Origin of the sequence: Negadavirga shengliensis (genome assembly GCF_042652345.1) — a bacterium.
Lineage (GTDB): Bacteria > Bacteroidota > Bacteroidia > Cytophagales > Cyclobacteriaceae > Negadavirga > Negadavirga shengliensis.
On record NZ_JBHSJJ010000003.1, the window covers coordinates 115343 to 346028 of the forward strand.

215 protein-coding genes and 5 tRNA genes (2 of these 220 cut by a window edge) are annotated in these 230686 nt (G+C 44.3%); 133 read left to right on the top strand and 87 right to left on the bottom strand.

The annotated features are described in order from the left end of the window. A protein-coding gene (gene purU / locus ACFPFU_RS05765; RefSeq protein WP_377062428.1) for a formyltetrahydrofolate deformylase crosses the window boundary here: on the top strand, positions 1–49 show its 3' end. 806 nt of this gene lie to the left of the window's left edge; only the last 49 of its 855 coding nucleotides appear in the window; its start codon lies off the left edge, out of view; it ends in the stop codon at positions 47–49. Between the two features lie 92 nt (positions 50–141). Here purU and ACFPFU_RS05770 read toward each other — a convergent pair whose 3' ends face one another. Next, on the bottom strand, positions 142–546 hold the full coding sequence (locus ACFPFU_RS05770) for an META domain-containing protein (protein WP_377062430.1): 405 nt from the start codon (positions 544–546) through the stop codon (positions 142–144). Between the two features lie 630 nt (positions 547–1176). Between ACFPFU_RS05770 and ACFPFU_RS05775 the strand changes: the two genes are divergently transcribed. The 5 genes from ACFPFU_RS05775 (at position 1177) to ACFPFU_RS05795 (ending at position 7250) form a co-directional block, all read left to right on the top strand. Then, on the top strand, positions 1177–1383 hold the full coding sequence (locus ACFPFU_RS05775; RefSeq protein WP_377062432.1) for a hypothetical protein: 207 nt from the start codon (positions 1177–1179) through the stop codon (positions 1381–1383). A gap of 246 nt (positions 1384–1629) precedes the next feature. Continuing rightward, positions 1630–1908, top strand: coding sequence for a hypothetical protein (locus ACFPFU_RS05780; protein WP_377062434.1), 279 nt, complete (start codon positions 1630–1632; stop codon positions 1906–1908). A 65-nt stretch (positions 1909–1973) separates the two neighbouring features. Continuing rightward, complete coding sequence (locus ACFPFU_RS05785; protein WP_377062436.1) at positions 1974–3173, top strand: 6-bladed beta-propeller; 1200 nt, start codon at positions 1974–1976, stop codon at positions 3171–3173. 399 nt (positions 3174–3572) lie between these two features. Then, complete coding sequence (locus ACFPFU_RS05790) at positions 3573–5111, top strand: O-antigen ligase family protein (RefSeq protein WP_377062437.1); 1539 nt, start codon at positions 3573–3575, stop codon at positions 5109–5111. Positions 5112–5165: 54 nt separating this feature from the next. Beyond that, on the top strand, positions 5166–7250 hold the full coding sequence (locus ACFPFU_RS05795; RefSeq protein ID WP_377062439.1) for a hypothetical protein: 2085 nt from the start codon (positions 5166–5168) through the stop codon (positions 7248–7250). A gap of 94 nt (positions 7251–7344) precedes the next feature. On the opposite strand, the gene alr is transcribed toward ACFPFU_RS05795, so the two are convergent. The 3 genes from alr to ACFPFU_RS05810 are packed head-to-tail and all read right to left on the bottom strand — an operon-like array spanning position 7345 to position 10309. Beyond that, positions 7345–8499 (bottom strand): alanine racemase, encoded by a 1155-nt coding sequence (alr, locus tag ACFPFU_RS05800; protein ID WP_377063208.1) that lies wholly within the window; start codon positions 8497–8499, stop codon positions 7345–7347. Positions 8500–8504: 5 nt separating this feature from the next. Continuing rightward, positions 8505–9638 carry an amidohydrolase gene (locus tag ACFPFU_RS05805; protein ID WP_377062441.1) on the bottom strand — a complete coding sequence of 378 codons (1134 nt, stop codon included), beginning with the start codon at positions 9636–9638 and terminating at the stop codon, positions 8505–8507. Positions 9639–9667: 29 nt separating this feature from the next. Then, entirely contained in the window at positions 9668–10309 is a 642-nt protein-coding gene (locus ACFPFU_RS05810; RefSeq protein ID WP_377062443.1) for a peptidoglycan DD-metalloendopeptidase family protein, read from the bottom strand. Between the two features lie 152 nt (positions 10310–10461). On the opposite strand from ACFPFU_RS05810, the gene ACFPFU_RS05815 reads away from it, so the two are divergent. Beyond that, positions 10462–11418, top strand: a complete 957-nt coding sequence (locus tag ACFPFU_RS05815) for a threonine ammonia-lyase (RefSeq protein WP_377062445.1) — start codon at positions 10462–10464, stop codon at positions 11416–11418. Positions 11419–11485: 67 nt separating this feature from the next. On the opposite strand, the gene ACFPFU_RS05820 is transcribed toward ACFPFU_RS05815, so the two are convergent. The 3 genes from ACFPFU_RS05820 to ACFPFU_RS05830 are packed head-to-tail and all read right to left on the bottom strand — an operon-like array spanning position 11486 to position 14338. Then, complete coding sequence (locus ACFPFU_RS05820; RefSeq protein ID WP_377062447.1) at positions 11486–12640, bottom strand: cysteine desulfurase family protein; 1155 nt, start codon at positions 12638–12640, stop codon at positions 11486–11488. 17 nt (positions 12641–12657) lie between these two features. After that, on the bottom strand, positions 12658–14049 hold the full coding sequence (gene glmM / locus ACFPFU_RS05825; RefSeq protein ID WP_377062449.1) for a phosphoglucosamine mutase: 1392 nt from the start codon (positions 14047–14049) through the stop codon (positions 12658–12660). A gap of 58 nt (positions 14050–14107) precedes the next feature. Continuing rightward, positions 14108–14338, bottom strand: coding sequence for a hypothetical protein (locus ACFPFU_RS05830; RefSeq protein ID WP_377062451.1), 231 nt, complete (start codon positions 14336–14338; stop codon positions 14108–14110). Between the two features lie 75 nt (positions 14339–14413). On the opposite strand from ACFPFU_RS05830, the gene mazG reads away from it, so the two are divergent. Beyond that, on the top strand, positions 14414–15214 hold the full coding sequence (mazG, locus tag ACFPFU_RS05835; protein WP_377062453.1) for a nucleoside triphosphate pyrophosphohydrolase: 801 nt from the start codon (positions 14414–14416) through the stop codon (positions 15212–15214). Positions 15215–15573: 359 nt separating this feature from the next. On the opposite strand, the gene ACFPFU_RS05840 is transcribed toward mazG, so the two are convergent. From ACFPFU_RS05840 to ACFPFU_RS05865, 6 genes are all read right to left on the bottom strand, one after another. Beyond that, positions 15574–17091, bottom strand: coding sequence for a GH3 auxin-responsive promoter family protein (locus ACFPFU_RS05840; RefSeq protein WP_377062455.1), 1518 nt, complete (start codon positions 17089–17091; stop codon positions 15574–15576). A gap of 14 nt (positions 17092–17105) precedes the next feature. Beyond that, positions 17106–17837: an LPS export ABC transporter ATP-binding protein gene (gene lptB, locus ACFPFU_RS05845; protein WP_377062457.1), complete on the bottom strand. Its 732-nt coding sequence runs from the start codon at positions 17835–17837 to the stop codon at positions 17106–17108. A 3-nt stretch (positions 17838–17840) separates the two neighbouring features. Beyond that, entirely contained in the window at positions 17841–19541 is a 1701-nt protein-coding gene (gene recJ / locus ACFPFU_RS05850; RefSeq protein ID WP_377062459.1) for a single-stranded-DNA-specific exonuclease RecJ, read from the bottom strand. Between the two features lie 106 nt (positions 19542–19647). Beyond that, entirely contained in the window at positions 19648–20262 is a 615-nt protein-coding gene (locus ACFPFU_RS05855; protein WP_377062460.1) for a hypothetical protein, read from the bottom strand. Positions 20263–20403: 141 nt separating this feature from the next. Continuing rightward, on the bottom strand, positions 20404–21282 hold the full coding sequence (lipA, locus tag ACFPFU_RS05860; RefSeq protein ID WP_377062462.1) for a lipoyl synthase: 879 nt from the start codon (positions 21280–21282) through the stop codon (positions 20404–20406). A gap of 64 nt (positions 21283–21346) precedes the next feature. Further along, the gene (locus tag ACFPFU_RS05865; protein WP_377062464.1) at positions 21347–22081 is read right to left on the bottom strand and encodes a hypothetical protein; all 735 of its coding nucleotides are present in this window, start codon (positions 22079–22081) and stop codon (positions 21347–21349) included. A 67-nt stretch (positions 22082–22148) separates the two neighbouring features. On the opposite strand from ACFPFU_RS05865, the gene ACFPFU_RS05870 reads away from it, so the two are divergent. The 4 genes from ACFPFU_RS05870 (at position 22149) to ACFPFU_RS05885 (ending at position 25496) form a co-directional block, all read left to right on the top strand. Further along, positions 22149–22553, top strand: coding sequence for an OsmC family protein (locus ACFPFU_RS05870; RefSeq protein WP_377062466.1), 405 nt, complete (start codon positions 22149–22151; stop codon positions 22551–22553). A gap of 88 nt (positions 22554–22641) precedes the next feature. Further along, entirely contained in the window at positions 22642–23190 is a 549-nt protein-coding gene (locus tag ACFPFU_RS05875; protein WP_377062468.1) for an RNA polymerase sigma factor, read from the top strand. Further along, positions 23171–24520, top strand: a complete 1350-nt coding sequence (locus tag ACFPFU_RS05880; RefSeq protein WP_377062470.1) for an outer membrane beta-barrel protein — start codon at positions 23171–23173, stop codon at positions 24518–24520. The genes ACFPFU_RS05875 and ACFPFU_RS05880 overlap by 20 nt, the downstream gene beginning before the upstream one ends. Positions 24521–24551: 31 nt before the next feature. Further along, positions 24552–25496, top strand: a complete 945-nt coding sequence (locus ACFPFU_RS05885) for an FKBP-type peptidyl-prolyl cis-trans isomerase (RefSeq protein WP_377062472.1) — start codon at positions 24552–24554, stop codon at positions 25494–25496. 57 nt (positions 25497–25553) lie between these two features. Here ACFPFU_RS05885 and ACFPFU_RS05890 read toward each other — a convergent pair whose 3' ends face one another. From ACFPFU_RS05890 to ACFPFU_RS05905, 4 genes are all read right to left on the bottom strand, one after another. Beyond that, positions 25554–26012 (bottom strand): hypothetical protein, encoded by a 459-nt coding sequence (locus ACFPFU_RS05890; protein ID WP_377062474.1) that lies wholly within the window; start codon positions 26010–26012, stop codon positions 25554–25556. After that, entirely contained in the window at positions 26009–26935 is a 927-nt protein-coding gene (locus ACFPFU_RS05895) for a calcium/sodium antiporter (protein WP_377062476.1), read from the bottom strand. Before ACFPFU_RS05895 ends, ACFPFU_RS05890 begins: the two co-directional genes overlap by 4 nt. Positions 26936–26948: 13 nt before the next feature. Next, positions 26949–27602 (bottom strand): uracil phosphoribosyltransferase, encoded by a 654-nt coding sequence (gene upp, locus ACFPFU_RS05900; RefSeq protein ID WP_377062478.1) that lies wholly within the window; start codon positions 27600–27602, stop codon positions 26949–26951. 69 nt (positions 27603–27671) lie between these two features. Then, on the bottom strand, positions 27672–28952 hold the full coding sequence (locus ACFPFU_RS05905) for an OmpA family protein (RefSeq protein ID WP_377062480.1): 1281 nt from the start codon (positions 28950–28952) through the stop codon (positions 27672–27674). 177 nt (positions 28953–29129) lie between these two features. On the opposite strand from ACFPFU_RS05905, the gene ACFPFU_RS05910 reads away from it, so the two are divergent. The 10 genes from ACFPFU_RS05910 to ACFPFU_RS05955 all read left to right on the top strand — a co-directional run bounded on the left by ACFPFU_RS05910 (position 29130) and on the right by ACFPFU_RS05955 (position 38864). After that, a complete protein-coding gene (locus tag ACFPFU_RS05910) occupies positions 29130–30047 on the top strand; it encodes an aminopeptidase (protein ID WP_377062482.1) in 918 nt (305 codons plus the stop codon). A gap of 73 nt (positions 30048–30120) precedes the next feature. Next, complete coding sequence (gene hpt / locus ACFPFU_RS05915) at positions 30121–30651, top strand: hypoxanthine phosphoribosyltransferase (protein ID WP_377062484.1); 531 nt, start codon at positions 30121–30123, stop codon at positions 30649–30651. A 35-nt stretch (positions 30652–30686) separates the two neighbouring features. Next, positions 30687–31259, top strand: a complete 573-nt coding sequence (locus ACFPFU_RS05920) for an adenylate kinase (protein ID WP_377062486.1) — start codon at positions 30687–30689, stop codon at positions 31257–31259. A gap of 245 nt (positions 31260–31504) precedes the next feature. Then, the gene (gene obgE, locus ACFPFU_RS05925; RefSeq protein WP_377062487.1) at positions 31505–32497 is read left to right on the top strand and encodes a GTPase ObgE; all 993 of its coding nucleotides are present in this window, start codon (positions 31505–31507) and stop codon (positions 32495–32497) included. 76 nt (positions 32498–32573) lie between these two features. After that, positions 32574–33158 carry a nucleotide exchange factor GrpE gene (locus ACFPFU_RS05930; protein WP_377062489.1) on the top strand — a complete coding sequence of 195 codons (585 nt, stop codon included), beginning with the start codon at positions 32574–32576 and terminating at the stop codon, positions 33156–33158. A 6-nt stretch (positions 33159–33164) separates the two neighbouring features. After that, the gene (dnaJ, locus tag ACFPFU_RS05935; protein ID WP_377062491.1) at positions 33165–34268 is read left to right on the top strand and encodes a molecular chaperone DnaJ; all 1104 of its coding nucleotides are present in this window, start codon (positions 33165–33167) and stop codon (positions 34266–34268) included. Positions 34269–34372: 104 nt separating this feature from the next. Further along, a complete protein-coding gene (locus tag ACFPFU_RS05940) occupies positions 34373–35260 on the top strand; it encodes a hypothetical protein (protein WP_377062493.1) in 888 nt (295 codons plus the stop codon). A gap of 69 nt (positions 35261–35329) precedes the next feature. Further along, complete coding sequence (locus ACFPFU_RS05945; RefSeq protein WP_377062495.1) at positions 35330–36232, top strand: ABC transporter ATP-binding protein; 903 nt, start codon at positions 35330–35332, stop codon at positions 36230–36232. Further along, on the top strand, positions 36222–37532 hold the full coding sequence (locus tag ACFPFU_RS05950; protein WP_377062497.1) for an ABC transporter permease: 1311 nt from the start codon (positions 36222–36224) through the stop codon (positions 37530–37532). The genes ACFPFU_RS05945 and ACFPFU_RS05950 overlap by 11 nt, the downstream gene beginning before the upstream one ends. A gap of 138 nt (positions 37533–37670) precedes the next feature. After that, on the top strand, positions 37671–38864 hold the full coding sequence (locus ACFPFU_RS05955; RefSeq protein ID WP_377062499.1) for a sensor histidine kinase: 1194 nt from the start codon (positions 37671–37673) through the stop codon (positions 38862–38864). A gap of 117 nt (positions 38865–38981) precedes the next feature. Here the strand turns inward: ACFPFU_RS05955 and pruA are convergent, their stop codons facing one another. The 3 genes from pruA to ACFPFU_RS05970 form a co-directional block, all read right to left on the bottom strand. Continuing rightward, a complete protein-coding gene (pruA, locus tag ACFPFU_RS05960) occupies positions 38982–40613 on the bottom strand; it encodes an L-glutamate gamma-semialdehyde dehydrogenase (RefSeq protein ID WP_377062501.1) in 1632 nt (543 codons plus the stop codon). A 390-nt stretch (positions 40614–41003) separates the two neighbouring features. Beyond that, entirely contained in the window at positions 41004–41699 is a 696-nt protein-coding gene (locus ACFPFU_RS05965) for a YjjG family noncanonical pyrimidine nucleotidase (RefSeq protein ID WP_377062503.1), read from the bottom strand. Between the two features lie 9 nt (positions 41700–41708). Further along, positions 41709–42092, bottom strand: coding sequence for an ArsR/SmtB family transcription factor (locus ACFPFU_RS05970; RefSeq protein WP_377062505.1), 384 nt, complete (start codon positions 42090–42092; stop codon positions 41709–41711). A 176-nt stretch (positions 42093–42268) separates the two neighbouring features. On the opposite strand from ACFPFU_RS05970, the gene ACFPFU_RS05975 reads away from it, so the two are divergent. The 9 genes from ACFPFU_RS05975 to ACFPFU_RS06015 all read left to right on the top strand — a co-directional run bounded on the left by ACFPFU_RS05975 (position 42269) and on the right by ACFPFU_RS06015 (position 53718). Next, positions 42269–42883, top strand: a complete 615-nt coding sequence (locus ACFPFU_RS05975; RefSeq protein WP_377062507.1) for a carboxypeptidase-like regulatory domain-containing protein — start codon at positions 42269–42271, stop codon at positions 42881–42883. Between the two features lie 195 nt (positions 42884–43078). Then, positions 43079–44719, top strand: coding sequence for an alkaline phosphatase PafA (gene pafA, locus ACFPFU_RS05980; protein WP_377062509.1), 1641 nt, complete (start codon positions 43079–43081; stop codon positions 44717–44719). Positions 44720–45047: 328 nt separating this feature from the next. Then, the gene (htpG, locus tag ACFPFU_RS05985; RefSeq protein ID WP_377062511.1) at positions 45048–46931 is read left to right on the top strand and encodes a molecular chaperone HtpG; all 1884 of its coding nucleotides are present in this window, start codon (positions 45048–45050) and stop codon (positions 46929–46931) included. 153 nt (positions 46932–47084) lie between these two features. Continuing rightward, complete coding sequence (locus ACFPFU_RS05990) at positions 47085–47501, top strand: RrF2 family transcriptional regulator (protein ID WP_377062513.1); 417 nt, start codon at positions 47085–47087, stop codon at positions 47499–47501. Between the two features lie 142 nt (positions 47502–47643). After that, the gene (locus tag ACFPFU_RS05995) at positions 47644–48369 is read left to right on the top strand and encodes a phosphoadenylyl-sulfate reductase (protein ID WP_377062515.1); all 726 of its coding nucleotides are present in this window, start codon (positions 47644–47646) and stop codon (positions 48367–48369) included. 59 nt (positions 48370–48428) lie between these two features. Next, a complete protein-coding gene (locus ACFPFU_RS06000; protein WP_377062517.1) occupies positions 48429–50531 on the top strand; it encodes a HEPN domain-containing protein in 2103 nt (700 codons plus the stop codon). After that, entirely contained in the window at positions 50528–51298 is a 771-nt protein-coding gene (cobA, locus tag ACFPFU_RS06005; protein ID WP_377062519.1) for a uroporphyrinogen-III C-methyltransferase, read from the top strand. Before ACFPFU_RS06000 ends, cobA begins: the two co-directional genes overlap by 4 nt. A gap of 30 nt (positions 51299–51328) precedes the next feature. Then, entirely contained in the window at positions 51329–51907 is a 579-nt protein-coding gene (locus tag ACFPFU_RS06010; RefSeq protein ID WP_377062522.1) for a precorrin-2 dehydrogenase/sirohydrochlorin ferrochelatase family protein, read from the top strand. 386 nt (positions 51908–52293) lie between these two features. After that, positions 52294–53718 (top strand): aldehyde dehydrogenase family protein, encoded by a 1425-nt coding sequence (locus ACFPFU_RS06015; RefSeq protein ID WP_377062524.1) that lies wholly within the window; start codon positions 52294–52296, stop codon positions 53716–53718. A 184-nt stretch (positions 53719–53902) separates the two neighbouring features. On the opposite strand, the gene ACFPFU_RS06020 is transcribed toward ACFPFU_RS06015, so the two are convergent. Next, positions 53903–54124: a hypothetical protein gene (locus tag ACFPFU_RS06020; RefSeq protein WP_377062526.1), complete on the bottom strand. Its 222-nt coding sequence runs from the start codon at positions 54122–54124 to the stop codon at positions 53903–53905. A 531-nt stretch (positions 54125–54655) separates the two neighbouring features. Further along, on the bottom strand, positions 54656–55891 hold the full coding sequence (lysA, locus tag ACFPFU_RS06025) for a diaminopimelate decarboxylase (protein WP_377062528.1): 1236 nt from the start codon (positions 55889–55891) through the stop codon (positions 54656–54658). Between the two features lie 280 nt (positions 55892–56171). Between lysA and ACFPFU_RS06030 the strand changes: the two genes are divergently transcribed. The 5 genes from ACFPFU_RS06030 (at position 56172) to fumC (ending at position 61089) form a co-directional block, all read left to right on the top strand. Beyond that, a complete protein-coding gene (locus ACFPFU_RS06030; protein ID WP_377062530.1) occupies positions 56172–57872 on the top strand; it encodes a sensor histidine kinase in 1701 nt (566 codons plus the stop codon). Continuing rightward, complete coding sequence (locus ACFPFU_RS06035) at positions 57869–58570, top strand: response regulator transcription factor (RefSeq protein WP_377062532.1); 702 nt, start codon at positions 57869–57871, stop codon at positions 58568–58570. Before ACFPFU_RS06030 ends, ACFPFU_RS06035 begins: the two co-directional genes overlap by 4 nt. Before the next feature lie 91 nt (positions 58571–58661). Next, entirely contained in the window at positions 58662–59045 is a 384-nt protein-coding gene (locus ACFPFU_RS06040; RefSeq protein WP_377062534.1) for a Rid family detoxifying hydrolase, read from the top strand. Positions 59046–59072: 27 nt separating this feature from the next. After that, positions 59073–59564 (top strand): hypothetical protein, encoded by a 492-nt coding sequence (locus ACFPFU_RS06045; protein WP_377062536.1) that lies wholly within the window; start codon positions 59073–59075, stop codon positions 59562–59564. Between the two features lie 121 nt (positions 59565–59685). Then, the gene (fumC, locus tag ACFPFU_RS06050; RefSeq protein ID WP_377062538.1) at positions 59686–61089 is read left to right on the top strand and encodes a class II fumarate hydratase; all 1404 of its coding nucleotides are present in this window, start codon (positions 59686–59688) and stop codon (positions 61087–61089) included. A gap of 22 nt (positions 61090–61111) precedes the next feature. Here the strand turns inward: fumC and gcvP are convergent, their stop codons facing one another. Then, positions 61112–64009, bottom strand: a complete 2898-nt coding sequence (gene gcvP / locus ACFPFU_RS06055) for an aminomethyl-transferring glycine dehydrogenase (protein WP_377062540.1) — start codon at positions 64007–64009, stop codon at positions 61112–61114. A gap of 177 nt (positions 64010–64186) precedes the next feature. Between gcvP and ACFPFU_RS06060 the strand changes: the two genes are divergently transcribed. The 4 genes from ACFPFU_RS06060 to ACFPFU_RS06075 all read left to right on the top strand — a co-directional run bounded on the left by ACFPFU_RS06060 (position 64187) and on the right by ACFPFU_RS06075 (position 67367). Beyond that, positions 64187–65683: a M28 family peptidase gene (locus ACFPFU_RS06060; protein WP_377063210.1), complete on the top strand. Its 1497-nt coding sequence runs from the start codon at positions 64187–64189 to the stop codon at positions 65681–65683. Positions 65684–65875: 192 nt separating this feature from the next. Beyond that, entirely contained in the window at positions 65876–66463 is a 588-nt protein-coding gene (locus ACFPFU_RS06065) for a hypothetical protein (RefSeq protein WP_377062542.1), read from the top strand. A 170-nt stretch (positions 66464–66633) separates the two neighbouring features. Next, complete coding sequence (gene crcB, locus ACFPFU_RS06070; RefSeq protein WP_377062544.1) at positions 66634–67005, top strand: fluoride efflux transporter CrcB; 372 nt, start codon at positions 66634–66636, stop codon at positions 67003–67005. A 2-nt stretch (positions 67006–67007) separates the two neighbouring features. Continuing rightward, the gene (locus ACFPFU_RS06075; RefSeq protein ID WP_377062546.1) at positions 67008–67367 is read left to right on the top strand and encodes a DUF190 domain-containing protein; all 360 of its coding nucleotides are present in this window, start codon (positions 67008–67010) and stop codon (positions 67365–67367) included. Positions 67368–67410: 43 nt separating this feature from the next. Here ACFPFU_RS06075 and ACFPFU_RS06080 read toward each other — a convergent pair whose 3' ends face one another. After that, the gene (locus tag ACFPFU_RS06080; RefSeq protein WP_377062548.1) at positions 67411–68763 is read right to left on the bottom strand and encodes a DEAD/DEAH box helicase; all 1353 of its coding nucleotides are present in this window, start codon (positions 68761–68763) and stop codon (positions 67411–67413) included. A 67-nt stretch (positions 68764–68830) separates the two neighbouring features. Between ACFPFU_RS06080 and ACFPFU_RS06085 the strand changes: the two genes are divergently transcribed. The 6 genes from ACFPFU_RS06085 (at position 68831) to ACFPFU_RS06110 (ending at position 75400) form a co-directional block, all read left to right on the top strand. Continuing rightward, positions 68831–70174, top strand: a complete 1344-nt coding sequence (locus ACFPFU_RS06085) for a dihydroorotase (protein ID WP_377062550.1) — start codon at positions 68831–68833, stop codon at positions 70172–70174. Positions 70175–70250: 76 nt separating this feature from the next. Next, a tRNA-His gene (locus ACFPFU_RS06090) sits at positions 70251–70326 on the top strand. 96 nt (positions 70327–70422) lie between these two features. Next, the gene (locus ACFPFU_RS06095) at positions 70423–70557 is read left to right on the top strand and encodes a hypothetical protein (RefSeq protein ID WP_377062552.1); all 135 of its coding nucleotides are present in this window, start codon (positions 70423–70425) and stop codon (positions 70555–70557) included. A gap of 424 nt (positions 70558–70981) precedes the next feature. Next, the gene (locus ACFPFU_RS06100) at positions 70982–72898 is read left to right on the top strand and encodes an amylo-alpha-1,6-glucosidase (protein ID WP_377062554.1); all 1917 of its coding nucleotides are present in this window, start codon (positions 70982–70984) and stop codon (positions 72896–72898) included. A gap of 10 nt (positions 72899–72908) precedes the next feature. Beyond that, positions 72909–74189 (top strand): glycosyltransferase family 4 protein, encoded by a 1281-nt coding sequence (locus ACFPFU_RS06105; RefSeq protein ID WP_377062556.1) that lies wholly within the window; start codon positions 72909–72911, stop codon positions 74187–74189. A gap of 2 nt (positions 74190–74191) precedes the next feature. Continuing rightward, positions 74192–75400, top strand: coding sequence for a glycoside hydrolase family 57 protein (locus ACFPFU_RS06110; protein ID WP_377062558.1), 1209 nt, complete (start codon positions 74192–74194; stop codon positions 75398–75400). A 4-nt stretch (positions 75401–75404) separates the two neighbouring features. Here ACFPFU_RS06110 and ACFPFU_RS06115 read toward each other — a convergent pair whose 3' ends face one another. Together ACFPFU_RS06115 and ACFPFU_RS06120 are read right to left on the bottom strand one after the other, a co-directional pair. Then, the gene (locus ACFPFU_RS06115; RefSeq protein ID WP_377062560.1) at positions 75405–78434 is read right to left on the bottom strand and encodes an SbcC/MukB-like Walker B domain-containing protein; all 3030 of its coding nucleotides are present in this window, start codon (positions 78432–78434) and stop codon (positions 75405–75407) included. Continuing rightward, positions 78431–79663, bottom strand: coding sequence for a metallophosphoesterase family protein (locus ACFPFU_RS06120; RefSeq protein WP_377062562.1), 1233 nt, complete (start codon positions 79661–79663; stop codon positions 78431–78433). Before ACFPFU_RS06120 ends, ACFPFU_RS06115 begins: the two co-directional genes overlap by 4 nt. 169 nt (positions 79664–79832) lie before the next feature. Here ACFPFU_RS06120 and ACFPFU_RS06125 point away from each other — a divergent pair, with 169 nt between their 5' ends. The 3 genes from ACFPFU_RS06125 to ACFPFU_RS06135 all read left to right on the top strand — a co-directional run bounded on the left by ACFPFU_RS06125 (position 79833) and on the right by ACFPFU_RS06135 (position 82216). Continuing rightward, on the top strand, positions 79833–80393 hold the full coding sequence (locus ACFPFU_RS06125; protein WP_377062564.1) for a septal ring lytic transglycosylase RlpA family protein: 561 nt from the start codon (positions 79833–79835) through the stop codon (positions 80391–80393). A gap of 142 nt (positions 80394–80535) precedes the next feature. Continuing rightward, the gene (locus ACFPFU_RS06130; RefSeq protein ID WP_377062566.1) at positions 80536–81087 is read left to right on the top strand and encodes an inorganic diphosphatase; all 552 of its coding nucleotides are present in this window, start codon (positions 80536–80538) and stop codon (positions 81085–81087) included. A 67-nt stretch (positions 81088–81154) separates the two neighbouring features. Next, on the top strand, positions 81155–82216 hold the full coding sequence (locus ACFPFU_RS06135) for a porin (protein WP_377062568.1): 1062 nt from the start codon (positions 81155–81157) through the stop codon (positions 82214–82216). A 4-nt stretch (positions 82217–82220) separates the two neighbouring features. Here ACFPFU_RS06135 and ACFPFU_RS06140 read toward each other — a convergent pair whose 3' ends face one another. From ACFPFU_RS06140 to sppA, 3 genes are all read right to left on the bottom strand, one after another. Then, entirely contained in the window at positions 82221–84848 is a 2628-nt protein-coding gene (locus ACFPFU_RS06140; RefSeq protein WP_377062570.1) for a valine--tRNA ligase, read from the bottom strand. Between the two features lie 154 nt (positions 84849–85002). Then, on the bottom strand, positions 85003–85857 hold the full coding sequence (locus tag ACFPFU_RS06145; protein WP_377062572.1) for an endonuclease/exonuclease/phosphatase family protein: 855 nt from the start codon (positions 85855–85857) through the stop codon (positions 85003–85005). Positions 85858–86233: 376 nt separating this feature from the next. Further along, on the bottom strand, positions 86234–87991 hold the full coding sequence (gene sppA, locus ACFPFU_RS06150; RefSeq protein ID WP_377062574.1) for a signal peptide peptidase SppA: 1758 nt from the start codon (positions 87989–87991) through the stop codon (positions 86234–86236). A gap of 83 nt (positions 87992–88074) precedes the next feature. Between sppA and folK the strand changes: the two genes are divergently transcribed. Further along, positions 88075–88560, top strand: a complete 486-nt coding sequence (folK, locus tag ACFPFU_RS06155) for a 2-amino-4-hydroxy-6-hydroxymethyldihydropteridine diphosphokinase (RefSeq protein WP_377062576.1) — start codon at positions 88075–88077, stop codon at positions 88558–88560. A gap of 26 nt (positions 88561–88586) precedes the next feature. On the opposite strand, the gene fabD is transcribed toward folK, so the two are convergent. The 4 genes from fabD to ACFPFU_RS06175 all read right to left on the bottom strand — a co-directional run bounded on the left by fabD (position 88587) and on the right by ACFPFU_RS06175 (position 96191). After that, positions 88587–89462: an ACP S-malonyltransferase gene (gene fabD / locus ACFPFU_RS06160; RefSeq protein ID WP_377062578.1), complete on the bottom strand. Its 876-nt coding sequence runs from the start codon at positions 89460–89462 to the stop codon at positions 88587–88589. Between the two features lie 86 nt (positions 89463–89548). Further along, positions 89549–90190 carry a carbonic anhydrase family protein gene (locus tag ACFPFU_RS06165; RefSeq protein WP_377062580.1) on the bottom strand — a complete coding sequence of 214 codons (642 nt, stop codon included), beginning with the start codon at positions 90188–90190 and terminating at the stop codon, positions 89549–89551. Between the two features lie 271 nt (positions 90191–90461). Continuing rightward, complete coding sequence (locus ACFPFU_RS06170; RefSeq protein ID WP_377062582.1) at positions 90462–93236, bottom strand: T9SS type B sorting domain-containing protein; 2775 nt, start codon at positions 93234–93236, stop codon at positions 90462–90464. Between the two features lie 177 nt (positions 93237–93413). Beyond that, entirely contained in the window at positions 93414–96191 is a 2778-nt protein-coding gene (locus tag ACFPFU_RS06175) for a T9SS type B sorting domain-containing protein (RefSeq protein WP_377062584.1), read from the bottom strand. Positions 96192–97000: 809 nt separating this feature from the next. On the opposite strand from ACFPFU_RS06175, the gene ACFPFU_RS06180 reads away from it, so the two are divergent. The 7 genes from ACFPFU_RS06180 (at position 97001) to ACFPFU_RS06210 (ending at position 104273) form a co-directional block, all read left to right on the top strand. Continuing rightward, positions 97001–97678, top strand: a complete 678-nt coding sequence (locus tag ACFPFU_RS06180; RefSeq protein WP_377062586.1) for a succinate dehydrogenase cytochrome b subunit — start codon at positions 97001–97003, stop codon at positions 97676–97678. Positions 97679–97696: 18 nt separating this feature from the next. After that, positions 97697–99631, top strand: a complete 1935-nt coding sequence (locus ACFPFU_RS06185; RefSeq protein WP_377062588.1) for a fumarate reductase/succinate dehydrogenase flavoprotein subunit — start codon at positions 97697–97699, stop codon at positions 99629–99631. A gap of 25 nt (positions 99632–99656) precedes the next feature. Next, a complete protein-coding gene (locus tag ACFPFU_RS06190) occupies positions 99657–100406 on the top strand; it encodes a succinate dehydrogenase/fumarate reductase iron-sulfur subunit (RefSeq protein ID WP_377062590.1) in 750 nt (249 codons plus the stop codon). A gap of 183 nt (positions 100407–100589) precedes the next feature. Continuing rightward, complete coding sequence (locus ACFPFU_RS06195) at positions 100590–101999, top strand: sodium:solute symporter family protein (protein ID WP_377062592.1); 1410 nt, start codon at positions 100590–100592, stop codon at positions 101997–101999. A 35-nt stretch (positions 102000–102034) separates the two neighbouring features. Then, positions 102035–102475, top strand: a complete 441-nt coding sequence (locus ACFPFU_RS06200) for a GNAT family N-acetyltransferase (protein WP_377062594.1) — start codon at positions 102035–102037, stop codon at positions 102473–102475. Position 102476: 1 nt separating this feature from the next. After that, entirely contained in the window at positions 102477–103547 is a 1071-nt protein-coding gene (locus ACFPFU_RS06205; protein WP_377062596.1) for an alanine racemase, read from the top strand. A gap of 120 nt (positions 103548–103667) precedes the next feature. After that, positions 103668–104273: a porin family protein gene (locus ACFPFU_RS06210; RefSeq protein ID WP_377062598.1), complete on the top strand. Its 606-nt coding sequence runs from the start codon at positions 103668–103670 to the stop codon at positions 104271–104273. Between the two features lie 106 nt (positions 104274–104379). On the opposite strand, the gene ACFPFU_RS06215 is transcribed toward ACFPFU_RS06210, so the two are convergent. The 3 genes from ACFPFU_RS06215 to ACFPFU_RS06225 form a co-directional block, all read right to left on the bottom strand. Then, positions 104380–105261 (bottom strand): carbohydrate kinase family protein, encoded by an 882-nt coding sequence (locus ACFPFU_RS06215; protein WP_377062600.1) that lies wholly within the window; start codon positions 105259–105261, stop codon positions 104380–104382. Further along, on the bottom strand, positions 105254–106597 hold the full coding sequence (locus ACFPFU_RS06220; protein ID WP_377062602.1) for a sugar porter family MFS transporter: 1344 nt from the start codon (positions 106595–106597) through the stop codon (positions 105254–105256). Before ACFPFU_RS06220 ends, ACFPFU_RS06215 begins: the two co-directional genes overlap by 8 nt. 154 nt (positions 106598–106751) lie before the next feature. After that, positions 106752–107438: a hypothetical protein gene (locus tag ACFPFU_RS06225; RefSeq protein ID WP_377062604.1), complete on the bottom strand. Its 687-nt coding sequence runs from the start codon at positions 107436–107438 to the stop codon at positions 106752–106754. Positions 107439–107905: 467 nt separating this feature from the next. Between ACFPFU_RS06225 and ACFPFU_RS06230 the strand changes: the two genes are divergently transcribed. The 3 genes from ACFPFU_RS06230 (at position 107906) to ACFPFU_RS06240 (ending at position 111017) form a co-directional block, all read left to right on the top strand. After that, on the top strand, positions 107906–109048 hold the full coding sequence (locus tag ACFPFU_RS06230) for a glycosyltransferase family protein (protein ID WP_377062606.1): 1143 nt from the start codon (positions 107906–107908) through the stop codon (positions 109046–109048). Between the two features lie 102 nt (positions 109049–109150). Continuing rightward, positions 109151–109933: a glucose-1-phosphate cytidylyltransferase gene (rfbF, locus tag ACFPFU_RS06235; protein WP_377062608.1), complete on the top strand. Its 783-nt coding sequence runs from the start codon at positions 109151–109153 to the stop codon at positions 109931–109933. Positions 109934–109967: 34 nt separating this feature from the next. Further along, positions 109968–111017 (top strand): NAD-dependent epimerase/dehydratase family protein, encoded by a 1050-nt coding sequence (locus ACFPFU_RS06240; protein ID WP_377062610.1) that lies wholly within the window; start codon positions 109968–109970, stop codon positions 111015–111017. A gap of 108 nt (positions 111018–111125) precedes the next feature. Here ACFPFU_RS06240 and murA read toward each other — a convergent pair whose 3' ends face one another. The 3 genes from murA to ACFPFU_RS06255 all read right to left on the bottom strand — a co-directional run bounded on the left by murA (position 111126) and on the right by ACFPFU_RS06255 (position 115460). Next, complete coding sequence (murA, locus tag ACFPFU_RS06245) at positions 111126–112433, bottom strand: UDP-N-acetylglucosamine 1-carboxyvinyltransferase (protein ID WP_377062612.1); 1308 nt, start codon at positions 112431–112433, stop codon at positions 111126–111128. After that, a complete protein-coding gene (locus ACFPFU_RS06250; protein ID WP_377062614.1) occupies positions 112433–113110 on the bottom strand; it encodes a DUF4290 domain-containing protein in 678 nt (225 codons plus the stop codon). Before ACFPFU_RS06250 ends, murA begins: the two co-directional genes overlap by 1 nt. Positions 113111–113204: 94 nt before the next feature. Continuing rightward, positions 113205–115460 carry an ATP-dependent helicase gene (locus ACFPFU_RS06255; RefSeq protein ID WP_377063212.1) on the bottom strand — a complete coding sequence of 752 codons (2256 nt, stop codon included), beginning with the start codon at positions 115458–115460 and terminating at the stop codon, positions 113205–113207. 395 nt (positions 115461–115855) lie between these two features. On the opposite strand from ACFPFU_RS06255, the gene ACFPFU_RS06260 reads away from it, so the two are divergent. Further along, positions 115856–117265 carry a sigma-54-dependent transcriptional regulator gene (locus ACFPFU_RS06260; protein ID WP_377062616.1) on the top strand — a complete coding sequence of 470 codons (1410 nt, stop codon included), beginning with the start codon at positions 115856–115858 and terminating at the stop codon, positions 117263–117265. A 3-nt stretch (positions 117266–117268) separates the two neighbouring features. On the opposite strand, the gene ACFPFU_RS06265 is transcribed toward ACFPFU_RS06260, so the two are convergent. Together ACFPFU_RS06265 and ACFPFU_RS06270 are read right to left on the bottom strand one after the other, a co-directional pair. Further along, positions 117269–118300, bottom strand: a complete 1032-nt coding sequence (locus ACFPFU_RS06265; RefSeq protein ID WP_377062618.1) for a sensor histidine kinase — start codon at positions 118298–118300, stop codon at positions 117269–117271. Between the two features lie 783 nt (positions 118301–119083). Beyond that, positions 119084–119923: a lysophospholipid acyltransferase family protein gene (locus ACFPFU_RS06270; RefSeq protein WP_377062620.1), complete on the bottom strand. Its 840-nt coding sequence runs from the start codon at positions 119921–119923 to the stop codon at positions 119084–119086. A 119-nt stretch (positions 119924–120042) separates the two neighbouring features. Here ACFPFU_RS06270 and ACFPFU_RS06275 point away from each other — a divergent pair, with 119 nt between their 5' ends. The 4 genes from ACFPFU_RS06275 to nadD are packed head-to-tail and all read left to right on the top strand — an operon-like array spanning position 120043 to position 122083. Beyond that, positions 120043–120633: a sigma-70 family RNA polymerase sigma factor gene (locus tag ACFPFU_RS06275; protein ID WP_377062622.1), complete on the top strand. Its 591-nt coding sequence runs from the start codon at positions 120043–120045 to the stop codon at positions 120631–120633. 25 nt (positions 120634–120658) lie between these two features. Beyond that, complete coding sequence (locus ACFPFU_RS06280) at positions 120659–120931, top strand: anti-sigma factor (protein ID WP_377062624.1); 273 nt, start codon at positions 120659–120661, stop codon at positions 120929–120931. 8 nt (positions 120932–120939) lie between these two features. After that, positions 120940–121512, top strand: coding sequence for a guanylate kinase (gmk, locus tag ACFPFU_RS06285; RefSeq protein WP_377062626.1), 573 nt, complete (start codon positions 120940–120942; stop codon positions 121510–121512). A gap of 4 nt (positions 121513–121516) precedes the next feature. Then, on the top strand, positions 121517–122083 hold the full coding sequence (nadD, locus tag ACFPFU_RS06290) for a nicotinate (nicotinamide) nucleotide adenylyltransferase (protein WP_377062628.1): 567 nt from the start codon (positions 121517–121519) through the stop codon (positions 122081–122083). A 30-nt stretch (positions 122084–122113) separates the two neighbouring features. On the opposite strand, the gene ACFPFU_RS06295 is transcribed toward nadD, so the two are convergent. The 5 genes from ACFPFU_RS06295 to ACFPFU_RS06315 all read right to left on the bottom strand — a co-directional run bounded on the left by ACFPFU_RS06295 (position 122114) and on the right by ACFPFU_RS06315 (position 133574). After that, positions 122114–123460: a vanadium-dependent haloperoxidase gene (locus tag ACFPFU_RS06295; RefSeq protein WP_377062629.1), complete on the bottom strand. Its 1347-nt coding sequence runs from the start codon at positions 123458–123460 to the stop codon at positions 122114–122116. Between the two features lie 158 nt (positions 123461–123618). Then, positions 123619–124971, bottom strand: coding sequence for a vanadium-dependent haloperoxidase (locus ACFPFU_RS06300; protein ID WP_377062631.1), 1353 nt, complete (start codon positions 124969–124971; stop codon positions 123619–123621). 61 nt (positions 124972–125032) lie between these two features. Continuing rightward, complete coding sequence (locus tag ACFPFU_RS06305) at positions 125033–128356, bottom strand: VCBS repeat-containing protein (RefSeq protein WP_377062633.1); 3324 nt, start codon at positions 128354–128356, stop codon at positions 125033–125035. 204 nt (positions 128357–128560) lie between these two features. Further along, positions 128561–130414, bottom strand: a complete 1854-nt coding sequence (locus ACFPFU_RS06310) for a RagB/SusD family nutrient uptake outer membrane protein (RefSeq protein WP_377062635.1) — start codon at positions 130412–130414, stop codon at positions 128561–128563. Between the two features lie 25 nt (positions 130415–130439). Continuing rightward, positions 130440–133574, bottom strand: a complete 3135-nt coding sequence (locus ACFPFU_RS06315) for a SusC/RagA family TonB-linked outer membrane protein (protein ID WP_377062637.1) — start codon at positions 133572–133574, stop codon at positions 130440–130442. 970 nt (positions 133575–134544) lie between these two features. Here ACFPFU_RS06315 and ACFPFU_RS06320 point away from each other — a divergent pair. Continuing rightward, positions 134545–135039 (top strand): hypothetical protein, encoded by a 495-nt coding sequence (locus ACFPFU_RS06320; protein ID WP_377062639.1) that lies wholly within the window; start codon positions 134545–134547, stop codon positions 135037–135039. 246 nt (positions 135040–135285) lie between these two features. Here ACFPFU_RS06320 and frr read toward each other — a convergent pair whose 3' ends face one another. From frr to ACFPFU_RS06335, 3 genes are all read right to left on the bottom strand, one after another. Next, positions 135286–135846 carry a ribosome recycling factor gene (gene frr, locus ACFPFU_RS06325; protein WP_377062641.1) on the bottom strand — a complete coding sequence of 187 codons (561 nt, stop codon included), beginning with the start codon at positions 135844–135846 and terminating at the stop codon, positions 135286–135288. Between the two features lie 12 nt (positions 135847–135858). After that, complete coding sequence (pyrH, locus tag ACFPFU_RS06330) at positions 135859–136569, bottom strand: UMP kinase (protein WP_377062643.1); 711 nt, start codon at positions 136567–136569, stop codon at positions 135859–135861. A gap of 136 nt (positions 136570–136705) precedes the next feature. Further along, positions 136706–137197, bottom strand: coding sequence for an acyl-CoA carboxylase biotin carboxyl carrier protein subunit (locus ACFPFU_RS06335; protein ID WP_377062645.1), 492 nt, complete (start codon positions 137195–137197; stop codon positions 136706–136708). A 128-nt stretch (positions 137198–137325) separates the two neighbouring features. On the opposite strand from ACFPFU_RS06335, the gene ACFPFU_RS06340 reads away from it, so the two are divergent. From ACFPFU_RS06340 to eno, 50 genes are all read left to right on the top strand, one after another. Next, positions 137326–139941: a M1 family aminopeptidase gene (locus ACFPFU_RS06340; protein WP_377062647.1), complete on the top strand. Its 2616-nt coding sequence runs from the start codon at positions 137326–137328 to the stop codon at positions 139939–139941. A 167-nt stretch (positions 139942–140108) separates the two neighbouring features. Continuing rightward, positions 140109–140191: transfer RNA gene (locus tag ACFPFU_RS06345), tRNA-Tyr, on the top strand. Positions 140192–140450: 259 nt separating this feature from the next. Further along, positions 140451–140523, top strand: a tRNA-Gly gene (locus tag ACFPFU_RS06350). A 37-nt stretch (positions 140524–140560) separates the two neighbouring features. Beyond that, positions 140561–140632 (top strand) — tRNA-Thr (locus ACFPFU_RS06355). A gap of 61 nt (positions 140633–140693) precedes the next feature. Then, entirely contained in the window at positions 140694–141881 is a 1188-nt protein-coding gene (gene tuf / locus ACFPFU_RS06360; protein ID WP_377062649.1) for an elongation factor Tu, read from the top strand. 114 nt (positions 141882–141995) lie between these two features. Next, positions 141996–142066: transfer RNA gene (locus tag ACFPFU_RS06365), tRNA-Trp, on the top strand. 95 nt (positions 142067–142161) lie between these two features. Next, entirely contained in the window at positions 142162–142350 is a 189-nt protein-coding gene (secE, locus tag ACFPFU_RS06370) for a preprotein translocase subunit SecE (RefSeq protein ID WP_162341754.1), read from the top strand. A 22-nt stretch (positions 142351–142372) separates the two neighbouring features. Beyond that, complete coding sequence (gene nusG, locus ACFPFU_RS06375) at positions 142373–142930, top strand: transcription termination/antitermination protein NusG (RefSeq protein WP_377062651.1); 558 nt, start codon at positions 142373–142375, stop codon at positions 142928–142930. A 3-nt stretch (positions 142931–142933) separates the two neighbouring features. Then, positions 142934–143377 carry a 50S ribosomal protein L11 gene (gene rplK / locus ACFPFU_RS06380; protein WP_377062652.1) on the top strand — a complete coding sequence of 148 codons (444 nt, stop codon included), beginning with the start codon at positions 142934–142936 and terminating at the stop codon, positions 143375–143377. 10 nt (positions 143378–143387) lie between these two features. Further along, a complete protein-coding gene (gene rplA, locus ACFPFU_RS06385) occupies positions 143388–144086 on the top strand; it encodes a 50S ribosomal protein L1 (protein ID WP_377062654.1) in 699 nt (232 codons plus the stop codon). A gap of 2 nt (positions 144087–144088) precedes the next feature. Continuing rightward, positions 144089–144628, top strand: coding sequence for a 50S ribosomal protein L10 (gene rplJ / locus ACFPFU_RS06390; RefSeq protein WP_377062656.1), 540 nt, complete (start codon positions 144089–144091; stop codon positions 144626–144628). A 47-nt stretch (positions 144629–144675) separates the two neighbouring features. Further along, positions 144676–145056, top strand: a complete 381-nt coding sequence (gene rplL / locus ACFPFU_RS06395) for a 50S ribosomal protein L7/L12 (protein WP_377062658.1) — start codon at positions 144676–144678, stop codon at positions 145054–145056. 157 nt (positions 145057–145213) lie between these two features. After that, positions 145214–149089, top strand: coding sequence for a DNA-directed RNA polymerase subunit beta (rpoB, locus tag ACFPFU_RS06400; RefSeq protein WP_377062659.1), 3876 nt, complete (start codon positions 145214–145216; stop codon positions 149087–149089). A gap of 47 nt (positions 149090–149136) precedes the next feature. Continuing rightward, positions 149137–153447 carry a DNA-directed RNA polymerase subunit beta' gene (rpoC, locus tag ACFPFU_RS06405; RefSeq protein ID WP_377062661.1) on the top strand — a complete coding sequence of 1437 codons (4311 nt, stop codon included), beginning with the start codon at positions 149137–149139 and terminating at the stop codon, positions 153445–153447. 69 nt (positions 153448–153516) lie between these two features. Next, a complete protein-coding gene (locus tag ACFPFU_RS06410; protein ID WP_377062662.1) occupies positions 153517–153843 on the top strand; it encodes a DUF3467 domain-containing protein in 327 nt (108 codons plus the stop codon). Between the two features lie 175 nt (positions 153844–154018). Next, a complete protein-coding gene (gene rpsL / locus ACFPFU_RS06415) occupies positions 154019–154402 on the top strand; it encodes a 30S ribosomal protein S12 (RefSeq protein ID WP_014772291.1) in 384 nt (127 codons plus the stop codon). Positions 154403–154425: 23 nt separating this feature from the next. After that, the gene (rpsG, locus tag ACFPFU_RS06420) at positions 154426–154893 is read left to right on the top strand and encodes a 30S ribosomal protein S7 (RefSeq protein ID WP_377062664.1); all 468 of its coding nucleotides are present in this window, start codon (positions 154426–154428) and stop codon (positions 154891–154893) included. Positions 154894–154899: 6 nt separating this feature from the next. Continuing rightward, positions 154900–157017 (top strand): elongation factor G, encoded by a 2118-nt coding sequence (gene fusA, locus ACFPFU_RS06425; protein ID WP_377062665.1) that lies wholly within the window; start codon positions 154900–154902, stop codon positions 157015–157017. A gap of 11 nt (positions 157018–157028) precedes the next feature. Then, positions 157029–157334: a 30S ribosomal protein S10 gene (gene rpsJ / locus ACFPFU_RS06430; RefSeq protein WP_010856297.1), complete on the top strand. Its 306-nt coding sequence runs from the start codon at positions 157029–157031 to the stop codon at positions 157332–157334. A 246-nt stretch (positions 157335–157580) separates the two neighbouring features. After that, positions 157581–158213: a 50S ribosomal protein L3 gene (rplC, locus tag ACFPFU_RS06435; protein ID WP_377062668.1), complete on the top strand. Its 633-nt coding sequence runs from the start codon at positions 157581–157583 to the stop codon at positions 158211–158213. 4 nt (positions 158214–158217) lie between these two features. Then, a complete protein-coding gene (rplD, locus tag ACFPFU_RS06440) occupies positions 158218–158847 on the top strand; it encodes a 50S ribosomal protein L4 (protein WP_377062670.1) in 630 nt (209 codons plus the stop codon). 4 nt (positions 158848–158851) lie between these two features. Continuing rightward, positions 158852–159139: a 50S ribosomal protein L23 gene (gene rplW, locus ACFPFU_RS06445; RefSeq protein WP_377062672.1), complete on the top strand. Its 288-nt coding sequence runs from the start codon at positions 158852–158854 to the stop codon at positions 159137–159139. A 13-nt stretch (positions 159140–159152) separates the two neighbouring features. Further along, the gene (gene rplB, locus ACFPFU_RS06450; RefSeq protein ID WP_377062673.1) at positions 159153–159977 is read left to right on the top strand and encodes a 50S ribosomal protein L2; all 825 of its coding nucleotides are present in this window, start codon (positions 159153–159155) and stop codon (positions 159975–159977) included. 2 nt (positions 159978–159979) lie between these two features. Further along, entirely contained in the window at positions 159980–160258 is a 279-nt protein-coding gene (gene rpsS / locus ACFPFU_RS06455) for a 30S ribosomal protein S19 (protein ID WP_010856292.1), read from the top strand. A 2-nt stretch (positions 160259–160260) separates the two neighbouring features. Continuing rightward, the gene (gene rplV / locus ACFPFU_RS06460) at positions 160261–160650 is read left to right on the top strand and encodes a 50S ribosomal protein L22 (RefSeq protein WP_377062676.1); all 390 of its coding nucleotides are present in this window, start codon (positions 160261–160263) and stop codon (positions 160648–160650) included. Between the two features lie 3 nt (positions 160651–160653). Further along, positions 160654–161394 carry a 30S ribosomal protein S3 gene (gene rpsC, locus ACFPFU_RS06465; RefSeq protein ID WP_377062678.1) on the top strand — a complete coding sequence of 247 codons (741 nt, stop codon included), beginning with the start codon at positions 160654–160656 and terminating at the stop codon, positions 161392–161394. A 20-nt stretch (positions 161395–161414) separates the two neighbouring features. Further along, positions 161415–161837 (top strand): 50S ribosomal protein L16, encoded by a 423-nt coding sequence (rplP, locus tag ACFPFU_RS06470; RefSeq protein ID WP_377062680.1) that lies wholly within the window; start codon positions 161415–161417, stop codon positions 161835–161837. Positions 161838–161842: 5 nt separating this feature from the next. Continuing rightward, complete coding sequence (gene rpmC / locus ACFPFU_RS06475; protein ID WP_377062682.1) at positions 161843–162037, top strand: 50S ribosomal protein L29; 195 nt, start codon at positions 161843–161845, stop codon at positions 162035–162037. Positions 162038–162045: 8 nt separating this feature from the next. Continuing rightward, the gene (rpsQ, locus tag ACFPFU_RS06480) at positions 162046–162309 is read left to right on the top strand and encodes a 30S ribosomal protein S17 (protein ID WP_377062684.1); all 264 of its coding nucleotides are present in this window, start codon (positions 162046–162048) and stop codon (positions 162307–162309) included. Between the two features lie 2 nt (positions 162310–162311). Further along, complete coding sequence (gene rplN, locus ACFPFU_RS06485) at positions 162312–162680, top strand: 50S ribosomal protein L14 (protein WP_377062686.1); 369 nt, start codon at positions 162312–162314, stop codon at positions 162678–162680. A 2-nt stretch (positions 162681–162682) separates the two neighbouring features. Next, positions 162683–163027, top strand: coding sequence for a 50S ribosomal protein L24 (gene rplX, locus ACFPFU_RS06490; RefSeq protein ID WP_377062688.1), 345 nt, complete (start codon positions 162683–162685; stop codon positions 163025–163027). Next, positions 163020–163580 (top strand): 50S ribosomal protein L5, encoded by a 561-nt coding sequence (rplE, locus tag ACFPFU_RS06495; RefSeq protein ID WP_377062690.1) that lies wholly within the window; start codon positions 163020–163022, stop codon positions 163578–163580. The genes rplX and rplE overlap by 8 nt, the downstream gene beginning before the upstream one ends. Positions 163581–163582: 2 nt before the next feature. Beyond that, the gene (gene rpsN / locus ACFPFU_RS06500; RefSeq protein ID WP_377062692.1) at positions 163583–163852 is read left to right on the top strand and encodes a 30S ribosomal protein S14; all 270 of its coding nucleotides are present in this window, start codon (positions 163583–163585) and stop codon (positions 163850–163852) included. A gap of 84 nt (positions 163853–163936) precedes the next feature. Beyond that, the gene (rpsH, locus tag ACFPFU_RS06505) at positions 163937–164332 is read left to right on the top strand and encodes a 30S ribosomal protein S8 (RefSeq protein ID WP_377062694.1); all 396 of its coding nucleotides are present in this window, start codon (positions 163937–163939) and stop codon (positions 164330–164332) included. Between the two features lie 9 nt (positions 164333–164341). Next, positions 164342–164899: a 50S ribosomal protein L6 gene (rplF, locus tag ACFPFU_RS06510; RefSeq protein WP_377062696.1), complete on the top strand. Its 558-nt coding sequence runs from the start codon at positions 164342–164344 to the stop codon at positions 164897–164899. A 7-nt stretch (positions 164900–164906) separates the two neighbouring features. Beyond that, positions 164907–165257 (top strand): 50S ribosomal protein L18, encoded by a 351-nt coding sequence (gene rplR, locus ACFPFU_RS06515; RefSeq protein WP_377062698.1) that lies wholly within the window; start codon positions 164907–164909, stop codon positions 165255–165257. Positions 165258–165264: 7 nt separating this feature from the next. Continuing rightward, complete coding sequence (gene rpsE / locus ACFPFU_RS06520; protein ID WP_377062700.1) at positions 165265–165783, top strand: 30S ribosomal protein S5; 519 nt, start codon at positions 165265–165267, stop codon at positions 165781–165783. A 4-nt stretch (positions 165784–165787) separates the two neighbouring features. Next, a complete protein-coding gene (rpmD, locus tag ACFPFU_RS06525; protein WP_377062702.1) occupies positions 165788–165970 on the top strand; it encodes a 50S ribosomal protein L30 in 183 nt (60 codons plus the stop codon). Positions 165971–166029: 59 nt separating this feature from the next. Continuing rightward, on the top strand, positions 166030–166476 hold the full coding sequence (rplO, locus tag ACFPFU_RS06530; RefSeq protein ID WP_377062704.1) for a 50S ribosomal protein L15: 447 nt from the start codon (positions 166030–166032) through the stop codon (positions 166474–166476). Positions 166477–166479: 3 nt separating this feature from the next. Then, positions 166480–167796, top strand: a complete 1317-nt coding sequence (gene secY / locus ACFPFU_RS06535) for a preprotein translocase subunit SecY (protein ID WP_377062706.1) — start codon at positions 166480–166482, stop codon at positions 167794–167796. Positions 167797–167798: 2 nt separating this feature from the next. Further along, on the top strand, positions 167799–168572 hold the full coding sequence (gene map, locus ACFPFU_RS06540) for a type I methionyl aminopeptidase (protein ID WP_377062708.1): 774 nt from the start codon (positions 167799–167801) through the stop codon (positions 168570–168572). A 2-nt stretch (positions 168573–168574) separates the two neighbouring features. Beyond that, positions 168575–168793 (top strand): translation initiation factor IF-1, encoded by a 219-nt coding sequence (infA, locus tag ACFPFU_RS06545; RefSeq protein WP_015264095.1) that lies wholly within the window; start codon positions 168575–168577, stop codon positions 168791–168793. A gap of 57 nt (positions 168794–168850) precedes the next feature. Beyond that, complete coding sequence (gene ykgO / locus ACFPFU_RS06550; protein WP_009053196.1) at positions 168851–168967, top strand: type B 50S ribosomal protein L36; 117 nt, start codon at positions 168851–168853, stop codon at positions 168965–168967. A 5-nt stretch (positions 168968–168972) separates the two neighbouring features. Continuing rightward, on the top strand, positions 168973–169350 hold the full coding sequence (gene rpsM, locus ACFPFU_RS06555; RefSeq protein WP_377062710.1) for a 30S ribosomal protein S13: 378 nt from the start codon (positions 168973–168975) through the stop codon (positions 169348–169350). A 15-nt stretch (positions 169351–169365) separates the two neighbouring features. Next, entirely contained in the window at positions 169366–169764 is a 399-nt protein-coding gene (gene rpsK, locus ACFPFU_RS06560) for a 30S ribosomal protein S11 (protein ID WP_377062711.1), read from the top strand. Positions 169765–169783: 19 nt separating this feature from the next. After that, complete coding sequence (gene rpsD / locus ACFPFU_RS06565) at positions 169784–170389, top strand: 30S ribosomal protein S4 (protein ID WP_377062712.1); 606 nt, start codon at positions 169784–169786, stop codon at positions 170387–170389. Between the two features lie 33 nt (positions 170390–170422). Further along, a complete protein-coding gene (locus ACFPFU_RS06570; protein ID WP_377062714.1) occupies positions 170423–171412 on the top strand; it encodes a DNA-directed RNA polymerase subunit alpha in 990 nt (329 codons plus the stop codon). Between the two features lie 6 nt (positions 171413–171418). After that, positions 171419–172033, top strand: a complete 615-nt coding sequence (gene rplQ, locus ACFPFU_RS06575) for a 50S ribosomal protein L17 (protein WP_377062716.1) — start codon at positions 171419–171421, stop codon at positions 172031–172033. Between the two features lie 126 nt (positions 172034–172159). Continuing rightward, positions 172160–173251 (top strand): glutamine-hydrolyzing carbamoyl-phosphate synthase small subunit, encoded by a 1092-nt coding sequence (gene carA, locus ACFPFU_RS06580; protein ID WP_377062718.1) that lies wholly within the window; start codon positions 172160–172162, stop codon positions 173249–173251. A 21-nt stretch (positions 173252–173272) separates the two neighbouring features. Continuing rightward, entirely contained in the window at positions 173273–174550 is a 1278-nt protein-coding gene (eno, locus tag ACFPFU_RS06585; protein WP_377062720.1) for a phosphopyruvate hydratase, read from the top strand. A 36-nt stretch (positions 174551–174586) separates the two neighbouring features. Here the strand turns inward: eno and ACFPFU_RS06590 are convergent, their stop codons facing one another. Beyond that, positions 174587–175324: a DUF3891 family protein gene (locus tag ACFPFU_RS06590; protein ID WP_377062722.1), complete on the bottom strand. Its 738-nt coding sequence runs from the start codon at positions 175322–175324 to the stop codon at positions 174587–174589. A gap of 251 nt (positions 175325–175575) precedes the next feature. Here ACFPFU_RS06590 and ACFPFU_RS06595 point away from each other — a divergent pair, with 251 nt between their 5' ends. Genes ACFPFU_RS06595 through cysM form a run of 4 tightly spaced genes read left to right on the top strand, consistent with a single transcriptional unit; the run spans position 175576 to position 178189 of the window. Further along, on the top strand, positions 175576–175863 hold the full coding sequence (locus ACFPFU_RS06595; protein ID WP_377062724.1) for an FtsB family cell division protein: 288 nt from the start codon (positions 175576–175578) through the stop codon (positions 175861–175863). Continuing rightward, positions 175844–176422, top strand: coding sequence for a hypothetical protein (locus ACFPFU_RS06600; RefSeq protein WP_377062726.1), 579 nt, complete (start codon positions 175844–175846; stop codon positions 176420–176422). The genes ACFPFU_RS06595 and ACFPFU_RS06600 overlap by 20 nt, the downstream gene beginning before the upstream one ends. 10 nt (positions 176423–176432) lie before the next feature. After that, positions 176433–177266, top strand: coding sequence for a serine O-acetyltransferase EpsC (gene epsC / locus ACFPFU_RS06605; protein WP_377062728.1), 834 nt, complete (start codon positions 176433–176435; stop codon positions 177264–177266). A 44-nt stretch (positions 177267–177310) separates the two neighbouring features. After that, positions 177311–178189, top strand: a complete 879-nt coding sequence (gene cysM, locus ACFPFU_RS06610) for a cysteine synthase CysM (RefSeq protein WP_377062730.1) — start codon at positions 177311–177313, stop codon at positions 178187–178189. A gap of 74 nt (positions 178190–178263) precedes the next feature. On the opposite strand, the gene ACFPFU_RS06615 is transcribed toward cysM, so the two are convergent. The 3 genes from ACFPFU_RS06615 to ACFPFU_RS06625 all read right to left on the bottom strand — a co-directional run bounded on the left by ACFPFU_RS06615 (position 178264) and on the right by ACFPFU_RS06625 (position 182419). After that, entirely contained in the window at positions 178264–180186 is a 1923-nt protein-coding gene (locus tag ACFPFU_RS06615) for a sigma-54 interaction domain-containing protein (RefSeq protein ID WP_377062732.1), read from the bottom strand. A gap of 114 nt (positions 180187–180300) precedes the next feature. Then, complete coding sequence (locus ACFPFU_RS06620; protein WP_377062734.1) at positions 180301–181371, bottom strand: Ldh family oxidoreductase; 1071 nt, start codon at positions 181369–181371, stop codon at positions 180301–180303. A gap of 94 nt (positions 181372–181465) precedes the next feature. Next, complete coding sequence (locus tag ACFPFU_RS06625) at positions 181466–182419, bottom strand: Ppx/GppA phosphatase family protein (protein ID WP_377062736.1); 954 nt, start codon at positions 182417–182419, stop codon at positions 181466–181468. Positions 182420–182673: 254 nt separating this feature from the next. Between ACFPFU_RS06625 and ACFPFU_RS06630 the strand changes: the two genes are divergently transcribed. The 5 genes from ACFPFU_RS06630 (at position 182674) to ACFPFU_RS06650 (ending at position 188624) form a co-directional block, all read left to right on the top strand. Then, entirely contained in the window at positions 182674–184245 is a 1572-nt protein-coding gene (locus tag ACFPFU_RS06630; RefSeq protein WP_377062738.1) for an acyl-CoA carboxylase subunit beta, read from the top strand. 172 nt (positions 184246–184417) lie between these two features. Further along, positions 184418–185485, top strand: coding sequence for a M42 family metallopeptidase (locus ACFPFU_RS06635; RefSeq protein ID WP_377062740.1), 1068 nt, complete (start codon positions 184418–184420; stop codon positions 185483–185485). Positions 185486–185543: 58 nt separating this feature from the next. Further along, on the top strand, positions 185544–186308 hold the full coding sequence (locus ACFPFU_RS06640; RefSeq protein WP_377062742.1) for a helical backbone metal receptor: 765 nt from the start codon (positions 185544–185546) through the stop codon (positions 186306–186308). A gap of 171 nt (positions 186309–186479) precedes the next feature. Continuing rightward, positions 186480–187457 (top strand): 2-hydroxyacid dehydrogenase, encoded by a 978-nt coding sequence (locus ACFPFU_RS06645; protein ID WP_377062744.1) that lies wholly within the window; start codon positions 186480–186482, stop codon positions 187455–187457. A gap of 42 nt (positions 187458–187499) precedes the next feature. Then, positions 187500–188624 carry a glycosyltransferase family 4 protein gene (locus ACFPFU_RS06650; RefSeq protein WP_377062746.1) on the top strand — a complete coding sequence of 375 codons (1125 nt, stop codon included), beginning with the start codon at positions 187500–187502 and terminating at the stop codon, positions 188622–188624. A 22-nt stretch (positions 188625–188646) separates the two neighbouring features. On the opposite strand, the gene ACFPFU_RS06655 is transcribed toward ACFPFU_RS06650, so the two are convergent. Beyond that, positions 188647–190374 (bottom strand): cellulase family glycosylhydrolase, encoded by a 1728-nt coding sequence (locus ACFPFU_RS06655; protein ID WP_377062748.1) that lies wholly within the window; start codon positions 190372–190374, stop codon positions 188647–188649. A gap of 267 nt (positions 190375–190641) precedes the next feature. Between ACFPFU_RS06655 and ACFPFU_RS06660 the strand changes: the two genes are divergently transcribed. After that, a complete protein-coding gene (locus ACFPFU_RS06660) occupies positions 190642–191886 on the top strand; it encodes an MFS transporter (protein WP_377062750.1) in 1245 nt (414 codons plus the stop codon). A 110-nt stretch (positions 191887–191996) separates the two neighbouring features. Here the strand turns inward: ACFPFU_RS06660 and ACFPFU_RS06665 are convergent, their stop codons facing one another. The 10 genes from ACFPFU_RS06665 to ACFPFU_RS06710 form a co-directional block, all read right to left on the bottom strand. After that, positions 191997–192947: an NmrA/HSCARG family protein gene (locus tag ACFPFU_RS06665; protein WP_377062752.1), complete on the bottom strand. Its 951-nt coding sequence runs from the start codon at positions 192945–192947 to the stop codon at positions 191997–191999. 111 nt (positions 192948–193058) lie between these two features. After that, positions 193059–193979 carry a ChaN family lipoprotein gene (locus ACFPFU_RS06670; protein WP_377062754.1) on the bottom strand — a complete coding sequence of 307 codons (921 nt, stop codon included), beginning with the start codon at positions 193977–193979 and terminating at the stop codon, positions 193059–193061. After that, the gene (locus ACFPFU_RS06675; protein WP_377062756.1) at positions 193976–194140 is read right to left on the bottom strand and encodes a DUF5522 domain-containing protein; all 165 of its coding nucleotides are present in this window, start codon (positions 194138–194140) and stop codon (positions 193976–193978) included. Before ACFPFU_RS06675 ends, ACFPFU_RS06670 begins: the two co-directional genes overlap by 4 nt. A gap of 7 nt (positions 194141–194147) precedes the next feature. Beyond that, on the bottom strand, positions 194148–194879 hold the full coding sequence (locus ACFPFU_RS06680; RefSeq protein ID WP_377062758.1) for an SIMPL domain-containing protein: 732 nt from the start codon (positions 194877–194879) through the stop codon (positions 194148–194150). Positions 194880–194921: 42 nt separating this feature from the next. Then, positions 194922–196184, bottom strand: coding sequence for a metallophosphoesterase (locus ACFPFU_RS06685; RefSeq protein WP_377062760.1), 1263 nt, complete (start codon positions 196182–196184; stop codon positions 194922–194924). Positions 196185–196256: 72 nt separating this feature from the next. Further along, the gene (locus ACFPFU_RS06690) at positions 196257–197114 is read right to left on the bottom strand and encodes a transglutaminase family protein (RefSeq protein WP_377062762.1); all 858 of its coding nucleotides are present in this window, start codon (positions 197112–197114) and stop codon (positions 196257–196259) included. 35 nt (positions 197115–197149) lie between these two features. Further along, the gene (locus ACFPFU_RS06695) at positions 197150–197890 is read right to left on the bottom strand and encodes a proteasome-type protease (protein ID WP_377062764.1); all 741 of its coding nucleotides are present in this window, start codon (positions 197888–197890) and stop codon (positions 197150–197152) included. Continuing rightward, entirely contained in the window at positions 197887–198873 is a 987-nt protein-coding gene (locus ACFPFU_RS06700; protein ID WP_377062766.1) for an alpha-E domain-containing protein, read from the bottom strand. Before ACFPFU_RS06700 ends, ACFPFU_RS06695 begins: the two co-directional genes overlap by 4 nt. Positions 198874–198884: 11 nt before the next feature. Next, positions 198885–200318, bottom strand: a complete 1434-nt coding sequence (locus ACFPFU_RS06705; protein ID WP_377062767.1) for a circularly permuted type 2 ATP-grasp protein — start codon at positions 200316–200318, stop codon at positions 198885–198887. Positions 200319–200576: 258 nt separating this feature from the next. Next, entirely contained in the window at positions 200577–202637 is a 2061-nt protein-coding gene (locus ACFPFU_RS06710; protein ID WP_377062769.1) for a S9 family peptidase, read from the bottom strand. A gap of 137 nt (positions 202638–202774) precedes the next feature. Here ACFPFU_RS06710 and mscL point away from each other — a divergent pair, with 137 nt between their 5' ends. After that, complete coding sequence (gene mscL, locus ACFPFU_RS06715) at positions 202775–203206, top strand: large-conductance mechanosensitive channel protein MscL (protein WP_377062771.1); 432 nt, start codon at positions 202775–202777, stop codon at positions 203204–203206. 167 nt (positions 203207–203373) lie between these two features. Here mscL and ACFPFU_RS06720 read toward each other — a convergent pair whose 3' ends face one another. The 3 genes from ACFPFU_RS06720 to ACFPFU_RS06730 all read right to left on the bottom strand — a co-directional run bounded on the left by ACFPFU_RS06720 (position 203374) and on the right by ACFPFU_RS06730 (position 207841). After that, positions 203374–205461 carry a helix-hairpin-helix domain-containing protein gene (locus ACFPFU_RS06720; RefSeq protein ID WP_377062773.1) on the bottom strand — a complete coding sequence of 696 codons (2088 nt, stop codon included), beginning with the start codon at positions 205459–205461 and terminating at the stop codon, positions 203374–203376. Positions 205462–205469: 8 nt separating this feature from the next. Further along, positions 205470–206303: a PorV/PorQ family protein gene (locus tag ACFPFU_RS06725; protein ID WP_377062775.1), complete on the bottom strand. Its 834-nt coding sequence runs from the start codon at positions 206301–206303 to the stop codon at positions 205470–205472. 80 nt (positions 206304–206383) lie between these two features. Beyond that, on the bottom strand, positions 206384–207841 hold the full coding sequence (locus ACFPFU_RS06730; protein ID WP_377062776.1) for a BamA/TamA family outer membrane protein: 1458 nt from the start codon (positions 207839–207841) through the stop codon (positions 206384–206386). 78 nt (positions 207842–207919) lie between these two features. Here ACFPFU_RS06730 and yidD point away from each other — a divergent pair, with 78 nt between their 5' ends. Then, entirely contained in the window at positions 207920–208141 is a 222-nt protein-coding gene (gene yidD, locus ACFPFU_RS06735; RefSeq protein WP_377062777.1) for a membrane protein insertion efficiency factor YidD, read from the top strand. A gap of 31 nt (positions 208142–208172) precedes the next feature. Here yidD and ACFPFU_RS06740 read toward each other — a convergent pair whose 3' ends face one another. From ACFPFU_RS06740 to ACFPFU_RS06760, 5 genes are read right to left on the bottom strand one after another with little or no spacing between them, the layout of a single operon-like run. Next, on the bottom strand, positions 208173–209264 hold the full coding sequence (locus ACFPFU_RS06740) for a prolipoprotein diacylglyceryl transferase (RefSeq protein WP_377062779.1): 1092 nt from the start codon (positions 209262–209264) through the stop codon (positions 208173–208175). A 27-nt stretch (positions 209265–209291) separates the two neighbouring features. Then, a complete protein-coding gene (locus ACFPFU_RS06745) occupies positions 209292–211145 on the bottom strand; it encodes an NAD(+) synthase (RefSeq protein WP_377062781.1) in 1854 nt (617 codons plus the stop codon). Positions 211146–211193: 48 nt separating this feature from the next. Further along, positions 211194–211937 carry a ribonuclease III gene (rnc, locus tag ACFPFU_RS06750; protein ID WP_377062783.1) on the bottom strand — a complete coding sequence of 248 codons (744 nt, stop codon included), beginning with the start codon at positions 211935–211937 and terminating at the stop codon, positions 211194–211196. A gap of 2 nt (positions 211938–211939) precedes the next feature. Next, entirely contained in the window at positions 211940–213193 is a 1254-nt protein-coding gene (gene fabF, locus ACFPFU_RS06755; RefSeq protein WP_377062785.1) for a beta-ketoacyl-ACP synthase II, read from the bottom strand. 21 nt (positions 213194–213214) lie between these two features. Then, positions 213215–213451, bottom strand: coding sequence for an acyl carrier protein (locus tag ACFPFU_RS06760; protein ID WP_010855324.1), 237 nt, complete (start codon positions 213449–213451; stop codon positions 213215–213217). Between the two features lie 148 nt (positions 213452–213599). On the opposite strand from ACFPFU_RS06760, the gene ACFPFU_RS06765 reads away from it, so the two are divergent. After that, positions 213600–214028, top strand: a complete 429-nt coding sequence (locus ACFPFU_RS06765) for an IPExxxVDY family protein (protein ID WP_377062788.1) — start codon at positions 213600–213602, stop codon at positions 214026–214028. Positions 214029–214040: 12 nt separating this feature from the next. Next, positions 214041–215471, top strand: a complete 1431-nt coding sequence (gene pyk / locus ACFPFU_RS06770) for a pyruvate kinase (protein WP_377062790.1) — start codon at positions 214041–214043, stop codon at positions 215469–215471. 119 nt (positions 215472–215590) lie between these two features. On the opposite strand, the gene ACFPFU_RS06775 is transcribed toward pyk, so the two are convergent. Genes ACFPFU_RS06775 through ACFPFU_RS06795 form a run of 5 tightly spaced genes read right to left on the bottom strand, consistent with a single transcriptional unit; the run spans position 215591 to position 219342 of the window. Next, positions 215591–217174, bottom strand: a complete 1584-nt coding sequence (locus tag ACFPFU_RS06775; protein WP_377062792.1) for an NFACT RNA binding domain-containing protein — start codon at positions 217172–217174, stop codon at positions 215591–215593. Between the two features lies 1 nt (position 217175). Further along, a complete protein-coding gene (locus tag ACFPFU_RS06780) occupies positions 217176–217937 on the bottom strand; it encodes an MBL fold metallo-hydrolase (protein WP_377062794.1) in 762 nt (253 codons plus the stop codon). After that, complete coding sequence (locus ACFPFU_RS06785) at positions 217934–218212, bottom strand: hypothetical protein (RefSeq protein WP_377062796.1); 279 nt, start codon at positions 218210–218212, stop codon at positions 217934–217936. Before ACFPFU_RS06785 ends, ACFPFU_RS06780 begins: the two co-directional genes overlap by 4 nt. 1 nt (position 218213) lies before the next feature. Then, positions 218214–218594 (bottom strand): response regulator, encoded by a 381-nt coding sequence (locus ACFPFU_RS06790; protein WP_377062798.1) that lies wholly within the window; start codon positions 218592–218594, stop codon positions 218214–218216. Continuing rightward, positions 218587–219342: a response regulator gene (locus ACFPFU_RS06795; RefSeq protein WP_377062800.1), complete on the bottom strand. Its 756-nt coding sequence runs from the start codon at positions 219340–219342 to the stop codon at positions 218587–218589. The genes ACFPFU_RS06790 and ACFPFU_RS06795 overlap by 8 nt, the downstream gene beginning before the upstream one ends. Positions 219343–219415: 73 nt before the next feature. Between ACFPFU_RS06795 and miaA the strand changes: the two genes are divergently transcribed. Then, a complete protein-coding gene (gene miaA / locus ACFPFU_RS06800; RefSeq protein WP_377062802.1) occupies positions 219416–220306 on the top strand; it encodes a tRNA (adenosine(37)-N6)-dimethylallyltransferase MiaA in 891 nt (296 codons plus the stop codon). On the opposite strand, the gene ACFPFU_RS06805 is transcribed toward miaA, so the two are convergent. The 3 genes from ACFPFU_RS06805 to typA form a co-directional block, all read right to left on the bottom strand. After that, positions 220291–220665 carry a hypothetical protein gene (locus ACFPFU_RS06805; protein ID WP_377062804.1) on the bottom strand — a complete coding sequence of 125 codons (375 nt, stop codon included), beginning with the start codon at positions 220663–220665 and terminating at the stop codon, positions 220291–220293. The two genes, miaA and ACFPFU_RS06805, sit on opposite strands and share 16 nt — an antisense overlap. Before the next feature lies 1 nt (position 220666). Next, entirely contained in the window at positions 220667–221641 is a 975-nt protein-coding gene (gene pfkA / locus ACFPFU_RS06810; protein ID WP_377062806.1) for a 6-phosphofructokinase, read from the bottom strand. Positions 221642–221859: 218 nt separating this feature from the next. Continuing rightward, positions 221860–223668: a translational GTPase TypA gene (typA, locus tag ACFPFU_RS06815; protein WP_377062808.1), complete on the bottom strand. Its 1809-nt coding sequence runs from the start codon at positions 223666–223668 to the stop codon at positions 221860–221862. A 16-nt stretch (positions 223669–223684) separates the two neighbouring features. On the opposite strand from typA, the gene ACFPFU_RS06820 reads away from it, so the two are divergent. Further along, positions 223685–223849 (top strand): hypothetical protein, encoded by a 165-nt coding sequence (locus tag ACFPFU_RS06820; RefSeq protein WP_377062810.1) that lies wholly within the window; start codon positions 223685–223687, stop codon positions 223847–223849. Positions 223850–224027: 178 nt separating this feature from the next. On the opposite strand, the gene ACFPFU_RS06825 is transcribed toward ACFPFU_RS06820, so the two are convergent. Next, positions 224028–225164, bottom strand: a complete 1137-nt coding sequence (locus tag ACFPFU_RS06825; RefSeq protein WP_377062812.1) for an SO2930 family diheme c-type cytochrome — start codon at positions 225162–225164, stop codon at positions 224028–224030. A 7-nt stretch (positions 225165–225171) separates the two neighbouring features. Beyond that, positions 225172–226437 carry a parallel beta-helix domain-containing protein gene (locus ACFPFU_RS06830; RefSeq protein ID WP_377062814.1) on the bottom strand — a complete coding sequence of 422 codons (1266 nt, stop codon included), beginning with the start codon at positions 226435–226437 and terminating at the stop codon, positions 225172–225174. A 183-nt stretch (positions 226438–226620) separates the two neighbouring features. On the opposite strand from ACFPFU_RS06830, the gene ACFPFU_RS06835 reads away from it, so the two are divergent. Next, positions 226621–227793, top strand: a complete 1173-nt coding sequence (locus tag ACFPFU_RS06835) for a hypothetical protein (protein ID WP_377062816.1) — start codon at positions 226621–226623, stop codon at positions 227791–227793. A gap of 91 nt (positions 227794–227884) precedes the next feature. Here ACFPFU_RS06835 and ACFPFU_RS06840 read toward each other — a convergent pair whose 3' ends face one another. The 5 genes from ACFPFU_RS06840 to ACFPFU_RS06860 all read right to left on the bottom strand — a co-directional run. After that, positions 227885–228328 carry a hypothetical protein gene (locus ACFPFU_RS06840; RefSeq protein ID WP_377062818.1) on the bottom strand — a complete coding sequence of 148 codons (444 nt, stop codon included), beginning with the start codon at positions 228326–228328 and terminating at the stop codon, positions 227885–227887. Positions 228329–228508: 180 nt separating this feature from the next. Beyond that, positions 228509–228883, bottom strand: coding sequence for a hypothetical protein (locus ACFPFU_RS06845; RefSeq protein ID WP_377062820.1), 375 nt, complete (start codon positions 228881–228883; stop codon positions 228509–228511). Further along, positions 228867–229364 (bottom strand): hypothetical protein, encoded by a 498-nt coding sequence (locus ACFPFU_RS06850; protein WP_377062822.1) that lies wholly within the window; start codon positions 229362–229364, stop codon positions 228867–228869. Before ACFPFU_RS06850 ends, ACFPFU_RS06845 begins: the two co-directional genes overlap by 17 nt. Further along, complete coding sequence (locus tag ACFPFU_RS06855) at positions 229339–229437, bottom strand: type IV toxin-antitoxin system AbiEi family antitoxin (RefSeq protein WP_377062824.1); 99 nt, start codon at positions 229435–229437, stop codon at positions 229339–229341. The genes ACFPFU_RS06850 and ACFPFU_RS06855 overlap by 26 nt, the downstream gene beginning before the upstream one ends. Positions 229438–229471: 34 nt before the next feature. Next, on the bottom strand, positions 229472–230686 hold the 3' portion of the coding sequence (locus ACFPFU_RS06860; RefSeq protein ID WP_377062826.1) for a glycoside hydrolase family 31 protein. The gene runs 939 nt beyond the window's last position; 1215 of the gene's 2154 nt are visible here — the last part of the coding sequence; its start codon lies off the right edge, out of view; the stop codon is at positions 229472–229474.

Sequence of the window (230686 nt, forward strand, 5' to 3'; positions counted from 1 at the left end):
GGCCAAGAAAATACAAGTGGTAGGAAATAGGACAATTATATTCAATTAAATGGTCACTCTCTTCCGAAAAGAAAACGGTCAAAAGGGTCTTTTTTGCCATCATTCTAGGACAAATATCCGCTTTTGACCGCTCCTTTTCATTTATTCCCTTTCCATTTCTACCAAAATGTTTCCGGAATCATCATAAAACACCAGTTTGCGAGCCCTATACGTGTACGTGGAGCTGGATTCCAGGTTAGATAAGAAAGTTCTTTCAACATTCATGTCTTCACAATTATCCCCATCGGTGTACAAAGTGGAAAACTTGATCTGCTCCCTATTGTACGTGGCCCCGCCCCGATAATCATTGCAGCCGGCAAAACCGCCGATTTCCTGGCCCTCCTTGAACTCCAACGTGAGTCCTTCCAATTTTTCTTTTGGTGCCGAAGTTCCTGTTAAATTGATGACTTTCCAGTCATGATCGGACAAGTCTACCGGTTCGCTTTCACATGAGAAAATGAAGAGCGCAACAAAAATGAGAGAAAACAAGGAAACATAAGATTTCATATCCAGTCTGTTTTGGTTTTTTTAATTTGCCAATTATGGCATTATAGTATGAAATCCCACAAAGACTGTTCTAATCTGGAATATTTACACCGTTAATTTTCCGAAGATTTAGTATCAGTAGCCATGGACCCCTGACTAATAACCAATAACTACCCAACGTTCCCATGATGGTCCCACTATGAAGGCAGGGTGTCTCGGGGATGTTACGTCGATGTTCCGATGGTGTCCCGTACATTCGCCGGTATTTCGCTAAAATCCAAGATTCCATTGTACTTTTTCAATGGTATAAATTCAAATTTCTGGATGTTCCACATTCTTTTTCAGCTTGATCCCTCAACCTTGAAATAAAGTACGATTAGAAAAGCAACTAAGATTAATTGCGTAAATAGTTGGTTTTACATATATTTATTTAAAACAATTTAGTTTAAACTAGTCTTTTTTTAATAAAGAGCGTAATATTAAGAAGAAACTGTTTTATCGAGACGATTCTTTGAGGTAGCTATCTATATATTTTAGATACGGTAGTTTTTGGTTTTGATGATTATCAAAGTGGTACTGGGCAACACGTTCAGTTTTATTCTTAAACTTTTTGGGTATTTTAATATGATTATTTAAAAATATATTGCCACTATGAACGACAGGATAAACAAGTTCAAAACAAGAACGGAAATGGCGCATGAATACGGTGTGGATCGTAAGACTTTTCGTTCCATTCTGGTCAAGTTCGGCATTGACTTGCCTAATGGCTTGATTTCTCCCGCGGAGCAAATAAAGATATATGAGAAACTCGGAGAACCTGGAGCAGCGAAGCCGCGGGGGGGGGGGGTAGTCCTGTAATTCGGACGCACTATGGTTCTCTTATGACAAGGTACCTGCACCGATGGGCATTGGATGTTTCCTGGTATTAATAGGGAAAATTTGAAGCAATTTTCCGAATAAATGATGATATTCAAGTATCCAGCCAGGTCCGATAATCTAGAGGCTTCCTCAAAATTACCCATCTTTATCCAAAGTTACCCAGAAATTGATAGTTCAAAGTCTTAGATTTGGTTATTCGTTTTATGTTTAACTTAAATTACTTAAATGATGAAGAATTATTTGAAAACAAGCAAGTGGCTGCGATGGATGGTGGCTGGTGTTTTTGGACTGATGCTGATGCTGAACGTGATGGTTAGTTTGGAGTTTGAGAAGGATAAAGTATTACCTTCTTTGACGCTAAAGGAGCTTGGGAATATGGCTTTTGCGCAGAGTGATGAATGTGAATATAGGCTGCTGGGGCAAGATAGTAACGGGAATTATTGTTGTCTGTCTACATGTAATTACCTCAACAGTTGTTCCGCAAGTAGTGATTGTAGAAATTAATTTTCGATTTAAACCCGTGATCGGATATATCAAGTGGTCGGTTACGGGTTTTAATTTCTTATAGTATGCGTTGGCTTTTATTTGTACTGCTATTTACCGGGCTTGCCTCATGTCAAGCTGACAAATCGGATTCTGTTTTAAAAAGGAATCTCCGGGTTGTAGAATTTGATATTGATCAGCCATCCAGAGAAGTGTGGCTACACGAAGCTTTTGAAATGGAGTTTATCCCTGTTATAGATCAGGAAAAAATTCCATTATTTAATGTTAATAAAGTCAGATCATTTGGTGAAAACCTGGCCGTACTTTCAAGAGAAAATATTTGGATCATAGATATTGAGGGGACTGTAATTAACAGAATAGGAAAAGTAGGAAATGGTCCTGGTGAGTACCAAAAGGCGATTGATTTTAGGGTTGATATGGATAAAAATTCTGTGGAAATATTGGATGAACAATCCCAAAAAATTGTTGAGTATGACCTAAAAGGAAATTTTAAATCTGAAATAAGGGGTGAGGCGTTTCATTTAGCTAAGAATTTTATCAAGATATCAGAGGATATCTATGCGGTCTATGGGGGGGTGTTTTTCTCTGGTATTTTCGATCATCGCTTGATATATTTCTCTAAAGAAAAGAAAAAAGTTATTAATAAATTTTTTCCTGTTAGGTTTGATCGTACTTATACAGCCTTTGTTGAAAGAGATAATTTTTGGATAGAAGAAGGGAAAGTTTATTTTTCCTTTACATTCAACGATGTTATATATGAATTGACCCCAGAAGGATTGGTGCCGGATGTCACTCTCAACTTTGGTGAACATACCTTCCCTCCTGATATATTGGAAAGAGACTTTCAAGATGTGAGGGAATTTATGGAGTTCTGTGAAACAACATCATTTGTTTATCATATTACTGACCATAACCAAATAGATGGTGTTAACTTCTTTGCTTATGAGTATAAAGGACAGAAAAGCTATGGAATATATTCGGCTGATAGCGATAAAGGTACTTCCCTCTTGAAGCCTAAAAATGAATTGTATGATAAGCTCTATTATTTCTTAAAATATCCGAAGGGGGTCAATCAAAAGTGGGTCTATTTTGATATAGAACCTTCAAGATTATTGTCCGAATTTGATGAAGTGAGAAAAAGTTTAAGTCAACAAGAATGGAGAGAACTTAAAAATGCTAATTTGGGTATCTTTCAATTGTATGAAGGGTTATCTTCTGAGGACGGGAATATTCTTGTCAAATCAACATTAAAAAATGTCTTTTAGGCAGAGAAATAGAAATAATCCAGGCCAATTTCTCCTACCGAAGTGAATGCTATTTTGAAAAAGTCAATCTATCAAAGTTTGATCAACGCAGTTATTTTTGCTGTTTTCCTATTTGCCTTAACTATACTCTCTCTAATAGGAATCAGTAGTACAGGCCCTTTTGTTCAATTTAATCAGAGTCTATTTTTGATTGCTTTGATGGGAGTAAGCTGGCTGGTACTACCAATACTCGTTTTGAGTGGCAGTTTGAGATTAGAACAAGTGTGTGTGATTGATGGGTTGTTGTTGATTATTGTGGGTTTTATCTTGGCGAACATTTTTCTTTTTCAGGAAGTGTCAGCTGTATCCTCTCGGTTTTACGATCTTATTGGCTTGGGACTGTTGTATTTCTTTATTAGGATGACTATAGGAATAAGGGACATCTGGATGCTTTTGAGTTTTGTGGTATTGGGCGGATTGGTTCAGGCGGTGTACGGAGAATTGCAGCTCTTGGGTATATATCCCTCTTTACATGCAGGATTTCCTCTTACCGGCAGCTTCTTTAATCCGGGACCCTATGCGGGCTATTTGGCTGTTGTGTTTCCCTCGGCCCTGGGGCTTTATTTGTTTACCGATCAGTGGCCAGGGTTTTCAAGGAAGTGGCTGAAGCTTTTGATCAAATATATTTCCCTAGCAACAGTATTGGGTATTCTTTTGATACTTCCAGTAGCGGCTTCGAGGGCTGCCTGGATTGCTGTGGCCGTATCAGGGGGATTGTTGTGCTTTTACCGTTTCCGGTGGTACGAAAAGTTGGGCAGCTTGATGGATACCCGGTTGAATAAATTCTCCGTACTTATTCTTGGAGCAGGGATATGGGTAGTTGCCCTCATTGGTATATACATGTTGAAAAAAGACTCGGCGGACGGAAGGGTGTTGATATGGAAGGCATCGTTAAATATGATCCGGGAAAGTCCGTTCCTTGGAACCGGATTTGACCGCTTCAAGGCAAGCTATATGGAAGCCCAAGCCTCCTATTTTCGGGAAAACTCGGATGATTCGACTGAATTTTTGGCCAGTGACGTGTTTTATGCGTTTAATGAGGGTATACAGCTTTTTACAGAACAGGGAATGATAGGATTTTTATTAGTTGTAGTATTGCTATTGGTAGTGTTCGGAGTACGGGGAAGCGGGAACAAACCGGAAATTTGGATAGCGCAAGCCGGCCTGTCATCCTTGTTGCTTTTTGGGATGTTTTCCTATCCTTCTCATATTCTGTCTATTAAGCTTTGTGGAATAGTATGCCTGGCAGTTTTGGCTGTAAATAGTAAGCAACTCTACCGGTTATCTTCCTTATCGATTCCACCCATTCGTTGGGCGGTTGCCATCACCATGACATGCTTGTCCGTAGTTATTCTATGGAGAGTGCAGGAAGTCTATAAGGCCAATAAAGATTGGAATGACGCCCTGTCATATTACAATAAAGGAGCCTACACTATTTCATTGGACAAGTACGAAAAAGTGTTGCCGGTATTCATACGTGACGGAGAATTTTTATGCAATTTCGGCAAAGCGCTTTCGGTAGCTGGAGAACATATAAAGGCAGTCGTAATTTTAGAAGAAGCCAAAAATTATCTTGGGAACACCATTGTTCAAACGGCACTCGGGGACAGCTACAAGGCTTTGGGCATGTACGATAGGGCGGAAGCAGCCTATCAGTTGGCTTCGGACATGCTACCGGACCGCTTTTATCCTAAATACCTTTTGGTGAAGCTTTATATGGAAACGGGAGAAGAGGAAAAGATGAAGGCCATTGCCAGGTTCCTTTTGGAAAAGGAACCAAAAATACCTTCACAGGCGGTGGAGGAGATCAAGGAAGAGATGCGGGGTATGTTGGGAGAGAGGTTGTTCAACATTGCTCCATCTGGTTCTGTTTCGGGTCAAGACCGCCAAGATATATAAGGTAAAGTGGTGATGTTAAGGGTTTGTTTTAGTTCATCCGTTTGGGTAAAAGACATGATTGGAAGACTATTGGTTTGTATCTGCTTTTTAAATTTGTCATGCGGTCATGGCAATGCTGTGGAGTTCACCTTATCAAAATCGGGAGAGAATAAAAGGGAATTGCAATCGGTTTTGGAATATTACGGTAAAGATGATGCGGACTCTTTAAAATTAAAGGCAGCAAAGTATTTGATCGAATACATGATGGGCCATTATTCGGATAGAAGGGTTAGGGATGTTCCGGATGTAATCTTTGAATCATATGAATATCTTGACTCATTAGCCAAAGAACTGTTTTACAAGCATGAACTGTGTAATTCCAGGTTCGATTATGATGCATACCTTGAAGATGAAGTCAGCGATAGCCTGTACCTCTCATTTGAGTCCAAAGTCAAGGTCATTGCAGACAGCGTTTTAAACAATGTAATATCTAAAAGGGCTCATTTTGAGGTTTTATTTGACCATCAAGATATTGGAAGAGATTGGCTGATTGACCATATTGATAATGCATTCTACGTCTGGGAAACTTCAAATTTCGCCAGGGACATTACATTTGATGAGTTCAAAAATACACTCTTAGTATATCGATTCAGGAACGAATCTATTGATGTCAAGTCAAGCTTTATCAGGCAGAAAATCTTCCCGGTGGTGAATGCCGGTGATCTCTCTGACATTGAATGTGTGATTGATCTGTTTAATGCTTATACTTTTCACCTGGATTTATTTGAAAACGATGGCAGGGATCTCGGGAACCTGGGATTCTATGACCTGCTTCAATTTTACCAGTTTGAATGTGGAAGACATTCCGAATGGACAGCAAGAGTGCTCAATTCATGTGGAATTCCGGCCAATTTTGATTTCACGGCTTCCTGGATTAACAGAAGCAGGCACCATTATTGGGTTTCTGTGAGGGACTTGGATGGGAGATACTTACCTTTTACCCCTAAATGGCAACCGCTGTTTGATTCGCTGTATTTTAAAAATACCTCAAAAGTTTATAGAAGAACTTTCTCCCCTAACAACGAACTGATCAAACTAAGAAAATCTTCAGAAGTTGTTCCCTCGCTGTTTGAGGATCCTTATATGGAGGACGTCACCGAAGAATATCATCAAGTCACTGATATAGAAGTATCTCTTGATGATAAATTGGAGAATGATATCGGGTATCTGGCGATTTTCCGGTCTGATGGTTGGATGCCGGTTGCCTGGGGGAAAGTCACGCAAGATAAAAAAACAGCGAGTTTCGAAAAAATTCCGTTGGGAGTTACCTATATTTTTGGAGTATACAACACCGAAGGTTTTCAGTCAAAAGGGCAGCCCTTTTATTTAAATAGTGAAGGGAAAATAGCGTATGTTACTCCCGACTATGAAAACCGGATCGACTTGACATTAGACAGGAAGTTTTATAAAAAAGACAAATTTGTCGATATGGCAAGGGATATGGCAGGTGTTGTCATCCAAGGAGCAAATGAACCTGATTTTCGGGATGCCGTAACGCTGTATACATTGAAAGAGGGTGATTTATCAGAATTGGTGATTCGTCCAATCAATATTGGTACCGGGAAAAGGTTTAAGTATATAAGGTGCTATTCTCCCAATTCAAAATCTCTGAACCTTTCGGTTTTCGAAATATTTACTGATAAGGTGAATGATTGTAAAAATATTGGATCACTACCCTATTTGACCAAAGAAGAAGATAGTGTTTATTTTGATGGAATAGAAAACCTGTGTAAAATTGACGTCAGGGCTGACGATAAAATCAAAAACCTCTTTGATGGTAACATGGAGTCATATGTTAGTCAAAAATCCATTGAAATCGAGTTGGCTGATCCGTCTGTTGTCAGGCAAATCAGGATCGCTCCGAGAAATGCAAACAACTCCATCACCAAAGGGAACAGATATGTCCTTTTGTATTTCGATGAGCACTGGAAAGCCCTGGATACGTTGACCGCTGAATTCAATTATTTAAAATATGACAATGTACCGTCGGGTACCTTGTATTGGATAAGGAACCTGGACGAAGGAAAAGAAGAACAGGCTTTTGTCTATGAGAACGATCAACAGCGCTTCATTAATAATTTTTCAGCGTATTTGGACTGAGGTTTATTTTCTATTGGATACCTTGATTGCCAAACTTAAGCAGTAACCGTTTTAGGATATCTTTCAAAGTTTACAAAGCAAAGTGCAAAGTCAATCACTGCACTATTTTCCTCGGAATATCATTTGGCAGGCGGGTCAGCAATTCATAGTTTACCTGCTGCGTGGATTCCCCGAAAGATGCCACGGTGATTTCATTTCTTTTTTGTTTGCCGATGATTACCACCTCATCCCCTTTTTTTGGATCTTTAAGGTCTGAGATGTCCACTGAAATCGTATTCATGGTGACAGTTCCCACCACAGGAAGGATTTTGCCATGAATCAATACCTTGCCCAGGTTGCTGAGGTTCCTGCTAAAACCGTGAGAGTATCCAACAGGCACCAAGGCAATGGTCATGTTCCTGGAAGCCATAAAACTGTTGCCATAACCTATAAAATCTCCTATTTTAACTTTTTTGAGGCTCATTATGGTGCTTTTCCAACTAATCAGCCTTCTTAAAGGGTTTTTCATGTGGGGTGCTAGCTGTTTGAATTTATACATGTAGGTTTCTTGGCTGGGCCAGAAACCGTATTGGGCTATACCTATCCTCACCATATCCATAATGGTTTCCGGATAACTGAAAGAGGCTGCCGAACAGGCGGTATGATAGCACTGAAACCGGATTCCATTTTCAGAAAACCAGTCTTTGTATTTGCGATAAAATTTTATTTGGTTTTGTACCCTGACATGGTTTCCAATGCTTTCCGCTCCCGCATAATGCGTGCACAAGCCACACCATTCAAAATGCGCTTTGTTTTCCAATAAAAATTTTTTTAATGTTTCTTTTTCCTCCCATTCAAAGCCTGTTCGGTGAAAGCCTGTTTCCACTTCTACATGGATTTTCGCTCTTTTGTTCAATTTCTTGCTCACAGCAAGGGCTGCTTCCAACCGGTCAAACTCGAATACATAAAAACTGATGCCTGAGTCGATGATCCAGGATAGACTTGCGTTGTCGACCATCCCCATGATCATAATTTGGCTGTTTTTTTTTGTAGCCTTTTGAACCCTGACAGCCTCATCGGTGCTGAAGGTACTGAAATGTCTGATTCCCGCTTCTTCAGCTATGGAAACAATATTTTCAATACCATGTCCGTAGGCGTTGCCTTTTACAACAGAGGAGATGACCGTCTTTTCTCCAACTTGGCTTTTTATGAATTTAAGGTTGTTTTTATAGGCGCTTTTACTGATTTCTATATAAGAAGTATGCAGCATAAACTTCAAAAGTTAATTTTTTTGATGGTTTCCATAAAAAGCCCGACGCCTACAGGGATTAATTCATCAGGGAAGTCGTATCGGCTTTCATGCAGTTGGGGCTGCCTCTTGCCAGCTCCCAGACCAAAAAGCATACTTTTGGTTACGGTTGAAAAATGGCCGAAGTCCTCTGACCAACGAAAAGGTGTTCTGATATGTTTGGTCTTTAGTTTAAGGGCTTTGCTTGCGTCGTTGACATACTCCCAGGCTTCGGGATCATTTTCTGAAGCCTGGAAAGCTTCACAATAGTCGATTGAGACGTTCAATTTGTACTCTTTGGCAATGGCATGGACTAATTTTTCAGCATAAGAAATCATTTTGTCCATGGTTTCATTTTCATAGCTTCTCATGGTAGCCATTACCTTGGCCTCTCCAGGGGTGGTTCCAAAAGCCACTTCACCTAAAACCGCGTGGATGATGGTAATCAGCGCAAAATCGGCAAATGACGCTGGCAGTTTTTCCAATCCTACCATGATTTTACACATGGCCTCTGCTGGACTGTTGCCATCCTCAGGATGGGCGGCATGGCTGGTTTTCCCCTTGAGCGTTATAACCATTCCTGTGGAGGCCGCTGTGAAAACGCCTTTTTTCAGGACTACCTGGTTTTTGTCAAACCCCGGCAGATTGTGGAGAGCGAAGGCATAATCGGGTAATATTTTGTCGAAGCCTTTCGATGCGATTACCTGTTCCGCACCTTCTCCGGTTTCCTCGGAAGGCTGGAAGAGCAACACCACCTTGCCCTTTTTGGGTCTACGGGTAGCCAGTTGCAGTCCAACCCCACACGCTATGGCCATATGGCCATCATGACCACAGGTGTGTGAAACCCCCACATGCTTGCTGATATGCTGAATATTTCCTTCCTCCTGTATAGGAAGCGCATCCAGCTCGGAACGGACCATGGTCGTAGGCCCTTCTTCTTCCCCTTTAAAAATGACCGCAATGCCATTTGGGCCCATGCCTTCCACTACTTCATCCGGGGGAAATTCCCGGAAAAATTTTTTAATTCTGGACGACGTATTTTTTTCCTTTCCGGAGAGTTCCGGGTATTGGTGTAATTCCTTTCTTAAAGAAACCAACTTATTCAAATCCGGTTTGTTCATGATGGTCTTTATTAAAGTGGTTTAACTCGCTATTTTAATAATGGACAACCGAGCCAAATGTTTGGATCCGGACAGTTGCTTAGATAATAAGTTTTGTCTTTTTCCCCGCATACACCGGGATAATCTCCGTGATAGTCTTGTAGGTTGCGGATCAGCTGAAAATGCAGGTGAGGCGGCCAGCCGCCATTTTCTTCTGTACTCCCTAAATGGCCGATCTTTTCCCCTTGCCGGATTTTTTTTCCGATTGCTAAATTAGCCAAATCCCTCCGGCTGAGATGTCCATATAAACTATAAATAATGATATCATTATGCAATCGGTGTTCCAAAATAACCGTTGGCCCGTAATTTCCAAAACCGATATTGTCCTTGAACCCGTGAATAAGACCACCAACGGGACAATATACCGGATGACCCGCGGCAGTCCAGATGTCTATTCCCAGATGGATGTTTCTATAATCCATAGAAGCCTGTGCAAATACCTGGCTTCTTGAATAAATCTGCCTGTTTTCACCATAGCCCCCAACGGCAAACATAGCCTTGTTTTCCTCCATCTGACGTTCTATGTGTTTGATGAAATTTTGGTTATTTACAAAATCAACTTCATTTAATTTTGGATTGGTTTTGCTTAGATCAAGGACAAACGTATTCCCCGCATGCAGTTCAGCTCCCATAATGGGGTAGGTTGTGGTCGGTGTCTGAAGTAAGTCCCGGTGCATGTCATTCAATATATGAAAATTATTTTGATGAGCGGCTTTTAGAAAATATTTTGCAAAAACAGAATCCCGCAATTGGCTGTAATCATAATTAAGTGCAATTTTAAGGCATGAATAACCCCGGTTTACCTCGTTTGGATGAAATACAACAAGCGCGTGCCAGGATCGACCATATGATTCACTGGACACCCTTGCTGACAAGTACCGCAGTGAACAAGATGGCCCGGTGCCAGGTTTATTTTAAATGCGAAAACCTGCAAAAAACAGGAGCCTTCAAGGCGAGGGGAGCAGCCAACGCGGTGATGAAACTGGGTGAGGAAGCAAAAGAGAACGGTGTGGCAACCCATTCCAGTGGTAATCACGCCGCCGCTCTTGCCAGAGCCGCAGGTGAAGCCGGTGTCCCTTCTTTTATCGTGATGCCGTCCACGGCCCCGGAAGTCAAGAAGAAAGCAGTAAGGAGTTATGGCGGAGAGATCATTGAATGCGAACCTACCTTATCCGCCCGTGAAGCAACGTTGGAAAAAATCGTTGATAGAACCGGAGCAACATTTATTCCCCCGTATGATCATTGGGATGTGATAGAGGGTCAGGCTACTTGTGCCTGGGAAATAGGACAGGAAGGAATTGTCTTTGATACGATCATGGCTCCGGTAGGAGGAGGGGGGCTGCTCGCAGGTACTGCGTTGAGCACACATTACCTGTCGCCGAGGACAAAAGTCATTGCGGGTGAACCCCAAGGTGCGGATGATGCGTACAGGTCTTTCAAAGCAAAAAAAATCATACCTGTACAAAACCCTGACACGATAGCTGACGGATTGTTGACATTATTGGGCAAAAAAAATTTTGAGGTTATTGTTCAATATGTTCAAGATATTCTCACCGTCAATGATGAGGAAATTATCGCTGCAATGCGGATCATTTTTGAAAGAATGAAGCTAGTGGTGGAGCCCAGTGCAGCGGTTCCATTGGCGGCGCTGCTAAAAAACAAGGAAAAATTTGAAGGAGAAAAGGTAGCCATCATCCTGTCGGGTGGCAATGTGGACGTCAGCCATCTGCCGTTCGGGTAGTAGCAGATTATTTCCCCGGCCATATAGATCCGTCTTCCATGAAATCAAATCATGGTTTTTACCCTACTCATACGCCTACTTCATACAGCGTTTTGAGTTGCCCGATGGTGTAGTCCACATCTTCTACTGTATTGAACCTGCTAAAAGAGAAACGTACAGATTCTTTTTCGGGCGAAACCTGTAACGACCGTAAAACGTGGGATCCAAGGGTTGCCCCACTGCTGCAGGCAGATCCGCCGGAAGCGGAGATCCCTTCGAGGTCCAGATTGAACAACAGCATGCCTTGGTTATTGGAGGAAGCAGGGAAACTGACGTTGAGAACGGTATATAGGCTGTTTTCCAAATCTCCGGAACGCCCGTTAAAGCTTACGCCGGGGATGGCGCTTTCCAAACTTTCTTTGAAATGCTTTTTTAGCGCAATGATTTTTTTCCGGTGACCTTCCATATCTTCGTACGCTATTTCCAGGGCTTTGGCCAACCCTATGATACCGGCTACGTTTTCTGTGCCGCCCCGCATGTTTCTTTCCTGGGAACCTCCAAGGATATAAGGCTTTATTTTTTTGTTCTTATTCACGTAAAGAAACCCTGAACCTTTGGGACCATGAAACTTATGGGCCGAACCGACCATCGCATTCAGCGGTAAATCATTGAGGCGGTGGACATAATGTCCCACGGTTTGCACCGTATCTGAATGGAAAAAGGCACCAAATTCCTGACAGATATTGCCTATGGCTTCTATGTCGTTGATGTTGCCGATTTCATTGTTACCATGCATCAGGGATACCAATGCGCGGGGCTGTTGTTGAAGCAGGGCCTTCAGCTGATCAAGGTCCAGATTGCCTTGGCCATCCGTGTCCAACAAAGTGCGCCCTATGCCTTTTTCCGCAACACATCTGTCTGTTATGTGTAACACGGCATGGTGCTCTAAGGGAGAGGTGATGATGTGCTCAAGGGAGAAACTTTCCAGTGCACTGAAGATGGCCGTATTGTCTGCCTCTGTGCCTCCAGAAGTAAAAAAAACCTCACCGGGTGTGGTATTGAGCAATTCTGCTACCTTTTTTCTGGCTTTTTCTATGGCGGCCCTCACTTCTCTCCCATGGGCATGGACAGAGGAAGGATTGCCATAATGCTCCCTTAAAAAAGGCAACATGGCTTCAAGTACCCTCTCGTCCAATGCGGTGGTAGCAGCATTGTCAAAGTAGATTCTTCTTTTTTGGAGCATAATACGTGTATGACGAGCTATTCTTTTTCTGAAATAATCTCTTTGATGTCAAGGATGAGCTTGTTGGCCAGATGGTCTGCGGTGACAGAAGTTTCTGATTCCGAATATATCCTGATAATGGGTTCCGTGTTGGATTTGCGGAGATGAACCCATTCTTTTTCGAATTCTATTTTTATACCGTCTATATCATTGATAGGATGCTTCTGGTATTTCTTTCTGATCTGTTCCAGGATCTTATCGGTATTGATATTCGCGTTGAGTTCTATCTTGTTTTTCGAGATATAATAATTGGGATAGGTGGCTCTAAGACGGCTAACCGACTTCCCGAATTTGGCAAGATGGGTGAGAAACAGTCCTATACCCACCAAAGCGTCTCTGCCATAATGTGACGCCGGATAGATGATGCCGCCGTTTCCTTCACCTCCGATAACCGCTTGGGTTTCTTTCATTTTAGTCACCACATTGACTTCACCTACAGCAGCCGCATGATAGGTGCCCCCCCTTTTTTCGGTAATATCCCTGAGGGCTCTGGTGGAACTTAAATTAGATACTGTGTTTCCTTGTTGATGGGAAAGTATATAATCGGCTACTGCCACCAGGGTGTATTCTTCCCCAAAGAAGCTGCCATCTTCATTCAGGAAAGCCAGTCTGTCTACGTCTGGATCTACCACGATGCCCAGATCATAATGCCCGTTTTCCAGTTTTATGGAAATGTCTCTCAGGTGTTCCGGAAGGGGTTCCGGATTATGAGGGAACTGGCCGTTGGGCTGACAGTACATCTCCTCTACCGTTTCCACGCCAAGCGCCTTTAAAAGTTTGGGCACAACAATCCCACCGGTGGAATTGACACAGTCTACTACAATTTTGAATTTTCTTTGGGCAATGGCTTCCCTGTCTACCAGGTCCAGGTCCAATACATGCTGTATGTGCCTGTCCATATAATCACTTATTTGGGTATAAGCCCCCAGTTTTTTCACCTCTGCAAAACGGAAATTCCCATTCTCTGCCTTGTCCAGGACTTCCTGCCCTTCCGCGGCTGAAATGAATTCCCCTTCGTGGTTCAGCAATTTCAAGGCATTCCACTGTATAGGATTATGACTGGCCGTGATGATAATCCCGCCTCCGGCTTCTTCCAGCGGAACGGCCAATTCGACTGTCGGGGTGGTACTCAGGCCCAAATCGATGACATTGACGCCAAGGCCTTGAAGAGTACTGGCGATCAGTTTTGAAACCATCTCACCGGATATACGTGCATCCCTGCCGATCACCACTTTGGGATTGTCGGTCTTTTCCATCACCCATGAGCCATACGCGGCGGAAAATTTTACAATGTCTAAGGGAGTGAGGCCTTCACCTGGAGGGCCACCGATGGTGCCCCTGATACCGGAAATTGATTTGATTAGTGCCACTTAAAGAAATATTATGTTGGGTGTTAAAAAAGAATGATTCATTATTATCGGTCACATATTATTTGAACTTGGCCATCACTTTATCGACCTCATTGTCGGGATTTCCGCAAGAAGAACCATCGTCTATCTTTTTCCCACAATACCCGCAGGTCTCGCCGTCCTTGTTCAAATAAGGGTTTTGTGAAGCGCAAGTCCCCTTAAACTGTCCATTTTTCAGGAAAATCAGCCTCACGGACATCAATATAAAAAATAGTGCGATAAATGCCAATGTCAAATATACAGTTGTCATATCAAATTAATTTCTGCAAATTTACGTATTACTTTCAAAACGTTTATACATTACCATAAGTTTCCCCCCTATTTTATGACACTACCTTATGACAGGAAATCGCAGCTAGAGGCTTTTGACAGGTTGCTGACCATAATGGATGAATTGAGGGAAAAATGTCCTTGGGATAAAAAGCAAACTATTGAAAGCCTTAGGCACCTTACCATAGAAGAGACTTTCGAACTGTCGGATGCTATTTTGGACAATGACCTCGATGAGATCAAAAATGAACTGGGAGACATACTGCTGCATATTGTTTTTTATGCCAGGATAGGTTCAGAAAAGAAAGCTTTTGATATGGCTTCTGTCATCAATCAATTGAACGAAAAACTGATCCGGAGGCACCCCCATATATATGGAGAGACACAAGCTGAAGACGAAGAGACGGTAAAACAAAACTGGGAGAAAATAAAACTGCAGGAGAAAGGCAATGAAAGTGTGTTGGGAGGAGTGCCGAGATCCCTTCCTGCCCTTATCAAGGCCATGCGGATCCAGGAAAAAGCGCGGGGCGTAGGGTTTGACTGGGAAGAAAAGCATCAGGTATGGGCGAAGGTAGAAGAAGAGATGGCGGAATTCAAGGAAGTTTTTGATGCCGAAGGGGACACGCATCCGGATAAGGAAAAAGCGACAGCTGAATTTGGAGACCTGCTTTTTTCGTTAATCAATTATGCCCGGTTCATTGATATCAATCCGGAAGAGGCCCTGGAAAAAACCAACCGCAAGTTTATACACCGCTTTCAGTATCTAGAGAATGCTGCAAGAAACTCGGGGAAAACGTTATCCGAAATGAGTCTGGCGGAAATGGATGTCTTTTGGGAAGAGGCAAAAAAACATTAAAATCTGGCGGAAAAAAATTTTATTCTGAACAGGGAGTTATCCACTTTTTCAAAAATAGCTGGAACGGCAAAAAATTCATTTACAGCAGGTTATCCACAAAAACACTTTTTTGGGTCATGGATTAATTACCTGTAAAACAGTAAGTTATACCTATTTCTTTCATCTATGTGGATAAGTGTGGAAAGATGTGGATAAAAATTTCTTGTTTATTGGAATCTAAAAATACGGTTTGCCAGGCCATTTTCTGACTTTCGTTCAAAGCCGGTTTCCTTCTTTCCCTGATATGGATTTTTGACGGATGGAGGGCGGTTTTTAATATAAAATTTTGAAAATTATCAGGGCAATAAAATCCCCTTACTTCAAAGGAATTTTATGATCTCATCGATGTATTCACGGTTGTTGGAGAGCCGGGGAACTTTGTTCTGTCCCCCAAGTTTTCCTTTGGATTTCAGCCATTTTTCAAACAGCCCCTCCCGGGCAAAATGCACTATGGGTTTTTTAAGCACCATATCTTTATATCTTTTTGCATCATAATCAGAATTGATTTCCCTCAGGTACTGATCGAGTTTATCTCTAAATAATTCTTTATCCTTTGGTGGGAATGTAAACTCTACAACCCACTCATGGGCTCCCTGGTTTTCCTTGTCTCCATAATAGATAGGAGCGGCAGTGAAATTTTTTATCGATGTGTGGAGTTCTTTACAGGCCTTTTCCATGGCCTTTTCGGCATTTTCTACGATAACTTCTTCCCCAAAGGCATTGATGAAATGCTTTGTCCGGCCGGTAATCCTTATGCGGTAAGGGCTCAGCGAAGTGAATTTTACCGTGTCACCGATTTTGTACCGCCAGAGTCCCGCGTTGGTGGTAATGATGATGGCATAATTCTGATCCACCGCCACTTCTTCCAACGGAATACATTTGGGATTCTCGCGGTCCCATTCTTCCATGGGTATAAATTCATAGAATATGCCGTAATCCAGCATCAGAAGCAGATCCTCGGACTCTTTTTGGTCCTGGATTCCAAAAAAGCCCTCAGAGGCATTGTATGTTTCCATATAATGCATGTCTCCTGTGGGAATAAGCTCATGGAAGAGATGCCTGTAGGGACCAAAAGCCACTGCCCCGTGAAAAAAGACCTCCAGGTCGGGCCATACCTCTTTGATGTTTTGGCTTTGCGTGATGTCCAGAATCCTCTGAAGCAGGACAAGTGTCCAGGTGGGGACACCGGTAAGGCTGGTTACGTTCTCTTTTATCGTTTCCCGGGCCATGCGCTCTATTTTTTCCTCCCATTCGCTCATCAGGGCCGTTTCCAAGCTGGGCGTTCGTGCAAACTGGGCCCACATGGGGAGATTTTGCATGATTACGGCAGATATATCCCCGTAATAGCTGTTCTTGTTCTGATCCAAATGATTGATTTGGTGGCTGCCTCCGATGGACAGGCTTTTGCCGGTAAACAGCCTGGTTTCCGGATAATTGGTGATATATAGAGAAAGCATGTCTTTTCCTCCTTTGAAATGGCAGTCTTCCAGACTTTCGGGAGAGACGGGTATAAATTTGCTTCTGGCTCCGGTGGTACCGGAGGATTTCGAAAACCAGTTAATATCACTCGGCCAAATGACATTTTGGGTGCCTTTCATGGTATCTTCAATGTAGGGCATCATTTGCTCGTAATCGTGGACCGGGACCTGCCGGCAAAAATCAGAATAAGATGATATGCTGTTAAAATGGTATTTTTTTCCAAATCGAGTGTCTTTTGCCATATGAATGAGCTTGAAAAGAATCTCTCTTTGGACTTCAATGGGTTGGTTTTTAAATTTTTCAATCTGGCCTATCCTGTTTTTGAATATCCAGGTCATAAAAGTATTGATGACTTCCATATAGGGGTAGTTGGTTATATCTTCCTTTTCAATTCGAAATGCCTTCCCAGATAAACTTTTCTGACCTGTTCGTCTGATGCCAGATCTTCTGCAGTACCTGCTTTCAGAAGTTTGCCCTCAAACATGAGATAAGCCCTATCGGTAATGGACAGGGTTTCATTGACGTTATGGTCTGTGATCAATATACCGATGTTTTTGTTTTTAAGTTTGGCCACGATGGTTTGAATCTCTTCCACAGCTATCGGGTCTACGCCGGCAAATGGTTCATCCAGGAGCACGAATTTAGGGTCCACGGACAGTGCTCTGGCGATTTCGGTCCGCCGCCGCTCACCGCCCGAAAGTACCATTCCGAGGTTTTTGCGTACATGTGTGAGGCTGAATTCTTCTAACAGGCTTTCTACTCTTTCCTTCTGTTCCCTTTTTGGCATGTCTGTCATTTCCAGAACTGCCTTGATGTTTTCTTCCACCGTCAGTTTCCTGAACACGGAGGCTTCCTGTGCCAGGTAGCCGATACCCATTTTGGCTCTCTTATACATGGGAAGTGCAGTGATATCGGTTTTGTCTAGATAGACTTTTCCGGAGTTGGGTTTGATCAGGCCCACAATCATATAGAAAGAAGTGGTCTTTCCCGCCCCATTAGGCCCAAGAAGCCCTACAATTTCTCCCTGTTCCAACATTACCGAAATATTGTTGACCACTTTTTTACCTTTGTATATCTTGACAAGGTTGTCTGCCCTTAATATCATGAATCAGTCAAATTTAATATCCTTCACGTATAACTGCAGGCTGCTGGTATTACGGAAGGTGTTTTCTCTTAATTCAAATGCAATATTAAACCGCATTTTACTGTTTAAAAAATCGTAGTATTTGGCAAAGCCAAAACCTATACATACCGGACGGGTATTTTGGCCATCCTGTACGATCTCAAAACGGAGATGTTTGTCTTTTAATATCCTTACGTTTTCTGCGTATACCTGGTTGGCACAAAAAACCGGTTCGGCGTTGCCGGGCCCAAAAGGAGCCATTTGTTTCAGAATATTATAAAAGCGGTAATTGATCTGGTCCAAAATAAGTTCATCATCGATTTCCAGGGTTGGCTTGAGGTGGATTTCTGCAATACGCTGGCTTACCACTTCTTCAAATTTCAGTTGGAAAGCGGGGACATTTTCAACAGCAAGCGTGAGCCCCGCGGCATATTTATGTCCGCCAAACTGTTCTAATAAATCACTGCAGGCTTCTATGGCTTCATAAATATCAAAATTGAATACAGATCTGGCACTTCCTGTGGCCTTGTTGTTTGACTCGGTCAGGATGATTGTGGGACGGTAGTATCTCTCAATGCACCTGGAGGCCACAATGCCGATCACACCCTTGTGCCAATCTTCCTTAAATAACACGGTGCTTTTAAAACTCCCATTGATTTCCCTTACCTGGATCATCTGTAAGGCTTCCTTGGTGATGTTTTCATCGAAGTTCTTTCTGGCGGCATTGACATCTTCTACCAATTCGGCCCGCCTCACGGCTTCATCCAAATCTCTGGCTATGAGTAATTCAACGGATGCTTTGGCGTGTTCCAGTCTTCCTGAGGCATTGATGCGGGGACCGATTTTGAAAACAATATCAGTAATGTTGATGTCTTTGTCCACCTTGCCTTTTAGCATTAAGGCTTTTATGCCAGGCCGCGGGTTGTTATTGATCCGTTCCAGCCCATAGTAGGCCAAAATCCTGTTTTCCCCCGTGATGGGCACGATGTCTGACGCAATGCTTACCGCAACGAGGTCAAGGTAAGAATACAGTGCAGCCGGGTTTTTACCTGATCTCATGGCAAGCGCCTGTATCAACTTGAAGCCTACCCCGCATCCACTCAGCTCTTTATAGGGATAAGGACAGTCAGGTCTTTTGGGATCCAGAACCGCAACGGCATCAGGCAGGAACTCTCCCGGTGTGTGATGGTCACAAATGATGAAATCGACGCCTAAGGAATTGGCAAGTTTTATTTTATCAAGCGCTTTGATGCCACAGTCCAGGGACACCACCAGGTTGAATTTGTTGTCGGCGGCGTAGCAGACTCCCTTTTCCGAAATGCCGTAGCCTTCCTTGTAGCGGTCAGGTATATAAAATGAGACGTTATCATAAAATTCGGTCAAGAAGCCATAAAATAAAGCAACCGATGTGGTTCCGTCTACATCATAATCCCCGTAGATAAGTATTCTTTCCTGCTTAGTGATGGCTTCTGCCAGACGGGTTACCGCTTTGTCCATATCTTTCATAAGAAAGGGATCATGCAGTTTATCCAGATCCGGCCTGAAAAATTCCTTGGCTTTTTGGAAATCAGTTATACCCCTGTTCACCAGCATATTGGCCAATGTCGGGTTGACATTGATCTCACTGCTGAGCTGTTCCACGGTATCAGGATTTGCCTTATCCTTTATTATCCATCTAAAATCCATAGGGTCGAAATTACAAAACAAACCTGCTCGAAAGCCAAAAGTGGTTAATTATAATTGATGCAAAAAACAGGTTCACGAGGTGTGCTCCTCGATTGCTCCTTTGGAATCAATCGATTACCTGATCCAAGACCTCTTTCAGGGCCACACGTTTGCCATCCTTATAAGGAACAATCCATGCCTCCTTTACGCCGATTTTGCGTAATTTTTTCTTAAAAAGATTGGCGTTATCATAATCCCTGAACTGGCCCAAAATGTATTTGATATAGCCGTCTTCATCAATGATTTCGAGATCACTCCCCTGCTGGGTCATATTTCTCAGATCATAATCGTCAAACGCTCCCAATTGTACACGAAAGACCACGCCTTTCTCCCACTCCGGATCAGATACTTTTCTTTTCCCGGATTGCTCATCATTCTTCAAAGCATCGACCTGACTTTGTGCCTGGATAAGCGAAGCCGAGAGTCTTTGTATTTCTTTATCCTTCTTTTCACCGGATTCTTGAAGTTCTTTTGCTTTTCTTTCCAGCGTATTATTTTCCTTTTTTACGGTTTCGTAACCTTCCACTACAGTCTTAAACTGTTCTGCGCTCATCTCTTTTTTTTGTTGCTCCCATTGCCGTTGTTCTGATTTACTTAACTGGGAAGCGGTTTTCGGCGAACAGCTGAAAAGAAGAATGATCATAATCATAAAAGATGGCAACAGTATTTTTACAGTACCCATTTTCAATTTGTTTTGATAACAATTAAGCTTAAAATATATCCATTAAATTACAAAAAATAAACGGTTATTTATTTTTGAAGTATAAAATGGGCAGAAAAAAAGCAGTGACAATTGCCACTGCTTAAAAATATGATGCTGCCGTCAGACGTTGACATGTTTTTCCGCATGATAGGAGGATCTTACCAGCGGTCCTGATTCCACATATTTTAATCCTCTCTTCAATCCTTCCTCCCTATAAGCGTCAAACTGGTCGGGGTGGATGAATGCGGCAACTTCAATGTGCATCTTAGTGGGCTGGAGATATTGGCCCAAAGTGAGAATGTCACATCCATGCGCTACCAGGTCGTCCATGGCTTTGTGTACTTCGTCTTCTTTCTCTCCCAAACCCAGCATGATTCCGGTTTTGGTACGTTTCCCGTATTCTTTTGTCAATTTAATCTGTTCCAGAGATCGTACGTATTTGGCTTGGGGCCTTACCCTTCTGTAAAGACGCTCTACAGTTTCCATGTTGTGGGAGACCACTTCCTGTCCCGCACTTATCATCCGGTATAAGGCATCCCAATTCCCTTTTACGTCAGGAATAAGCGTTTCAATGGTTGTGGAAGGTGAAAGCCTTTTAGTTTCCACCACCGTCTGATACCATATTTCGGCTCCCCTGTCTTTAAGTTCGTCTCTGTTGACAGAAGTGATGACAGCATGTTTGACCCCCATCAGGTGAATGGCCTCCGCTACCCTTCTGGGCTCATCGGCATCATATTCGGGCGGTCTGCCGGTGGCTACCGCACAGAAAGAGCAGGATCTGGTACAGACGTTGCCCAGTATCATAAAAGTAGCGGTACCTGCTCCCCAGCATTCTCCCATATTGGGACAATTGCCGCTTTCACAGATGGTATGCAGTTTATGTTCGTCAACCAATTTCCGGACTTTCGCATATTCTTTTCCGACAGGGAGCTTTACCCTTAACCAATTGGGTTTTTTTCTTTTGGTGCTTTCTTCGGAAATAACAGGTAATTCTATCATGGCGATACTTTAGATGAGCACAAAATTAATTATTCTTGGGCTATCCCCAAAACCTTGAAGTGACCTACCTTCTGAACCCATAGAACAAGGTGAAATAAACAGACTGAAATATCTGCCTGTTCTCTGTGGTAGGCATCAAAGGGATTTCCTTATTAAAACCTTCAAGGAGGTAACCGAGTTCCACGCCGGTTACATTGGATTTGAAAAAGCCAAATTCAAAGGACATGGCTGCTTTGGCATGGCCTCCAAAGGCAATTTCAGAATCCCCTATGCCTTCAAAGAGCCTTCCGGGACCGAGTACGTTGAAACGGCTCTGGTGGATGGACGGGTCGTATTGTTGCCGGATGGTCTCTGTTCTGCTCAGTGAATATTCGATAAAATAAGGGGAAATCAATCCCAAAGTCGGACCTATGGCTCCCAGGGCGGAAATCTGTACCCCCTGATGGGGAGCTTTTTTAAAGAGCAGCACTTCTCTGCCGTATTGCGGCCGGATGACATAGAGGTAGTTGGATTTTCCGAAAATATAGCTGTTGCCCAGCACTGTGTTGTACCTTACCTCTTTGGGGTTTTTTACATTCGCCAGTTCCAAGGCGAAAAATTGAAAAAGATTGTCGTCGATCCTTGATCCGATTTTCAGGTTTATCCCGCCGATCAGCCCGCCGTTTGTGTTTTTGTTAATGCCAAACAATACTTCCTTATCATAATCATAATCACCGGCGTCTTCCCTCTGGGCAAACGCGAATGAATTCAAACAGCAAAGAAAAAGCAGTAAGACAGGATATTTCATTTCAGTGGCCATACATGATCATGAATTTAACGCTAAATTTGTACCATTGTTTGGATTGTGAATTAAAAATAATCAGATTATGCCAACTATCAAAAGCAGTTACCAGGGAAATCTTAGAACCAGGGCCGAACACCTGCAGTCGGGTGAGCAGATCATCACCGATGCCCCTGTGGACAACAACGGAAAGGGTGAGGCTTTTTCTCCGACAGATCTGGTGGCCGGGGCTTTGGGGAGCTGCATGGTGACCATCATGGGAATAATAGCGGAACGCGAAGGGTTACACCTGGAAGGGCTTGCCTGGGAAATAACCAAAGTAATGCAGGCCAATCCTCGGAAAATTCAGGAGATCATTGTTGACATGAATTGGGAGAAACCTATAAAAGATGATAAATTACTTCAAAAATTAAAAAATGCGGCGAAAACTTGTCCTGTGGCGTTGAGCCTTCATCCTGATATAAAACAGACCGTAAACTTTAATTTTTGATAGACAGAAAATTCTTTGATTTTTTTGTAGCGTTTTCCTGATTGGATGCGTCATTGTAATACACCTGCGATATAACAAATAAACGCTTTTGGAGACAGACCTTATACAAGAAGCCAAAAATGGGGATCCGAGATCGTTAGAAAGGCTTTATAAGCACTTTTATGGCTATGCTATGAGTATTGCCCTAAGGTACTCCGGAAACAGGGAAGAGGCATGTGAAATTGTAAACGACAGCTTCATGAAAGTGTTTGATAATATAGAGCAATTTTCAGTAGGAAATTCTTTTAAAGGATGGTTCAGGAAAATTCTTATCAATACTTCGGTGGACTATTATAGAAAAAACTTCAAATACAATTCCACATTGGATATTGAGAAGGCAACTGCGGAAACGTATGATCCCAATGTGATTGATGAATTGTCCCAAAAAGACATTCTGTACCTTTTGGGACAACTTCCGGAAGTACTGAGAATAATTTTCAACATGTATGAGATTGAAGGCTATAAGCACGATGAAATCAGTGAAAGACTGGGTATACCATCCAGTACTTGTAGAACTTATTTGGCCAGAGCCAAAGAAAAATTGAGGGAGAAAGTGATAGCGTTAAACCATATAAGAAATGAAGGAGCAGTTCGATAAAAGGCTGGTGGAGAAAATCAAAAGCTCCTTCGATCATCATGAGGAGCCGTTTGATCCCAGGGAATGGGAAAAGCTTTCCAAGGCTTATTTTAAGCCTAAGAGAAAGGGATGGGTGGCTTTTTGGCCGTTTGTGACTGCTGGCATTGCCGCCAGCCTCCTATTGGTTTTGGTATATTTCCCAAAACAGGACGACATTGAAAATCACTTGAGATCACTTTCAGATTCCCTATCCCTGGAGAAAACCCCCACGATTACGGAAGCAGAAAGGGATTCCTTTGAAAAATCCAAAGAGATTCAAAACGATTCGGGACAAAGGGTTGAAGGGGAACGGAATGTGGCGGCAGTATCCCCTGTGGATAAACCAAGCAGTGATGTGGAGGAAATAACCGGGGCTCTCTCGCGGGTGGCTGATGGTGTACCGGTCGCGGAAACCGGGGACACACCTTCGGTCGTAGATATGGCTTCCTTGGATGCTTCAATAGAAAAAATAGCGCAGGAATCAGAGCAGGATCTTTTAGCACTTACAGATGATACGAAGGAACAATCAGAGGCAGGGTTGCTGGAAAGGAAAGAAGGAAGTTCTTCTATGGAAGAGACGGAAGCGCAGTCGGTGATTGACCAGTGGAAGGCGGAAAATCAGGCAGATGTTTTTTCAGGAAGTGAGAATGAAAGCCGGTCGGAGTCTTTAAAACTGGGCCTGATGGTTTCCCCTCAGGCCAACTCCAATCCGGTATCCGGCATGAACCTTGGAGCCGGGATTATGTCAGAATTTTCACTTTCCAGAAAACTCAAGCTGGACGTGGGGATAGCTTATGCAAGGCAAAACCTCAATCCCCAGAACATCCAACAGGTAAGGACTACATTGATGGCCGATGCCATGACCAACAGCAATTTCATCGCTTCCAGTTACGAGTTGAATTTTGCCAGTTTGGACATACCCGTGAATCTTAAGTATAAAGTATTGGAGAAAGATAAAACCGGGCTTTACCTGATCACAGGCCTGTCCAGCATGGTTTACCTGGACCAAAAAACAGTGGAGACGGTCCAGACCAATTCTTTGTTTAGAACCAATACGGCTGCCGGTGGTCTGGAATTCGCCCAGTCAGTTCAGGAATTCAGCAACGTGGTTACACCGCAGTCGGGAGAAAATTCCGCGGATTTGGCAGGGATGCTAAACCTTTCTTTCGGGTATGAGTATAAACTCAATAATGAGCTGTTTATTTCATTCGAGCCGTTTTATAAATTGCCGCTTGGGAATCTTACTTTTGTCAACCAGCAGTTTTCTATCGGGGGATTAAACCTTCGAATGAACTTTAACCTTAAAAAATGAAAACAAACCATACTTCAATATAATGATTACAATGAGTAAATATGCTTTAAGTTTAGGTCTGATTCTGTTGATGACCGCTTGTTTGAAGGAAACAGAATCGGAACTTGAAAGGGCCATAGAGCGTGATAACGCCATTATGGAGAATTACATCAATAGCAACAACATTGATGCTACAAAAACCCAGCAGGGATTTTATTACCGAAAAATCAATGAGGAACCTGGTGGACCCCAGTTTGTAAACGGCGACCATGTGGGCATTTATTATGAGATAAAAACCATAGATGGGCATCTGATTGATTCCCATCTGGATGAGTCAAAAGAACCTGTTATTTTTAAAATAAGTAATGAAGGGATATGGCCCATCGTGTTGGGACATGCTGCCCTTTTGGCCCGTGAAGGGGAGGAGTTGATGGTTTATTCACCGTCTTATTTGGCCTTTGGGAATTATAGCTACCAGCAGTTGATTCTTGCCGCATCTAATTTGGTAATCAAGGTAAAATATGTCAAAAAATATTCAGAGAGCGAGCTCAGGGCGCGGGAGGAAGAAATGATTCAGCAATATATTGAGGAAAACGAGTTGGAAGGCTTTGAACTGATAGATACGGGAATCTATGCCCGGACAGTTGCAGCCGGGGACGATAGCAAAAGCCTTTCTAAAACAGGAAGCAATGTGTCCTTTAATTTTAAGCTTTATGAGCTCGGAGCTTCCGCAGTCACATTTGAGTCAACCACCGCTACCAGGCCTACAGTCTCTGTTGGAAACTCACCTCTTGAATTTTTGAATAAAAGCTTGAATGGGGTATATCCTGATGAAAAGATAGAAGTGATTGCCACCTCTTTTGCTTCCTATGACGGATCCATTCAAATAGTGCCCAAGGTAATTCGAAAGGATTTGGTGGATAAGGGAGAGCAGATTGACTTGGTGAAACCCTTTACACCTATATTTTTTGAAGCGGAAATAGTCTCCGTACAGTAAGGAAAATAGATGCCCATTTTTTTGTTCAGGAAAAGCCCGGTTCTTTGCCGGGCTTTTTTATCCCCAGACATGTTTGAACAAAGGGAGATCAACAATTTGGTGAATGGTAAGCCCAAAAAAAAGCGCCCAAAACATACCGCTTAGGGCCATGCTGAAGATGATTTTTTTCTTGTCAATGCCAAAGGATGATAAGATAATAGTTCCCCCGATAGGTGTAAAAATCAAAGGAGTAAGTGTGGCTATCCCCCATACCCCGAACTTTTGCCATATTTTAATGATGTTTCGGGTGCGTCGGGTAAACCTTTTTTGTTTTTTTTTGATTTTAATGGTCCATGTTTTTCTTATCCATTCACCCAGGTAAGTAAAGGCAATGACAGAAGTCATCATCCCCGAAACTGTGACCAGTTCGATTTCTATAATGCTGTAACCTGCCGCAGTTCCCAGCAAAGGACCTGCAATAAATTTGAACAGGCAAAGAATATAGATTCCGAAGAAAGTTGCCAGGTATTCAATCATACAATCAGGACATAAAGGTATACCAAATACAGCAACAACAAAAGTGCTCCATTGATTCTTGAAATGGTTAGATTAATTCTCATTATTGGCAAGAGGATGAGGGTGAAGCCCAGCATCCATAAAAAATCCCCATAGATAAATTCCGGTGCCACCTGAATAGGTTTGATCACGGCGGTTAATCCGACTATGGAAAGTACATTCATGATGTTGCTTCCCAATATGTTCCCTAGAGCAAGGTCCGTTTCCTTTTTTACGGCTGCGAGAATGGAGGTAGCCAATTCGGGAAGGCTGGTTCCAACGGCAATAACCGTGATACCGATAACCCTTTCACTTATTCCCCAAGTTTGAGCGATGAGACTGCCGTTTTCCACGAACAATTCCGATCCCAAATAAAGCCCGGAAGCACCCATGATGATCATGAGAAGGGACAGCCACTTTGATTTTTTTTTCAGAATCAACGCATCATCTTCAGAAAACTCCACGCGTTCTATTTTCTTGAAAAAGTACCAATTCAGCAAAATCAAAAAAAACAGCAAAACCAGGCCCTCGAAAAGACTGATTTTTCCATTAAATGCCATCAAAAAGAACAGAACAGAACTGATCAGGGTAAAGGGATAATCCAATTTTAGGGTGGACCTGGATAGGAAAATAGGATATACCAAAGCGCTCAGACCCAATACCAATGTGATATTGGAAATGTTGCTTCCAACGACATTTCCCATGGTAATATCATTGGCACCTTTCAATGCAGCAGTGATACATACCAGCAATTCAGGGGCAGAAGTACCAAACGCCACAACAGTAAGACCAATCAAGCCGGGACTTAACCCCATTCTGGCGGCGATAGCAGATGCCCCGTCAACCAGAAATTTACCTCCCAGTAAGAGGACCAATAGCCCTAGCAATAGCAAAAGATAGGTCATAACTCACGAAGTTTTAAAGTTTTGGACCAAAGGCAAGATCTCCGGCATCACCCAAGCCCGGAATGATATAGGAGTGGGCATTGAGTTCCTCATCCAGCGCACAGGTCCAAAACCTGTGAGGAACCTTAAGGTTTTGTCGGATATGATCGATACCCTCTGGCGTAGCTATCACGGAGGCAATATGGATTTCCGTTGGCGTACCGTTGTTGGATAAGAGGTTGTTTATACTTTGTACAAATGATTTTCCCGTTGCCAGCATGGGGTCTACAATGATTACATATCTGTTGTTTATCGACGGCGCGGCGATATATTTTAGATCAATTTCAACAGGCGCCTCCTTGTTTTCAAGCTCTTTTCTGAAGGCTCCGACAAAACCGCTGTCTGCTCCATCAAAAAAATTCAACACCCCCTGATAGAACGGAATGGATGCCCGCATCACCGTAATGATAACTGGCTGCTGGGTAATGAGGCTGACTTCTACTTTCTGAAAAGGACTCTCGATAGAAGATGGCTGATATTCAAGTTCCCGGGAAATTTCGTAGGCCATTATTTCCCCTAGCCGTTCTAGGTTTTTCCTGAACCTAAGCCTGTCTTTTTGACGGTGAATATCCCGTAGTTCAGCCAAAAAATGGTTGGCGATGGAGTTTTGTTGGTTTAGGATAAACATAATCGACAAATTAAAATAAAAAAACCCGATCTTTTAAGACCGGGTTTTAAATTATTTATTTAATGAGAATTATTTCACTTCAAAGCTAACTCTTCTTGCAAGCTGACGGGCTTCAGAAGATCTTCTGTCCACACTGGTGTCTTCACCATAACCTTTGTAGGTCAGTCTGGAAGCATCGATACCAGCTGCAATCAGAATATCATACACGGACTTGGCTCTTCTTTCTGACAACTTCATGTTGTAGTCTTCTGGACCGATTTCGTCGGCATAACCTTTCAGTTCAACTTGAACCCCTGGGTTTCTCTTCATGAAGTTGGCGACGTAATTGGCAGCAGAGGCGGAGTATCCAAGTGGTCTGGCACTGTCAAATGCGAAGTAAACATTTACATAACCATCGTTGATTGCTTTTCTCAGGTAGTCAACTTCTTCAACAGTATCTTCTGGCGGGCATCCGTCCAATGAAGCTGGTCCGGGAACGAAAGGACACTTGTCAAGGTGGTCAGGAATACCATCACCATCAGAATCCAGGGTTCTACCATGAGAGTCAACTCTTGCTCCGGCAGGAGTATTAGGCTCTTTATCCAGATAATCCGGAACACCGTCACCATCGGAGTCTTTCAACATGTCTCTGATTTCACCGATTTGGGTAGCCAATTCTTCCTTAGTGGCATATTTGCTCTCCCTGATATACCAGTCAGCATGGGTAGATCCGCTTCCAAGGTAGAAAGAAAGTCCAAGGGTACCTGTCCACCAAACCGCATTGGCACCGTGAATATCCTCCAAAGGAACATCACCGGCCCCATCAAAGTTGGTAGACTGTCTGCCATTGATGATGGTACTTACGTCACCGTTAAGGGCTACTCTCTCGCTTATTTTAAATTGTCCTGTAAAGCCGGTTATAAAATTGTATACCATATCGGTGTCATCGGCGAACTGGTTTTCTTTAGGAGTAATGGCTCCAATACCCGCTCCAAAGTGACCCAACAGGTTAACACGTTGGCTAAAGGTTTCCCAGTTCATTATCCTACCTAAGTTGGCAACACCCTGGAGATTTACCCTGTAATAATTGGTTTGAAATGTAGCGTAGTCGTCAGTACTACTTGCGTTTACAAACCTTCCAAAACCATAATCAAGTTTTGCACCAAATTTTTCATTGAACATGTATCTGACCCCTAGATCAGCATGTCCTAAATTTAAGGAAGGAGATAAATACCCAACGGTTAAAGGAGCCATTGGTTTATTAAATCCTCCATTGATGTCGATTGACCATTTGTTGAAGTCGTCGTCTTGAGCATTAGCACCTACTGCTAAAGCACCAACCATTAGTGTCGATAGTATTAATTTTTTCATGATAAAAAATTTTTACAACATTTCAGTGTTTAATTGATTTTGATTCCTAATTGATTTTCATTTATCAGTTTACAGTACAAATGTATATTTTTTTACGAGAACTTTAAACATCTTAGCGAATACTTTCCATAAAAACGTTTTCTGAGCCGAAATTTATAAAATATTTTTACATAAACTATGCCAATGGATATTTTATTAAAAGAAATTTTAAGTATACAAGGGGTTTCTGGTGATGAAGCCAAAATATGCCGTTTCCTTGTTGAATACGTTCTACAACGTAGTTCTTCATGGAAAGTTACGCCCAAACTATATTTTGGAGAGAAATTTCATGAAAATATAGTTTTGGTATTCGGAAAGCCCAGAACTGTTGCCTTTGCCCATATGGATACGGTAGGTTTTACGGTAAGGTACGAGAACCAATTAGTGCCCGTGGGAGGTCCTGAACTGGATGAGTCTGCCTTTTTGATAGGGGAAGATGCACAAGGGATTATTCGGTGTAAGGCGGAATTGAGAGATGGTAATATATTTCATGATTTTCCCAGGGCTATTCAAAGAGGTACATCCCTTTCTTTTGAACAACATATTTACGAAGATGACGGCTTTATAGAGGCCGCCTATTTGGATAATCGTATTGGTGTATATAATCTATTGAAATTATGCGAGACCTTGGAAGATGGAATTATTGTGTTTTCAACCTACGAGGAACATGGGGGAGGGGCAATGCCTTTTCTGATTAAATTTATTTATGAAAATTGGGGAATCAGGCAGGCTTTGATTTCTGATGTAACCTGGGTCACTGATGGTGTCGGTTTTAACAAGGGGGTCGTGGTGTCAATGAGGGACAGGTATATCCCCAGGAAGGTATACCTGAACAGGATATTGGAATTGGCGGACAAAAGCGGCATACCGTATCAGTTGGAGGTGGAGGCGCATGGCAGCAGTGATGGCCGGGAAATACAACTCAGCCCCTACCCCATGGACTGGTGTTTTATAGGCGCACCTGAGGAGAATGCACATTCCCATCGGGAAAAAGTGGCTTATTTTGATCTTGAATGTATGATAAAAATGTATCAATATTTAATGTGCAATTTGTAATGAAAAGGAAAATGTCTTTTCTTCGGATTAAAAATCGGCCCCCAGGCCTGGTCTTTCGTTTTTTATTGCAGGTATGGTGAAAATAAAAGATAGGCGTTTCGAGCCTTATATTCATGAAAGCAAGGTGCTTGAAAGGGTGTCCCTACTGGCAAAAAACATTGAAAGGGACTATAGGGGCAAAGAACCCCTGCTGCTGGCTGTATTGAACGGAAGCTTTATGTTCATCTCTGACCTTGCTAAATCCATTAACATTCCCATCGAGGTTTCATTTATTAAAATATCATCTTACCAAGCCACCAGATCAAGCGGGGAAATTAAGAAATTGGTCGGTCTGGATAGGGTATTAAAAGGCAGGGATGTCATCATTGTAGAAGATATTGTGGATACAGGGAAGAGTATGGCATATATTTTGGAAATGGTGCAAGAGCAGGAGCCTGCCAGTGTAGAAATAGCCAGCTTGTTGCTGAAACCCGCTTCCTTAGAACAACAGATAAAGATCAAATACCTGGGGTTTGAGATACCCGATGCTTTTGTTGTAGGGTATGGACTGGATTATGACGGCTTGGGGAGGAATCTTAATCACATTTATCAATTGAAGAGCTAAATTTTAATTTATTATATAGATAAAATATTACTGATATGCTTAACATCGTTTTATTTGGCCCTCCTGGCGCCGGAAAGGGAACTCAAAGTGAAAAACTGATTGCTAAATATAAAATAGACCATATTTCAACGGGAGATTTGTTCAGGAAGCATCTGGGAGAAGGCACGGAACTGGGCAAGCTTGCCCAAAAATATATGGACGAAGGTAACCTTGTGCCTGACGAGGTGGTGATTGGGATGGTGGATGACAAGATAAACGATACCAAGGACCCTCAGGGATTTATATTTGACGGATTTCCCAGAACGGTGGCACAGGCAGAAGCGCTGGATAGACTTTTAGAGAATAAGGGAATGGACATTTCCGGCATGATCGCCTTGGAAGTGCCTGAAGAAGAGCTTAAAAAAAGGATCAAGGAAAGGGGAAAAACATCGGGAAGGGTGGATGACCAGGTTGATGACAAGATCAATAACAGAATAAAAGTGTACCGGGACGAAACCCTTCCTGTAGCCAACTACTACGAGAAACAGGGCAAACTTTCACAAATTCATGGTGTAGGCGGGATCGATGAAATATTTTCAAAGATATGTAAGGTGATAGATAATTATTGATCCTAAAAAATAAATCTTAAATTTGCATTCACTTTTGAAATTGGCTAGGCTGTTGATGCTTAGCCAATTTCGTTTGTAGCATATGCGGGAAAATAAGGGCTTGTACCAAAAAACGGATGTATCGCCGGAGAATACAAAGCCATGTATGGTTAAATTACCCTGGGGAAATCAGCTTCTTTACTTTACGGTTGTTCAGTGAGAAACGATTTTCTGTTGAAGGGACTTCATCTTAAAACACCAACAGCGTGTCGGAATCAAATTTTATAGATTATGTGAAGTTTTGCTCCCGGTCAGGAGCGGGGGGAGCGGGGTCTGCCCATTTCCGCCGCGAGAAACATGTTCCCAAAGGGGGGCCTGACGGAGGGGATGGGGGAAGAGGCGGCCATATTATATTAAAGGGGAATGCCCAGCTTTGGACCTTGCTCCATCTAAAATACAAAAAACATGTCATTGCCGAGAGTGGAAAAGGTGGGGAGGGAGGAAAGAGAAAAGGGGCCAATGGACAGGACGTCATCCTTGAGGTGCCTATCGGCACCGTTGCCAGAGAGGCTGAAACGGGACAAGTCAGGTGTGAGATCACAGAAAACGGACAGGAATATATTCTGACGCAGGGAGGCAGGGGAGGTTTGGGCAACGACCATTTCAAAACTGCAACCAACCAAGCTCCGCGTTATGCCCAACCCGGCGGAGAAGGGATTGAGGAATGGATAATCCTGGAACTGAAGCTACTGGCAGATGTAGGATTGGTAGGTTTTCCCAATGCGGGAAAATCCACGCTGTTGTCAAGTATCTCGGCCGCCAGACCCGAAATCGGCCATTATCCCTTTACCACGCTCGTGCCGCATCTCGGTGTGGTTTCTTATAGAGATGACCGTTCATTTGTGATGGCGGATATTCCCGGTATCATTGAAGGTGCGGCAGAAGGCAGGGGGTTGGGGCTCAGGTTTCTGAGGCACATAGAACGAAATTCCATATTACTTTTCCTCATTCCAGCGGATGCTGAACACATTGGCAACCAATACCGTATTCTGTTAAATGAACTGAAAAAATACAACCCTGAGCTTCTGGATAAGAAAAGGCTGCTTGCGGTTTCAAAATCCGATATGTTGGACGAGGAACTTATGGATGAGTTGAAAACAGAAATACCTAAAGATCTGCCCTTTCTGTTCATTTCTTCCGTTACCGGTTACCATCTCAACGAATTGAAGGATATGATTTGGAAAGCTTTACAGGAATAATGCCAGAATGTCATACTGATCCAGTGTGGCAGGTTAATTGATTAATGTATAGAGATTTTTAAAACACAATAAAATAATGGAGGAGAAAGATAAATTGGAAAAAGAAGAAGAGGTAAATAACACAGAAACAGTCGAAAATCCGAAAGAAGAGGCGCAAATGGCCTCCGGGGATGTGTCGGGTGGTGACAATACTTCCGAATCAGAGGAGGACGATGAAGACAAATTGGCAAAAGAAAACGAAGAATTGAAAGATAAATATGTCAGGCTGTATTCTGAATTTGAGAATTACCGGAGAAGGACAGCGAAGGAGCGGCTGGATTTGATCAAAACAGCTTCCGAAGACGTGCTTAAGGAGCTTCTTCCGGTATTGGATGATTTTGAACGTGCCTTCAAAGCTGAGGGGGATGGTGCGGAAGACAACAAAGCCAGCGAAGGAAGCAGGCTTATCTATAATAAAATGGTGAAAATTTTGGCATCGAAAGGACTTGAGCCCATGGATGGTTTGGTGGGAAAAGAGTTTGATGCTGAATATCATGAAGCCATTACCCAGATCCCAGCCCCAAGTGAAGAGCTAAAGGGGAAAATTGTTGACGTAGTGGAAAAGGGGTACACTTTGGGGGACAAGGTGGTTCGCTACGCAAAAGTGGTAATAGGAAATTAAAATTTTATGGGAAAAAGAGATTATTACGAAGTTCTCGGGGTTTCAAAAAATGCCAGTGCGGAGGAGATTAAGAAAGCATATAGGAAAATGGCCATCAAGTACCACCCGGACAAAAACCCGGGAGATGCCACAGCAGAGGAGAAATTCAAAGAAGCTGCTGAAGCCTATGAGGTATTGAGCAACGCCGAGAAAAGACAGCGGTATGATCAATTCGGACACCAAGGCCTCGGTGGTAACGGAGGCTTTGGAGGCGGAATGAACATGGATGATATCTTCTCTCAGTTCGGCGATATTTTTGGAGGCAGCGGTTTTGAGTCCTTTTTCGGAGGCAGCAGGAGTTCCAGAAGAGCTAAAAAAGGCACCAACTTACGGGTAAAGTTAAAGCTGAACCTGAAAGAGCTGGCCAACGGCGTGGAGAAAAAAATCAGGGTCAAACGCCATGTAGTGGCCGAGGGGGTGACGTTCAAAGACTGTCTTACCTGCCAGGGTAGTGGGCAGGTGAAAAAAGTGGTAAATACCATGTTGGGTCAGATGGTGTCTGCCAGTACTTGCCCGGTTTGCGGGGGCAGTGGCCAGATTGTCGACAAAAAACCTGCTGAAGCAGATGATAAGGGACTGGTTGTGAAAGAGGAAATCATTCCCATCAATATCCCTGGCGGAGTGGCTGACGGTATGCAGCTAAGCCTGTCTGGTAAAGGAAATGAGATTCCCGGTGGTATCCCCGGAGACTTGTTGATTCTGATTGAGGAAATAGAAGATGAAGTACTGGTCAGGGACGGGAACAATGTGGTATATGATCTTTACGTGAGTTTTGTGGATGTGGCACTTGGCACCACCCTTGAGGTGCCCACCATCGATGGGAAAGTGAAGATTAAACTTGAACCCGGCACCCAGAGCGGCAAAATACTTAGGCTGAAAGGAAAGGGGATCAAAGAACTCAACGGTTACGGAAGAGGTGACCAGCTCATTCATGTCAATGTATGGACACCCAAGCAGGTTACCAAAGAAGAAAGAGAAAAACTGGAATCATTGAGGGATTCGGAGAATTTCAGACCTAATCCGGGAAAATCCGAAAAAAGTATCTTTGACAAAGTGAAAGAGTTCTTCTAATGAATTCTAATGAAGTTTTTCCAATCAAAAAGGGCCTCGGGAATTTCCGGGGCTTATTTGCTTCAAATAACAACCTTTTGGGAAGGGGGACGTATTTATTCCGTATGTTTAAGGGATTTATTCTAGTTTTCTATCTGGTTACGGGACTGATAGGATTTGCGCAGGCCCAGATTGTCAGACAGTTTGAAGTAAATGAAAAAAACGGCGTCAACCTGGTCAATTTTGATTTTTTCTGTTACAAGGGGGTTTCATCCCTACAAAGGGATTACCTGGGTATTCCCTTGAGGGCCCGTGCAGAGCTTGGGAAAGTTAACATCCTTCCTGCTTTCAGTCATGATTTGACTGATGGTGTCCTTAATGCCCATCTTGAGCATAAAAATGTTGAATCCGAGAGTTTAGGAAGAAACCTTTCTTATAAATTGTTTTCCGGCAAGGATGCTGACTTTGACCACAAATGGGACATTGGCCTGGATGCCAACTATTTATATAATTTAAACCTGAATTTTGGAATAGGCAAGGCCAACCTGGATTTTTCAAACCTGCCGATTTCCAACTGTAAAATCAAAACAGCATCTACGGATGTATTTTTGGCGTATTCCAAGAAGATCCCCAACTCCGTGATGATGGACTCCCTCTTGATCACCATCAATATGGGCTCAATTTATGCAGAGGATTTGCATTATTCAAATGCGAGAAATCTGATATTTGACGTAAACTATGGATCTGTAAACCTTTCGTTTTCTGATATGATGGCGGAGGCGAGCCAAATTTCTACCATTGTGGGGGCTGGCTCGGTGAATATCAGGCTTCCTTCCGAAAACCTCCCTTATCTGGTAAAAATAAAATCTACAGCCATGTGCAGGACCAAGGTGCCCAAGCATTTAAAGGAAGTGGGAAATAAGACATACGTGAGCAGGGGATATAGGGAGGAGGCCAAAAATCTTATGACCTTTTTGATAGATGTTTCGGTAGGTTCAGTATCTTTGGAATAGGAATTTATAGGAAATGTACAGTAGATTTTAGGCGTTTCCGGCAATCATTTATTCAAAATTTTAGGTTTCTTGGAAATTTTAAAAATCCGGTCGCTGAACAAAACTTACGGCAATCATGTGGCCCTTCAGGATTTTGATTTGGAGGTGGAACAAGGGATTGTGTTCGGGCTATTAGGCCCAAACGGTGCGGGAAAGACCACACTGATCAGGATCGTGAACCAAATTATTGACAAAGATTCAGGCTCGATTTGGGTAAAGGGAGTCCCTTTAAGGATGGAGCATGTAAGAAATATCGGCTATTTGCCGGAAGAAAGAGGCCTGTATAAAGGCATGAAAGTCCAAGACCAGTTGCTATACTTTGCTCAGATAAAAGGGCTGAAAAAAGCAGAAGCAAAAGCAAAGATTGATCTATGGATAGGGAAACTTGGACTTGAAGAATGGAAGGACAACAAAATACAGGACCTGTCCAAAGGTATGGCCCAAAAAGTGCAATTCATTGCTACTGTAATCCATGAACCCGACCTCCTTATATTGGACGAGCCTTTTTCCGGATTTGACCCCCTCAATGCGGAAACAATCAAAAATGAAATCCTGGAACTGAAAAGAAAGGGAACGACGATTATCCTTTCAACGCATAGAATGGAGTCTGTGGAACTGCTCTGCGATCATATTGCCATGATCAACCGCTCCAAAAAGATACTGGATGGCACGATAAAGGAAATAAAAGCACAATCCAAAACCCACCTCTTCCAAGTAAGGATTATACCAAATGATGACCGGTTTGTCCCCCCCTGGGGAGATGTGACCGTGCATGAGGACCACCTCAGTTTCGAAATTCCTCTCAACGGACAAAGGCCCAATGATTTACTAAAGGAAATGATGCAGTATGGGGAAATTCTGGGCTTCCATGAGATCATACCCAGTATTGAGGAAATCTTTATTCAAAAAATCAACGAAAGCCATGCCGAATAAAGTTCTTCTGGTAATTAAAAGGGAGTACCTTGCCCGGGTAAAGAAGAGGTCATTTCTGCTGGCTACCCTGATTACACCTTTGGTCTTCCCTACCATTCTTGGTGTGTTTCTCTGGATAGCCATGAGCGATATTCAGCAGGATTCCCTGAGAATAATCGAGGTGGTGGATGACAACAATACGTTTTTTTTGGAAAGCAATGACCTGTACATGTTTTCTTATGGCGGTCTGGACAGGGATGACGCCAAGGAACTTGTCCAAAAGGGGAAGAGGTATGGTTTTTTGTATATTCCCAAACTCAATATGGATAAACCCACAGGCATTACCTTTTATACGGAAGAAATACCCGGGCTTACCATGATGACTAGCCTGGAAAACAATCTCAAAGGGAAAATTGAAGAACAAAAGCTGTTTGCTTCAGGGATCGATCCCGAAATATTGGCTTCTCTGCAGACCAGGGTCAATATCAGATCCATCATCGTGGGACAACAAGGCAATGAGAGGATATCCAATTCGGTAGTCAACTATGGGGTAGGCTTCCTTGCAGGCATATTAATATACACCTTCATATTTGTATATGGCAACCAGATCATGCAGGGAGTGATTGAAGAGAAGTCCAGCAGAATTATCGAGATATTGGTTTCCTCATTGAAACCGTTTCAGCTAATGATGGGAAAAATCATCGGTATTGGCGCGGTGGGCCTTACCCAGTTTCTGATATGGATCCTGTTGATCAGTGTGGTTTCTTCCCTGGTGATGGGCTATTTTGGCTTGCAGATGCCGCAGCAGCAAATGATGGATTTGCCTAACCAGGGGAATTACGTGTTGGGAGAGGATAAAGAAGATTTGTTCCAGGTGTTACAGCTTATCCAAGGTATTGATTTTTACCAGTTGGTGATGGCCTTTTTAATCTATTTTGTGGGGGGATATATGCTGTACGGTGCTTTTTTTGCCGCCATTGGAGCGGCAGTGGATACCCCCTCTGATGCGCAGCAATTTATGTTTCCGGTGACTATACCCCTGCTCATCGCCTATATGGGCTTATTTATTTTCGTATTGGATGATCCCAACAGTAAGGTGTCTTATTGGTTGTCTGTCATCCCTTTTACTTCCCCGGTCGCCATGATGGGGCGGATAAGCTTCGGGGTTCCCTGGGATCAACTTGCCCTTTCCGTGATGTTATTGGTGTCCGGATTTTTGTTTACTACCTGGGTGGCGGGAAAAATCTATCGAATAGGTATCCTGGTTCATGGCACAAAAGTAGGCTACAAAGTGTTGTGGAAGTGGCTAAGGGAAAGTTAAGGGGCCTGCAAATCAATTGCCGGGAGTTGGTAAATAATCGCCAGTAACCTGAAAATGTCTGCACACAGGGCAATATTAGATGCTGTTTATTGTTTCTCTTTTGGAACTTAGCTAAGTTCGGGGGAAGTATCGCTACACATGAAAAACACATTTCAAGATTTGGCTTCTTTGGACCTTTACCAAAATAAAGGCAAAGTGAAGTGGGCCATTTTTGCTTTTTCGCTGATCATCAGCGTGGGATCTATTTATTACACCAATACCTTGGTGGAGGAGTTGAAGATAAGGGAAAAAAGGCAGATTGACCTCTATGCCGAAGCATTGGAGTATGCCTCTGTTAATTCTGACAACCTCACCTTCATATTCCAGGTGATCATACAGGAAAACAATTCCATACCTGTAATCACCACGGATGCAGATGGTAACCCCATAGAATATAAAAACATCAAATTTCGAAAAAACAGCACCGAGGAGGAAAAAAACGCGCAGCTTAGGGCTGAACTTTCGATGATGAGAACCCTGTATGAGCCCATCAAGCTGCTTGATGATATTTACATTTACTACCGGAATTCAGATCTATTGACAAGGTTGCAGTATTATCCATATGTCCAATTATCCGTGATCATGGTTTTTGGACTGCTGGCTTATGCTTTTTTTAACCAGTCCAAGGTGGCGGAGCAAAACCGCTTGTGGGCCGGGCTGACCAAAGAGACGGCCCATCAACTTGGAACCCCTTTGGCTTCCCTGATGGCTTGGATAGACTATCTGAAGAACTCACCGGTGTATGAAGAAAACAAAGAAGTGATTTTGGAACTTGACAAGGATATCCAGAAGCTGAAAATGGTGACGGAAAGGTTCAGTAATATAGGGAGCACGCCAGTAATAAAGCCGGAGAATGTATATAAAGTAGTGGAAGAGGCCATCAACTACCTCAGACCCCGGCTTTCCAGTAAAGTGAGCATACATTTTAATACCCACGCCGAAAATATATATGCCATGATCAACCGTTCACTGTTTGAATGGGTGATAGAAAACATATGTAAAAACGCCGTTGATGCGATGAAAGGGCAAGGAGCCATAAGGATCAGTATCGTGAAGGAAAGCGAGAAATTTGTTTTTGTGGATATTGAAGATACCGGAAAAGGGATGGAGAAAAATATGTATAAAAAGGTGTTCAATCCGGGGTATACCACCCGTCAAAGAGGTTGGGGTTTGGGACTTACATTGGCCAAAAGGATCATCGAAGGATACCACAACGGACGGATTTTTGTCAGTTACTCGGAACTGGGAAGGGGAACGACTTTCAGAATAGTATTGCAGGGGGTAAGGGAATGAGCTTTAACAGTAATCAGGGCGCATATTCATCTTCTTTTTGACTGTAAAAAAACCCACCCAAATTGATCCCCGTTTAATGATGAACTTTGGTGGCTAAAACCAATACAACGTGCCCATTTATTCTTCCAAAAATGGATATCTGTAATCCCTGGGACTCACAAAGGTTTCTTTGATGGTCCGTGGAGATACCCAGCGCAGCAGGTTGATCATAGAGCCGGCCTTGTCGTTGGTGCCTGAGGCCCTGGCCCCTCCAAATGGCTGTTGCCCCACCACGGCACCGGTTGGCTTATCGTTGATGTAGAAATTACCCGCCGCATGACGGAGTTTGGTGGTGGCCAGCTCAATGGCGTAACGATCCCTGGAGAATACCGCCCCTGTCAACCCATATGGCGAAGTTTGGTCTACCAGTTCAAGGGCTTCCTCATAATGCTCTGCATGGTAAACATATAGGGTCAATACAGGGCCGAAAATCTCCTCCACCATTGTTTTGTACATGGGATCCTGCACATGGATGACAGTGGGAGCGATAAAATATCCCGTTGATTTATCATAATTCCCTCCGGCTACGATTTCCACGTTGGAGTCGTTTTTGGCCTCGTCTATATAGCCGGTAATTTTGTCAAAAGCCTTTTCGTCGATGACCGCATTGATAAAATTGCTAAAATCCTCCGGTCCGCCCATTTTCATGGAATCAATGTCTGCCAATAAGAATCCTTTGACCTCCTCCCATAGATTGGAAGGAATATAGGCCCGTGAAGCGGCACTGCATTTCTGTCCCTGGTATTCGAAAGCCCCTCTGGCAAGTGCTGTGGCCAGCTCTTTGGCATCAGCAGACTTGTGGGCGATGACGAAATCCTTGCCCCCCGTTTCGCCGACTATCCTTGGATAGGTTTTATACCGGGAGATGTTTGCACCGATAGTTTTCCAAAGGGTCTGAAATACACCAGTGGACCCGGTGAAATGAAGCCCTGCAAAATCGGGATGGGAAAACACCACATCTCCTGCTGTGGGGCCGTCGACATAAATGAGGTTGATGATCCCGTCGGGGAGCCCGGCTTTTCTAAAAACCTCCATAATTACATTGGCAGCGTAAATCTGGGTATGGGCGGGCTTCCAGATCACGGTATTTCCCATCATGGCCGGGGCAGAAGGCAGATTACCCGCAATGGCCGTGAAATTGAAGGGGGTAATGGCCATAACAAAGCCTTCCAATGGCCGCTGCTCGGTTCTGTTCCAGATACCGGCGCCATGTATAGGAGGTTGCTGGGCATAGATTTCGGCCATAAACTTTACATTGAAACGCAAAAAATCTATCAACTCGCAGGCGGAGTCAATTTCTGCCTGATACACGTTTTTTGATTGTCCCAACATGGTGGCGGCGTTGATCTTATCCCGGTAGGGCCCAGCCAGCAAATCCGCCGCTTTGAGAAAAATAGCGGCTCGTTGTTCCCATTGCATGTTTTCCCATGCGGCCTTTGCCCCCAGTGCAGCATTAATGGCCTGCTCCACATGACTGCTGTCTCCTTCATGAAAATATCCCAGAAGATGCTGGTGGTCATGGGGAGGAGAGAGTTCTTTTTTATTGCCCGTTCTTACCTCTTCGCTTCCTATAAACATAGGAATGTCGACCACTTTTGAGCGGGCATCGTTAATGGCGGCTTGCAAAGATGCTCTTTCCGGTGATCCCGGAGCGTAGTTTTTGACGGGTTCGTTTGTGGGGTCAGGGACATTGAAAAAACCTTTTAACATAATAGTTTGGTGTTAGCGTTGATGAATTAGGTTGTGTACAAATATACAAAATAAGATGGGCTTCAAAGATTCTGCGCGACTAGCGTTGATCAAGGATCAATTTTCCGGTTGATGAATGAATTTATTATCCACTAATTCCACTGATTAACACTAATTTCGTGGAAGGAGGCTAGGGCGTTGAACCGTTTTTCCCAATAATAGCTTCACCCAAACTATCCTCATCCTTCGTGCTAATTCCCCGGTATTAGCCGGGCCAGGCGGCGTAAACTTGTCCAAGCCTGACCCGAATTTGTTTCGGGGGACTTGTTTCGGAATTCGAGGACAATCAGGCATTCCGTGAAACTGGCAGTTTCATAAATAGATAGCACGGACATCATATTTGACTTGAAATTAGAGGATGGTTTTGATTTCGCTTAGGCAGCGGATGGTATAAGTAGGCCGAAGTGTAATTTCCTTATCTCCAGGGTTATAATACATCTGGTCTATAGAGGCGTTCTGGGCACCCAGTATGTCCGAATCAGGGTTGTCGCCTATCATCAGACAGTCTGAGGGACTGGCCTTCAGCTTTTCCAAAGCATATTGAAAAATTCTTTTGTCCGGCTTCCTATAGCCAGAGCTCTCCGAGGTCACTATCAGGTCAAAATAACCATGGAGGCCGGAAGCGGAGAGCTTCGCATATTGGCTCTCATTGAAGCCATTGGTAATGACATGCAGACAATATTTTCTCTTGAGATAAGCCAGTACATCGAAAGAATAAGGCAGCACTTTGGCCTTAGAAGAAGTGATGCAGACAAATTCTTCTTCCAGGGAAGCTGGGATGGGATGACTGTCAATCCTGGCCAGACTGAAAATTTTTTTGAACCTGACTTTTCTTAAACTGTCCTTGTCCAAAACCCCCTGATTAAAAAGAATCCATAATTCCTGATTGATCTTCTGAAAAGCCGCGAAGAAATCCTCAAAGCACAGCTTTCCCATTTGCTGTATCTCATATTTTCCATACAACTCCTGCAGGGATTCCTTCACATTTTGGTCGTAATCCCAGAGCGTATGGTCCAGATCAAAGAAAATATGTTGGTATGTTTTCAAAACACCTTTTTATTTTCTGTACGGATTGTTCTGGATTTTGTTGATGGCAAGTTCTCTGTTTGAATGCAAAATCTGATAAATTTCCTGATCCCGGATCAGGTTTGTGTCTTTTTGGATAAACTTAAAAATCTGGCTAATGATTTCCTGGGCCTCATCCAGAATGTAGTAAAACGTCCATTGATCCACTTTTTTACTGCCCAATAATCCCGCATTCTTTAAATAAGTGAGGTGGCGACTGGTTTTTGTCTGGGTGAAATCCAAAATGTGTTCCAGATCGGAAATGCAGAGCTCTTTATTGAGCAGCAGCAGATGCAGGATCCTTACCCGGGCCTCTTCGGAAAGGGCTTTGAAAACCCTCATGCCATAATTTAAACTTATGTTTTTTAGCCGCATTTAATTAACTTTAACAATTAAAATCAGTTGAAGTTAGTAAAATCACGGGGAAATAGCGTATAATCGTGTTTCCAAATGCGGTTTTGCTGTAACAAGTAACTACCGGGACCGTTTATTGAAAAAAGGATAAGAAACAGCAGATAGTCGTGAAGCAAAGGTTTACCATATTATTTATAATGTTATTGGCATTTTTTGCATGGCCGGAAGGCCTCTTGGCTCAGGATGACCGGGACCGAAAAATCGTCCAGCTTTCGGGTATTATCCTTAATGCAGACAGTACCGTGGCCATTCCAGGGGTAAATATTTATGTTCCCAAAAAAGGCCGGGGTACAAGCAGTAACCGTTTTGGTTATTTTTCTATGCCTGTAGTGGCCGGCGACAGCGTGGTGTTTTCCTTTATCGGTCTGAAAAGGCAGACCTTAAAGATCCCAGAGGATATAAAAGAAGACAAGTTAAGTTATATTCTTACCATGATCGAAGATGAAGTGGCGCTGGCCGAAGTGGAAGTGATGCCTTATCCGACGGAGGAAGAGTTTAAAAATGCGATTCTCGCCATGAATATGGATGATGAAATACCCCTAAATAGAGGGAATCTAAGCCCACAGTTGCTTTTGAGATGGGCTGAGGAGATGCCGGCTTCCGGTAATGAGAATTTCCGCCACTTTACCAATCAGCAGACAATGCAGAACATGGACCGCTATGGGCCCAGACCTTTACCGCTGCTTAACCCGTTTGCCTGGGCGCAGTTTATCAAATCCATCAAAGACGGCGACCTGAGAAGGAGGGATTAGAAAACGCCGGTGTTCCGCATTAACCTTGTTGAGAATTTGATGAAATCCCGGGGTCATCATCTTTTCCTGTAGATGGTTCGAATTTGCAGATATCATAAGACCGAAAGGTTTTAAACCAAGTACTTTATTTTTGTTGTCCCACTTAGTTACGATTCTCTATATTTGTTGCCGTCAATCAAAACAATAGAAAAACTCATGAAAAAAATACTTTTATGCTGCTGCATGATTTTGTCACAGTGGAGTTATTCCCAGACAGCTGTTCCGGAAAAAGTCGACAGGCCAAAACTTGTAGTCGGCATTGTGGTGGATCAGATGCGCCAGGAATATTTTTACAGGTTCTATGACAGGTATACTGAAAGGGGATTCAAGAGATTCATGTACGAGGGTTTTATGATGAGCAATGGCCACTATAACTATATTCCTACCTACACAGGTCCGGGCCATGCTTCCGTTTATACAGGTACCACCCCGGCCAGCCACGGCATCGTCGCCAATGACTGGTATGTGAGAAAGCTGGGCAAAACGGTTTATTGCGCGGAAGACAGCACCGTGACGGCGGTAGGAGGAAGGGAGAGAAGTGGGAAGATATCTCCCAGAAACATGCTGACCACCACCATCACCGACGAACTGAAGTTCGCCACGGGTAAGCGTTCAAAAACCATTGGCATTGCCATCAAAGACCGGGGGGCCGCATTGCCCGCGGGCCATTTGGGCGAAGCGTACTGGTATGACGGGGGGACGGGAGAGTTTATGACTTCCAGCTACTATAAGGAAACCTTACCGGAATGGGTGGTGGAATTCAACAAAAAAGAACTTCCTAAAAAATACCTCTCCCAAAAGTGGGAGCCTTTGTTTCCCATAGAAACCTATGTCCAAAGCACAGTGGATGACAATGAGTTCGAAGCCCCCTTTATTGGAATGGAAGGGACAGCCTTTCCTTACAACCTGCCTGATTTAATGGAGCATAACGGCGGGCTTGGCCTTATCAGTTCTACCCCTTTTGGGAATACTTTTACATTGGACATGGCTTATGCAGCTTTAGATGGCGAGCAGCTGGGCAAAAGGGGCGAGACCGATTTTTTAGCGGTAAGTTTTTCATCCCCGGATTATATCGGCCACCGTTTTGGACCGTCTTCTGCGGAAGTGGAGGACAATTACCTGCGACTTGACAGGGAACTGGCGGCCTTTTTTGACCACTTGGACAAGGAAATAGGCGAAGGCGAATACCTGGTTTTTATCACAGCGGACCATGGCGTGGCTGATGTGGTCAGGTACATGCAGTCAGAAAATGTGCCGGCAGGCAGTCTGGATACCCGGTTTGTTTTGACACAACTTAAGGGCTTTACCAATGAGCAGTACGGGGAAGGCAACTGGATCATCAATTATTCCAATGAACAGATTTTTTTAAACCGGCCATTGGCAGAGGAAAAGGGCCTTGACCTGGAGCAAATGCAAAAGGAGATCGCCACGTTTATGCTGAGGTTTGACGGAATCAAAGAAGCCTACACGGCCAGTGATATGATCAGGCTGGAATATGCTTATGGGAAAAGAAATCTGCTGCAAATGGGCTTTAACCACAAGGCTTCAGGGGATGTGCTGCTGGTGCTGGAGCCTGCCTGGCTCACCAATTCCGTACGGGGCACCACGCATGGCACAGGATATACCTATGACACGCATGTGCCCATCGCGTTTTATGGATGGGGGATCAAGCCGGGAAGCAGCAGCCGCTATGCTACCATCACCGATATCGCGCCGACTTTGTCTGTCTTGCTGAAGACACGCCTGCCTAATGGTGCTACCGGTCAGCCTATTTATGAGATTTTGGATGGAGAATAGAAGTGTGAAGGAAAAAAAAGGAGGGACCACGGATTGGCGCGGATTTGTTTTTGGAAAACTGATTAGGAGCTCTCGGGGAATTTAATCTGTGGGAATCTGGGTAATTTGTGGTTAAAAAAAGTGGGACCACGGATTAGCACGGATTTATTCATAGAATACTGACCGGAAGCTCTCCGACAATTAAATTAAATCGGTGTGAATCTGGCGAATCTATGGTTTTAAAGGTCCATATGACAATTTGACATGGTTTTGAAATTGGAACGGGACTTGTTTTTATGGCCTTATCAAGTATCGAAAATTGTTTCATTACTAATAAACATATACTACCATGCAGGAGAAAGGTACCATATCCATTCATACCGAAAACATTTTCCCCATTATCAAGAAGTTTTTGTATTCTGATAATGAGATATTCCTTCGTGAACTTGTTTCCAATGCCGTGGATGCCACCCAAAAGGTAAAGCGGCTGGCTACTTTGGGGCAGTACAAAGGGGAATTGGGAGACATCACCATAGAAGTCAGTTTTGACAAAGACAAAAAGACCATCACCGTTTCCGACAAAGGGATCGGGATGACAGGGGAAGAAATCAAAAAATACATCAACCAGATTGCTTTTTCCGGCGCTACTGAGTTTGTGGAGAAATTCAAGGAAGCAAAGGACGCGAATGAAATCATCGGCAAATTCGGTTTGGGTTTTTATTCCGCTTTCATGGTGGCGGACAAAGTGGAAATCCACACCCTCTCCTATCAGGAGGGAGCAGAACCGGCCCGCTGGATTTGTGATGGCAGCACGGAATTTGAGATCAGCCCCGGTGAAAAAACCGAACGGGGAACAGACGTCATCCTGTATATCAACAGCGAATCCGAAGAATTTCTGGACAAGTGGAAGCTTCAGACCATCCTGGAAAAATACGGCAAATTCCTCCCCGTCCCCATTAAATTCGGAACGAAAACAGAAAGTGTAGAAGACGGAGAGGATAAAGAGGGCAAGAAAAAATGGAAATCTATTGAAGTAGATAATATCATCAACGAAACCAGACCGATTTGGACACAATCGCCCAATGAGCTTAAGGATGAGGATTACCTGAAATTTTATAAGGAACTTTACCCCATGAGCGATGATCCTCTGTTCTGGATTCATTTAAATGTGGATTATCCTTTTAACCTTACCGGGGTGCTGTATTTCCCTAAAATCAAAAACGAATTCGAGCTTCAGAAAAACAAAATAAAACTTTTTAGCAGGCAGGTGTTCATCACCGATGAGGTAAAAGACATCGTTCCCGAGTTCTTGATGTTGCTGCATGGAGTGATAGATTCCCCTGATATCCCGTTGAATGTGTCGAGAAGTTTCCTTCAGGCGGACAGCAATGTGAAGAAAATCAACAATTACATCACCAAAAAAGTAGCAGACAAGCTTGCCGAGCTGTATAAAAAAGACAGGAAAGTTTATGAGGGAAAATGGGGCGATATCGGTCTTTTTGTCAAATATGGGATGATTTCTGAAGACAAGTTCTATGAAAAGGCAAAGGATTTCGCTTTGCTGAAAAATACCAAGGATGAATTTTTTACCCTTGAAGAATACAGGGAAAAGACAAAGGCTTTTCAAACGGACAAGGAGGATCAACTGGTTTATCTGTATGCCACTGACGCCAACAAGCAGGACGGTTTCATCCAATCGGCAAACAAGAAAGACTACGATGTTCTTCTGATGGATTCGCCAATTGACAGCCACTTTATTCAGCATTTGGAGGGCAAACTTGAAAAAACCATGCTCAAGCGCGTGGACGCAGATGTGGTAGACAAATTGATCCAGAAAGAGGGGGGATATTCTAACCTTTTGTCAGAAGATCAGTCCAAAAAAGTGAAGGAGATTTTCGAAAAGGCCATCAGCAATGACAGCTATAAGGTGGAAGTGGAGGGCATGAGTCCTGAGGAACTTCCGGTTACTGTGACCATGGATGAGTTCATGCGAAGAATGAAGGACATGGCCCAGACCGGCGGAGGAATGGGGTTTTACGGTGCCCTTCCGGATAGCTACAAAGTAGGGATCAACGGCAACCATCCCCTTATTGATAAGGTCCTCAAAGCAGAAAATGAAGAGGAGCAGGCAAAATTGGCCAAGCAGGCTTTTGATCTGGCCCTGCTTTCCCAGGGCTTGCTGACAGGAAAGGATCTGACCGCCTTCGTTAAGAGGAGTGTGGAAATGATCTGAGGTTCATAGAGATGTAAAATTCCCCGGGCTGATTCCCGGGGAATTTTTTTATTTTGCCGGAATGATTATATTGAGGAATCCAACCGCCGTAATTTCTTTGAATTTCAAACGAAACAGCCGAATTCTGGCAAAAAATGATATTTTTGTAAGATAATGCTATCCAAAAAAACAAAATATGCCTTTCATGCGCTTACTTATCTCGGAAAGAACAGGGATAAGGGAGCAATTTTAATTCAGGAGATTTCAGAAAAACACGGTATTTCCCACAAATTTTTGGAAAACATACTTTTGGAGTTGAAGAAAGCGGGTTTTCTGGGCAGCAAGAAAGGAAAAGGGGGAGGCTATTATCTGATCAAAGACCCGGTAGAAATTCCATTATCCAAAATCATCAGACTGTTGGACGGACCTATTGCCTTATTGCCCTGTGTGAGTTTAAATTATTACGAGCCTTGTGAAGAGTGCGAAAGTCAGGAAAAATGTGGGCTGAACAAAGTAATGATTAAGGTAAGAGATGAAACCCTCAAGATATTGGAGATGAAAACATTACAAGATATTTTGGAAAACGAATGAATTTTTTTACATAAACTCTATATATTTTGTAGGTTTTATGTACTTTTGTAATTGGACCCCCTGAAAGCCTAAGGCAAAGGGTGGGTAAACCAACAGGGTTTGGTTTTTCCATCAAGTTAGGATTCCCAAAATTCGATAAAAAATGATTCAGCAAAATCAAATAGAGGAATTGTCCAAAAGGATTGACGACTTAAGTGCTGCGGAAGCGATGGGTTTGTTGTGTGATCTTTTCCCCGGGGAAGTGGTTTTTTCCACATCTTTGGGGCAGGAAGATCAGGTGATCACCCAGATCATAGCCAAAAACCAGCTCCCGGTTGAGATATTTACCTTGGATACCGGACGTTTGTTTTACGAGACCTATGACCTGCTGGCCAAGACAATCATAAAGTATTCTTTGGACATAAAAACTTATTATCCCAATACCCATTCCGTGGAAAAGTTTGTCAGGGAAAAAGGGATCAATAGTTTTTACGAATCGGTGGAAAACAGAAAATCCTGCTGCTATATTAGGAAAGTTGAGCCTTTGAAAAGGGCGTTGGAAGGGAAAAGCATCTGGATAACCGGCCTGAGGGCCGAACAAAGTCCAAACCGCAAGAACATGAAGAAACTGGAATGGGACGAAGGCAATCATATTCTTAAGTTTAATCCGTTATTGGATTGGACGATGGACGGCATGCTTGAATATATTAAGGAAAACAAAATACCCTATAACCCATTACATGACAAAGGGTATATAAGTATTGGCTGTGCCCCTTGTACCAGGGCCATTGAGCCTGGGGAGGACCCAAGGGCCGGTCGATGGTGGTGGGAGGCTTCCCACAAGGAATGTGGGCTGCATGAGTCTTCCCCCGTCATCCAAAAAAACTGAAAGCTGCTCATCAGGAGCCATAATTTATTTACTGTCATAGATTAAATTTCACAAACCCGATGCAAAGTTTTAGAACAGAAATAGAAAACCCGGTAGTAGAAAAGGATATAATTGAGTTGGAAAAGAAAATCTCCCTTTTCCGCAACGGTAAAATAGATGAGGAGAAGTTCAGAAGTCTCCGGCTTGCCAGAGGCATATACGGTCAGCGCCAGGAAGGGGTGCAGATGATCCGGATCAAATTGCCCTACGGCAGGGTGACATCTGAGCAGTTGAAGAGAATCTGTGACGTTTCCGAAAAATACTCTACGGGGAAACTTCACATTACCACACGTCAGGATATTCAGATCCATTATGTCAGCCTGGACAGAACGCCCGAGCTATGGGCTGATTTGGACAGGGACGACATCACCATCAGGGAAGCTTGCGGGAATACCGTAAGAAATGTCACTGCTTCTGAGACCGCCGGTGTGGACCCCAATGAACCTTTTGATGTCACGCCGTATGCGGATGCGACATTCAAACACATGCTCAGGAACCCCATTTGCCAGGAAATGGGAAGGAAGTTTAAAATCAGTTTTTCATCGAGTGACGAAGATACTGCGCTTTCTTACCTTCATGACCTGGGTTTCATTCCCAAGCTGAAAACAGAAAACGGAGAGGAAATAAGAGGATTTAAAGTGGTGCTTGGCGGAGGCTTAGGTTCTCAGCCAAGGCATGCCGATGAGGTATATGCGTTTCTGCCTACCGATCAGCTGATCCCGTTTATAGAAGGCGTGGTGAGGGTGTTTGACAGACATGGCGAACGTGCGAAAAGGATGAAGGCGAGGATGAAGTTTCTGATCAACAGTATTGGCATTGAAGAGTTTCTGCGTTTAGTTGAAGAGGAAAAGACCGCCGTTCCATTTAAAAGCTATCCCATAGAATACGCTTCTTATGAGGCAGCCAAAACCCTGCCCACCCCTCAGATACCTTCTGTAGAGGTGCCATCGAGTCAACATTACAAGTGGTGGAAACAGACCAACGTCATGCCTCAAAAACAGGAAGGCTATGTTTCTGTTGGAGTAAAAGTTCATTTGGGAGATTTCAGCACGGCGGTTGCAAGGAAATTGGCCGATTTGATTAAGAAGTATGCCAACAACGAATTACGATTTACCCTGAGGCAGAATTTTCTTATACGGGATGTTAAAGAAGAACTGGTGCCTTTTTTCTATCAGGAGCTCCAAAAGATCGGATTGGGAGATTACGGCTACAATTCTGTAGGGGATATTACCGCTTGCCCTGGGACAGATACCTGTAACTTGGGTATTGCCAGCAGTACAGGTGCAGCCCATGTCATGGAAGAGGTGGTTGTGAACGAATATCCGCAGTACCTTTTGAACAAAGACCTGACAATAAAAATCTCGGGCTGTATGAATGCCTGTGGCCAGCACAACATGGCTTCGATAGGATTCCAGGGAATGTCCATGAAAGTGGGTAAATCGGTACTTCCTGCTCTGCAGGTGCTGCTCGGAGGCGCTGGTTTTGGAGACGGAAAAGGAAGGTTTTCCGATAAAGTAATCAAAATACCCAGCAAGAGAGGACCACAGGCATTAAGAGTTCTCCTGGACGATTATGGCAAAAACGCTTCTGATGGAGAAACGTATGCTGCATATTACGAAAGGCAGGGGCAAATGTATTTCTATGAAATTTTGAAGCCCTTGGCCAGTACAGACGATATCGTGGAAGAAGATTTTGTAGACTGGGGAAATGATGAGCCCTATGTGAAGGCCATTGGTGTGGGTGAATGTGCCGGTGTAGTGATTGATCTGGTGTCTACACTGTTACTGGAAGCCAGAGAAAAGCTGGCCAATGCAGAAGATAGCCTGAACGAAGGAAAATGGGCTGATAGTATCTACCACTCCTACGCCAGCATGGTCAATGCCGCCAAGGCTATCCTGACCGCTGAAGGAATCAATACCAACAGCTATGCCAATATCATCAGCCAGTTTGAGGAACAGTTTATAGTGTCTGGAAAAATAGATATAGGAAGTCCGTTTCAGGAATTGATCTACCGGATAAGGAAGAATGAACCTACCGAAGCTTTTGCCAAAACATATTATAAGGATGCAGAAAGGTTGTTTGAAGCGATCAGTGAGTTTAGATCCAAGGAGGTGCATGCATGATGGAAAAAACCATTCCAAAGGTTACTTTGGTAGGGGCAGGGCCGGGTGATCCGGAACTGATTACACTTAAGGGGATACTGGCACTCAACAAGGCCGATGTGGTACTGTATGATGCATTGATAGATCCCGTGTTGCTGAACCATGCCCCGGCCAAAGCCCTCAGGATATTTGTGGGCAAAAGGAGCGGGAGTAAGCAGAACCCACAGGAAGAAACCAATCAGTTGTGTGTCTATTATGCACAGAAGCATGGACATGTAGTGAGACTGAAAGGCGGAGACCCCTTTGTTTTTGGAAGGGGTGCAGAGGAACTGGATTATATCCATCAATTTGGAATAAAAACCGAAGTGATTCCGGGGATTTCTTCGTCTGTGGCCGTGCCGGCCTCGGCGGGAATTCCTGTTACCAAGCGCGGGGTTTCGGAAAGTTTTTGGACCATTACGGGAACCACTTCAGCGGGGAAACTTTCAAAGGACCTATTGCTGGCGGCCCGGTCCTCTGCTACGGTGGTATTGCTTATGGGGACCCGTAAGCTCCCCGAAATTGTTCAGGTGTACCGCGAACTTGGGTTGGAAGAAAAACCCATTGCCATCGTACAAAATGGTACTACCAAAGGCGAGAGGGTGGTTGCAGGCACTATCTCGGACATTGAGTGGAAGGCCAGAGAGGGTGGTATTGGCTCCCCGGCGGTCATAGTCGTAGGGGAGGTGGTCAGAGAGAGTCCCAAACTGATGGAAATCTATCAGGAGGTGGCTTTTGCTTCCAAATAGCCTTCGCTACTAGTTTATCCGATTACAGCAATGAATGAACTGTACCCCGTTTTTCTGAAAGTATCCCAACTGAACACGCTTTTGGTGGGAGCAGGGGTGGTGGGTTTGGAGAAGCTCACTTTTCTATTAAAATCCAGCCCCAATGCAAGGGTCACCGTATTGGCACCCGAGATCTCTGAAGATGTTAAGCGCATGGCAGATCACAATGAAAGGCTGGTGTTGGTTCAGGATATTTACAGAAAAAAGTACCTTGAGGAAAAACACCTGGTCATCGCGGCGACAAATGACAAGGAGATAAATAAGGAAATCCACAAAGATGCCAAAGAAAGGTTTCTGTTGGTTAATGTGGCAGACACTCCTGAATATTGTGATTTTTATCTAGGTGGGATTGTAACCAAAGGCAACGTCAAGATTGCCATCAGCACGAACGGGAAATCTCCTACTACCGCGAAGAGATTGAGGCAACTGCTTGAAGAAGTGGTACCTGAGAACATCAATGAAATGGTGGAAAATATTAATCTGTATAGAGAGACGCTGAAGGGTGATTTTGAATATAAGGTGAAGGCACTTAATAAACTAACCGAGGAATTGATTAAAAAGAAAGATTGACAATTATCGGGCTCTAAAAATATTCGGTTGCTAAATGAAAAAAGCGGGATCAATTGACCCCGCTTTTTTCATTTGCTTTCCCTTTTTTGAGATTCTTTATATAATGCTTGATCAAATTTAATTTAAGTTTTTCATTCAGCTGTTGCTGCTGAAAAATCGCATCTACACTCCAGTACATCTTCACATTAATCGTTTTGTTATCAGGTAAATATAAGATTTTTTTAGCGAAAAAGACTACATTTATAAAAAAATATTTAATGTTTTTATAATTAAGCCAATTAATTAAAAAATTTGTATTTTAATTTCTCTTTTCCATTTTTTATAACAATATTTTTTTCTGATATTAATATTCGGGTTTTATTAAGGTCTTTTTATTTCTCTGGATTATGCAAGCAAATATAGACGCAACGGTTATAGAGGAGGTTTTCAGAAAGCAGAAGGCAGCTTCGATGCGTTTAAAGCAGAAAACCGTCCAGGAGAGGCTTGACAGTCTCAGACAGTTAAAAGAGTGGATAAAATCCAATAGGGAAAAGATTAAGGAAGCAGTCTGGGATGATTTGAAAAAGCCGCCTACGGAAACAGACCTGACCGAAATATACGTGGTGCTTTCAGAAATCAGTCATGCTGTCAAATGGCTCCCCAAATGGGCAGGGGTTCATAAAATAAAAGGATATTTGCCCCTCGTCGGGAGTAAATCTTATATACAGATGGAACCCAAAGGGATGGCCTTGATCATCTCGCCGTGGAATTATCCCTTCAATCTGGCCATTGGTCCGTTGGTTTCTGCCATTGCAGCCGGTTGTACCGTGGTTCTGAAGCCTTCGGAAATGGCGCCAAGCACATCGAGGCTCATAGGTGGGATGGTGTCTGAGGTATTTAGAGAAGAGGAAGTGACCGTGATAGAAGGAGGGCCTCTTGTTGTACAGACTCTCCTCTCCAAACCATTTGATCACGTATTCTTTACAGGAAGCCCTGCTGTAGGCAAGTCAGTGATGAAAGCTGCTTCAGAGCATTTGACTTCTGTAACCCTGGAATTAGGGGGGAAATCCCCTGTATTGATTGATAAGGCCTGCAAAATCAGTGAAGTCGCTGAAAGGGTAGTCTGGGGAAAGTTTTTGAACTGCGGCCAAACCTGTGTAGCACCTGATTACGTACTGGTACATGAAACTGAAGCCGATCGGTTTTTTGAGGAGATGAAGGTGCAGGTAAGGAAAATGTTCAATCCAAAAGATAGAGGTACTGCGAACAACGAGGATTATGGCCGTATTATCAACCCACAGCACCTGGAAAGGCTACAGGACATGTTTTCCGAGGCTTTGGACAAGGGCGCACAAATTGTGGTGGGTGGTGAGGTGGACAAGGCAGGAAATTATATGGCGCCCACGGTGCTGCGAGAGATCAGGACAGACTTGAAGTTGATGCAGGAAGAGATTTTTGGCCCCCTCTTACCCGTTCTTACCTATTCGGATATTGATGAAGCCATTGCCTTTATAAATTCGAAACCCAAACCCCTTGCCATTTATGTATTTACTGAAGAGGATTTTTTCAGTGACTACGTATTGACACATACAAGTTCGGGAACCGCTGTAATCAACGATTGTGCGGTGCAGTTTGGCCATCCCGGTCTGCCTTTTGGAGGAGTGGGGCAAAGCGGTATGGGGAAGTCTCATGGATATTATGGTTTTCTGGCTTTTTCTAACCAAAAGGCTGTTCTGCATCAAAAAACAGGTTTCACCCCAGTCAGAAACCTTTATCCGCCTTACGGGTTTAAGAAGCGAAAAATCGTCAGTTTATTTTTGAGATTTAAATAGCTTTATTTTTAAATGTCTTTTCCCGATGGTTGGCGTCGTGGCGTTTTGAAGAAGCGGGTTTTGTATGACCATATGATGCAGCGTTTTTTATTCTATCAGCCTGTTCTCCCGCTGTTTGTCCACAAACCATTAAAAATAACAAGAAATACGTCCAGGCTACCGGGAATGAGGATTTGGTGGGTATTTACTTTGAACCCGACATGATGGTGTTGTCATTATCCAGCAATTCTATATACTCACCAAAATACTTGTTGAAAGTAATCACCAGATGGCCAAAATCACCAGATGTCATCTCTTTTTGTATACTGCGGGTATTCATTCCGAGCGCTTCACTCAGGGTTTCTGCATATTCTAACAAATCCTCGCCTGTTTTATCAGTGTCCTTTTGATCGAGTTGGATTTGCATGATTGCTTTAGTTTTGGACGCCATTATCTTATTGCTTTAAAAATTTGTTGTTTCATACACTATGTTAACTTACCACCACTGCCTGGAATTGTAGGGTTTACATCAATCAGGTTTTTCCGCTGTTCTATGGTTCAAACTGGATTTATTATTAATATTTTGTTTTATACAAGAGCAAATATGTGTTTTATTTTTAGGAATATTATTTTATGTTTTTCAAATACATATTAATGATATACTCGGAGTGGAGTATATGCACATAATTAATGGAATAATATTTGAATTTACAAAATATTTTTTTTCAAAAAAAAACAAGCGCAACTCTATAGTATAAATTTTATGGTGGGATTTTGAAAGATAAATAAACACTTTCAACTGTTTATTGAGGCCAACAGATGCAGTAGGTTTCATATCAAAATAACACAGTTGACCTTGGCAAAGCCATGACCGCAAAGCCGGTTTATTTCCAGCTCCGGATTTGCGATCATGCCCTGGGGTATTAGGCTCGCCCCCCTTGAGCTCTCCATTATTTGATTACTCAAGATCCACCATGGGCTGGTTTCTGAGGATGTCTTCAAAGCTTTCCCTTTCTCGGATGAGGAAGTCCTTCCCTCTGAAAAGCAGGATTTCGGCAGGACGTAGTCGGGAATTGTAATTGGAGGCCATGCTGTATCCGTAAGCCCCCGCATTTTTGATGGCGATGATGTCACCTTCTTTTACCTCCTTAAGCTTTCTGTCGGCGGCGATGGTATCGGTCTCACAAATGTAACCGACTAAGGTATAGACCCTCTCAGGCCCATCCAACTTGGAAATATTCACCACATCATGGTAGGCGTCGTACATCATAGGCCGCAACAGGTGGTTAAGTCCGGAGTCTACCCCCACAAATGTCGTGGCAGGCGTGGATTTTACCACGTTGGTTTTTACCAGGAGGTAGCCGCATTCGCTGACCAGAAACTTGCCCGGTTCAAACCACAATTCAAGTTCCCTGCCATACTCTTTACAGAATGTTTTAAACGCATTGGATACCTTTTTGCCGATTTCATGGATGTCAGTGGTGATGTCCCCGATTTTATAGGCCACTTTGAATCCTCCTCCAAAATCCAGAAACCGGAGATCTTTGAATTCCTTGGCTGCATCAAACAAAATCTCCGCTCCTTTGAGAAATACCTCTGCGTCCAGAATGTCGGAACCGGTATGAACATGTAATCCGATCACATTGAGGTTATAAGCTTCCACTATCCGCAATACATGTTTTAATTGGAGTATGGAAATGCCAAACTTGCTGTCGATATGGCCGACGGAAATTTTTGCGTTTCCTCCTGCCAGTATATGGGGATTCAGGCGAACACACAAGGGAACGGTATTTCCATACTCAGTGCCAAAATGCTCCAGCATAGGAATGTTGTCAATATTCACCATGACTCCCAATTCCACCGCTTCTTTTATTTCTTCAAAGGACACACAGTTAGGGGTGTACATGATTTCCTGGGGCTGAAACCCCACATGCATACAAAGTTTGATTTCTTCAATGGAAACCGCATCCACACCGGTCCCCGCTTTTTTCATCAGCTTTAGGATATTGATGTTGGACAATGCTTTAGTGGCATATTTTATCCTCATGGTTACTTCGGAAAAAGCCGTTTTTAGCTTTTCCACCTGTTGAAGTATTTTTTCCCCATCATACACATAAAGCGGGGTGCCATATTTTTGGGCAAGATCGGAAAGGGCCAGTCCCTGGATGCGGAATTGTTGTTCTTTGATTTCCATATGAAAATATTTGAGGTGCAAAGATATATAAACGTTGCCCAAACATAAAATGAAATGGCCGTTAGGATGGTGCCAGTCCAATCCAGGTGCGGGGGCGCACGGCGTATCTGGGATCTATGGGAGGAATTTTCAGCCGGAAAAAAGAGTTATTGATGTAGACCGTCATAAGGTAACAAGTATACCCTTGAAAGCTTGTAGGTTAGGACATTTGTTAAAAATAGTTAAGTTCGTCGATTGCTTGTGGGAGAAGCCTTAAATTTGTAATATGTCAAAAACCAATATGAAAATAATCATTTTCCTGATGTCTTTGGCCACTTTGGGTTTGGTCGGGTTTCAGTTTTATTGGGTAAGCAATGTGTTGCAGATCAATCAGGAAAGATTTGAACAGAATGTTTATCAGGCCCTGGCCTCAACGGCTGACAAGTTGGAGAAAGGAGAAGCCAGTGACATTCTTTTAAGTTCCCTGGCAGGTGATACTGTTTTTCAACAGGCATTGTTTCAGCCCATAGAACCTATCCAGTTGCAGGTGAGGAGGAGGCAGGTGGCGATTAACAGGCCTTCCATGGTAGATTCACTTTTTAGCCAGCCAATGCCTCAGATATCACCGACGTTCCAAAAGCTGATTGCTTCTAAGGAAGGAGAGCCTAAGAGCTTTAGGCAAATAGAAAAATACTTTCACATGTCGCCATCTGTGGCGTCCACTTTATTTACTCCGGATGAAATGGCCATACTGCTTCAGGAGAAGGAGAAATATTTGGAATTTTTGAGTAAACAGGATCAGTATTTCAATAAAAGGAAGTATGCCTCCACCCGCCAGGCATATATTGTGGAGGAATACAATGTGCCCCGGGATGTGGCAGAAACCATAGTACAGGCGAATTTGAAAATAGAGCTGGTGGAGGTGGTGGTTCATCAGTTACTTTTACAAGGCAAACAATATGTATTGAACAGGATGGATACCGCACAGGTTAAAAATGAAATCCGATCTCAATTGGATAAAAGAGGTATCGATCAACCGTTTGAATTGGCGGTAATAGATGAAAGAGACAGTATCATAGGTGTGGGAGAAATAGCGGATTTAGTATCTTTAAAAAATTCCGGCATCCGGGCCGAACTGTTTCCAAGTGATCTTGTGGGGTCAGATAACTTTTTAGTGATTGATTTTCCGAACAAAAAAAATTATCTGTTGCAGCAGATCTGGATGCCTTTAATGAGTTCCCTGGTTTTCATGGGGATCATTATTTTTTGTTTTGTTTATGCCATTCAGGTCATTATCAGGCAGAAGAAAATATCCGAAATCAAGAATGATTTTATCAACAACATGACCCATGAGTTTAAGACACCTATTTCTACGGTGAGCTTGGCCATTGAAGCCCTGCAGGACCCTGATCTAATGAATCAGGAATCCATCAGAAACAGGTATCTTGCCATCATTAAAGAAGAGAACAAGCGGCTGGGTACACAAGTGGAACAGGTACTTCAGGCGGCTGCTTTGGATAAGAAGGATTTTAGGTTGAAAATTGAGAAAATCAACATCATTGAATTGATAGCCTCTGCCAAAGAGCACTTTGGGTTGATTGTGGAAAAGAGAGGGGGTAGCATCGATGCGGATTTTGATATAAGTGACCGGGAAATTGAAGCTGATTTTTTCCATCTCTCCAATATAATTAATAACTTGTTGGATAATGCCAATAAGTATTCCAAGGCAGCACCCAACATAAAAGTATATGTCAAGGATCTGGGCAATCAATTCAGCATTGCCATTAAGGATTTCGGGGTAGGAATGAGCAAAGATGCCCTAAAGAAAATATTTGATAAATTTTACAGAGTGCCTACTGGAAATATCCACGATGTGAAGGGGTTTGGACTCGGCCTTTCTTACGTCAAAACCATGGTAGAAGCGCATAAAGGCACAGTCTCTGTGGAAAGTGAACTGGGGAGAGGAAGTGTATTCACCATCAATTTACCGAAAAGACAATGAGCAAAGCCAAGATACTTTTAGTAGAGGATGATCCAAATTTGGGTGATATTTTACAGGAATACCTGACCGTAAAAGGATATGACACTACCCTGTGCAGAGATGGGGTGGAAGGTTGGAACAAGTTCAGAAAGGGCCAGTTTCAGCTTTGTATTTTAGATGTGATGATGCCAAAAAAAGATGGCTTCACCCTTGGTAAAGAAATCAGGCAAGTTGAAGAAAATATCCCTATTATATATCTCACCGCGAAGAACCTTAAAGAAGACGTGATAGAAGGGCTGAAGATCGGCGCCGATGATTACATCACCAAACCCTTCAGTATGGAGGAGTTGCTATTGAGAATCTCCGCTATTCTCAGAAGGACGCAATCGAAAAGTGAACCTGAAACCCTTAAAACCTACAAATTTGGCGGATTTACCCTTCAATATGATATGCAGATTCTTGAAGGGCCTGATGGAGAACACAAGTTGACCTCCAAGGAAAACGAGCTGTTGCGGTTGTTGGTCGCAGAAAGAAACAAAAATGTAAGCCGTTCTCACGCCCTTAAGCAGATATGGGGTGATGACAGTTATTTCAATGCCCGGAGTATGGATGTATATCTTAGTAAAATCCGAAAATTATTAAAAGCTGACGAAAACGTACAGATCATTACCTTGCATGGAGAAGGATTTAAGATGGTGGTAAATCAGCCGGCAAGGTGAGCAGGAATGTGTGGTTTGTTCTTTTTTTAGGAGAATATTTGAAAATATAGATTTTTCAATTTATTTTTTCATTTTAAAATAAGACAAATCAATGAGCAAGAAAATAATTCTTACCGAAGAAGCACCCAAACCCATCGGGCCTTATAGCCAGGCAGTGGAAGTCAACAAGGTTTTGTACCTATCCGGCCAAATTGCATTAGACGCAGAAAGCAGGGAGCTTATCAATGAAAACATCACCGAAGAAACCCATGCGGTGATGAAAAATATCGAAGCCGTCCTTCGGGCAGCGGGATATGGATTTCCGGATGTGATCAAATGCAGCATTTTTGTCAGGAACATGGATGATTTTACGGCTGTTAACGAGGCATATGGACAATATTTTAAAATAGACCCGCCGGCGAGGGAAACTGTGGAAGTAAGCAGATTGCCTAAAAATGTCAATGTGGAGATTTCTTGCATAGCTGCAAAAATTTGAACCATTTACCAAATAAGGGTTTCAACGATGATCAAGCTAACGCCGACTTACAGTGAGATTTTGGTTTCTTCTTTGTCAAGAACGGAAGTGACCAGAAGGATGGGTTTGGTGACAGACCAGGTTAATTTTATGGATGCCTCGGTCATCAAAAAAAATCAGATCAGTTTTTTCAATGGCTATATCCAGGGCAGCCGTTTTCAGCTTTCCCTGAAAATCAACAAGGCCGATAGCTTTTTGCCTTTAATAAAAGGAGAAATAGAGCCAACCGAGAAAGGCTGCATCATTTTTTTAGATTACTCGTTTTTCCCCAGTACAGAATTTTTCCTGGGCTTTTGGGGGGTTATCACCTTTTTGTTAACCTTATTTTTTTTGATTTTCATGCAGGATTGGCTCTTTGCCTCATTGAGTGTCCTGGTGGGAACCGGGAATTATTTCTTTGCATTTTTTTACTTCAAAAGAAAAGTAAAGCAGAGCCAACGGGTTTTCTATGAGATGATGGATATTAAGGTTCGGGAATGAGCCGCCCTGCTTTCAACATTTCAATGGCCATCTTATGTATTTTCCTTACCAGGTAGTAATTTAGCGGGGGCGAATCCCTGAGAGCTTTAATTACTAATGTTTTAATTATAAACTGTTAACAATGGAGTATCGTATAGAAAATGACACGATGGGGCCGGTTGAGGTACCAGCTGACAAATATTGGGGGGCACAGACCCAGAGATCCATCAATAATTTTAAAATCGGCGGGGCCAGAAATCAAATGCCGATCGAAATTGTCCATGCGTTTGCCATATTAAAAAAGTCTGCTGCCTTGACCAATGCGGAACTGGGGGTTTTGCCCCAGGAGAAAGCAGATATTATTGCCAAAGTGTGTGATGAGATTTTGGAAGGGGAGCTGGATGATCAATTCCCATTGGTGGTATGGCAGACGGGTTCCGGCACCCAATCCAATATGAATGTCAACGAGGTGGTAGCATATCGTTCCCACGTGCTTTTGGGAGGCTCTTTAAAGGATGAGAAGAAAAAAATCCATCCCAATGATGATGTGAACAAATCCCAGTCCTCAAATGATACTTTTCCTACGGCAATGCACATCGCAGCCTATAAGATGGTAGCGGAGACCACCATTCCTGGAGTGATAAAACTGAGGGAAACCCTGAAAGCCAAGTCTGATGAATTTATGGATGTGGTAAAAATCGGCAGGACCCATTTCATGGATGCGACACCACTTACCTTGGGGCAGGAGTTTTCAGGATATGTTGCACAGTTGGACCATGCCTTGAGAGCTATCGGGAATACCTTGCCCCATCTTTCCGAATTGGCGCTGGGTGGGACCGCGGTGGGGACAGGCCTGAATACGCCGGAGGGATACGCAGAGAAGGTGGCTCGAAAAATTGCTGAATTTTCGGGGAACCCCTTTGTGACAGCCCCCAATAAGTTCGAGTCATTAGCCGCTCATGATGCCATTGTGGAAACACATGGAGCGCTGAAACAGTTGGCAGTAAGCCTGATGAAAATCGCAAATGACATCCGTATGCTGTCTTCAGGCCCCCGTTCAGGAATAGGGGAAATCCTGATTCCAGAAAACGAACCGGGCTCCTCTATCATGCCAGGTAAAGTGAATCCTACCCAGGCAGAAGCGATGACCATGGTCTGTGCCCAGGTAATGGGAAATGATACCGCCGTATCAGTGGGCGGAGCAAATGGGCATTTTGAACTCAATGTCTTTAAGCCCATGATGATCTATAACTTGTTGAATTCCGCGAGGTTGCTGGGAGACGCCTGTGTTTCCTTTAATGACAACTGTGCCGTGGGTATCCAACCCAACGCGCCTTTTATCAAGCGGCATCTGGAAAATTCCCTGATGCTGGTCACGGCATTGAACCCGCATATTGGATATGAGAATGCAGCCAAAATTGCCAAAAAAGCACACAAAGAGGGTACCAGTCTCAGAGAGGCGGCATTGGCGTTGAACCTGCTGACCAATGAGCAGTTTGATGAGTGGGTCAAGCCCGAAAAAATGATCGGAGGATTGAAAAAATAAAAAAAGGGGCCTGGCCCCTTTTTTACATGATCACTTTTTCTTCCTCATAGGCTTCTGTAGGTATACAGCTGCAAACAAGGTTTCTGTCCCCATATGCAGCATCTATCCGGCTTACGGATGGCCAGAATTTGTTCTCTTTAACAAATGGAAGCGGGTAGGCAGCCTTTTCCCGGCTATAAGGAAATTCCCACTTATCAGCAACCACTTTGCTGGCGGTATGGGGCGCGTTTTTGAGCACATTGGAGCCTTTATCTGCTTTTCCTTCCTCGATTTCCCGGATCTCTTCCCTGATGGCAATCATAGCGGCACAGAACCTGTCCAGTTCGGTTTTTGATTCTGATTCCGTGGGCTCTATCATCAAGGTGCCAGCCACGGGAAAGGAAACAGTAGGGGCATGAAAGCCATAATCCATAAGTCTTTTGGCAATATCCTCTACTTCTATTTTCACCTCTTTGAACCCTCTGCAATCCAGTATCATTTCATGGGCCGCTCTTCCCCTACTACCGGTGTAGAGGATAGGATAATGGGGTTCAAGTTTGGCTTTGATATAATTGGTATTCAGAATAGCTGTTTTTGTGGCATTGGAAAGCCCTTCTTCTCCCATCATGGCTATGTACCCATAGGAGATGGGCAATATGCTGGCACTCCCAAAGGGAGCGGCTGATATGGCGGGAATGGCAGATTTGCCTCCAGTTTTGACGAACGGGTTTCCCGGAAGAAAAGGAACCAAATGTTCCGCTACACATATAGGACCCATGCCAGGCCCTCCTCCACCGTGAGGAATACAGAAAGTTTTGTGAAGGTTAAGGTGACAAACGTCTGCTCCGATCATTCCTGGACTGGTCAGCCCCACCTGGGCGTTCATGTTAGCACCGTCCATATACACCTGCCCACCGCAGTCATGGATTAGCTGGCAGATATCCTGTATCGCTTCTTCAAAGACACCATGAGTGGAAGGGTAAGTGACCATCAGCGCCGCCAGGTGGTCTTTATGCGCTTCGGCTTTGTCCTTCAATGCACCGAAGTCGATATTGCCTTTGTCATCACAGGGCACGATGACTACCTTCATACCCGCCATTACCGCGGAAGCCGGATTGGTACCGTGAGCGGAGGAGGGGATAAGGACAATGTTTCTGTGCTGATCTCCTCTGTCATGATGATAAGCTCTTATGACCATCAGGCCCGAGTATTCTCCCTGAGCTCCGGAATTAGGCTGCAATGAAGTATCCGCAAATCCGGTGATTTCACTTAGCCAGTTTCTCAATTCCTGAAACATTTCATAATATCCTGCTGCCTGATCTTGTGGGGCATAGGGATGAAGCTGACTGAATTCGGGCCATGTCACCGGAATCATTTCCGTGGTGGCATTGAGTTTCATGGTGCACGACCCCAGGGAAATCATGGAATGCACCAGAGAAAGGTCCTTGTTTTCGAGCCTTTTGAGGTATCTGAGCATTTCATGTTCCGAATGAAAGTGCCTGAAAACCTCATGTTGAAGGAAATCACTTTTTCTGAGGAGTCCTGCAGGAATCCTGGTTTCCACACTCATATCCGCGAGCGAGGGTTCTGTCATCTTCAGCGTATGGGTGGATTTGGAAAAAACCTCATAAATGGCCTTTACGTCCTCTTTATTTTTGGCCTCATCAAAAGTCAGTAGAATATGGTTTTCCTCATAACGGAAATTCATTTTTTTGGACAAGGCGAACGCCCGGACTTTTTCTTTCTGAACTTCATCAATTTCAATCTTGATGGTATCAAAAAAGCCCTTATTTATCTGCTTGAATCCCAGTTTTTCCAATTCTCTGGCTGCCAGGACAGCCAGCCCGTGGACTTTAGAGGCAATCCTTTTGAGCCCTTCCGGGCCATGATACACAGCGTACATGCCGGCCATTACGGCGAGTAATACCTGGGCAGTACAAATATTGGAAGTGGCCTTTTCCCTTTTGATATGTTGTTCCCGTGTCTGGAGGGCCATACGGTATGCTTTTTTACCGTCTTGGTCCACCGATATGCCGATGATTCTTCCCGGGATCTGTCGTTTAAACGATTCCCGGGTGGCAAAAAATGCCGCATGGGGACCGCCAAAACCCATGGGGACGCCAAAGCGTTGGCTGGTACCCACGACGACGTCCGCTCCCATTTCGCCGGGGGGCTTTAAGAGGGCCAGACTGAGTAAGTCAGTGGCAAAAGCCGTAAATACTTCCTGATCTTTTGCATTGACTATCAATTCTTCATAATCCCCCACCTCACCATCAGCATTGGGATACTGCACCATTACTCCAAATAAATGCGGGTCGGCCATATCAAGAGTGGAAAGGGGAGCTATGACCAAGTCAATTCCTACAGGGATAGCCCGTGTATGCAGGACCTCCAGGGTTTGTTTGTACACCTTTTCATCCACAAAAAACTTATTCGCAGCTTTTTTGGACCTCGGCCTGGACGCATACAGCATGCTCATGGCTTCTCCTGCTGCAGTTCCCTCATCCAGAAGGGAGGCATTGGCCAGGTCCATGGCCGTCAACTCACTGACCACTGTTTGGAAATTTATCAATGCTTCCAGCCTTCCCTGCGCGATTTCTGCCTGATAAGGGGTATAAGCCGTATACCATCCCGGGTTCTCCAGTATATTTCTCTGGATGACGCCCGGCACGATGGTGTCATGGTAGCCTAATCCTATAAAAGACTTATATATTTTGTTTTTTCCGGCAATTTTTTTCAAATCCCTCAAAAAATCAGCCTCGGATTTGGCGTCCGGGAGTTGTAAGGGTCTTTTCAACCGGATCTTTTTGGGAATGGTTTGGTCAATGAGTGTTTCCACAGTGTCCACGCCAATTTCACTCAACATGTTTTGGATTTCTTCGTTTGTAGGAGCAATGTGCCTTTCCTGGAATTTGTCCGAAGATGCAATACTGATTTTCATATAAAGATAAAATATGATTATTTTTGGCGGAATTGTGACATTCCTTGCGCAGGGCAAAGGTAGGAATAATACCTGATTTACATGTTACATTCAAGACAATTATCAATGCATAAATGAGCCGGTTGGAGGGAACTTGGCGAACGGATGGGTAAAGAAACTATTTAAAGATATACAATGATAAAAAGAATTTTGGCATTTGCCTCGGTGTGGTACCTGGGCTTTGGCTTTGCAAGCTTTGGTCAGGACAGTCAGGCGATAAAATATGCAGCAACCATAGAAGCAGAAGATTTAAAACGGCATTTAACTTATCTGGCTTCAGATGAACTGGAGGGGAGAGATACCGGTGAAAAAGGCCAGAAGCTAGCCGCTAAATACCTCGTTGATTTCTATAAGGAAAAGAATTTGCAAGGCCCTGTTGATGGCGGCTACCTACAGAAGTTCAACCTTTCGAGTGTATTATGGGCTGATATAGATTTAAAGGTGGGCAAAACCGGTTATATCAACAACGAAGACTTTGTTTTCATAGGGGATGCGGAAATGAAAAGGCCTAACAAGACCGAATTGGTGTTTTTGGGATTGGCAAGTCGTGAAAACCTGGACAAGGTCAACGTAAAAGGCAAGCTTGTGGGGCTCTGGGCCATAGGAGAGCGGGCCCAGTCCGCCATAGATGAAGTCTTCGAAGCAGGGGCGGAAGGTGTGATTGTAGTCACCATGGAGGGACAAGCCAATTTTGACAGAGTAGCCAGCAGATATAAAACGCTTTCAGGCCGGGGGAGGTTGGGTTTTGACAAGCCATCAGAGCAGAAGCCGGTATTTATGGTCAGTTCTGATAAAATGGCTCAGGTCTTCGAAACCCCCTTGGAAGAACTCAAGGAAGCAGCCAAAAGCAACCCTGCATCAATTCCTGCACAAAAAGCTTCTTTTTTGGTGAAAAAGGAGAAAAAAATAGTCGGAACAGAAAATGTATTGGCTTATTTGGAAGGGACAGACAAAAAAGATGAAGTGTTGGTCATTTCTTCCCATTATGACCATATAGGGATAAACAGCAAAGGAGAGATCAACAACGGCGCTGATGATGACGGATCAGGCACCGTGGCGGTAATGGAAATTGCCGAGGCCTTTGCCAAAGCAGCGGATGAAGGAGTCAGGCCGCGCCGAAGCATACTGTTCCTTAATGTAACCGGTGAGGAGAAGGGTTTGCTTGGGTCGCAGTATTATTCAGAAAACCCTATATTTCCTTTGGAGAAAACGGTGAACAATTTAAACATCGACATGGTCGGCAGAATCGACTATGAATACCAGGATGCGGAAAACCAGGATTACATTTATGTGATCGGCTCAGAAATGCTTTCATCCCATCTCAAACTGATCAATGAATACAACAATATCACCTATACCGACCTGATACTGGATTACCGCTATGATGCCGAGGACGATCCCAACCGGTTCTATTATAGGTCCGATCATTATAATTTTGCGAAACACAATATCCCTGTGATTTTCTATTTCAACGGCGTACACGATGATTACCATCAGCCCACTGACACGGTGGACAAGATAGAATTTGAACTGATGGAAAAAAGGGCCAGGTTGATTTTTCATACAGCATGGGACCTGGCGAACAGGGAATACAGGACGCCCGTGAATGGCGAAAACACCCGGTTGGAAAGATAGCTTGGTTGATTATGGGATGATCAGAAAAACCAAAAGGCCTTCAGGATGATCGCTATTGATCTATGCCGGAGGCCTTTGGTTCTAGGTCTTGGAATATTTTTCATGTTTTTTTTGGCTTTTCTTTTTTTCGCTTTAAGTATTGGTCAAATTTTGTATATTTAGTTCGCTACTAATGCTAAATAAGCCCGAAAAATGAAAACATCCCTTCTGACGCTATTGTGTTTTTTATGTGCCTTCGCGGTAAAAGCACAGACTGTTCCCTCTAAAGCCAACCAAATAAAAACCGCCGTACTTGCTGCTCCTGAAGATAAAAGGGACGGGGCCATGGTTTATGGATACAGTGAAAACGGTGAGTTTATTAAGTTGAGAGATGGAAATAATGAAATGGTATGTATTGCAGACGATCCATCCAGTCCAGGCTTCAGTGCTTCTTGCTATCACAAAGACCTGGAACCTTTTATGGAAAGAGGAAGGGAGCTAAAAAAGGAAGGCAAATCCTTCCGGGAAATTTTTGACGCGCGGGAAGAAGAGGTGAAGAACGGGAAATTGAAAATGCCTAAAGATGGAGCCACATTATATGTTTTGACGGCGGATGATGAACATTATAACCCCTCTTCCGGAAACGTAGACAAAACTTATCTCCGGTATGTGGTTTACATCCCCTGGGCAACAGAGGAGAGTACCGGTTTACCCCTTAAGCCGGAAGCACCGGGAATGCCTTGGATCATGGACCCCGGCACTCACCGTGCCCATATCATGATCAACCCCCCAAAGGATTGATCCGGCTTTCAGAATTTTTTTGTAACAAATGAACAGGCATGTGTTAGATTGAAAGGGCTGTAGGGCACTTTTTGTGATCATGCTTTTAACGGGTAAGGCTTTTTTCCTAAATTACCATGAGAACCTTTTCCCCAATGAGGCTGTAAGACAGAAAAAAGAAAGACAAAAAAATGAAAATAATATTAGCAATTGGAGCAGGCAGTTTTATTGGAGGAGTTTTCCGCTACCTGGTTTCAGTTGTTATCCAGTCCAGAATACCTACCACTTTTCCTTACGGTACTTTGGGTGTCAATTTCATCGGATGTTTACTCATTGGTTTGGTCTTTGGGATGGCGGACAGAGGGAACCTGGATTTGGGCTGGCGGCTTTTTCTTGCTACAGGGGTGATTGGTGGTTTCACCACATTTTCGGCGTTTTCGTTGGAGACCGTTTTGATGATTCGCGACGGTCAATATTTATACGCTTCCGCCTATGTTGTATTTAGTGTGCTGCTGGGACTTGCGGCAACATTTGTCGGTATCTCTGTCATTAAGTTACTTTAAAAATGGAAAATAACCCCCAAGCAAAACTTCTTCGCATATTTATAGGTGAAAACGACAGAATCGGACAGAAGCCTTTATATGAGAAAATAGTGTTTGAGGCAAAGAAGTGGGGGCTTTCAGGGGCCACGGTGACAAGGGGAATAATGGGCTTCGGGGCAAATACCAACGTGCAATCCGCTAAACTTTTTGAGATATCCTCTGACCTTCCCTTGGTAATTGAAATTGTTGATACGGAGGAAAAAATAAGAGAATTTATTCAGATAATAGAACCCTTTTTTGACCAAATCCCATCGGGAGGGCTTATTACGATAGAAAAAGCGGAAGTAATAAGGTACAAGCCAGGAAAGTCACACCGGGAATAATCAGCCAGTTTTTGAGCGGCCTTGTATGTATACCTGTAGTCGGTCAGCCTTTTTTCCACTTCCCTTGCGATTTCAGCTGATTCCGGTTTTTTTTGGCCTTTCTTCGCCCCTTACTTATGACAGGTGTTTTGAAGGGTTGCTTTGGACCTGATTTTTTTTCGTGAAAAGCGCCTTTAAATTCCGGACTGTCTTTTCGTTTCTGTTGGTCGATCTCTCTCTCATACCCCTGTTGTTCGTCAAAGAGGGTAGCCGGAATATTTACGGATGCCGGAATGGTCGCCTCAGGTACTTCCATGCGGATGATGGATTCAATTTTGGCAAAATGATATTCCTCAGCGGGGTTAATAAACGTAATGGCCTCACCTTCATTTTCCGCTCTCCCGGTCCGCCCGATCCGGTGTACATAATCCTCATATATCAGCGGCACATCAAAATTTACGACATGACTGACCATACTGATGTCCAGCCCTCTGGCAGCGACGTCCGTCGCCACGAGTATCCTTACTTTTCCCGCTTTGAAATCCTCCATGGAGTTGATCCGGGTATTTTGACCTTTATTGGCATGAATGATCCTGATTTCGCCGACTCTTTTTCGTTCAAGATAATTGTAAACCGATTCGGCGTTTTTTTTGGATTTGGTAAAAACAATCGCTCTATTGACTGAAGTATCCTCTAAGAGTCTTTCCAACAGATTGACCTTGGTTTTCAGGTTGGGCACCAGGTATTTTACCTGTTGAATGGTTTCCGCAGTGGTGGCTTGCGGTGCCACTTCCACCCTTTCGGGGAACTCCAAAAACTCATAGGAAAGTTGTTCCACCCTCTGGTTAAAGGTTGCCGAGAAAAGCAGGTTTTGTCTTTTTACAGGAATAACTTCGAGTATGGCCCTGATCTGAGGCAGGAACCCCATGTCAAGCATTTTGTCCGCTTCATCCAGCACCATCGTTTTTATATCCCGGGGGTAAATTTCCCCTCTTTTATAAAGATCCATGAACCTGCCGGGTGTAGCGATGATGATGTCCACACCTTGCTGTAATTTTTCAATTTGTGTTTTGGGACCCAGGCCACCATACAGGCAAACATACCTCAGGTCAGTGTATTTACCGAACCCGACGACGGCCTCCTCGATTTGCATCACAAGCTCCCTGGTGGGTGCCATTATAAGAGCCCTTGGGTGATGGCCTTGGGCGTATTTTACTTTATAGAGCAGCGGAAGGACATAGGCGGCGGTTTTGCCCGTTCCTGTTTGGGCGATGCCCAAAACATCATGTCCGGCCAAAGCCAAGGGTATGGCTTTTTCCTGAACAGGGGTAGGTTTTTCATATCCGGTTTCCTTTACAGCACTGAGCAACTGCACATTTAAATTAAATTTCTCAAAAGTTTGCGGGCTATCGGACATGATTTTTTAATTTTAGGAAATTAATGAATGGCAGGTAAACAAAGCCAAACCACCAAAAGCAGATTTTATGAAACGAATATTGATCCGTCATGCAAATATAGTGAATGAAGGCAAGATTACGCGGGGGGATGTGTATATTAAGGAAGGGATGATTTTTATCGCAGGAGGCAATCTGTCAGGATATGAGGCGGATTTGGAAATCGATGCCGAGGGTAAATACCTGCTTCCGGGCCTCATCGATGATCAGGTCCATTTCCGTGAGCCGGGTTTGACCCATAAGGCGGACATCTATACGGAAAGCAAAGCAGCAGTGGCGGGGGGCATTACCAGTTTTATGGAAATGCCCAATACATTGCCCCAAACCACCACTTTAGAACTGTTGGAAGAGAAATTCAGCTTGGCGTCGGAGAAGTCCCTGGCCAATTACTCCTTTTATTTAGGCGCTACCAATGACAACATTGAAGAAATAAAGAAGGTAGACCCCGCTAAGGTTTGTGGGGTTAAAGTGTTTCAGGGATCTTCCACAGGAAACATGTTGGTGGACGATCAGGAGAGTCTTAAGCAGATATTCCAAGAAAGTCCTGTACTGATCGCTACCCACAGTGAGAATGATCAAATCATCAAGGAGAACCTGGAAAAGTATAAAAAGCAGTATGGAGAGGATATTCCGGCATTTTGCCACCCAAAAATCAGGTCGGAGGAAGCTTGTTTTGATGCATCAAAAAGGGTGGTTGACCTTGCCAGGATGTACGGTAGCAAATTGCACGTCCTACACATCAGTACCGCCCGGGAAGTGGTCCTTTTTGACAGCAATCTTCCTTTGGAAGAAAAACGTATTACGGCCGAGGCCTGCGTGCACCACCTTTGGTTTTCTGACGAAGATTACGAAAAAAAGGGCAATTTCATTAAATGGAACCCTGCCATAAAATCAGCTGCGGATAGGGACGGTATTTTACAGGGAGTGTTGGACGGTCACATTGACGTGATTGCTACCGACCATGCCCCCCACACACTGGAAGAAAAGCAAAACCCCTATCTTACGGCACCATCCGGAGGGCCTCTGGTGCAGCATAGCCTGGCGGCATTATTGGAGCTTTATCATCGGGGAAAAATCAAGTTGGAGGAGATTGTGCAAAAGACAAGTCATAATGTGGCTGTTCTGTTTGAAATAGATAAAAGGGGGTTTATCAGGTCAGGTTATCATGCAGATCTTGTATTGGTGGATTTGGACGACCCGTGGGAAGTGAATCCGGATAATATTATTTCAAAATGTGGTTGGTCTCCATTTGAAGGGCAAACCTTTCGTTCCAAAGTGACCCATACCCTTGTGTCCGGACATTTGGTGTACGAAAACGGAACATTCTTTGAGGAAGTGAAAGGCAAAAGATTGGAATTTTTAAGAAATCTGTAGCTTCGTCTTGTTTGGATTAAAAAACGATATTACCTTTGCAGTCCAAACCGATTCCAGACGCGGTGGTATCAAATATGGTGGATGTAGCTCAGTTGGTTAGAGCGCTGGTTTGTGGCACCAGAGGTCGCCGGTTCGAGCCCGGTCTTTCACCCATAAACCCTTCCATAACTTTAACGGAAGGGTTGTTTTTTTATAAACCCGTGGCACATTATTTGATGTTCCGGGAGAGGTGTTTAAATTAATCTGACATGTTTAAATTATTTAGTGCTTCCAAAAGTTTTCCCCAGATCAAGTACGTAAACCTGAGAGATATACAGATGTATATGAGGAAATTTGAAGAGTCCATAAGGAACCTTGAAGAAATGCAAAAAGACAGCATTTGATACTCAGGGTAGACTATAATTTAGGGGGCCAAAGCCCCTTTTTTTATGTGTTTTCACACCTGCTTTTTTGGGATAAGGCAATATTTCCGATTTAAACGTTCCACGGATTTCACCGGTTGACACGAAGGATTTTGGTTTGAAGATGTTCCACTTAGCTTCTAAAAAAAGGCTATTTGTTATATTATGGAAGCTTCTAAAGCCAAAAAATCTGTGAAAATTGCGGTAATTAGTGGCGACATCAATTGCCCAAAACAGGCTTTGTAAAGAGTAATGCCCAACATCCGGAGACGTTCGGGCCGTTTTTTCAAAAGCACCTAATTGAAGAAAAGAAGCTTTTTTTAGAATATAAATTACTTTTTCAGCCTTTTATTTTTCTTTCCGAAGTATTGGAGTATTTTTATAGAAACCTCAAACTTTTGATTAAATGAGCTACATACACTTCGACAAGACTCAACTCATTAACCTGAATTATTCTTTAGAAAAGGAGATTATCCGTTCCAATAGATCCGGGTGCTATACCAGTACCACCATCATCGGTTGCAATACCAGAAAATACCACGGCCTTTTAGTGGCCCCCCAGCCACAAATTGATGGGCAATTGCATGTGCTTTTATCAAATGTTCACGAAACCATTGTTCAAAAAGGCGCAGCATTTAATTTGGGTATCAATAAATATCCCGGAAATTATTATCCAAGAGGGCACAAATACCTGGAGGACTTTGATTCTGAGCCGATACCCAAACTGACTTACAGGGTGGGGGGAGTAGTTTTGTCCAAAGAAATTATTTTGGACACCCATGTGGACAGGGTAATGATAAAATATACTTTAATAGATGCGCTCATCCCCACAAAACTAAGGATATCCCCTTTTTTGGCTTTTAGAGGGTATCATTCCCTGTCAAAGGCAAATACCTATGTGAACAAAAAGTTCTGGAAAATTAACAAGGGGGTAAAATTCCGGTTGTACGAGGCTTATGATTCACTTTCACTTCAGGTTTCAAAGGAAAATGAATTTGTTCCTGTGCCGGATTGGTTTTATAACATAGAATATATCCGTGAATATGAAAGAGGGTATGATTATCAGGAAGACCTTTATGTGCCGGGATATTTTGAGCTGGACATGCAAAAGGGTGAATCGGTTGTATTTTCCGCGGGACTTCAGGAAGCGGTTCCTGACAAGCTTGAAGAGGCTTTTGCCACAGAAATAAGCAGGAGAATCCCCCGAGATAATTTTGAGAACTGTCTTAAAAATTCCGCCGGACAGTTTGTTAGTCGGAGGCAGGGAGAAACGAGGGTGATTGCGGGATATCCCTGGTTCGGTTGGTGGGGAAGGGATACATTCATATCGTTGCCGGGGCTTACCCTTACTTTGGGGGACACCAAAACGTTTTTGGAAGTGATGGATTCTATGTCCAAAGATTTGAACGGAGCATTGTTCCCGAATGTTGGCAGTGGGGTCTCCACCAACATGAATTCTCTGGATGCCCCGTTATGGTTTTTTTGGTGTTTACAACAATACGAGAAGTTTACCGGTGACCGTAAGACCATCACGGAAAAATATTTGGACAAGTGTAAGGGGATCATTGAGGGCTTTATAGCAGGAACGGACTTTAACATCCATGTTTTGGAAAATGGGCTGCTGTATGGTGGTGAAGAAGGTGTTGCGCTGACATGGATGGATGCAGTGACCAGAGACGGACCTGTAACTGCCCGGATAGGGTCTCCGGTAGAGATTAATGCCTTGTGGTACAATGCGCTGTGCTATTATCATTCCCTTACAGCTGATGAGAAAATAAAGACCCTGCTGGAAAAAGTCAAAGTCGCATTTAATGAGTTTTTCTGGAGTGAAAAAAAGGGGTATTTGGCTGACGTTGTAAACGGGGAAGAGGTAGATTGGTCCATCAGACCCAACATGGTTTTCGCGACATCTTTGCCCTACAGCCCATTGGAGGATGAACAAAAAGATAAGGTATTGGAAGTAATCCGGTTGAATTTGCTTACTCCGAGAGGATTGAGAACCCTGGCTCCGAGTGATCCAAGGTATAGGGGATATTACCAGGGAGACCAGTATGAAAGGGACAACGCGTATCACCAGGGAACGGTCTGGCCGTGGTTGATGGGACATTTTGCTGAAGGCTATCTGAAGCTTCATGGAAAAGAAGGGAAAAAAATAGTGGATGCGATGATCCATAATTTTGACGGAGTTATGAGTCAGTATGGTGTGGGGACTGTTGCTGAAATATATGACGGGGATCCGCCACATAGGCCCAAAGGGGCCATATCACAAGCTTGGAGCATAGGCGAGCTTCTGAGAATGATGTATTTAGTCAACAATCTTTAAAGGGATTTTTATGAAAGTATTGATGTTTGGCTGGGAATTCCCGCCGCATATTTCCGGCGGCCTTGGGACCGCATGTTATGGTTTGGTAAAGGGGATGGCCTACCATAAACAGGATCTTATTTTTGTAGTCCCCAAACTTTGGGGGGATGAAGATCCGCTGGCAGAGTTTGTCAACGCCAGCGATGTGGAGATAGACTACAGAGAAAGAAGGTTTAAAAGCATATGGAAGAACCTGACTTACCTGGAGGTGAGCTCTTTTTTGATTCCCTATTTAAGTCCTGAGGAATACAGTAATTATACGGAAAAAATGCTTAGAGACCACGAAGAAATGGAGTCCAGCGTTCTTTCGAATAAATTTACTTTTAGTGGGAAATATGGGAAGGATTTGATTATGGAGGTTTCCCGGTATGCGCTTGTAGCTGCACAGATCGCCAAAAGTAAGAAGCATGATTTAATCCATGCACACGATTGGCTGTCTTTCCCGGCAGGCATTGCCGCTAAAAGTATCAGCGGCAAGCCGTTGGTAGCGCATGTGCATGCCACAGAATTTGACCGCTCCGGTCAGACCGTAAACCAACGGGTATACGATATCGAAAAAGCAGGCATGGAGGCTGCCGACAAAATCATCGCCGTAAGTCAGCTTACCAAAAATACCATTGTGTCAAGGTACGGGATTCCTGAGGAAAAGGTGGTAGTGGTTCACAATGCTGTATTGGATACCAGTATCATTAAATCAAAAGATGAAAAGAAAGTACCGGAAAAGATTGTCACGTTCCTGGGCAGGATAACCTTTCAGAAGGGACCGGAATATTTTGTGGAAGCCGCAAATAAAGTATTAAAAAAGGATGAAAACGTGAGATTTGTCATGGCCGGATCCGGTGACCTGCTCAATCCGATGATTCAACGGGTAGCGGAATTGCGGATAGGGACCAAATTTCATTTTACCGGTTTCCTCAAAGGAGATGACGTAGACAAAATGTTTGCCATCAGTGACGTCTACGTCATGCCTTCTGTTTCAGAACCCTTTGGTATTTCACCCCTTGAGGCGGTGAGGCACAACACCCCCGTGATCATCTCCAAACAATCCGGCGTGGCCGAAGTTCTCCAAAATGCAGTGAAAGTGGATTTTTGGGATATCGATGCCATGGCAGATGCCATATTTGGATTATTGCATTATAATGGCATCTCAAAAATGTTCCGTGAATTGGGAAGAGAAGAACTGAAAAAGCTCAAATGGGAGCATGTTGCTTCAAAAATCATAACCATCTATCAGCAAACCGTTAAAAAATAGCTATGAGAACCATTTGTTTTTACTTTCAAGTACACCAGCCCTACAGACTAAAGCCTTATCGATTTTTTGAGATTGGAGAGGATCATGATTATTGGGATGACTACTCAAACAGAAATATAATGCGTAAGGTGGTTGAAAAATGTTACCTTCCCATGAACCAATTGCTATTGGAGCTCATCCACCGTCATAACGGGCGGTTTAAAGTTTGCTTTTCGCTTTCCGGGATCTTATTGGAACAATTAGAAGCTTACGCTCCCGAAGCGCTTGAAAGTTTCCAGAAGCTGGTGGCAACCGGCCATGTGGAGTTACTCAATGAAACCTATGCCCATTCGCTTTGCTCATTGAAAAGCAAAACCGAATTCATTGATATGGTCAGTGTTCACCAGCAAAAGATAAAAGAACTTTTTAACGGATACCGTCCCCGCGTATTTCGAAATACAGAGCTGATATATTCCGATACCATTGGCGAGACAGTTTCAGAAATGGGATATGACGGAATACTGACTGAGGGGGCCAAACATATCCTGGGCTGGAAAAGCCCTAATTTTGTATATGTCAATGCCATTGAACCGAAGCTTAAGGTTTTGCTGAAAAACTTCAGGCTGAGCGATGACATAGCCTTCCGGTTTGGGGAGAAAAAATGGTCCGACTATCCGCTGACTACTTCTAAATTTGTTAACTGGATCAATCAGGTTCCGCAGGAGGATGAAGTGATCAACCTGTTTATGGACTATGAGACCTTTGGAGAGCATCAATGGAGGGAAACCGGGATATTCGAATTTATGAGACATCTTCCCGACGCGGTATTCCAGGGAACCAATTTCTCATTTTCCACGCCTTCAGAAGTCATTGATCATGCCTCGCCTGTAGGCAAGATCCATGTGCCCATCCCGATTTCCTGGGCGGACGAGGAAAGGGATCTCACGGCCTGGCTGGGCAACGACCTGCAGGATGAAGCTTTTGACAGGCTTTTCGAACTGGAAAAGAGGGTGAAGGATTCAAAGAATCCCGATATCCATAGGGACTGGAAGTATCTTCAGACCAGCGATCATTTCTATTACATGTGTACCAAATTCTTTTCAGATGGGGATATCCATGCTTATTTTAGTCCTTATGAGAGCCCTTATGAAGCCTTTATCAACTATATGAATGTATTGAGCGATTTTATTCTCAGGCTGAAAATAGAAGAAAGGGATAAGATCCGGAGTTAAGAAATTAAAAACTATATTGGATCAGACTGCCTTTTTCTTCGTCTAAGTTGATTTTGGCGTGTACTTCTATTTCATGTTGAAGTTCCTCTACATGGGATATTATTCCTACTATCCTGTTTTCATTTCTGAGGGATTTCAGGGTTTCAAAGACCGTACGTAATGAAGGCTTGTCCAAGGCACCAAACCCTTCGTCCAAAAAAAAGAAGCTTTGATCCGCGCGGTTCAGGGACTTGATTTTTTCGGCCAGGGCCAATGCCAGGCATAAAGAAGCCTGGAAAACCTGTCCGCCGGAGAGCGTTTTTAACAATCTTTTTTTTCCCGAATTGAGGTAGTCCCTGACCCAAAAAATATTGTTTTCGTCCACTTCCAGGCTCAGGCTGTTTTTGGTAAGCTGCATAAAGCGCTTGTTGGCCGTCAGACAAAGCTCCTGGAGAAATATGGTGCTGATGTATTTGACAAAACCGCTTCCCTTGAAAAGCTGATACATCTCATTCAGATTTTGCAGGCGTTGTTCCACCTTGTCGAGTTGCCTGCTTAACTCCTCTTTTTGGCACCACTGCAGGTTGAGGTCTTCTATTTCTTTTTCCAGTAAAGCGATGGTCTTATGGCACGCTTCGATTTGTCGCTTCTCACTTTGCAGTTGGGCTTCAAGGGTTTGGAATACGTTTTCGCTAAACCCGGCAACAGCGGGGTCTTTTTCCAGCTCTTTCAATCTTTCCGATGTTACCTGATACAGGGTATGGAATTGATGGATTTCCTGCTCCATGGTTTTGATGTCCAAAGAGCGGGAGAGCAGTTGGATGGCTTCATCTTCGTTTTCAAAGCCCTGGGCTTCAAGCTGGGCCGTAAGCTGACTTTCAAGTGATTTTATTTTCAGGTTTGTTGACTCGAAAAGCTGTTTGTACTGTGTTAAGTTGGCCTCATTGGTCGCTTGTTTTTTTCTTGCTTCCTCTAACCTGTCACTGTTCCGCTTACTTTCAAGCTCCAATGTATCCAGTCTTTGTTGCACCTTTTCAATATCCGAGGTAATCTCTTCAGGCCCTTTTTTGAAATAGGGCTTGCAAAAATCCGCGTATCGGATTTCTTCCTTCTTCACCAGCGTGGTAGTAAGCAGGTGCTTCAGAACATCCTCAGACTTACTCACCGTGTGCTCACAAGTCTCTTTTTCCTTCAGGATCTCACGCTGGCTGCTCCTCAGTTGGCGCAGGCCTTTTTGCAGGGTCTGCAATGCTTCCTGCTTGCGGTGTACTTCTCCTATATACGATCTCAAAGCGGCTTGATTTTCAAACCCTTTGTCGGTAAGTTCATCCACGAGAAGGCTAATCTGGGATTCATTGTTATGAATAGCTGTTTTTACTTTTTCTTCCAGTTCTTTTTGTCCTTGAATTTTGGTGGAGGTATTACCCAAAGCTTCTTTGAGTGAAAGAATATGTTCAGTCTCTTTTTGAAGTTTTTTCAAAATGGCTTCTTGGGTTTCCATGGCTTGTTGATCAAATTCATGGGAGAGGGGAGAGGGGTGGTCGGGCGACCCGCATAGGGGACAGGGGATTCCCTCCTTGAGCTCAAGGGCAAATCCGGAAAGCCCTTTATGCTGCATCATTTTGTCTCTTTCCAGCCGGAGATTCTCTATTTCTTCTTGCCTGTCAGAAAGCCAGGCATCTAAGGTCAATCCTTCGGGTGCCTGGGAAAGGATCTTTTGAGATGCGAGCTGTAAGGCTTCCAATTCAACTTGGATCTCGGCCAGAGATGCTTTGTTTTCCGTCAGGGATTTTTCTAAAAACTCCCATTGGCTGATAAGCCCCTGAATGGCGGATAACTCTTGGCCCGAAGGTATTTCCACCGCTTCCTCCTGCTTTTCAGCCTTTTGGATTTCTTCCTCAATGTTTATCAGTTTTAGCTTTAAATTTTCGGCTTTGGGTTGGAGCTGGTTCAGCTCCTGCTGGGCTGCATCCATATCTTTCCGGAGTTTTTGTATTTCGAGTACTTTATATAGGTCCCTGATTTTGCTCTCCCTTTCCTGGCGTTTTTGTTTGTCGGCTTCCAGCTTTGTTTTTTCGGCAACTAATTTTTCGATTTCAATTTCATAATCCACTTTCCATCTTTCACATTCTCTGAAGCTCACGCCATGTTTTTCAGCTTCTTGTTTTTTGTCAGCAAGGTTGTCCAATATGGGTTTCAAATGGGTGAGGGCCTTCTGATAGTCAGCAAGGGTTTTCTTCCTGTGCTCGATTTCATGTCTCTGCTTTTCTAGTTGCTCCTTTTTTTCAGTCAGTAATTGAAGTTGCTGGCTTTTCTCCCTAACCGCCGTGAGTTGTTGGTGCCTTTTTTCCGTTTTTTCAAATTCGGTTAGCAATGTCCGTTTTTGATCGTTTTGTTCACCGAGAAGGCTGGTTTTGGCGTTGATGACTTCTATACTCACCCCTTCCAATCCCTGAAGCATGGTTTCCACCTTTATCTTTTCCTCTTTGGTCGTTTTGAGGAGAGTGGAAGTCTGCGGGCTGAGGTCAAACCTTTCCAGACCGAAAAGTTCCTTCATCATTTCCGCCCTTGGCTGGGCGGTCAGATCAATAAAATCCCTGAATTTGCCTTGGGGAATGATCACTGTTTGTTTAAAGTGGTCTATTTTCATTCCCAGGATGTCCTCGCCTTTTTGAGGAACGGGCTGCCATTTTCCGGTTTGCCAGATATAGAATCCATGGTCCGCCGGTTTGATTTTATCCGGGTCCTTCTTATCCCTTTTGGCGAGATATTGGGCCAGGTAAGTGTTTTCATTGTTTTTACCGGCTTTGAATTCAAAAACCACCTGCATCCGGTCGCTTTGCAAATTCATCATGCTGTTCCGCTCGCCTTTGGCAAGGAGCCTCTCTGTACTTCCGTATAAAGCCAATAAAATGGCCTCCAGAATCGAAGATTTGCCGCTGCCTACGGCTCCAAAAATCCCGAACAGTCCGGCTGCCGTCAGCTGCCGGAAATCCACGGTCTGCTTTTCCTTATAAGAATAAAGCCCCTGTATATCCAATTTGATAGGTATCATGCTTCCTGGTCTTGACTGATGATTTCTCTGAAAAGTTGGAGCAGCTCCTGGTTTGGCATCTGCCCTTTTTGAGTCTGGTAATATTTTGAAAAAAGGGTGACCATATCCTGACTCAGATCGTCTGCCAAAAGTCCTCCGGTTTCCCGGTTCATTTCGCTTTTTATTTCAGGAATAAGGGCGACAATTCCGCCGTGGGCCTTCATGATGGCTTTTCTGCTTGCGGCATCTATGGCTTCGTCGGATGCATAGGTTAATTCCACAAAGCAGTAGGGGTTATCTTCCAGCCATTTGAGGGTATCACTTAAGTTGTTGAATCTTTTTCGGTATAAGGGTTTTCCTTTAACCAGATTTATAGGCTCGTACGTTACAGCAGATGCCGGTTTGGCTTTTATCAGTACCACCCGTTTCTCCTGTTCCGCTTCGCTGAAACTATATGCCAAAGGTGAACTGCTATATACTACCGGTGTGGTGGAATTGTTCATGGTTTGATACCTGTGGAGGTGCCCCAGGGCAGCATATTGGGTTGCTGGTGGAATCTTGTCCGTGGGGATGGCCTGGGTCCCTCCCACATGCAGAATTGATTTTTCACTTTCCGGTTCAGGTGGAGGCGTTTCTCCTTTTTTTACAAAGAAAAAGTGCCCGAGGAAAAGGTTCACACCGTTCGCATCAAAATGCTCCCTGGCGATTTTTTCCCATTGGCTTCCCAGTATGTTGGCTATTTCCGCTTCCCTATCTTCCACTCCCAGATAGGTCTTTAACAAAAGTTCATTGGCATAGGGAGCCAAAATAATACGGACCGGGAACGGGATGTGGGCCAGCTTCAGCTCCAGAAAGCCAGGTGCGCTTTTGGTTATTTCCAGGCCGGAATCGGCTTTGAACGAAGGTATAACGGATTCGTAGCGGCTGTAAAAAAGAATACCCATCTCTCTTGCCAGTGGATCAGGGGCCTCCACAAATTGGGTGCTGTCATGGTTTCCGGAAATGGCCACTATAGGTCTTTTTCCCCCATTTGAAAGTCTTTTTAATGCTTTATAAAGCAGTTCAATGGCTTCATGACTGGGATTAAAGGTATCAAATATATCACCGGCCAATAAAACGAGATCGACATCTTCCCTCTCAGCGATCTGGACAATTTCATCTATCACTTCCTGTTGTTCTTCTATTCTGGAAAATTCCTGTAATTTTTTACCCAAGTGCCAATCCGCGGTATGAAGAATCTTGATATGCATAAAAATCGGTATTGATGGTTGATCTTTTCTTTAAATTTAAAAGCTTGAAATTATCCTGACAAGTTAAACAAGCAATTCATCTGATCAAAATTTGTTTTTCTGTGACCGGTATGGTGCAAAATAAAAGGGAATTATGTAATTTTATTTTTTCTTTAATAAACAAAATGGCATGTCATTTGCTATTGTGGCGATTATGAGAAAATTGTTCATGTGCCTGTTACTGAGCGGGATGCTGGGTTGCTTTACAGCCAAGGCTAAGGCCCAGTCTCCGTTTACAGCCCCGGATTCTCTTTTGACGATTCAGACAGGAGTAGCCAGTTTCTATGGTAAGAGGTTTCATCAGAGAAAAACAGCCAGTGGCGAAACCTATGACATGCGGGAATTTACGGCAGCACACAAGCACCTGCCTTTTGGAACAATGTTAAAAGTGACTAATTTGAGGAATGGCTTTCAAGCCATTATAAAAGTCAACGACAGGCTTCCCGGAAGCTCGGGAAGGATTATTGACCTTTCACGGGGTGTAGCGGAACATTTGGGTATGGTGATGGACGGCATTACGGAAGTGAAACTGGAACTTCTCAGCCATCAGGCGATAGCATGGGTGCGTGACCAATATGAGGATGTGCCCGGTGATATCCGCCTTCGTGATTATCAGGTGAGTGTGGCTTATAAAAAAGATGAAAGCTTATTGTTTGAAGCCGGGATTTTTTTTGAGACTGCGGTTTTTTGAAAGAATGTTTTGCTCCTGAAGCCCCCGGGAAACTTGATACCAACTTCATTTTTCAATATATAAAATTATTGACTAATCCTTTGTTGACACCCGAAATGGCAGTAATTTGCAACATAATAAACTTTAATTAAACTGTTTTTTTATGATTAATCCTTGGCATGATGTAAGTATTGGAGAGGGTGTTCCCGAATATGTGACGGGTGTAATAGAGATTCCAAAAGGGAGCAAGGGCAAATATGAATTGGATAAAAAGTCAGGCATGCTGCTTCTGGACAGGGTATTGTTTTCGGCCGTACACTATCCTGCTAATTATGGTTTTATTCCTCAGACATTTTGCGAGGATCATGATCCTTTGGATATTTTGATCATTTCCCAAATAGATATACCTTCTATGACCCTTGTGAAGGCAAAAGTGATCGGGGTGATGCGTATGATCGATGGGGGAGAGGCTGATGATAAGATTATTGCCGTAGCAGCGGATGACCAATCCGTAAACTACATTAATGACATTTCTGAACTGCCGCCCCATTTGATGAAGGAGACCCACCGCTTTTTTGAGGATTATAAGAAGCTGGAGAACAAGGAAGTGAAAGTGGAAGATTTTCTCGGTAAAGAGGAGGCAATCCGCATCATCAATGATGCTATAGATCTCTATGACCGGACCTTCGGCAGCAAAGACAAGAATGATAAATAGCCCAATTTATTGGGCTGTTTTATTTGTTTTTCCCATTGCATAGCCCTATCAGTAATCATGATCCAAGATGAACGTATTTAGATTTTTGGTTTGTTTTTTTGGAGGCGCGTTGGTTTTTCCGCATCAAACTGAAGGTCAGCAGCAAAAGGGAATCCTGACTTTTTCCGGTTATGTGGAGGCTTATTATAGCTACGATTTTAACAGACCGGACAATCATGAAAAACCGCCTGCTCTATATAATTTCAAGAGACACAACGAGTTTTCAGTGAATCTGGCCTTGTTGTCCATGGCCTATAACGATGGGAAAGTCAGGTCAAATGTTGCTTTAATGGCAGGCGATTACGCAAGGTATAACCTAGCAGACGAGCCCACCTGGGCCCAGTTTATTTATGAAGCTTCTGTAGGGGTGCAGCTTTGGGACAAACTGTGGCTCGACATGGGGGTTATGCCCTCCCACATCGGCTTCGAAAGTGCAGTTGGAATGGACTGCTGGCATTTGACCCGAAGCTTGCTGGCCGAAAACTCACCTTACTTCCTTACCGGTGCCAGGTTTACCTATTCCCATACCGAAAAGCTCGATTTTATACTTTGGCTCACCAATGGATGGCAGAATGTCCAACGAACCCATAGAAATCAGGCTTTGGGAGCGGGGTTAGGTGTTAACTATCGGCCAATGAAAGGAATGGAATTTAATTTTGCCAATTATTTTGGCAATGAATATCCCCAGACACTGAATGTTTACCGTTATTTTAACAACTTTTATCTCCAGTATGCTTGGGATGCCTGGGGGATCACTTTAGGGACAGATTACGGTGTAGAGCAAAAGCTTTTTTCTTCGTTGTTTAACCATTGGTATGGACTCACTTTTTCTCTTCGCCGGGACCTGACGGAAAAAACAGGCCTGGCGTTCAGGGCCGAGCATTACTCAGATACAAACAGCGTAATCCTGGATACAGGAATGAGATTGTCGGGATTTTCGTTGAACCTCGACCATCGGATTTCAGAGAAAGCAATGATCAGGGTTGAGGCCCGGCAGCTTCAAAGTCCTGAGGCCGTGTTCGAAATGCCTGCAGGAAAGCTGAGCAAGGGAAATACCGCTATCAGTACTTCCCTTGCTGTGAAGTTCTGAATACTCAGGACAATTTGCTGAGGCTTTCTTTCAAAGCCTTTAGTTTGGCTTCGGCATCGTTCATTTTCTTTTTTTCCCGCTCAACCACATCCGCCGGAGCATTGCTCACAAATCTTTCATTGCCCAGTTTTTTCAACACCGATTTAAGGAATCCCTCGGTATAGACAATATCTTTTTCGAGGTTTTCCCTTTCCTGCGCCACATCCACCTGACCTTCCAGTGCTATAAAACATTCGTCTGACTTGACGACAAAACTGACGGCGTTGTCCACCTGCTTTTTAAAATCCAGTTCATGGATATTCGCAAGCTTCTTTAGAAGGCCTTTAAAGTTGGTGTAAAGGGACGGGTTGGCGGTGTTGATGGTAAGAGGGAGGCTTTCTTTAGGAGAAATGCCTTTGGAAGCCCGGATGTTTCTGATTTGAGAGACCAACTCAAAAACCTGGCTGGCGTCTTCGATGATACCTTTTTCGTATGTGGCCCGAGACGGCCAGGATGACAGCATGATGACATCGTTTGGCTTTCTTTCATCGATTTGATGCCAAAGTTCTTCCGTAATAAATGGCATAAAAGGGTGCAGAATCTTCATAAGATTTTCAAAGAAGCGGATGGTCTTATCAAGCGTATATTGATCTATCGGGGCTTGATAATCGGGCTTTATCATTTCCAGATACCAGCTACAGAAATCATCCCACACCAATTTATAAGTGGTGATCAAAGCATCGGATATTCTGAACTTGGTGAAGTGGTCCTCGATTTCTTCCAACGCCTGATAAAACCTGTTTTCAAACCAGGTGACGGCAGCTTGGTTTTCTTGGTCTTCCCCCGGGACTACCTTCCAGCCCTTGATAAGCCTAAAGGCATTCCAGATTTTGTTACAGAAATTTCTGCCCTGTTCAACCAACTTTTCGTCAAAGGGCAGGTCATTGCCAGCCGGACTGCTGAAAAGCATTCCGGTTCTTACACCATCTGCCCCGTAGACTTTGATGAGCTCAAGGGGATCGGGCGAATTGCCCAATGATTTGGACATTTTTCTTCCCAATTTATCCCTTACAATGCCCGTCAGGTAAACATTCTGAAAGGGTTTTTCTCCTGTATATTCATATCCGGCAATGATCATTCTGGCCACCCAGAAAAATAAAATCTCCGGCGCGGTTACCAAATCATTGGTGGGATAGTAATATTTTAGATCTTCATTTTTCTCACCGGTTTGGAAAAAACCCGGATCAAATACGGAGATAGGCCATAACCAGGAAGAAAACCAGGTGTCAAGAACATCTTCATCCTGCACCAGATCGTCTTTTGAGTAATCGGTGCCGTATTTCCTGTTGGCTAAGGCTACGGCCTCGTCCTTGGTTTTGGCCACTACATATTCGCTGTTTGGCAGGTAGTAAGCCGGAATGCGGTGACCCCACCAGAGCTGCCTGGAAATGCACCAGTCCCGGACATTTTCCATCCAGCTGCTGTACATGTTTTTAAATTTTGAAGGGACCAATTTGACCGTATCCTCCATGACAGCTTTAAGGGCAGGTTGGGTGATGTCCTTCATTTTCAGAAACCATTGAAGGGATAACCTTGGTTCGATGATCGCATCGGTTCTTTCCGAATGCCCGACATTGGAAGTATAGTCATCTTCCTTCTCCAACTGACCGGCTTCTTTCAGCAGCTTGACTATTTTCTTTCTGGCCACAAAACGGTCTTCCCCCACCAAAATCCGGGCTTTTTCATTTAGGCTGCCATCGTCATTCAGTATGTCAATCACTTCCAACTTGTGCCTGAGCCCGATTTCATAGTCGTTGATATCATGGGCCGGTGTGATTTTTAGACAACCAGTACCAAATTCCATATCCACGTAGTCATCTTCTATGATCGTTATGGGTCGGTTGATCAAAGGGATAAGTGCTTTTTTGCCTTTTAAATGGGCATATCGCCGGTCTTCCGGGTGGATACAAATGGCTACGTCCGCCATGATGGTTTCAGGCCGCGTGGTGGCTATGGTGATGAACTCGTTGCTGCTTTCTATCTGGTAGCGGATATGATAAAGTTTGGACTTAACCTCCTTGAAAATCACTTCATCATCCGACAGTGCCGTTTTACCCTGAGGGTCCCAATTGACCATCCTTATGCCCCTGTATATTTTTCCTTTGCGGTACAAATCCACAAACACGGTGATCACGGCATCACTGAGGTCCTCATCCATGGTAAACCGGGTTCTGCTCCAATCGCAGGAAGCACCCAGTTTTTTGAGCTGTTCCAGAATGATGCCGCCATATCGCTCTCTCCACTCCCATGCATATTTCAAAAACGCTTCTCTGCCAATGGATTTTTTGTCAATCCCTTTCTCCTTCAGCATAGCCACTACCTTTGCCTCCGTGGCAATAGAAGCATGATCGGTACCGGGAACCCAACAAGCATTTTTTCCCTCCATCCGGGCTTTTCTGATCAATACATCCTGAATGGTGTTGTTCAGCATGTGTCCCATGTGAAGGACACCGGTGACGTTGGGAGGGGGGATGACGATGGTATAAGGTTCCTTTGTGGAGTCTACAGTGGATTGAAACATGTTGTGTTCCATCCAATACTGGTACCACTTGGATTCGGCTTCACTGGGATTATATTTGGTAGAAAGTGTCATAGGTGTTCGGGATTAAGGCGCAAAATTAATATAAAAATCTTTTTAGGCCTCAAAATTGGAGGAATTCACAAAATCAGAAAATAAAAAGGCTTTTTCCCAAGAAAAAGATGAGCTTCACACTTTTGGGAAAAAGCCTTATACTGTAAGGTCAGGCTTACTTGAAGAAAACCTCGATCATTACCGGGAAATGATCCGAAGGATATTTTTTGCCGTAATTATCAGTCAGTGTGCCGTGTCTCATCACCGTGAAATGTTCGCTCACAAACAGGTAGTCAATTCTTCTATCGGGAAGAAAGTCCCAGTTGAAGGAATTGAACGTTCCTACTGTCCCATGGTGTGGGGTTTCGCTGAGGTTTTTGCTATCCCGCAGGCTGCCATCCATTAAAATTTCCTTGTAGGCTGGATTGTCGTCCTGCACGTTAAAATCACCCGTAAGTATACAGGGCAGATGCTCTCTGTTGATTTCTTTTATTTTCTTTAAAACCAATTTACTGCTTTCTTCCCGGGCTTCCTGTCCAATGTGGTCATAATGTACATTGAAGACATAAAACTCCTGGCCTTCTTTGGTTCTGAATTTTCCCCAGGAACAAATCCGGTTTAAAGAGGCATCCCACCCTTTGGATGGGGTCCCCGGCGTGGGCGAAAGCCAAAAGGTACCTTTATCCAGCAGTTCGAATTTTTCCGGATTGTAAAACACCGCAGTGAACTCTCCTTTTTGTCCTCCATCATCCCTTCCGACGCCTATGTAGGGGAAATTAAGGTCTTTGCTTATGTCTTCAAGTTGGTTGTACAAGCCTTCTTGGGTTCCAATGATGTCCATTTCATGGAAACGGATCAGGTTGATCAAATGGGGCGCCCGGTCCTTCCACAGGTTACCTTCGTCATTGGGGTTGTCAAAACGGATATTGTAGGTAGCGACGTTGTAGGATTCCTGCGCAAAGGATCGTATGGTCAAAACAAAAAGAAATAAAAATGGGAAGAAGAATAGAGAAGTGTTTTTTCGTTTCATGTGTTTATATTTTCTTTTCAGCGGTCAGATAGCCTGCCCCGAACTTGTTTCGGGGGAATCTCGCATGATTGATAATCATCCCACTCTATGACGATCTCGTCATGCTCGATTTCATCTGTTTATAATTTGTTCTTTATCGGCCATGTAGCTTGCCTCGCATGTCCCTCCCCCCCCCCGATAACTATCGGGGCTATCGGGGCATCCCAGTGAGTGTCCCCTGCGCCATGCTCGGTTTCACAGTATGTTGATGGTTAAAAACCACACAAAGTTAAATTTTATTGGGTAAAAAAGCTATTGTATGCTGTTAAATGAGCTGAATGTTTTCAGTTTATGCTGTGCTGACCTGAACACTCAGTTCCACATTGTCCTGTTTTCTTTATTTGATTTCGATTTCAAAAGGCATAATTGCCATTACACCTTCAAGTTTTTTCAAGCGCTCAAGGGATTTGAAAAGCTCGTAGGATTGTCCGAATTTTATTCTCGCATAAGTAGCTTGGACATCCTTGGTAAATTCACTGATAAGCCGCTCCAGGAAGCTTTTTTGCTCCGGATAATAGACTGTCCTAAAGTCCTCTTCCACCCCGGCTTTGACGGCGGCTATTTGGATGGCGTCGTCCAGATTTCCCAGTATATCCACCAATCCGTTTTCCTTGGCGCGGGTTCCTGTCCAGACCCTTCCCCCTGCCACAGCTATGACCTCATCTTTGCTCATACCGCGGCTATCAGATACCCTCTTGATAAAGGTTTCATAGCCTTCCTCTACTTTTCTCTGCATAATTGCCCTTTCACCCTCTGTGATTTTTCGGGTAGGGGTGAGGAAGTCTGAATATTGGCCGGTCTTGACCACATCTGTAGTGATCCCCAGTTTATTGTTTAATAAGCCTTGGGCATTGAACCATAATCCAAATATGCCTATGGAGCCGGTAATGGTATTGGGTTGAGCTACGATCGTGTCTGCCGGAACAGCTATATAATACCCGCCTGAGGCAGCCAGATTGGACATGGAAGCGATCAAAGGTTTTTCTTTTTGGGCTTCCGAAAGCTCTCTCCAGATCACTTCAGAGGCCAAAATGGAACCTCCGGGAGAATTGATCCTCATTACAATGGCTTTAACGTCCTTGTTCTTTCTTGCCTTACGGATCTCTTTTAAAAAATATTCTGAACTGATCTCCTCTTCAGACTGACCGCTGATGATATTCCCATCAGCCACTACCACGGCAATCCGGTTTCTGGAAAGCCTGTTTTTGGATGTGGCCGTTTTATTGATGCGGGTGATGTTGATACTTTTTATGTCATCATCTTCTTCCAAACCCAATTTTTCCCTTAAACGGTCTTTGACCTGATCGTCATACCATAAATTGTCTATCAGACCATGATCTAAGGCGTCTTGGCTTGTACGGATCAACATTTGATCGTTGATGTTCTTCAATTCACTTGCCGGGATATCCCTGCTCTCTGAAATGGATTCAACCATGACCTCGTTCATTTCCGTTAAAAATTCGGCTGTTTGAATCCTGTTTTCCTCACTCATTTTGTCCAAGATAAAAGGTTCAATCGCACTCTTAAATTCCCCCACTCTGAAGATTACAGGCTCTACCTCTATTTTTTCCAAAAGGCCCTTGACAAAAACGGCTTCTGAAGCAAACCCATTGAATTCAAGTTCTCCTAACGGGTTCATGTAAATCTCGTCGGCAACTGAACACAGGAAATAACCGGCTTCTGTATAGTACTCTGAATAGGAAACAATAAATTTCCCGGCCTCCTGAAAGCGTTTAAGAGCTGAACGTATTTCCACGATATGGGACTGACCGGCAAGGACAGTTCCGCTTTCAAGATAGATGCCTTTGATGTTGTCATTATCTTTGGCAGTATCAATTGCTTTTAATATCTGATTCAATCCCACAGAGGAAATGCCCGCGAATGAAGAAATCGACGAAAAATCGAGGTCATCGTCCGGGGTGCGCTCCACTACATTGACATTGTTCAGTTTGAGGTGCAGCACGGTGTTTTCGCTGATTTTTATTTTGTCATCGGCAGATCCTATGGCAATAAGGCCTGCTATGAAGAAAAAAGCCAGGACCCAGAATATCAACAGTCCTACGATAACAGCCAAAACATTGCTTAAAAATTTCATAATTTTGCTTCGTTAAGTTAAGTTTTCAAAATTAAATCATTTTTTACAAAGCTGCTTGATTTGAATAAAATATATGTGTTAAAATGGACCGAGTTGTTTTAGGAATAGGAGGAAATCTGGGTGACAGGGAAGCCTTGCTGAAGGATGCTGTAAGACACCTGGAATCAAAAATGAGGATTGTCAAGAAATCGTCCATCTATGAAACGGCGGCCTGGGGAGGGAATTCCTCCTTGCCTTATCTTAACCAGGTAGTGGTGATGGAAACGGGGATGTCCCCTGAAGAAGTCCTGGATTTCGTGCAGGAGGTTGAGCAGCAGCATGGTAGGGTCAGGAACGAAAGATGGGGAGACCGGACGATGGATATTGATATCCTTTATTTTGGTAAACAGATCATTCATACAGACCGGCTCCAAGTTCCCCACCCCCGGTTGCCTCACAGAAATTTTGTTTTAAAGCCTTTGGCCGAAGTATTGCCGGATTTTTTGCATCCCAAAAACGGCTTGAGCCAAAAGGAACTTTTAGAGCGGTGTGGAGATACATTAAGCGTCAGGCTTTGGCCGGGCACCTAATGTTGTCTGAAAAAAACAATCGAAGTTTACAGTCCGGAGACTTCTGCTTCTTTGTGGATTTTTTTGACAAGCCCTTGCAGCACCTTGCCTGGGCCGCATTCGATGAATGACACAGCTCCGTCCGCTACCATATTTTGGACAGATTGGGTCCACTTTACCGGAGCAGTCAGTTGGGCGATCAGGTTCTTTTTTATAATCGGGACATCTGTGATGGCAGTTGTGCTGACATTTTGATAGATAGGGCAAATCGGATCCTGAAAAACCGTCTCCTCTATCGCCCTTTGCAGCTTGACCCTGGCAGGCTCCATCAAAGGAGAGTGGAACGCCCCCCCTACAGGAAGAGGGAGTGCCCTTTTTGCCCCTGCTTCTTTCATTTTTTCACAGGCTATTTGTATGCCCCTTAGCGATCCTGAAATCACCAATTGACCCGGACAGTTGTAATTGGCAGGTACTACTACTTCATCATGGATGGCAGCACATATTTCTTCCACGACTTCATCAGCTAAGCCAAGGATAGCAGCCATGGTGGATGGATTGATTTCGCAGGCTTCCTGCATGGCCAAAGCTCTTTGGTGGACCAGTTTAAGGCCATCCTCAAAGGACAACACTTTATTGGCCACCAAGGCAGAAAATTCACCCAGAGAATGTCCGGCCACCATGTCCGGATTGAACCCCGGATCCGTGGCGGCGGCAACCACGGCGTGTAGAAATACGGCAGGTTGGGTTACATTGGTCTGTTTCAAAGCCTCTTCAGTGCCTTCAAACATGACCTTTTTGATATCAAAACCAAGCACATCGTTGGCCCTATCAAACATTTTTTTGGCAGCTTCCCTGGATTCGTACAAGTCTTTTCCCATTCCTGGAAACTGGGCCCCCTGACCCGGAAATATGTATGCAATCATAAAAATACGCTTTCTTTAAAATTAATGTGCATTTTGATTTTGTGCACAAATTTACTTAAAAAAACGACACTTGACCCAAAATGATCCTATGCATTATGACGGGGACTGTCAAAAAACTCCACCACACCGGTCTCCACATCATATATTCCGCCTGCCAATAAGATTTTTCCCTCTTTTTCAAAATTCGAAATGATTTCACTCCTGTCCCTGATTTCATCAAGGGCATGATGGACATTCAGGAGAGCTACTTTTTCTACAAATTCGCTGTTTGATCCGTCTCTCTTCTCCACGACCGTAGTCTCTTTTTCGATCGCGGGCTTGAGTTTATGCATCAGGGCCGTAATGTTGCCATCCTTCACTTTGTTACAGGCACTGGTGACCGCACCGCATTTGGTATGTCCCAACACCAAAACCAGTTTGGAACCGGCATATTTGATAGCATATTCCATGCTGCCTAAAATATCTTCATTGACGACATTGCCGGCAACCCTTGCACTGAAAATATCGCCCAAGCCCTGGTCAAATATCAGTTCCGCTGAGGTTCTGGAGTCAATACAGCTTAATATTACAGCAAATGGCCATTGACCTTCTGAGGTTTCATTTACCATTTGAAGTAAATTTCTGTTTGCCCTGAGGTTGTTAAGGAATCGCTGGTTCCCTTCTTTTAAAAAATCCAGCGCATCTTGGGGGGTTAAGCTTTCTTGGGTTCTTCTGGTGTGTGCTTTCATATGATTATAATTTTTTCTCAATAGGCCATATGGAATCTCGCATGTCTTATAATCATCCCTCTGTGTGTCGCTTGCGTCATGCTCGATTTCATCACAGTATAATTTTGAATTTAAGGCACAAACGAACGTACATCTTTAGCTTTTATTTCCAATAAAAGAGCAAGACTTTTCACCGTACATATCGTAAGTTGGTTGGCATATATGACTGGTGTATATAGAAATTTCTTTACGCAGGGAACAAGACACATGTTGCTGTTTTTGATATAAATTATTATTTAATTATCTGAACGGTTCCCTTGATGTTTTTTTCCCTCAGGTTTTCGTCAAGCACGTTGAACAGTACGGTGGCGGAATAGAAATAGGTTCCGGCGGGGAGCTCCTTCCCGCTGCTGTCCCTTCCGTCCCAGTTGATGTAGATGTTGTTTTCCGGTGCCCGGGCGCTGTTGTAGCTGTAGACGAGTGTGCCCCACCTGTTGTAGATTTTGATTTCGACGGCTTCGACGAACCTTGGGCACCTGGGGTAGGGGTTGTCATAGGCCTGGAAGGTGTCGTTGGCGTTGTCGCCGTTGGGGGTGAAGACGTTGGGCAGCTCGTAGTTGGGGCAGTTGTCCACGCAGACGGTGTTGCTGGGGCCGCTTTCGTTTCCCGAGCGGTCCACCGCCGTGATGTAATAGCAGCCCTTGAGCTGGCTGAGCCCCTCTATCCGGGCACTGTTGCTGATCACCGAGACGGTGCGGACGAGCTCAAAGGAGCCTTCCTGCCCCGTTTCGGAGAAATAGATCCTGTAGCCGTTGAGTTCGGAATCGCATTCCCCGCTGAAGTCGGGCTCCCAGCTCAGGTCATGGTAAAACTCGCTGAAGTTGCAGGGTTTGTCGGACAGGTACTCCTGGCAGTCGGGCCCTTCATAGGCGAGCACCGGGGGACAGGGCAGCCTGTCGTCATCGGGCCTGGCGCAGACGATCTGTGATTTGTTGGCCAGCGGGTATTCCAGGAAGTCCAGGTTGTAGCTGCCGTTTGTCACCACATAGTAGCAGTATTCTTTTTCGGTGTCCAGGGGCACGCCGTTGTGGCTGCCGTCGTCCAGGTAGATGAATCCTTCTGAGGTGACGTCGACTTCGGCTATCAGGGTAAAATTCTCTGTGTCCTCGGCGTCCGGGTCGGTCCTGTTTCTGAAGACCAGGTGCGGGAACTGCTCTACGGAGTTGTTCCAGGGGACGTTGAAGTCCCACTCCAGTTCGATGGCCTCGTTGATGATGGTGGGTTCCAGCCTCACGGCGGAGGCCAGGCTGGAGGTGTCCACTTTTTCCCCTTCGGAGATGAGGACCACTTCATAACTGTAAACGAGGTTTTCGGTGTTGAGCCCCGTGTCGGTGAACACCGTATCGGAGGTGGTGGTCAGGGAAGTCTGGTTCTGCGAGCCGGTGAAGCCCTCGCTTCTGACCAGTTCGTACTGATAGGGTCCGGGGTAGAGCTCGCTGTCTATATCATAGGGGGGCGTCCAGCGGACGAGGATCTCCCCGTTTTGACTGTCTGTTTCCTCAACGCTCACATTGGTGATGAGGGGGACGTCGACGTCCACGGTGATGCAGATTTCTTCGGACACATAGCTTTCGCCGCTTCTGGGGGAGGGGAATGCGGCGACCAGCCTGTAGCAGTAGGTGTTGCCCGGGCTCAGGCCCTCCCCGCCGTTGTCGTCGGTAAAGCTGAAGGTGTCCATGTCGGCGGTGCCGACCAGTTCATAGCCGGGGCGGATGCCGGTTTCACAGGAGTCCGGTTCGTAGGGGTCGCTGTTGATGCGCCGCCATACCTGCATGGCCTCGGCGGAGGAGCCGCAGGCATAGGGGTCCCATTCTATGTTGGCGGACCTGCCTGGTTGCTGTTCCGCCCCCACTGGCACCGGGGGCGGCCCCACCACGGTGATGTTCCAGGTTTTTATATCCACGAGGGCGGGCCCGGAGGAGGGCTGGTCCCTGATGCGGACCCTGACCTGGTAGGTCCTTGCCCTGACGTGGTTGCAGACGGTCTGCCAGGCGAAATTGACGATCCCGGGAGAGGCCTGGTAGGTGGACTCGGGGCTGTAGGTGGCCGGGGAGGTGGTGATCTCTATGGGGTCGCCGAAGACCTCGATCATGATGGGGTCCCCGTCGGGGTCCATTCCCTGGAATATTTCCTCTATCCTGGTTCCGGCCTCCACGCAGATATCATCGGGCATGATGAGTTCGGGACGCCTGTTGTCGGTGTTCTCGATGATGATCTGCATGTCCCTGAGGACATAGCCTATGCGGACCCATTCCCCGTCTATGCGCCGCCATTCCTCGATGCGGAAGGCGACGTTGTACTGTCCGGCAAGGCCCGGGGCATCCCAGATGAGATCCCCTGTGACGGGGTCAAGCTCGAGGATGGGGGGCGTGGAGCCGTCCTGCCTGGAGAAGCTGAACTCCCCGGAAGAAGGATCCCTGTAGTTGTTGACCTCCCTCTGGAAGGCCTGCTTGGGCACGTCCATGACATAGGCCAGGCTGTCCCCGTCGGGATCGTAGGCACCCGGGTTATGGATATAGGTCTGGTTCACCGCGCCGTTGTCCACCGGGGCTATGGTGAGGACGGGGGAGTTGTTGACTCCGAAAAAGGGGTCGATGCGGATCATGGTCTCGATGTAGAAGGGGGTGTCCACGGACTGGTCCATGTTGAGCGTGCCGGCGTTCCTGTTGAATTCCATGAAGCGTATGGTGTAATTGCCCGGGCCCTGGTAGGTATGGGTGATGACAAAAACGTTCTTTTGGATGTTGTTCCCCAGGCTTTCGGTTTCCGTAAAATCGCTTTCGGTTTCCAGGGTTTCCACCCTGCCGTCACCGAATTGGATCTCTCCCGGACCAAATTCAACCACAGACCGGGTGTCGGTGTATCCCACCACGGTGATGCGGTAGGTCAGGGTCTGGACGGATATTCTTTCGGCGATGATTTCACCTGCACGGATATGGGTGGCCCAACCATTGATACTGTATAAAAAAAAGAGAAAAAAGACTCCCAATAAGCTTTTACATCTCATCTGAACGATCATTTTTCATTTCACCATTTATGAAGTTTCCCCCACAGAAAATTTTAAGATCTTTTCTGCTTCAAGGTATGATTTTTTAGTATCAAAACCATCCAGTATAGCAGCCAAGTGGCTGCAAATTAACAAGAAAAAGCCGGAAAGCCGTTACAGGCATTCCGGCGGATATTATTATTTAATTATCTGCATGGTTCCCTTGATGTTTTTTTCCCTCAGGTTTTCGTCAAGCACGTTGAACAGTACGGTGGCGGAATAGAAATAGGTTCCGGCGGGGAGCTCCTTCCCGCTGCTGTCCCTTCCGTCCCAGTTGATGTAGATGTTGTTTTCCGGTGCCCGGGTGCTGTTGTAGCTGTATACCAGCGTGCCCCACCTGTTGTAGATTTTGATTTCGACGGCTTCGACGAACCTTGGGCACCTGGGGTAGGGGTTGTCATAGGCCTGGAAGGTGTCGTTGGCGTTGTCGCCGTTGGGGGTGAAGACGTTGGGCAGCTCGTAGTTGGGGCAGTTGTCCACGCAGACGGTGTTGCTGGGGCCGCTTTCGTTTCCCGAGCGGTCCACCGCCGTGATGTAATAGCAGCCCTTGAGCTGGCTGAGCCCCTCTATCCGGGCACTGTTGCTGATCACCGAGACGGTGCGGACGAGCTCAAAGGAGCCTTCCTGCCCCGTTTCGGAGAAATAGATCCTGTAGCCGTTGAGTTCGGAATCGCATTCCCCGCTGAAGTCGGGCTCCCAGCTCAGGTCATGGTAAAACTCGCTGAAGTTGCAGGGTTTGTCGGACAGGTACTCCTGGCAGTCGGGCCCTTCATAGGCGAGCACCGGGGGACAGGGCAGCCTGTCGTCATCGGGCCTGGCGCAGACGATCTGTGATTTGTTGGCCAGCGGGTATTCCAGGAAGTCCAGGTTGTAGCTGCCGTTTGTCACCACATAGTAGCAGTATTCTTTTTCGGTGTCCAGGGGCACGCCGTTGTGGCTGCCGTCGTCCAGGTAGATGAATCCTTCTGAGGTGACGTCGACTTCGGCTATCAGGGTAAAATTCTCTGTGTCCTCGGCGTCCGGGTCGGTCCTGTTTCTGAAGACCAGGTGCGGGAACTGCTCTACGGAGTTGTTCCAGGGGACGTTGAAGTCCCACTCCAGTTCGATGGCCTCGTTGATGATGGTGGGTTCCAGCCTCACGGCGGAGGCCAGGCTGGAGGTGTCCACTTTTTCCCCTTCGGAGATGAGGACCACTTCATAACTGTAAACGAGGTTTTCGGTGTTGAGCCCCGTGTCGGTGAACACCGTATCGGAGGTGGTGGTCAGGGAAGTCTGGTTCTGCGAGCCGGTGAAGCCCTCGCTTCTGACCAGTTCGTACTGATAGGGTCCGGGGTAGAGCTCGCTGTCTATATCATAGGGGGGCGTCCAGCGGACGAGGATCTCCCCGTTTTGACTGTCTGTTTCCTCAACGCTCACATTGGTGATGAGGGGGACGTCGACGTCCACGGTGATGCAGATTTCTTCGGACACATAGCTTTCGCCGCTTCTGGGGGAGGGGAATGCGGCGACCAGCCTGTAGCAGTAGGTGTTGCCCGGGCTCAGGCCCTCCCCGCCGTTGTCGTCGGTAAAGCTGAAGGTGTCCATGTCGGCGGTGCCGACCAGTTCATAGCCGGGGCGGATGCCGGTTTCACAGGAGTCCGGTTCGTAGGGGTCGCTGTTGATGCGCCGCCATACCTGCATGGCCTCGGCGGAGGAGCCGCAGGCATAGGGGTCCCATTCTATGTTGGCGGACCTGCCTGGTTGCTGTTCCGCCCCCACTGGCACCGGGGGCGGCCCCACCACGGTGATGTTCCAGGTTTTTATATCCACGAGGGCGGGCCCGGAGGAGGGCTGGTCCCTGATGCGGACCCTGACCTGGTAGGTCCTTGCCCTGACGTGGTTGCAGACGGTCTGCCAGGCGAAATTGACGATCCCGGGAGAGGCCTGGTAGGTGGACTCGGGGCTGTAGGTGGCCGGGGAGGTGGTGATCTCTATGGGGTCGCCGAAGACCTCGATCATGATGGGGTCCCCGTCGGGGTCCATTCCCTGGAATATTTCCTCTATCCTGGTTCCGGCCTCCACGCAGATATCATCGGGCATGATGAGTTCGGGACGCCTGTTGTCGGTGTTCTCGATGATGATCTGCATGTCCCTGAGGACATAGCCTATGCGGACCCATTCCCCGTCTATGCGCCGCCATTCCTCGATGCGGAAGGCGACGTTATACTGTCCGGCAAGGCCCGGGGCATCCCAGATGAGATCCCCTGTGACGGGGTCAAGCTCGAGGATGGGGGGCGTGGAGCCGTCCTGCCTGGAGAAGCTGAACTCCCCGGAAGAAGGATCCCTGTAGTTGTTGACCTCCCTCTGGAAGGCCTGCTTGGGCACGTCCATGACATAGGCCAGGCTGTCCCCGTCGGGGTCGTAGGCACCCGGGTTATGGATATAGGTCTGGTTCACCGCGCCGTTGTCCACCGGGGCTATGGTGAGGACGGGGGAGTTGTTGACCCCGAAAAAGGGGTCGATGCGGATCATGGTCTCGATGTAGAAGGGGGTGTCCACGGACTGGTCCATGTTGAGCGTGCCGGCGTTCCTGTTGAATTCCATGAAGCGTATGGTGTAATTGCCCGGGCCCTGGTAGGTATGGGTGATGACAAAAACGTTTTTTTCAATGTTGTTGCCCAGTACTTCTGTCACCGTAAAATCGCTTTCGGTTTCCAGGGTTTCCTCCCTGCCGTCACCGAATTCGATCCTTCCCGGTCCAAATCTGACAGTAGACCGGGTGTCGGTATACCCCACCACGGTGATGCGGTAGGTCAGGGTCTGGACGGATATTCTTTCGGCGATGATTTCACCCGCACGGATATGGGTGGCCCAAGATGTGGAGACAGAAAATACAAGCAGTATTTTAATCCCTAAAAGTAAATATACGTATTTCATCTGTTTAAAATTTGTTTTTCAATGGCCGTCCATAACTTGTCCCCGCACCTCAGGTCGGGATAGCTTGTCCCGAATTTGATTCAGGAGAACCAAGCCTATTATATTCATCCTACTGTGTGTCGTTTTCGTCATCCTCGGTTTCATATATCATAAATTTCCGGGCAAAATCCGAACCTATCGATTCCCGGCACACTCCCACATGCATAATCTGCTTTTCTGTAACTTGCCATTTTTGAGTATATACTCCAGGAATGTATTACTGCCATCTCATTCGACACGGAACAAATGTAAATAATAACCAAGTCCCCCTTAAATTTTCAATAAAACCTCTGGGCCATCATGTTGAACCCTATCCTAACCGATACATTCAAAACGTGTTTGTATTTTTAATGGTTACCCTAAATTAAATGTTTATCCCTGATTTTTTCATCTTTACCTATACATATTATTATCGACTGAATCAAAAGGTTGCCCTTCAAAACTCCTTTTTTATAAAAAATCCGAAAACGGCGATTTCATTTCTCTGATTATCAGCATCTTGTTTCAAGAGCATTATTATAACTGTATTCTTCATTATTTATTGTCCAAATTTAAACCTGGCGCCTGAACATAAATTTTGGATTTCCATTAATTCTCAACTACAAAAAATGAAGATGGTTATGGCACTGTGTGGCAGGTCAGAATTTATCCCAAATTCAGCAGCTATTTAGAACCTTTCAAAATAAGATGATTGATTGTTTGCTATTGATTCCAAATGTAAATTTGGCGCCAAAGTAAAAAACGTAAATTCTGTATTAACACAAAACCTTATGAGTTGGGTATCTAAAACCTTAAATAGTACACTGGGCAGAAAATTATTAATGTCCCTCACTGGATTATTTCTAATACTTTTCTTAATCGGCCACGTATTGGGAAACCTATTGCTTTTTAAAGGTGACGGTGGCCGGGCTTTCAATGAATATGCTGATTTCATGACGACCAACCAGGTGGTACAGATCCTCTCCATTATTACTTATGTATCTGTAATACTCCATGTAGTATATTCGATTATTCTTACTTCTTATAATAAGAAAGCCAGGCCGGTTCCTTACGCTGTAAACAATCCCGGGGCAAACAGTTCCTGGAACTCCAGAAACATGGGTATTCTGGGAACCCTCATCCTTATTTTCCTGGTGGTGCATCTTCAGGGTTTTTGGTATCAGATGCATTGGGGGGATATGCCTAGGGTGACCTACGACTCCGGAGAATACAAAGATCTCTACCGTGTGGTTAATTTTGCATTTCAAGCGGAATGGTTGGTGGCTCTGTATGTGATCTCTATGGTATTTTTAGGGTTTCACCTGGCTCATGGGTTTAACAGCGCTTTTCAAAGCCTGGGCCTTAACCATAAAAAATATACCCCCTTCATACAATTTCTAGGTAAAGCATTTGCCATTGTGGTACCCGCACTGTTTGCAAGTATGCCTTTGTATATTTATTTCTCATGATTGAAGTAATTGATTGATATGATACTAGATTCAAAAATACCTTCCGGCCCATTGGCCGAAAAATGGACAAAACATAAATTCAACATCAAACTGGTCAATCCAGCCAATAAGAGAAAATACGATATCATAGTAGTGGGGACAGGACTGGCAGGTGCTTCTGCCGCGGCTTCATTGGCAGAATTAGGGTACAATGTCAAAGCGTTCTGTTTTCAGGACAGTCCCCGGCGCGCGCATTCCATTGCAGCACAGGGAGGAATCAATGCTGCCAAAAATTACCAAAATGACGGTGATTCTATTTTCAGGCTTTTTTACGATACCATAAAAGGGGGAGATTACAGAAGCAGGGAAGGAAATGTTTACCGATTGGCTGAGGTTTCCGTGAATATCATTGACCAGTGCGTGGCACAAGGGGTACCCTTTGCAAGAGAATATGGAGGTTTGCTTGCCAACAGGTCGTTTGGCGGCGCCCAGGTATCACGTACTTTTTATGCCCGGGGACAGACCGGCCAACAGCTGCTTTTAGGAGCCTATTCAGCCCTCAGCAGGCAGGTCGCCAACGGGAAAGTTAAACTTTACCCAAGAACAGAAATGATGGACGTGGTAAACGTCGATGGTAAAGCGAGAGGGATTGTAACAAGAAACCTGATTACCGGCGCCATTGAATCCCACAGCGCCCATGCAGTATTGTTGTGCACGGGAGGGTATGGCAACGTATTTTTCTTGTCCACAAATGCTATGGGCTCGAATGTGACCGCGGCTTGGCGGGCGCACAAGAAAGGTGCTTTTTTCAGCAACCCCTGTTATACCCAAATCCACCCGACCTGTATCCCGGTATCCGGAGACCATCAGTCCAAGCTGACTTTGATGTCGGAATCTTTAAGAAATGATGGAAGGGTATGGGTGCCGAAAACCAAGGAAATCGCGGAAAAGCTCAGGAAAAAGGAGATCAAGCCCCAGGATATCAAGGAAGAGGACAGAGATTATTATCTGGAAACAAAATATCCCTCATTTGGTAACCTTGTGCCCCGGGATGTGGCCTCCAGAAATGCCAAATATGTATGTGATGAAGGCCGGGGAGTCAATGAAACCGGTGAGGCGGTTTTTCTCGATTTCAGGGATGCCATCATCAGGGACGGTGAGGATTTAGTCAGAAGCAAATATGGCAACCTCTTCGATATGTATGAAAAAATTACCGGGGAAAACCCATACAAAACCCCAATGATGATATACCCTGCGGTCCATTACACCATGGGAGGGCTGTGGGTGGACTACAATCTGATGACCACCGTGCCGGGCCTTTATGCCCTTGGCGAGGCTAATTTCTCGGATCACGGCGCCAACAGATTGGGGGCTTCCGCCTTGATGCAGGGACTGGCTGACGGTTATTTTGTCATTCCCTACACGATAGGGGATTATTTGGCCACAATGCCTTATGAGAAGATCTCTGTGGACCATCCTGAGTTTAAGAAAAGTGAAGCCGAGGTAGAGGAAAGGATTCAAAAACTGATATCCATTAATGGCACTAAGACAGTGGATTACTATCATAAAAAGCTGGGAAAGATCATGTGGAACTACTGTGGTATGGCAAGAAATGCATCGGGTCTGTCGAAAGCCAAATCGATGATAAAGGAACTGAGGGAAGAATTCTGGTCAAATGTGAAAGTGCTGGGAACGGGGGATGAACTGAATCTCTCACTGGAAAAGGCTCACCGGGTAGCTGATTTCCTGGAATTGGGGGAACTGATGGTGGATGATGCCCTGCACAGAGAAGAGTCTTGCGGGGGGCATTTCAGAGAAGAATACCAGACCGCAGAAGGTGAAGCGTTGCGGGATGATGAAAACTTTGCCTATGTGGGGACATGGGAATATCAGGGTGAGGAAAAACCCGAACAGCTTCATAAAGAGGAACTGGTATTTGAAAACGTGAAGTTGACCCAAAGAAGTTACAAATAATCAACAATTAAAATTCATAAAACATATGAATCTTACATTAAAAGTTTGGAGACAAAGAAACCATTCTGACAAAGGTGGTTTTAAAGAATATAGTTTATCAGGTATATCCTCAGACATGTCTTTTCTGGAAATGCTGGATGTACTTAATGAAGAGCTCGCGGAGAAAGGAGAAGATCCCGTCCATTTTGACCATGATTGCAGGGAAGGCATCTGCGGGACCTGCTCGCTTTATATCAATGGCCAGCCCCATGGTCCTCATCAGACCACTACCTGTCAGCTGCATATGCGGTCGTTTAAAGACGGGGACACCATTACCATTGAACCGTGGAGAGCAAAGGCCTTTCCGGTTATCAAAGACCTTGTTGTAGACAGAGGGGCCTTTGATCGGATCATCCAGGCCGGTGGCTACGTGTCCGTCAATACGGGGGGTGTACCTGATGCCAATGAAATCCCTATTCCCAAGATCATTGCTGATGAAGCGTTTGATTCGGCTACCTGTATAGGATGCGGGGCCTGTGTGGCAGCCTGCAAAAATGCCTCCGCCATGCTGTTTGTTGCAGCGAAAATCTCGCAATTGTCATTATTGCCCCAAGGCAAGGTGGAAAGGAAAGAGCGGGCTGAGAAAATGATTGAACAAATGGATGAAGAAGGATTTGGTGCATGCACAAATACGGGGGCCTGTTCCGCTGAATGCCCCAAAGAGATCAAACTCAGTAACATTGCCCGAATGAACAGGGAATTCTTTAAGGCCTCTCTTACCAGTGAGAATGTATGAGGAGCTGACCAAGGAGAAAATAATTGAAAGGACCGGGAGACCGGTCTTTTTTGTTGGTATTATTTCAATATTAAAATATTCTATTCTAATGATTTGGTAGGATATTCGGCAAATATTAGCATAACTGTTCATTAGTTATATTTTGGGGTTCTGAAATCGGCTGTTGAACATAAAAACAGATGAATGGCTATTATAGATCTTGTCATTTTTGCGGTATACATGGTATTGATGTTGGGAGTAGGGTTCTACTTTATGAAGATGAACACCGGCCAGGATGACTATTATGTAGGAGGAAGAAATATAGGGAGCTGGCATATTGGCTTATCGGTGGTTGCCACAGATGTGGGAGGAGGTTTTTCTGTAGGATTGGGGGGATTGGGTTTTTTGATGGGGTTATCCGGAAGCTGGATGCTCTTTACCGGTCTATTGGGTGCATGGATGGCAGCTGTATTCCTAATCCCGAAAGTACGGTCGAATCCCGTATTTGAGAAATTTTATACCCTTCCTCAAATATTCCAGCACCTGTTTGACAGAAAAGTGGGGGTTTTGGCAGCCATCATTTGTTTTGTAGGTTACCTGGGGTTTACTTCTTCCCAGTTGCTGGCGGGGGCAAAACTTGCGTCAGGCACCTTTAAGGCGCTGGACCTGGAGGTGGCTTTGTGTATTATGGGGCTGATTGCCGTAGTATACACGGTTTTGGGCGGGTTGAAGGCCGTGATTTATACAGATACCATCCAATGGATAATCTTGCTATTGGGTTTTATATTTATAGGATTGCCGGTCTCTTATTTTCACGTGGGCGGATGGCAGGCCATTAAACAAACATTGCCTTTTGAATATTTCAGCTTGACCAATTTAAAGTGGCAGGACTTAGCCAATTGGATGATCACCATTCTGCCGATTTGGTTTGTGGGAATGACCCTGTATCAGCGGATATTTGCCAGCAGGGATGTGAAGTCCGCCAAGAAGGCATGGTATATTGCGGGTTTTTTTGAATGGCCGGTTATGGCATTTATGGGGGTTTCATTAGGTTTGCTGGCCAAAGTGGCCTTCGATCAGGGTTTGATCGCTGTGAGCCGGGAAAACCTTGATCCGGAAATGGGCCTGCCCATATTGTTGAGCACGGTATTACCTCCGGGGATTATGGGGTTAATGATGTCCGCCTATTTTTCGGCGGTTTTGTCCACGGCGGATTCCTGCTTGATGGCCGCATCAGGGAACCTTACCACCGACCTTTTTGGGAAGTGGCTGAAGCAGAAAAAAGATACTTATGCCATGCGGCTAAGTCAGTTTTTTACACTGCTGATAGGGACAGTCGCCCTTATCATAGCTTTGCAGATGACCAATGTATTGGAATTAATGCTTTATTCTTATGCATTCATGGTTTCGGGCCTTTTGGTTCCCATTGTCGCAGGCTTGTTTTGGCACATGCGGTCTGCCAAAGCGGCAGGCGCTTCCATGATTTTGGGAGGTGGAACCACGGCAGGGCTGTCATTATGGGGGCAGCCGCTTCCCTTAGGACTGGACCCGAATTTTTTTGGTTTATTGTTGTCTTTAGCAGTGTTTTTGCTTATATATAGGTTAGAAAAATAATATTTTCAGAATAATTAAAAACAAATAGTTAATAAATGACCAAGATAGAAACGCTTTCTGCCATAGATAATGCCACCTATTTACAAAAACTTGAAATCGCGGATTTTCTCTTTGAGCACTTAGACCAGTATGGTGATCCTCACGAAGATATCATGCGATGTTTGGATTATGCATTGGACCAAGCGGTAGACAAGGGGGGCTTTACAGTGATGGCGCGGGAAAACGGCAAAATCGTTGGCGTGGTAGTCATGAACAGGACAGGAATGGCTGGATATATTCCGGAGAATATATTGGTGTATATAGCTGTTGATGCTTCGCAAAGGGGAAAAGGATTAGGAAAGAAACTGATGTCAACCGCCATAAAAATGGCCCACGGAGACATCGCGTTGCATGTGGAACCTGATAATCCCGCGAGAAAGCTCTACGAGAAACTGGGCTTTACCAATAAATATTTGGAAATGAGGCTAAAAAAATGATATGGCATTTCTAAACCTTTACAGAAATAAACTTAGAGACAATTTTGAATTCCTTAGGGGGAAATTCCGGGAGCACGAAGTGGCTTGGGGAGTCGTGTCAAAGATGCTGTGTGGAAACCGGAGCTATATCAAGGAACTTATTGATATGGGAGCTGATGAGATCCACGATTCCAGAATAAGTAACCTGGCCAAGGTAAAGGAAACCAATCCAAATGTGCAGACTGTGTACATCAAGCCGCCTTCCAAGAGGAACCTTTCTGATATGGTTAAATATGCCGATGTAAGTCTGAACAGTGAGCTCAATACCATCCGGTGGATAAGTGAAGAAGCCGTTAGACAGAACAAAAAGCATAAAATCATCATCATGGTAGAAACCGGTGATTTGCGGGAAGGCGTGATGGGTGACCATCTGATCGATTTCTATTCCAAAATATTCGAACTTCCGAATTTGGAAATCATCGGGTTAGGCACAAACCTCAATTGTCTCAATGGGGTGATGCCTTCTGCCGACAAACTCATACAGCTTTCACTCTATAAGCAGATAATCGAACTCAAATTCAACAAAAAGATTCCATGGGTCTCGGCGGGGACTTCGGTTACCATCCCGTTGATGTTACACAAGCAGCTTCCTAAAGGAGTCAACCATTTTAGAGTGGGTGAAACCCTTTATTTTGGCGTGGATCTTTTCGAGGAAAAAACCATCGAAGGCATGCATGGAAATGTCTTTGAACTTTTTGCGGAAATCATTGAAATGCAGGAAAAACCTTTGCTGCCAATGGGTAACCTTTCATCCAATCCACAGGGTGAAGTGGCATCAATCGATGAATCTTTGTATGGAAAATCATCTTTTAGGGCCATACTGGATATCGGACTGCTGGATGTTGACCCCAAATACCTCATCGCTGAAGAGGGTGAGTTTGAGATCCTGGGAGCAAGTTCAGACATGCTTATTCTTAACTTGGGTGAAAATCCTAAAAAATATAAAGTCGGGGATCTGATAAAGTTCAATCTGAAATATATGGGAGCCCTTGCGGTCTTGAACTCCAGCTATATCGAAAAAAGAGTAGTTTAACTTTTTATGGACTGTAAGTTGCTGTCATAAAGGATTTTGCCTCTGGTCCACTCCACCCGGATTACTTTGGCATAAAATTGGATTGTATACAGTCCATCTGAAACCAACTTATAAACTATCATGAAAAAATTAATGTTTTTGACGGTCCTGGCGTTTTGTTTGGCCAAAGAGGCCCATTCTCAGCAAAGAACACCGGCAAGTGAACAAAATGCGAGTTTTGGTATCCGGGGTGGTGTTAACTTCTTCAATTGGGGTGGCGCTGATGTAAACAGCAATGATTACACCAACCGGGCAGGTTTTCATGCAGGTATATATGGAAACATGTTCGTGACTGATGGTTTCGCCATAGAACCCGGGGCTTATTATTCGGTAAAAGGAACACAAAATGATGATTTTGTAAATTCAAGGGCGGTGTTGAATTATATTGATGTGCCTATTCTTTTAAGGTTTTACGCCACAGATGGGCTCAATTTCTTCGCCGGGCCACAAGGCTCTATCCTTCTTGGATCCACCTTTGAGATGGATGCATTGGGTAATACTTATGGTTGGGATACCGAGTCGATCAATGATCTGGATGCAGGGTTGGTGTTCGGCTTGGGTTACAATCTTCCGGTAGGGCTCAACCTACAGGCAAGTTATGACCTGGGGCTTACTCCGGTTTTTAAAGATTCTGATGCGGACGTATTCAATAGGGGATTTAAGCTTTCGGTAGGAATCAGCTTTTAAAAATCAAGGACATTTTGTTTGTCAGGAAATCCCTGCTAAATATAAAGCGGGGATTTTTTTACCCTCAGGGAACAGAAGCAGTAGATGATTGTCCTGTCTAAGAAAATCACTCATGCCGTATGGCTTCAATTTGTTCAAGGGAATATTGTGGGGTGCCTCCGTCAAAGGTAGCCACCAATGCCCCGAGCGCACAGGCAAAATCCAGGGTTTTTTCAGGTGTTTCTTTTTCCAGGTATTTGTTGACAAAGCCTGCCAAAAACGCATCGCCCGAACCCACTGTATCCCTTACTTCTACAGGATAGCCCGGATGGCGGATGATTTCCCCATCTTGATAAATAACCGCTCCTTTCGCACCCAATGTGACACAGATAAGCTGCAGATCAAACATCTCGGTCAGTTTTTCCAGCGTAGCATCCATTTTATTCGAGAGGGCATAATAATCGGCCAGAATCACGAGTTCGTCCTCATTTATTTTTAGAATATCCGCCCTTTGGAGTAGAACTTCCAGTACCCCCGGCTTATAAAACGGCGGTCTGAGGTTAATATCGAACACCTTTAAAGTGTCCGTCTGGAGCAGACGGTAGAGCGTATTTCTGCTTTCTTCATTCCTGGCGGCCAAGCTGCCATATATGAAGGCTTCTGCCATTTGTATTTCTCTGACAAGGGACGATGTCCATTCTATATGATCCCAGGCAGCAGGACTGACTATTTCGTATTTTATGTTTTCTTTGTCACTGTCATCCACTATCACGCTGCCTGTTGGGAAATTCAGGTCAGTTTGGATTTGTCCTTCATGAAGGCCATATTTTTTTATGAATGAAAGCAGTTTTCTCCCTAACTTGTCAGTTCCTATCCTTGAAACCATCGTTACATCGTACCCCAGATGCTGGAGGTGCAGCGCAACATTCATAGGAGCCCCTCCGGCTATTTTTTGTTTAGGGAAGATATCCCAGAGCATTTCACCAAAACAAACGATCTTTTTATCCATGCGTAACGTTCAGGTCTTGTTGAATTTCTTCAAGTGATCTTCCTTTTGTTTCAGGCATTTTGGTGGATACCCAAATCAACTGGAGTACCATCATAAAAGCAAAGAAGCCGAATATGATGACAGGACCCAGCCAGTTGGCAAAGAAGGGGAACACATTCGCAATAACGGCTGCGAGTATCCAATGTGTAAAACATCCGATTGATTGTCCATATGCCCTCAATTCGTTGGGAAATACTTCTGAGATAAACACCCATATCACAGCGCCTTGGCCCACGGCATGGGAAGCGATAAAGGTGAAAACGAATATCGGTAACAAACTTATACTTATCTGCCCGGCTGAAAAAGAATAGGCAATCAATACCAAAGAAATGATATAACCTACCGAACCGATGTACATTAATTTTTTCCTGCCTATCCTGTCTATAAGATAGAGGCCAATCATGGTCGCGAGCAAGTTGATCGCACCTATCCCTACTGTGGACAACAGGGCTCCTTCTGCACTGATCCCCGCCATTTCAAACACCCTAGGGGCGAAATAAATTATGGCGTTGATGCCGGAGAGTTGGTTAAACAGGGCTATCATAATGGCAAGGAGGGTGACATGGAGATAAGCTGGTTTGAAAAGCACGCCGAAACCCACATGGTTGCGGATGAGCTTCTTTTCTTCAAGGGCCAACCGTATTGCCTCCTGTGCTCCTTCCGGGTCGGTCTTGCTTAGTATCCTTTCAGCCTCTTCGAAGTTATCATGCTTGGCTATAAGCCAACGCGGACTTTTGGGTACTTTCAGGACCAGGAGCGTGTAAATCAATGCAGGAATGGCTTCTACGCCTAACATCCACCGCCAACTGTCCACCGCAACAGCAGTGTCAATAAGGTAGTTGGAAAAATAAGCCACCAAAATGCCAAACACCAGGTTAAATTGAAAGAGAGCAACGAGTTGCCCCCGGTTTTTGGCCGGAGATATTTCACTGATATACATAGGCGCCACTACCGATGAGGCGCCTACTCCCAATCCCCCGATGAAACGGAACACCATAAAGGAATAAACTTCGGGCGCTACTGCGGAACCCAAAGCAGACACGAAATAAAGAATGCCTATCCAAATCAAGGAAACCTTACGGCCGTATCTATCGGCAGGAATTCCACCAAATAATGCACCTATGACAGTTCCGTAGAGAGCAATAGCAACAGCCAAACCGTGACTCCAGTCACTGAGACCCCATACCAGCTGTATATGCCGCTCTGCCCCCGAGATCACCGCCGTGTCGAACCCAAAAAGAAATCCCCCCAAAGCTGCTACCACAGAGAGGAATAACACATACCTGTTTATATTCATAAAATTCGCATTGTACAGAAAGTTTTAAATCTAATCAGATATGGTCTTTAAAAAAAATCTATTCAGAAATAAATAACCCATTCACGATAGGTTTGAACGGACCGGTCGTCTTCATGAGAGAAGTCTATATATATATATATATATATATGTCACGTTACTGGTCCAAAAAAATCCGGTAATAAAACTGGAACTGCATCAACATGTCAGGCTTCAATATTTTCTGCTTTCGATCATTCCCCTCCATCTGTGCACCCAGACTGACTATCAGTGTTGATTCCAATCCGATTTCAGCGTTCGATTGCAGTTCCTTGTATATTCCGATCCGATAGGGGACGTAAAGTCCTGTATCGGAAGCCGGATAGGTCTCGGTGCGTCTGTTTGGGTCATCAAGGATGAGCCTTTCATCTGTTCTTTTAGAATGAAAAACACCCAGTCCCAGACCTGTATATACTTTGATCAAAGATGGCAGATAACCGCTTTGGTTGGGATTGATTTGATATACAGGCATAATGTCCCCATAAAACATATTTCCCCTGAATGCATGAGGTAAATTAGCCGCGGCAATTCTATTGATAACATTATCACTGTAAAAATCCCCGCTGCTGATCATTTGCCAGCCAAGGGTGGCCTTTACATCAAAAAAGGTATGTACCTTTTTATTGTAATCCACCGTGAGCACCGGCAGTACTTTGAACAAAAATTTTCTATGCTCCCCTGTATTGTCCCCGTATATTTTAGCAGGTCCTATCCCTACTCCCAATCTGTCTGTTCTATCATCTTGACCCTTGGCGGTGTAAAAAAAGCCAACAAAAACAATTAGAAAAATTGTTCTGATTCTCATAGTACATTTTAAATTTCCAGTGCAATTTAACAAAAACAGACTCAATTAATAAAAATAAATGTATTTTGACATATAAAAAACGAATTTCTGAACAAATGGTGTTTATTAGCAAAAATTACTTGCCTTAGACAGGCGCGTTTGATTTTCAGTGGTTAAAAACAAACCCGGGATTTAATCATGAGTTGACCCGCTTTTTTTGTCCTTATAATCAACCCTTGGAATATTAAGGCTTGTATTATACACAAAAAATATTAAAATTATAGGTTTGTAGGACTGCGGGGGTAGGGATTAAAAAATGAGTTGAAAGATTGTCGTGTGAAATTTATTAGTTCTATTTTGAGGATATTTCGATGGAATGAAGTTAATTTGTGTTTATATAAACTACAAAAAACAGGTTTTTTTTCAATTTAGAGCAGAAAGATAAAATTTGGAACTTGAATTGATCTTTTAGAATTGTGGGAATGAAAATGAAAGTACTTTTAATTAACAACTATTCAATGGAGAACGCTTATGATTTGTGGGCAAAAGGTGTAAGCGGAAGCCATCACGTATGGGGAAAGGTTGAACTGGACAGAAACGGAAAAGTCGAGATGATAATTTTCCCCCATGAGCGGTATAAGTTTTTGAACAGGATAGGGAAGTGGTTTGGAATAGGCCACTTGGATCAACAGCTCAGGATTTTGTTTAACCTCAGGAAGTTTGATGTCCTATATTCGCCTTATTCCATGGCCAATACAAAGCTCTTACTTTTGTTGAAATGGGTGGGTTTATTTAAAAAACCTATCGTGGTGACCATCCATCAGCCGTTTTGGAGAGCTAAAGATTCCAATAAACTCCTAAGGTTTTTTTCCCGACAGTTCATTCTGCAATACGAAGCATGCATATTCTTGAGTGAAAGCTTGTTAAGCAAAACCATAGAAACACTTAGGCTTCCAGAACAGCATCAAAAAGACCGGTTTTCGACCACTCAATGGGGACCTGACATGGATTTTTTTGATAAATACTGCCGGCAGGCGGTTCCGTTTGATGCCTGCGATTATTTTATAAGTGCAGGACATACCGCTAGGGATTTCGAAACTTTAATTGAAGCCTTTAGGGGGTTGGATTACAAGTTGAAAATTTTCTGTACGCCAAAAAGCATTCCTAACGTGAAGGACCTTCCTGATAACGTCGACTTGAACTGGGAGGCGACTTTTTATGATCTGGTGGCCTGGTACAAGAAAGCTATTGCCGTCCTGATACCCTTAAAATACCCGCAAAAAAATGAAGGGTGCCAAGGGATGACCAGTTTGCAGGATGTGGTTACGTTTGGTAAACCTGTCATCATGACAAAAAACCCTACTTTGAACCTGGATGTGGAGAAGGAAGGATTTGGGTTTTATGTAGACATGTATGACGTGGAAGGGTGGAGGGAAAAGGTGACTTTATTACACAACGATGAAGAGCTATGGAATAAAATGAGTGGAAAATCCAGCTATGTGTTTAAACACAAATTCAATTCCAGAATTTTTTCTGACCATTTGGAAAGTGTGTTGGAAAAGGTCTATCATGAATCAGGTGCGGCGAATAAAAACAGAAAGAAAAGGGAGAGGACCATGGCAGATCTTTAAGGGACGGCTATCGACAACAATTAATTGTCAAATACTTATATTTATTTTTCTGTGAATTATTTTAGTTTTGAACTTAATGGATAATTTAAACTATTTGGAAGCATGAAGGCAGTGATATTAGCAGGGGGGTATGGTACAAGGATCAGCGAGGAAAGTATGGTAAGACCTAAACCCATGGTAGAGATTGGTTACCGCCCGATACTTTGGCATATCATGAAGTCATATTCATTTTATGGGATCAATGATTTCATCATATGCTGTGGATATAAGGGATACATGATCAAGGAATACTTTGCCAATTATTTTCTTTTGAACTCTGATGTTACTTTTGATTTGAGACGAAACGAAATGCAAATTCACAACAGTGACTCGGAACCTTGGAAAGTAACGCTGGTAGACACGGGTCTCAGTACGATGACTGGCGGTAGATTAAAGAGGGTAAAAGACTATGTGGGCAATGAAACCTTTTGCATGACTTATGGAGACGGCGTTTCTGATGTGAATATCCGTGGTTCTATAGAATTTCATAAAAAAGAGGGGTGTCTGGCTACCCTTACCGCAGTTAAGCAGCCAGGAAGATTTGGCGCGTTTGTATTGTCCTCTCAAAGCAGCAGGGTGAGCAATTTTAGAGAAAAGCCTGACGGAGATGGAAATGAAGGGGCAATGATCAACGGAGGTTTTTTTGTTTTAGAACCGGGAGTCTTTGACTTGATTGAGGGAGATTCTTCGGTATGGGAACGGGACCCAATGGAAACTTTGGCCCAATCCAACAACCTCGCAGCGTATGTTCACCACGGTTTTTGGCAAGCTATGGATTCGTTGAGGGATAAAAATTACCTCGAAGAGCTTTGGATTGAAAACAAGGCTCCCTGGAAGGTCTGGTAATTATCGTTTGTTTTATATTAGAAATAGAAAGTATATGAAAATCCTTGTCACCGGGAATATGGGCTATATAGGTCCGGTTCTGGTAAAACATCTGAAGAAGAACTATCCGGAAATAGGGATTGTCGGTTATGATATCGGCTATTTTGCAAATTGTCTTACCGATGCAGGTGTGCTGCCGGAAGTATATGTGGATACCCAGGTTTTTGGTGATATACGCCATTTCCCGGAGCATTTGCTGCAGGGGATTGATGTGGTGGTAAACCTAGCCGCAATTTCCAATGACCCTATGGGTAAAAAGTTTGAGGAAATCACCATGGATATCAACCACAGGGCCGGAATTAAGTTAGCTAAAATGGCAAAGAAGGCCGGTGTCACCCATTTTGTGTTTGCCTCAAGCTGCAGCATGTATGGCGCTGCCGATGATTTTCCAAAAACGGAAACGTCTGAACTCAATCCTTTGACAGCTTACGCAAAATCAAAAGTTTATTCTGAAAATGACCTTATGCCATTAGCGGATGAAAATTTTGTGGTAACCTGTTTACGATTTGGAACAGCCTGTGGATTTAGTCCCAGATTAAGATTAGACTTGGTACTCAATGACTTTGTTGCGGGGGCAATTGTCCTGAAGGAGATCTCTATTCTTAGTAATGGGACACCCTGGAGGCCGATGATCAACATTAAAGACATGGCCAGGGCCATCGAATGGGCTGCTTTTAGAAAAGCTGATAACGGCGGATCTTTTCTTGCCGTGAATACAGGTACAAACGGATGGAACAATCAGGTCAAAACCATTGCGGAGGCAGTGGGAAGAGCCATTCCCGGCACTAAAATCTCAATCAACAGGAATGCCCCTGTAGATAAAAGGTCATTCAAGGTAAATTTTGATCTGTTTAAAAAACTGGCTCCTGATCATCAACCCAATTATGATTTAGAGGATACAGTGGAAGACCTTAAAACAGGTATTATAGCCATGGGATTAAAGGACCCCGCGTTCAGGGAATCGCAGCTTATCAGATTAAAAGTTCTTAACCGACTCCAAGAAAACCATTTACTGAATGAGAAGCTGGAATGGAGTACTTTATAACCCTCTTCTTTTAAAACTTATAGAACTTAAAAATGAAAAGCCTTGGAGATAGACTGGATTGCGCGGTCTATGTCCCAAGGTCTTTTCATAAACGGAGCCATCCGGTTATCAATCCATCCGGATAATATCTGCACCCAGCGCGTTGAGGCGCTGGTCTATGAATTGATATCCGCGGTCAATTTGTTCCACATTATCGATTACGGAAGTGCCTTCTGCCGACAGTGCGGCGATTAACAAGGCTACACCGGCCCTGATATCCGGGGACGTCATTCTGATGCCCTTAAGGGGGTATTTCCGGTCCAGTCCTATTACGGTAGCACGATGAGGATCACATAAAATGATTTGAGCCCCCATATCGATCAGCTTATCCACAAAGAACAACCGGCTTTCAAACATTTTTTGATGGACCAGCACCGTGCCTTTGGCTTGAGTGGCAGTGACCAGAACGATGCTGAGGAGATCCGGAGTAAATCCCGGCCAGATAGCGTCAGCAATGGTTAAAATAGAGCCATCGATAAAGGTTTCTATTTCATAATGTTTTTGGGATGGGACATAGATATCGTCACCTCTGATCTCAAGCTTTATCCCCATTCGTTTAAAAGTATCGGGAATTACCCCCAACTTGTTTACCTGGGCATTTTTTATGGTGATTTCCGACTGGGTCATTGCCGCCAAGCCTATAAAAGAGCCGATTTCAATCATATCCGGCAGCAAGGTGTGCTCTGTGCCTTTGAGGGCCTTTACGCCTTCTATCTCTAGCAGATTGGATCCGATGCCGGCAATCCTTCCCCCCATTCGGTTGATCATCAGACAAAGCTGTTGGATATATGGTTCACAGGCTGCGTTATAGATGACGGTTTTGCCTTTTGCAAAGACTGAAGCCATGATGATGTTCGCAGTACCGGTTACCGAAGCCTCGTCGAGCAACATATAACATCCCGTAAGATCGCTTCCATCTATATGATAAATTTCTTTCCGATAGTCATAGTGAAAAGTGGCTCCAAGTTTCTGGAAACCCAAAAAATGGGTATCCATTCTTCTTCTGCCTATTTTGTCTCCCCCTGGTTTGGAAATCCGGCCTTTTCCAAATCTGGACAGTAAAGGCCCCAAAATCATCACAGAACCTCTCAAAGCAGAAGCTTTCTTCAAAAAATCAATGGTTTCAAGGTACTTTAAGTTCACTGCTGAAGCATTGAAACGGTAACTCTCAGGCCCGGTTTTCTCCACGGCTACTCCCATGTCGGATAAGAGCTCAATGAGTTTGTTCACATCCCGGATATTGGGGATTTTATGGATATGCACATCTTCCGACGTTAACAATACCGCACAGAGAATCTGCAGTGCTTCATTTTTTGCACCTTGGGGGACGATTTCGCCTTTCAGCCTGATTCCCCCTCTTACACGAAATGAAGCCATTAATTTCTCCTTTTTTTATTGCTCGATCCGTTGCCTCTTCTTTTGTTGCTTCCGCTGTAGTTTCGTCTGCTGGAAGTATGGTTATTTTCGGAAGCGGCGGAAGTGTTGGTTTTAAAATCCCTTCTCATGCTTGTCTCAAAAAGTCCGTTTTCTTTGACTTTCTCTAAATCGATATGAAGTTTTCCTTTCGACAACGTCTTGATGTCTTCTATGATAATGGAATCATCAAAATTTTCCCGGTTCCAGGTAGAGTGAAAGCTTCGCATCAACTGGCCTATATATATCAGAGCTGTTTCCTGTTCATCATCATCTTCGATTTCGATGGCCCTTTCGATGAGTTTTTCGATGTTTCGGCCGTAATGTTTGAATCTTACTTCACCCTCCGGGTATCCTATCATCTGCGGCCTCTTACCCAACAGCTCTTTTTGTGGCATAGGAAAAGGACCGTCTACCTTCAATTCAAAATCCGACATGATGTAAAGATCATCCCATAGTTTTTGATCACTTTCGGTTTTTAACTGGGGATTGAGCTGTTTCATCAGGTCTACCAAGGCATAGGCATATTCTGTTCTCTTTTCGTCATCAGGAACGGTCTTGATATAATCGACCAGTTTCTGGATGTTTTTTCCGTACTCTTTCAAAATAACTTTGTTTTTAGGCTGTCCATTATCTGTCATGATACCCGCTTTTTAAGTTTCCTGATCTCTTTCAATATACTAAAAAATCATCAATTTCAGGTTTTAATAAAGGCCGTATCTTAAATATTTCTAATCAATCCAATATCCGGAGTTTTGCAAAACTAAGTAATAATGTTTTTTCTCCAAAATTGTCAAAATGTATATGGGCTTTCTTATTGGTGCCTTCAGTTTCTATTCCCGTCACTTTCCCAAATCCGAATTTCGGGTGCTCAATTTTCATGCCTTTCTGAAGGTTGTTGGTATTGGAAGGCTTGAAATCGGGGCTAGGGGTATGGACTTTTGCGGTTGTACTGCTTCTCAAGGCAGGTTTTTTCTTCAACCCAATAAATCCGTTGTTTCCTTCACTAAGGGACTCCCTGAAACTGCTGGAAACGTTGCTGCCGGTTCTTTTATTTACCTTTATATAACTAGGGTCTATTTCTTCCAAAAACCGGCTGGGTTCGCAGTTTAATAACCGACCGTACCTGTACCGCGTTAGTGCATAGCTCAGGTAAAGTTTTTCCATGGCCCTTGTACAGGCCACATAGAACAACCTCCTTTCCTCCTCAAGATCTTCTCTGCTTTGCATCATCATTTGAGAGGGGAACAGATCTTCTTCCATTCCCACTACAAACACATGCCGGAACTCCAACCCTTTTGAGGAATGTATGGTCATTAAGGTCACCGCATCGTTGGTATCTTTATTTTGATCCTCGTCAGTCAACAAAGCAATTTCCTGTAGAAAGGCGCCTAAGCTCTTGTCTTCATTTTCCGGATTGTCCACGTATTCCTTGATGGCATTCAGAAGTTCCTGAACGTTTTCGTAGCGGTTCAGACCTTCTATGGTTTTGTCTTCATATAATTCTCTGAGTAACCCGGACTGTTTCGCTATGGATGACGCGGCTTCAAAAGCATCCTTCCTTTCAGTTTCAATTTTAAAACTTCTGATCATCGTGCAAAAGTCTTCCACTGAATTGGCGGCCCGGCCACTTAAAAAACTGCTGCTGTTATTGATCACCTCCCATAACGGGATATCATGTTCATAAGCTGCTACCATCACCTTCTCCACGGTGTTGTTGCCTATGCCCCTTTTGGGATAATTGATGATTCTTTTAAATGCTTCCTCATCTTCTTCATTAACCACATACCGGAGATAAGCCATAAGGTCTTTTATTTCCTTTCTCTGGTAGAAAGAAAGGCCGCCGACAATTCTGTAGGTGATATTCAGCTTTCTCAAAGCCTCCTCCATGGCCCTGGATTGAGAGTTGGTTCTATACAGAATCGCAAAATCACTGTTGTGGAGCTGTTTGTTGTTTTTTTGTTCAAAGATAGTAGTGGCTACCATCCGGCCTTCTTCATTATCCGAGGAGGCCTTCATCAGTTCAATGAGATCACCTGACTCATTGTGGGTCCATACATTTTTTTTTAGCTGGGATTTGTTTTTTTCAATAATGGAATTGGCCGTGTTTACAATATTTTTGGTAGAACGGTAGTTTTGTTCCAGTTTTACCACAAACAGATCGGGATAGTCTTTTTCAAAGTTCAGGATGTTTTGGATGTTGGCACCTCTGAACGCGTAGATGCTCTGGGCATCATCTCCTACTACACAGATATTTTGATGGACGGCGGCGATTTTTTTGGTGATCAGGTATTGTGACAGGTTGGTGTCCTGGAACTCATCCACCATGACGTATTTGAAGCGCTGTTGGTATTTATTTAAGGCATCAGGATGATCTCTGAAAAGGATGTTGGTATTAAAAAGAAGATCATCAAAGTCCATGGCGGAAGACCGGAAAAGTCTGCTCTGATAGGTTTTGTAGATCTGCCCCATCTTCGGTTTCATCGCTGCTTCATCGTCAGCCAGGATATAGGGGTCATTAACATATTGTTCCCATGAGATCAGCCTGTTCTTTGCCCCGGAGATCCTGGAAAGCACCGTGTTGGGTTTGTATACCTTATCGTCCAGTTTAAGTTCCTTGACAATCGACCTGATCAGTGATTTACTGTCATCCGTGTCGTAAATGGTAAAGTTGGAAGGATAGCCGAGTTTGTGGGCTTCCACCCTAAGGATTTTCGCAAAAACGGAATGGAATGTACCCATCCAGGTATTTCTGGCCTCCAGCCCGATGAGTTTTTCAATCCGTTGCTTCATTTCATTGGCCGCCTTATTGGTAAAGGTCAGGGACAAAATATGGAATGGATCCACCCCTTTTGCCTGAATTAAATGGGCGATTCTATAGGTCAAAACCCTGGTCTTTCCAGAGCCAGCTCCGGCAATGATCATCAAAGGGCCTTGCGTTCTCTCTACAGCCTCTCTTTGGGGTGGGTTAAGACTTGAAAGATATTCCAACATTTTCTACTCCGGTTTTAGCCTGACGAGGTACATTTTCTCACAGGCCCTCAAAGTTACTATTTCCCTTTTAATTTTGGGGAATCATCTCTTTAAATTAAAAGTAAGCAAGTGATGCCCGTTTAACCTGTCAGAATTGATGGAGGCTTATGAACAACACTTTCTGATGAATATAGTAAAAAAATTGCCGGTTATATCTGGGTGTGGGACTTTCAGCGGCCATAATTCCATTGATTTTGCAAAAAGAATGTTATTTTTGATAAATAATATAGAATTTTAAAAAAAATTATGACCTGTAAGTGCTTGTATGATGAAATATAGTAATCATGGTAAAAAAGCACTATTTGTCTTAATAGTCTGTCGCTTAGGGGTATTACAAACGGTGTGAAGGAAGAATGCATAAAATATTGATTATCGATGACGAACTTTCAGTTTGTCAGATGTTGGAGAAGTTTTTGAAAAAGAAGGGATACCACGCAAAGTCCACCACTTCCGGGAAACAGGGGATCAAAATGCTCAAGATGGAGTTCTTTGACCTGGTGTTATGTGATTACCGGTTGGATGATATAGACGGGAGAACGCTCTATCCAGAACTTAGGAATGCAAACCCTGAGATGGTCGTGATTTTTATTACCGGCTATACCAATCTGAAAGTGGCCATAGAACTCATAAAAGAGGGGGTGTACCAATATCTGGAAAAGCCGTTGCGGCCTGATGAACTTTTGGAGACTCTGGAATCTGCCTTGAAACTGAAAAAAAGAAATAAATCATATCCGAACAGGCATGAAACTTCATCTGTGCCCAATCAGGATTTCATTATAGGGAAGAGCAGTTCCTCCCGGGAGTTGGTCAAAACGGTGGATTTGGTCGGGCCTACAGACTATTCCGTGGTAATTGAGGGAGAGACGGGTACCGGCAAGGAATCGCTCGCGCAGCTGCTCCATGAAAAGAGTGCGCGTAAAGACGGTCCCTTTATTCCGATCGATTGTGGGAGCCTTTCTAAAGAAATTGCCGCAAGCGAACTTTTCGGTCACGAAAAAGGAGCATATACCGGGGCTTATTCAGATAAAACCGGGGCTTTTGAACTCGCAAAAGGAGGGACCGTTTTTCTGGATGAAATTGGCAATCTTTCTATGGACATCCAAGTAATGCTGTTAAGAGCGCTTCAGGAGAAAGTCGTCAGAAAGTTGGGGAGTTTAAAACCCAGAAAAATCGATGTGAGGATAATCGCCGCTACGAATGAAAATCTAAGAGATAAAGTAAGAAATGGAAGTTTTCGGGAAGACCTGTATTACCGGATAAATGAATTCAATATAACGGTGCCTCCCCTAAGGGAAAGAAGAGGCGATATGTCGCTGCTTATAAACCATTTTATTACAAAGACGGCAGAAGAGCTGGGCAAACCCGTACCTTCTTTAAGTGATGAAGTGCTCGAAGTGTTTAACAGGTATTCGTGGCCGGGAAATATCCGGGAATTGAAAAATGTCATCAGGAGGACCTGCTTGCTGTCCATTGGTTCTGAAACAATCACCTCTAAGGTACTTCCCCGTCATCTAATGGAGGAGAATAGGGGTGGTGGCGAAACCAAAAACTTTTATGTAGGTGCTGCAAAAGACACGCACAAAGAAGTTCTGCTGGCCGAAAACCATACTGATCTCAGGAAAACAGCCCACATGGCTGAAGCCAATCACATATTGAAAGTGTTGAAGGAAGTTGGCAACAACAAAACCAAAGCAGCCAAGCTATTGAACATAGACAGAAAAACCCTTTACCAGAAGTTGAAATTGTATCAGTTGGAGACGTGAAGTTTAATCCAGGCCGTCTCTGTCAAAATATAAGGTGAAAGTAGTCCCTACATGTTTTTCACTTTCTATATGGAAGCCTATCCGGTGTTCAAACAGGATTTGCTTGCTGGTATAAAGCCCCAGGCCGTTTCCGCCGTTTTTGGTGGTAAAGTAGGGTTTGAATACGTTTTTGGCTTCCTCCTTACCAATGCCTTCTCCATTGTCCGAGATCCTGATAATGGATTTGTGCTTAGCCATTTGGGAACTGATCCAAATGATGCCGTTGGCCCTTTTTATGGATTCGATGGCGTTGCCGATGATATTGTTCAATGCCAGCAACACTTTGCCCTTATCCATTGGGAAAAGGAATTTCTCGGGCATCAGGTCTTTGGTAAGCGTTATTCCGAGCAATTTGATTTTTTCCTGGTTGCTTCCGATGGCTTCCTCCAATACCTCATTGACATCCCATTCCTTTAAGTCCAGGGAAAAAACCTGGTCCTGTTGCAACAGGGACTGGATCATGGTATCCATTTTCTGGTTGTTTTGTTGGATAAAATCGGTGATTTTATGGATTTCCCCATCGTTCTCCTTTAGCTCATGAATCGCCAGCCAGATGTTGTTGGAAAGATTCTTCATTTCATGTACGAACAGGCGCATCATGTTTTTCGTATACAGTAATTGGTTTTGTTTTAGCTTGGCCTCAGTTTCTTTTTTGATTTCCGTGATGTTTTGTGCCACTAATAAATACAAATCCGCTTTATCATCTATACGGTCGCCGCTGACCATTACATAGAAAGGTTTGCCTTTTTGGGTTTTAAATGTGTACTCCCAGTTTAGAATATGCCACCTTTTACATAGCTCGTTGATGAATTCTTCCCCTTCTTTTTTATTATAAAAAAGTGCCGTGATGGACATGCTTATCATTTCAGCTTTGGTGTAGCCAAGGTTGTTGGCAGCTGTCTCATTGACATCGATGATGTGATAATCGCAATCAACAAGGATCATCAGTTCACGCGATTTCAAAAAAGCCTTAACATAGACGGCAGGGTCAAGCATGCTAAATAACAATTGGTTCTTAATATCCTTATATCACAAACCGTGCGCAAAGTTACGAATTAAAATAAAAAATTGTGGTGGGTAATAATTTTAGGATGATATAGTGGAATATAGTTTTGTAATCTTTATAAATGGATGTCTTTTTTGCTTACCGTGGACGATGAAAATAAATGAAAATATTGTGGCTTTATTTTATTTATAAATATATTTGTAAATAGATAAAAATGAAATATAATATTCTTATTATAATTTATATATTAAAAATTATTAAATAATATAGTTGTATATACTAGAATAATGATTATATTTAAAGAATTGTTACTAATGCCAGATACTGACAGCCATGATAAGAAAATTATCACACCCCAATCCGAATCTGTCCGGTGGGAAAAAGGAATTCGAGTTTTTACATGCGGACCGGCGCTGCTTAAAAATGAATGAAAAAAAATTGGAATATCCCTCAAAAGATAAGACGGAAGGGGAGAACGCTCAAGATGCGATTCTACTCACTTCCTGAAATAATAAAATATTGTGAGTGATGATGCCCCATTATATCGGTTAGCGGATAACATCGTACTTGGTCCTGGATATTTCTATAAAAGCCAACCTAGAGCCTTTATTTTTGACAGGGGTTGGCTGGGAGCGGGCTTTCCATTTGTCAGGTTATGGGAAAGCCAGGTTGCCGGCAAAAAATGCTAAAAAGGAATATCTGTGCCATAGGGCAAAAGGACTTATTGAGGTAGTTCCGATGATCATGTCTAAACCGATTGGGGCGCCATCACTTTATGTTTTCTTCCATCTGTTATGGGACCAGAGATAAATCGAGGGCTCCTGCCTTATATTCTCTTCCGTATATTTTATAAACTGATGCGTGATGGAATGAGCCGGGGTTCCGGCATAAGGTGGTTCGGATATAAGTACGTATCGGAAAACATAATATCCCCTTTTGGGTTTTCTGACCTGACCGTAAACTACGGCATGGCCGAATTTTTTGGCAAGCCTTTCCGCACCTTCAAAAAATACCGTTTCACGGTTCATGAATTTTGCCCCATACCGAATCTCAGATTGGTTGGGTCGCTGGTCCGCAGCCAATACGATTAACCTGTTCTTATCCCTGTTTTTGAGATAATTTCTTTGAAACCCATACCTTTCAGTGAGATCTCCTCCCATTCTCCCCCTTATTTTTTTCATCAATTTGTCAAAGAAGGGATTATTGACCTTCAGGTACACGGTTTCGGATCGCTGTTGGGTAAACCTGCTGATGGCCAATTGATGTCCTTCCCAGTTAAAAAGGTGGGCGCTGAGACCGATTACGGTTTCTCCATTATCCAGTCTTTTCAATACCATTTCGGGGTTTTCGATCACAAATCTTTTGGTCAGTTCTTTGCGGGATATGGTGAGGAGCTTGATGGTTTCGGCGAAGGAATCTGTGAAGTTTCTGTAAAACGCTTTCTCTATGGCTAACCGCTCTTCCTGGGTTTTCTCCGGAAAAGCATGCAGGAGGTTTTCCGCGACAATTTTTTTTCTATAACCCAATATATAATAGGCGACAACGAACATGATATCTGAAAAAAAATAGAGAATACCCAGAGGCAGCAAAGAAATTATCCGGACAAATAACATGGTATTAAAGTAATCTAACGGCGCTTTTAGTGTCAACAAGGAGCCAAAGAAAGGAAAAAATGGTGACTTTCTTTCGTAAAATTAGTTATAAATGACGCCAATTTGTAATTTTAGGGCCTATGTCTGAAGTACAGAAAAAAAAATATTCCGAGAAAGATAAAAACAGCATTTTTGACAATGAGTTTATGCCCCACATAGACTCGATGTACAATTTTGCTTTCAGGCTTACATTTGATGAAGATGATGCCAAAGATTTGGTTCAGGATACCTATCTGAAGGCATACCGGTTCATAAATTCTTTTGAAAAGGGCACTAATGCCAAGGCATGGTTGTTCAGGATATTGAAAAACTCTTTTATCAACGAATACCGGAAAAAGAGCAAGCAGCCCTCAAAGGTAGATTATCAGGAGGTTGAAACTTATTATAACTCAGATAATGTTGATTATAGTATGACATCCGATTTGAGGGTGGATGCTGTGAAGGACATGCTCGGAGATGAGATCTCCAATGCGCTGAACAGCCTGGCTGTGGATTTTCGTACGGTGATTATTCTTTGCGATTTAGAAGGGTTCACTTATGAAGAAATGGCTAAGATTTTAGATATACCGATCGGTACAGTTAGATCTAGATTGCATAGGGCCAGAAACCTGCTGAAGGACAAACTGAGGTCTTATGCGCAAAATATGGGATACGATACAGACGAAGAATAATATTTGAAATGAAGTAAAATTTAAGATGGAGAAGAATTTGGACAATTCCATAAAGAGAAAACTGAATTGCAGTGACGCCAGCAAGTGTTTTGAATTGCTGGAAAGCATTTTGGACGGTGAAGAAACCTCGGAATCAAAAGAAATCCTGAACGACAAACTTGCCAAATGTCAGCCCTGTTTTGAACATTACCATTTGGAAAAAGTTATCAGGGAGTTGCTCAAAACCAAGTGTACCAAGCAATTGGTTCCTGCAGAATTGGCTGACAACATCCGTCAAAAAATTCAGGAAATTAAATAGCAGGGTTAATGGCCAACGGCAAAGCGATTATTTTCTCAGCTCCTTCGGGTTCTGGAAAAACAACCATTGTAAAACATTTGATTGAAAAGATACCCAATTTAGGTTTTTCGATTTCTGCCTGTACCAGGGACAAAAGGGGCAGGGCGGAGCAAAACGGGAAGGACTATTATTTTTTGACTCCTGAAGAATTTAAAAGGAAAATTGATCAGGATGAATTCATAGAGTGGGAGGAGGTATACGAGGGCAATTTTTATGGAACACTCAAAGAAGAAATTGAAAGAATCTGGAACCAAGGCAAGCATGTTATTTTTGATGTGGATGTTAAAGGCGGGCTGAACCTGAAAAAGTATTTCGGCGATAAGGCACTGGCCGTTTTTGTTAAAGTCCCGTCCATGGAAGATCTGGCGGTCCGGCTCAGGGATCGGGGGACCGAAACCGAAGACAGTTTGTCCAGAAGAATTTACAAGGCGAAATTTGAAATGACTTTTGAAAACAAGTTTGATGTCACGCTCATCAACCGGGATTTAAACCAGTCATTCGACGAAGCGGAGCAACTGGTGACGGGTTTTATTAATAAGTAGCATTTTGAAAATAGGATTGTTTTTCGGTTCATTTAATCCCATTCATATAGGGCATTTGATCATTGCGGATATTATGCAGGACCAGACAGACCTGGACGAAGTATGGTTTGTCGTTTCTCCCCAAAACCCGTTGAAGTCCAGCAAGTCCTTGTTGCATGAGTTTGACAGGCTGAGAATGGTGGAACTGGCCACGGCGGATCATTACAAATTCCGGGTGGTTGATGTGGAATTCCACATGCCCCGGCCCAGTTACACCGTGGATACTTTGGCCTATCTTTCCGACCGATATCCTCAATATGATTTTAAACTTATCCTCGGAGGCGATAACCTCAACCATTTTCATAAATGGAAAAACAGCACAGAAATCCTGGCCCACTATGGGTTATACGTATATCCACGGCCAGGCAACAATAAAGTCATTGAAAATGAAAACATTAAATATATAGACTCTCCCCTGTTGGACATTTCCGCTACTTTTATCAGGAACACCATAAAAAAAGGAGGCTCTGTAAAATACCTCCTGCATCCTGATGTGGTGGATTATATCCGTGATAAAAAACTCTATGAGTGAAGGGGGACACACAAGATGTCCTTTTTTGTTTTATTCTTTCGAAGCAGTCAATCTATCCTTTCTGGTGACCAGCCGTTGACTGATATGGTCCGCGACCATTTTCCCCTGCTCCACGCCATTTTCAATAGCGGGCATATAGTGAATACCTCCATAAAACCGGCTGATGGCAGCTTCATCAGCGGCTTCTTTAAAAGAATTGAAGCTTCTCGCCGCTAAGCCGTATTTGACTTCCGTGGAATCCAGAAAAGGAAACGGCTCACCCAGTAACCTGGTCAATGCATGGGAGGCAGCGGTGGAAATCACACTGTGTCCGCTTGTATATTCCGGAAAGGGCGGGGTCTGAAGGAGGGGGAGCCAATCTTCATCCAAATAGAGGTTGATATAGGTTTCCGGTCTGATAAGGATACTCCTGTATTTTTCGTCCCAACAAGCAATAAAGCCGTCGAACAAGTGGATGGAAGTTACCGCCAAGGTCTCAGAGGTAGCTTTCCAATCCAAACCGGCAGCTTTTGAAGCGATACAGGCGATGCCGACCCAATGTCCACCGGGGGTGATTTTTTTCTCGGCATACATAACATGTCCCTTTACATTCATTTTGTAAGGGTTACAGTCCCAGAAATAAGCGATGTCTTTTTGTTCCTTGGTTAGATTTATACCCGCATCCATCACTTCTTTGGCTTCTCTAAAAAATTCACTTTCCGGAATGATTTCAAAAGGGGTCGGGAGTGCAGGGAGATATTGATTGGCAGAATCCAGGGCGAACGGTCTGATCCTGTTCCAATGCGGTTCAATACCTTCCATGTATGCCGGCGGTGTGGGCTTCCATGTCCCGGGATCATTTTTAATGGTGTATTTTTCAAAGGACCTGCTTTGGTGGTAATTGTCTTTGCCCGCATACTTTAGAATATGCTCAGCCACAATTTCTCCCAAAGCAATTGAATTTTGAAATAGCGTTTTGGGCATGCCTTCATCCTTTAGCTTCTTATAGGTAGCCTCTCTGTGGGCGATCATTTCCTGTTCCGAAAAAACCAGTTGTGTGGCTACCTTGTAAAATGCAGCCAAAGCGGCCAAAGAATAGGAACATTCTTCACAGGCATCAAAATCGGCGGGTTCGGATCCGTTCAACTGTCCCATCAGCGAGACATATCGGTCATCGCCCGCCAATACAGCAACCTCATAAGCTGCTATAGCAGGATAGGCGTAAATCCGGCTTGCTACCGGCGGTGAAAAGATATCATGGACGATAACGTCTGTAAGCTTTTCATTGGCCTGAACCAATAAATCACCGGATTCCAACAGCTCTTTGTAACCGTCCCGCTCAGTACAACTGAACAACAGCACGGCCAATATCCAACTCATAAACTTTATCCTCATCATATTGACAATGGGTTAAGCATTCATTCAAGGGTAAAATTATAATATTTGCGAACTTTTACGAATGATTTATATCATATTTTATCATTTCCATATAGTTCATTCAAATGTTCTACATGTGGCTGATTTTGCTATGGATGAATAAACAGGGTAAAAGCTGTCTATTCCTTATCTGCGGCCATGATCATTTTTTCACGGTCTTTTAAACTTGCTTTGTATTTGTTCACAATCCAGTTGCCCACTTGCCTTCCTTGTTGTTGCCCGTTGACAATGGCATCCATATAATGAATCCCGCCATATAGCCGGGAAATGCTGGCTTCCTCAGCCGCCTGGTGAAAGGATTGAAAATCACGGGTGCCTAATCCATACTTTTCCTCAACCGTATCGGTGTAAGGAAAATCATCTCCAAAGAAATGGGTGAGAATGACCGCTGTCGTGGTGGATATGGTAGAATGGCCGCTCAGGTATTCCGGGAAGGGAGGGGTTTGCAGCATGGGCTGGTAATGCGGATCAAGATATTTTCTGATAGCCGTTTCAGGTCTGATCCTATGGCTTCTGTATTTTTCATCCCAACAGCTTATAAAGCCATCCATCAACCCGACGGCCACCCAGGTGTGTACTTCCATGGCCTCAGCAAAGCTTAATCCGGCTTGCAGACAGGCTATACCGGTTATCCCCATCCAATGCCCCCCTGGAGATATCTGTTTGATTCCCACCATTAAGTGGCCGGTTTCTTCCAGGGCAAAAGGATTACAATCCCAGAATGCCGCGATTTCTCTGTTCTCCCCGCTAAGGTCCACTTCATAAACTTCTTTCATCATTTCGTAAAACCCCGAGCCTTCCGCCGTGGAAAAGCCGATCGGCGGAGCCGGCTTGAACTGATCGGCCTTTTCCAATAAAAATGGTCTCACGGTATTGAAATAAGGCTCAACGGGAGTAAAGTATCCGGGAGGGGTGGGATACCAGCTTCCTTCCTGCTCAGAAGGGGTATACCTTGGATAATTGCTGATTTCTCTGTATTTGTCCTCTTGGGCATACGCCAATATTTTTTTACTGATGTATTTGGCATACGCTTCGGAATCATTCAGGACAGGGGCGGAAAAGCCTTCCTTTTTCCAGGAATCCAGAAGTTCTTTCTTAAAGTCAAGTAGCAGTTTGCCGGAAGGTTGCATGGCTGCAGCCGTTTCCACCATGGCAAGCAGAGCTGTCAACTGTACGTGGTAGTCATGATATTCTTTGGGATGATCTATATCAGGGTAATCATTCAATACGCCGAGCATCGATGCAAATTTTTGATCATGATGTGATATCACTTCATACCCTGCAAGGCAGGCATAAGCATAAAACCGGGCAGCAAGGGGAGGATTGGTGATGTCATGGACCATGACATCCGTCATTTTTTCAGTGATTGAACCTATCCTATCGGTCTGCGGCTCATTTGCTTCTTTCAACCGGTTTTCACAGGACAGGAGCAACAAGAGCCCGCTTATATACAAGCATATTTTTTTTCTCATCTTCACGCTATGCACCTCATCAAATACCTTTAATCAGTAAGTAAAATAACAACATAAACCTTTATTTTTCAAGACGATAAGCCCTTATTCCGTGTTGGTTGATGCCAAATAAAAGGGTATTTTCCGTTTTGACGATACTTCTGACATCCCCCTTGATGTCGAATCCTGAAATCCGTTGAGGCACATAAGTAAATTCTCCGTTTCCGTCACCTTTAAGTAAAATTCCCGGATTGGCATCATATTTTCCGAAACGCAGCCTTGCCTTTTCAATGTTTCCTCCTAAAATAAGGTCTTCATGGCCATCCTTGTCTACATCCACAGAAGTGATGGCAAAGACGGGAGAGGATTGCGCCATTAATGGAAGTTTTTTTGGAGCCAGCCGTTCCCCATCATTTAAGAAAAGCGCGGTTTCAAGAAAATCCGCCTGCATATGGCCGACACCTGCCAGTTCTTCTGCCGTGAAAATGTCCTCCAGTTTGGCTTCAGCATAATCAGCATAATTTGTGAAGCGGTTTCTCATGATTGAAATTTGCTCAAGAAGCTCATCTCTCGTTACATAAGGATAACTTTGTCCCTGAATATAGAAACTCAAAATGGGATCAACGGCTCCGTTATCATCAAAATCCTTAAAATGCATTTCGGCCGGCTCTTCCCTGCTGGCTTTCACCTGCGTATTCAGACCGTGGTTTCCAATTACCAGGTCCGGTTTGCCATTACCGGTGAGGTCACGGGCCAGAAGGGTGTTCCACCAGCCATAATAAAGCCTGTCAAAATAGTTGGCGGTGTGGTTAACCAGCTTCCCCTCTTCCCTTCCAAAGACCGTCACGGGCATCCATTCCCCCACCACAATGAGTTCTTTTTTGCCATCGCCATCAAGGTCAGCCCATTCCGCATCTGTTACCAGACCCATTCGGTTTATTTCAGCTGCCCATTCAGAGGTGTAGTCACTGAAACCACCATTACCGTTGTTGATCAGGACATAGCTTTTTGGGATTTCCGGATATCTGCCCGGAACCACTCTGCTTCCCACAAACAAATCAGGAAAGCCATCCCCGTTTATATCTTCTGCTTTCACCACACTGCTGCTGGTCAGCATTTTTGGAAGGCGGTTCTCTGCCTTCAGAAAATGGCCGTTTCCATTGTTCAAATAGATGCGATCCTGTAGCAGTGCATCTTCTGGCCGGAAGTTTCCATAACCGCCGCTGCATACGTAAAGGTCAAGTTCCCCGTTTCCGGTCAGATCTATAAACAAGGCATCGGTGTCTTCGTGATCCTTGTCTTTCTCAAGTTCATCCCCCGGCAGGAGGCGGTAGGTGCCGGAACCCTCTTTTACGAAAATTTTGCCTGACTCTCCCGCGTTACCTCCCACAAAAATATATTCCTGCCCATTCGCACCAACTCCGGATTTTTTCAGTACCGGGCCTGAGAAAGAGAGGGGATTGACCAGGAGGGGCTGCCTTTTGAAGTCATTGATATTCCTTTCCTGTGGCTGATGGAAAATGGGCGACGTAGTCTCTGTAAAATAGGTAATGGAGGGTTCTGGTTTTTGTCCCCTTTTGAGGGCATCTTTTTCAAAAAACTCCAAAGTCTGGTTTGCTGCTACATCATACCTGACCTCACCCATTCCCCCCGGCCACGTCACGACCACGGAATCGCACTTTTCATATTCGCCAAGCCCAAAATGAAGGATAGGCGAGACACTGGATTGATAGCCCCGGGCCGGCATCTGTTCCAGATATTGAACCTTTCCATTATGGTACAGGCTTATTTTGGAGCCAACGCCATAGCGGTTCCCGTTGCTGCCTTGTAGTTTGATTTTCAGATAGGATCTTTTAGAAAGGCTGTCGGTATTGTTTTGGTAGATGAATGCCGGATGGTTGATGTTATTGACCACCAGATCCAGGTCCCCATCGTTATCCAGGTCGGCATAAGCCGCCCCGTTACTGTTGGCGACTTGGTGAAGCCCCCATGTTTCCGTCGTATTTTCGAAGTGGAGGGTTTCCTTGTTTTGGTACATATAGTTCACCACATTGGAGGCAGGCATTTGATATACCAACTTCAATACGTTTTCCCTTCTTAAACCATTTTGATTGTTTTTAAGGTAGTCGGCCATGTATTTCAGAAAATCCATATTGGTGTAATCCCTGTAATAACCATTGGTCACAAACAGGTCTTTCCAGCCATCATTGTCAAAATCTGCAAGAAGCGCAGCCCAACTCCAGTCGGTATTGGATATACCTGCCAACTGTCCCACTTCGCTGAAAGTACCGTTACCATGATTCACATGAAGCATATTTCTCATGTACTGATAATGGAACCCCACCTTGAGATTGAACTCGAATTTTTCATAGTTATCGGGAGCCATCAGTAATTTCTGTCTTTTATTGTCTTCAGGAAGCATATCCAGCGTGAAAATATCCGGAAAACCGTCATTGTTGATGTCGGCAATGTCATTACCCATGGAAAAGTAGGAGATATGCCCCAGGCTTTCTTTGATTTTGTCTGTGAAAGTTCCGTCTCCGTTGTTGATATAGAGGTAGTCTGGGACGGTATAATCATTGCAGATGTAAATGTCCAGCCAGCCATCCCCGTTGATATCGGCGATGCCTGCCCCCAGACCATAGGAAAGGGCGGAATTTAATATACCCGCCTCCTGGGTGATTTCCACAAACCTGTCCCCGTCATTTCTAAATAACTGGGGTCCTGCCGGATCCGGATGTTTGAGTATTTCTGCAGTATTGGATTCATCCAATACCGGCAAGGATTTGGGGTTATGGTTCAACAGAAAAAGATCCAGGTCACCATCATTGTCATAATCAAAAAAAGTGGCCTGTGTACTGGTGGCGGAACTGGCTATTCCGTATTTTTCGGCTTCTTCCCTGAATACCGGAATGCCCTGTTCATTGGGCCCTTGATTGATAAACAACTGGTTTCTCCTTTTATCCGGTGGCAGGCTTCCTGAATAACACACATAAATATCAAGTAATCCATCGCCGTTTACATCTGCCATGGAGACGCCTGTTTTCCAGGGGCCGGGCCTTCCTGCTACGCCTGCAACAGCGGTAACGTCTTCAAATTCCATGTTTCCCTTGTTCATGTACAGCCGGTTGTCGACCATATTTCCTGAAAAATAGACATCGTCCAACCCGTCACCGTTGAGATCGCCGATCGCCACGCCACCACCGTTATAAAAGTACTCATACATAAGGATGTTGGTATTCAATCCTTCAGTCAATGTGTTTTCAAAGGCAATACCGGTTTGGGCAGGAGTAAGGAGTGTGAATTGCTTCAATTCGAGGTTTTGTGCCCCTTGTTGGTCTTGCTGGCAACTTGAAACGGATAATAACAGAATTAATGGAATGATTAAGCGGAAGTAAAAGCACATGACTAGGGTAGAATAATGGTTCAAATATATAAATATTTCATGAAGTTAGGGTAATACCTTTCAAAATTCGATAATATGGAAGTGATTGTGTATTAGGTTGTTGGATTTAATAAAGGTTTCTTAGGGGGAAATGCTGTGCAAGATCATAAAAAAAGAGGCTCCAAAATGGAAGCCCCTTTATAGTCAATTAGGATTACAATCGCGTCAGTAGCCTGGGTTTTGGATCAGGCTTCGGTTTCTTTGCATTTCATCAAAATGTATAGGCATCCAGTACATCTTGTCCAACCACAACCTGTTTTCTTTTCCGGGATCGATATCGATTACCTCATAAGAATAATTATAATATTCGGGATCGTATCGATAGACAGACAGTTCCATTCCAGGTTTAAGGGTACCTACAATGCTGATACCATTAGGTTGGCGACCCAAAGTTTGAGGCGCTATCATCCAACGTCTGGCATCATAGTATCTTTGTTCCTCATGAACCATCTCTTTTCTTTTCTCATTGATGTAGATATTTTTCAAGTCTTCCCCGGAAGCGGTGACTGCAGGCAGGCCCGCCCGGAACCTGATTTTGTTCAACCATGTTCTTGCTTCCGCATCTTCTTGCAGTTCGATACAGGCTTCTACATAGTTGAAAATTACTTCGGTAAAGCGAATGTGGGGCCAGGGAATCTCCTGCCACGTATTCTGGTCCACAAAGTTCGGATCAGGTTCAATGAATTTTCTGATATAATAGCCGGTGTAGCTACCATTCCAGTCTTCAATAACGCTGTTTCTGGTATCCAAACCAAAATGCGTGACTTTTTGTCCCTGAGAATTTACTACTTCGTAGGTGCCGGTTTGGATTTGACCCAATGGATCCCTTGCCTGATTGGCGGTAGAACGGGGTTTCCACGGAGCTCCCTCATAAAGGAAGGTAGCATAAAACCTTGCTTCTCTATCATGGTAAGGGAAACTTGCATGCTGGTTGTCGTTCCAATCAAAATCTGAACCATCCATCATGGCGTAGTCATCGATCAGCAGTTGGATGGGGGTGTTTCCCGCCCAATTGTTATAGCCATTGGGGCCATTATGCAAGCCATGCCTACCACCGGTTTCCGGTTTCTGGGACAGGAAATACCTTCCAAAGATCATTTCATTTTCCCCGCCGTTTCGGGAGAGGGAATTGTTCATATAGATGGTGATAGCGTCTTCATGAGCTACGGGCTCAGTGTGATGAAGTTCATTGCCATCCGCTATATCCAATACCGCTTTGGCTGCAGCTTTGGCCCTCTGCCATCTTTCTGCCCTGTTGCCGGAGGTATACCCTATAAGCTCCTTGTTCTCGTACGAGGAGATAACGCTTGATTTGGAAGAGGCAGTTGGCATGTCATGCAAGTCGCTGGCAGCGTAAATCAAGACCCTTGATTTTAAGGCCAAGGCAGCCACTTTGTTGGCCCTGCCTCTGACCAGATTGTGACCATCCAGTAGTTGAGCGGCATTGTCCAAATCACTGATGATGAAGTTTACGCATTCCTCAAAAGTATTTCTCGGAAGCTCATAGGTTTCCTCATCCAAAGTATAAGGCCTGTCAGCGATAGGAATGGCTCCGAAATTCCTCAGCAATTGATGGTGGAAGTAAGCCCTCATAAAAGTGGCTTCCCCAAGCAATCTGTCAACGATTCCTCCATCATTTGGAATCTGGGGATCGCTCAGGTTCTCTATGGCAATATTACAGGCCCGCAGGCTGTTGTACATATTTGGCCAGTTCCTGGTGCCATCCAACCAGCCAGGGTTTTGGGGATTGGATCTTGCTTCAGTTACCGTGTTGATGTTCCTTCCAGGGTGGGTGAAGATGGCTTCATCAGTAAGGGAAGCGAGGGCCTGCTCACTGAAACCTCCTTGACCTAAACCTGAATACAAATCCGTCACGAAAGCCTCGGCCAGACCCGCATCGGTCCAAACCGCAGCTTCTGACACTTCTCCTAGTGGCTGGGTATTCAGGAACTCTTCATTACAGGATGTATGGAGAAGAGTAGCTGCCAATCCTACCCATAAATATTTTATTCTATTCATTTCTTTAAATTTAATATTTTGGGAATTAGAATGTTACGGATAAGCCGGCATTGATAATCCTTGCTTGGGGATAATATTGTCCGGTTGCGTTATCTGATTCGGGGTCGTATACTTTTAGTTTGTCCCAAGTCAGCAAATTCAGACCATTGGCATAGAAACGCAGATTACTGATGCCGAATCTCTCACCGAATTGTGCGGGCACAGTATAACCGATTTCAAGGTTCTTTAACCGGATATAATCCGAGCTTCTGTACCAGAAATCATTTCCTGAGGAGAAGTACTGGTCACTTCTGTTGGCAATTCGTGGGTACTCATTGCTAGGATTGTCCACGGTCCACCTGTTTTCATAAAATTCCAACAAGTAGTTACCGATGTTCCCTGATTCTCCCAAGCTGACGAGAGCAATGGCACCGGCAGCTCCCTGAAACAGGACACTAAGGTCAAAATTCCTGAACGTTGCATTCATATTTACACCACCCTGAAATCTTGGGATGTTGTTTCTGTCAAGTCTTACCCTATCCAGTGGAGTAATAGCGCCATCACCGTCATAGTCCTTGAATCGCATATCACCAGGCCGCAGCTGGTTGGTAATGGCGGAGTAATCCAGTGTTTCGGCATCAATTTCCTCCTGCGTCGCAAATACGCCATCGTACAGGTAAACGGGCGCAGGGGTGTTCATTGGCTTTCCTGTAGATCTTTGCCAGTCGGGTGCTCCCGGAGGCTCATCCCAGTAAAGGATTTTGTTATAAGCATAACCACCATTGGCACTGATGCTGTAGGTAAGATCGCCTTTTTGGCCTCTATAACCTATATTGAAGTCAAAGCCTCTGTTATCCACTTCACCGATGTTTTCAGCGGGAAGCAGGGAAGCGAGCCCGCTGGATTGGGGCACGGAGGCATTTTTTCTCCAGAGAATGTTGGTCCGCTTGTTATAAAAGTAGTCGAGTTCGAAGAAGATCTGTCCTTGCAGCAATTGCCCCTCTATACCGATGTTAGCATTGTTTGCCACCTCCCAGGTAATCGCATTGTTTGGAACCCGGGTTTCGTAAAGTGTCTTGGCTTCCACATTTTCCAGAATATGGCTTCTGAAACCATAGGTGGACATGAACTGGTATTCTTGGAGCGTGTTATCATAGAAAATCTGGTCATTACCCATCTGTCCCCAAGACCCTCTTATTTTAAAGAAATCCATTGCAGGAACGGCATTTTTCCAGAAATTTTCTTCTGACACTACCCATCCTCCCATCACACCAGGGAAGAAACCGAACCGGGTCTGTTCAGGAAAAATGTAAGAACCGTCGTATCTCCATAGAAATTCCAACAAGTATTTTTCCTGATAATTATAAGCTACCCTACCGAAGTAATTCAACCTCGCTCTTTCAAAAGCTCCGCCGCCATTGTCTTTTTCGGCATCGCCACCGGCAAACATCTGGTCGATGGCCGGAGAGATAAAGAATCTTCTATAAGCAAAGAAGTCATCTCCATCCACGGTTTCTTTGTTTACACCGGCGAGTGCGCTGAAGCCATGATCACCAAACTGCTTGTCATAGGTGAAGATACCCCCCAGCAGGATGTTGAGCTGGTTGATGTTGGTTTGTCGAAGCCGGGGTTCAGCAGGTCCTCTCTCACTGGGGACCAATACCGGAGTCACCCCATCCGCTTCAAAGCCACTTCCTCTTTGGTACAAAATCCACGGTGTTTCCCATCTTTTCAGGAACCTGCTCAGTTTATCTACCGAAGCTGTACCTTGGAATTTCAAACCCTCCACTCCGGGGATTTTGATGTTAAGCGCACCATTGGTCTGGAAATAATCCCTGGTGTCCCTGTCATAGCCTGTGGCATTGGTAGTAATCACGACAGGGTTTTCACCGTTTTCGATATCCGGTCCCGGTCTCCCGTCAGGCCAGAAAGCCGGTTCGTGGGGTTTTCCCCTCATCTGCATCCTGAAGATGGCTCCAGCACCTCGGGTAGGAAAGAACCTGTATTCCTGTCTGGCAAGGACGCCCAACTGTAAATCAACGTATTCGTTGATTTTGGCATCCAGATTCAGCCTCATATCATACTGCTTGTATCCAGTAGCCGAATTTCTATAATAGGCATCCTGGTTTTGGTAACCTAATGATGCGAGGTATCTGATGTTTTCTCCACCACCGTTTAGTTGCAGGTTATGCCGGGATTGTGGAGACCAAGGCTTAAGGGTTTCCCTGAACCAATCTGTGTTGGGATAATTCCAGGGGTCTGTTCCCGCGCGGTGCATAGCCAACGCCTCAGGGCTGAAGGGAGCTGTACGCTCTTGTCCGTTAGGCCTGATATAACTACCAGTCTCTCTAAAGGCACTGGTAGCAGATGCCCATTCTCCTACGGGCAGTTCATACACACTCAGGTCATTTAGCATTTCACCGTATTGTGCGGCATTGGCCATCTTAGGAATTACTGTAGGTTGAGCAAAACCCTGGTTGAACTGATAGGTGAGTTCAGGCTTGCCGGTCTTTCCTCTTTTAGTGGTCACCAGAATAACGCCATTTGCAGCTCTGGCACCATAAATAGCGGCAGACGCATCCTTCAGGACGGATATGGTTTCGATGTCGTTGGGGTTAAGCCTTTCAATACCACCTGCCCTGGCCGGAATACCGTCGATTACGATAAGGGCATCATTGTTTCCCAATGTATTGGAACCCCTGATCCTGATGCCGGATCCGTCGTAACCCGGCTCGCCGCTTCTGTTTACGGCAATCACCCCTGCCATCCTTCCTGCAATGGAGTTTGTCAGGTTCATGGCAGGTGACTTTACCAATTCCCCGCCACTGACTGTGGCTACGGAACCGGTAATGGTTTCCTTTCTCTGTTCACCGTAACCTACCACAATCACTTCGCTGAGAGATTGCATGTCAGGAGCGAGGGTAACATCAATGTTGGTCTGGTTTCCGATTTCCTGCTCCATAGGAACAAACCCGACAAATGAAAACACAAGGGTTTCATCCCCGGCCTGCAGGGCTACTTTATAATTCCCATCAATGTCCGTCACTCCCCCGCGGGTGGTTCCTTTCACCAGGACAGAAACTCCTGGAAGCGGCATGTTGTCCTCACCGGAAATAACGGTACCCGTTACTTCCCGGGACTGGGCATGTAATGTCAGGCTGGAGGCCAGAAGTAAGGCCATACCCAACAAAAACAATTTTGTTTTGGGTAAATAATTGTGCATGCTTTTTTGATTAGGTTATTGATTAGTTTATGTTATTGTAAAAACAACACTTTAAAATTGTCGCATAATTTTCTTTTATGCAACAAAAAAATCCACATCTACCCAAGTCGATATGAAATAGTAATTGTATTATACACTATAATAGAGGGTTAATTATTAAAAAAACTTGATTTTAAATAACATAGATTTAATTAAATCGATATTTTTTTAATTAATCATTAATCAAAAATATTTGTTGTTTTGACAGTTTTATGTACTTCTTAATCTTTAGTTTAAAGGTTTTTCCAGCGATAGCCAATCAAATTAAAAACATAATTTAGATTTATTGGGGAGTGGGCATTGAAAAAAAGGAGCAAGTCGATGGGTAAGGGAGAGAAATGCTTATTTTAGAAGTGCGGTTTTCCCAATGCCATAATTGTTGCGTATATTTGGGCCGTAAGGTTTAATAAAGGAAAGAATGGTCAGCTTTTAGCTGTCTGTTCTTTATTTATTTTGACCTCATGGTTCCACAGGGATACAAGCATCCGCAAAACAATTTTCTAATAGAAAGGAAAAGGACCCCTCAATAGATAACTCACGTTTATTTAGGCAATCTGTGGTTGCCTAGAAACAGACCGCATGCTTTCACAATTTGCCAAAAATGTATTTTCATTTTATTATTGACAGAAATATTGTTTGATCGTCCAAAGTGTGCCACCCGGTCCAGCCGACGATTTTAAGCTTGGTGTCAGATGAGACGCTTGTCTGCAGGCAAATGGCCTTTGTCAAAAGCGGGCAGCCTCGATATTTTTCTACCGTTCCGATGTGGCGTTATTGTCTGTTATTTCGTATAGAAAAAAATATATTACTGTTTATTTATTTAAAATAACAAAGTATACCTTAGGTGATGTTGTCTGTTTGCCTATTTTGTTCATTTTTTGTAGTACAAATGTTCAAAGAAAGCATTGATATGAAAAACGGATCAAGCTCCAGGTTTGGACGGATGTGTTTGGCAGCGGTGATTTTCTCCTTGTTAGCAACGGGGTGTGCTGAAAATGACTTAGCTCCGAGTCATCCTGTAGAAGTTCGGTTCCAATTGCTCAATTCTGCCGGTGAACCTACTACGTCCTTTCACGAGGGTGAAGATATTGTCTTTGAGTATCGGATGCTAAACAAGAGTGATGAAGCTGTGTTTTGGTTTATGGAACCAGAAAATTATCAAGATCTTTTTACCGTGTTAAGTATAGCGGCTGGCCGCAGTAAAATGATAGGGACTCCTCACGATAATCTGAAAATTTATGTCAATGGAGTGCAAATGCAGAGGGGTAGTAAGCTTGAATCACATGCAGAAGTAGTAATCAGAATGACTTGGAAAGGTGACTGGGATGAGGCGATATTCTTTGGCACTCCGCTTGGTGAACCACATGAAGGGCATTTCACATGAAGGGCATTTCATAAGACCTTTTGAGTACAAAGGGAATGAAAGCCTGTCAGAAGGTAAATATGTTGTGGCGTTTGAACAAATATTGAAGTTTGTCGATCTGGGGAATTTACCTGTTAAGGAAAGCGTGTTCTTTGAAGTTTTTTGAGGGATTCCTGGCCTATGGTTAATACAAGATCCCCTACTACATCTAATCCAAAGAAAACAGGGAAAATTATCTCCCTGTTTTCCCGAAATAAAAATTTTGATTTATACTTTGAGGATTTCCTCTTCTTTTTTGTCAAATAAGCCGTCTATCTTGGCGGCATATTGGTCGGTGTATTTTTGTACCGTATCCTCCGCCCTTTTTATTTCATCTTCAGACGCGCCTTCCTTTTGAAGTTTCTTTAAGGCATCATTGGTGTCTTTCCTCACTGTTCTGATGCTTATTTTGCCATTTTCACATTCGGTTTTCACCTGTTTCACCAGGTTTTTTCTTCGCTCTTCCGTAAGGGGAGGAATGGTGAGCATGACCATTTCGCCATTGTTTTGAGGGGTAAGTCCCAAATCCGAGTTGATAATGGCTTTCTCGATTTCCGGGATAAGGTTTTTCTCCCAGGGTTTTATGGCCAGCGTCCTTGCATCCGGAGTGGTGATTGAAGATACCTGCTGTATAGGGGTGGGGGCTCCGTAGTAGGAGACCAAAATCCCGTCCAAAAAATTGGGCATTGCTTTCCCTGCCCTGATTTTCACCAATTCTGACGCGGTGTGGTCTACGGCCTTTTGCATCAGCGATTTGGCTTCGTCTAGATATAACTGAATTTCTTCCATGATATTTTCATTTTATTTTGAAGTGATCAACGTGCCAACCTCGTTGCCTTGAACCAGGTTTACCAGATTGCTTGTTTTGTTCATATCGAAAACAATGATGGGAAGGTTGTTTTCCTGACATAATGTAAAGGCGGTCATGTCCATTACGTTCAGGTTTTTTTCATAGACTTCCTGAAAAGTAATGGTAGAATATTTTTTGGCAAACTTGTCCTTCTCCGGATCGGCTGTGTAGACCCCATCTACTCGGGTTCCCTTCAGCACAACTTCCGCTTCTATTTCAATGGCCCTCAGGCTTGCAGTAGAATCGGTAGTAAAATAGGGATTGCCGATCCCTGCTCCGAATATAACAATTCTTCCCTTTTCGAGATGCCTGATGGCCCTTCTTCTGATGAAAGGCTCGCATACGCTTTCCACTTTTATGCCGGACATCAATCTCGTATACATGCCGTTTTGTTCGAGCGAGCTTTGAAGGGCCATGGCATTGATAAGTGTAGCCAGCATACCCATATAGTCTCCCTGGACCCTGTCAATACCCACTTTTCCGGCCTGGACACCTCTAAAAATGTTTCCACCTCCTATGACTATGGCAATCTCCACTCCAAGATCATGTACATTTTTAATTTCAGTGGCATATTCCTGCAATCTTTTGGAATCTATGCCGTAACTGTTTTCACCCATTAACGCTTCACCGCTGAGTTTTAGGAGGATTCTTTTGTATTTCATTTGTATAAATTTATCGCAATCATTCAGGTTGAATCGCCTGGCTCTTCTCCATCTGTTCGTGATACACCGGCGCCCAGGTTCTACTTAAAAACCCGACAAATATAAATCCTTGTTTTTAGAATATTAAATGTATTGATTAAAATTGAACCAATACCTGGTTTTTTTCTACGCCGTTTCCCTGACTGACATTCACTTTTTGGATGATACCGGAGCGAGGGGATTTCAAGGCATTTTCCATTTTCATGGCTTCCAAAACCAACAATACATCATTTTTTTTGACCTTGTCTCCGGCTTTTACTTTGACGTCCAGGATCAAGCCTGGCATGGGAGCCCGTACTTCCCGGATGTTCTCACCTCCCGGTTTTTCCAACCCCAACTTCTCCATCAACTGTTCTTGCTCACCTTTGATTTCCATTTCACAAAGTTTATGGTCAAGTTTAACAACAAGCTTGGAGGGAAGTTCGTGGGAGATGATCTCAAGCGTATACACTTTGCGGCGGGTAATGATCAAATAGGTGCGGGAGCCCGTTTTTTTAAACTCATAGCCAGCTTTTTTTCCGTTTATCCAACATCCGCTGTCCACGAGTTCAACTTTATAAGATCTTTTGTTAAGGTTAACTACATACATTTCTTTACTTTTGCGTTCAAAACAGTATGACAATATAAAGAACCTACCGCAACAAAGTGGTACGAAAATGAAGATAATCAAAAACCTGGTTAATTTTTTGGATTAATCAGGCTTAAACTTGAAATAGTATGCCGTCTTTCCGATTTAAAGTCTGTCATTTCTTTTTACTCCTGATAATAGGGGTCTTCTCCTGTAAATCCACAGAAGTGGCCACGGAAGAAGCAGGACAACCGATAGACACGCCGATTGAATCACCAACGGATACCGTTATTTTTCCAAAACAGGACACCTTAAGGAGATATAAAGAAGCTCTTATCAAAGAATACAGAAGTAGCCGTGAAAGAAATTTTGATCTTTTGCATACCAGTTTGGATTTGCGGTTTGATTATGGAAATCAGTTTGTTTTAGGCAAGGCCATGCTGAAGCTCAAGCCGTATTTTTATGAACAGGAATTACTGGTTCTGGATGCAAAGGACTTTGATATACATGAGGTTTGGTTGGAGGACCAAAAGGAAAGCGTGCCCCTGGCGTTTAATTATGATCAGAAACAAATCAAAATATTTTTGCCGAACGCCTTCACAAGGGAAGATTCCCTTGAAATAGGAGTGAGGTATACTGCAAAGCCAGAAGAAGGAAAAAGGGAGGGCAGCCGTGCCCTCACGGATACCAAGGGGCTTTATTTTATCAACCCCGACGGATCTGATCCCCATAAACCCGTGCAAATCTGGACACAGGGAGAGACCGAACACAGTTCAAAATGGTTTCCCACAATCGATAGCCCCAATGAAAGGCAAACCCAGGAAATAAAATTGACTGTGGATGAACGTTTTCTGACGCTCAGCAACGGGCAGCTTATCAATAAAACGCTTAATGAGGATGGTACGAGAACCGACCACTGGTACATGGACTTGCCGCACGCACCCTATTTGGCCGCCATCGTCGTAGGTGAGTTTGAACAGCTAACCGACAGTTGGAATGGCTTGGAGGTGAACTACTATGTGGAAAGCAAGTATAAGGAGGGCGCATCAAAGGTCTTTCAGCATACACCCGAGATGATAGGTTTTTTTTCCGATTTGCTGGGAGTACCCTTTCCCTGGCAGAAATATGACCAGGTAGTGGTCAGGGATTTTGTGTCGGGGGCAATGGAAAACACCACGGTGTCCATTTTTATGGATGCCCTCAACCTCAACGAAAGGGAGGGTGTGGACAGTGAATGGGATTATATCATTGCCCATGAATTGTTTCACCAGTGGTTTGGAAATTATGTGACGGCCGAATCCTGGTCCAATTTGCCATTGAATGAGTCGTTTGCAGATTATTCCGAATACTTGTGGTTTGAACATAAAGAAGGGAGGGATCAGGCGGATATGCATCATTTTAATGCCATGGAGCAATACCTCAATGAGGCCAGGGAAAAACAGGAGAACCTGATCCGGTATTATTATCAGGATGCTGAGGATATGTTTGACAGCCATTCCTACGCCAAAGGGGGCAGGGTACTGCACATGCTGAGGCAATATCTCGGAGATGATGCCTTTTTTGCTTCGCTTAATCATTACCTCACCGAAAATGCGTTTTCCAGCGTGGAAATCCATGACCTACGGCGGGCTTTTGAGGAAGTTAGCGGGAAGGACCTTAACTGGTTTTTTAACCAGTGGTTTTTGGATTCCGGGCATCCTTTTTTAGAGATTAAAATGGACAACAGTATTCCGGAGAATGTCGTATTGACCCTGCGCCAAAAGCAGGATCTTACCGAAACCCCGCTTTACCGGATTCCATTTACCGTAAGCATTTATAAAGGGTCAGAGAAAACCGAGAAGGTTTTTCTGATGGAAGAGGGGGTTCAGCAATTTGCTCTTGAAAACGGAGCGGACACTGATTTAATTATTGTGGATGAACACATGACACTTTTAGGAGAAAGAGAGAGTTACAGGGGCGTTGATTACCTGACCAAGCAATGGCAAATTTCCCGCTCAGGATTGGCGCGGGTGGAGGCACTTGATAGCCTTACCAATACTTTCAGTGACCGGGCTGATTTGGGGCCCATATTGACAGCATCCCTGACTGACCCGTTTCATGTGGTCAGGGAGCTGGCCTTGCACCGGATGCCTTCTTTACTGGGGAAAAATAACCTGGATCCGGACACGGAAGAAAAAATATTTGATCTTGCAGAAAATGACCCCAAAAATGCCGTTAGGGCGGCTGCAATTGAAGCGCTTGGTTTTTTTGAACCGTCCAAATACGAGGGATTGTTTTTGAGGCTGATCAACGATCCCTCGTATTATGTAGCCGGGGCAGCCCTTACTGCTTTTATGGATCTTGATGGAAACCAGGAAAGGAAGAAGGAAGTTTTTACCAGGCTCGAGGAAGAAAACAACATCAGGATAATTGCACCTTTAGCCGATTACTTGACTTCCAGTAAGGCATCGGGGTACTCTGACTGGTTTCATCGGAAACTGGCTGGTCTTACAGGCGAGTCACTCTATTATTTCATGGGATACTATGGGGATTATTTCGCAAGTGTGGAAGGGACAGACAGGGATAAAGCGATAGAAATGATGTATGGTTTGGCAAGCAGTCACCAGGCCAATTATGTACGGCTCTCTGCGTTCCAGGCTCTTTTTGGATTTATAGAAGAAGAGGAGGTCCTGCACAAAGCCATTTCCCTCTATGAAAAGGAAACCGATACTTTGGTTAAAAGGTATCAGATGTTTTATCTGGAACCCTACATGGATGAAAATTAACCACCTGAATAATAGGAGTATGTTTTTCGGGGTCCAAAAAAACAAAACATTTTTTTTAGAATATTTTGAATGTTTACCAAAAGGGTATAATTTTGCCATCCGTTAAGACACTAATGGGGTATCTTGTGAAAGTTCTGAAGTGGACTTTCCGTGATTTTGAAAGATTTGGGGGAATACCAAAGCGGCCAACTGGGACGGACTGTAAATCCGTTGACTTATGTCTTCACAGGTTCGAATCCTGTTTCCCCCACCGTAGTTTCTGTGAAAAGACGTCAGGGGGCATTTTTCTTCTGGTGAATGGAGGCGGGAAGCATTTGGGTATAAAAAAACAGCAATACAATTTCAAATATATTGGAACCCAAATGGAAAATATAAAAAAATCTGTATTTTTGGATACTCTATTGGGTTACGGATACAGAGAGAAAGTGACACATTAAGAAGTTAGACAGGCAGGGTTATCCCTGAGGATACGGCAGGATGAGTCGGCCTGATGGTAAAAATAGCAATAAGCGGGAGTAGCTCAGTTGGTAGAGCGGCAGCCTTCCAAGCTGCAGGTCGCGGGTTCGAGCCTCGTCTCCCGCTCTATGCTTTTATATAAAGCATATACTGGATGTCAAAAGCCGACGTAGCTCAGGGGTAGAGTGCTTCCTTGGTAAGGAAGAGGTCACGGGTTCAAATCCCGTCGTTGGCTCTGAACATTTAATTTAATTAAAACGAAATTTAATCTTTAACTAAACAGAGGATTTTCACGCATGGCAAAAGCAACCTTTGACCGTTCCAAACCACACGTAAACATAGGTACGATTGGTCACGTCGATCATGGTAAGACTACTTTGACTGCTGCCATTACCACTGTACTGGCCAGAAAGGGTCTTTCTGAATTAAGAGACTTCGCTTCCATCGACAACGCTCCGGAAGAAAAAGAAAGAGGTATTACGATCAACACCTCGCATGTTGAGTATCAAACTGAATCAAGACACTATGCGCACGTTGACTGTCCGGGTCACGCTGACTATGTAAAGAACATGGTTACAGGTGCTGCCCAGATGGACGGTGCAATTCTTGTAGTTGCTGCCACAGACGGACCAATGCCTCAGACTAGAGAGCACATCCTGCTTGCCCGTCAGGTAGGTGTTCCTGCCCTTGTGGTATTCATGAACAAGGTGGACTTGGTTGACGATCCTGAACTGCTTGAACTTGTGGAAATGGAAGTAAGAGAACTGCTTTCCTTCTATGAGTTTGATGGTGATAATATACCCGTGATCGCTGGTTCTGCCCTTGGTGCACTGAACGGTGAAGAGAAATGGGAAAACACGGTAATGGAGTTGATGGATGCTGTTGATCAGCATATCCCGCTTCCCGAAAGAGCTATTGACAAGGACTTCTTAATGCCTGTTGAAGATGTGTTCTCTATAACCGGTCGTGGTACTGTTGCCACTGGCAGGATTGAAAGAGGAGTGATTAACTCCGGAGAGGCAGTGGATATCATCGGGATGGGTGCTGAAGGCCTTAAGTCTACCGTTACCGGTGTTGAGATGTTCCGTAAGATTTTGGACAGAGGTGAAGCCGGTGACAACGTAGGTCTGTTGCTTAGAGGCATCGAAAAATCCCAAATCAGAAGAGGGATGATCATCTGTAAGCCCGGTTCTGTAACCCCTCATGCTCACTTTAAAGCCGAAGTTTACGTGCTTTCAAAAGAAGAAGGTGGTCGTCATACCCCGTTTTTCAACAAGTACCGTCCCCAGTTTTACTTGAGAACTACAGACGTTACGGGAGAGATCAAGCTTCCTGAAAATGTGGAAATGGTTATGCCTGGTGATAACATCACCATTGAAGTAACCCTGATTAACCCAGTTGCTCTTGAAAAAGGACTTAGGTTTGCTATCCGTGAAGGTGGCAGAACAGTAGGTGCTGGTCAGGTAACTGAAATTCTTGATTAATCATTCAAATTGAATACAATAACAAATGCGGTTCTGAAACTATTCGGGATCGCATTTGTTTCTTTGGACTTAATTTGCTACTTTTGCGTTCCCATTAAGAGGGGTGCTGAGCTTACGGGCGTAGTTCAATGGCAGAATAGCGGTCTCCAAAACCGTTGATGGGAGTTCGAATCTCTCCGCCCGTGCTATTGAGATAAGCGTATAACCATAACGGATGGCCGTCCACAACATAATGCAGAGTTTAGTGGGGTTTATCTGGGAGACATTAAAATTGGTTCACATGAATGTTAAGAATTTTGTAGTAGAATCCATTGATGAGATGAAGAACAAGGTCACGTGGCCTAAATATTCGTCTCTCCAGAACAGCGCTGTATTGGTGCTGGTGGCTTCGTTGATTTTCGCATTGGTTATCGGGCTGATAGACCTGACCTTCGAAAATATTATGACATGGTTTTATGATTTATTTTAATTGAATATAGAATTACGACGGGATGGCAGATCACAAATGGTACGTACTCAGGGTAGTGGCAGGTCAGGAAAAAAAGGCCAAGACTTATTTGGACAATGAGATAGCCCGCCAGAAGCTTGAGGAATTTATTCCTGAAGTATTGATACCTTCTGAGAAAGTATATGAGATGCGCAACGGAAAGAAACGCGTCAGGGAAAGGAATTTCTTTCCCGGCTATGTTTTGGTCAATGCGGATCTCAGCCATGGAGAAGCCAACCACGTGATAACAAGTATACCCGGCGTGATCGGTTTTTTAGGGTCAAACCAAGGGGGGGCTTCCAAAACCCCCGAACCATTACGACAGTCAGAAGTCAACCGGATTTTAGGCCGGGTGGAAGAGATTGACGAGTTTGCCGAAAAACTGGACACACCATTTATAGTCGGAGAGACCGTGAAGGTAATGGACGGTCCCTTCAGTGGATTCTCGGGTGTGATAGAGGAAGTGTTCGAAGACAAGAAGAAACTTAATGTTATGGTTAAGATATTCGGTCGGAATACTCCTGTTGAATTAAACTTTATACAAGTAGAAAAACAAGATTAGGAAATGGCTAAAGAAATCTCTGGTTATCTGAAATTACAGGTAAAGGGTGGCCAGGCTAACCCATCTCCTCCGGTTGGTCCTGCCCTTGGATCTAAGGGTCTGAACATTATGGAGTTCTGCAAGCAGTTCAACGCCAGGACTCAGGATAAAATGGGCCAGGTTCTTCCTGTACTTATCACGATTTATTCGGATAAGTCATTTGATTTTGTGGTCAAAACCCCCCCGGCAGCGAATATGCTTTTGGAGGCGGCCAAAATCAAAAGCGGGTCTGCAGAACCCAACAGGAAAAAAGTTGGCTCGGTGTCCTGGGATCAGGTGAAAGAAATCGCAGAAGTGAAAATGCCCGATCTTAATGCTTTTGAAGTGGAATCGGCTATGCGTATGATAGCAGGTACTGCCAGAAGTATGGGAATAACAGTTTCAGGAAAAGCTCCTTGGGAGGAATAATAACAAAATAATGGCTAAGTTAACAAAAAAGCAAAAAGAAGCTCTTTCTAAATACAATCCTAGCCAACCGTATTCCTTGGCTGAGGCTTCTTCAATTGTTAAGGATATCACTACTACCAAATTTGATTCTTCGGTTGACCTGGATATCCGTTTAGGCGTGGATCCGCGTAAAGCTGACCAAATGGTCAGAGGCGTGGTCGCATTGCCTCACGGAACGGGCAAAGAAGTCAAAGTACTGGTACTGTGCAGCCCTGATAAAGAGGAAGAGGCCAAAGAAGCAGGTGCAGATTATGTTGGCCTGGATGACTATATTGCCAAGATTGAAGGTGGATGGACCGATGTAGATGTAATCATCACCACCCCCAACGTGATGGCAAAAGTAGGTAGATTGGGCAGGGTGCTGGGACCCAGAGGGTTGATGCCCAACCCAAAGTCCGGTACGGTAACCCTTGATGTGGGAAAAGCAGTAAAAGAAGTAAAAGCCGGTAAAATTGACTTCAAAGTAGATAAGTTCGGTATCATCCACGCCAGTATCGGTAAAGTTTCCTTCAGCCCTGAGAAGATTCAGGAAAATGCGCAGGAGCTGATACTTACTATCTCAAAGCTGAAACCGGCGGCCGCAAAGGGCACCTATTTCAGAAGTATTCATTTATCCAGTACAATGTCACCGGGTATCGTCATCGATAAAGGGAGTATTCAAGGTATATAATTATGACTAGAGAAGATAAAAGGAACATAATTGAAGATCTTACCGAGAAACTGAAAGCTACTCCGCATTTTTATATCACAGATGCATCGGGTTTCAGTGTTGCGCAGGTAAATAGCTTCAGAAGAATGTGTTTCGAGAAAGGTATTGAGTATAAAGTGTATAAAAACACGCTCATCAAAAAAGCGCTCGAAAATCTAGAGGCGGATTATACGGATTTCTCCGACCAGACTTTAAAGGGGTTTTCGGGGATATTGTTTTCTCTTGAAACAGGAAACCTTCCTGCCAAGCTTCTGATCGACTTCCGAAAAAAACTGGGAGCAAAGGAAAAAAGGCCTGTTTTCAAAGGAGCTTCTATAGACGGAGACCAGTTTTTGGGTGAAAATAACCTGGAAATGCTCTCCAAACTGAAATCCAAGGAGGAACTTGTAGGCGAGGTAATCTCTTTGCTGCAGTCTCCGGCTACCAATGTGATTTCAGCGCTTCAAAGCGGGAAACATATTTTGGCAGGGTTGGTAAAAACTTTGTCGGAAAAAGAATCTTAATCAATTAAATCAATTAGTAAAAAACAATCAATTTAAATATTATTACGATGGCAGATCTTAAAGCATTCGCTGAGCAGTTAGTTAACTTGACTGTTAAAGAGGTAAACGAGTTGGCCGCAATTTTGAAGGATGAATATGGTATCGAACCTGCCGCTGCTGCCGCTACTGTAGTAGCTGGAGGCGGTGCCGCCGGCGAAGGTGCTGCTGAAGAAGAAAAGTCTTCTTTTGACGTTATCTTGAAAGCTGCAGGCGGACAGAAATTGGCAGTGGTTAAACTTGTTAAAGAATTGACAGGTTTGGGCCTTAAAGAAGCAAAAGAAGTGGTAGACGGCGCTCCTAAAGCAATCAAAGAAGGCGTAAGCAAAGAAGAAGCTGACGCGCTCAAAAAACAACTCGAAGAAGCCGGAGCTGAAGTTGAGCTTAAATAACATTGAATAACCATTCCTCTTGGGACTGGTTTATCAGAGAACAGACCTGACTTCTCAGTCAGGTCTTTTCCTGTTTATGGACAATAAGAAAATTGCACTTTTTTAAGTGTAAATTATCTTATATTAATAAAAACTTTCACTAAAATTATATACTGCCTTGGCTATCCAGAATCAAACCGAAAGGAAAAGTTTCTCATCCATTAAGGTAGTCAAAGACTATCCGGATTTCTTAGATATTCAACTCCAATCTTTTAAAGATTTCTTCCAGTTGGATACTCCTGCAGAGAGAAGAAGGCAGGATGGTCTGTTCAAGGTGTTTTCAGAAAATTTCCCTATCAGTGACTCCAGGGAAAACTTCACCCTTGAATTTATCGACTATACCGTAGATCCTCCAAAATACAACGTTTCTGAATGTATCGATCGGGGTCTTACCTATTCAGTGCCCCTTAAAGCAAAGTTGAGACTCCTCTGTTCCGACGAAGACAATGAGGATTTCGAAACCATAGAACAGGAGGTCTTTTTGGGTAACCTGCCATACATGACCGAAAAGGGGTCTTTTGTGATCAATGGCGCAGAAAGGGTCATCGTTTCCCAGCTGCACAGATCACCGGGAGTATTTTTTGCCCAAAGTAAACATACCAACGGAACCAAACTTTATTCAGCCAGAATCATTCCTTTTAAAGGATCCTGGATAGAGTTTGCGACGGACATCAATAATGTCATGTACGCTTATATCGACCGGAAGAAGAAATTTCCGGTGACTACCCTGCTGCGAGCCATCGGATATGGTTCCGATAAAGAAATCCTGGATCTCTTTGGTCTTTCCGAAGAAGTTGAAGCCCATAAGTCCACCCTTAAAAAAGTGACGGGACGTAAACTGGCTGCCCGTGTTCTGAGGACCTGGGTGGAGGATTTCGTGGATGAGGATACAGGTGAAGTGGTTTCTATTGATAGGAACGAAGTTTTGTTGGAAAGGGACAGTATCCTTACAGATGAGGATATAGAGTTGATATTGGATTCCGGGACCAAGAGCATTATTCTACACAGGGAAGATGTAAACATTGCGGATTATTCCATTATTTATAACACCCTGCAAAAGGATAATTCCAACTCGGAAAAAGAAGCGGTTGAGGTGATTTATCGCCAGCTGAGGAATACCGAAGCGCCCGATGAAGCCACAGCCCGTGAAGTGATCCATGGTCTGTTTTTTTCGGATAAGCGGTATGACCTGGGAGAAGTAGGCCGATATAGGATCAATAAAAAACTTGGTCTGGATATCGATCCGGATAAGATCGTGTTGACGACGGAAGACATCATCTCCATCGTGAAATACCTGATCGGTTTGATCAACTCTAAAGCTGTTGTCGATGATATAGACCACCTCAGCAACAGGAGGGTACGGACCGTGGGCGAACAGCTCTACAGCCAATTTGGCGTAGGCCTGGCCAGAATGGCGAGAACCATCCGGGAAAGAATGAATGTAAGGGACAACGAGGATTTTAAACCCGTTGACTTGATCAACGCCAGGACGCTGTCTTCTGTGATCAATTCCTTTTTTGGAACAAACCAGCTTTCCCAATTCATGGATCAAACCAACCCATTGGCGGAACTGACCCATAAAAGAAGATTATCCGCATTGGGACCAGGTGGGCTTTCCAGAGAAAGAGCCGGTTTTGAAGTAAGGGACGTCCATTACACCCACTATGGTAGGTTATGTACCATTGAGACACCGGAGGGGCCTAATATCGGGCTGATTTCTTCCCTCTGTGTACACGCGAAGGTAAACAGCATGGGCTTCCTTGAGACCCCTTACCGTAAGGTGAAAGAAGGTAAAGTAAGTATGAATGCCGAAGACATCGTCTTTTTGACAGCTGAAGAAGAGGATGACAACAATATCGCTCAGGCGAACGCTCCTTTGAACGAAGATGGCAACTTTGTAAATGATAGAGTAAAAGCCAGGTTTGAAGGGGACTTTCCTGTATTGGAGCCGAGCGAGATTACTTATATGGACGTGGCGCCAAACCAGATTGTATCTGTGGCGGCATCCCTGATTCCGTTTCTTGAGCATGATGACGCCAACAGGGCCTTGATGGGTTCCAACATGCAGCGCCAGGCGGTGCCTTTGCTTAAAGCCGAAGCCCCTGTGGTGGGCACGGGTCTCGAAGGCAAAGCAGCCATCGATTCCAGGGCTTTGATCCTGGCGGAAGCCGATGGTGTGGTGGATTATGTGGATGCCAAAAAGATCGTGATCAAATATGATCTGTCGGAAGATGAACTGCTCGTCAACTTCAGCGATGAATATAAGGTCTACGAGCTTACCAAGTTCAGAAGAACAAACCAGGATACTACCATAAACCTTAGCCCCATTGTACTGAAAGGTCAAAAAGTGGTAAAGGGACAGGTTTTAGTTGAAGGATATTCCACCAATAAAGGCGAGTTGGCACTGGGCAAAAACCTTCTTGTGGCCTACATGCCTTGGCAAGGTTATAACTTTGAAGATGCCATCGTTATCTCTGAAAGGGTTGTCCGTGAAGATATATTCACTTCAATTCATATTGAGGAGTTTCAGCTTGAGGTTAGGGACACGAAGAGGGGAGAAGAGGAACTTACCTCGGAGATCCCCAATGTTTCTGAAGAAGCGGTCAAAAACCTTGATGAAAACGGCATCATCCGTATAGGTTCTGAGATCAAGGAAGGGGATATCATCATCGGCAAAATCACGCCAAAAGGTGAAACGGACCCGACTCCCGAAGAAAAGCTCTTAAGGGCTATTTTTGGGGACAAAGCAGGCGATGTGAAGGATGCCTCTCTCAAAGCTTCTCCTTCTTTGAACGGTGTGGTCATAGAGACAAAGCTCTTTTCCAGACCTAAAAAAGACAAGGATCTAAGGGCAAAAGCCAAGAATGAGGTAGAGAAACTGAAGCAGCAATACAGCAGGGATCTCTTGGCAGTAAGGGCTAAGATGATCAAAAAGCTGGTTCTCCTGCTCGATGGTAAGACATCTAACGGAGTAAGGCACAAGTTCGGAGACGAAATCATCAGTAAAGGCGTGAAGTTCAACGCCCAGAATATTGAGCACAATCTGTTTCCTGCCAAGAACCCTTATAGGGATGAAAGCAACTATAATGTAGCGGAAGAGGTTAACTTGATTTCTGATATCATCCTGGATGATTGGACAGATGATGCCCATACCAACGATCTCATTCAGAAACTTGTGAAAAATTATACCAATACCAGAAACGAGATCTCAGGTATATTCAAACGCGACAAATTCACCTTGGAAGTAGGCGATGAACTTCCTGCAGGCATTGTTCAGCTGGCCAAGGTTTATGTAGCCAAGAAACGCAAGCTGAAAGTAGGTGATAAAATGGCGGGTAGACACGGAAACAAAGGTATCGTTGCCAAAATTGTCCGGGATGAGGATATGCCTTTCCTGGAAGATGGCACTCCTATGGATATTGTGCTTAACCCACTGGGCGTACCGTCAAGGATGAACATAGGTCAGATCTTTGAAACTGTCTTGGCCTGGGCCGGAAAAAGACTCGGTAAGCGATATGCCACGCCAATTTTTGACGGTGCCACCACAGAAGAGGTGGCAGCTGAGCTTGACAAAGCCGGCCTTCCTTCATTCGGTAGAACGTATCTGTTTGATGGTCTCACCGGTAAGCAATTCGACCAGCCTGTCACCGTCGGGATTGCCTATATGCTTAAATTAGGTCACCTGGTAGACGACAAGATGCACGCAAGGTCCATAGGCCCATACTCGCTTATTACGCAGCAGCCATTAGGCGGCAAGGCTCAGTTCGGTGGGCAGCGTTTCGGAGAGATGGAAGTTTGGGCACTGGAGGCCTTCGGCGCTTCTCACGTACTTCAGGAAATCCTCACCGTAAAATCTGATGACGTAATTGGTAGGGCTAAAGCCTATGAAGCGATCGTTAAGGGAGAAAATCTGCCCAAGGCAAACATACCTGAATCCTTTAACGTGCTTGTGCATGAGTTGAGAGGTCTTGCTTTGGAAATCACTCTTGACTAACTTAGAAACAAACAGGCCTCTTGGCCTTCATATACATTTAAAATACTATGGCGTTCAGAAAAAATAAAAAACTAAACAACGACTTTTCCAGAGTCACCATTAGTTTGGCCTCACCGGAATCCATATTGGATAGTTCGCACGGTGAAGTTACACAGCCGGAAACCATAAACTACAGGACTTACAAGCCGGAAATGGGAGGTTTGTTCTGCGAGAGGATCTTCGGCCCTGTGAAAGACTGGGAATGTCATTGTGGTAAGTATAAGCGCATTAGATATAAAGGAATTATCTGTGACAGATGCGGTGTGGAGGTAACCGAGAAAAAAGTGCGTCGGGAAAGAATGGGCCACATAGAATTGGTGGTTCCTGTAGCGCACATCTGGTACTTCAAATCGCTTCCCAATAAAATCGGTTACTTGCTGGGCTTGCCCACCAAGAAGCTGGATCAGATAGTGTATTACGAAAGATATGTAGTCATCCAGTCCGGAATCAAAGCCGATGATGGTTTGCAGTACCTGGATTTTCTCACGGAAGATGAGTATTTGGACATTATGGACAAACTTCCCAAGGAAAACCAAATGCTGGATGATGATGATCCCAATAAATTCATCGCAAAAATGGGTGCTGAGGCACTGGAAATGTTGTTGGCCAGACTGGATCTTGATGACCTGTCCTACAGTTTAAGACACCAGGCCGCTACTGACACGTCCCAACAGCGGAAGGCGGAAGCGTTGAAACGGCTCAAAGTCGTGGAAGCTTTCAGGGATGCCAGAACCCGGATAGAGAATCGTCCCGAGTGGATGATTGTGAGAATGGTACCTGTTATTCCGCCCGAACTTCGCCCTTTGGTGCCATTGGATGGGGGCAGATTTGCTACTTCTGACCTGAATGACCTTTATAGAAGGGTGATCATCAGAAACAACCGTCTGAAAAGACTGATTGATATCAAGGCGCCTGAAGTAATTCTTCGGAATGAGAAAAGGATGCTTCAGGAGGCTGTGGATTCTCTGTTCGACAACTCCAGGAAAGTCAATGCTGTCCGTTCCGATGGCAACAGAGCCCTTAAATCCCTTTCTGACATGCTTAAAGGGAAGCAAGGTAGGTTCAGACAAAACCTTCTTGGAAAAAGGGTGGATTATTCCGGCAGGTCTGTGATCGTGGTGGGCCCCGAACTTAAACTCCATGAGTGTGGATTGCCTAAAAACATGGCTGCGGAACTTTTCAAGCCTTTTATCATCAGAAAACTGATAGAAAGAGGCATTGTCAAAACCGTAAAATCAGCCAAAAAGATTGTGGACAGGAAGGATCCTGTGGTTTGGGACATTTTGGAAAACGTCCTTAAAGGGCACCCTGTCCTTTTGAACAGGGCTCCAACATTGCACAGACTGGGGATTCAGGCGTTTCAACCCAAGTTGATAGAAGGAAAAGCCATCCAGCTGCATCCACTGGTATGTACCGCCTTCAACGCGGACTTTGACGGTGACCAGATGGCCGTACACGTTCCATTGGGACACGAGGCTATTTTGGAAGCTTCCACGTTGATGCTCTCTTCGCACAATATCCTCAATCCGGCCAATGGCGCTCCTATTACGGTGCCTTCTCAGGACATGGTTTTGGGATTGTATTATGTGACGAAAGGGATGAAATCATCCGAAACCCATAAAGTGCTGGGTGAAGGCATGACTTTTTATGGGGAGGAAGAGGTTTTGATCGCCTTAAATGAAGGGACCATTTCAAAACATGCCCATATTAAATGTAAAGTAACCATCAGAGACGAGAATGGTGAACTGGTCGAACAGGTAGTGGACACAGTGGCTGGGAGATTGATATTTAACCAGTATGTTCCTGAAGAGGTAGGTTACGTCAACGAACTGCTTACCAAGAAGAAGCTTCAGCAAATCATTGCGGAAGTCGTGAAAATCTGTGGGATTGCCAGATCAGCACATTTCCTGGATGATATCAAGGAACTGGGCTTCCAGATGGCCTATCAAGGAGGTCTTTCCATGGGATTGGATGACGTGATTATTCCTGAGGAAAAAGAGTCACTCATTGACAAGGCAAAGACTGAGGTGGACCAGGTGTGGAATAACTACCTTATGGGTCTGATCACAGACAATGAGAGGTATAACCAGGTAATTGATATCTGGACGAGGACCAATTCTAACCTGACAAACATACTGATGCGTCAGATGGAAGAGGACAACCAGGGATTCAATGCCATATATATGATGATGCACTCCGGTGCCAGGGGGTCAAGAGAACAAATTCGCCAGTTGGGCGGAATGAGGGGGCTTATGGCCAAGCCTCAGAAAAACCTTCAGGGATCAGTTGGTGAAATCATTGAAAACCCCATCCTTTCTAACTTTAAAGAGGGATTGGATGTATTGGAATACTTTATTTCCACCCACGGAGCCAGAAAAGGTCTTGCCGATACCGCATTGAAAACAGCTGATGCGGGGTATTTGACCAGAAGACTGGTGGATGTGGCTCAGGACATGATCGTTTCCGAGGAGGATTGTGGCACTCTGAGAGGATTGGTGGTCCAGGCGCTTAAAGACAATGATGAAATAGTAGAACCTTTGTCAGAGCGGATTCTTGGCCGTATCGCGGTGCATGATGTGATTGACCCCATATCGGATGAAGTACTGGTCGAATCCGGCGAGGAGATCACCGATGTGCTTGCCAAAAGGATCGATGAATCTGCTGTGGAAGAAGTAGAGATCAGATCTGTTCTGACCTGTGAGACCCGAAGAGGTGTTTGTTCCAAATGTTATGGACGTAACCTTGCCACGGGCAAGTTGGTGCAGGTCGGTGAATCGGTAGGTGTCATTGCAGCACAGTCTATCGGTGAACCCGGTACGCAACTTACCCTAAGGACATTCCACGTTGGCGGAACAGCTTCCAACATTTCCGTGGAAGCGAGCATCAATTCCAAGTTCGAGGGTATTGTTGAATTTGATGAAGAACTTCGATGGATCAAAACCACCAATAAGGATGGGGAGGAAGTGTCCATCGTAATGGGGCGTTCCGGCGAGATCAAAATCAATGATGTCAAATCAGGCAAGACGCTGGTTTCCAACCACGTGCCTTACGGAGCTGTGCTGAATGTAACCGATGGACAGAAAATCGCCAAAGGAGAATCGCTATGTACTTGGGACCCTTATAATGCAGTTATCCTTTCGGAATTTGACGGAACCGTCGATTTTGAATCGATCATTGAAGGAGTTACCTACAAGGAAGTGGCTGACGACCAGACCGGCTACAGGGAGAAGGTAATTATCGATACCAAAGACAAAACCAAAAACCCCGCTGTAGTTGTCAAACATGGGGATGAGTCAAAAGCCTATAATATTCCTGTAGGAGCCCACTTGTCCGTAGAAAAAGGGGATAAAGTGAAGGCGGGCCAGATTTTGGTCAAAATCCCACGTTCCGTAGGTAAGACAAGAGACATTACCGGTGGTCTGCCACGGGTTACAGAGCTATTTGAGGCCCGTAATCCTTCCAATCCGGCGGTGGTTTCGGAGATTGATGGGGTAGTGATTTACGGAGGCATAAAAAGAGGCAACCGTGAAATCTTCATTGAATCAAAAGACGGCGTGAAGAAGAGGTACATGGTATCCTTGTCCAAGCATATTTTGGTTCAGGAAAATGACTTCATCAGGGCTGGCGAACCCTTATCAGACGGGGCAATCACTCCAAATGATATCCTTTCCATCAAGGGACCGACCGCGGTACAGGAGTACCTGGTAAATGAGATACAAGAGGTTTACCGCCTCCAAGGTGTGAAGATCAATGATAAGCACATCGAGGTAATTGTCAGCCAGATGATGCAGAAAGTGGAGATACTTGATGCGGGTGACACCGGTTTCCTCCAAAATCAAATCGTAGACAAATGGGCTTTCAGGGAAGAGAACGATATGATCCTTGACAAGAAAGTAGTGATGGACGCGGGGGATTCAGCTACTTTGAAACCTGGAATGATCATTACTGCAAGAAGACTCAGGGATGAAAACTCCAGCCTGAAGCGTAGAGATCTCAAGGTAGTTCAGGTTAGGGATGCCCAGCCGGCTGTCTCCCAACCCACGCTACAGGGGATCACAGCATCTTCTTTGGGTACAGAAAGCTTTATTTCGGCGGCATCGTTCCAGGAAACCACTAAGGTTTTGAGTGAAGCGGCTATCAGAGGTAAGCGTGATGAGTTGTTGGGGTTGAAGGAAAATGTGATTGTGGGGCATCTTATCCCCGCAGGTACTGGCCAGAGACACTTCAATAAACTTATCATAGGCTCTAAGGAAGAATATGAAAGGCTGACCGCTGAAAGAGAAGGAAGCGTTAAAAAAGTACGTGAAGCCATCAAATAATATTTGAACCGTATGATCAAAAAGGTCTGTTGAAAAACAGACCTTTTTTTATCAAAAAAAACCGAGCTTATGGAAGACGACAAAAAAAATGAAAACCCGAAACAGCAGATAAATGTCGAATTGACCGATGAGATTGCGGAAGGCATCTATTCCAACCTGGCTATGATAGCCCATTCCCATTCGGAATTTGTGGTGGATTTTATAAGGTTGATGCCCGGCATCCCCAAAGCAAAAGTCAAAGCCAGGATTATCATGACACCCGATCATGCAAAACGGTTATTGGGGGCGTTGAAGGATAATATTGAAAAGTACGAACAGGCTTTTGGTAAAATTGAGAGCGGGCATGAGCCACCGCAGTTTCCGGTGAATTTCGGGGGGACTTTGGGAGAAGCCTGATGCTTTGCAAGACAAGGGACTGAAAAGAAAAAAGCAGTTAGTGCTGTTGTAAGGAAACAGACGGTTCTACGGTATGAAAATATAACCCCTTAATTTTGTTTGTTTTATTGATTTGTTTACCTTTGCAGTCCAAAAATTATAAGTTTTAAGGGAGAATAATAAATTTATCTAATTAATGCCTACTATACAACAGCTAGTAAGAAAAGGTAGAACCACCCTTGAGACCAAGTCGAAATCCAGAGCGCTGGATGCTTGTCCTCAGAGAAGGGGTGTGTGCACCAGGGTGTACACGACTACACCTAAGAAGCCTAATTCCGCGATGCGGAAGGTGGCCAGGGTCAGATTGACCAATGGAAAAGAGGTGAATGCATATATTCCGGGGGAAGGCCACAATCTTCAGGAGCACTCCATCGTCCTTATCAGAGGCGGTAGGGTGAAGGATCTTCCCGGTGTAAGGTACCACATCATCAGAGGTGCATTGGATACCGCCGGTGTGAAAGACCGTAAGCAGGGCCGTTCCAAGTATGGGGCAAAGCGTCCAAAAGCGGCTAAAAAATAATCCGATTTAATTTATAAAATACAATGAGAAAAGCGAAACCAAAAAAGAGGTATATTCTACCTGACCCCAAATTCAATGACACGTTGGTAACCAGATTTGTCAATTGTCTGATGGTGGATGGTAAGAAAAGTATTGCTTACCGGATTTTCTACGATGCAGTCGAAAAAGTAGAAGAAAAGGTAGGTGAGAATGGTCTTGAGGTTTGGAAAAAAGCGCTTAACAATATAACTCCAGCTGTAGAGGTGAAGAGTCGTAGAGTTGGGGGAGCTACATTCCAGGTACCTATGGAAGTCAGGCCAGAAAGAAAAATTTCCCTCGGTATCAAATGGATGATCACGTATGCCAGAAAAAGAGGGGAAAAAACCATGATGGACAGGCTGGCAGGTGAAATCATCTCCGCATCCAAAGGAGAAGGTGCGGCAGTTAAGAAAAAAGATGATACACACCGAATGGCAGAAGCCAATAAAGCATTCTCGCATTTTAGATTTTAATATATAATGGCTAGAGATTTAAGATTCACAAGGAACATAGGTATAGCAGCTCACATCGATGCTGGAAAAACAACGACTACTGAACGTATCCTTTTTTATTCCGGTGTAAGCCACAAAATCGGTGAGGTACATGACGGTGCTGCCACGATGGATTGGATGGAGCAGGAACAGGAGAGGGGTATTACCATTACTTCAGCCGCAACTACCGTTTTTTGGAATTACAGAGACAATAAGTACCAAATCAACATCATTGATACCCCGGGACACGTGGATTTTACTGTGGAAGTAAACCGTTCGTTGAGGGTATTGGATGGTTTGGTTTTTCTTTTCAGTGCCGTGGACGGCGTGGAGCCACAATCCGAAACCAACTGGAGACTGGCCGACAATTATAAAGTGGCCCGGATCGGATTCGTGAACAAAATGGACCGTGCAGGTGCCAACTTCCTTGAAGTTTGTAAGCAGGTAAAAGAAATGCTGGGAAGCCGTGCAGTTCCGTTACAGCTTCCAATAGGGGCAGAAGACAAGTTCAGAGGGGTTGTTGATCTTATCAACAACCGGGGCATCATCTGGAACGAAGAAGATATGGGGATGACTTTCGAAGTTGTTCCTATTCCGGAGGATATGGTAGAAGAAGCAGCTCAGTATAGAGAAAATCTGCTCGAAGCCGTGGCCGAGTATGATGAGTCCCTGATGGAGAAATTTTTCGATGATCCCGACTCCATCACAGAAGAGGAGATCCTTTCTGCTTTGAGGCAAGCCACAATAGACTTGAAAATTGTCCCAATGGTCTGCGGATCTTCATTCAAAAACAAAGGGGTTCAGACGATGCTTGACCTGGTGATGGAGCTGTTGCCGTCACCTTTGGACAAGGACGATATTATAGGCCATGCTTTGGATTCAGAGGAAGAAGTAGCGGTTTCGCCCAGTGAGGATGAGCCTTTCACCGGTTTGGCCTTCAAGATTGCTACTGACCCATTTGTGGGAAGACTTTGTTTTGTAAGGGCATATTCCGGCATATTGGATTCAGGTTCTTATGTATTTAACAGCCGTTCTGGAAATAAAGAGCGTATTTCCAGGGTGTTCCAGATGCATGCTAACAAACAGAACCAAATCCCAAGGTTGGTTGCCGGGGATATCGGTGCTGTAGTTGGTTTTAAAGACATTAAAACCGGGGACACACTATGTGATGAAAAGCGTAAAGTTGTCCTTGAGTCCATGATATTCCCTGAGCCGGTTATCGGTTATGCCATTGAACCCAAAAAGCAGGCTGATGTGGATAAGCTGGGAATGGCCATCTCCAAACTTGTAGAGGAAGATCCCACGCTTCAGGTGAATACGGACCATGAAACGGGACAGACCATCCTTAGAGGTATGGGTGAACTTCACCTGGACATCATAATAGACCGTCTTAAGAGGGAATTCAAGGTTGAAATCAACCAGGGAGCGCCACAGGTGGCTTACAAAGAGGCCTTGTTTGGTTCAGTAGAACACAAAGAGGTTTACAAGAAGCAAACAGGTGGTAAAGGTAAGTTTGCCGATATCGTTTTTGAGCTTGGTCCGAGAGATCCGGATCCTGAAACCGGTGAGGTCAAAGGAGGGCTGGAATTTGTAAACGGCATTGTGGGAGGCGTTATTCCCAAAGAGTTTATCCCGGCGATTCAAAAAGGCTTTGCCGAATCCATGAAAAACGGGCCGCTCGCCGGCTATCCGATCGAGTCAATGAAGGTAAGACTTTTCCATGGATCATTTCACGACGTCGACTCCGACTCACTTTCGTTCGAGATGGCGGCCAGATTAGGTTTTAAGGAAGCTGCCAAAAAATGTAAGCCGCAGTTGCTTGAGCCTATTATGTCAGTGGAAGTAGTTAGTCCGGATGAGTATACCGGTCCCATCACCGGAGATCTCAACAGAAGGAGAGGATTGATGAAGGGGATGGATACCAAAGGAACCTCTGCCGTGATCAAGGCTGCAGTTCCGTTGTCCGAATTGTTCGGTTATGTCACTGACTTGAGGACAATTTCTTCAGGCAGGGCGACCGCTTCCTTGACGTTCTCGCATTATGAACCGGTTCCTTCCAATATTGCTGAAGGGATCATTGTCCAAGTAAAAGGAGAGAAGGCTTAAATCAATCGAAAATGAATCAGAAAATAAGAATAAAACTTAAGTCGTATGATCACAGCCTGGTGGATAAGTCATCAGAGAAGATCGTAAAAGCTGTAAAATCCACCGGAGCGGTGGTAGTTGGGCCCATCCCTCTTCCTACCAAAAAGGAGAAATTCACGGTTCTGAGGTCTCCCCATGTCAACAAAAAATCCAGGGAGCAATTTCAGCTTTGTACTTACAAAAGATTGGTGGACATATATTCCAACAGTTCTAAAACAGTAGATGCATTGATGAAGATCGAACTTCCAAGTGGGGTTGATGTAGAGATCAAGGTTTGACAGGAACTGTTTTATACCAATAGAAAAAGACCAAAGGCCTGCACCGGAGATGGGGTGTAGGTCTTTGTTTATAAAATGATCATTTAAATAATAAGGAAGTGCGGTTGGTAGATTTGGAAATGCTAATTGTTTGAAAATATTCAGGTTGTAATTTGTAAGCTGAATATAAATTACTAACTTTGCAGTCCTTTAAAAAGGCACAAGTGTGTAAACGCTTGTGTTTCATCGTTTATTATATATCAGAAGATGTCTGGAATAATAGGTAGAAAAGTAGGAATGACTAGCATTTTTAGTGCCGATGGGCGGAATGTCGCATGCACGTTAATAGAGGCTGGTCCTTGCGTAGTGACGCAAGTAAAAAATTTAGAATCAGACGGGTACAACGCTGTTCAGTTGGCTTATGGTGAGCGTAAGGAAAAGAATACGCCCAAACCATTGATCGGTCACTTCAAGAAGGCCGGCACAACGCCAAAACAGAAAGTTGTTGAATTCAGGGACTTTAGGGTCGAATTCGAGGGTCAGGTGGATATGGGTAAGTCCGTAAAAGCTGACGAGGTATTTGTCGAAGGTGACTTTGTAGATGCTATAGGCACTTCCAAAGGTAAAGGATTCCAAGGTGTGGTAAAAAGACATGGCTTTGGCGGTGTAGGTGGGCAGACCCACGGACAGCACAACAGGCAGCGCCACCCAGGTTCGATTGGTGCCTGTTCTTGGCCCTCAAGGGTATTTAAAGGGATGAGGATGGCCGGTAGGACCGGAGGAAACAGGGTTAAGATACTTAACCTTAAGGTACTTAAAATTTATCCTGAGAAGAATTTGCTGCTGGTCAGCGGATCTATACCTGGGGCTAAAAATTCTTTTGTGATTCTAGAGAAGTAAAGAAATGGAATTAGCGATATTAAAACATAACGGTGAGGATACCGGCAGGACGATCAGCCTCTCTGATGAAATATTCGCCATTGAGCCGAATGATCATGCTATTTACCTGGACGTAAAGCAATACATGGCCAACAGAAGGCAGGGTACGCACAAGTCCAAAGAGAGGGCCGAAATTTCCGGATCTACAAAGAAGATCAAAAAGCAGAAAGGAACGGGCGGCGCCAGAGCAGGATCCATCAAATCACCAGTATTCAGAGGAGGAGGAAGGGTTTTTGGCCCTCAGCCCCGGGATTATTCTTTCAAACTGAACAAGAAACTGAAGCAGTTGGCAAGAAAGTCCGCACTGGCGTACAAAGCCAAGGAAAACGGTCTGGTGGTATTGGAGGACTTGTCTTTTGATGCACCCAAAACCAAAAGCTATTTGAATCTTTTGTCCAGTCTTTCTCTGACAGACAAAAAAACTTTGCTGCTGCTTCCGGAGGGTAATAAGAATGTTTACCTGTCCGGCAGAAACGTACCGAAAACCAGAGTGATGGTGGTCAATGATGTCAACACCTATGAGTTGTTGAACGCGGATAACCTGGTGCTTTGTGAAGGTGCGGTCAGTAAATTAGAAAACCTTTTATCGAAGTAAAATCATGGAAATACTTAAAAGACCCTTGATTACGGAAAAGATCTCGGCCATGAATGAGCGGGGAGTGTACGGGTTTATTGTGGAAAAAACCGCCAAGAAGCCGCAGATCAAAAAAGCCGTGGAAAAGATGTATGGTGTGAAAGTGGTCGACGTGAGGACAATGCGCTATGCAGGCAAGAAAAAGACCAGATATACCAAGTCTAAGATTGTTTCCGGATACACCAACACCTTTAAAAAAGCGATTGTACAGGTTGCCGAAGGTGAAATCATTGATTTTTACGGAGAAATTTAATTGAATCAGAATCATGGCAGTTAAAAAATTAAAACCTGTAACCCCCGGGACGAGATTCAGAGTGGCTCCATCATTTGATGAGATCACCAAATCAAAGCCTGAAAAGAGCCTTTTGGCTCCCTTGAAAAAATCAGGGGGAAGGAATCATTCTGGAAAAATGACCGCCAGATATATCGGCGGTGGACATAAAAGGAGACTCAGGATCATCGACTTCAAAAGGGACAAGGAAAATGTTCCTGCAGTTGTCAAAAGTATTGAATATGATCCCAACAGAACGGCAAGGATAGCCCTGCTGTATTACGTAGATGGGGCCAAAGCTTATATTCTTGCTCCCGAGGGTTTGGAAGTGGGACAGAAAATTGTCTCCGGCGAGGGCGTGAGTCCTGAACTGGGCAATGCGCTTCCCTTGAAAAACATCCCTCTTGGTACCATTGTGCACAACATCGAACTGAAGCCGGGAAAAGGCGGTGCCTTGGCCAGAAGTGCGGGTGGATATGCCCAGATTCTGGCCCGTGAGGGAAAATATGTAACCATAAAACTTCCTTCCGGTGAAATGAGAATGGTATTGGGTACTTGTAGGGCTACGATTGGCACGGTTTCCAACGGTGACCATATGAACGTGGTGCTGGGCAAAGCCGGTAGAAACAGGTGGTTGGGCCGTAGGCCCAGGACCCGTGGTGTGGCCATGAACCCCGTCGATCACCCAATGGGTGGTGGTGAAGGAAGGTCGTCCGGTGGACATCCCAGATCCAGAACGGGTCTGCTTGCCAAAGGTAAAAAGACCAGGTCACGCAAGAAGTACTCCAATAAATATATTATTAGCAGAAGATCTAAATAAATATGGCACGTTCATTAAAAAAAGGTCCTTATATAGAGCATCATTTGGTAAAAAAGGTGGATGCAATGAACGAATCCGGCAAAAAGTCGGTGATCAAAACCTGGTCAAGAAGATCTATGATCTCTCCGGATTTTGTTGGACATACCTTTGCTGTGCATAACGGTAACAAATTCATCCCCGTATTTGTGACAGACAATATGGTAGGCCACAAGCTCGGCGAATTTGCTCCTACCAGGAATTTCCGTGGTCACATTGCCAAGAAAGATAAAGGAAAGAGATAATCATGGAAGCAGTAGCAAGATTAAAAAATGTTCCCACCTCTCCCAGGAAGATGCGCCTTGTTGCAGATTTGGTTAGAGGCAAGAAAGTAGGACAGGCGTTGAGTATCCTTAAATTTACACCTAACCATGGCGCTATCAGGCTGGAGAAACTGTTGCTTTCGGCCATAGCCAACTGGCAGGCCAAGAATCCGGATGAGAAACTGGAGGATGCTGAACTGTATATAAAAACCATCTATGTAGATGGCGGTAGGATGTTGAAAAGGCTGAGACCTGCCCCACAGGGAAGAGCCCATAGAGTCCGCAAAAGATCAAATCATGTAACTTTAATTGTAGATTCACTTAACGGTGAGGTTACCGCTGATGTTGTAGAATCAAATGAAAACGAAAGTTAAAATATGGGACAGAAAGTTAACCCAATTGGTTTAAGACTTGGTATCATTAAGGGTTGGGACTCTAACTGGTATGGTGGCCGCGACTTTGCAGATAAGCTGTATGAAGACCAGAATATCAGAAAGTATGTCTACGCTAGGATACCTAAAGGAGGTATCTCCAAAGTAATTATCGAGCGTACCTTGAAGAGGATTACGCTCACCATTCAAACCGCCCGTCCCGGAGTTGTGATAGGAAAAGGCGGTTCTGAAGTGGATAAGCTGAAAGAAGAGCTTAAAAAGCTTACCAATAAGGATGTCCAGATCAATATTTTTGAAATCAAGCGTCCGGAACTTGATGCGAAATTGGTAGGGGAATCGATTGCCCAGCAACTTGAAGCGAGGATTTCTTTTAGGAGGGCGATGAAGCAGGCGATCGCTGCGACCATGAGGGTCGGTGCAGAAGGGATCAAGATCAAGCTTTCCGGTAGACTTGGCGGTGCCGAAATGGCGCGTTCTGAAATGTACAAAGAGGGCAGAATTCCTTTGCATACTATCAGAGCCGATGTGGATTATGCAGTTTCTGAAGCCCATACAGTATATGGTATCATAGGTATCAAAGTGTGGATCTTCAAAGGTGAAGTATATGGTAAGAGAGACCTTTCTCCAAATGCGGGCGTAGCCAGTGAGTCAAAAGGCGGTGCACCGGCAGGCAGCAGAAGAAGAAGGGAAGGCGGCGGGCCGAAAAGAAGAAAAAGAAATAACTAATCACCCTTAACTGAGCGATCATGTTACAGCCAAGAAGAACGAAATATAGAAAAATGCATAAAGGGAGGGTTAAAGGTATTGCACAGAGAGGGCATACCCTGGCCTTTGGTAACTTCGGTATCAAGTCCCTTGAGCCTGGATGGATAACTTCAAGACAAATAGAGGCTGCCCGTATTGCCATGACGAGAGCAATGAAGAGGGAAGGCCAGGTTTGGATCAGAATATTTCCCGACAAACCCATCACCAAAAAGCCGGCTGAGGTGAGGATGGGTAAAGGTAAAGGAGCTCCTGAATACTGGGTTGCTGTGATCAAGCCAGGAACCATCCTTTTTGAAGCTACTGGTGTAAGCCTTGAGGTGGCACAGGAAGCCCTGCGTCTTGCCCAGCAAAAACTACCTGTAAGTACAAAATTTGTCGTACGTAGAGATTACGTTGGATCATAATCGAGATGAAAAATTCTGAAATAAATGCTCTTACAGAGAGCGAAATCGTTGAGCGCATAGCTGCGGAGCAGGAGAATCTGACAAAATTACGTTTTGCTCATGCCATTTCTCCCATAGAGAATCCGAATAAAATAAGGGAAACAAGGCGTTTGGTGGCAAGGTTAAAGACTTTTTTAAGGGCCAAACAACTAGCTAAATAAGAAATAAGATGGCTACTACAGAAAGAAATCTTCGTAAAGAACGAATAGGCAAGGTGGTGAGCAACAAAATGGACAAGTCCATCACGGTGGCAGTGGAGAGGCGGGTAAAACATCCTATCTACGGAAAGTTTGTTGCGAAAACTACCAAATTTATGGCTCATGACGAAAACAATGAATGCAACCCAGGAGATCTGGTGAGAATCAGTGAAACGCGTCCGCTGAGTAAGAGAAAACGTTGGAGATTGGTTGAAATAATAGAAAGGGCTATATAATCATGATACAGCAAGAATCAAGATTGAGTGTGGCGGACAATTCAGGCGCCAAGGAAGTGCTGGTTATCCGGGTATTGGGCGGAACCAGAAGAAGATATGCCTCCATTGGAGATAAAGTCGTCGTGACTGTTAAATCAGCCCTTTCATCCAGCAATATGAAAAAAGGTACCGTGACCAAAGCGGTGATAGTGAGGACCAAAAAAGAGGTCAGAAGAAAAGACGGGTCCTATATCCGTTTCGAAGATAATGCTGCCGTGCTATTGAATAACAATGACGAACCCAGAGGTACCCGTATTTTTGGCCCCGTTGCCAGGGAACTCAGGGAAAAGCAGTTTATGAAAATTGTATCGTTAGCCCCAGAAGTATTGTAATCATGGAGAGAAAGTTTAATAAGCAGCCAAAGCTGCACATCAGGACCGGTGATACCGTTTTGGTGATTTCCGGTGATGATAAAGGCAAGAAAGGTAAGATCCTTTCGGTGGACCTTAAGAAGAGAAGAGCCATAGTGGAAGGTTTGAATATGGTCACAAAACATATAAAACCGACCGCCAATTCTCCCCAAGGTGGCATTGAGAAAAAAGAGGCTCCTATCCATGTCAGTAACCTGATGTTGGTGGATCCAAAGTCTGGCGAGGCTACCCGTGTCGGTAGAAAAAAAGACGATAACGGCAAATTAGTGAGGTATTCAAAGAAAACTGGGGAGGTGATCAATGGCTAAACCTAGATTGAAAGAAAAATTTGTGAGCGATATTTCTCCCGAATTGAAGGAGAAATTTCAGTATAAAACCATCATGCAGGTACCCAAACTGGCTAAAATAGTCATCAACAAAGGTATCGGCGCGGCAGTGGCCGACAAAAAATTGGTAGACCAAGGTGTGGAAGAACTTTCTTTGATCACTGGTCAAAGAGCCGTGGCTACGAAAGCCAAAAATTCGATTTCCAACTTCAAACTCAGGGAGGGCATGCCTATCGGAGCTAAAGTCACCCTTAGAGGAGATCGCATGTACGAATTTTTGGATAGGCTTGTCAGCATAGCCCTGCCAAGGGTAAGGGATTTTAAAGGAATCTCTGAGAAAGGTTTTGATGGAAGGGGAAATTATACTTTGGGTGTTACCGAGCAGATTATATTTCCCGAAATCAGCATAGAAAAGGTAAACAGGATATCCGGGATGGATATCACCTTGGTGACGACTGCCGGAACAGATGAAGAGGCCTACGCGTTGCTAAAAGCCTTAGGTATGCCTTTTGTAAATAAACACAAAGACAATTAATTATGGCAAGAGAATCTATAAAAGCCCGTGAGAGAAAAAGAGAGCGTATGGTAGCGAAATATGCCAAGAAAAGGGCAGAGCTCAAAGCCGCCGGAGATTACGAGGCCCTGGATAAGTTACCCAAGAACGCCTCGCCGGTAAGGCTCCACAACAGATGTAAACTCACTGGCCGCCCAAAAGGATATATGAGGAAATTCGGTATCAACCGGGTAACCTTTAGGGAAATGGCTTCAGCAGGTAAGATTCCGGGTATAACCAAGTCAAGTTGGTAAAAATCATATAATAGTTTTTGTTCTAAATAATCATTGTGTAACTTTGCAGGCCCATTTGGGCTTTGCAGTTAGACTAACATAAATATGACTGATCCAATAGCTGATTATCTGACCAGGTTAAGGAATGCGATCAAGGCGTCCCACCGGATAGTAGAGATACCTGCTTCTAACGTGAAAAAGGAAATCACGAAAGTTCTTTTTGACAAGGGTTATATCCAGAATTACAAATTTGTTGAAGACGGACCTCAGGGCACCATAAAGATCGCCCTGAAATACAACCCCCAAACCAAAGAGAATGCCATTGTAAACCTTACCCGCATTAGCAAGCCAGGTTTAAGGAAATATGTAAATAAGGAGTCCCTTCCCAGGGTTATTAACGGATTAGGCATTGCCATTCTGTCGACCTCCAGGGGAATAATGACCGACAAAGAAGCCCGTACCGAAGGTATAGGTGGAGAAGTGCTTTGTTACGTATATTAAGTAATAGATATGTCTAGAATAGGTAAAAAACCGATAAATATACCTGCGGGTGTGACTGTAGACGTTTCTGATTTCAATCAGGTAACTGTTAAAGGTCCCAAAGGTACGCTGAAACAGGATGTCAATCCTGACATCTCTGTGGAGGTCAAGGATAATCAGGTGGTTTTGGACAGACCTACTGATGCCAAAAGACACAAATCCCTTCATGGCCTTTACAGGGCTTTAGTCAACAATATGGTTGTGGGGGTGAGTGAGGGATATAAGAAAGAACTCGAATTGGTGGGGGTTGGTTACAAGGCCAGCAACCAGGGTCAAGTATTGGAACTGGCGCTGGGATACTCTCACAATATCTTTTTTGCCATTCCGGAGGAAATTTCAATCAAAACAGAAACCCCTAAAGGGAAAAACCCTTTGGTGACTTTGGAAGGCATTGATAAGGAACTTATCGGACAGGTGGCTGCAAAAATCAAGTCGCTCAGAAAAGTTGAACCGTTCAAAGGAAAAGGTGTCAGGTTTGTAGGAGAGCAGGTTAGAAGAAAAGCTGGTAAAACTGCTGCTAAAAAATAATTAGAAGATGGCTTTTAATAAGAATTCAAGAAGATTGCGAATCAAAAAAGGTATCAGGAGAAAGATTTCCGGTACGGATTCCAGACCCAGATTGTCGGTGTTCAAAAGCAACACTGGAATATATGCGCAGCTAGTCAATGATTTGAAAGGTCATACCTTGGCCTCAGCCTCTTCAAAAGAACTTGGCGTAAAGAACAACATCAACGTGTCTGTCTCCAAAGAAGTAGGTAAAAAACTGGCAGAGAAAGCCGTTGCTGGCGGGATCAGCGAGGTGGTTTTTGATAGAAGCGGATACCTTTACCACGGAAATGTAAAAGCTTTGGCCGATGGAGCCAGAGAAGGAGGCCTTAAATTTTAATGATATTATGTCCCAAGTAAGAAAAAAACCCATTAGGGCTACAGATACTGAATTAAAGGAAAAAGTCGTAGCGATCAACCGTGTAGCAAAGGTTGTAAAAGGTGGTAGAAGATTTTCTTTCTCTGCAATCGTGGTTGTTGGAGATGGTAACGGAATAGTAGGTTATGGGTTGGGAAAAGCCAACGAAGTGACAGACGCCATTACCAAAGGTATTGAAGACGCGAAAAAGAACCTGATCAAAGTGCCGCTGTTTAAGGGAACCATTCCCCACGATCAGATCGGCAAATACGGAGGTGGACTTGTTCTGATCAAACCTGCCGCCCCTGGTACCGGTGTGCTTGCAGGCGGAGCGATGCGGGCCGTATTGGAAAGTGCCGGCTACACGGATATCCTGGCAAAATCCAAAGGGTCTTCTAACCCTCATAATGTGGTAAAAGCTACCATTGAAGCATTGGTTCAACTGAGAGATGCTTTGGCTGTTTCTCAGCAGAGAAGGGTCAAATTGTCAAAAGTGTTTAATGGTTAAGGATATGGCTAAGGTAAGAATCACTCAGATAAGAAGTACAATCAAGCGGCCCAAAAACCAAAAAGCCAACATCAAGGCATTGGGTTTGGGAAAGATCAATAGGACTGTTGAGGTGGAAAAAACACCGGTAATAGAAGGAATGATCCGAAAAGTTAGCCATCTTGTTCATATAGAAGAAGTTCAATAATTGTCATTCCTGTTGGCTTTTAAACGGTTGTGAACTTCTCCTTAAAAAATTTACTTTAAATGAAACTACATACATTAAAACCAGCCGAAGGTTCTGTTAAAGGCAGAAAAAGGATCGGCAGAGGCCAGGGATCTGGTCGTGGCGGTACTTCCACCAGAGGACATAAAGGTGCGAAGTCAAGGTCTGGATATTCGGCCAAATTGGGTTTCGAAGGTGGGCAGATGCCTCTCCAAAGGCGGATTCCTAAATTTGGTTTCAAAAATAGAAACCGGGTTGAATACAAACCTGTGAATTTGGCAGCCCTTCAGGAATTGGCTGACAAACTCGGAACAGACACCATTGATTTTGAGACATTGGTGAAAAACGGCATAGTTTCCAAAAAAGATCTTGTAAAAGTCCTAGGAACAGGCGAACTTACCTCAAAAATCAGTGTAAGTGCCCACGGTTTCTCTGCTTCCGCTGTTGCGGCCATAGAAAAAAACGGAGGAACTGTTAATAAGATTTAATCAATGAAAAAGTTCATTACAACAGTTAAGAATATCTTTTCCATAGAAGATCTAAGGATCCGTATTCTGAATACACTGGGTTTACTGGTGGTATTTAGGATAGGGTCTTTTATCGTTCTCCCTGGGGTTGACCCAAGTCGTCTTGGAGAGGCTGCTTCTGGAATATTTGGTTTGATAGACACTTTCCTGGGAGGTTCTTTTAGTAGGGCTTCCATTTTTGGTCTGGGGATCATGCCTTATATTTCCGCCTCTATCGTCTTGCAGTTGTTAACTGTTGGTGTTCCGTATTTTCAAAAACTCCAAAAAGAAGGTGAATCCGGAAGGAAAAGGATCAACCAGATTACAAGGGTCCTTACCATATTGATCACCCTTGCCCAGGGTATCGGCTACATTACCGCAACCATCCCTGATGAGGCCGTGGTGGTGAACAAGACCCTGTTCATGGCAAGTTCTTTGGTGTTGCTCACCTCGGGGACCATGTTTTGTATGTGGATCGGTGAAAAGATCACGGAAAAAGGCATAGGAAACGGTATTTCCATGCTGATCATGATCGGTATCATTTCAGCCTTGCCTGGAGCGATCATAGCAGAAAGCCTTTCAAAAGGCGGGGGAGGGATCCTGCTGCTTATCATTGAAGCCGTTATCTTGTTTTTTGTAGTGGTGGGCGTGGTTGCGTTGACAGAAGCTACAAGAAGAATTCCAGTACAATATGCAAAACAGGTCGTAGGAGGGAAAGTTTACGGAGGTCAGCGGCAGTATATACCTATCAAGGTAAATGCTTCCGGAGTGATGCCGATTATCTTTGCGCAATCGTTGATGTTTTTGCCGGCATTGATTGCGCAGATTTGGGCAGATACCAGTGACATTGCGTCGTATATAGGGACAACCTTTTCAGACTTTACGTCATGGCAGTACAATCTGGTGTTTGCGATAATGATCATCCTGTTTACCTTTTTCTATACCGCGATTACGGTAAATCCGGAGCAGATCGCTGAGGATATGAAACGGAATGGCGGGTTTGTGCCGGGAATCAAGCCTGGTGCCCCCACAGCGGATTTCATTGATAACATCATTTCCAGGATCACTTTACCAGGGTCTTTCTTGTTGGCGATTGTGGCCATCCTGCCTGCATTTGCCATCATTGCGGGTGTAAGTGGGGAGTTTGCCCAATTCTATGGAGGTACATCCCTTCTGATTATGGTAGGGGTTATATTGGATACATTAAGACAAATAGAAAGTTATTTGTTGATGCGTCATTATGAAGGCATGATGAAGAGCGGCAACATGAAAAACGACCCTTCCAGTTACGCGGTGGCTTAAATATGATACACTATAAGACGCGGGAAGAGGTTGAAATAATAAAAGAAAGTGCGCTGATCCTTGGAAAGGCGCATGGAGAAGTAGCAAAATATGTAAAAGAAGGGGTAAAGACCTCTTTTTTGGATAAAATTGCCGAGGAATATATCAGGGACAGCGGGGGCGTTCCGTCCTTCAAAGGTTACAATGGATTTCCCTACGCGCTCTGTATTTCTGTGAACGAAGTAGTGGTTCATGGATTCCCCGGCGAGTATGTTTTGAAAGATGGCGATATAATCTCAATAGATTGTGGAGTCTTTCACCAAGGTTATCATAGCGATTCCGCGTATTCTTACCCTGTTGGTGAAGTTTCCCCAGAAGTAGTGGCCCTCTTGAAAGCGACCAAGGAATCCCTTTATTTGGGTATTGAAAATGCAATATTCGAAAATAGAGTGGGGGATATCGGCAATGCGATCCAAAAGTATGTTGAAGCACAAGGGTACACTGTAGTGAGGGAACTGGTGGGCCATGGGGTAGGCAAAAGTCTGCACGAAGCTCCCGAAGTGCCCAACTATGGAAAAAGAGGCAGCGGACCGCTTCTGAAAGAGGGGTTGGTGATCGCCATTGAGCCCATGGTTAACTTGGGTACCCGGAATGTGGTGCAGGAAAGAGATGGCTGGACCATCAGAACGGCTGACAGGAAGCCATCCGCGCATTATGAGCATACCGTTGCGATATTCAAAGACAAAACCGAAGTCTTAACGACACATCGTTATATAGAAGAAAATTTTAAATCCTAAATATGGCTAAACAGGCATCTATAGAGCAAGATGGTACCATCATCGAAGCATTGTCCAATGCAATGTTTAAGGTGGAGCTGGAAAACGGGCATCAGCTGATTGCCCATATTTCCGGTAAGATGCGTATGAATTATATTAAGATTTTGCCAGGAGATAAAGTTAAATTGGAGATGTCTCCGTATGACCTCTCTAAGGGCAGGATAGTATATAGATATAAGTAAAACCGGGAACCGTTTAGGTCTGGGTTTTACCGAATTAATGAATAACGCGATATTGACATGAAAGTTAAAGCATCAATTAAAAAAAGAAGTGCTGATTGTAAAGTAATCCGGAGAAAAGGAAAGCTTTATGTGATCAACAAAAAGAATCCTAAGTTTAAACAAAGACAAGGTTAATTACTATGGCTAGAATTGCAGGTGTTGACATTCCCGACAACAAACGTGGTGAGATAGGCCTTACCTACATTTTTGGTATAGGCAGAAGCTCTGCCAGGGCCATCCTCGAGAAAGCAGGAATTTCTTATGACAAAAAAGCAGGAGAATGGGATGACGATGAATCTACTGCTATCAGGAATATTATTGCTGAGGAATTTAAAACAGAAGGTGTTTTGAAATCTGAAATACAGCTTAGTATTAAAAGGCTGATGGACATCGGATGTTACAGAGGCTTGAGACACAGAAAAGGACTTCCTGTTAGGGGACAGAAAACAAAGAACAACGCCAGAACCAGAAAAGGCAAGCGTAAAACTGTTGCTAACAAAAAGAAGGCAACTAAATAAATCCTGACATAGAATATGGCTCAGAAAAGAAACGAAAAAGCAAAAGGAAAAAAGAGGGTTGTTAAGGTGGAAGCAGTGGGCCAGGCCCATATCAAAGCGTCCTTTAACAACATCATCATATCCATTACCAATAACTCCGGCCAGGTTATTTCTTGGGCTTCTGCCGGTAAAATGGGTTTTAGAGGATCAAAAAAGAACACGCCTTATGCGGCACAAATGGCTGCCCAGAATTGCGGCCAGATGGCTTATGACCTTGGACTCAGGAAGATTGAAGTTTTTGTAAAGGGGCCCGGTGCCGGAAGGGAATCGGCCATCAGGACGCTGCAGAATGTTGGCTTGGATGTAACTACGATCATTGATGTGACGCCACTTCCCCATAACGGATGCCGCCCACCAAAACGTAGAAGAGTTTAATTTAAAGAGAATATAAAGCATGGCTAGATATAAAGGTCCAAAAGCAAAGATTGCCAGGAAATTCGGCGAGCCTATTGACGGGCAAAGCAAAGTTCTTCAAAAGAAAAACTATCCTCCCGGCATGCACGGCAGGGGCAGGAGAAAGAAGCAGTCGGAATATGCCATCCAATTGATGGAAAAGCAGAAGGCAAAATACATCTACGGCATTCTGGAAAGACAATTTGCCAGAATGTTTGACATTGCATCCAGAAAAAAAGGTGTTACAGGGGAGAATTTACTGCAGTTATTGGAGGCCCGTCTGGACAACACGGTGTACAGACTTGGGATTGCACCTACCCGTAGAGGCGCCAGGCAATTGGTTTCCCATAAGCACATCCTTGTGAATGGTGAAGTGGTGAATATCCCATCTTACCTTTTGAAACCCGGCGACGTGGTGTCTGTAAGGGAAAGATCAAAATCCCTGGAAGCGATTACAGAAAGCCTGAGAGGCCGGGGAGGCAGCAGGTTCTCATGGCTTGAGTGGGACAACGGATCTCTCAGCGGTAAGTTTGTCAGTATCCCTGTCAGAGAGGATATTCCTGAAAACATCAAAGAGCAGCTGATTGTTGAACTCTACTCTAAATAATAATTAACTTTCCGACTAAAAAGAACTATCGATATGTCCATATTAGCATTTCAAATGCCCGAAAAAGTGGTGATGGAAAAAGCCGATGACTTTCATGGCTTGTTTACCTTTAAACCACTTGAAAAAGGATACGGGGTTACTATTGGTAATGCGCTGAGAAGAATTCTTTTGTCTTCTTTGGAGGGTTATGCGATCACTTCAGTGAAGCTTCCCGGGGTGGTACATGAATTTTCCAGCATCGAAGGTGTGGTAGAAGACGTTACTGATGTTATCCTGAACTTAAAGCAAGTAAGATTCAAGAAAATCCATGATGCCATCGACAATAAGATTACTGTAGAGGTAAAGAATCAGGATGTTTTCACTGCCGGAGATATTGCCAAATTCACTTCATCCTTTGAGGTATTGAATCCTGACTTGGTCATATGCCACCTGGATGAATCCAGAAGCTTGGAAATAGAACTGACAGTTGATAAAGGCAGAGGGTATCTACCTGCTGAGGAGTCCAAACCAAAAGAACAGATATATGGGGTAATTCCCATTGACGCCATTTTCACGCCTATCAAAAATGTAAAATACAGGGTGGAAAACACCAGGGTGGAACAGAAGACTGACTTTGAACAGTTGATCATGGAAGTGTCTACAGACGGCTCTATCCATCCGGAAAAAGCCCTCCAGGAATCCGCCAAGATCCTGATCCAGCATTTTATGCTGTTTTCAGATCAGACCATGGTCATCGATGCCCCAGGCAGTGGAGCCATTGAGCCGATAGATGAGGAATACCTGCATATGAGAAAGCTTTTGAAGACTTCTCTCAGCGACCTTGATCTTTCAGTAAGGGCTTACAACTGTCTGAAAGCTGCCGATGTCAAAACATTGGGAGATCTTGCCAGGTTGGAAATTTCGGATATGATGAAATTCAGAAACTTCGGTAAAAAATCCTTGGCTGAATTGGAGCAGCTGATCCAGGAAAAGGGACTTACTTTTGGAATGGATCTTTCTAAGTATAAACTTGATGAAGAATAATTAAAAATGAGACACGGTAAAAAATTTAACCATCTTGGTAGAACCGCCTCACACAGGAAGGCCATGCTTTCCAATATGGCTAAGTCGCTTTTGGAGCATAAACGCATCAGCACCACCGTCGCCAAAGCAAAAGAGCTGAGGAAATATGTGGAGCCCTTGATTACGAGAGCCAAAGAGGATACTACGCATAACAGAAGGGTTGTCTTTTCGTATTTGAAACACAAGGAGGCCATTAAAACCCTTTTCGGTGAAGTGGTGGAAAAAGTAGGCAACCGTCCCGGAGGATATACCAGAATCATCAAAACAGGATTCAGGTTGGGCGACAATGCGGAAATGTGTATCATCGAGTTGGTGGATTTCAATGAATTGATGCTTAAGGAAGCTCAGCCTGCCAAAAAAGCGGGCAGAAGAAGAAGCAGAAGGGGTGCCGGTAAAGCCGGAGCCGCCAGCTCATCAGCTCAGGAGGAGAATGTGGCCGATGAGGTGGCTGATTCGAAGGAAGAGAAAGGTGAGAAAGACAAAGCTGCTGCTCCTGAAGCTGCTGCCAAGACTGACAAAAGTTCTAAAAAAGAAGACTCAGAAGCTTCTGAAACTGCCAATGATGATAAGAAAGCAGAATAATCTATGCTTGAACATTAATATAATTAAGGGGATTGGACTTTGGTTCAATCCCTTTTTTTATATCCTTTCTGCTTTTTTGCTGTCATCTACTTAGAAAATTCTTAAATTTGCCTATCAAAAATAAAAATGAATAAGAAAAAAGCAACCCTTCTTTTGGCCGATGGCACCGTTTTTACCGGAAGCTTAGTAGGTAATCATGGGACCAACGGCGGAGAAATATGTTTTAACACCGGAATGACCGGCTATCAGGAAATTTACACCGACCCTTCCTATACCGGACAGATCATCGTCAATACCACGCCCCATATCGGTAACTACGGGGTGATCGATGAAGAAGCGGAATCCGAGCATCCCCTGATTGCCGGTATTGTGGTGAATGACTTTTCCCAGGTATATAGCCGCCTCGATGCCAAACAATCCTTGCAGGAATATCTTGAATTTCACGGTATAACCGGGATAGCGGATGTGGATACCAGAAAGCTGGTGCGCCATATCCGGTCCAAAGGAGCCATGAATGCCATCATAAGCTCCGATATCGAAGATTTGGAGGAGCTCAAAAAAGAATTGGCGAAAGTTCCTGATATGGATGGCCTGGAGCTTTCCTCCCATGTGTCCACCAAGGAAAGTTATTACTTTGGTAGTGAAGATGCTCCGATCAAAGTGGCTTGCCTGGATTATGGAATCAAGAAAAACATACTGAGATGTCTTTCAGAAAGAGGGATTTACTGTAAAGTCTTTCCGGCGAAAACCTCTCTGGCTGAAATGGAGGCATGGGGTCCTCACGCTTACTTTTTGTCCAACGGTCCGGGGGATCCCGCCGTGATGGAATATGCCGTGGAGACGACCAGGGAGATTTTAGCCTTGGACAAGCCCCTTTTTGGGATATGCCTCGGGCATCAGATTTTGGCACGGGCCTGTAACGTGTCCACCTACAAAATGCACCATGGGCATCGGGGATTGAACCACCCCATTAAAAATTTACTCAGCGGTAAAAGCGAAATCACCTCACAAAATCACGGGTTTGTAGTCAATAAAGAGGATATCGAAAACAATCCGGAACTCGAAGTGACCCACGTTCATCTCAATGACGGGACTGTGGCAGGTATCCGGTTGAAAAACAAGCCCGCATTTTCAGTACAGTACCATCCGGAAAGCTCTCCCGGCCCGCATGATTCAAGGTACTTATTTGACCAGTTCATTTCTTTCATTCAGAATTAAATCATAAACCTATTTATTGTTATGACATTGATACAATCTATTCACGCTAGACAGATTTTAGATTCCAGAGGCAACCCTACCGTGGAGGTGGACGTGGTTACTGACAATGGGGCATTTGGTAGGGCCGCGGTACCTAGCGGCGCTTCTACGGGTGTCCACGAAGCAGTAGAGCTCAGGGATGAGGACAAAAACGTATATATGGGCAAAGGCGTGCGGAAAGCGGTAGCCAATGTAAATGATGTGATTGCCCCTGAATTGGTAGGTTTTGATGTTTTTGAACAGAACCAGATCGACCAGCTCATGATCAGTCTGGATGGCACAAAAAACAAATCCAAGTTGGGAGCCAATGCCATTTTGGGTGTTTCTCTTGCCGTGGCCAAAGCCGCCGCTATGGAAGCCGGACAGCCTCTGTATAGATATATCGGAGGGGTTAACGCCAACACACTTCCTGTGCCCATGATGAACATCCTCAATGGTGGGTCACATGCTGACAATGCCATCGATTTTCAGGAATTCATGGTGATGCCTGCGGGAGCCGAATCTTTCTCAGAATCTTTAAGAATGGGAACACAGATTTTTCACCATCTTAAATCTGTCTTGAAATCCAAAGGCTTATCCACCAATGTAGGTGATGAAGGAGGTTTTGCCCCTAACTTGAGGTCAAACGTAGAAGCCATAGAAGTAGTGCTACAGGCTATAGAAAAAGCGGGTTTCAAACCTGGTGAAGATGTATTCATTGCCATGGATGCGGCTTCTTCTGAGTTTTATGACGAAGAAAGGGGGTTATACGTTTTCAAGAAATCCACCGGTGATGAACTGACTTCTGAGCAAATGGCGGATTACTGGAAAGATTGGGTAAGCAAATATCCTATCAAGTCCATAGAGGATGGCATGCACGAGGATGATTGGAAAGGATGGAAGCTGATGACGGAATCAGTTGGAGACAAAATCCAGATCGTTGGGGATGACCTGTTTGTAACGAATGTAGAAAGGTTGCAGAAAGGTATCGATGAGAACATTGCCAATGCCCTTTTGGTAAAAGTAAACCAAATAGGCTCCTTGACCGAAACCATCAACGCGGTGGACCTGTGTCATAGGAACAGGTACAAGTCCGTGATGTCTCACCGGTCAGGTGAAACCGAAGATGCTACCATTGCTGATTTGGCGGTCGCCCTGAATACCGGGCAAATCAAGACAGGCTCTGCCTCCCGCTCAGACAGGATGGCGAAATACAACCAGCTTTTGAGAATCGAAGAGCAATTAGGGGATTCAGCTTATTTCCCGGGTTTGAAATTTTAAAGGCCAATAAGTGTCATTAAGCCATGAAAAGCAGCCTCAGGGCTGCTTTTCCGGTTTTTGAAGGCAAACCGATTTGATGTTTACCGGAACCTGATCCAAGGCAGTGTGTAAATCATCATCGTTTTCATACCTACGATGTGGAATGTTTCTGTACTCAACGCCAACGGTTAATGACGGACCTTCAAAAACCCACGGTTCGAGTACATATTTTCCGTTGGATTTTGACAAATAGGAACGTTTTCTGTTCATAACCGTCTCCAAAAGCTTCTTGGTCCCATCGGACGGCAACGCATTTTGGCAGATAGTTAAAGAAAGTTCATCACTCCATTTTAGAATACGATAATAATTTTCCGCCTCTTTTTCACCGATTGATAGTCGCCGGAGAAATTTTTTTTGTCTGTCCTTCTGTTCCGCTATAAATTTTCGGGCGTTGATTTGATCGACATTTTTATATAATTCTTCCAAATGTTTGGAAATCAGCAAAGCTATCCAAGTGGATTTACAGGCAGCGGTATGTGATATCCGGACAACCTGGTCACTGTCGAACGCAAACTCTTTATAAGATTTTGGGTAGCCTTTTCCATTGATATGGAAATTTCCTGACCAACCCATTCTGCCGTCATCGTGATCGGCTATCGCCACCAAAGTTTCCAGCCAGAATTTATCCCTTGGCCAGACGGAGGGTTTCAGATGATGGGCAAGGTTGGCCGCCATTAAACCATGTGCCCGTTGAAAGATGATTTCAAAGTGGCTTTCCAGATCATTTACTATCATAAAGAATATATTTGCCAAGCAGGATCAAAAAGTTTACCAGGATTTCGGTCCGGTCAACTGGCATATGGGTTCTCGCTATTTTGGAAGAAGACAACTTAGGTCCGATGTCTTGCGTTTGTAGATAAATAAAGGTGCTTTATGGAGCAGGCGGATATGGAAGAAAGCCCCTCGCAACCTGATTTTTTTGATACTTGCTTCATTTCATCTAAATCTTGATATGAATTTATATATTTGTAAAAAACGCATGGGTTATGGCAAAATACCTGAAATACACCAAAAACTTCTACTTTATTTTTACCGTTTTATTTATTGCGTGGATGGTTTTTATGGACACCAATGATATCGTAAGTCATTTTACGCTTAGGGCAAAACTTAAGGATTTGGAAAAACAGAAGGAGTTTTACTTGGAACGAAAGGAAAAAATCCAGGAGGAAAGGGAAGAGCTGATGAGTAATTATGAGCTGCTTGAAAAATTTGCCCGGGAAAGGTATTTGATGAAAAGAAAAACAGAGGACCTGTATGTTATTGTGGAAAAATAAAAACCCGTTTCCCCCAGCTTTTTTATTGTCGCTATTCCTTATAGCAGCAGGCTTAAATGACCTCTATGCCCAGCGGGAAATATACCTTGAAGATCACCCGCCTTTAAAGGAAAGGATGTATTTTGGAGGAAACCTGAGTCTCCAATTTGGTACCCTTACGTTTATAGACGTTTCCCCTTTGGCAGGGGTCATGGTCACCGAAAAGTACTCTGCAGGAGTCGGGGCTACCTACCAGTATTTCAATAACCGGTTTTATCGGAATGCAGCTGCTCATGTCTATGGGGGGAGAATATTCAACCGCTACAATGTTTTGCCACGCATTTTTGCCCATGCCGAATATGAAGTATTGAATGTGGAGGTCGCCAATGAAGTTCCCAATTCCAGTGAGGTGATTTTCACCAGGGATTGGGTCCCTGGATTATTGATGGGGGCAGGATATTTTACGCCTTTTGGAAATAGGGGAGGTATGAATTTCATGCTGCTCTACAACCTTACCTATGATAATCTTAGGTCGCCTTATAATGAACCTTATGTGATAAGAGTGGGTTTTGTATTTTAAAGCAACGATCATGGCTTCATTTATAGACCGACTGCATCAAGCCCACAATTCTTGTCCCGAATGTCCCTCCCCTAAAATTATCAGAAGATTTTTTGAGGATATCCTGGGGGTTTTGTTTCCCGAACATACCAATGAAATTCTCAGAGAAAGGGGCAGTCTTGAAATGAAGCTGTTTGACCTTCAGGTTCAGTTGAAAAAAATACTTCTTAACCACAATAACCTTCATGGAGGTGACGGAGAGAAACTGGGAGCGGCTTTTTTTGAACAGTTGGAGGATATCTACCAACTTCTTCAGGAAGATTTGGATGCCATGTATGCAGGCGACCCAGCTGCCAAGTCCAAGACAGAAATCATCCGCTGCTATCCCGGTTTTTATGCCGTTTCTGCTTACAGGATTGCCCATTTGTTATATGTACTGGGCGTATCACTTATACCGAGGATGATTACCGAGTACGCCCATAGCAAAACAGGCGTGGACATTCATCCGGGCGCTACTATAGGGAGGTATTTCTGTATTGATCATGGTACGGGTATCGTAATAGGTGAAACTACCCAAGTGGGGGATCACGTGAAGCTGTATCAGGGCGTGACCCTGGGAGCCTTGAGTGTGAATAAAGAAGATGCGGACAAGAAAAGACATCCTACCATTGAAGACCATGTGGTGATATATGCAGGGGCCACTATATTGGGCGGGGACACGGTGATAGGAAGAGAAAGTGTCGTAGGAGGAAACGTGTGGCTAACGAAAAGTATCCCACCCAAAAGTAAAATTTATTACCAAACAAAAATATACGACGGATCATCTAATCTGACCGATTTTTATGTGTTGAAAAACGATGCATGAGTGTCAGGTTGTTGTCTTGATATCCATTTACAATCCCAACATAGATGAAGTTATTTGAACTGATCGGCAATACGCCATTGATTGAGTTAGTACATATTCCTACAAATCCCAAAGTAAAAATTTTTTGTAAGCTGGAAGGACAGAATCCCGGTGGCTCTGTAAAGGACAGGGCTGCCTATAACATGATCCGGGCAGCAATTGAAAGAGGCGAAATCCGAAGAGGATCCAGGCTGGTAGAGGCGACCAGCGGCAATACAGGTATAGCCTTGGCCATGGTGGCCAATTTGTTGGGGGTGGAAATGACGCTCGTGATGCCGGACAGCTCAACCAAAGAGAGGGTGCTGTCTATGGAAGCATATGGTGCAAAAGTCATCCTTACTCCAGCCGAGAGAACCATAGAGTATTCCAGGACAGTAGCAGAAGAAATGGCCGAAAATGAAGGCTATTATATGCTTAACCAGTTTGCCAACCCCGACAACTATTGGGCCCATTACCACACCACTGGTCCTGAAATTTACAAAGATACACAAGGGAGAATTACCCACTTTGTTTCCGCTATGGGTACCACGGGTACGATCATGGGCGTTTCACGGTACCTGAAGGAAAAGAATCCGGCCATACGCATCGTGGGCACCCAACCTACTGACGGTTCAAGTATTCCGGGCATCAGAAGGTGGTCACCGGAGTTTCTTCCTAAAATTTACGATCCGGCCCGGGTGGATGAGGTACTGGATGTGAGTGAGGAGCAGGCGACCCTGATGACCCGCCGGATGGCAAAGGAAGAGGGGATACTGGCAGGCATGAGCAGTGGAGGGGCATTGCACGCTGCCCTCGAACTTTCGAAAACACTGGAAGAGGGCCTGATCGTCTGCGTCACCTGTGATAGGGGAGACCGCTATTTGAGTTTGGACCTGTTTGGTTGATGTCCCTGATTTTAGATTGGGTGTTGAGATCCCTCTGAAAAGAGGAAATCCGCGATCATCAGAAGAGAAAAATCCTAATTTGGGCTTCGTCTCCTTAATCCAAAAGCCTTGATTTTGGAACTCAGTGTAGATGGAGGGATACCTAAGAGCGACGCGGCGCCGTTTTTCCCTGATATTTTCCATGCGGTTTGTTCCAATGCGTTGAGCAGGTTTTTCCGTTCCAATGCTTCGAGTTGATGAGCCGTTAGGATTTTTTGGTCACTGATAATCATCCCATGTTCATTTTCGGGACTTACATTCAGCGATTCAGAGGGGATAAACCTTTCCAGTTGGAGGTTTTCATCCTTTGCCAAAATAACAGCTCTTTCTATCACATGCTGAAGTTCACGGATATTTCCCGGCCACTGGTAGGATAAAAGGAGTGCTATGGAACCGGCGTTGAGAGGAAGTATTTTTTTTCCGGTTTGCCTGCTGAATTTTTTTATGAATAAATCCGCTAGAAGTACGACATCCCCTTCTCTTTCCCGCAGTGAGGGCAGGTGTATGGGAATGACATTCAGGCGGTAATATAAATCCTCTCTAAAAGTACCTGCTTTGACCATTTCGTGTAGGTTTCGATTGGTGGCAGCGATCACCCTTACATCCACTTTTACCGTCCGGTTACCGCCCAAGGTCTCAAATTCTCCCTCTTGCAATACCCGCAGGAGCTTTGGCTGCATATCTAAGGGAAGCTCACCCACCTCATCGAGGAACAAAGTGCCTCCGTCTGCCAAAGAAAACCGGCCCTCTCTCCTTTGCAGCGCACCCGTAAAAGCACCTTTTTCATGTCCGAAAAATTCGCTTTCAATCAAATTGGAAGGAATGGCGGCGCAATTAACAATGATCAGAGGTTTATGGCTCCTCAGGCTTCTTTCATGGATGTTTCTTGCAAACACTTCTTTTCCCGTACCTGATTCACCTAATAAAAGCACGGTGCTGTTGCTTTTAGCCACATGCTGAATGTCCTCCAGTACCTTTCGCAGCGCACTGCATTCGCCCAAGATGGGCGTTGAATTTTTGTCCCCAAGGCCTAGATGGGAAGCATCATCTTCCAGAATTCTGATACGTTGTTCTGCTCGTCTCAGTTCTTTTAGGTTTCTCAATAGCAACGTGTGGTAAAGCTCATGTGACACCTGATACCGGCAGATAGATGCCCCCACGGGAACGATATCCCCATTTTTGTTGAAAACCTGCAATTCTTTATTTGACCCCGTTTCAACCGTGCCTTCTGGTTGGGTTCTGGACGCTTTTAGGACCCCTCTCAAATAGGCAGCGCTGTCTTCTTCAAACAGGCTATAAACCAAACTGCCTGACAGTTCACTTTCTTTTAGGCCAAAAAGTATGGAAGCGGCCGGATTGGTCAATGATACAAAGCCTAAACTGTCGATTTCCAAAATGGCATCATTCATATTTTCAATGAGAGCAGATAGATGCTTTTTTTTCTCAAACAATGCTTCGTTCGCTTTAAGTCTCAGCAACTCTGCATTGGCTCGCTGGGCAAAAAGACTGAAAACGGCCTCTTGCTCTTCAGAGGGGTGTAGTGGGGCATCATGAATAATGGCCAGGTGACCCAGAACATCGCCGTCTTCACCAAAAAGCGGCTGTCCCATATAGCTGACCGCATTTAGAGGCTCCAGGTCAGGGTCGTCAGGAAACAATTCAATCACCCTTTCCGCAACCAAAAAACAAGCCTTATCCGTGATCACCCTTTCGCAAGGTGTATTTGTCAAACTGTACTCATAGTGATTTACATAACCCCCATTGAACCAGAAAGCAAATGACCTGAGTGTTTGTTCTTTCGGCAGCAGTTCTGTGACCCAAGCCCCCTTTACCTCCAAGGCTTCCGAAAGATGCCTTACCAATACTTTAAAATAATCCCGGCCAAACTTGGTATGGGTATGCTCCACAATAAACCTTACCAAGCGGTTAATGTCGTCAGTTTGGGTTTTTGTAACCATCGTTGGAAGATCCTAGCAAAGAGGTGTTAAAGGATTTATTTTAAATTCTGATAATGAGGGGTTTGGTATGTAATTTAGTTGAAATATTTGAAATTGCAATCGGGGTTTGAAGAATTACCAGCTGACCCCGAGTTTTTTCCCCAGCGCTTTAAGGTCCTCTACCACCGGGGCCAGTATTGGAATGCCGTTTAACTTTCTTTCCGATTCAAGTTCGCGTTCGGGGTCACCTGGAATAAGCACCTTATCCTGCCCGGGAACTGGCTGGGCAGAGCGGAATCTTCTTATCCAGTTATCCATATGCGACTTGAATTCATCTGCCGGTCGAAATGCATCCATTCTCATGGCTCCGAAGAAATGTCCCAGACCTTCTCCTACCGGATTGGGGTCCGGTTCCAGAAATGCCACAAAAGGAGGGACCCAGGGACCATAGTTAGCACCTGAGAATACCGCCGAAAATATATCCACTATGGCTCCTAAGCCATAACCTTTATGAGACCCGTGCTCGCGGTCACCTCCCAAGGGCAACAAAGCGCCGCCTTCCTTTACGCCATACGGGTTGTTTGTGGGTTGTCCGTCCTTATCCTGTATCCAGCCTAACGGAGCTTCCATTCCCTTTCTTTGCAGGATCTCCAATTTGCCGTTAGCTGCGGTGGTGGTTGCCATGTCCAGAACGAACGGCGGCTCTTTATCAGCCGGAATGGCTACTGCAATGGGGTTGGTTCCCAATAAACGTTCTTTTGAAAAAGTGGGGCTGACCAGGGGGCTCGCATTGGTCAGGGAGATGCCTACCATATCATGCTGAAGGGCCTGCATGGCATGGATGCCTGCAATACCGTAATGGTTGCTGTTTTTTACAGAAACCCAGCCGGTTCCCGCTGTTTTGGCTTTGGTGATCGCCACGTTCATGGCGTGGGGGGCCACCACAAGGCCCAAGCCACCGTCTCCGTCCACTACCGCCGTGCTGGGGCTTTCATGGACGATCCGGATGCTGGGGGTGGGGTTGATCCGCTTTGCTTCCCACAGGCGTACATAACCGGATAGCCGGGCCACGCCGTGAGAGTCCACGCCCCGAAGGTCAGCCGAAAGCAATACTTTTGTGGCCACTTCTGCATCGTTTTCCGGGCAGCCGATTTTCAGCAATATGTTTTTGGTAAAATTTTCTAAGTGCTCAAGAGGGAAATTCATTTGAGTAAGTTTTGGCATTAAAAATCATAATGCCGCAAAATTGCAAAAAAGAAACGCAAGAAACAGGATTAAATGTTCAAAAAATAAGGTATGGTCAAACAGAGATATTTACCCCGGATACCACTTTTTCCATCAGTTCGGCAATCACACCTTCTTTCAAAGAATAAGTGGAGCAAATCAATGTGGGCGTTTCGACATATTTTAGTATATACTGAATCAGACAGGATGCCACCACAATCATGTCTACCCGCATGGGGATCATTCCAGGGATTTTTAATCTTTCCTGCTTGTTCAACCGGATCAGTTTATCGGCAATGGATTGAAAGTTTTGAATAGGAAGGAAATGACTTTGGATGTCGCGCGATCTTTCCAGCTGGAGTGAAGCAAGGTACATATCCGTAAGCGTATCAAAAGTGCCTGAAGCACCTATCAACCGGGTCGGAGAATATTTTTTTATGGCGTTAAAAAGGGAGGTAAGTTCGCTTTCCAGATAACTGTATAGTTTATCCACTTCTTCTTCCAAAATGGGGTCATGGTAATGAAACCTATCCAACATGCGCTGCCCCCCGATTTCGAAACTTTTTTTCCAGAAAATGGTTTCCTCATTCCCTATAATAAATTCCACTGAGCCGCCGCCGATGTCCATCATCAATGAGGTGTTTTGGTCGAGGCTACTGCTTAGGCGGATTCCTTTATATATCAATTCCGCTTCCCTTTCACCATCTATGATGTTGACCTTGAAGCCGGTTAGTTGGAGAATTTTATCAGTGAAGTCGTTGGCGTTTTTTGCATTCCTCACTGCACTGGTAGCAAAAGTGAAAACCTGGTCGATTTTTTCCCCTTTGATCAGATTTTGAAAATGGGTTAAGGTATGTAAGGCCCGTTTCTGGGCATTCGGCAACAGGACATTTTGGTTGATACCCCCTTCTCCAATCCTTACAGCGATTTTCTCCTTATAGAGGATTTCAAACTGATTATCACCCATTTGTACCAATAACAGATGAAAAGTATTGGTGCCCATGTCTATTACTGCTGCCTTTTTTTTCATTCTACCGGCTTTTTTTATGGTTTTGCGAATATATAAAGTTTATTTAAAATGAAAACCTTTAAATATTTATATATTCATAAAAATAATTTCAATTACAGGGGGATAACCAACTAAGTTTGTTCTCAACAAGCCTGATATTTTCCATTTTAGCCCTGTTTTTCTCCTGAAAATTGAATGATCTCTTATATAATGCGCTTCCTTCTTTTCTGATAAGAAACTCGTTCCTATCTTTGGTTAAAGCCAAATAAACCACCATGCAAGAACCACATAATACGCTGGATAAATCCCAGGAAAAAATTGAGGAACTCAGAAAGAAGAACGCGGAAGCATTAAAAGGAGGAGGAGAACAGCGTATTGCCTCCCAGCATAAAAAAGGGAAACTTACGGCCAGGGAAAGGCTTTCGCTGTTACTGGATGAGGGTTCTTTTCAGGAATTGGACCGGTTCGTGGTGCATAGAAGCAAGCAATTTGGTATTGATAAGGAGAAATACCCCGGAGATGGGGTGGTGACGGGTTATGGAGCCATTGGAGGACGGTTGGTTTACGTGTTTTCCCAGGATTTCACCGTATTTGGCGGTTCTCTTTCTGAAACCCACGCCGAGAAAATCTGTAAAATCATGGATATGGCCATGAAAAATGGCGCACCGGTGATAGGGCTGAATGATTCAGGCGGAGCCCGGATACAGGAAGGGGTAAATTCGCTCGGAGGATATGCCGATATATTTTACAGAAATACCCTGGCTTCAGGTGTAATTCCTCAGATATCGGCGGTGATGGGTCCCTGCGCGGGTGGGGCGGTTTATTCCCCTGCCATCACCGACTTTATTTTTATGGTGAAGAAAACGTCCTATATGTTCGTTACCGGTCCCAATGTGGTCAAGACCGTCACCCATGAAAATGTAAGTGCCGAGGATCTTGGAGGAGCAACTGCTCACAGCAGCAAGAGCGGCGTGGCCCACTTTGCCTGTGGGAATGAAGTGGATTGTTTAGACCGTATCAAAAAACTGTTGAGTTACATACCTCAGAACTGTGAGGAGGGTCCTCCCCTGGTAGAATATGAGGTTAGGGATGAAAAACGGCCGGGTTTGGATAACATTATTCCATCTCATCCTAACCAGCCGTATGACATGCGGGAAGTAATAGAGGAAATTACCGATACCCACAGCTTCTTAGAAGTGCACCAGGATTTTGCCGAAAACATCGTGGTGGGCTTTGCCCGATTGGCGGGAAAGTCTGTCGGCATAGTTGGAAACCAGCCGGCATCATTGGCAGGGGTGTTGGACATAAATTCCTCCACCAAAGCCGCCAGATTTGTGCGGTTCTGCGATTGTTTTAACATTCCCCTGCTGGTACTGGTGGATGTGCCGGGGTTTCTGCCAGGCACGGATCAGGAATGGAACGGCATCATTACCAACGGAGCCAAATTGCTTTATGCCTTTTCCGAAGCCACCGTGCCACGCATCACCGTGATCACGAGGAAAGCCTATGGAGGCGCCTATGACGTGATGAACTCGAAACATATAGGGGCGGATCTTAATTTTGCCTGGCCCAGTGCCGAGATCGCCGTGATGGGGCCAAAAGGGGCCGCTGAAATCATATTCAAAAAAGAAATTGCTGCCTCCGATAACCCTGAAGCCAAGTTGGAGGAGAAAGTGGCAGATTATAGCGAGCAATTTGCAAATCCCTATACCGCTGCTGAGCGGGGCTTTATAGATGAAGTCATCATGCCCCATGAGACCAGGGAAAAACTGATCAGAGGCTTTGACATGTTGGAAAACAAAGTGGATAAGCTGCCCCGAAAGAAACATGGAAATATGCCTTTATAGCGAAAATCTAAGCCCAGAAAGAGAGCATCTTTTTCAAATAATCTGGCCATAATTTGATGAGACCTGTTAAAGTTTTAATCTTGGTAAACTACATTTGCTCTTAGGTTGCTACCCGAAATCCCAATAAACAACAGCGTGGAGCGATGGAACATTTATCATTAACCCTTATAAAATGCAACAAAACGAGAAATTCCTTTACCAATACCTTAACAATGCATCGCCTACGGGCTTTGAAGCTTCCGGACAGCAGATATGGCTTGACTATATCAAGCCCTTTGTAGATGACTATTTTACAGATGCCTATGGGACCGCGGTTGGCGTGATCAATCCCAAGGCTGACTTCAAAGTAGTGATCGAAGCACATGCAGATGAAATCAGCTGGTTTGTCAATTATATCACACCTGAGGGCTATATCTATGTGATCCGCAATGGAGGCTCGGATCATATGATAGCCCCTTCCATGCGGGTGAATATCCACACAGACGATAAAATCATCAACGGTGTGTTTGGCTGGCCTGCCATCCATGTGCGGGACAAATCCAAGGAGGAACCCCCTAAAGTCGAAAATATCTTTATTGATGTAGGAGCCCGCTCTAAGGAGGAAGTGGAAAAAATGGGGATCCATGTGGGCTGTGTGGTGACTTTTAAGGACGAGCTTACCGATTTAAACGGCAAGTTTTATTCTGGAAGGGCCTTGGACAACCGCATAGGCGGATATATGATAGCGGAAGTGGCCAGAAAGATTAAGGAGGAAAACGCCGGTTTGCCTTTCGGGCTTTATATCGTGAATGCGGTCCAGGAAGAAATAGGATTGAGAGGAGCCGAGATGATCGCCGCCAATATCAAACCCAATGTGGCCCTGATCACAGATGTATGTCATGATACCACCGCTCCCATGTACAACAAAATCACCAGTGGTGATTATACCGCCGGCAACGGCCCGGTACTGACCTGTGGGGCTGCGGTGCATAAAAAACTCCTCGATCTGGTTATTGCCTCTGCCCAAAAGAGGGACATTCCTTTTCAAAGGTCCGCTTCGTCCAGAAGCACAGGTACAGACACAGATGCTTTTGCTTATTCCAATGGTGGCGTGCCGTCCGCTTTGATTTCATTACCTTTAAAATATATGCATACTACAGTTGAAACTGCCAGCAAAAAAGATATAGAAAATGTAATTTCTTTGATGAAAGGGTTTTTGGAGGATTTTGACAAAGACTTTGACTTCAGGTATGTAAAGTGAAAGCACCGGTTTGTTCCTTTAACTTTCCGTTTGCATTGAACCTTCCATCATAAGCCCTATGATTTATATTGACCAGCTTCAACGCCCTGTTCATTTACCGGCTACACCCAAACGGATTGTCTCATTGGTACCCTCTTTGACAGAGCTGCTGGTTGACCTTGGGTTGGAGGAGGCGTTGGTAGGGGTAACCAAATTCTGTGTGCATCCGGCTCCTATCAGAAAGGCTAAGGTCATCATAGGGGGCACAAAGAATTTCCATTTTGACCGCATCAGGGAATTGAAACCTGACCTTATTATTGGTAACAAAGAGGAAAATTATCTGGAAGGTATAGAAGCATTGGAGAAGGATTTTCCGGTTTGGGTATCGGATGTTAAAAGTCTGGAAGAGGCTTTGGAGATGATTGAAGGTATTGGAGAGGTGACGGGTAGGGATGCAGAGGCCGGTGAAGTAACGGCAAAGGTACGGGATTGCATGAAAAGGGAGTTGCCCTTTAAAGGGACCGCTGTCTATTTGATCTGGAAGGATCCGCTTATGACTGTAGGGAGGGACACCTTTGTCAACGAAATGATGCAACGCGCAGGCTACAAAAACCTTATCTCAGAAAACCGTTATCCGGAAATTTCAGAAAGGGATTTGGTTTTCCTTCACCCCGAATACCTGTTGCTTAGTTCTGAACCCTTTCCTTTTGCTGAAAAACACCGTACTTATTTTCAGAAGTTGCTTCCAGAAACCAGAGTTTTGATGGTGGACGGGGAAATGTTTTCCTGGTTTGGCAGTAGGATACTGAAAGCTTTTTCCTATTTTCAAACACTTGTAAAATAACTATCTTAGGCACTTTATTTTAAATCTGGATATGAAATCGAACATGACGCAAGCGTCACACAGAGGGATGCCCCGATAGCCCCGATAGCTATCGGGGGGGGAATCATGCGAGATTTCCCGAAACAAGTTCGGGGCAGGCTATGTGGCCGTTAAAAAAACAATTATAAACACATGAAAGTTTTTATCAATAAAATTATACCGGACATCGGTTATCGCATGTTGGAAGAAGCCGGCGTGGAATATACCGTTTGGAAGGAAAAACCTGTTTTGGACAGGGAGCAGGCTATCCATTTCTGCAAAGGCCACGACGCATTCCTCAGTGCGGGCCAGCCTGGGATGGATGCTGACTTTTTTAGGCAGTGCAGCCACCTGAAAGCGGTGGCCTTGCATTCGGTTGGATTTGATGGTATTGACATTCAGGGGGCGACAGAATATGGCATTCCTATCGGGAATACTCCCCACGTTTTGAACAAGGCGACGGCAGAGACGGCTTTGCTCCTGATGCTCACCGTGGCGAGAAAAGCTCTTTTTCTCCACAACAAAATCAAAAAAGGAGGATGGGGAATCAGTCAGCCCACCCAGGATTTGGGATTCGACCTGGCCGGAAAAACGTTGGGAATAGTAGGATTGGGTAGAATAGGCGCGGAGTTGGCGAGAATGTGTACCGTCTCCTGGAACATGAAAATCCTGTACCATAACAGAAGGCGCAATGAAGAGGCGGAAAAAGAATTCGGGGCGGTAAAAGTTTCGATGGATGACCTGCTTGCCCAAAGTGACGTGGTATCGGTCCACACCGCTTTGACGGCTGAAACCAAAGGAATGTTCGGATACGAGGAGTTCAAAAAGATGAAGCCCTCCTCCATCTTTATCAATACCGCCCGTGGAGGGATCCATAAAGAAGATGAGCTTATTCGTGCGCTGGATGAAAAGCTGATATGGGGAGTTGGATTGGATGTCACCAATCCTGAGCCCATGAAAGCCGATAACCCTCTGCTTGAAATGGAGAACGCGGTGGTTTTTCCCCATATTGGATCTGCCACTAAGGAGACCCGGGACGAGATGACCCGATGTGCGGTAGAGAATATCCTCGCCGGACTGAGGGGGGAGAGGTTGCCTTACCCAGTCAACCCGGAGGTGTATGGGAAATAAAAGGATTTCAGAAAAATTGTTTGATTAACCCAATACCTGTATATGGAACCTAACACCAGTCCCATAAGAGTGCTGTTGATGAATTCTTATTCTTTCGAAAAAATACACGATAACTGGAAGAAAGGTATCAACCCCTCCCATTATCTGATGGGTAAAGTGGAGCTGGAGAAAAAAGGGGATTTTATAATCGACATCCATCAACACCAGAAGTTTTCATGGCTCAATAAATTGGGGAGGGTGTTTAAAATCCAGCTTTTGGACCAGCAGGTCAGGGCACTTTTTAAACTCAGAAAATATGATATATTGTACCTTCCTTATCCCTTTGCAAACAGCCGGTTAATTACCCTGTTAAAATGGGCCAAGCTGATCCGGATCCCCATTGTCATATTGGTTCATCAGAATAGTCTATATGGTTTAAAAGAGGATAGCCTGTTCAAGAAAATATCGCTTAAAAGGATGGCTCAGTTCGATGCTTTTGCCTTTTTCAGCAAAGCGTTGATGGAAAGGCTGAAAGGTGAATTCGGATGGTCAGAGGAGGAGTACAAAAGGAAGTTTTTTCATATTCACTGGGGGCCTGACAGCGAATTTTATAAAAAAATAAAACCAGCTGCACCGGAAGGGGAGAAGCCTTTTGCGGTTTGTGCAGGGACCATGGACAGGGACTATAACATGCTTTTTGATGCATTTAGGGATTTGAACTACGACCTCAAGGTTTTCTGCACACCGACAACTATTCCTCAGTATACAGATATTCCATCAAATATTTCCATTGACACTTCATGGGTTCCCTATACCCAGTTACTTGAAGCTTATAAAAGGGCCAGCTTTATCATTATACCTTTATATGAGAGCATCAAAAATAAAGGACATACCTATGGCTTGACCGTTTTGCTGGATGCGATAGCTGTCGGAAAACCTGTGATCATGACCTATCATCCGTATATCGATATTGATATTGAAAGAGAAAACATCGGCGTTTGGGTTAGAAAAAATGACGTGGAAGGATGGAAAGTCAAATTGAAGGAACTGATTGCCATGGAAGAGGAAAGGGAGCAGATGGGGACCAATGCCAAAAATCTCCACCTAAACAAAGTCAATATCGACCGTTTTGCTGACGAGATGGAAAAGATTTTCAAAAGCGTATTGGCCAGGGAAGGCGAAGTTTGATTTCCCAAACCGATCATAACCCTCACTTCTTTATCAGCCGAAGGTGTGTTTGCCACCGGTTGCCCTTTACCAGGCGCAACACATACACCCCTGTGGGCAGATTTCCCAGATCGATGGCTGAGTGGGTATCCGAAATGACAAAACTGTCCATCTGCTTTCCAGAAAGGGCAATGACGTCAGCTTGGACATTGGTCATAGGTACCTCCAAATAAAGCCATCTTTCTACCGGATTGGGATATGTCTTTACAGTTTGCTTATCGGTTAATTCAGGAATAGAGGCTATTAAAAAATTCAATTGCTCAAGTTTAAAGGAGTCGAGCCGAATGTTGGTGGCTTTACTTCCCAAATCCAACACCATTCTCGCGGCCGGGTCATCGGCATCGTTCATATTGAAAACATAGGCATATTCCCTTTCTTCAGGTTGGATGACAAAATCCCGATAACCTGTATAGGCGTTGAACGGCGAGGAGGCCTTTCCCAAATAATGGGTAACGGGTAGCGGTTCTTCTGAGCGAGCTACAAAAGAGGCCCTGTAAATTTTCCCCATTTCCAAGGAAAAGTCTCCCCTGGCCAATTGCACATACCAGTTTTCGTGGCCAGGTTGGCTGATTTCCAATTTCAGGCCGCCATCCTCCCGCGAAAGTGTGGCTTGTGTTCCTTGTTGGAGAAAAAGGCTCCATCCATCATTTGAACCACTAAAATTGCTTTCATAGATGATCTGAGGATAGGCCTCTCTTGGCTCTCCCAATGAGGCATGTAACAATGCCTCCACCAGTGGCTCCCGGTAACTGTCGGACTCTGGATCATAGATGCCAAATCCAGCACACCATTCCCAATAGGCCCAGCTGAATCCCAATGACTCAAAGTACCGTGCCACAAAACCGGTCCACAGTCTTCTGGACTCCATGTCGGCCTGGCTATAGGCCCCAAATTCCCCCATGTGAATGGGAATATTTCGTTCGTTCGAGAAATTGACCACCGCCTCCATTTCTTGCATCACGGTTTTCCTTTCATATTCCAAGTCATACCAGCGTGTCCCTAGCCAGGCCTGGGACTGCTCACCCACCCACTCGGCGCCCTGATGGGTAAAAGGAAAAGGATTGTAATAATGGACTGTAACGATAATATGATCGTCTTCAGGCGGGTCCAGATAAAAAATCCCACCGATCCCTCCGAAATCAGCTGTGCCCATCAAAACCGCGCGCGTGGGATTTGTTTTCCGGATTTCAGCCAACGCATCCGCAAAAAACACATTCCATGAGTCAGGCGTGAGTTGACCGTGGGGTTCATTCATCACCTCAAAAAGCAAGGTTTCCGGATATTCCTTAAAGTAATCGGAAATTTGCTCCCATTGGGCCAAAAACCGGTCTTTATGAGCATTGGGCTGCTGAAACAGTTCATCGTGGTGGTGCATGTTGATAATGACCATCAGGCCTTCTGCCAGGGCCAGGGCCACCACCTCTTGTATCCGCTGCAGAAAATCAGGATGTATCGTATAAGGCGGCGTCATCTGGGTCCGGACGGGGGTATCCCACCTGATCGGTATGCGCACATGGTCAAAACCAAGGTCTGCTATCATGGCAAAGTAATCCTCCCGAAAGGGATTCCCCCATTCCTCTTCCGAAGGGGCCTCAAACATATTACCCATGTTTATCCCTTTTCCCAATTTTTGATTGATTTCCGCGACGCTGACGGTTTGCCCCATCAAAGCCTGGGAAAGGAAAAGGAAAAAAAGGACCAACTTTTTCATAGGGGAATTTAATAAATAAAAAGAAAATAAGGTTTTCCTGTCTGGGACATGAAAGGGGAATTGCCAGACTCAAGGCGTTATTTTGGCAAATGCCTGATTTATGGGGGTTTGACCGTCTGTTTCGGCCCTGTTTTTTGCACGTTAATCAAAATATCGGGCATAATTCCAATAAAAAGCCAAAAGGTAAACGCAATTTTTTTTATATTGTCCGAATGATTTGCTTAATCAAATGAGAAAAATATTTACAAACATCTAAACCCAATTTCAATGAACGAAAACATTAACAAGAGCGCTCTTTTTAACGGGAGCTGTTTTGCTCTGATTACCACCGCCTTCACCTTTGCGATTAGGGCTGGTATTTTGCCGCAACTCGGCCAGGAATTTGGCCTGAGCGGTGAACAGCTGGGATTCATCAACTCCATGTGGTTTTTAGGATTTCCCATTTCCATGATACTGGGAGGATTGGTTTACCATTCTTTTGGTCCTGCCAATATCATGAGAGTGGCGTTCGTGGCCCATACTTTGGGAATCGTTCTTACAATTTATGCCGGCGGATACGCCATGCTGTTAATCTCCACACTTTTTATAGGATTTGGTAACGGCTGTACCGAAGCCGCCTGTAACCCTATGATTGCGGACATGTACTCCGGTGTAAAAATGAACAAGATGCTCAACAGGTTCCATATGTGGTTCCCTGGAGGGATACTTTTAGGAGCGTTGATTTCCAAATTTATGACAGACGCGGGAGGATTTTTGGCCAGCTGGCAGACACAAATGTGGATTCTGATGATTCCAACCATCATTTATGCCGTCCTGTTTTATGGCAAGGCGTTCCCGAAACCAAAAGTGGAAGGGGTGACTTCCCTCAAGGAAAACTTCAAAGCAATGGTCAGCCCGGTCTTTATTTTCTTGTTTTGCTGCATGGCCCTTACCGCGATTACTGAATTTGGTCCCCAACAGTGGGTGAATATCGTATTGAGCAGAAGCGGTGCTGATGCCATGTTGATTTTGGCCTTGACCACCGGTGTGATGGCCGTTGGCCGGTTCTTTGCCGGTCCTATTGTAAAGGCATTGGGACAAACAGGTGTTTTATTATCCGGCGCCATCTTTGCTTCAATCGGTATTTATTTGTTCAGTGTGGTGACAGGTCCGGTTGCCTACCTGGCGGCTATCATTTTTGCCATGGGCGTTTGCTATTTCTGGCCGGTCATGGTGGGTGCAACCGCTCAGCGTGTTCCCCTTAGCGGCGCTTTGGGCATGTCCATTATCGGAGGTATCGGTATGTTCTCCACCGCCATTTTCCAACCCGTGATCGGAAGATGGATTGATGTGGCGACGGAAGAAAACATGGCGGCCGGCCTCTCCGGAGATACTTTGGAACTGGCCGCAGGTCAAGATACTTTGGCCAAAATGGTGATGTTTCCCGGTATCCTGATTGTTTTGTTTGTGGTCTTCTTCTTTTGGCAGAAGAATGTAACCACAACCAAGCACGTTCCGGCGGAACCTGTTTAATAAATTGTAAAAATGTTTTAAATAGTAAAGGGCAGTTGAAACCAACTGCCCTTTATTCTGCCTAACTCTGGAAAACCGTACAGTATCTTGTGAAACCTCATTGGTATCCTTCAATCCAAAGGAATTAGTTTACCGTATTTTTTTAGCCAGTCTTCGAATGACAAAAGATCAGGATTGAGTTGTTTTGCAAACGCCAGATCGCGGGATTTTATAAACCAATCATCAAAATCCCGGTAAAACTGGAACATGTTGCCCAAATCATCGGCCCCGGGGAAATTAAAGCTTCTAAAGGTAGCCGGAGATACATTGTTAAAATGAATTTCTTTTCCCAAGATCTTGGACATGGCGGCAGCCATCTCTTCCCCGGTAAGTGCTTCCCCGGCAATACCTATTGTTTTGCCTATCAATGCATTCCCTTGCTTAAAAATCCCATAGGCACATTTGCCTATATCTTCCGCAGCGATCCCACAGAGCTTCTTGTCGTCTATTGGAAAGGTGAGGTACAGGTTTCCATCTGGGCCTTTTTGGGGACCACTGCCAAAATAGATAAAGTTGTCCCAATAGAAAGTGGTTCTCAGAAATGTCGTCGGTACTTTTAAGTTGGTAAAAAACTGGTCTCCCTCGCCCTTGACATCAAAATGGGGAACTTTGTACTTGTCCTGTAAAGTAGGCATCCGGTCATCGTCAAGGGGAATCCATTTCCTGCTGTCTTCAAGGGTTGACCAGATGGCATGTCTTATTCCGGTTTCACTGGCGGCTTCCGCCATATTTTTTATATGGCCCAATTCTTTCTCAGGAGAAAAATGCTCCCAATAGAAAGTGACAAAGTAAGCACCATATGCACCTTCCAATGCTTTTTTAATACTATTGATATCATCGACATCCGCCTTTACAATCTCCGCACCTTTTTGTGCCAATTCACGCGATTTTTCCGATTGCGGGTCCCTTGTTACAGCCCGGACCTCAAATTCACTGCGGGGGTCATCAAGCATAGCTTTAGCCAAACCTCCTCCCTGTGAACCTGTAGCACCGAAAATGACAATAATTTTTTTATTTGACATGGGTTTGATGGTTAGTTGGGTTAAGTGTTTAAATTACAAAAAAGCAGATACAAACAACTGCTTAATAGACTTATAACGGAAAAAATGTTTTTTCGTTACCCATAAAATCGGTCAGGGTGTGATGATGATATAATCTGCCAGACTTTTGTACTTTCCCCAATCTGGATCATCAAAATCTTCTGCTGAAAAACAACTGATGGTGAGCAGTTTGGGTGGTTTTTTTTGATTCAGAAGCCGGTGTACTGTACCAAGTCTTTCGTCACTGTGAAACCTTCCTGTAATATGAAAAATTTTATCCTTTCGGTCACTTCTCCAGTTATTATACAGGCTTTCTGCCATGGTTTCATCCCGGAGCAATTGGGCATAAAACATATTCGGCCCCATGTGGTGGGCGTGTTCTCCCATGGCATCAGAAAATTTTTTCTTATAGGCAGTATCGTCGATGTCCAAATTGATAAAATTGACATATTTTTTGGCATGCTTGCTTAATGAGTGAAGTGCTTCCGGGCCCTCACGGTTGACCAGGTTCACATACCTCCCAGGGGCATTGGCGGCGATGACCGGTTGCTGATGGTCCTTGGCACGGTTAACCATAGGAGAATAACTTTCTTTGTAATTATTCCATGCCCGGGCCTCTTCTATCAGTTTGGCTTCCGTGATGATGCCAGTTAAGTATTCATCCAGCACAAGTTGGACGTCTCTTTCAAACATTTCCATACTCAGGGTCACCTGTGGGTATTTTTCCAAAAGCATCTTGTACAGGGTATCCTGAATGTAATGACCCGTTGTATTGTCGTGTTCTTCGCCAAAGAACAAAATAGAAATACCGTCCATCCGGTCAACGATCTCCTGGAGGGCAGTCTCTTTTTCAGTATCCGGGTTATAAACTTTATAAGGTGGAGTGCTTTTGTTTTGCGCAGCGGTATGATAGTGGACCGTCAAAAAAAATACCATCCAAAAACTAAACAGGGGGAGAAAACCCCGGCTTTGTTTCGAACAGGCCGAGGGGATGTTTTCTTTCAAAACGGTCATTTTTTATTTTTCGGAAAGGGGCAATGTCTACACCCACTGCCGCAGCAGGTACCTCGCATCAAATGATAGGCTGCTGTGAATACCATATAAGGCCCTTCGAAGTAGTAATGTACGCCTTCTTTCAAGTGTTTGGGGTCTGGGAAAGATTTGTTTTTGGGCATTTAAAAGCTATTTTACCTGATAATCCAGTTTTATGGTGATCGAAGCGGTTTTCGCTTTGGATGACGTGTTGAAGGTCCCTCCCCAGGAATAATCCTCGCCTGAATTTTGGCCGGTGATCTGGAATATGCCCAGGTTGGCATTTAGCAATGATCCCAGTTTGGTACCTGAGTTTTCCGCGATTTTTTCGGCCCTTAGCCTGGCATCCTCTGTGGCCTTGGATATCAATTCTATTTTCAAATCAGCCAACTGGGTATAATAATATCGTGGAGGCTGGGAATAAAACTGGATTTCTTTGTTCAGCAGCTCCGTGATTTCCCTGGCCATCTTTTCCACTTTTTTCACTTCATTGGATTCTATTTGAATGGTTTGGCTAAGCGTGTATCCAAGAAATGTTTCTCCCATATAACGGCCATCGGCTGTATATTCGGATCTGGTGTTTTGTCTTGTTTGTACCGCGTTGAACACTACTTCTCCGGGGTCGATGCCCTTGGATTGAAGGTAGGCGGTGGCTGCCTTTCTATCGCTCTCTAAACCTTCGTAAGCTTCTTTTAGTGTATAGGCCTGTTTCTCAAAAAAGCCTTCCCACACGATCAGATCCGAAACAAAATCTGTTTCCCCGAGTCCCGTGACCGAGATCTTTTGTTCGGTGCGGCTTCTTTTCCAATAAGCATTGCCGAGGATAAGGGAGGCTAAAATAATTGCCACTGAAAACACGATGGATGGGAGGTGTTGTTTCATAAAATGGTTATAAGGGATAGTTCGATATAAAATTCACGAAATTTACGCTTTTCTTAAAGTCAACACGGTTATTTCCGGCCAGATTCCTACTCTTCCGGAAAAGGCGTGAAAGCCGAAACCTCTGTTTACATATAAGTACCTGCCGGCTTCTTTGGCCAGGCCTGCCCAGTTGGGATAACGGTATTGGGCGGGGCTCCATTTTATTACCGGTGTCTCGATCCCGAATTGCATGCCATGGGTATGCCCGCTCAGTGTTAAGTGTATTTTTTTGGGATGTTTTTTGACCTTTTCATCCCAATGGGAAGGATCGTGGGAAAGCAGGATTTTGAATTCATCATTTTCCACTCCTTGTAGGGCTTTTTCCAGATCACCTTTGGCATGGAAGCCCACACCCCAGTTCTCCACGCCTATCAAACGGATTTTTTGGCCGTCTTTTTCGACGACTGTACTTTCATCCAGCAGTAACTGATATCCCAGGCGTTGGTGCTGTTGTTTTAATTTATTGAAATTGGCCTCCTTGGCTTCTTTGTTTGGCCATGAAATGTAATCGCCATAGTCGTGGTTTCCGAGGATGGAAAATTGACCAAACTTGGCTTGGATCTTAGATAATCTATCCAGGAAGGGATCTACCTCCTCTGCCTTGTGGTTTACTAAATCACCAGTAAACACAAACAGGTCAGCATTTTGATTTTTGGCCAAGTCTATCCCTCTTTGCACCGCCTCAAAGTCCGTAAAACTTCCGGCATGAATATCCGATAGCTGGGTGATCGTAAACCCATCGAAAGCCTCCGGCAAGTCCTCAAAGTACAGCGTTTCCCTGATGACCCTAAAATGGTATTTGCCTTTGAAAATCCCATATACAAAACCGGCAAAAGGTATAGCTGCTATTCCCAGAGCTACCTGGCTGACAAACTTCCTTCTGCCGGGGATCATGGACAGATTTTCCGAAGTCTTGGCGTGGAAGGAGTGGAAATAATTGTACACCGTTTCAATTCCTCTGAAAATGTCCTCCCCTAATAAAAACAGCACGATCGTTAACTGTGTAACGGTGACGGTCAGAAACAGGTTGAGACGCTGTTGAGAACCGGGGGAAATCCGGCCTTCCCTGATGATGGTAAGAAATGTAAGCATCACCCAGATACTGATGCCGCTCATGGTCAGCCAATAGGCTAAAACCGCCCACCAACGCTGGTTACTGGAGAGCTGCGCGAGAAGGGTCTTCACACCTTGGTATACGTACCAGTTTAAAAACAGCAAAAGAAGAAATAAGACAAGAAGAAAAACAAAAGTTCCCAATTTGTTCATTGTTTATCGATACTACCTGCTATTTAATCGCAAAATTTTGGAAAAGGTTCTCAAATGTGAAAAAACCGGAGATTAAAGTCTGCTTATTTCCACCTGAGTTGTCAGTTGTGCTTTTTCCAAATCTTTGCCGCCATAAGATCCATGCACGGGTAAGGTGCGGGAGGGATGGTAGCTGGAGGCCAGGGGGATATAATGTTCATCCGTAAATAGACCCAAATTGGGATCAAGGCCTGTCCAGCCTGCTCCTGGAAGGTAGACTTCCACCCAGGCATGCAGCTCATGTCCGGCTTCCAATTCCGGGTTAAAAGCATAACCACTTACAAATCTTGCGGCCAATCCCAGGCTCCGCAACATATGAATAAACATCCAGGAAAGGTCCCTGCATGACCCTTGCTGCTTCAGGAAAGTGCTTGCCGGTTCCCAAAGGCTTTCCTCTTCCCGGATAATATGCTCCCAATCACTGTATATGGCTGTCGTGAGGGTATTGAGAAAGGTAATGGGGTCGGGGTTTTGCAACAATGATCTGGCATATTCTGACAAAGCAGATTCATCATCCGCATGAAGGTAAGGCCTCAGCAAGTGGGAATCTTCTGCCTGATAGCAGAAAGGGAGGGCGTTACTTCGGTCAATATGCGCCAGAAACCAAGGGTCAACCAAGAATAAAAACGGGTTGAAGGAAGAGGTTGTTAGTTCAATATCAACATGGATAAGTAGCCGGTCAGTAAAACCGGTAAACCAAGCCTGCCAGTAAGGGTTGTCTTCCACATCATACCTTTCGTTTAGTCCTGCAGGCTCAGGTGAGAAATTGACTTGATATTTTTCAATATGTACATAATTCCGTTGCAGTGGTTTCAAAAAAATGTGATGCGGGTTTAAAACAACATTTTTATTGTATAGATATCTGGTCTCATGTTCGATTCTTAACCGCATATTTTTGTAGTTTCTTCAAACTAAAAAGCAACCCTTTATTCTTTGCTTTCCATTTCTGCTTGTCGAAATGCTTTTCTTAAAATATCTGTAGGGAGTCTGTTGATGGCATCTTTCAGACATTCATCCCAAAATTCAGAAAGATGGCTCAGTTCACGTTGTTCGAACCGGTTTTCAATGATATGATAAGAGTTGTTTTCCAAAATAACCGTATCTATCGGATAATCGACATCATTAGAACTGATCCGTGTGGCATCAAAAGCCAGAAAAGCAGTTTTCAGAGCAAAATCCAAAGGTTCGTCATACTTCAATGATCTGCGTAAAACAGGATTTCCAAACCCTGTATTTCCGATAATGACAAAAGGGGTGCCTTGTCGGATTTCTATCCAGTTGCCCTGAGGATACAGCAGGTAGAGTTTTGGTTCCTTGTCTTCCTCTAACTGGCCGCCAATAATGGAAGATAAGTTGAAGGAAAGCCCGGATTCTTCGAGGGAAGCCTTGTCCTCACTGGCAACCCTTTTAACCTGGTCTGCAAAACCGTTGACAGCCTTATATAATTTATCAAAAGAGGCATCTTCCTTTTCAATTACCTCACCAAAATAAGTGATGGCTTTATCCCTTACAGACCTTAAACCTGAAGTCATGATAAAAAAGGAATGGTTTTTCCGGTTTACCGTGTACAGTTTTTTTGAAGTGGTCGTTTCGTTGCCAGAGGTGATTCTTGTGTCAGCCAGCCCCACGATACCAAATTTCGTTTTGATTCCTATACAAAATGTCATTCCTGTTCCATTATTTGGCTTACAAAGTTATCCCTTATCTGGAAATAATTGTTGTTGATCTCATTCGAAATATGGTTTATTTTAATGAGAAGTTTTTCAAGGTATTCATGCAAGCCACCGGAAATCACGTCGTTGATATCATCAAACTCCAGCTTTGATCTTAACTCGCCCATGGATTTTTCCGCGGAATTGGAAAAGCCGGAGCCGTTGGATCCTGAGATTTTATAGAGGCATTGTTCGGCTTCTTTGAGGCAGAAAAACACAGACCTCGGAAAATATTTATTAAGGACCAGAAATTCAACTACCATGGAAGGGTCGATATTCCCATAGAGTCTTCTGTAGGTATTAAACCCGGTTACGGATTTTAGAAGTGCCATCCAATGCAGAAAATCCAAAGGCGAGCCGATTTCCTGTGGCGAAGGAAGTAGGATATGATATTTTACATCCAATATCCTAGAGGTTTTGTCAGCCCGTTCCAGAAATTGCCCCAGCTGTCTGAAATACCAGCCTTCAGTTCTGGCTACCGTATTGTCTGCAAGCCCATACAGCAGCAGGATCTGGCATTTGACACTTTCAAAAAATGCTCTGGGATCGGTTTTGGTCCACTCTTTTTTTTCCGCTCCTCTTTTTACAAAATGGTAGGTTTCATTGAGTTTTTCCCATGTTTCTTTGGTGAGATTCTCCCGGATGATCCGGGCATTTTCGCGGGCATGCGTTATGGATGAAATAATTGAATTCGGATTTTCCAGATCAAACGCCAAAAAGTGGATCACTTCTTTCATTTCATCAAACCGGTCATGGTGTCTGGAGCGGTAAAGCTCTCCGTCCCCTGTGGCTGTAATGAGCGGCTCCCATTGTTCTTTCAGATCACTGGGCAGGTCCAACATCAAATTGAAATTGACATCGATAAACCTGGCGTAATTTTCTGCCCTTTCAAGGTATCTTCCTAGCCAATAGATGGAATTTGCAACTCTGCTTAACATTTTTTCAGGCATTAATCGTAGTACAATACCCAAGTGTCTTTGCTCCCCCCTCCCTGTGAGCTGTTGACCACGAGGGATCCCTTGGTAAGCGCCACCCGGGTGAGGGCTCCCGGTATCACTTCAATTTCTTTTCCATAAAGAACATAGGGGCGCAAATCGACATGACGGCCTTCAATGCTTCGGTTATCAATGATTGTCGGAACAGTGGAAAGGGACAAGGTGGGTTGTGCGATATAATTGGTTGGGTTTTCCCTTACAAGTTGACGGAACTTTTCATGCTCCGTCTTGGAAGCTTTTGGGCCTATCAGCATGCCATAGCCTCCGGCGGCGTTGGTTTCTTTTACCACCAGTTCTTCGATATGCTCCAGCACAAACTTTCTGTCATCTTCTTCCCTGCACAGATAAGTAGGGACATTGGATAAAATGGGGTCCTCGTTCAAATAATACTTGATGATTTTGGGGACATAGGCATACACGGCTTTGTCATCAGCCACACCGGTGCCGGGAGCATTTGCCAACGCAATATTGCCGGCCTTGTATGCTTTGAAGAGGCCGGGAACACCGAGAAGGGATGAGGGGTTGAAAACCTGAGGATCCATAAAGGTGTCGTCTATCCGTCTATAAAGCACATCTATTTGTTTCAATCCTTTGGTGGTCTGCATAAAAACCCGGTTGTTTTTTACCAGCAGGTCCATGCCTGTTACCAGTTCCACCCCCATTTGCTGGGCAAGATAGGAATGTTCAAAATAAGCGGAGTTATAGACACCGGGGGTGAGGACCCCGATCACGGGATTGGGTTTGTCGGAAAGATGCTCAAGCATGTTAAGTAACCTGGCAGAATAATCCGAAACAGGTCTGACACCCAATTTTTTGAATAAGTCCGGGAATGCTCTTTTAATGATCTCCCTGCTTTCTAACATATAGGAGACCCCGGAAGGGCAGCGGAGGTTGTCCTCCAGAATATAAAAATCTCCATTCTGGTTTCTGACAAGGTCTGTGCCGGTGATGTGACACCAAATGTTTTTGGGAGGGGTGAGGCCGATACATGGTTTCAGATAGTCTTTACTGGATAATATAAGATCTGCTGGAATGATTTTATCTTTTAAAATCTTCCTGTCATTATATACATCCTGAAGAAACAGGTTCAAAGCATAAATACGTTGTTTTAAACCACGTTCAAGTTGCATCCATTCTTTGGAAGGGATAATCCTGGGGATAATGTCCAGATGGAGTATTTTTTCCTGTCCCTGCTTGTCGTGGTAAACATTGAAGGTCATCCCCATGGCCATCTGTGCCTTGTCGGTAGAAAACTGTAGGCGGTTTAACCTTTTAGGCGAAGTGGCTTTTATGAAATCAGCAAAAGGTCTATAGTGCTCGCGAGGCACACCATTTCTATCAAACATCTCATCATAAAACTGACTCTGGCCATTATCGATGATTTTCATAGCAGATATTTTCAGACGTTATTTTCTGACAGCAGACATATAAAGCATTCTTTTCAAAGAATACATCTGATTATTGTGGGTTTGCAGATGCCAGAAACCATCTCCCTCAAAGCAATGGATTCCGTTGACTCAAAAGATGTGTTAATAATTTAAGTAATTGAATCCATAAATACAATAACAGGCTAAAATAAATACATTTTGACCTGTTAATTGTATAGTATAACAATACGGAGTCGAAAGGGGTTATAATGGTTTTTTTCAAAACAATTCATGCTGTTTTTTTGCCAAATCCAACAAGAAAGCATATTCCAAAGCCAGTTCCTTCAGGGCTTTGTACCTCCCCGAAGCTCCGCCATGTCCGGCACCCATATTGGTGTACAATAAAAGGAGGTTTTGGTTTGTACGGTAATCTCTGAGTTTGGCGACCCATTTGGTGGGTTCCCAGAACTGGACCTGGCTGTCGTGGAGGCCTGAAGTGACCAAAAGGTGGGGATAGCTTTTCCTGCCAACATTGTCATAGGGGGAATAGGAAAGCATATAATCATAATAAGTTTTATGTTTGGGATTTCCCCATTCATCAAACTCACTTGTCGTCAACGGGATGCTTTCATCTAACATGGTAGTGACCACATCCACGAAAGGCACTGCTGCGACTACCCCATAAAATAAATCAGGCCTCATATTGATCACTGCCCCCATTAATAGCCCTCCCGCGCTGCCTCCCATGGCAAATATTTTTTGGGGAGCGGTATAAGCTTCCTTTATCAAATACTCCGCACAGGCAATAAAATCCAGAAAAGTATTTTTCTTTTTGAGCATCTTTCCATACTCGTACCACAAACGGCCCATTTCCTGCCCCCCTCGTACATGGGCGATGGCAAAGACAAAACCTCTATCCAACAGGCTTAGTCTGTGGGAACTGAAAGTAGGTTCGGTGCTGAATCCATACGAGCCATAAGCATATAGCAACAGTGGATTTCCTCCGGTTTTGCTAAACAGTTCTTTTTTATACACAAGGGAAATAGGAATTTCGGTCCCATCTTCTGACTTCGCCCATAGCCTCTCTGTCTGGTATAGTTCGGGATCATACCCGCCTACAACTTCCTGCCGTTTCATCAAGGACTTCTCTTTGGTGTCCATATGATAGTCATAAATAGAACTCGGGGTGGTCAGGGAATTGTAACCGAATCTCAATATATCGGTATAAAACTCCGGGTTATGGCTTAACCATACGGTGTAGGCAGGTTCGTCCATACTGATGACATGTTTTTTTTGGCCATCCCATGATCTGATTTCCAGTCTGCTTAATCCGTTGAACCGCTCATTGATGACCAAATGATGCTGAAATACTTCAAATTCCTCCAGCAAAACATGTTCACGGTGTGGGATGATTTCTTCCCAATTTTCTATTTTGGTTTGTTCAAGTGGGCATTTGACCAATTTGAAGTTTTTGGCCCCATCGGCATTTGTAAGGATAATGAAGCTTTCTCCATCATGTTCCACCTCATATTCTAAATCCCGCTGCCGCTCTTGTAAAATGACCGGGTTTAGATAGGGAGTGTTGGCTGGCAAAAAACGGTATTCGGTAGACAGGGTATGTTTTGAGATCAAAAAAATGAAGTCTCTGGATTTTGATTTTTTTAAGGACAGATGAAAAGTAGGGTCTGTTTCTTCGTATATCAGTTCATCATCTTGTTGGTTGTCACCCAGTTTGTGACGAAATATTTTATTAGGCCTTAAAGTAACGGGGTCTTGTTGGGTATAGAACAGGGTGTTGTTGTCATTGGCCCAGACGCAGTTCCCGGTTACCTTGGTGAGCCTGTCGTCAAGAGGTTTGCCGGTTTCAAGGTCTTTGAAAAATATAGTATAAATTCTTCTGCCGATATGGTCCTCAGAGTAAGCCAATATTTGTCCATTTTCTGAAACTTTTAGCACATTCACATCAGTATATTCCTGTCCCTCGGCCAATTGATTCACATCAAGTAGGGTGTTTTCCTGTTCAGATAGATTTCCCTTCTTTCTACAGTATATAGGAAACTCCTTTTTCGGCTCAAACTTATGGTAATAAAAGTATCCATTTAAAAAATAAGGGACACTTACATCGTCCTCTTTAATCCGCCCTTTCATTTCCTCGAACAATTTTTGCTGCAGAGCCTCCGTGTGCCGCATGCATAAGGCCAAGTATTCATTTTCCCGGTTCAGGTATTGAATGGTTTCCGGATTATCCCGATCGCCCATCCAATGGTAATCATCTATACGGGTGTGATTATGATGGGTGATTTTTACAGGGGCTTTTTTGGCAATTGGCTCTTCAGTCATAGGGTTTTTAGGGTAAAATGTGAAAATTAATATCCGCCTTCTACTAAAACAATGAAATTATTTCCATTTATTCTTATATTGTTAGGGATATTGTTTAGAAACTTAAACTGTTAATACGGATTTTCATCAACAAAATTATGGGATTAATAAAAGAATTCAAGGATTTTGCTGTGCGGGGCAACATGGTTGATCTCGCGGTTGCGGTGATCATAGGAGGTGCATTTGGAAACATTGTATCTTCTCTTGTGAATGATATCATTATGCCGCCTATCGGTCTTTTGGTTGGAGGTGTGGATTTTAAGGATTTGATGGTGGTATTAAAGGAAGCATATGTGGACCCCTCTGGCCAGGAAATAAATGCTGTTACTCTTAATTATGGCAATTTTATCCAGTTTCTGGTTGATTTTACCATCATTGCTTTTGCCGTATTTATGATCGTCAAACTCATCAATAACCTGAAAAGAAAAGAGGAAGCTGCAAAAACCCCGCCACCCCCTACCGTCAACAAACAGGAGGTTTTATTGGAGGAAATTCGTGATTTACTTAAACAGCAGGGGGGGACGCCTTGATGTGACGAAGTTGAGAAGTTGCACATGTTGTTTTCACGTATTTATAGTTGATTTTAGCGGTTGTCCCGCAATACGGCGGGACAGGCATGGAGCCTCACATACCCCCCCCGATAGCTATCGGGGCTATCGGGGCATCCCATGGTGTGACGTTTTCGTCATGCCCGCTTTCATCTGTTAAACTGATACCTTACCTGTAAAGTGGTTTCAGTTTGTTTGTTTCCCATGATTTCCTGAAGGCCGGAGCCTATAATGCTTCTATCGGTATATAGCGTTCTGGCCCATCTTCCCCAGAGGGTGATTTGTGGACTGGCTTTCCATTGGGCCAAAAAGTAATATCGCATGCCCTGACCATAATAGCTTGGAATGGAAAAAGTCCACAGCACGTTTTTTTCGTATACATACTGTCTGTTCTCAAAATCATCCGTATCAAAAAACGCAATTCTTCCCCCGGCCTTCCAGGAACCCTTGGACCCGTTCAGGTCCTGTACGATGGCGTAACCTTTGGACGAATGGCCATTTAATCGGTATTGGCTGAATTGTACCCGCGATTTGAATTGCCATGCTGCGGTGAATTTGTAGTCAAGGTTCATGACATAATTTCTTCTTCTGCCCGGCGCCAAGTGGTATTGGGGCTGGGTTTGTTCGGAAGAGGAGATGTTCCTGCTTTTTATTTCCTCCCTTAATTGTATAAACAGGTTCAGGTTCCGGTCTGGCTTGTAGTTGAACCGCGTAAGCCATTCATGACCTGTTGACGGGGCATAAGCCCTGAATCTCATCCAAGGGAATTTAAAGTGGTCGTAATAAGCACTCCAGCTTAACTTCCTGCTGGGTTTGAAATTCAATCCGAGATATACACCCTCCTCATTGATGGGCCGGCTGTTTTCAGAAAAAGCGTTTCCATAAAACGAATGGAAATCCCTGTCAAACGTTCTCCATAAAAAAGAGAAGTCAAATAAACGGTTGAGACTGCTCATCAGCCCGATGACAGCACCACTTCCTCCGCTGGCGGAGACAGCGGCCTCCCCAAAGAAAAAGTGGTTTTGGTAATTATAGGAATAGTAGACGCTGTGTATATGGTTTTCTCTTCCCCTGAACTCAAAACCATTATAAATACGTTCCTGCGGGATCAAAGGCTGGCTGAACTTGGTGTACAAGCTGTTGATTCCCAATTGAAACTGTTTGATTTTGTTGTTGTAGTGGATGTTTCCACCTATATTCAGCTCCCTTGCCTGAGCTTTGTTGCCTATTTCATGAGCAGTTCGGTGAAGGCCCGAGCGAAGTAAGGAACTGAAAAACTCATCTGCCCTGTCCAGGCTATCCTGTTGGACCTGTATGTTGGCATCCCTGGGAGCATTGGAATACAAGCCTGTAATTTCCAGACCACGCCACTGATAAGTGGCGGCTGCTCCCCGAAAAAAACCGGATTCCAATACAGAGGTATACGGCCTTATCCCGAGGCTGCTGCGTCTCACGGTGCTGATGGTTTCGGCCCCTTTTCCTACCGAAAATCCGGCACCGAAGACGATTCCCTGGCCATATTGGACCTGGTAATCTCCTACCGTGAGGGTTTTCCACCGGTTTTTATCGTACAGGGTGAGGTGATATGAAAGGAAATTGAAACCATACCGGTTGGTTTTTGGATCCCATGTGAAGACCTCCCCTGGGTCTTTGTCCACGGTAAATCCCAAACTGAAATCCCTGGCATGCTGTATCCTGAAGCGGGCGTAAATATCATTGGGATCCCCCAGATAACGACTGCTTAGGTTGCCGTTAGACAAAGTGTCAGGAGGCGTAAAACCTTTTCTGGGCTCCAATACCCTTCTGTGCCTGAACAACAGATAGGCGTCTTTTTCATTGGTTATTCTTTGAACAAGCTTTTTGTTGAAAGCTTGCTGATGAACAGGGAGGCTTACAAAGGGAAGGACCTTGTGAATGGTGTTGAGATCCCATTCGGGGATAGCCTGTAACTCATGCAGGGATTCAAAGGGCCCGTATTTTTCTCTGTATTGAAGGAATTCTGTAATTTGGAGGGGATTCAGGGTATACAGTGATTTTAATTCCTCAGCATTTGCAACATGAAGGTTAATGGGGTTTAAATGAAGTTGCAAAAGTGTTTCGTACAAATCTTCATAGCTGATATCCTCTTCCTGGAAGCTGAACAGGTCTTCGATAAATGCCTCAATATCTATTTCCTGTTTTGATTCCTGCCGACCTATCAACGGGAAAGTGAGCGCGAGGGCTAGGGTTAATGACAATGCGGTTTTCAATTTTCTGAAAGGAGATAATTAAAAGAAAAGTGATGGGTGAAGCCCAAAGTAAAATGTCTGCTCAGAGCATAGTCAAATTGATATTTTTGGGGTTTGAAACCAATACCGAAAAAAAGATGGTTGGGCTGGGTATTGATACCTGTTCTTGTCCATAAGGCTTTGTGGACATTATATTCGATGCCGGTTTTGAACTGCGCCGGTAATAGAATTTCCTTTTCAGACTCAACATTGACCATCAGATTTTCTGAGGGTCTATAAGAAATACCGGTTTTTATGACAGTAGGTAAATAATCGGAAGTAATCTTACTGAGTCTGGACCGGGAAAAGTTATAGACATGGGCGCCAAAAAAGAAATGGGGTCCCAACTGCGCCGTGCCGCCCAATTCCAGTACAGGGGCAGCTTGCCGCCCATATCCTTCTATATTGGTCTGGAAATAATTGATTTTTAAACCCAGGCTGGCAATTCCCATTTTGTTGGAAATGCCCATTCCGATATTCTGCTGATTGAATAGTTCACCCCCATACGTGGAGAGACCAATCCCGAAGGCTACCGATTCCCTGAAAGGAGCGGTGATTCCCGCCACGAGTGTGGTGAGTTCGTCCAATCCCATCCGGTGGTCATATCCGGCGATCACCTGGGTCTGATGAGGCGCCATGCCAAGCGCTCCGATGTTGTTGAATACGGCCCAGGCATCAGAAATGGTAACATGGGCATGACCCATGCCGGTACTGCGTGCGCCTTTTGGAAGCGAGACAGTGCCGTTTTGCCCCAAAGCGGGGGCCAGGATATACGGACACTGTAATAATAATAGAAAAAAGCACCGTTTCATTTTTAAAAAAGTTAAATGAAAAAAAGAATGATTGACCAATATAGCCAAAAAACATATAACTAAAAAACAAAACTAAAATATTATAGTGGGGCTCTTACATTGATAAAGAAATTTCCTCCTCCTGTATTGTTTAGGGAATATTCGAATCTGAAGACGGTATCGTACAATGCGACAAGATCTAAGCCCAAACCATATCCCGCCAGGTACTTGTTGGTCAGAAAGGCGTTTTCCGGTAGCCGGTTATTGTCAATGACAAAGCCATGGTCAAAATTGGCACTTATATAGGCCCTGATAGGAAAAATGGAAAATTCTTCGAGTGGCATGATGTCCGACAGGTCGAAGGCAATATTCAGCAATTCATAACGCAGACTGTTCTTGTGGGCCAACAGCTGTTGTCCCTCTATGACGTTGATTTCGTATCCACGGATAAAATCCGGTTTATAGCCTATGCCCCGCACCAGGGTATAAGGTTGCCGGCCACTGAAAAAAGCGGAACCGGATATACCGGTGGCCGCATGAAATTTATTGTTCAGCCGGGTGTATTTACTGGCAATGACCGAAAATTCTGCCTCGTCGAAATTGTCTCCGGTGAAGAAACCATATTTTGTCAATCCAAGATTCAGGAGCGTGCCATCTGTGGCGTATGCTACGTTGTCCCTGTTGTCATGCCTATAATTGTAAGAAGCATAAAAATACTTTAGACGGGTGTCACCGTGAGGGAAAAAGTTCGGGTTTTGTGCCAATACATCTTCATGGACCCGGGTATTGTGAAAACCAACGGTAACAAAGTGAAAATTGTAAAAGCTGCCTCTAAAAGTATAGGTTAAGGCCGCATTGATGGTTTTGCGCAGTATTTCCTCATCTTCGTTGGTGAAAAACACCTGCTTATTGGAGACTGATCTTACCGCGACGGTTTTATTGGTGAAATACGTGAATTTTGCTGAAAGACCGTGCAATTGGTTTTTGTCTATATAAGGAATGCTATAATTAAGATCAAGGGCTTGGGTAAAACCCAGTTGGCCGATTACCCTCAGTTTTTCATTTCTTCCTCCCACATTGTTATGATCAAGTTTTATCCCATAATTCACCCTGGAGAAATCCCTGCCTTGATTGATCCACCATTCCGAAAAATTCCTGTCTGCAAGATTAAAGATAATACTTGGAAGAATGTACCATCTTTCCTTGACCGAAACAAGTATTTCTACCTGCTCATCAGCAATAAAGAGGGGCGTGACATCCACCGTGGTGAAAAGCTGGAGATTGTAGATCTTTTTTTGGTCTGCGATAACGAGTTCCACAAATTCCTGCCAATCATAGGTGAGGCCTTGCATGAGGTCCATTTCACGCAGGATGATGTTCCTTCTGGTTTTCTCATTGCCCACGATAAAAATATTATTCACGGTGACTTTTTCGGGAGCAACGGTTTCTTCAGAAGTTGGGGAGGGTTCATCCTGGGAAATGCCGTTATGGATTCCCGCAAATAAAAAAATATTGAGGGAAAAGGTGATTAAAAGTAATGGGTGAATTTTAAAATTCAAGCTGGTTGTCGTTTTTGTGTTTTCTTAATTGAGAACTTAATTACCTTTATTTTTCTTATATATACAAATACGGAAAAGTTGAGACAAATAATCAAACAAATTGCCATATTTCCCATATTGGTATATCAATATGCTATTTCCCCCCTTTTTCCCCGATCCTGCAGATACCACCCCACCTGTAGCCAGTACATGAAAGAGGCCATCATCAAACATGGGATCTTCAAAGGGGGATGGATGGGTATTAAAAGGATAGCCAGGTGCCACCCTTGGGGTGGCCATGGTCATGATCCGGTACCTTAATTATTATTCTCCCTACGCAAGAAAGGGGTTTTTATTGTTTCTTTTTCCTTAAAGCGTATATGATAAGTGCCAGACCTCCTATTACCAACGGGATGCTTAATGCCTGTCCCATATTAAATGTCAGATTTTTTTCAAATTCTACCTGGTTTTCTTTGAAGAATTCCCAAAAGAACCTCATACCAAAAACAGAAATCAAAAATAAACCCAGATACAATCCTTCCGGAATACGGTTTTTGTATTTTCTCCATCCTAAAAAAAGAAAAATAAAAATCAGAAAATAGGAGAGGGATTCGTAAATCTGCGTGGGATATTTGGTAATGCCAAAAGTTTTAATGACAGCCATATAATGGTCACCCCGGTCCTGAAGATCAAAGTTCAGCGGGCTGTTAGGGTCCTCATCAAGATATTTCCGGGAACTTTGGAAGCGTGTCAGCACATACTTCACATCTTTCTCCAGAGCAGATTCCAGATCCCCGGGATCAAATGCCCCTTTGGATATCTGTATATCAAAGTTGACCGGCACCCTGCCGTTATCCTGCAGCTCCCCCTTTCTGTTATCAGGTTTATACGCGCGGATATGCTCAATCGGTAGTTTGAGGGTATACAGGATTTCTTCCGTTTCCCGGGCAAACACGAAACCACTGTCATTTCCGGTGGCTTTTCCTCCGATTTCGGAATTCATCAGGTTGCCAAACCGGATCAATGCCCCCGTAAGCGCTACCACAATGACGATCCGGTCCACTATCCACAGGTAACTTTGTCCAGGGGTTTTTCTGGCATACAGCCAAAGGGCGATCAATATAGCAATGGCTGCCCCGTGACTGGCCAGCCCGCCTTCCCATACTTTCAGTATGTCAATGGGATTGCTGAAATATTTGTCAGGTTCGTAAAAGAGCACATGGCCCAGGCGGGCTCCAATAATAGTGGCCAACACCATATATATGGTAAGTTTGTCCACCAGTCGCTCATCATGGCCTTCTTTTCTGAAAAAGTAAACCATAATCTGCTGGGAAATGATAAAACCCAATGCAAATAAAAGGCTATACCACCTTAACCTTTCAAATCCTGGAAAAACTGCCGGATCAGGGCTCCATACAACGTAATACAAAATCGAATTCATCACTTCTTGTTTTTTGGTAAAAATAAAGGATTATTCATCTAATTCTTCCAATTCCCTTAATTCTTCCTTATATCCTCCTGAGAGAATGGGGAAACGGCACCAGGTCTTGGGATCCACGTTGAACTCATCGAGGTGGAACGACGGGGCCAATCTTTCTCTTTTCCACTGATTTCTTGACCATAATCTGAAAAATTTGCTGATATAACCTTTCAGCACATCTCCAGGCAATGAAAGTTCATCCTTAAGGATGAGGTAAATATCAATAGGAGATCTTTTATCCCGAATGGCCAGTTTCTCAATTTCAAGAATTACCGGATAGGGCATAAGGTCATCTTCATCGGTCTGGTGCTTTTCCAATGGCCTGAGCTCCGCACTGGGTTGGAGCGAGTTGACGCCCTTGAGCCCGCGGTATCCCAATTTTTTTTCGGCCCATTTCAGCCATTGTATAATAAAATGTTTGTCCACAGCTGCAATAGGGGAGATGCTCCCGCTTGTGTCCCCATCCATGGTGGCATAACCTACGTCCCCTTCACTTCGGTTAGAGGTGCTCAACAGCAGGGCATTGTTGATATTGGCCAGCATCCAGATAATCGGGGAGCGGGCTCTCGCCTGTATGTTTTGCAAAGTGATGTCATCTGTTTTCCACGTCAGATCCCGTCCAATGGCCTGCTCTATTTTTTGGGTATAGGAGGTGACTTCATCATCTATCAGCCAGTGGTGGAATTTTGCCCCGATACTGTTGGCCAGCGTTTGGGCACTGATCAACGTATCATTTGAAGAATTTTTAGTTCCTTGATAAGCTGTGGTCAACAAGTGTCCGACAATGTCTTTGATGCTGGTCTTTGGGTCTATATCCTTTGAGCGGTGTATTTTTTCCAGAAAGACAGGAGTTCCCAACTCTTCCACACCCCTTCTTACCATTTCAGCCACCAATACCGCTATGGTGGAAGAGTCAGCCCCTCCGCTTAGGGAGAGCACAAAGCCTTTACTCCTGCTCTTTCTCAGGTAATCAAACAGCGCCAGACTTGCTGCCTGGGTGAACTCTTCTTTTTTGGAATGTTTGGCACGCAGTGCCGTGGCTTGGGGAGCGTTTTTTTCAAGATCATAACGGATCAGCTGGTAACTTTTAAAAGACAGCAGTGGGGTTTTTACCAAAAGTTTTCCATATTGCGCCAGAATAGCTTCTCCATCGAAGATCATTCTGCCGCTTTCGTTGCCAAGAAGATTGATATAAAAATAAGCGGCATCAAGAATCCTGGAACTGCCCTTTATCAGATCCTCTCTTATTTTGCTCTTTCCCATGGCAAAATGACTTGCACTGGGATTAAAGATCAAATCCACTTTTTTTTCCTTTAGCCGGAATCCGGGTCTCTTTTCTCCCTGCCAGGCGTCCTCACAGATTTCAAAACCATAGCGGAATTCCTTTTTGTGAAAAATAAGATCTCCAAAAGGAATTTCCTGACCAAAGAAATCAAAACTGATTATTTCGCCGGCCTTCCAAGGCGTAAACCACCTGAATTCATAATGTACCCCGTCATAAGCCAAAAACTGTTTGGGGACAAAACCGAGGATTTTACCATCCTCTATCACGGCGGTGCAGTTGTAAACGCTAGACTGGAGCCTGACAGGCAGGCCGAGGCAGACGGTAATCCCTTGGCTAAAGGGCAAAGTCTTTTGCAAATAGACAAGGGCTTTTCGCGGGTACCAATAACTCAGGAACAAATCCTCGCTTCCATAACCCGTAATGCTCAGTTCCGGAAAGCATAGAATTTCTACTTGTGCTTCTTTGGCTTCCTGAATGGCACTGACAATGTTATTGAAGTTGCCTTCCCAATCCAATGGGGTTTGGTTGACCGCGGCACCGGCTATTTTTAAAACTGACATAATTTGGAAATTACACCTGTTGGTAAAAATTTTTGAAATCAATCCGGCCTAGAAGACCAACTGAAGCTTTTCGCAAGCCATTCTGGCAGCTTCCTGCTCAGCTTTCTTTTTGGTGGGCCCCTTTCCTTCTCCCACGGTTTCCCCATCGATGTTGAGTTCGATCACAAATTCCTTAAACCGTTGGCTACCACTGACTGATTTTAACACAAAATCAATTTCCTTGTTGTCCTTTTGGGACCACTCGATGATTTTGCTTTTGAAATTTGCCGTGGTTTTGATGATATCATCCAGGTCGAAGTAAGGGATGATCAGTCTTTTGTAAATGAATTTTTTACAAAAGCCGTATCCTCTGTCCAGATAGATGGCTCCTATCAAAGCTTCGAGCATGTCCCCGTACAAAGATTTAAAGGAGAACGGGATTTTACCCTCCATTTCTGCTTCCACGAGTTTGGGTAGCCCCATCTTCTGCCCCACGGCATTGAGCGCTTCCCGGTTCACAATCCTTGACCGGGTCTCGGTAAGAAAACCTTCGTCACGATAGGGGAATTTCATAAAGAGGTATTCGGCCACCACGGTGCCCAATACGGCATCCCCCAGATATTCCAGCCTTTCGTTACTGATTTTAATGCCTGATTTGGTTTCTTTGGCCACTGAGACATGTTTCAGGGCCAGTTTGTATAAGGATAAATTTAAAGGCTTGCTCCCCACTATCAGTTTGATAGAGGCAGCAAGCCTTTTTTCTTTTTGATTATAGGTTAGCTCCTGAAATCTGAGCAAACGAAGTATTTTCAAATTTATTCCCCGATTTTCCTGAAAATGATGGAACAGTTATGCCCGCCAAATCCAAATGTGTTACTTAAGGCCGCATTTACCTTCTTTTTTTGAGCTTTGTTAAATGTTAGGTTAAGTGCTGTATCCAGTTCTTCATCATCCGTAAAATGGTTGATGGTAGGGGGGATAAGGTCGTGATTCATGGCCAATATGGAAGCAATAGCCTCAATAGCACCCGCGGCCCCAAGCAAATGGCCCGTCATGGATTTTGTGCTACTGATATTCAGCTTGTAGGCATGTTCGCCGAATACTTGCTGTATGGCTTTTACCTCGCTGACATCCCCTAATGGTGTAGAAGTACCGTGCACATTGATATAGTCTATTTCTTCAGGTCTTATCCCGGCATCTTCCAGAGCAAAACGCATCACATTGGCTGCCCCCCTTCCCTCAGGATGCGGGGCTGTGATGTGATAAGCATCTCCGGTCATGCCTCCACCGATAAGCTCAGCGTATATCTTCGCTCCCCTGGCTTTTGCATGTTCATATTCTTCCAGGATGAGTGCTCCTGCCCCTTCTCCCAGCACAAAACCATCCCTGTCCTTGTCAAAGGGCCTTGAGGCGGTGTCCGGAGAATCGTTTCTTTGAGAAAGTGCTTTAAGCGCATTGAATCCCCCCACTCCGGCTTCTGTTACCGCCGCTTCGGAGCCACCGGAAATAAAAAGATCACACTTGCCGAGTCGAATATAATTGAATGCGTCGATAAGGGCGTTGGTAGCAGATGCACATGCAGAAACCGTGGCGAAATTCGGCCCCTGAAATCCGTACTTAATGGAAATGAAACCTGCTGCGATATCCGCAATCATCTTGGGGATGAAATAGGGATTGAACCTTGGGGTGCCATCACCGGTGGCAAAATCGGAAACTTCATCCTGAAAAGTTTTCAGGCCGCCTATTCCTGAGCCCCATATCACACCGGCTCTGGCGAGGTCTATGCTGTCCAGGTCAATGTCAGCATCTTTCATGGCCTCTTCCACAGCGATCATCGCATATTGTGTGTAGGGGTCAATCTTTCTGGCCTCTTTTCTGTCTATAAATTGCGAGATGTCGAGATTTTTAACTTCACATGCAAATTGCGTCTTGAAATTTGAGGCATCGAATCTGGTAATAGGCGCAGCACCGCTTACACCATTTGACAGCCCTTCCCAAAATTCGGGAATGGTGTTGCCAATTGGTGTAAGGGCACCTAAACCTGTTACTACAACTCTTCTTAAATTCATAAAATGATTTTAAGTAGTGGGTTATTTTACGTTAGCCTCCAAATAGCTAACCGCCTGACCTACTGTGCCTATTTGCTCAGCCTGGTCGTCCGGAATAGAAATGTTGAATTCTTTTTCGAATTCCATGATAAGCTCCACTGTATCTAGTGAGTCTGCTCCAAGGTCATTGGTGAAGCTCGCTTCAGGAGTAACTTCCGATTCTTCTACGCCCAACTTATCAACGATAATGGCTTTTACTTTTTGTGCAATTTCAGACATTTTGTGATCAGTTTAGTTTAAACACTCCGCAAAGAAAAATATTTAATACCTTAATGTCAAAAAAAATAGTAAACTAAATTAAGAACTTTCTTCTTGATATAGAAGTTGGAATAAAATTTTTAACTTTGTTTTTTTAAATTCTTCCTAAATGAAGAAAAGCAAACTCCTTGTTGAAACCTCGTTTGATTTTGATCTTTTAGGTCTTGTAGCTCCCATTAAGGACTATAAACTGGCTTGGCTGATCAATGATTCATTAAGGATTAAGCTAAAAAAAACGAAAGACTATCAAATGGAATTTACCAATCAGCCTGATCTGATTATTTCTCAATTTATTTTGGAAAAAGAGCACGGTTTTATCCAACTGCTGAGGAACAAGTCATATCCTGTGGTCGGTCATTCAAGATATCTCATACCGGAACTTAGGATCATGGATTACTTTTTAGTCTGTCAGGACTTTACATATGAAATGAATATTAATACGTATATTGACGGCCTTTCCAAAATAAGGCAAATCCAGAACGTAGTGAAAATAGACGTAAACAAATTAAAATCTAAGGATAACCTTTTAACTTATTAAAAAAACGCAAAGATGAGAGTACCTATTTTTAATAAAACCAAGATTTTGGCAACGGTGGGACCGGCGAGTAACAGCAAGGAAACGCTGATGGAGCTGGTGATGGCCGGAGCTGATATCTTCAGGTTGAACTTCTCCCATGGAGATCATGAAGTGCATGCCGGCGTAATCAAGACCATCCGTGAAATCAACAGTGAACTTAATCTTAATATAGGTATACTTCAGGACCTTCAGGGACCTAAAATCAGGGTTGGAGACGTGGAAAATAATGGTGTGCTGATAAAGCAGGGAGATCAGATCACCATCACTAATGATCCTGTAATGGGCACCTCCTCATTGGTAAGCACTGTCTATCAAAACCTGCCCAATGATGTCGTACAAGGTGATAGAATATTAATCGATGATGGTAACCTGGAATTGGTGGTGTTGAATACTGATGGGAAAAATGTAGTGTGTACGGTGGTCCACGGAGGTATTCTGAAATCAAGAAAAGGAATCAACCTGCCCAATACCAAGATCAGTGCGCCTTCCCTCACTGAAAAGGATATAGAAGATCTGGAATTTGGACTGGCCAATGATGTGGACTGGATAGCCCTGTCTTTTGTCAGGACTGCGGAAGACATTACAGACCTTCGTGAAAGAATATCCAAAGCAGGCAAGGACTGTAAAATTGTGGCCAAAATAGAAAAACCCGAAGCCCTGACCAATATAGATGAGATCATCGCGGCTACGGACTCCATTATGGTGGCAAGGGGGGATCTTGGTGTGGAAGTGCCTATGGAAATCGTGCCTCTTTGGCAGAAAAAGATGGTAGAGAAATGTAAACTTGCCTGCAAGCCGGTGATCATTGCCACCCAAATGATGGAAAGCATGATCGTTAACCCCAGGCCTACCAGGGCAGAAAGCAACGACGTGGCCAATGCCGTGCTGGACGGAGCGGACGCAGTCATGCTTTCGGCGGAAACAGCTTCCGGTAAATTCCCCATAGCGGCCGTTAAAGCCATGAGCAGCATTGTGGATTATATTGAAAAAAATGCCGAAATCTATCATAATCTATACAAAATCCCTGAAGACACCGACAGCTATCTTAGCAACAACATACTTTTAATGGCAAGCAGGCTGTCAAGGAATGTGAAAGCAAAGGCGATCGTTGGCATCACCACTTCTGGCTTTACGGCATTCAGGGTATCTTCCCACCGGCCTTCTGCCGGAATTTTTGTCTTTACAAGGAATAAAAAACTGATCACTCAACTGAGTTTGGTTTGGGGGGTCCGGGCTTATTATTATGATAAACAAACATCGACCGACGGGACATTCCAGGATATTCAGGATACGCTGAAAAAAGAAGGGCATGTGACAGAGGGGGACATCATCATCAATACCGCCAGCATGCCGCTGAAAGCAAAAGGTAAAACCAATATGATGAAGATACATGTGGTAGAATAAACACTGTAACTCCTCAAAAAAAGCCAAGTTCCTGTTGTTTTATCGGGGCTTGGCTTTTTTCATTTATCGCCCCCAGAAAACTTAAAGATAAATAGGATTGAGTGCGCTCTGCCTCCGGTTTAATTGCCGGTTTCATCGTGAGGGGATATCGGCCCCCTGGGTTTCACCATGATTACTTTTTCCTTATCCACCATCACGGCGCCCGGAGCCGAGCCTTTTACTTTTCTTACAAACTTACATGGGGTATAAATCACAGCGGATAGGCTTTCATTTCTGTTTTTGGAGTAATGGGCAGCAAGTTCGGCAGCTCTTTCAAGCACGTTTTTGGGAAGCTGCATGCCCGACTGGTACTTGATGATGACGTGGGATCCGGAGACATCTTTGGCGTGAAGCCAAAGGTCTTCCTTCCAGGCATATCTCCGAAGCATCTCATCATTGGCTTTGGCTGACTTTCCTACCAGGATCTCAAACCCTCCGTGCTCAAACCGCTTAAATGGAGTGGCTTCCTGGTCCTGCTTTTTGGAGGGTGTCAGACCTCTGTGTTGAATGAAGGCCTTTAAGGCTTTAAAATCGGCAATTGAGGTGACCTCCTCCAAATCCATCTCAAGCTGCGCCAACAACGCTTCTTTGACTTCCAGGTTTTTTCGAAGCTGGTCAAATTCGATTTTCCGGTTTTTGTTTTTACGGTAAAGGTTTTCAGCATGCTTTTGAGGTGTTAACCCTTTCTTAATATGTACTTCTATCTCTTCATTCCTATAGAAATCAAAAAGCTGCACAGATTCCTTCCCTTTGGGTATTTGGTGAAGGTTGGCCATGATAACGTCCGCTATCTGGCTGGGAGGCGCTTCATCTTCCATCGCCCGGAGCTTTTCCCTCGTTTTCTTGACATACGCTTCGGTTTTCCGCTTTTGGTCCAGCAGGTTTTTGATAATGCTCTCTTTTTTTCCCTCAAAAGCGTGGTAAACCACAGCGTACCGGTAGTACAGGTTGGCAGCTTCTATCGGATCGGTGGTGGAGGACAATGGGTTGTCACAGGGCAGTAAGGTGAGCAGATAACCGGATCCCTCGTTATACACGGAAAATAAGGGACTTTCCAGCATGTCCATTACCTGTTGCATCAGGCGGTACTTTCCCTCCAGGTCTGTTTCAAGGTATCCCGCTTTTTTTAACCATTCCCTGGGGAGTTTTCCCAGGGTCGGGAGGAATTTAGAAGCATTGCCATCCAGCTCTACAAACCTTTCTTTTGTAAGGTTCAGCGGGTTTTGGAGTTGTTGGATATGGAGGGTGTTGTCCTCCCGGAGTTCTTTTCTGAACAATGAAACCGGGGGCTGATCAATGTCATCATATAACAACACGTTGCTTCTGCTTCCGTGCATTTTGAACAGGAGCAAATGTCCGGAATCAAAACGGATGTAAAAGGCTCTCTCAAACTCCAGCAGGGTGATATGGGTGACCTTCAGGCCGACCAAGTCTTCAAAGAGGCTGATGTTGTTCTTTTTACTTCTCTTGAAGTCTTTGGGGAAACTAAGGCAGGTGTTGGAGGGAAGAAGGAGGGCCCTTATAAAAAAACTGCTTCCTTGATGATGAAATTCCAGGATGAGCTCTTCTTTGTTCTGGGAAAAACATTCGGAGACCACGGAGCCGGTGAGGCGCCGCTGTAGGGCGGGACATAAAAACCGAAAATAATGGTAGTTGAGATGCATATCATAGGGATATTTTCAGACCGTCATAAGCGAGCGCGACATTCCCGGGCAGGTTTTCCTCCACCTTTCGGTGTAGGCCTAGCCTATGGCTTACATGGGTAAAATAAGCCTGTTGCGGTTTGAGGAAATCAACCAAATCCAAAGCTTCCTGTAAGGTGAAATGGGAGATGTGCGGCTTGGTTTGAAGTGCATTGAGAACCAGTACTTTGGTCCCTTCCATTTTCTTAAGTTCTTCCTGTGGGATCTGGTTGGCGTCGGTAATATAGGTAAAGTCATGGATCCGGTATCCGAAGACGGGAAGTTTGTGGTGCATGACCCTGATGGGGGTAAACGGCACGCCTTTCACCTCAAAGGGACGGTTTTCGATTTCATTTATCACCACCCTTGGGATTCCCGGATACTTCTTTTCCACAAAAATATAGGAGAACTCCGCCATTAGCTGTTGGATAACCTGGGGAGTTCCATAAATGGGGATGTCTATCTGATGTTTAAAATTGAAGGGCCTGATGTCATCAAGACCGGCAGTATGGTCTTTGTGTTCATGGGTATACACCACAGCATCCAGTCGGGAAATGGATTCCCGCAGCATCTGGGATCTAAAATCCGGCCCCGTATCAATAACGATGCTTTTGCCTTCTGTCTCAATATGCAGAGAGCTCCTCAGTCTTTTGTCCCGGTAATCTAAGGAATTGCATACTTCACAGGAACATCCAATCACCGGTACACCTTGCGATGTTCCTGTTCCCAGAAATGTGATCTTCAAAGCTTAAGTTCGGTTTGTTTTAATTCTATCAGGAAATCCTGCTGCTTTTGGTTTTTAAAGTCCTTAGGGTTGAAGTCCAAAGCTTTCAAAATGTCCAACAGGGCATTTATTTTCCCTTCCAAAGTAAAATATTTATTGATAATGACAATTTTGGTTTCCTTAAGAACGCAGTAACCGGATTTGAAATTACCTTTTTCGTACCTCAGGTTATATTCAGAAGATGCAAAAATACTTTCCAGTTTATCAAGATAACCCTTGGTGTACTTAATCTGCATTTTACTTGAAAAGATGTTTTTTTACAGTTGACAGGAGTAAATCGTAATCCAGCGGCTTCTGTACGTAATCATTCAGTCCGGCTTTCTTAAAATCGTCCAAAGTATAGTTCTTGTAGTTCCCGGTAATGGCAATGATAGGTATACTGGATTTTTTTGGATCTGCCAGTGCCCTGACGGCTTTCGTACATTGTATCCCATCCATTACAGGCATGTTGATATCCATCAAAATCAAGTCATAATTTTCTTTTTCAAGTTTTTCCAACACCTGCTTACCGTTTTTTACAGCAGTAATCTGGAAATTTTCAAACATCAATACATTTTTAGTCAGATTGATGATGACTGAACTGTCTTCTGCTACCAATACTTTTTTGGGTTCATTCATGTTTTTCAAATATTTTCCTTTTATCAATCATTTCCTTAAAATTATCGAGGCTTTTTTCAAGCTTGTCTAAATCCTCATTTATATTATTAAAATTCGCATTTTTAATGTTCATTTCAAACTCGGCGACCATGTTGTACAAGCCGGTCAATCCCAGACTGCCCGAATTTCCCTTTAAAATATGCAGTTTTTCTCCAATTTCCCGAAAGTTTTTTAAATCTATCAGCATTTTTATTTCTTTCACCAGAATCTCCGCCTCCTCCCAAAAATCATTATATACGGATTTGATATTTTCAATGGTGTGGTATTTAAGGAGTTGGAGAACGATGGTCTCATCAAAATCGCCGTTTTTGTCTCCCGTCGGGGCAAGGTCTTTTTTCTTGCCGGTTTTATGTAAATGGTAGTAAATTGTCTCCAATAAATCTTTGGGTTTCACTGGCTTCGCAATGAAATCATCAAATCCCGTGGACAGAAAATACTCACGGTCCCCCTGGTCCGAATAAGCTGATATGGCTATAATGGGGATATTGGTGATTTCTTCTTCCCGGATGATTTTTAAAGTGGATATGCCGTCCAATCTCGGCATTTGAATATCCATCAATATGACATCGTATTTCTCTTCCCGAAGTTTTTCAATCGCTTCGATGCCATCAGCTGCGGTGTCGAAAAAATAATTGTGGCCGATAATGTTTTCGAAAACTTTTCTGTTCAGCGCATTATCGTCTACAATCAAGACTTTCTTGTTTTTCATCTTTGAAATTCATTATATTTCGAATCGGATACCTTTCTATTGTTCAGTTTTGACTACAAATCACAAAATTCTTTTGATTATAGCCGGGCCAACTGCTGTGGGCAAGACCGATTTGTGCATAAATTTAGCCAAAAGATTGAATACCCCTATTATTTCTGCTGATAGTAGACAATTTTTTAAGGAAATGAATATCGGTACAGCCAAGCCATCAGCTCATGACATGAAAAATGGACCTCATTTTTTTGTCAATTCCCATTCCATTCACGACGAATATGATGTGAGAAAGTTTGAGAAGGACGTAATGGAACTTCTTGGACAACTTTTTGAAAACCATGATGTGGTGATCATGACCGGTGGGTCCGGGCTTTATATCAATGCAGTGACCGAGGGGTTGGATGAAATGCCTGAGATAGACAAGGACGTAAGGATAATGCTCAACAAGCTATATAGGGAAGAGGGGCTAAAGGTTTTGCAGGCTAAATTGGCAGAAGTAGATCCGGATTATTATCAAATGGTGGACCTGAACAATCCGCAGCGTCTCATCCGCGCTTTGGAGGTTAGTTATGGAACGGGGCGGCCTTATAGCAGCTACCGGGTAAAAGTGAAAACAGAGAGGCCATTTCACGCGATAAAAATAGCCCTTTACCGGGACAGAAATGAGCTATACGACCGAATTGATGCCCGGATGGATGACATGATAAGCCAGGGGCTGTTTGAGGAAGCGGCTGCCCTTTATCCGTTCAGGCACCTGAATGCCTTACAAACGGTTGGATACAGGGAGATTTTTGATTATATGGACGGGCTGTATGACAGGGAAGAGGCAATAAGGCTTCTGAAAAGAAATTCCAGAAGGTATGCGAAAAGACAGATGACCTGGCTGAGAAAGGATGAGACGTATACTTGGTTCCATCCGGCAGAACAGGAAAGGATTTTTGATTTTATTGCCTGTCAAATGGCTTTATGACCCATGATTGACGCCACCATGGAATAGGGTTTTTTGGTGAGAAGGCTTTGGTATTGGTACAGGGCTTTTTTGCAAGCGACAAGTTTTGATTTTGCCAAAAGGGCCAATGATTCATGCTGATTGTCAAATTCAGGCAGTTTTTTGAGTCCATAATAATGCCTTTCAAAGTTTTCCAAATTTTTGTCTTCCGGTAGCATGCCGGGCGCATCCAGTTCTTTGTGCAACCGGGTTATGAGTCCGATAAACTCTTCGAGATCGGTTTGGAATTCTTTCTTTTTCTTTTGAAAACTTTGGTGGACTATAGCGATAAAGAGGAATACAAAAGCCCCAAGGGTAATAAATATCGGTATAAATCCCATTTTAGATACTGAGCATTTCCTGAAGTCTCAGGTATTCTTCACTCAAAGGTTTATCCTTGGTAATACAATCCTCAAAAGGCGTATACACTACCTTGTCGTTGATGATACCGGCCATGCAATTGGATTTGCCCTGAAGCAGACCTTCTACAGCTGCCATCCCGCTTCTGCTCCCCAAAATCCGGTCTTTGGCGGTAGGATTGCCTCCACGTTGGATATGGCCCAAGGTGGTAACCTTGAACTCCTTGTCCTCTTCTTTGAAGTGGGCCTTTACCTTATCCATGATGTGGGCGGCTCCTCCTTCTTCATCACCCTCGGCCACTACCACGATGCTGGAAGTCTTGGATTTTCTCAAACCTTTGAGTGATTTGACCACATCATCGATGGTGGTTTTGGTCTCCGGAACCATGACCAACTCCGCTCCGCCACCTATAGCACATTCAATGGCAATATAGCCACTGTCTCTGCCCATCACTTCGACAAAAAATATCCGGTCGTGAGCCGCAGCCGTGTCCCGGATTTTGTCAATGGCCTCAAGTGCCGTATTGACAGCGGTGTCAAATCCGATGGTATAGTCCGTCCCATAGATGTCGTTGTCTATGGTGCCTGGACAGCCCACGGTAGGAATGCCGAACTCTTCGAAGAAAATTTTTGCTCCTGTAAAGGTGCCGTCCCCTCCGATGGCTATCAAGCCCTCAATGCCATGGCTTTGGAGTTGCTCATATGCTTTTTTTCTTCCCTCCTTAGTCCTGAAGGCTTCACTTCTGGCGGACTTCAAAACGGTACCCCCTCTTTGAAGAATATTGCTGACGGAATGGGATTGCATTTTTCTGATATCCCCTCGGATCATGCCATCATAGCCGTACATGATGCTGTAAACTTCTAATTTATGATATATGCCTGTCCGCACTACGGATCGTACACAAGCGTTCATGCCGGGAGAGTCGCCGCCGGAAGTAAATACCGCTATTTTTTTCATCTGTTTATAATTGGTTTTTCAATGGTCAGATAGCCTGCCCCGAACTTGTTTCGGGGGAATCTCGCATGATAGATAATCATCCCTCCGTGTGACGATCCCGTCATGCTCGATTTCATGAGGTTGATTTTTTAATGTCTAAAATTAATGAATTAACCGTAAGCTTTGGGGAAGATATAAGAAAAAATTGGATGGCGGTTACCGTCATCCAATTTATAAATTTAAGCGTTTTGCAATTTGCTCATCCTATTCCTTTCATTTTCATCCAAGTATATCTTTCGCATCCGGATGTTTTTTGGAGTGATCTCCAGGTATTCATCTTTCTGGATGTACTCCATAGATTCTTCAAGGGAGAATTTTTTAGCAGGTGCGATCTTGGTGTTATCGTCCGATCCGGAAGCCCTCATATTGGTGAGCTTTTTGCCCTTTTGCACATTGACCACGATATCATTATCCCTGTTGTGTTCACCGATCACCTGCCCTCCATACAATTCTACTCCCGGGTCCACAAAAAAGGTGCCCCTGTCCTGGAGTTTATCTATCGCGTAAGCGGTACAGGGTCCCCCCTCCATGGAAATGATGGAGCCGTTGATTCTGCCTGGGATGGCACCTTTGAAAGGTTCATAAGCCAAAAACCGATGGTTCATGATGGCCTCACCTTGGGTGGCGGTTAAGACGTTGTTTCTCAATCCGATCAATCCTCTGGAAGGAATCTTGAATTCCAAATGTTGCAGGTCTCCCTTGGGCTCCATCACCAGGAGTTCACCTTTTCTTTGGGTAGCAAGTTCGATGACTTTGCCCGCGGTTGTTTCAGGAACATCCACTACCAGGGTCTCTATCGGCTCGTGTTTGACACCGTCAATCTCCTTGTAGATCACCTGAGGTTGGCCGACTTGGAGTTCATAGCCTTCTCTCCTCATGGTTTCGATCAACACAGACAAGTGCAGGATGCCCCGGCCGTATACAATAAATTTGTCCTCATTGTCGGTAGGCTCTACCCGCAGGGCCAGGTTTTTCTCTGTCTCCTTTAACAATCTGTCCCTCAGGTGCCTGGAGGTTACGAACTTGCCTTCTTTACCGAAAAATGGAGAATTGTTGATGGTGAAGAGCATGTTCATGGTAGGTTCATCAATGGCGATCCTTGGCAGGGCTTCGGGATTTTCCAGGTCGGCAAGGGTGTCACCGATCTCAAAGTCCTCTATGCCCGTCACCGCACAAATATCACCCGCAAAAACCTCATTCACCTTGTTTTTGCCCAACCCCTCGAAAACATGCAGTTCTTTTACTCTCACCTTTTTGATGCTGCCATCGGCCTTGCACAGAGACAGCTGAACACCTTCCTTGATGGAGCCTCTTTTTACACGGCCGATAGCAATCCGGCCCACAAAATTGGAATAGTCCAAAGAAGTGATCTGCATCTGGAGGGTGCCTTCTTCGATTTTTGGTTCAGGGATATATTCCACAATGGCATCCAACAGCGGGAGAATGGAGTCGGTGGGGTTTTTCCAGTCCGGTCCCATCCAGTTGTTTTTTGCGGATCCATATAAAGTATGGAATTCCAGTTGCTCTTCCGTGGCATCCAGGTTGAACATCAGATCGAACACGGCTTCGTGCACCTCATCAGGCCTGCAATTTTCTTTATCTACCTTGTTGACCACCACGATGGGGGTAAGACCCAGTTCCAATGCTTTTCCCAACACAAACCTTGTCTGCGGCATCGGCCCTTCAAAGGCATCCACTAAAAGGATCACGCCGTCGGCCATTTTCAAAACCCGCTCCACTTCCCCACCGAAATCGGCGTGCCCGGGTGTGTCAATGATATTAATCTTTACGTCTTTGTATCTTACAGAAACATTCTTCGAAAGAATGGTGATGCCTCTTTCACGCTCCAGATCGTTGTTGTCCAGTATCAGCTCGTCAAACTGTTGGTTTTCCCTGAAGATTTTTGAAGCATGGATGATTTTGTCTACCAAGGTGGTTTTACCGTGATCGACGTGTGCGATGATCGCAATATTACGGATACTCTGCATGTGAAATTGAATTAAGGTGCAAAAGTACGAAGAATATCTCGAAAATGATTTTATAAATGCAAGGTTTAATATTTTGATAAAGCGTTTTAAAAAACCGCTTGGTGATTTAACCATCGGAGAATGGCTAAAAAGACCAATTGCAAACTGGGAACAGCCCTTTTGGGAGCATGGCAAGAGTTGAGCCAAAAAGCGATTTTCAGGTTAACCAACGGATTTATTATCCACGGATTCCATTGACCCTGCTACCGGTCCTCCATAGGACTTCCAAGCGAGGCCGGCGGGTCACGGGTGACAGGCAATTCATGAAATGGTCCAAGTCGCGGCTTTTTTTCAGATAATGTTTTCTACGACATTATACTCTAGGGCTGCAAGGAATTGATCCACTCCTTGATCAATTCCAATCCTTCCACGTGAACGGTACTTCTGCCGATTTCGGGCATGGCGACCCCCACTTCCGTGGATGCCATCCGGTAAACCATGATGGATTCATCGGCTTTTCCGGGGAAAATGCTAAATTTATGTGGCCCGGCACCGAAGCCTGCAGCCACCGGTGTTTTGAAGACCCCCAATTTGTTAGCATCCTTTTCTTCATAATTCAGGAAAAGACCGGAAGTACCGGCAGGGCCCTCTTCGCGGTGGCAAGGGGCACAGTTGATGTCCAAATAAGCCCTTGCCCGGTTATGCAAGAGTTGCCCTTCGTCCTCATAATCCACGACCGGAGCAAATTGAAGTTTCTCCTCCTCCCCGATATCCAGTATCCCTAACTCCTGCCATTTGGACAATTGGTTGACGGGGCCGTTCCCGTAATCCAGGGCATGGTCGAGGTACTTGGCTTTCAAACCGATGGGGACCAGCTTCTCATTTTCATTGTGGCAGCTCTTGCATTGGTTTTTATTGGGGACGATGTATTTGATGATTCGCTCTCTGCCGGTTTTATCGGTCCATTTCACTTCCATTTCTGCCCCCACCACTTTGTACGTGGCATCCGTCTGGTCTTCATTCCATATGTAGGGAAATGCTTCCCATAACCCGTTTCTTTTTATGATCAGTCTTGTTTCGAGGATTTTTCTTTTACCGTCAGGTTTTCTGAAATCTTCAGGATAGTAAAAGTTTTTTATCAGTACAGTATTGTCCGGGAACTCCAGCTTGCCCTCCATGTCCCCGGGGACTAGCCTGGAAGCGGCGTTTTCAGGCATCCAAATAAACCGGGCCTTATAAGCATAGTCGCTGAAAAGGGCCGAAGAGGGCGCGTATGGAACAACATTCCTCTTAGGATTCAGTTCACGCATATATTTATCGAAAAAACCGTACTCCGACAGGTGCCGGAATGGGACATCGCCAAGGTCCACCTTGTTGATGTCTGCTGCATAATCGGGTTCAGGAGTTTCAGTTGCATGGGAGTGCTGCCCTATGGCTATCTCACGATTTTTTTGTTTGCAGGCGCCTACGCCCAGCAAAACGGTTAAGATGACGATATAAAACCTGAATGTATCCATGCCTTAATTATTGTACGTGGAGATCGGATAAAACGATCTCCGACTTACAACTGAAAGGTGCATATTCCTTGAATGATTGGATGTTCTTTTCACCTTCTTCCAGATAAAACCTGGTGAAATGCAGGTTCTCTATTTCTGGTTCATCGATACAGATGTTCATGGGGTTTCCGGTGATGTCATCACCTTTTGCCGAATCAAAAAAGCCATCGTAGATGATGTCCTGGCTTTTGGCTTTTCCATGAGCCCCGTGCATGGATATCAGCTGTCCCAACTCTTTGGACAGGTCAGGTAGGGCCATGGGCCTTTTATACGTGTTGTTGTGAAGGTATATATTTGAGCTATAGGGGCTCCAGTTGGGAGCTTCGGCAGGGAAGCCAGTGATCTGGTAGCTGGCGATAGCAACGCCCACGGTCTTGTTATTGTGGATGGTGTTGTTATAAACTTCGACCTCTTTGGCGGCCAGGAGTATGACTCCTGATCCGGGAGGGATTAGGGCGACGGCATTGCCATTGGGACTTTCATGATCGGGCTGGGCGAAATTCGTATGGTTGTTATGGATGATTTTGTTATCATAGACTTTGGTGCCTTTGCCTTCACTTTTGGGTAGGCCAGGCAGGTTGAAGACAAGGATTCCCCCTGTGTTGTCCCTGACTGTATTGCCGAAGACTTCGGCATTGTCTGAGTTTTCGATTTCAATCCCGGCGACATTGCCGAAAGCCAATGAATTTTTCACAATGATGTTTTCAGATTGGCCCACATAAATACCGGCATCCCGGGAATGGGAGGCGATGCATTCATCTACCACGACATTTTTGCACTGGACCGGGTATATGGCATAGGTGCCGTTCTTTGACTTATCCCCATGGGTCCAGGTGACATTGATCTTTCTGAAAGTGATGCCATCGCAATGCTGGGATTTAATGCCATCCCCGGGAGCATCTTCTATGCTGAGGTTTTCAATCAATATATTTTCACCTACGAGTTTGACGCCTTCTCCTCCCGATGACAGGTTCTTAAAAGAAAGTACAGTTTCTTCTATTCCCGCCCCTTTGATGGTAACATTCTTTTTGTTGTCCAAGATCAACTGGGTTTTAAAAGCGTAAAACCCGCTGGGAATTTCGATCACATCTCCATCCTCTGCTAAAATAAAATCCTCAATGACCTTTTCAATTTCCTCTTGCCCAACTCTGGGAAGCTTGCTTGAGTCGAAGGTTCTCTCATTGCTCCTGCTACCGCATCCCAGCGGGATAATGATGAGTAGGATGAACTTCAATTTATATAAATATTTGGTTTTCATGAATAAAATGGGAACAGTTGTCTCTATTCAAATTTACTTTATATCTGTCAATTCTCTTTCATGGTCCCGCAAAAAAACTGCTCTATTTCCACTAATACTGCTTTTATATAATTAAGTTTTTAATTATATTTAACCTTATCCATCAATTGATTTAAAAACATGGAAAATTTCTTCAAATCAGTTCTCAGCGTCTGCCTTCTCCTGTCTATTATAGGCTGCTCGAAGTCCGGTTCCGAAGGCCACGAAAAAAAGCCACAGACATTTTATCTGGTTGTCAACGATTCCATTGAGGTACCCTACCTTGGCCTTGTGGACTTGATGGACGTGGATCCCCAGCAGGAATTGCTTCTCTTCCATGACATTCAGCAAGGCAGTATATTGCTCGCGGATTTCGCTGGGCAGCATCTTTTGAACCTCAAAAGACGGGGAGACAGCCCCCAAGACTACGGCAGGTTCTTATGGTCTCCGGCCCGCATCAGTCCGCAGGGGAAAATATATCTTACTTCCCATAGGGGATATTTTGAATACGATAGGAATGGGGAACTGGCAAAGCACACCCGGTTACAACAAGAAGTTTCCTTGTCAGGAAGGGCGGCTGCCGATCAGGAATTCCAGATATATAACGGACACTTCTACCAAAGCGGCATTTCCAGAAACGCGAGCTTCGGGACAAACCAAAAGGAATTCTACGACGAATTTCAACTCATGGTCAGGATCAATCCCGAAAATGGAGAATTGACCCGTTTCCTTCATCTCGAAGAAGCAAGTGTTCTAAAGAATGGTAGGGGACATGATATAGGTGACATGATACCTGTTTTTCAAATAGTGAACGACCACCTTTATGTAATCGTAGCCAAAGATCCTCACTTAAACATCTATCATCTGGATGATCCCGGGACATTGGTAAAAAGGGTGCCGCTGAATTACCGTGAATTTCAGATAGGCGAAGGCCAACCTTTAGAAACGGTAGATCCCCGAATGATCAGTCCCAGTATGACCATTGGCAAGACATATGCATTAAAAAATGTGGATGACTTCCTGCTGACCACTTATTTTCCGGGTATAGACCGGCAGGACCAGGAAATATATGAACAAATATTCTCTGGAGAAGAATACAGGGTATTTTTCGACCGTATGAGAAAAAAATACCCCTATCGGTTGCACATAACTGATCTCGATGGAAACAGGCTGGTGGACATGGAACTACCCGAAAAGCTGGATCAAAGGCAGTTTTTGGTAAGGGATGGCAAATTATGGTTTCTCTCCCGTTTCAACCAGGAAACGGAAGAGGATTTTGTTAAAGTATATCAGGTGGGTTTGGAAATAAAATGACTGTTAAGGCCTTATTCCCTCTCTCTGAGCTGCAATATAGTGCTTAAAACAAGGAATCCATGGAGGCGGTAACTCCTTATCCCATCCCACTTTATTTCACCCTAAATACGTTACTTCTGAAAATCACATGATCACCGGGCCATTGCAGATTGGTGCTGTTTTCCGCAGTGACGAAAATCTGGGTGGGCTTGAAACGGGTAGTGCTTTCAAAGCTTGCCCTGCTCCTGTTGGCCATCATGCCTCTATTGTTTCTCAATTCTCCGATGTTTCTGGTACCCTGACCCTCAGTCTCGATCCAAACCACATAATGTTTTTTTGCAGGTGTAAGCCTTTCGGGAAGCGCCATGCCACTGACCTCCAGCCTCACCCGGTATTCATCTTCGCTGGTTTTATTCACCCTGGCGCTGGGCTCTGCGGTAGGGATAACTGGGGAAACAGGAAAGGTGATTTTCTTGGAACAGCCATTTACGCCCAAAAATATGGACAGAACCAAAATCAATACAGCGGCTTTGCGGGTAGAAATCAATAGACTCATAATGATTGTTTTATATTAAAATTGATATAAAATATTAAAATAAACTAATTTTTACAAAATTACTACATTGTTATGACAAATAAACCATATTGTACATCATTAGTTTATGTAAATTGGAATTTTTATACCTTAAATCCGCTTGCGGATTTAAGGATAATATTTTTATTTCTTTTTGTCATGTTAAAGTCTTTCTTTAATATCTGTTAAAAATGCCTCTAACGAAGCAAGGGTATACCCGACAGACTGATCAAGTTTTGCTGCCCAATGTTTGGCAATATCCGATTGATATTGAGCATTAATGTTTTCTTCAAGAACAATAAATATCCTTTCTTTTAATGGATTTGATTGATTAAGGTATTTTGCAGATGCTCTACCCAGAACCCGAGAAGCAACTTTTCTTTGACTTGGGTTTCCGTCATCCTCCAGCAATTCTGATAAATCACCATGTTCATCGATTATGAAATCACTCATTAACCAGTAGTATTCATCAATAATCAGTAAAATGTCCCCAAGATCATTTTCTCTTTTCTCTGAACGATCAGACCAAGCCACCATATTTCAGTAAAATCATACCTTCGAAGGATGGGATATTGACAAATTTTCCCTCGATTTGAACCGATTTAAGGTTATTTGACAAAATTGTACTCATTCCCAGCACATGAAAATCCACGTTTCTTTCATTAAAGTTTACAGTATGGTTTTGCTCAATCTTTCCATAAGGCAATATATCAATCGCTATATCAAACCCTTTGTGGTAATAGGCCCATGTATCCGTTACATTCCTAAATCCCTTTTCTTCCAAATCCCTCACCAGTCCTCTATAGTCTTCGAAAGAACTGATCATAATGGCAAAATCAATATCCTTGGTGCCTCGTGGCGGCTTAATTCCATTTTTGAGTAGCTCAAGTGAAATCGCAGTGGCACCCAATAGATAATAGGGGATTCCTCTTGCTTGGAATGTTTCATCAAGCAAATCAAAAACTTCTCTGAAATAGGGAATTCCCAGTTCTTTATAACTCTTGGAGGTATCTCTCATGGATCATTCGGGCTGTTTCGAGACTTCTTTTGTCTCCATTGATGATCAGGTCTGCATAGACCAAAGTCAGCACGGTTTTTCGGGATTTTTCCTTCTATATCCCACTGTCAGGGTTGATCTGTCATGAATTTCCAGGTAATCTCTCCGATAGTGTCCGGCTTTCCTTTTTCCGGCTTAGCTATTTTTCCGGTTAAATTTCCGTTACGGTCGGTTTCAACATTAATTTCCCTCCATGAAAAATCGCCCTTCTCGTAATCATAGGTAATGCCGTCATCATCGTAAAGATAAAATGTGCCCGCCTGGGTGCCGTAGTGTCTGATCTCCAGATCAGTTTTTTCATTCAGACCAGGCGCATGCAAGCGGGGTGCCATCATGGGAATAATTCCCCCATCACGAACGTACACCGGGATTTTGTCCAATGCTGCCTGGACCTCTATGACTTCCCCGTTGCCCACATACTGACCGTTATAAAAGTCGTACCAGTTTCCCTTGGGCAAAATGACTTTTCTGGATGTTTCCCCTGCGAAAACGGGGGCCACCAAAAGAAACGGACCGGCCATAAATTGGTCTTTCACTTCCTTCCGGACGGCTTCCTCATAAGGATTGGTTTCCAGGTCAGCGCTTCCGGCTTGGTTTTTTAAAGAAATGTCATTAAAACCTTCTTCAAGATTCATGGCCCTGAAGGGCGGGATGCCTTCAAAATGATACAAGGCAAAGCTTGTGTACCAATAGGGCATCATCCGCATGCGCAATGCAGCCATTTCTTTTACCTGTTGTTCCACTTCCGGGAAAGACCATGGTTTGGTACCGCTGGCCCAGGCATTGATCATGGCCATGGGGGAGAAAATCACTGTCTGCATGCGCCGAAGCCACTCTTCTGCTGTTTTAGAGGCCCGGGCCTCCGGGGTCCACAGCAGCCCTGAAAAACCGCTGTTGATCAATGCGGTGATGAAGTCGCGGTGATCGTAGTAGTCATTATATAGGACATAGGGAAAGGATGTCCCTCCTGCGTTGGAAGCCCTCACCAGACCATAGGTCCGGAGGTTCTTTTCTCTGAAAAGGGCTGTACTTTGTTTTTTTACAAACAAGCCATAAGCCTGTCGCATCTGTTCGGCACTTAAGCCTGAGGGAAAGCGTGCCACATCTGGCCAAAGCCACCTGTCATATCCGTCCACTTCATCGATCTTATAGCCGCTTACCCCTATGCCCACATGGTCATCCCGGAACGGCTGCCAGAAAATTTTCTGCGCCGCCGGTATGCTGAGATCCGGGACCACTCCCGCCCAAACGGTGTGGGAAGCGGTATAGGGTAAGATCTTTTG

Coding starts and splice junctions, on each gene's coding strand:
- rplK (WP_377062652.1), top strand. CDS start 142,934: ATGGCTAAAGAAATCTCTGGTTATCTGAAATTACAGGTAAAGGGTGGC.
- ACFPFU_RS06705 (WP_377062767.1), bottom strand. CDS start 200,318: ATGAAAATCATCGATAATGGCCAGAGTCAGTTTTATGATGAGATGTTT.
- ACFPFU_RS05940 (WP_377062493.1), top strand. CDS start 34,373: ATGTTTAAGGGATTTATTCTAGTTTTCTATCTGGTTACGGGACTGATA.
- ACFPFU_RS06675 (WP_377062756.1), bottom strand. CDS start 194,140: ATGCCCAAAAACAAATCTTTCCCAGACCCCAAACACTTGAAAGAAGGC.
- ACFPFU_RS06080 (WP_377062548.1), bottom strand. CDS start 68,763: ATGTCCGATAGCCCGCAAACTTTTGAGAAATTTAATTTAAATGTGCAG.
- nusG (WP_377062651.1), top strand. CDS start 142,373: ATGGCAGATCACAAATGGTACGTACTCAGGGTAGTGGCAGGTCAGGAA.
- ACFPFU_RS06340 (WP_377062647.1), top strand. CDS start 137,326: ATGCCGTCTTTCCGATTTAAAGTCTGTCATTTCTTTTTACTCCTGATA.
- ACFPFU_RS06170 (WP_377062582.1), bottom strand. CDS start 93,236: ATGAGATGTAAAAGCTTATTGGGAGTCTTTTTTCTCTTTTTTTTATAC.
- ACFPFU_RS05910 (WP_377062482.1), top strand. CDS start 29,130: ATGCCAATGGATATTTTATTAAAAGAAATTTTAAGTATACAAGGGGTT.
- ACFPFU_RS05880 (WP_377062470.1), top strand. CDS start 23,171: ATGAAGGAGCAGTTCGATAAAAGGCTGGTGGAGAAAATCAAAAGCTCC.
- sppA (WP_377062574.1), bottom strand. CDS start 87,991: ATGAAATTTTTAAGCAATGTTTTGGCTGTTATCGTAGGACTGTTGATA.
- ACFPFU_RS06670 (WP_377062754.1), bottom strand. CDS start 193,979: ATGACCGTTTTGAAAGAAAACATCCCCTCGGCCTGTTCGAAACAAAGC.
- ACFPFU_RS06655 (WP_377062748.1), bottom strand. CDS start 190,374: ATGAAAAAGTTGGTCCTTTTTTTCCTTTTCCTTTCCCAGGCTTTGATG.
- rplA (WP_377062654.1), top strand. CDS start 143,388: ATGGCTAAGTTAACAAAAAAGCAAAAAGAAGCTCTTTCTAAATACAAT.
- rplP (WP_377062680.1), top strand. CDS start 161,415: ATGTTACAGCCAAGAAGAACGAAATATAGAAAAATGCATAAAGGGAGG.
- ACFPFU_RS05775 (WP_377062432.1), top strand. CDS start 1,177: ATGAACGACAGGATAAACAAGTTCAAAACAAGAACGGAAATGGCGCAT.
- ACFPFU_RS06625 (WP_377062736.1), bottom strand. CDS start 182,419: ATGAAAAAAAAGGCAGCAGTAATAGACATGGGCACCAATACTTTTCAT.
- ACFPFU_RS06795 (WP_377062800.1), bottom strand. CDS start 219,342: ATGAAAAACAAGAAAGTCTTGATTGTAGACGATAATGCGCTGAACAGA.
- ACFPFU_RS06100 (WP_377062554.1), top strand. CDS start 70,982: ATGAGCTACATACACTTCGACAAGACTCAACTCATTAACCTGAATTAT.
- ACFPFU_RS06765 (WP_377062788.1), top strand. CDS start 213,600: ATGAAGAAAAGCAAACTCCTTGTTGAAACCTCGTTTGATTTTGATCTT.
- ACFPFU_RS05795 (WP_377062439.1), top strand. CDS start 5,166: ATGATTGGAAGACTATTGGTTTGTATCTGCTTTTTAAATTTGTCATGC.
- ACFPFU_RS06085 (WP_377062550.1), top strand. CDS start 68,831: ATGAAACGAATATTGATCCGTCATGCAAATATAGTGAATGAAGGCAAG.
- ACFPFU_RS05970 (WP_377062505.1), bottom strand. CDS start 42,092: ATGCGGCTAAAAAACATAAGTTTAAATTATGGCATGAGGGTTTTCAAA.
- htpG (WP_377062511.1), top strand. CDS start 45,048: ATGCAGGAGAAAGGTACCATATCCATTCATACCGAAAACATTTTCCCC.
- ACFPFU_RS06030 (WP_377062530.1), top strand. CDS start 56,172: ATGAAAATAATCATTTTCCTGATGTCTTTGGCCACTTTGGGTTTGGTC.
- rplE (WP_377062690.1), top strand. CDS start 163,020: ATGGCTAAACCTAGATTGAAAGAAAAATTTGTGAGCGATATTTCTCCC.
- ACFPFU_RS05920 (WP_377062486.1), top strand. CDS start 30,687: ATGCTTAACATCGTTTTATTTGGCCCTCCTGGCGCCGGAAAGGGAACT.
- ACFPFU_RS06120 (WP_377062562.1), bottom strand. CDS start 79,663: ATGCATATCAAGATTCTTCATACCGCGGATTGGCACTTGGGTAAAAAA.
- rpsE (WP_377062700.1), top strand. CDS start 165,265: ATGTCCCAAGTAAGAAAAAAACCCATTAGGGCTACAGATACTGAATTA.
- rpsH (WP_377062694.1), top strand. CDS start 163,937: ATGACTGATCCAATAGCTGATTATCTGACCAGGTTAAGGAATGCGATC.
- ACFPFU_RS06260 (WP_377062616.1), top strand. CDS start 115,856: ATGCATAAAATATTGATTATCGATGACGAACTTTCAGTTTGTCAGATG.
- map (WP_377062708.1), top strand. CDS start 167,799: ATGATACACTATAAGACGCGGGAAGAGGTTGAAATAATAAAAGAAAGT.
- ACFPFU_RS06635 (WP_377062740.1), top strand. CDS start 184,418: ATGCAACAAAACGAGAAATTCCTTTACCAATACCTTAACAATGCATCG.
- ACFPFU_RS05870 (WP_377062466.1), top strand. CDS start 22,149: ATGCCAACTATCAAAAGCAGTTACCAGGGAAATCTTAGAACCAGGGCC.
- mscL (WP_377062771.1), top strand. CDS start 202,775: ATGGGATTAATAAAAGAATTCAAGGATTTTGCTGTGCGGGGCAACATG.
- ACFPFU_RS06620 (WP_377062734.1), bottom strand. CDS start 181,371: ATGAATTTCCCTCTTGAGCACTTAGAAAATTTTACCAAAAACATATTG.
- hpt (WP_377062484.1), top strand. CDS start 30,121: ATGGTGAAAATAAAAGATAGGCGTTTCGAGCCTTATATTCATGAAAGC.
- ACFPFU_RS05780 (WP_377062434.1), top strand. CDS start 1,630: ATGATGAAGAATTATTTGAAAACAAGCAAGTGGCTGCGATGGATGGTG.
- ACFPFU_RS05995 (WP_377062515.1), top strand. CDS start 47,644: ATGATTCAGCAAAATCAAATAGAGGAATTGTCCAAAAGGATTGACGAC.
- ACFPFU_RS06335 (WP_377062645.1), bottom strand. CDS start 137,197: ATGTATGTAGTTAACCTTAACAAAAGATCTTATAAAGTTGAACTCGTG.
- gcvP (WP_377062540.1), bottom strand. CDS start 64,009: ATGAAAATCAGTATTGCATCTTCGGACAAATTCCAGGAAAGGCACATT.
- fumC (WP_377062538.1), top strand. CDS start 59,686: ATGGAGTATCGTATAGAAAATGACACGATGGGGCCGGTTGAGGTACCA.
- pruA (WP_377062501.1), bottom strand. CDS start 40,613: ATGTTAAAAGGTTTTTTCAATGTCCCTGACCCCACAAACGAACCCGTC.
- ACFPFU_RS06225 (WP_377062604.1), bottom strand. CDS start 107,438: ATGAGAATCAGAACAATTTTTCTAATTGTTTTTGTTGGCTTTTTTTAC.
- rfbF (WP_377062608.1), top strand. CDS start 109,151: ATGAAGGCAGTGATATTAGCAGGGGGGTATGGTACAAGGATCAGCGAG.
- ACFPFU_RS06140 (WP_377062570.1), bottom strand. CDS start 84,848: ATGACACTTTCTACCAAATATAATCCCAGTGAAGCCGAATCCAAGTGG.
- ACFPFU_RS06690 (WP_377062762.1), bottom strand. CDS start 197,114: ATGCGGTTAAGAATCGAACATGAGACCAGATATCTATACAATAAAAAT.
- alr (WP_377063208.1), bottom strand. CDS start 8,499: ATGCTGCATACTTCTTATATAGAAATCAGTAAAAGCGCCTATAAAAAC.
- ACFPFU_RS06035 (WP_377062532.1), top strand. CDS start 57,869: ATGAGCAAAGCCAAGATACTTTTAGTAGAGGATGATCCAAATTTGGGT.
- ACFPFU_RS06725 (WP_377062775.1), bottom strand. CDS start 206,303: ATGAAACGGTGCTTTTTTCTATTATTATTACAGTGTCCGTATATCCTG.
- ACFPFU_RS06700 (WP_377062766.1), bottom strand. CDS start 198,873: ATGTTAAGCAGAGTTGCAAATTCCATCTATTGGCTAGGAAGATACCTT.
- ACFPFU_RS06790 (WP_377062798.1), bottom strand. CDS start 218,594: ATGAATGAACCCAAAAAAGTATTGGTAGCAGAAGACAGTTCAGTCATC.
- ACFPFU_RS06825 (WP_377062812.1), bottom strand. CDS start 225,164: ATGGATACATTCAGGTTTTATATCGTCATCTTAACCGTTTTGCTGGGC.
- ACFPFU_RS06010 (WP_377062522.1), top strand. CDS start 51,329: ATGAATGAACTGTACCCCGTTTTTCTGAAAGTATCCCAACTGAACACG.
- rpsQ (WP_377062684.1), top strand. CDS start 162,046: ATGGCTACTACAGAAAGAAATCTTCGTAAAGAACGAATAGGCAAGGTG.
- ACFPFU_RS06075 (WP_377062546.1), top strand. CDS start 67,008: ATGGAAAATAACCCCCAAGCAAAACTTCTTCGCATATTTATAGGTGAA.
- infA (WP_015264095.1), top strand. CDS start 168,575: ATGGCTAAACAGGCATCTATAGAGCAAGATGGTACCATCATCGAAGCA.
- ACFPFU_RS06065 (WP_377062542.1), top strand. CDS start 65,876: ATGAAAACATCCCTTCTGACGCTATTGTGTTTTTTATGTGCCTTCGCG.
- rpsN (WP_377062692.1), top strand. CDS start 163,583: ATGGCAAGAGAATCTATAAAAGCCCGTGAGAGAAAAAGAGAGCGTATG.
- ACFPFU_RS05885 (WP_377062472.1), top strand. CDS start 24,552: ATGAGTAAATATGCTTTAAGTTTAGGTCTGATTCTGTTGATGACCGCT.
- secY (WP_377062706.1), top strand. CDS start 166,480: ATGAAAAAGTTCATTACAACAGTTAAGAATATCTTTTCCATAGAAGAT.
- ACFPFU_RS06000 (WP_377062517.1), top strand. CDS start 48,429: ATGCAAAGTTTTAGAACAGAAATAGAAAACCCGGTAGTAGAAAAGGAT.
- ACFPFU_RS06135 (WP_377062568.1), top strand. CDS start 81,155: ATGAACGTATTTAGATTTTTGGTTTGTTTTTTTGGAGGCGCGTTGGTT.
- ACFPFU_RS06095 (WP_377062552.1), top strand. CDS start 70,423: ATGTTTAAATTATTTAGTGCTTCCAAAAGTTTTCCCCAGATCAAGTAC.
- secE (WP_162341754.1), top strand. CDS start 142,162: ATGAATGTTAAGAATTTTGTAGTAGAATCCATTGATGAGATGAAGAAC.
- cysM (WP_377062730.1), top strand. CDS start 177,311: ATGAAGTTATTTGAACTGATCGGCAATACGCCATTGATTGAGTTAGTA.
- ACFPFU_RS05905 (WP_377062480.1), bottom strand. CDS start 28,952: ATGAAAAAATTAATACTATCGACACTAATGGTTGGTGCTTTAGCAGTA.
- ACFPFU_RS05785 (WP_377062436.1), top strand. CDS start 1,974: ATGCGTTGGCTTTTATTTGTACTGCTATTTACCGGGCTTGCCTCATGT.
- ACFPFU_RS05955 (WP_377062499.1), top strand. CDS start 37,671: ATGAAAAACACATTTCAAGATTTGGCTTCTTTGGACCTTTACCAAAAT.
- ACFPFU_RS06595 (WP_377062724.1), top strand. CDS start 175,576: ATGGCAAAATACCTGAAATACACCAAAAACTTCTACTTTATTTTTACC.
- ACFPFU_RS06020 (WP_377062526.1), bottom strand. CDS start 54,124: ATGCAAATCCAACTCGATCAAAAGGACACTGATAAAACAGGCGAGGAT.
- rplN (WP_377062686.1), top strand. CDS start 162,312: ATGATACAGCAAGAATCAAGATTGAGTGTGGCGGACAATTCAGGCGCC.
- rpmD (WP_377062702.1), top strand. CDS start 165,788: ATGGCTAAGGTAAGAATCACTCAGATAAGAAGTACAATCAAGCGGCCC.
- ACFPFU_RS06775 (WP_377062792.1), bottom strand. CDS start 217,174: ATGCATCTCAACTACCATTATTTTCGGTTTTTATGTCCCGCCCTACAG.
- rpsJ (WP_010856297.1), top strand. CDS start 157,029: ATGAATCAGAAAATAAGAATAAAACTTAAGTCGTATGATCACAGCCTG.
- rplL (WP_377062658.1), top strand. CDS start 144,676: ATGGCAGATCTTAAAGCATTCGCTGAGCAGTTAGTTAACTTGACTGTT.
- ACFPFU_RS05890 (WP_377062474.1), bottom strand. CDS start 26,012: ATGATTGAATACCTGGCAACTTTCTTCGGAATCTATATTCTTTGCCTG.
- ACFPFU_RS06320 (WP_377062639.1), top strand. CDS start 134,545: ATGTTCAAAGAAAGCATTGATATGAAAAACGGATCAAGCTCCAGGTTT.
- ACFPFU_RS06300 (WP_377062631.1), bottom strand. CDS start 124,971: ATGAGAAAAAAAATATGCTTGTATATAAGCGGGCTCTTGTTGCTCCTG.
- ACFPFU_RS06105 (WP_377062556.1), top strand. CDS start 72,909: ATGAAAGTATTGATGTTTGGCTGGGAATTCCCGCCGCATATTTCCGGC.
- ACFPFU_RS06110 (WP_377062558.1), top strand. CDS start 74,192: ATGAGAACCATTTGTTTTTACTTTCAAGTACACCAGCCCTACAGACTA.
- ACFPFU_RS05950 (WP_377062497.1), top strand. CDS start 36,222: ATGCCGAATAAAGTTCTTCTGGTAATTAAAAGGGAGTACCTTGCCCGG.
- ACFPFU_RS06180 (WP_377062586.1), top strand. CDS start 97,001: ATGAGTTGGGTATCTAAAACCTTAAATAGTACACTGGGCAGAAAATTA.
- pyk (WP_377062790.1), top strand. CDS start 214,041: ATGAGAGTACCTATTTTTAATAAAACCAAGATTTTGGCAACGGTGGGA.
- crcB (WP_377062544.1), top strand. CDS start 66,634: ATGAAAATAATATTAGCAATTGGAGCAGGCAGTTTTATTGGAGGAGTT.
- ACFPFU_RS06275 (WP_377062622.1), top strand. CDS start 120,043: ATGTCTGAAGTACAGAAAAAAAAATATTCCGAGAAAGATAAAAACAGC.
- ACFPFU_RS06230 (WP_377062606.1), top strand. CDS start 107,906: ATGAAAGTACTTTTAATTAACAACTATTCAATGGAGAACGCTTATGAT.
- ACFPFU_RS05975 (WP_377062507.1), top strand. CDS start 42,269: ATGTTATTGGCATTTTTTGCATGGCCGGAAGGCCTCTTGGCTCAGGAT.
- rplB (WP_377062673.1), top strand. CDS start 159,153: ATGGCAGTTAAAAAATTAAAACCTGTAACCCCCGGGACGAGATTCAGA.
- ACFPFU_RS05810 (WP_377062443.1), bottom strand. CDS start 10,309: ATGGGAGCTGAACTGCATGCGGGGAATACGTTTGTCCTTGATCTAAGC.
- ACFPFU_RS06125 (WP_377062564.1), top strand. CDS start 79,833: ATGTCATTTGCTATTGTGGCGATTATGAGAAAATTGTTCATGTGCCTG.
- ACFPFU_RS06600 (WP_377062726.1), top strand. CDS start 175,844: ATGTTATTGTGGAAAAATAAAAACCCGTTTCCCCCAGCTTTTTTATTG.
- typA (WP_377062808.1), bottom strand. CDS start 223,668: ATGCAGAGTATCCGTAATATTGCGATCATCGCACACGTCGATCACGGT.
- ACFPFU_RS06710 (WP_377062769.1), bottom strand. CDS start 202,637: ATGACTGAAGAGCCAATTGCCAAAAAAGCCCCTGTAAAAATCACCCAT.
- ACFPFU_RS06685 (WP_377062760.1), bottom strand. CDS start 196,184: ATGAACAAATTGGGAACTTTTGTTTTTCTTCTTGTCTTATTTCTTCTT.
- rpsK (WP_377062711.1), top strand. CDS start 169,366: ATGGCTCAGAAAAGAAACGAAAAAGCAAAAGGAAAAAAGAGGGTTGTT.
- ACFPFU_RS06270 (WP_377062620.1), bottom strand. CDS start 119,923: ATGTTATTTGTCCGGATAATTTCTTTGCTGCCTCTGGGTATTCTCTAT.
- rpoC (WP_377062661.1), top strand. CDS start 149,137: ATGGCGTTCAGAAAAAATAAAAAACTAAACAACGACTTTTCCAGAGTC.
- fabF (WP_377062785.1), bottom strand. CDS start 213,193: ATGAATTTAAGAAGAGTTGTAGTAACAGGTTTAGGTGCCCTTACACCA.
- ACFPFU_RS06695 (WP_377062764.1), bottom strand. CDS start 197,890: ATGACATTTTGTATAGGAATCAAAACGAAATTTGGTATCGTGGGGCTG.
- ACFPFU_RS06305 (WP_377062633.1), bottom strand. CDS start 128,356: ATGTGCTTTTACTTCCGCTTAATCATTCCATTAATTCTGTTATTATCC.
- ACFPFU_RS06640 (WP_377062742.1), top strand. CDS start 185,544: ATGATTTATATTGACCAGCTTCAACGCCCTGTTCATTTACCGGCTACA.
- ACFPFU_RS06185 (WP_377062588.1), top strand. CDS start 97,697: ATGATACTAGATTCAAAAATACCTTCCGGCCCATTGGCCGAAAAATGG.
- dnaJ (WP_377062491.1), top strand. CDS start 33,165: ATGGGAAAAAGAGATTATTACGAAGTTCTCGGGGTTTCAAAAAATGCC.
- ACFPFU_RS06280 (WP_377062624.1), top strand. CDS start 120,659: ATGGAGAAGAATTTGGACAATTCCATAAAGAGAAAACTGAATTGCAGT.
- rplQ (WP_377062716.1), top strand. CDS start 171,419: ATGAGACACGGTAAAAAATTTAACCATCTTGGTAGAACCGCCTCACAC.
- rplV (WP_377062676.1), top strand. CDS start 160,261: ATGGAAGCAGTAGCAAGATTAAAAAATGTTCCCACCTCTCCCAGGAAG.
- ACFPFU_RS06240 (WP_377062610.1), top strand. CDS start 109,968: ATGAAAATCCTTGTCACCGGGAATATGGGCTATATAGGTCCGGTTCTG.
- ACFPFU_RS05865 (WP_377062464.1), bottom strand. CDS start 22,081: ATGGCCACTGAAATGAAATATCCTGTCTTACTGCTTTTTCTTTGCTGT.
- fabD (WP_377062578.1), bottom strand. CDS start 89,462: ATGATTGCATACATATTTCCGGGTCAGGGGGCCCAGTTTCCAGGAATG.
- ACFPFU_RS06130 (WP_377062566.1), top strand. CDS start 80,536: ATGATTAATCCTTGGCATGATGTAAGTATTGGAGAGGGTGTTCCCGAA.
- ACFPFU_RS06840 (WP_377062818.1), bottom strand. CDS start 228,328: ATGAGTCTATTGATTTCTACCCGCAAAGCCGCTGTATTGATTTTGGTT.
- ACFPFU_RS06115 (WP_377062560.1), bottom strand. CDS start 78,434: ATGATACCTATCAAATTGGATATACAGGGGCTTTATTCTTATAAGGAA.
- ACFPFU_RS06215 (WP_377062600.1), bottom strand. CDS start 105,261: ATGGATAAAAAGATCGTTTGTTTTGGTGAAATGCTCTGGGATATCTTC.
- ACFPFU_RS06630 (WP_377062738.1), top strand. CDS start 182,674: ATGCAAGAACCACATAATACGCTGGATAAATCCCAGGAAAAAATTGAG.
- ACFPFU_RS06845 (WP_377062820.1), bottom strand. CDS start 228,883: ATGGTGGCTTGGTCTGATCGTTCAGAGAAAAGAGAAAATGATCTTGGG.
- lipA (WP_377062462.1), bottom strand. CDS start 21,282: ATGATAGAATTACCTGTTATTTCCGAAGAAAGCACCAAAAGAAAAAAA.
- lysA (WP_377062528.1), bottom strand. CDS start 55,891: ATGGAAATCAAAGAACAACAATTCCGCATCCAGGGACTGGCCCTTTCC.
- rplC (WP_377062668.1), top strand. CDS start 157,581: ATGTCTGGAATAATAGGTAGAAAAGTAGGAATGACTAGCATTTTTAGT.
- ACFPFU_RS06190 (WP_377062590.1), top strand. CDS start 99,657: ATGAATCTTACATTAAAAGTTTGGAGACAAAGAAACCATTCTGACAAA.
- mazG (WP_377062453.1), top strand. CDS start 14,414: ATGACACTACCTTATGACAGGAAATCGCAGCTAGAGGCTTTTGACAGG.
- ACFPFU_RS06665 (WP_377062752.1), bottom strand. CDS start 192,947: ATGTCAAATAAAAAAATTATTGTCATTTTCGGTGCTACAGGTTCACAG.
- rplD (WP_377062670.1), top strand. CDS start 158,218: ATGGAATTAGCGATATTAAAACATAACGGTGAGGATACCGGCAGGACG.
- ACFPFU_RS05830 (WP_377062451.1), bottom strand. CDS start 14,338: ATGACAACTGTATATTTGACATTGGCATTTATCGCACTATTTTTTATA.
- upp (WP_377062478.1), bottom strand. CDS start 27,602: ATGTTTATCCTAAACCAACAAAACTCCATCGCCAACCATTTTTTGGCT.
- ACFPFU_RS06805 (WP_377062804.1), bottom strand. CDS start 220,665: ATGGGATTTATACCGATATTTATTACCCTTGGGGCTTTTGTATTCCTC.
- fusA (WP_377062665.1), top strand. CDS start 154,900: ATGGCTAGAGATTTAAGATTCACAAGGAACATAGGTATAGCAGCTCAC.
- rplX (WP_377062688.1), top strand. CDS start 162,683: ATGGAGAGAAAGTTTAATAAGCAGCCAAAGCTGCACATCAGGACCGGT.
- ACFPFU_RS06165 (WP_377062580.1), bottom strand. CDS start 90,190: ATGAAAGCACACACCAGAAGAACCCAAGAAAGCTTAACCCCCCAAGAT.
- rpsC (WP_377062678.1), top strand. CDS start 160,654: ATGGGACAGAAAGTTAACCCAATTGGTTTAAGACTTGGTATCATTAAG.
- carA (WP_377062718.1), top strand. CDS start 172,160: ATGAATAAGAAAAAAGCAACCCTTCTTTTGGCCGATGGCACCGTTTTT.
- ACFPFU_RS05895 (WP_377062476.1), bottom strand. CDS start 26,935: ATGACCTATCTTTTGCTATTGCTAGGGCTATTGGTCCTCTTACTGGGA.
- ACFPFU_RS06745 (WP_377062781.1), bottom strand. CDS start 211,145: ATGTCAGTTTTAAAAATAGCCGGTGCCGCGGTCAACCAAACCCCATTG.
- ACFPFU_RS05805 (WP_377062441.1), bottom strand. CDS start 9,638: ATGAACAAACCGGATTTGAATAAGTTGGTTTCTTTAAGAAAGGAATTA.
- cobA (WP_377062519.1), top strand. CDS start 50,528: ATGATGGAAAAAACCATTCCAAAGGTTACTTTGGTAGGGGCAGGGCCG.
- ACFPFU_RS06410 (WP_377062662.1), top strand. CDS start 153,517: ATGGAAGACGACAAAAAAAATGAAAACCCGAAACAGCAGATAAATGTC.
- rplO (WP_377062704.1), top strand. CDS start 166,030: ATGAAACTACATACATTAAAACCAGCCGAAGGTTCTGTTAAAGGCAGA.
- tuf (WP_377062649.1), top strand. CDS start 140,694: ATGGCAAAAGCAACCTTTGACCGTTCCAAACCACACGTAAACATAGGT.
- ACFPFU_RS06220 (WP_377062602.1), bottom strand. CDS start 106,597: ATGAATATAAACAGGTATGTGTTATTCCTCTCTGTGGTAGCAGCTTTG.
- ACFPFU_RS05770 (WP_377062430.1), bottom strand. CDS start 546: ATGAAATCTTATGTTTCCTTGTTTTCTCTCATTTTTGTTGCGCTCTTC.
- rpsD (WP_377062712.1), top strand. CDS start 169,784: ATGGCTAGATATAAAGGTCCAAAAGCAAAGATTGCCAGGAAATTCGGC.
- ACFPFU_RS06570 (WP_377062714.1), top strand. CDS start 170,423: ATGTCCATATTAGCATTTCAAATGCCCGAAAAAGTGGTGATGGAAAAA.
- ACFPFU_RS06660 (WP_377062750.1), top strand. CDS start 190,642: ATGAACGAAAACATTAACAAGAGCGCTCTTTTTAACGGGAGCTGTTTT.
- ACFPFU_RS06760 (WP_010855324.1), bottom strand. CDS start 213,451: ATGTCTGAAATTGCACAAAAAGTAAAAGCCATTATCGTTGATAAGTTG.
- ACFPFU_RS05790 (WP_377062437.1), top strand. CDS start 3,573: ATGACTATAGGAATAAGGGACATCTGGATGCTTTTGAGTTTTGTGGTA.
- ACFPFU_RS06045 (WP_377062536.1), top strand. CDS start 59,073: ATGATCAAGCTAACGCCGACTTACAGTGAGATTTTGGTTTCTTCTTTG.
- ACFPFU_RS06250 (WP_377062614.1), bottom strand. CDS start 113,110: ATGACAGATAATGGACAGCCTAAAAACAAAGTTATTTTGAAAGAGTAC.
- ACFPFU_RS06265 (WP_377062618.1), bottom strand. CDS start 118,300: ATGCTTGACCCTGCCGTCTATGTTAAGGCTTTTTTGAAATCGCGTGAA.
- rplW (WP_377062672.1), top strand. CDS start 158,852: ATGGAAATACTTAAAAGACCCTTGATTACGGAAAAGATCTCGGCCATG.
- ykgO (WP_009053196.1), top strand. CDS start 168,851: ATGAAAGTTAAAGCATCAATTAAAAAAAGAAGTGCTGATTGTAAAGTA.
- ACFPFU_RS06175 (WP_377062584.1), bottom strand. CDS start 96,191: ATGAAATACGTATATTTACTTTTAGGGATTAAAATACTGCTTGTATTT.
- rplF (WP_377062696.1), top strand. CDS start 164,342: ATGTCTAGAATAGGTAAAAAACCGATAAATATACCTGCGGGTGTGACT.
- ACFPFU_RS06590 (WP_377062722.1), bottom strand. CDS start 175,324: ATGATAGTAAATGATCTGGAAAGCCACTTTGAAATCATCTTTCAACGG.
- ACFPFU_RS06205 (WP_377062596.1), top strand. CDS start 102,477: ATGGCATTTCTAAACCTTTACAGAAATAAACTTAGAGACAATTTTGAA.
- rpsM (WP_377062710.1), top strand. CDS start 168,973: ATGGCTAGAATTGCAGGTGTTGACATTCCCGACAACAAACGTGGTGAG.
- ACFPFU_RS06015 (WP_377062524.1), top strand. CDS start 52,294: ATGCAAGCAAATATAGACGCAACGGTTATAGAGGAGGTTTTCAGAAAG.
- ACFPFU_RS06145 (WP_377062572.1), bottom strand. CDS start 85,857: ATGAAACGAAAAAACACTTCTCTATTCTTCTTCCCATTTTTATTTCTT.
- ACFPFU_RS06040 (WP_377062534.1), top strand. CDS start 58,662: ATGAGCAAGAAAATAATTCTTACCGAAGAAGCACCCAAACCCATCGGG.
- gmk (WP_377062626.1), top strand. CDS start 120,940: ATGGCCAACGGCAAAGCGATTATTTTCTCAGCTCCTTCGGGTTCTGGA.
- ACFPFU_RS06835 (WP_377062816.1), top strand. CDS start 226,621: ATGGAAAATTTCTTCAAATCAGTTCTCAGCGTCTGCCTTCTCCTGTCT.
- pfkA (WP_377062806.1), bottom strand. CDS start 221,641: ATGAAAAAAATAGCGGTATTTACTTCCGGCGGCGACTCTCCCGGCATG.
- rplR (WP_377062698.1), top strand. CDS start 164,907: ATGGCTTTTAATAAGAATTCAAGAAGATTGCGAATCAAAAAAGGTATC.
- ACFPFU_RS06295 (WP_377062629.1), bottom strand. CDS start 123,460: ATGATGAGGATAAAGTTTATGAGTTGGATATTGGCCGTGCTGTTGTTC.
- ACFPFU_RS06650 (WP_377062746.1), top strand. CDS start 187,500: ATGGAACCTAACACCAGTCCCATAAGAGTGCTGTTGATGAATTCTTAT.
- recJ (WP_377062459.1), bottom strand. CDS start 19,541: ATGGATTTTAGATGGATAATAAAGGATAAGGCAAATCCTGATACCGTG.
- murA (WP_377062612.1), bottom strand. CDS start 112,433: ATGGCTTCATTTCGTGTAAGAGGGGGAATCAGGCTGAAAGGCGAAATC.
- rpmC (WP_377062682.1), top strand. CDS start 161,843: ATGAAAAATTCTGAAATAAATGCTCTTACAGAGAGCGAAATCGTTGAG.
- ACFPFU_RS06195 (WP_377062592.1), top strand. CDS start 100,590: ATGGCTATTATAGATCTTGTCATTTTTGCGGTATACATGGTATTGATG.
- ACFPFU_RS05820 (WP_377062447.1), bottom strand. CDS start 12,640: ATGCTCCAAAAAAGAAGAATCTACTTTGACAATGCTGCTACCACCGCA.
- pyrH (WP_377062643.1), bottom strand. CDS start 136,569: ATGAAATACAAAAGAATCCTCCTAAAACTCAGCGGTGAAGCGTTAATG.
- ACFPFU_RS05840 (WP_377062455.1), bottom strand. CDS start 17,091: ATGGAAGTCATCAATACTTTTATGACCTGGATATTCAAAAACAGGATA.
- ACFPFU_RS06615 (WP_377062732.1), bottom strand. CDS start 180,186: ATGGTTACAAAAACCCAAACTGACGACATTAACCGCTTGGTAAGGTTT.
- rplJ (WP_377062656.1), top strand. CDS start 144,089: ATGACTAGAGAAGATAAAAGGAACATAATTGAAGATCTTACCGAGAAA.
- ACFPFU_RS05815 (WP_377062445.1), top strand. CDS start 10,462: ATGAATAACCCCGGTTTACCTCGTTTGGATGAAATACAACAAGCGCGT.
- frr (WP_377062641.1), bottom strand. CDS start 135,846: ATGGAAGAAATTCAGTTATATCTAGACGAAGCCAAATCGCTGATGCAA.
- ACFPFU_RS06680 (WP_377062758.1), bottom strand. CDS start 194,879: ATGAAACAACACCTCCCATCCATCGTGTTTTCAGTGGCAATTATTTTA.
- rpsS (WP_010856292.1), top strand. CDS start 159,980: ATGGCACGTTCATTAAAAAAAGGTCCTTATATAGAGCATCATTTGGTA.
- ACFPFU_RS06200 (WP_377062594.1), top strand. CDS start 102,035: ATGACCAAGATAGAAACGCTTTCTGCCATAGATAATGCCACCTATTTA.
- eno (WP_377062720.1), top strand. CDS start 173,273: ATGACATTGATACAATCTATTCACGCTAGACAGATTTTAGATTCCAGA.
- ACFPFU_RS06785 (WP_377062796.1), bottom strand. CDS start 218,212: ATGCAGATTAAGTACACCAAGGGTTATCTTGATAAACTGGAAAGTATT.
- ACFPFU_RS06210 (WP_377062598.1), top strand. CDS start 103,668: ATGAAAAAATTAATGTTTTTGACGGTCCTGGCGTTTTGTTTGGCCAAA.
- rpsL (WP_014772291.1), top strand. CDS start 154,019: ATGCCTACTATACAACAGCTAGTAAGAAAAGGTAGAACCACCCTTGAG.
- epsC (WP_377062728.1), top strand. CDS start 176,433: ATGGCTTCATTTATAGACCGACTGCATCAAGCCCACAATTCTTGTCCC.
- rpsG (WP_377062664.1), top strand. CDS start 154,426: ATGAGAAAAGCGAAACCAAAAAAGAGGTATATTCTACCTGACCCCAAA.
- ACFPFU_RS06850 (WP_377062822.1), bottom strand. CDS start 229,364: ATGAGAGATACCTCCAAGAGTTATAAAGAACTGGGAATTCCCTATTTC.
- folK (WP_377062576.1), top strand. CDS start 88,075: ATGGACCGAGTTGTTTTAGGAATAGGAGGAAATCTGGGTGACAGGGAA.
- ACFPFU_RS05930 (WP_377062489.1), top strand. CDS start 32,574: ATGGAGGAGAAAGATAAATTGGAAAAAGAAGAAGAGGTAAATAACACA.
- ACFPFU_RS05990 (WP_377062513.1), top strand. CDS start 47,085: ATGCTATCCAAAAAAACAAAATATGCCTTTCATGCGCTTACTTATCTC.
- lptB (WP_377062457.1), bottom strand. CDS start 17,837: ATGATATTAAGGGCAGACAACCTTGTCAAGATATACAAAGGTAAAAAA.
- pafA (WP_377062509.1), top strand. CDS start 43,079: ATGAAAAAAATACTTTTATGCTGCTGCATGATTTTGTCACAGTGGAGT.
- ACFPFU_RS06645 (WP_377062744.1), top strand. CDS start 186,480: ATGAAAGTTTTTATCAATAAAATTATACCGGACATCGGTTATCGCATG.
- ACFPFU_RS06315 (WP_377062637.1), bottom strand. CDS start 133,574: ATGGCCTTACTTCTGGCCTCCAGCCTGACATTACATGCCCAGTCCCGG.
- ACFPFU_RS06310 (WP_377062635.1), bottom strand. CDS start 130,414: ATGAATAGAATAAAATATTTATGGGTAGGATTGGCAGCTACTCTTCTC.
- ACFPFU_RS05855 (WP_377062460.1), bottom strand. CDS start 20,262: ATGGGTACTGTAAAAATACTGTTGCCATCTTTTATGATTATGATCATT.